This is a genomic window from Haladaptatus sp. HS23, from assembly GCF_056892285.1.
In genome coordinates, this window is the sequence record NZ_JBXGLH010000002.1 from 659,215 (window position 1) to 829,683 (window position 170,469).

At 62.3% G+C, this 170,469-nt stretch carries 179 protein-coding genes, 3 tRNA genes and 1 riboswitch (1 of these 183 only partly in view); of the genes, 86 read left to right on the forward strand and 96 right to left on the reverse strand.

Annotation, left to right across the window (positions count from 1 at the left end; translation table 11 throughout):
- The 3 genes from AC1XDK_RS09635 to AC1XDK_RS09645 all read right to left on the reverse strand — a co-directional run.
- A protein-coding gene (locus AC1XDK_RS09635; protein ID WP_483349647.1) for an HAD family hydrolase crosses the window boundary here: on the reverse strand, positions 1-1,148 show its 5' portion. It extends 76 nt beyond the left edge of the window; only the first 1,148 of its 1,224 coding nucleotides appear in the window; its start codon is at positions 1,146-1,148; the stop codon falls past the left edge of the window.
- A 154-nt stretch (positions 1,149-1,302) separates the two neighbouring features.
- Positions 1,303-2,640: a RimK family alpha-L-glutamate ligase gene (locus tag AC1XDK_RS09640; RefSeq protein ID WP_483349648.1), complete on the reverse strand. Its 1,338-nt coding sequence runs from the start codon at positions 2,638-2,640 to the stop codon at positions 1,303-1,305.
- A 92-nt stretch (positions 2,641-2,732) separates the two neighbouring features.
- Positions 2,733-2,864, reverse strand: a complete 132-nt coding sequence (locus AC1XDK_RS09645; RefSeq protein WP_255665796.1) for a hypothetical protein — start codon at positions 2,862-2,864, stop codon at positions 2,733-2,735.
- A 101-nt stretch (positions 2,865-2,965) separates the two neighbouring features.
- Between AC1XDK_RS09645 and AC1XDK_RS09650 the strand changes: the two genes are divergently transcribed.
- A complete protein-coding gene (locus AC1XDK_RS09650; RefSeq protein ID WP_483349650.1) occupies positions 2,966-4,339 on the forward strand; it encodes a nicotinate phosphoribosyltransferase in 1,374 nt (457 codons plus the stop codon).
- Position 4,340: 1 nt separating this feature from the next.
- On the opposite strand, the gene AC1XDK_RS09655 is transcribed toward AC1XDK_RS09650, so the two are convergent.
- From AC1XDK_RS09655 to AC1XDK_RS09665, 3 genes are all read right to left on the reverse strand, one after another.
- Positions 4,341-5,879, reverse strand: coding sequence for an alpha,alpha-trehalose-phosphate synthase (UDP-forming) (locus tag AC1XDK_RS09655; protein ID WP_483349652.1), 1,539 nt, complete (start codon positions 5,877-5,879; stop codon positions 4,341-4,343).
- 131 nt (positions 5,880-6,010) lie between these two features.
- A complete protein-coding gene (locus AC1XDK_RS09660; RefSeq protein WP_483349653.1) occupies positions 6,011-6,547 on the reverse strand; it encodes a gamma carbonic anhydrase family protein in 537 nt (178 codons plus the stop codon).
- A gap of 72 nt (positions 6,548-6,619) precedes the next feature.
- Positions 6,620-7,471, reverse strand: a complete 852-nt coding sequence (locus tag AC1XDK_RS09665) for an NmrA/HSCARG family protein (RefSeq protein WP_483349655.1) — start codon at positions 7,469-7,471, stop codon at positions 6,620-6,622.
- A 137-nt stretch (positions 7,472-7,608) separates the two neighbouring features.
- Here AC1XDK_RS09665 and AC1XDK_RS09670 point away from each other — a divergent pair, with 137 nt between their 5' ends.
- The 3 genes from AC1XDK_RS09670 (at position 7,609) to AC1XDK_RS09680 (ending at position 10,404) form a co-directional block, all read left to right on the forward strand.
- Positions 7,609-8,658: an NAD(P)-dependent glycerol-1-phosphate dehydrogenase gene (locus tag AC1XDK_RS09670; RefSeq protein ID WP_483349657.1), complete on the forward strand. Its 1,050-nt coding sequence runs from the start codon at positions 7,609-7,611 to the stop codon at positions 8,656-8,658.
- Between the two features lie 240 nt (positions 8,659-8,898).
- Positions 8,899-9,549: a helix-turn-helix domain-containing protein gene (locus AC1XDK_RS09675; RefSeq protein WP_483349659.1), complete on the forward strand. Its 651-nt coding sequence runs from the start codon at positions 8,899-8,901 to the stop codon at positions 9,547-9,549.
- 276 nt (positions 9,550-9,825) lie between these two features.
- Entirely contained in the window at positions 9,826-10,404 is a 579-nt protein-coding gene (locus AC1XDK_RS09680) for a response regulator (protein ID WP_483349661.1), read from the forward strand.
- A 30-nt stretch (positions 10,405-10,434) separates the two neighbouring features.
- On the opposite strand, the gene AC1XDK_RS09685 is transcribed toward AC1XDK_RS09680, so the two are convergent.
- The 4 genes from AC1XDK_RS09685 to AC1XDK_RS09700 are packed head-to-tail and all read right to left on the reverse strand — an operon-like array spanning position 10,435 to position 14,039.
- Positions 10,435-11,268, reverse strand: a complete 834-nt coding sequence (locus AC1XDK_RS09685; protein WP_483349663.1) for an ABC transporter permease — start codon at positions 11,266-11,268, stop codon at positions 10,435-10,437.
- Positions 11,265-12,209 carry an ABC transporter ATP-binding protein gene (locus AC1XDK_RS09690; RefSeq protein WP_483349665.1) on the reverse strand — a complete coding sequence of 315 codons (945 nt, stop codon included), beginning with the start codon at positions 12,207-12,209 and terminating at the stop codon, positions 11,265-11,267. The genes AC1XDK_RS09685 and AC1XDK_RS09690 overlap by 4 nt, the downstream gene beginning before the upstream one ends.
- Positions 12,210-12,264: 55 nt before the next feature.
- Positions 12,265-13,098 carry an ABC transporter permease subunit gene (locus AC1XDK_RS09695; RefSeq protein ID WP_483349666.1) on the reverse strand — a complete coding sequence of 278 codons (834 nt, stop codon included), beginning with the start codon at positions 13,096-13,098 and terminating at the stop codon, positions 12,265-12,267.
- Positions 13,095-14,039 carry an ABC transporter ATP-binding protein gene (locus tag AC1XDK_RS09700; RefSeq protein ID WP_483349667.1) on the reverse strand — a complete coding sequence of 315 codons (945 nt, stop codon included), beginning with the start codon at positions 14,037-14,039 and terminating at the stop codon, positions 13,095-13,097. Before AC1XDK_RS09700 ends, AC1XDK_RS09695 begins: the two co-directional genes overlap by 4 nt.
- 121 nt (positions 14,040-14,160) lie before the next feature.
- Between AC1XDK_RS09700 and AC1XDK_RS09705 the strand changes: the two genes are divergently transcribed.
- Positions 14,161-14,652 carry a GNAT family N-acetyltransferase gene (locus tag AC1XDK_RS09705; protein WP_483349668.1) on the forward strand — a complete coding sequence of 164 codons (492 nt, stop codon included), beginning with the start codon at positions 14,161-14,163 and terminating at the stop codon, positions 14,650-14,652.
- 18 nt (positions 14,653-14,670) lie between these two features.
- Here AC1XDK_RS09705 and AC1XDK_RS09710 read toward each other — a convergent pair whose 3' ends face one another.
- Positions 14,671-16,476: a S9 family peptidase gene (locus AC1XDK_RS09710; protein ID WP_483349670.1), complete on the reverse strand. Its 1,806-nt coding sequence runs from the start codon at positions 16,474-16,476 to the stop codon at positions 14,671-14,673.
- A 175-nt stretch (positions 16,477-16,651) separates the two neighbouring features.
- On the opposite strand from AC1XDK_RS09710, the gene AC1XDK_RS09715 reads away from it, so the two are divergent.
- The 7 genes from AC1XDK_RS09715 (at position 16,652) to AC1XDK_RS09745 (ending at position 21,406) form a co-directional block, all read left to right on the forward strand.
- On the forward strand, positions 16,652-16,984 hold the full coding sequence (locus AC1XDK_RS09715) for a HalOD1 output domain-containing protein (protein WP_483349671.1): 333 nt from the start codon (positions 16,652-16,654) through the stop codon (positions 16,982-16,984).
- A gap of 4 nt (positions 16,985-16,988) precedes the next feature.
- On the forward strand, positions 16,989-17,183 hold the full coding sequence (locus AC1XDK_RS09720) for a hypothetical protein (RefSeq protein WP_483349673.1): 195 nt from the start codon (positions 16,989-16,991) through the stop codon (positions 17,181-17,183).
- A gap of 84 nt (positions 17,184-17,267) precedes the next feature.
- A complete protein-coding gene (locus AC1XDK_RS09725; protein ID WP_483349675.1) occupies positions 17,268-17,708 on the forward strand; it encodes a hypothetical protein in 441 nt (146 codons plus the stop codon).
- A gap of 382 nt (positions 17,709-18,090) precedes the next feature.
- Positions 18,091-18,612: a DUF7344 domain-containing protein gene (locus tag AC1XDK_RS09730; RefSeq protein WP_483349677.1), complete on the forward strand. Its 522-nt coding sequence runs from the start codon at positions 18,091-18,093 to the stop codon at positions 18,610-18,612.
- A gap of 84 nt (positions 18,613-18,696) precedes the next feature.
- Entirely contained in the window at positions 18,697-19,773 is a 1,077-nt protein-coding gene (locus AC1XDK_RS09735) for a glycosyltransferase (protein WP_483349679.1), read from the forward strand.
- A gap of 155 nt (positions 19,774-19,928) precedes the next feature.
- The gene (locus tag AC1XDK_RS09740) at positions 19,929-20,600 is read left to right on the forward strand and encodes an ABC transporter ATP-binding protein (protein WP_483349681.1); all 672 of its coding nucleotides are present in this window, start codon (positions 19,929-19,931) and stop codon (positions 20,598-20,600) included.
- Positions 20,597-21,406 (forward strand): ABC transporter permease, encoded by an 810-nt coding sequence (locus AC1XDK_RS09745; RefSeq protein ID WP_483349683.1) that lies wholly within the window; start codon positions 20,597-20,599, stop codon positions 21,404-21,406. Before AC1XDK_RS09740 ends, AC1XDK_RS09745 begins: the two co-directional genes overlap by 4 nt.
- A gap of 9 nt (positions 21,407-21,415) precedes the next feature.
- On the opposite strand, the gene folP is transcribed toward AC1XDK_RS09745, so the two are convergent.
- Entirely contained in the window at positions 21,416-23,857 is a 2,442-nt protein-coding gene (gene folP, locus AC1XDK_RS09750) for a dihydropteroate synthase (protein ID WP_483349685.1), read from the reverse strand.
- A gap of 67 nt (positions 23,858-23,924) precedes the next feature.
- Positions 23,925-24,455, reverse strand: a complete 531-nt coding sequence (locus AC1XDK_RS09755) for an SHOCT domain-containing protein (RefSeq protein WP_483349687.1) — start codon at positions 24,453-24,455, stop codon at positions 23,925-23,927.
- A gap of 127 nt (positions 24,456-24,582) precedes the next feature.
- On the opposite strand from AC1XDK_RS09755, the gene AC1XDK_RS09760 reads away from it, so the two are divergent.
- Positions 24,583-24,909, forward strand: a complete 327-nt coding sequence (locus tag AC1XDK_RS09760; RefSeq protein WP_483349689.1) for an alpha/beta fold hydrolase — start codon at positions 24,583-24,585, stop codon at positions 24,907-24,909.
- A 31-nt stretch (positions 24,910-24,940) separates the two neighbouring features.
- On the opposite strand, the gene AC1XDK_RS09765 is transcribed toward AC1XDK_RS09760, so the two are convergent.
- Together AC1XDK_RS09765 and purH are read right to left on the reverse strand one after the other, a co-directional pair.
- Positions 24,941-25,204, reverse strand: a complete 264-nt coding sequence (locus AC1XDK_RS09765) for a zinc-ribbon domain-containing protein (protein ID WP_483349691.1) — start codon at positions 25,202-25,204, stop codon at positions 24,941-24,943.
- A 370-nt stretch (positions 25,205-25,574) separates the two neighbouring features.
- Complete coding sequence (gene purH, locus AC1XDK_RS09770) at positions 25,575-27,191, reverse strand: bifunctional phosphoribosylaminoimidazolecarboxamide formyltransferase/IMP cyclohydrolase (RefSeq protein ID WP_483349693.1); 1,617 nt, start codon at positions 27,189-27,191, stop codon at positions 25,575-25,577.
- 167 nt (positions 27,192-27,358) lie between these two features.
- Between purH and purB the strand changes: the two genes are divergently transcribed.
- Both purB and AC1XDK_RS09780 read left to right on the forward strand, forming a co-directional pair.
- On the forward strand, positions 27,359-28,735 hold the full coding sequence (gene purB, locus AC1XDK_RS09775) for an adenylosuccinate lyase (RefSeq protein ID WP_483349694.1): 1,377 nt from the start codon (positions 27,359-27,361) through the stop codon (positions 28,733-28,735).
- Between the two features lie 70 nt (positions 28,736-28,805).
- Positions 28,806-29,465, forward strand: coding sequence for an SRPBCC family protein (locus AC1XDK_RS09780; RefSeq protein WP_483349696.1), 660 nt, complete (start codon positions 28,806-28,808; stop codon positions 29,463-29,465).
- A gap of 30 nt (positions 29,466-29,495) precedes the next feature.
- Here AC1XDK_RS09780 and AC1XDK_RS09785 read toward each other — a convergent pair whose 3' ends face one another.
- The gene (locus AC1XDK_RS09785; RefSeq protein WP_483349698.1) at positions 29,496-29,867 is read right to left on the reverse strand and encodes a DUF2127 domain-containing protein; all 372 of its coding nucleotides are present in this window, start codon (positions 29,865-29,867) and stop codon (positions 29,496-29,498) included.
- Between the two features lie 87 nt (positions 29,868-29,954).
- On the opposite strand from AC1XDK_RS09785, the gene AC1XDK_RS09790 reads away from it, so the two are divergent.
- Complete coding sequence (locus AC1XDK_RS09790) at positions 29,955-30,173, forward strand: zinc ribbon domain-containing protein (RefSeq protein WP_483349700.1); 219 nt, start codon at positions 29,955-29,957, stop codon at positions 30,171-30,173.
- A gap of 33 nt (positions 30,174-30,206) precedes the next feature.
- Positions 30,207-30,548: a DUF5518 domain-containing protein gene (locus tag AC1XDK_RS09795; RefSeq protein ID WP_483349701.1), complete on the forward strand. Its 342-nt coding sequence runs from the start codon at positions 30,207-30,209 to the stop codon at positions 30,546-30,548.
- Positions 30,549-30,859: 311 nt separating this feature from the next.
- Here the strand turns inward: AC1XDK_RS09795 and AC1XDK_RS09800 are convergent, their stop codons facing one another.
- The 6 genes from AC1XDK_RS09800 to dapA are packed head-to-tail and all read right to left on the reverse strand — an operon-like array spanning position 30,860 to position 36,538.
- Complete coding sequence (locus AC1XDK_RS09800) at positions 30,860-31,966, reverse strand: M20 family metallopeptidase (RefSeq protein WP_483349702.1); 1,107 nt, start codon at positions 31,964-31,966, stop codon at positions 30,860-30,862.
- A 4-nt stretch (positions 31,967-31,970) separates the two neighbouring features.
- Positions 31,971-32,807, reverse strand: a complete 837-nt coding sequence (dapF, locus tag AC1XDK_RS09805; RefSeq protein ID WP_483349703.1) for a diaminopimelate epimerase — start codon at positions 32,805-32,807, stop codon at positions 31,971-31,973.
- Positions 32,804-34,054, reverse strand: coding sequence for a diaminopimelate decarboxylase (lysA, locus tag AC1XDK_RS09810; RefSeq protein WP_483349704.1), 1,251 nt, complete (start codon positions 34,052-34,054; stop codon positions 32,804-32,806). Before lysA ends, dapF begins: the two co-directional genes overlap by 4 nt.
- Entirely contained in the window at positions 34,051-34,893 is an 843-nt protein-coding gene (locus AC1XDK_RS09815; protein ID WP_483349705.1) for a 2,3,4,5-tetrahydropyridine-2,6-dicarboxylate N-succinyltransferase, read from the reverse strand. The genes lysA and AC1XDK_RS09815 overlap by 4 nt, the downstream gene beginning before the upstream one ends.
- Positions 34,890-35,651 (reverse strand): 4-hydroxy-tetrahydrodipicolinate reductase, encoded by a 762-nt coding sequence (gene dapB, locus AC1XDK_RS09820; RefSeq protein ID WP_483349706.1) that lies wholly within the window; start codon positions 35,649-35,651, stop codon positions 34,890-34,892. The genes AC1XDK_RS09815 and dapB overlap by 4 nt, the downstream gene beginning before the upstream one ends.
- Positions 35,648-36,538, reverse strand: a complete 891-nt coding sequence (dapA, locus tag AC1XDK_RS09825; RefSeq protein WP_483349707.1) for a 4-hydroxy-tetrahydrodipicolinate synthase — start codon at positions 36,536-36,538, stop codon at positions 35,648-35,650. The genes dapB and dapA overlap by 4 nt, the downstream gene beginning before the upstream one ends.
- A gap of 358 nt (positions 36,539-36,896) precedes the next feature.
- On the opposite strand from dapA, the gene AC1XDK_RS09830 reads away from it, so the two are divergent.
- The 4 genes from AC1XDK_RS09830 to AC1XDK_RS09845 all read left to right on the forward strand — a co-directional run bounded on the left by AC1XDK_RS09830 (position 36,897) and on the right by AC1XDK_RS09845 (position 38,487).
- A complete protein-coding gene (locus AC1XDK_RS09830) occupies positions 36,897-37,139 on the forward strand; it encodes a DUF8070 family membrane protein (RefSeq protein ID WP_483349708.1) in 243 nt (80 codons plus the stop codon).
- Positions 37,094-37,225, forward strand: coding sequence for a DUF8070 family membrane protein (locus tag AC1XDK_RS09835; RefSeq protein ID WP_483349709.1), 132 nt, complete (start codon positions 37,094-37,096; stop codon positions 37,223-37,225). Before AC1XDK_RS09830 ends, AC1XDK_RS09835 begins: the two co-directional genes overlap by 46 nt.
- A gap of 73 nt (positions 37,226-37,298) precedes the next feature.
- Positions 37,299-37,940 (forward strand): metallophosphoesterase family protein, encoded by a 642-nt coding sequence (locus AC1XDK_RS09840; protein WP_483349710.1) that lies wholly within the window; start codon positions 37,299-37,301, stop codon positions 37,938-37,940.
- A 49-nt stretch (positions 37,941-37,989) separates the two neighbouring features.
- A complete protein-coding gene (locus AC1XDK_RS09845; RefSeq protein WP_483349711.1) occupies positions 37,990-38,487 on the forward strand; it encodes a LabA-like NYN domain-containing protein in 498 nt (165 codons plus the stop codon).
- Here the strand turns inward: AC1XDK_RS09845 and AC1XDK_RS09850 are convergent.
- The gene (locus tag AC1XDK_RS09850) at positions 38,484-38,660 is read right to left on the reverse strand and encodes a DUF8178 family membrane protein (RefSeq protein WP_483349712.1); all 177 of its coding nucleotides are present in this window, start codon (positions 38,658-38,660) and stop codon (positions 38,484-38,486) included. The two genes, AC1XDK_RS09845 and AC1XDK_RS09850, sit on opposite strands and share 4 nt — an antisense overlap.
- Before the next feature lie 142 nt (positions 38,661-38,802).
- Here AC1XDK_RS09850 and AC1XDK_RS09855 point away from each other — a divergent pair, with 142 nt between their 5' ends.
- The 3 genes from AC1XDK_RS09855 (at position 38,803) to AC1XDK_RS09865 (ending at position 40,580) form a co-directional block, all read left to right on the forward strand.
- Positions 38,803-39,273 (forward strand): PUA domain-containing protein, encoded by a 471-nt coding sequence (locus tag AC1XDK_RS09855; RefSeq protein ID WP_483349713.1) that lies wholly within the window; start codon positions 38,803-38,805, stop codon positions 39,271-39,273.
- A 195-nt stretch (positions 39,274-39,468) separates the two neighbouring features.
- A complete protein-coding gene (locus AC1XDK_RS09860; RefSeq protein ID WP_483349714.1) occupies positions 39,469-39,861 on the forward strand; it encodes a nascent polypeptide-associated complex protein in 393 nt (130 codons plus the stop codon).
- Positions 39,858-40,580: a methyltransferase domain-containing protein gene (locus AC1XDK_RS09865; RefSeq protein WP_483349715.1), complete on the forward strand. Its 723-nt coding sequence runs from the start codon at positions 39,858-39,860 to the stop codon at positions 40,578-40,580. Before AC1XDK_RS09860 ends, AC1XDK_RS09865 begins: the two co-directional genes overlap by 4 nt.
- Before the next feature lie 102 nt (positions 40,581-40,682).
- Here the strand turns inward: AC1XDK_RS09865 and AC1XDK_RS09870 are convergent, their stop codons facing one another.
- Both AC1XDK_RS09870 and AC1XDK_RS09875 read right to left on the reverse strand, forming a co-directional pair.
- On the reverse strand, positions 40,683-41,282 hold the full coding sequence (locus AC1XDK_RS09870; RefSeq protein ID WP_483349716.1) for a GNAT family N-acetyltransferase: 600 nt from the start codon (positions 41,280-41,282) through the stop codon (positions 40,683-40,685).
- 174 nt (positions 41,283-41,456) lie between these two features.
- Positions 41,457-41,918 carry an MGMT family protein gene (locus AC1XDK_RS09875; protein ID WP_483349717.1) on the reverse strand — a complete coding sequence of 154 codons (462 nt, stop codon included), beginning with the start codon at positions 41,916-41,918 and terminating at the stop codon, positions 41,457-41,459.
- 85 nt (positions 41,919-42,003) lie between these two features.
- Here AC1XDK_RS09875 and trpC point away from each other — a divergent pair, with 85 nt between their 5' ends.
- The 4 genes from trpC to AC1XDK_RS09895 are packed head-to-tail and all read left to right on the forward strand — an operon-like array spanning position 42,004 to position 45,640.
- Complete coding sequence (gene trpC, locus AC1XDK_RS09880; RefSeq protein ID WP_483349718.1) at positions 42,004-42,759, forward strand: indole-3-glycerol phosphate synthase; 756 nt, start codon at positions 42,004-42,006, stop codon at positions 42,757-42,759.
- On the forward strand, positions 42,756-43,997 hold the full coding sequence (trpB, locus tag AC1XDK_RS09885; protein ID WP_483349719.1) for a tryptophan synthase subunit beta: 1,242 nt from the start codon (positions 42,756-42,758) through the stop codon (positions 43,995-43,997). Before trpC ends, trpB begins: the two co-directional genes overlap by 4 nt.
- A complete protein-coding gene (gene trpA, locus AC1XDK_RS09890; RefSeq protein WP_483349720.1) occupies positions 43,994-44,824 on the forward strand; it encodes a tryptophan synthase subunit alpha in 831 nt (276 codons plus the stop codon). Before trpB ends, trpA begins: the two co-directional genes overlap by 4 nt.
- A gap of 21 nt (positions 44,825-44,845) precedes the next feature.
- Entirely contained in the window at positions 44,846-45,640 is a 795-nt protein-coding gene (locus AC1XDK_RS09895) for a 2-amino-3,7-dideoxy-D-threo-hept-6-ulosonate synthase (RefSeq protein ID WP_483349721.1), read from the forward strand.
- Here the strand turns inward: AC1XDK_RS09895 and AC1XDK_RS09900 are convergent, their stop codons facing one another.
- Positions 45,641-46,312, reverse strand: a complete 672-nt coding sequence (locus tag AC1XDK_RS09900) for an HAD family hydrolase (RefSeq protein ID WP_483349722.1) — start codon at positions 46,310-46,312, stop codon at positions 45,641-45,643.
- Between the two features lie 159 nt (positions 46,313-46,471).
- Between AC1XDK_RS09900 and AC1XDK_RS09905 the strand changes: the two genes are divergently transcribed.
- Positions 46,472-47,641, forward strand: a complete 1,170-nt coding sequence (locus AC1XDK_RS09905; RefSeq protein WP_483349723.1) for a 3-dehydroquinate synthase II — start codon at positions 46,472-46,474, stop codon at positions 47,639-47,641.
- Here the strand turns inward: AC1XDK_RS09905 and AC1XDK_RS09910 are convergent.
- From AC1XDK_RS09910 to AC1XDK_RS09920, 3 genes are all read right to left on the reverse strand, one after another.
- A complete protein-coding gene (locus tag AC1XDK_RS09910; protein ID WP_483349724.1) occupies positions 47,628-48,044 on the reverse strand; it encodes a DUF7575 domain-containing protein in 417 nt (138 codons plus the stop codon). The two genes, AC1XDK_RS09905 and AC1XDK_RS09910, sit on opposite strands and share 14 nt — an antisense overlap.
- Positions 48,045-48,227: 183 nt before the next feature.
- Positions 48,228-48,902, reverse strand: coding sequence for a type I 3-dehydroquinate dehydratase (locus tag AC1XDK_RS09915; protein ID WP_483349725.1), 675 nt, complete (start codon positions 48,900-48,902; stop codon positions 48,228-48,230).
- 155 nt (positions 48,903-49,057) lie between these two features.
- Complete coding sequence (locus tag AC1XDK_RS09920; protein WP_395281539.1) at positions 49,058-50,020, reverse strand: transcription initiation factor IIB; 963 nt, start codon at positions 50,018-50,020, stop codon at positions 49,058-49,060.
- 253 nt (positions 50,021-50,273) lie between these two features.
- On the opposite strand from AC1XDK_RS09920, the gene AC1XDK_RS09925 reads away from it, so the two are divergent.
- Together AC1XDK_RS09925 and yjjX are read left to right on the forward strand one after the other, a co-directional pair.
- Entirely contained in the window at positions 50,274-51,023 is a 750-nt protein-coding gene (locus AC1XDK_RS09925) for a cobalamin-binding protein (RefSeq protein WP_483349726.1), read from the forward strand.
- 34 nt (positions 51,024-51,057) lie between these two features.
- Positions 51,058-51,576 carry an inosine/xanthosine triphosphatase gene (gene yjjX, locus AC1XDK_RS09930; protein ID WP_483349727.1) on the forward strand — a complete coding sequence of 173 codons (519 nt, stop codon included), beginning with the start codon at positions 51,058-51,060 and terminating at the stop codon, positions 51,574-51,576.
- A 3-nt stretch (positions 51,577-51,579) separates the two neighbouring features.
- On the opposite strand, the gene AC1XDK_RS09935 is transcribed toward yjjX, so the two are convergent.
- Positions 51,580-53,400, reverse strand: a complete 1,821-nt coding sequence (locus AC1XDK_RS09935; protein WP_483349728.1) for a flippase-like domain-containing protein — start codon at positions 53,398-53,400, stop codon at positions 51,580-51,582.
- A 218-nt stretch (positions 53,401-53,618) separates the two neighbouring features.
- Here AC1XDK_RS09935 and AC1XDK_RS09940 point away from each other — a divergent pair, with 218 nt between their 5' ends.
- The gene (locus tag AC1XDK_RS09940) at positions 53,619-53,858 is read left to right on the forward strand and encodes a DUF7123 family protein (protein WP_395281535.1); all 240 of its coding nucleotides are present in this window, start codon (positions 53,619-53,621) and stop codon (positions 53,856-53,858) included.
- A gap of 117 nt (positions 53,859-53,975) precedes the next feature.
- On the opposite strand, the gene AC1XDK_RS09945 is transcribed toward AC1XDK_RS09940, so the two are convergent.
- The 5 genes from AC1XDK_RS09945 to pyk all read right to left on the reverse strand — a co-directional run bounded on the left by AC1XDK_RS09945 (position 53,976) and on the right by pyk (position 58,654).
- Entirely contained in the window at positions 53,976-54,590 is a 615-nt protein-coding gene (locus AC1XDK_RS09945) for a winged helix-turn-helix transcriptional regulator (RefSeq protein WP_483349729.1), read from the reverse strand.
- A 235-nt stretch (positions 54,591-54,825) separates the two neighbouring features.
- Complete coding sequence (locus AC1XDK_RS09950; protein ID WP_483349866.1) at positions 54,826-55,956, reverse strand: SPFH domain-containing protein; 1,131 nt, start codon at positions 55,954-55,956, stop codon at positions 54,826-54,828.
- Between the two features lie 144 nt (positions 55,957-56,100).
- The gene (locus AC1XDK_RS09955; RefSeq protein WP_483349730.1) at positions 56,101-56,649 is read right to left on the reverse strand and encodes an NfeD family protein; all 549 of its coding nucleotides are present in this window, start codon (positions 56,647-56,649) and stop codon (positions 56,101-56,103) included.
- Between the two features lie 38 nt (positions 56,650-56,687).
- Entirely contained in the window at positions 56,688-56,870 is a 183-nt protein-coding gene (locus AC1XDK_RS09960; RefSeq protein WP_483349731.1) for a DUF7312 domain-containing protein, read from the reverse strand.
- Positions 56,871-56,905: 35 nt separating this feature from the next.
- Entirely contained in the window at positions 56,906-58,654 is a 1,749-nt protein-coding gene (gene pyk / locus AC1XDK_RS09965; RefSeq protein WP_483349732.1) for a pyruvate kinase, read from the reverse strand.
- A 114-nt stretch (positions 58,655-58,768) separates the two neighbouring features.
- On the opposite strand from pyk, the gene AC1XDK_RS09970 reads away from it, so the two are divergent.
- On the forward strand, positions 58,769-59,053 hold the full coding sequence (locus AC1XDK_RS09970) for a GYD domain-containing protein (RefSeq protein WP_483349733.1): 285 nt from the start codon (positions 58,769-58,771) through the stop codon (positions 59,051-59,053).
- Positions 59,054-59,059: 6 nt separating this feature from the next.
- Here AC1XDK_RS09970 and metG read toward each other — a convergent pair whose 3' ends face one another.
- Entirely contained in the window at positions 59,060-61,120 is a 2,061-nt protein-coding gene (gene metG / locus AC1XDK_RS09975) for a methionine--tRNA ligase (RefSeq protein ID WP_483349734.1), read from the reverse strand.
- Between the two features lie 465 nt (positions 61,121-61,585).
- Entirely contained in the window at positions 61,586-62,206 is a 621-nt protein-coding gene (locus AC1XDK_RS09980; protein WP_483349735.1) for a YqaA family protein, read from the reverse strand.
- Positions 62,207-62,255: 49 nt separating this feature from the next.
- On the opposite strand from AC1XDK_RS09980, the gene AC1XDK_RS09985 reads away from it, so the two are divergent.
- Positions 62,256-62,831, forward strand: a complete 576-nt coding sequence (locus AC1XDK_RS09985) for an HVO_2922 family protein (protein ID WP_483349736.1) — start codon at positions 62,256-62,258, stop codon at positions 62,829-62,831.
- Positions 62,832-62,843: 12 nt separating this feature from the next.
- On the opposite strand, the gene mfnA is transcribed toward AC1XDK_RS09985, so the two are convergent.
- The 5 genes from mfnA to AC1XDK_RS10010 form a co-directional block, all read right to left on the reverse strand.
- Positions 62,844-63,902 (reverse strand): tyrosine decarboxylase MfnA, encoded by a 1,059-nt coding sequence (gene mfnA / locus AC1XDK_RS09990; protein ID WP_483349737.1) that lies wholly within the window; start codon positions 63,900-63,902, stop codon positions 62,844-62,846.
- A gap of 36 nt (positions 63,903-63,938) precedes the next feature.
- A complete protein-coding gene (locus AC1XDK_RS09995) occupies positions 63,939-65,393 on the reverse strand; it encodes an extracellular solute-binding protein (RefSeq protein ID WP_483349738.1) in 1,455 nt (484 codons plus the stop codon).
- A gap of 147 nt (positions 65,394-65,540) precedes the next feature.
- Positions 65,541-65,759: a hypothetical protein gene (locus AC1XDK_RS10000; RefSeq protein ID WP_483349739.1), complete on the reverse strand. Its 219-nt coding sequence runs from the start codon at positions 65,757-65,759 to the stop codon at positions 65,541-65,543.
- 110 nt (positions 65,760-65,869) lie between these two features.
- Positions 65,870-68,164, reverse strand: a complete 2,295-nt coding sequence (gene ppsA / locus AC1XDK_RS10005) for a pyruvate, water dikinase (protein WP_483349740.1) — start codon at positions 68,162-68,164, stop codon at positions 65,870-65,872.
- A gap of 119 nt (positions 68,165-68,283) precedes the next feature.
- Positions 68,284-68,622, reverse strand: coding sequence for a DUF7344 domain-containing protein (locus tag AC1XDK_RS10010; protein WP_483349741.1), 339 nt, complete (start codon positions 68,620-68,622; stop codon positions 68,284-68,286).
- A gap of 182 nt (positions 68,623-68,804) precedes the next feature.
- Here AC1XDK_RS10010 and AC1XDK_RS10015 point away from each other — a divergent pair, with 182 nt between their 5' ends.
- A complete protein-coding gene (locus tag AC1XDK_RS10015; protein ID WP_483349742.1) occupies positions 68,805-69,152 on the forward strand; it encodes a KTSC domain-containing protein in 348 nt (115 codons plus the stop codon).
- Between the two features lie 10 nt (positions 69,153-69,162).
- Here AC1XDK_RS10015 and AC1XDK_RS10020 read toward each other — a convergent pair whose 3' ends face one another.
- The 3 genes from AC1XDK_RS10020 to AC1XDK_RS10030 all read right to left on the reverse strand — a co-directional run bounded on the left by AC1XDK_RS10020 (position 69,163) and on the right by AC1XDK_RS10030 (position 72,565).
- Complete coding sequence (locus AC1XDK_RS10020; protein WP_483349743.1) at positions 69,163-70,086, reverse strand: PhzF family phenazine biosynthesis protein; 924 nt, start codon at positions 70,084-70,086, stop codon at positions 69,163-69,165.
- A gap of 358 nt (positions 70,087-70,444) precedes the next feature.
- Entirely contained in the window at positions 70,445-70,819 is a 375-nt protein-coding gene (locus tag AC1XDK_RS10025) for an ABC transporter permease (RefSeq protein WP_483349744.1), read from the reverse strand.
- 12 nt (positions 70,820-70,831) lie between these two features.
- Positions 70,832-72,565, reverse strand: a complete 1,734-nt coding sequence (locus AC1XDK_RS10030; RefSeq protein WP_483349745.1) for a fused MFS/spermidine synthase — start codon at positions 72,563-72,565, stop codon at positions 70,832-70,834.
- A 426-nt stretch (positions 72,566-72,991) separates the two neighbouring features.
- Here AC1XDK_RS10030 and AC1XDK_RS10035 point away from each other — a divergent pair, with 426 nt between their 5' ends.
- The 7 genes from AC1XDK_RS10035 to AC1XDK_RS10065 all read left to right on the forward strand — a co-directional run bounded on the left by AC1XDK_RS10035 (position 72,992) and on the right by AC1XDK_RS10065 (position 79,680).
- Positions 72,992-73,642, forward strand: coding sequence for a TetR/AcrR family transcriptional regulator (locus AC1XDK_RS10035; protein ID WP_483349746.1), 651 nt, complete (start codon positions 72,992-72,994; stop codon positions 73,640-73,642).
- A gap of 161 nt (positions 73,643-73,803) precedes the next feature.
- On the forward strand, positions 73,804-76,143 hold the full coding sequence (locus tag AC1XDK_RS10040; protein WP_483349747.1) for a xanthine dehydrogenase family protein molybdopterin-binding subunit: 2,340 nt from the start codon (positions 73,804-73,806) through the stop codon (positions 76,141-76,143).
- Between the two features lie 45 nt (positions 76,144-76,188).
- Positions 76,189-76,785 (forward strand): SRPBCC family protein, encoded by a 597-nt coding sequence (locus tag AC1XDK_RS10045; protein WP_483349748.1) that lies wholly within the window; start codon positions 76,189-76,191, stop codon positions 76,783-76,785.
- A gap of 15 nt (positions 76,786-76,800) precedes the next feature.
- Positions 76,801-77,295, forward strand: coding sequence for a (2Fe-2S)-binding protein (locus AC1XDK_RS10050; protein ID WP_483349749.1), 495 nt, complete (start codon positions 76,801-76,803; stop codon positions 77,293-77,295).
- 95 nt (positions 77,296-77,390) lie between these two features.
- A complete protein-coding gene (locus AC1XDK_RS10055) occupies positions 77,391-78,287 on the forward strand; it encodes an FAD binding domain-containing protein (RefSeq protein ID WP_483349750.1) in 897 nt (298 codons plus the stop codon).
- Positions 78,288-78,408: 121 nt separating this feature from the next.
- Positions 78,409-79,056 (forward strand): HXXEE domain-containing protein, encoded by a 648-nt coding sequence (locus tag AC1XDK_RS10060; RefSeq protein ID WP_483349751.1) that lies wholly within the window; start codon positions 78,409-78,411, stop codon positions 79,054-79,056.
- Between the two features lie 291 nt (positions 79,057-79,347).
- A complete protein-coding gene (locus AC1XDK_RS10065; protein WP_483349752.1) occupies positions 79,348-79,680 on the forward strand; it encodes a DUF8070 family membrane protein in 333 nt (110 codons plus the stop codon).
- A gap of 119 nt (positions 79,681-79,799) precedes the next feature.
- Here AC1XDK_RS10065 and AC1XDK_RS10070 read toward each other — a convergent pair whose 3' ends face one another.
- A complete protein-coding gene (locus tag AC1XDK_RS10070; protein ID WP_483349753.1) occupies positions 79,800-81,194 on the reverse strand; it encodes a chymotrypsin family serine protease in 1,395 nt (464 codons plus the stop codon).
- 137 nt (positions 81,195-81,331) lie between these two features.
- Here AC1XDK_RS10070 and AC1XDK_RS10075 point away from each other — a divergent pair, with 137 nt between their 5' ends.
- The 3 genes from AC1XDK_RS10075 to AC1XDK_RS10085 are packed head-to-tail and all read left to right on the forward strand — an operon-like array spanning position 81,332 to position 83,258.
- Positions 81,332-81,886: a hypothetical protein gene (locus tag AC1XDK_RS10075; RefSeq protein WP_483349754.1), complete on the forward strand. Its 555-nt coding sequence runs from the start codon at positions 81,332-81,334 to the stop codon at positions 81,884-81,886.
- Between the two features lie 36 nt (positions 81,887-81,922).
- Positions 81,923-82,633 (forward strand): phosphoribosyltransferase, encoded by a 711-nt coding sequence (locus AC1XDK_RS10080; protein WP_483349755.1) that lies wholly within the window; start codon positions 81,923-81,925, stop codon positions 82,631-82,633.
- A 13-nt stretch (positions 82,634-82,646) separates the two neighbouring features.
- Positions 82,647-83,258, forward strand: coding sequence for an HD domain-containing protein (locus AC1XDK_RS10085; protein WP_483349756.1), 612 nt, complete (start codon positions 82,647-82,649; stop codon positions 83,256-83,258).
- Here AC1XDK_RS10085 and AC1XDK_RS10090 read toward each other — a convergent pair whose 3' ends face one another.
- Positions 83,259-84,737, reverse strand: coding sequence for an MATE family efflux transporter (locus tag AC1XDK_RS10090; protein ID WP_483349757.1), 1,479 nt, complete (start codon positions 84,735-84,737; stop codon positions 83,259-83,261). It abuts the gene before it with no gap.
- Between the two features lie 158 nt (positions 84,738-84,895).
- Between AC1XDK_RS10090 and mtnP the strand changes: the two genes are divergently transcribed.
- Together mtnP and AC1XDK_RS10100 are read left to right on the forward strand one after the other, a co-directional pair.
- Positions 84,896-85,744, forward strand: coding sequence for an S-methyl-5'-thioadenosine phosphorylase (gene mtnP / locus AC1XDK_RS10095; RefSeq protein WP_483349758.1), 849 nt, complete (start codon positions 84,896-84,898; stop codon positions 85,742-85,744).
- 77 nt (positions 85,745-85,821) lie between these two features.
- A complete protein-coding gene (locus tag AC1XDK_RS10100; protein WP_483349759.1) occupies positions 85,822-85,977 on the forward strand; it encodes a hypothetical protein in 156 nt (51 codons plus the stop codon).
- A gap of 58 nt (positions 85,978-86,035) precedes the next feature.
- On the opposite strand, the gene AC1XDK_RS10105 is transcribed toward AC1XDK_RS10100, so the two are convergent.
- Positions 86,036-87,472, reverse strand: coding sequence for a sugar porter family MFS transporter (locus tag AC1XDK_RS10105; protein ID WP_483349760.1), 1,437 nt, complete (start codon positions 87,470-87,472; stop codon positions 86,036-86,038).
- A 174-nt stretch (positions 87,473-87,646) separates the two neighbouring features.
- Here AC1XDK_RS10105 and AC1XDK_RS10110 point away from each other — a divergent pair, with 174 nt between their 5' ends.
- The gene (locus AC1XDK_RS10110; protein WP_483349761.1) at positions 87,647-88,717 is read left to right on the forward strand and encodes a pyridoxal-phosphate-dependent aminotransferase family protein; all 1,071 of its coding nucleotides are present in this window, start codon (positions 87,647-87,649) and stop codon (positions 88,715-88,717) included.
- On the opposite strand, the gene AC1XDK_RS10115 is transcribed toward AC1XDK_RS10110, so the two are convergent.
- From AC1XDK_RS10115 to AC1XDK_RS10125, 3 genes are read right to left on the reverse strand one after another with little or no spacing between them, the layout of a single operon-like run.
- Complete coding sequence (locus AC1XDK_RS10115; RefSeq protein ID WP_483349762.1) at positions 88,714-89,751, reverse strand: segregation/condensation protein A; 1,038 nt, start codon at positions 89,749-89,751, stop codon at positions 88,714-88,716. The two genes, AC1XDK_RS10110 and AC1XDK_RS10115, sit on opposite strands and share 4 nt — an antisense overlap.
- Entirely contained in the window at positions 89,744-93,322 is a 3,579-nt protein-coding gene (smc, locus tag AC1XDK_RS10120; RefSeq protein ID WP_483349763.1) for a chromosome segregation protein SMC, read from the reverse strand. The genes AC1XDK_RS10115 and smc overlap by 8 nt, the downstream gene beginning before the upstream one ends.
- A gap of 26 nt (positions 93,323-93,348) precedes the next feature.
- On the reverse strand, positions 93,349-93,612 hold the full coding sequence (locus AC1XDK_RS10125; RefSeq protein WP_483349764.1) for a DUF7518 family protein: 264 nt from the start codon (positions 93,610-93,612) through the stop codon (positions 93,349-93,351).
- A 153-nt stretch (positions 93,613-93,765) separates the two neighbouring features.
- Here AC1XDK_RS10125 and AC1XDK_RS10130 point away from each other — a divergent pair, with 153 nt between their 5' ends.
- Together AC1XDK_RS10130 and gatB are read left to right on the forward strand one after the other, a co-directional pair.
- A complete protein-coding gene (locus tag AC1XDK_RS10130) occupies positions 93,766-94,353 on the forward strand; it encodes a DUF4352 domain-containing protein (RefSeq protein ID WP_483349765.1) in 588 nt (195 codons plus the stop codon).
- Between the two features lie 105 nt (positions 94,354-94,458).
- Positions 94,459-95,976, forward strand: coding sequence for an Asp-tRNA(Asn)/Glu-tRNA(Gln) amidotransferase subunit GatB (gatB, locus tag AC1XDK_RS10135; RefSeq protein ID WP_483349766.1), 1,518 nt, complete (start codon positions 94,459-94,461; stop codon positions 95,974-95,976).
- A gap of 147 nt (positions 95,977-96,123) precedes the next feature.
- Here the strand turns inward: gatB and AC1XDK_RS10140 are convergent, their stop codons facing one another.
- Together AC1XDK_RS10140 and AC1XDK_RS10145 are read right to left on the reverse strand one after the other, a co-directional pair.
- Positions 96,124-96,486 carry a DUF8127 domain-containing protein gene (locus AC1XDK_RS10140; RefSeq protein ID WP_483349767.1) on the reverse strand — a complete coding sequence of 121 codons (363 nt, stop codon included), beginning with the start codon at positions 96,484-96,486 and terminating at the stop codon, positions 96,124-96,126.
- 43 nt (positions 96,487-96,529) lie between these two features.
- Positions 96,530-96,787, reverse strand: a complete 258-nt coding sequence (locus AC1XDK_RS10145; RefSeq protein WP_483349768.1) for a hypothetical protein — start codon at positions 96,785-96,787, stop codon at positions 96,530-96,532.
- A 191-nt stretch (positions 96,788-96,978) separates the two neighbouring features.
- Here AC1XDK_RS10145 and AC1XDK_RS10150 point away from each other — a divergent pair, with 191 nt between their 5' ends.
- The 3 genes from AC1XDK_RS10150 to AC1XDK_RS10160 all read left to right on the forward strand — a co-directional run bounded on the left by AC1XDK_RS10150 (position 96,979) and on the right by AC1XDK_RS10160 (position 99,643).
- Positions 96,979-98,007 (forward strand): lysylphosphatidylglycerol synthase transmembrane domain-containing protein, encoded by a 1,029-nt coding sequence (locus tag AC1XDK_RS10150; protein ID WP_483349769.1) that lies wholly within the window; start codon positions 96,979-96,981, stop codon positions 98,005-98,007.
- Positions 98,008-98,191: 184 nt separating this feature from the next.
- The gene (locus AC1XDK_RS10155) at positions 98,192-98,773 is read left to right on the forward strand and encodes a DedA family protein (protein WP_483349770.1); all 582 of its coding nucleotides are present in this window, start codon (positions 98,192-98,194) and stop codon (positions 98,771-98,773) included.
- A gap of 159 nt (positions 98,774-98,932) precedes the next feature.
- Positions 98,933-99,643, forward strand: a complete 711-nt coding sequence (locus tag AC1XDK_RS10160) for a lytic murein transglycosylase (protein ID WP_483349771.1) — start codon at positions 98,933-98,935, stop codon at positions 99,641-99,643.
- 71 nt (positions 99,644-99,714) lie between these two features.
- Here AC1XDK_RS10160 and AC1XDK_RS10165 read toward each other — a convergent pair whose 3' ends face one another.
- The 3 genes from AC1XDK_RS10165 to AC1XDK_RS10175 all read right to left on the reverse strand — a co-directional run bounded on the left by AC1XDK_RS10165 (position 99,715) and on the right by AC1XDK_RS10175 (position 104,100).
- Complete coding sequence (locus AC1XDK_RS10165) at positions 99,715-101,112, reverse strand: MATE family efflux transporter (protein WP_483349772.1); 1,398 nt, start codon at positions 101,110-101,112, stop codon at positions 99,715-99,717.
- A gap of 110 nt (positions 101,113-101,222) precedes the next feature.
- Positions 101,223-101,795, reverse strand: a complete 573-nt coding sequence (locus tag AC1XDK_RS10170; RefSeq protein WP_483349773.1) for a response regulator transcription factor — start codon at positions 101,793-101,795, stop codon at positions 101,223-101,225.
- 109 nt (positions 101,796-101,904) lie between these two features.
- Positions 101,905-104,100 carry a sensor histidine kinase gene (locus tag AC1XDK_RS10175; protein WP_483349774.1) on the reverse strand — a complete coding sequence of 732 codons (2,196 nt, stop codon included), beginning with the start codon at positions 104,098-104,100 and terminating at the stop codon, positions 101,905-101,907.
- A gap of 179 nt (positions 104,101-104,279) precedes the next feature.
- Here AC1XDK_RS10175 and AC1XDK_RS10180 point away from each other — a divergent pair, with 179 nt between their 5' ends.
- Positions 104,280-106,763 carry a DNA topoisomerase I gene (locus AC1XDK_RS10180; RefSeq protein ID WP_483349775.1) on the forward strand — a complete coding sequence of 828 codons (2,484 nt, stop codon included), beginning with the start codon at positions 104,280-104,282 and terminating at the stop codon, positions 106,761-106,763.
- Here the strand turns inward: AC1XDK_RS10180 and AC1XDK_RS10185 are convergent.
- Entirely contained in the window at positions 106,760-106,969 is a 210-nt protein-coding gene (locus AC1XDK_RS10185; RefSeq protein WP_483349776.1) for a hypothetical protein, read from the reverse strand. The genes AC1XDK_RS10180 and AC1XDK_RS10185 overlap by 4 nt on opposite strands.
- Before the next feature lie 191 nt (positions 106,970-107,160).
- On the opposite strand from AC1XDK_RS10185, the gene AC1XDK_RS10190 reads away from it, so the two are divergent.
- The 7 genes from AC1XDK_RS10190 (at position 107,161) to AC1XDK_RS10220 (ending at position 113,592) form a co-directional block, all read left to right on the forward strand.
- Positions 107,161-107,883, forward strand: coding sequence for a phosphoglycerol geranylgeranyltransferase (locus tag AC1XDK_RS10190; RefSeq protein WP_483349777.1), 723 nt, complete (start codon positions 107,161-107,163; stop codon positions 107,881-107,883).
- 164 nt (positions 107,884-108,047) lie between these two features.
- The gene (locus tag AC1XDK_RS10195) at positions 108,048-109,022 is read left to right on the forward strand and encodes an ABC transporter ATP-binding protein (protein ID WP_483349778.1); all 975 of its coding nucleotides are present in this window, start codon (positions 108,048-108,050) and stop codon (positions 109,020-109,022) included.
- Positions 109,015-109,818: an ABC transporter permease subunit gene (locus tag AC1XDK_RS10200; protein WP_483349779.1), complete on the forward strand. Its 804-nt coding sequence runs from the start codon at positions 109,015-109,017 to the stop codon at positions 109,816-109,818. The genes AC1XDK_RS10195 and AC1XDK_RS10200 overlap by 8 nt, the downstream gene beginning before the upstream one ends.
- Positions 109,815-110,429 carry a TetR/AcrR family transcriptional regulator gene (locus tag AC1XDK_RS10205; RefSeq protein ID WP_483349780.1) on the forward strand — a complete coding sequence of 205 codons (615 nt, stop codon included), beginning with the start codon at positions 109,815-109,817 and terminating at the stop codon, positions 110,427-110,429. The genes AC1XDK_RS10200 and AC1XDK_RS10205 overlap by 4 nt, the downstream gene beginning before the upstream one ends.
- Positions 110,430-110,518: 89 nt before the next feature.
- Positions 110,519-111,814: an aspartate--tRNA(Asn) ligase gene (aspS, locus tag AC1XDK_RS10210; RefSeq protein ID WP_483349781.1), complete on the forward strand. Its 1,296-nt coding sequence runs from the start codon at positions 110,519-110,521 to the stop codon at positions 111,812-111,814.
- Positions 111,815-111,963: 149 nt separating this feature from the next.
- The gene (locus tag AC1XDK_RS10215; protein ID WP_483349782.1) at positions 111,964-112,797 is read left to right on the forward strand and encodes a pantoate kinase; all 834 of its coding nucleotides are present in this window, start codon (positions 111,964-111,966) and stop codon (positions 112,795-112,797) included.
- A gap of 51 nt (positions 112,798-112,848) precedes the next feature.
- On the forward strand, positions 112,849-113,592 hold the full coding sequence (locus tag AC1XDK_RS10220) for a 4-phosphopantoate--beta-alanine ligase (protein ID WP_483349783.1): 744 nt from the start codon (positions 112,849-112,851) through the stop codon (positions 113,590-113,592).
- On the opposite strand, the gene AC1XDK_RS10225 is transcribed toward AC1XDK_RS10220, so the two are convergent.
- Entirely contained in the window at positions 113,589-114,740 is a 1,152-nt protein-coding gene (locus tag AC1XDK_RS10225) for a glycoside hydrolase 5 family protein (RefSeq protein ID WP_483349784.1), read from the reverse strand. The genes AC1XDK_RS10220 and AC1XDK_RS10225 overlap by 4 nt on opposite strands.
- Before the next feature lie 122 nt (positions 114,741-114,862).
- Here AC1XDK_RS10225 and AC1XDK_RS10230 point away from each other — a divergent pair, with 122 nt between their 5' ends.
- Entirely contained in the window at positions 114,863-115,171 is a 309-nt protein-coding gene (locus AC1XDK_RS10230; protein ID WP_483349785.1) for a nucleotide pyrophosphohydrolase, read from the forward strand.
- Between the two features lie 13 nt (positions 115,172-115,184).
- Here AC1XDK_RS10230 and AC1XDK_RS10235 read toward each other — a convergent pair whose 3' ends face one another.
- The 4 genes from AC1XDK_RS10235 to AC1XDK_RS10250 form a co-directional block, all read right to left on the reverse strand.
- Positions 115,185-116,417 carry a digeranylgeranylglycerophospholipid reductase gene (locus AC1XDK_RS10235; RefSeq protein ID WP_483349786.1) on the reverse strand — a complete coding sequence of 411 codons (1,233 nt, stop codon included), beginning with the start codon at positions 116,415-116,417 and terminating at the stop codon, positions 115,185-115,187.
- A complete protein-coding gene (locus tag AC1XDK_RS10240) occupies positions 116,414-116,611 on the reverse strand; it encodes a hypothetical protein (protein WP_483349787.1) in 198 nt (65 codons plus the stop codon). Before AC1XDK_RS10240 ends, AC1XDK_RS10235 begins: the two co-directional genes overlap by 4 nt.
- A gap of 192 nt (positions 116,612-116,803) precedes the next feature.
- Positions 116,804-117,667 carry a 2-oxoacid:ferredoxin oxidoreductase subunit beta gene (locus AC1XDK_RS10245; RefSeq protein WP_483349788.1) on the reverse strand — a complete coding sequence of 288 codons (864 nt, stop codon included), beginning with the start codon at positions 117,665-117,667 and terminating at the stop codon, positions 116,804-116,806.
- The gene (locus tag AC1XDK_RS10250) at positions 117,664-119,421 is read right to left on the reverse strand and encodes a 2-oxoacid:acceptor oxidoreductase subunit alpha (protein ID WP_483349789.1); all 1,758 of its coding nucleotides are present in this window, start codon (positions 119,419-119,421) and stop codon (positions 117,664-117,666) included. Before AC1XDK_RS10250 ends, AC1XDK_RS10245 begins: the two co-directional genes overlap by 4 nt.
- Before the next feature lie 91 nt (positions 119,422-119,512).
- On the opposite strand from AC1XDK_RS10250, the gene AC1XDK_RS10255 reads away from it, so the two are divergent.
- Genes AC1XDK_RS10255 through AC1XDK_RS10265 form a run of 3 tightly spaced genes read left to right on the forward strand, consistent with a single transcriptional unit; the run spans position 119,513 to position 121,495 of the window.
- Entirely contained in the window at positions 119,513-120,151 is a 639-nt protein-coding gene (locus tag AC1XDK_RS10255; RefSeq protein ID WP_483349790.1) for an FAD-dependent oxidoreductase, read from the forward strand.
- Between the two features lie 52 nt (positions 120,152-120,203).
- Positions 120,204-121,052 (forward strand): DUF7093 family protein, encoded by an 849-nt coding sequence (locus tag AC1XDK_RS10260; protein ID WP_483349791.1) that lies wholly within the window; start codon positions 120,204-120,206, stop codon positions 121,050-121,052.
- A 50-nt stretch (positions 121,053-121,102) separates the two neighbouring features.
- Positions 121,103-121,495 carry a DUF5611 family protein gene (locus tag AC1XDK_RS10265; protein ID WP_483349792.1) on the forward strand — a complete coding sequence of 131 codons (393 nt, stop codon included), beginning with the start codon at positions 121,103-121,105 and terminating at the stop codon, positions 121,493-121,495.
- On the opposite strand, the gene AC1XDK_RS10270 is transcribed toward AC1XDK_RS10265, so the two are convergent.
- Positions 121,492-121,851, reverse strand: coding sequence for a cell division protein SepF (locus tag AC1XDK_RS10270; RefSeq protein WP_483349793.1), 360 nt, complete (start codon positions 121,849-121,851; stop codon positions 121,492-121,494). The two genes, AC1XDK_RS10265 and AC1XDK_RS10270, sit on opposite strands and share 4 nt — an antisense overlap.
- A 275-nt stretch (positions 121,852-122,126) precedes the next feature.
- On the opposite strand from AC1XDK_RS10270, the gene AC1XDK_RS10275 reads away from it, so the two are divergent.
- From AC1XDK_RS10275 to AC1XDK_RS10295, 5 genes are all read left to right on the forward strand, one after another.
- Positions 122,127-122,831 carry a DUF1028 domain-containing protein gene (locus AC1XDK_RS10275; protein ID WP_483349794.1) on the forward strand — a complete coding sequence of 235 codons (705 nt, stop codon included), beginning with the start codon at positions 122,127-122,129 and terminating at the stop codon, positions 122,829-122,831.
- 106 nt (positions 122,832-122,937) lie between these two features.
- Entirely contained in the window at positions 122,938-123,417 is a 480-nt protein-coding gene (locus AC1XDK_RS10280; protein WP_483349795.1) for an RNA-binding protein, read from the forward strand.
- Positions 123,418-123,464: 47 nt separating this feature from the next.
- Positions 123,465-123,767 (forward strand): DUF7562 family protein, encoded by a 303-nt coding sequence (locus tag AC1XDK_RS10285; protein ID WP_483349796.1) that lies wholly within the window; start codon positions 123,465-123,467, stop codon positions 123,765-123,767.
- A gap of 42 nt (positions 123,768-123,809) precedes the next feature.
- A complete protein-coding gene (locus AC1XDK_RS10290) occupies positions 123,810-125,108 on the forward strand; it encodes a ribonuclease catalytic domain-containing protein (protein WP_483349797.1) in 1,299 nt (432 codons plus the stop codon).
- Positions 125,109-125,136: 28 nt separating this feature from the next.
- Positions 125,137-125,745, forward strand: coding sequence for a uracil-DNA glycosylase (locus tag AC1XDK_RS10295; protein WP_483349798.1), 609 nt, complete (start codon positions 125,137-125,139; stop codon positions 125,743-125,745).
- On the opposite strand, the gene AC1XDK_RS10300 is transcribed toward AC1XDK_RS10295, so the two are convergent.
- The 9 genes from AC1XDK_RS10300 to AC1XDK_RS10340 all read right to left on the reverse strand — a co-directional run bounded on the left by AC1XDK_RS10300 (position 125,746) and on the right by AC1XDK_RS10340 (position 134,173).
- Positions 125,746-126,051, reverse strand: coding sequence for a HalOD1 output domain-containing protein (locus AC1XDK_RS10300; RefSeq protein WP_483349799.1), 306 nt, complete (start codon positions 126,049-126,051; stop codon positions 125,746-125,748).
- 108 nt (positions 126,052-126,159) lie between these two features.
- Positions 126,160-126,636, reverse strand: coding sequence for an Lrp/AsnC family transcriptional regulator (locus AC1XDK_RS10305; RefSeq protein ID WP_483349800.1), 477 nt, complete (start codon positions 126,634-126,636; stop codon positions 126,160-126,162).
- Positions 126,637-127,428: 792 nt separating this feature from the next.
- A tRNA-Ala gene (locus AC1XDK_RS10310) sits at positions 127,429-127,500 on the reverse strand.
- Between the two features lie 5 nt (positions 127,501-127,505).
- Positions 127,506-128,123, reverse strand: coding sequence for a rhomboid family intramembrane serine protease (locus tag AC1XDK_RS10315; protein WP_483349801.1), 618 nt, complete (start codon positions 128,121-128,123; stop codon positions 127,506-127,508).
- A gap of 114 nt (positions 128,124-128,237) precedes the next feature.
- Positions 128,238-128,546, reverse strand: a complete 309-nt coding sequence (gene rpsJ / locus AC1XDK_RS10320) for a 30S ribosomal protein S10 (RefSeq protein WP_007979652.1) — start codon at positions 128,544-128,546, stop codon at positions 128,238-128,240.
- A 3-nt stretch (positions 128,547-128,549) separates the two neighbouring features.
- Positions 128,550-129,815 (reverse strand): translation elongation factor EF-1 subunit alpha, encoded by a 1,266-nt coding sequence (gene tuf / locus AC1XDK_RS10325; RefSeq protein ID WP_483349802.1) that lies wholly within the window; start codon positions 129,813-129,815, stop codon positions 128,550-128,552.
- Between the two features lie 145 nt (positions 129,816-129,960).
- On the reverse strand, positions 129,961-130,911 hold the full coding sequence (locus tag AC1XDK_RS10330) for a homoserine dehydrogenase (protein ID WP_483349803.1): 951 nt from the start codon (positions 130,909-130,911) through the stop codon (positions 129,961-129,963).
- Positions 130,908-131,447, reverse strand: coding sequence for an amino acid-binding protein (locus tag AC1XDK_RS10335; RefSeq protein WP_483349804.1), 540 nt, complete (start codon positions 131,445-131,447; stop codon positions 130,908-130,910). Before AC1XDK_RS10335 ends, AC1XDK_RS10330 begins: the two co-directional genes overlap by 4 nt.
- 539 nt (positions 131,448-131,986) lie before the next feature.
- Positions 131,987-134,173 (reverse strand): elongation factor EF-2, encoded by a 2,187-nt coding sequence (locus AC1XDK_RS10340; protein ID WP_483349805.1) that lies wholly within the window; start codon positions 134,171-134,173, stop codon positions 131,987-131,989.
- 141 nt (positions 134,174-134,314) lie between these two features.
- Here AC1XDK_RS10340 and AC1XDK_RS10345 point away from each other — a divergent pair, with 141 nt between their 5' ends.
- The gene (locus AC1XDK_RS10345) at positions 134,315-135,073 is read left to right on the forward strand and encodes a DUF5781 family protein (RefSeq protein ID WP_483349806.1); all 759 of its coding nucleotides are present in this window, start codon (positions 134,315-134,317) and stop codon (positions 135,071-135,073) included.
- 55 nt (positions 135,074-135,128) lie between these two features.
- On the opposite strand, the gene AC1XDK_RS10350 is transcribed toward AC1XDK_RS10345, so the two are convergent.
- The 9 genes from AC1XDK_RS10350 to AC1XDK_RS10390 all read right to left on the reverse strand — a co-directional run bounded on the left by AC1XDK_RS10350 (position 135,129) and on the right by AC1XDK_RS10390 (position 145,424).
- Complete coding sequence (locus tag AC1XDK_RS10350) at positions 135,129-135,746, reverse strand: 30S ribosomal protein S7 (protein WP_483349807.1); 618 nt, start codon at positions 135,744-135,746, stop codon at positions 135,129-135,131.
- 2 nt (positions 135,747-135,748) lie between these two features.
- Positions 135,749-136,177 carry a 30S ribosomal protein S12 gene (locus AC1XDK_RS10355; protein ID WP_007979666.1) on the reverse strand — a complete coding sequence of 143 codons (429 nt, stop codon included), beginning with the start codon at positions 136,175-136,177 and terminating at the stop codon, positions 135,749-135,751.
- A 151-nt stretch (positions 136,178-136,328) separates the two neighbouring features.
- Positions 136,329-136,892: a hypothetical protein gene (locus AC1XDK_RS10360; RefSeq protein WP_483349808.1), complete on the reverse strand. Its 564-nt coding sequence runs from the start codon at positions 136,890-136,892 to the stop codon at positions 136,329-136,331.
- A 333-nt stretch (positions 136,893-137,225) separates the two neighbouring features.
- Positions 137,226-137,657: a NusA-like transcription termination signal-binding factor gene (locus tag AC1XDK_RS10365; RefSeq protein WP_483349809.1), complete on the reverse strand. Its 432-nt coding sequence runs from the start codon at positions 137,655-137,657 to the stop codon at positions 137,226-137,228.
- Complete coding sequence (gene rpoA2 / locus AC1XDK_RS10370; RefSeq protein WP_483349810.1) at positions 137,657-138,838, reverse strand: DNA-directed RNA polymerase subunit A''; 1,182 nt, start codon at positions 138,836-138,838, stop codon at positions 137,657-137,659. Before rpoA2 ends, AC1XDK_RS10365 begins: the two co-directional genes overlap by 1 nt.
- A gap of 44 nt (positions 138,839-138,882) precedes the next feature.
- The gene (locus AC1XDK_RS10375) at positions 138,883-141,813 is read right to left on the reverse strand and encodes a DNA-directed RNA polymerase subunit A' (protein ID WP_483349811.1); all 2,931 of its coding nucleotides are present in this window, start codon (positions 141,811-141,813) and stop codon (positions 138,883-138,885) included.
- Position 141,814: 1 nt separating this feature from the next.
- On the reverse strand, positions 141,815-143,641 hold the full coding sequence (rpoB, locus tag AC1XDK_RS10380) for a DNA-directed RNA polymerase subunit B (RefSeq protein WP_483349812.1): 1,827 nt from the start codon (positions 143,639-143,641) through the stop codon (positions 141,815-141,817).
- On the reverse strand, positions 143,641-145,197 hold the full coding sequence (locus AC1XDK_RS10385; protein WP_483349813.1) for a DNA-directed RNA polymerase subunit B'': 1,557 nt from the start codon (positions 145,195-145,197) through the stop codon (positions 143,641-143,643). The genes rpoB and AC1XDK_RS10385 overlap by 1 nt, the downstream gene beginning before the upstream one ends.
- Positions 145,197-145,424 carry a DNA-directed RNA polymerase subunit H gene (locus AC1XDK_RS10390; RefSeq protein ID WP_483349814.1) on the reverse strand — a complete coding sequence of 76 codons (228 nt, stop codon included), beginning with the start codon at positions 145,422-145,424 and terminating at the stop codon, positions 145,197-145,199. The genes AC1XDK_RS10385 and AC1XDK_RS10390 overlap by 1 nt, the downstream gene beginning before the upstream one ends.
- Positions 145,425-145,709: 285 nt before the next feature.
- On the opposite strand from AC1XDK_RS10390, the gene AC1XDK_RS10395 reads away from it, so the two are divergent.
- The 6 genes from AC1XDK_RS10395 (at position 145,710) to AC1XDK_RS10420 (ending at position 151,269) form a co-directional block, all read left to right on the forward strand.
- A tRNA-Asp gene (locus tag AC1XDK_RS10395) sits at positions 145,710-145,782 on the forward strand.
- Positions 145,783-145,922: 140 nt separating this feature from the next.
- Entirely contained in the window at positions 145,923-146,342 is a 420-nt protein-coding gene (locus tag AC1XDK_RS10400) for a group I intron-associated PD-(D/E)XK endonuclease (protein WP_483349815.1), read from the forward strand.
- 119 nt (positions 146,343-146,461) lie between these two features.
- A tRNA-Asp gene (locus tag AC1XDK_RS10405) sits at positions 146,462-146,534 on the forward strand.
- A gap of 189 nt (positions 146,535-146,723) precedes the next feature.
- The gene (locus AC1XDK_RS10410; RefSeq protein WP_483349816.1) at positions 146,724-148,319 is read left to right on the forward strand and encodes a COG1361 S-layer family protein; all 1,596 of its coding nucleotides are present in this window, start codon (positions 146,724-146,726) and stop codon (positions 148,317-148,319) included.
- Between the two features lie 6 nt (positions 148,320-148,325).
- Positions 148,326-150,779, forward strand: a complete 2,454-nt coding sequence (locus AC1XDK_RS10415) for an efflux RND transporter permease subunit (RefSeq protein WP_483349817.1) — start codon at positions 148,326-148,328, stop codon at positions 150,777-150,779.
- Positions 150,780-150,831: 52 nt separating this feature from the next.
- Positions 150,832-151,269, forward strand: a complete 438-nt coding sequence (locus AC1XDK_RS10420; RefSeq protein ID WP_483349818.1) for a universal stress protein — start codon at positions 150,832-150,834, stop codon at positions 151,267-151,269.
- Here the strand turns inward: AC1XDK_RS10420 and crcB (AC1XDK_RS10425) are convergent.
- The 3 genes from crcB (AC1XDK_RS10425) to AC1XDK_RS10435 all read right to left on the reverse strand — a co-directional run bounded on the left by crcB (AC1XDK_RS10425) (position 151,266) and on the right by AC1XDK_RS10435 (position 153,204).
- Positions 151,266-151,628 carry a fluoride efflux transporter CrcB gene (crcB, locus tag AC1XDK_RS10425; protein ID WP_483349819.1) on the reverse strand — a complete coding sequence of 121 codons (363 nt, stop codon included), beginning with the start codon at positions 151,626-151,628 and terminating at the stop codon, positions 151,266-151,268. The two genes, AC1XDK_RS10420 and crcB (AC1XDK_RS10425), sit on opposite strands and share 4 nt — an antisense overlap.
- Positions 151,625-152,017: a fluoride efflux transporter CrcB gene (crcB, locus tag AC1XDK_RS10430; RefSeq protein WP_483349820.1), complete on the reverse strand. Its 393-nt coding sequence runs from the start codon at positions 152,015-152,017 to the stop codon at positions 151,625-151,627. The genes crcB (AC1XDK_RS10425) and crcB (AC1XDK_RS10430) overlap by 4 nt, the downstream gene beginning before the upstream one ends.
- Positions 152,018-152,026: 9 nt before the next feature.
- Positions 152,027-152,095: riboswitch (Fluoride riboswitch) on the reverse strand.
- A 50-nt stretch (positions 152,096-152,145) separates the two neighbouring features.
- The gene (locus AC1XDK_RS10435) at positions 152,146-153,204 is read right to left on the reverse strand and encodes an ATP-binding protein (RefSeq protein WP_483349821.1); all 1,059 of its coding nucleotides are present in this window, start codon (positions 153,202-153,204) and stop codon (positions 152,146-152,148) included.
- Between the two features lie 76 nt (positions 153,205-153,280).
- Here AC1XDK_RS10435 and AC1XDK_RS10440 point away from each other — a divergent pair, with 76 nt between their 5' ends.
- The 3 genes from AC1XDK_RS10440 to AC1XDK_RS10450 all read left to right on the forward strand — a co-directional run bounded on the left by AC1XDK_RS10440 (position 153,281) and on the right by AC1XDK_RS10450 (position 156,273).
- Positions 153,281-153,766 carry a carboxypeptidase-like regulatory domain-containing protein gene (locus tag AC1XDK_RS10440; RefSeq protein ID WP_483349822.1) on the forward strand — a complete coding sequence of 162 codons (486 nt, stop codon included), beginning with the start codon at positions 153,281-153,283 and terminating at the stop codon, positions 153,764-153,766.
- A 489-nt stretch (positions 153,767-154,255) separates the two neighbouring features.
- Entirely contained in the window at positions 154,256-155,506 is a 1,251-nt protein-coding gene (locus AC1XDK_RS10445) for a DUF2238 domain-containing protein (RefSeq protein WP_483349823.1), read from the forward strand.
- A gap of 101 nt (positions 155,507-155,607) precedes the next feature.
- On the forward strand, positions 155,608-156,273 hold the full coding sequence (locus AC1XDK_RS10450) for a class I SAM-dependent methyltransferase (RefSeq protein WP_483349824.1): 666 nt from the start codon (positions 155,608-155,610) through the stop codon (positions 156,271-156,273).
- Between the two features lie 22 nt (positions 156,274-156,295).
- Here AC1XDK_RS10450 and AC1XDK_RS10455 read toward each other — a convergent pair whose 3' ends face one another.
- Genes AC1XDK_RS10455 through AC1XDK_RS10465 form a run of 3 tightly spaced genes read right to left on the reverse strand, consistent with a single transcriptional unit; the run spans position 156,296 to position 158,702 of the window.
- Positions 156,296-157,063, reverse strand: a complete 768-nt coding sequence (locus AC1XDK_RS10455) for a protein-L-isoaspartate O-methyltransferase family protein (RefSeq protein WP_483349825.1) — start codon at positions 157,061-157,063, stop codon at positions 156,296-156,298.
- Positions 157,064-157,089: 26 nt separating this feature from the next.
- Positions 157,090-158,001 carry a class I SAM-dependent methyltransferase gene (locus AC1XDK_RS10460; RefSeq protein WP_483349826.1) on the reverse strand — a complete coding sequence of 304 codons (912 nt, stop codon included), beginning with the start codon at positions 157,999-158,001 and terminating at the stop codon, positions 157,090-157,092.
- 50 nt (positions 158,002-158,051) lie between these two features.
- Positions 158,052-158,702: an HVO_0476 family zinc finger protein gene (locus tag AC1XDK_RS10465; RefSeq protein ID WP_483349827.1), complete on the reverse strand. Its 651-nt coding sequence runs from the start codon at positions 158,700-158,702 to the stop codon at positions 158,052-158,054.
- A 99-nt stretch (positions 158,703-158,801) separates the two neighbouring features.
- On the opposite strand from AC1XDK_RS10465, the gene AC1XDK_RS10470 reads away from it, so the two are divergent.
- Positions 158,802-159,170: a hypothetical protein gene (locus AC1XDK_RS10470; RefSeq protein ID WP_483349828.1), complete on the forward strand. Its 369-nt coding sequence runs from the start codon at positions 158,802-158,804 to the stop codon at positions 159,168-159,170.
- 2 nt (positions 159,171-159,172) lie between these two features.
- On the opposite strand, the gene AC1XDK_RS10475 is transcribed toward AC1XDK_RS10470, so the two are convergent.
- Positions 159,173-159,505 carry a CHY zinc finger protein gene (locus tag AC1XDK_RS10475; protein WP_483349829.1) on the reverse strand — a complete coding sequence of 111 codons (333 nt, stop codon included), beginning with the start codon at positions 159,503-159,505 and terminating at the stop codon, positions 159,173-159,175.
- 98 nt (positions 159,506-159,603) lie between these two features.
- Positions 159,604-160,554 (reverse strand): aminopeptidase, encoded by a 951-nt coding sequence (locus AC1XDK_RS10480; RefSeq protein ID WP_483349830.1) that lies wholly within the window; start codon positions 160,552-160,554, stop codon positions 159,604-159,606.
- A gap of 182 nt (positions 160,555-160,736) precedes the next feature.
- Between AC1XDK_RS10480 and AC1XDK_RS10485 the strand changes: the two genes are divergently transcribed.
- From AC1XDK_RS10485 to AC1XDK_RS10495, 3 genes are all read left to right on the forward strand, one after another.
- Entirely contained in the window at positions 160,737-161,750 is a 1,014-nt protein-coding gene (locus AC1XDK_RS10485) for a type II glyceraldehyde-3-phosphate dehydrogenase (protein WP_483349831.1), read from the forward strand.
- 424 nt (positions 161,751-162,174) lie between these two features.
- Entirely contained in the window at positions 162,175-162,510 is a 336-nt protein-coding gene (locus AC1XDK_RS10490; protein WP_483349832.1) for a hypothetical protein, read from the forward strand.
- Positions 162,511-162,710: 200 nt separating this feature from the next.
- On the forward strand, positions 162,711-163,100 hold the full coding sequence (locus tag AC1XDK_RS10495) for an Hsp20/alpha crystallin family protein (protein ID WP_231184772.1): 390 nt from the start codon (positions 162,711-162,713) through the stop codon (positions 163,098-163,100).
- Here the strand turns inward: AC1XDK_RS10495 and AC1XDK_RS10500 are convergent.
- The 3 genes from AC1XDK_RS10500 to AC1XDK_RS10510 form a co-directional block, all read right to left on the reverse strand.
- Positions 163,087-163,953 (reverse strand): ATP-grasp domain-containing protein, encoded by an 867-nt coding sequence (locus AC1XDK_RS10500; RefSeq protein WP_483349833.1) that lies wholly within the window; start codon positions 163,951-163,953, stop codon positions 163,087-163,089. The genes AC1XDK_RS10495 and AC1XDK_RS10500 overlap by 14 nt on opposite strands.
- 68 nt (positions 163,954-164,021) lie before the next feature.
- Complete coding sequence (locus AC1XDK_RS10505; protein ID WP_483349834.1) at positions 164,022-164,336, reverse strand: ASCH domain-containing protein; 315 nt, start codon at positions 164,334-164,336, stop codon at positions 164,022-164,024.
- Positions 164,337-164,368: 32 nt separating this feature from the next.
- Positions 164,369-164,734, reverse strand: a complete 366-nt coding sequence (locus tag AC1XDK_RS10510) for a DUF5518 domain-containing protein (RefSeq protein ID WP_231184776.1) — start codon at positions 164,732-164,734, stop codon at positions 164,369-164,371.
- Between the two features lie 101 nt (positions 164,735-164,835).
- Here AC1XDK_RS10510 and AC1XDK_RS10515 point away from each other — a divergent pair, with 101 nt between their 5' ends.
- Positions 164,836-165,795 carry an NOG1 family protein gene (locus AC1XDK_RS10515; RefSeq protein WP_483349835.1) on the forward strand — a complete coding sequence of 320 codons (960 nt, stop codon included), beginning with the start codon at positions 164,836-164,838 and terminating at the stop codon, positions 165,793-165,795.
- Here the strand turns inward: AC1XDK_RS10515 and AC1XDK_RS10520 are convergent.
- Entirely contained in the window at positions 165,765-167,060 is a 1,296-nt protein-coding gene (locus AC1XDK_RS10520; RefSeq protein ID WP_483349836.1) for a TIGR00341 family protein, read from the reverse strand. The genes AC1XDK_RS10515 and AC1XDK_RS10520 overlap by 31 nt on opposite strands.
- 32 nt (positions 167,061-167,092) lie before the next feature.
- Positions 167,093-168,421 carry a TIGR00341 family protein gene (locus tag AC1XDK_RS10525; RefSeq protein ID WP_483349837.1) on the reverse strand — a complete coding sequence of 443 codons (1,329 nt, stop codon included), beginning with the start codon at positions 168,419-168,421 and terminating at the stop codon, positions 167,093-167,095.
- A 155-nt stretch (positions 168,422-168,576) separates the two neighbouring features.
- Here AC1XDK_RS10525 and engB point away from each other — a divergent pair, with 155 nt between their 5' ends.
- Positions 168,577-169,197: a GTP-binding protein EngB gene (engB, locus tag AC1XDK_RS10530; RefSeq protein WP_483349838.1), complete on the forward strand. Its 621-nt coding sequence runs from the start codon at positions 168,577-168,579 to the stop codon at positions 169,195-169,197.
- Between the two features lie 225 nt (positions 169,198-169,422).
- Here engB and AC1XDK_RS10535 read toward each other — a convergent pair whose 3' ends face one another.
- Together AC1XDK_RS10535 and AC1XDK_RS10540 are read right to left on the reverse strand one after the other, a co-directional pair.
- A complete protein-coding gene (locus AC1XDK_RS10535; protein WP_483349839.1) occupies positions 169,423-169,557 on the reverse strand; it encodes a hypothetical protein in 135 nt (44 codons plus the stop codon).
- Between the two features lie 64 nt (positions 169,558-169,621).
- On the reverse strand, positions 169,622-170,311 hold the full coding sequence (locus AC1XDK_RS10540) for a helix-turn-helix domain-containing protein (RefSeq protein WP_483349840.1): 690 nt from the start codon (positions 170,309-170,311) through the stop codon (positions 169,622-169,624).
- Positions 170,312-170,469 lie beyond the last annotated feature (158 nt).

Here is a 170,469-nt window from a genome sequence, read left to right on the forward strand (position 1 = left end):
AGTTCGTCGGTACGAACCACGTGGTCCAATACGTCGCCGGAGGCGTGTTCCGGCGCTGCACCGATTCCACAGTCGTTTTCGTTCGCCCACTGCATCACGCGCAGGTCGCTCTTGCTGTCGCCCATGACGAGGGTGAATGGGTCCTCGACGCCGAGGACGTCCAATGCAGCCTCGACGCCGACGACCTTGTTCAACTCCCGGCTTCCGATTTCGGCGGCGTCACCCTCGTAGTAGGCCACGTCGATTCGGTCGAAGGTGTCCCGCACGTCCGCCGGTATCTCCTCGACTCCCGCGTCGGGCGTCCCACCCTTTGCTTCGAGAACGCCGCGAATCTCGGGGTCGCTGTCGGCGTAGTATGCCCGCGCCCACTCGCTTCCGTCCTCGACCACCGTCTCGCCGAGCAGGTCGAGTTGGTAGACCAGCGCGTCGTCGATGACCTCCACCGCCCGCGAACTTCCCGTCTCGAAGTTCGGCTTCATCGTGATGTTGAACTCGTTGCCCTGCAAGTGGGTACATCGACGGAGTTCTTCGGGTGCGGACGAGAGTACGCGCGAACGTACCGTGTCGAACACGTTCCGGATGTCGTCGTCTAGCTCCTCGAACAGCAACCGCTTCGTCTCCGCGCCGTGGCCCGGCGTGAACACGCCCGTTCCCGCCTCGTAGACGATGCTTACCGTCCCGGAGTGGACGATTTCGTTGCCGAGTCCCTGAATCGTGAACCCCTTCACGTTCTCCAACGTCTGACCCGTACAGACGACGATGGGGACGCCCTTCTCGTGGAACTCGGTCAACAGGTTGAGTACCTCCCGCGGAATCTCGTTGTCCGTTCCGCCCGCCGACCGAAGCGTCTCGTCCACGTCCAAGACGAGCGCGTTCACCGACCGACCGTACTTCGAGTAGAGGTCGAGCGCGGTGAACGCTTGGTCGCGCGTGGCGTGGGCCGCCACGTCCGCGTACGTTTCTCCCGCGTCGAACCCCTCCCGAATCTCGTCCTTCCGTCGCTCCAACTCCTCGCTCGCAGACTGCCAGTGTTCCAGCGCGACGCGGGAATCGACCGGCGGAAACACGTCCACGAAATCCTGATACGCTCTGAGTGTCTTCGCGTCGAACTCGTCGTAGAGCCGATAGAGGGCGTCGTAGCGTTCCATACTGGGAGTGGGTCGCTTTCCGGGATAAAGGTCGGGGGCAGTGGGGGATATTGTCACGTCGAAGACAGAGGTCGAAAATCGGTCCAATCGTCCACCGAAACCGAGAACTCGGTCGGGGTTTCACGTGCGTCGATAGTCGCACGTCCTCCGACGGTCACTCCTCGATGGTGGTGTCCTCCTCGCCGACCCGCTTGCTGATGTCCACTTGGTAGTGTTCGAGGATGTCGCGGCCGAGGAGGACCGGGTTTTCCATGTGGCTCCGGTCCTCGACGTTCGCCGAGACGGTGTAGTGGTTTCCGGCGATGCCGACGACGATATCGACCACCGGACGCGTGCGACTCGACTTCGAACTCCCCGAGCGGACCCGCGAGGTTCGCCGAATCGGCCCCGCACCGACGTCGGCGGCGATACCGGTGTCGATGCTGGTCCGACTCGCGCCCGTGTCGGATTTGGCGACCACCGTCTCCGACCCCGTCGTCCCGCTGACGACGACTTCCGTCGTGTATCCGATGGTCGGTTGCTCCGATAGGTCGCGGCGGGCGAGGGAGGGTTTACAGGACGGGACGGTGTCGTCGAGCGTCGCAGTCAGGTCCATGACCCGGTCCTCGTCCACGGACCCGCCCGCCGTTTCGATGGCGGCGCGGGCGATGTGCGGTGCCGGACTGTGGCCGGTCGCCTCGAAGAATCCCTTGAACCCGGCCGTCGGGTTGACTTCGAGGACGTACCAGTCCTCCTCGTTCCGGATGAGATCCACACCGGCGTAGTCGAGGCCAATGGCGTCCGCCGCGTCGAGTGCTATCCGCGTGACCTCGTCCGTGAGTACGTCACCCGCCGCGCTCACGTCGCCGCCCAGTGCGACGTTCGTCCGCCACTCCTCCTCCGGGGCCGAACGAATCATCCCGCCGATGACGGAATCGCCAACCACGTAGACTCGGAGGTCGCTGTGCGGACCATCCCCTCCCTGTTCGATGAGTTGCTGGACGAACGCCTGTCGCTTTCCGACGCGGGAACTGATGGGGGCGTTCAAATCTACCTTCCACGTCCCGCCGCCGTGGGTCCCGATTGCCGTCTTGTACACCGCCTCGGAGCCGTACGGCTCACACAGTTCGTTGAGTCGCTCCGTGGAGAGCGCGAGGATGGCATCGGGAACCCGAATCCCCTCCTCCGCCAATCGCACCGCGGCGGCGAACTTGTGCGTCGCTCGTAACACCGACATCGGTCGGTTGAGCGTCGGGACGATGCTCGCGAACATGTTCACGAGACCGAGCAGTTCGTCGGGATACTCGGTCTTCGAGAGCAACAACCGATTGGCGATGACGTCGACGTCCGGTTCGAGGACGAGTTCGCCGTCCCGTATCTCGACGGACGTGTTCTCCCGACGAAGCCAGACCGGGTCGTGACCCAGCGCTTCGACGGCGTTCAGAATGGCTTTCGTCTCCTTACTGTTGTGAAGGCTCAAAACACCGACTCGTACCGTCGTTTCTCCCGACATCGGTATGGCATTGGCTAACTTGGCTCAAAATACTTATTGCTCTGTTACTAGCAGTTGTTCCGACGTCCGCGAAGAGTAGTTCTTTCACCGACCTAGCGGATTCGGTCGAAGACGGTGCTCTGACACTTGCTGCACTGGCGACGGTTGCGCCAGTACTTCTTCCCGCACGAGTGGCACTTCCAGTTCGGCGTGAGGAAATCGGGTTTGAGCGATTCCAAGTTCATGCCACGGAGTAGGTGTTCCACGAATAAACGCCTCTCGCCGGATTTCGGCCACGAACGTTCCCGCCCCTAACTATTACTGGCGCGGCGTCGTCACGGTGGCTATGGTGGGGACCGATACGGGGGATGGAGAGCAGTTCGGCTACGTCACGCCCGAGAATTTGGGGCTGTTCACCGACCTCTACGAGTTGACGATGTTGCAGGGCTATCACGCCGCGGACCACGACCCGCGAGCGACCTTCAGCCTCTTCTTCCGACGACTTCCGGCCGACAGGGGCTACCTCCTCGCGGCCGGGTTGGAACAGGCGATGGCGTACATCGAGGAACTCTCGTTCGGCAGACGAGCTATCGAATACCTTCGAAGTCGCGGGTTCGACGACGACTTCCTCACTCGACTCGCGGAGTTCGAGTTCACGGGAACGGTGCGGGCGCTCCCCGAAGGAACGCCCGTCTTCCCCGACGAACCCCTGCTGGAAGTGACCGCACCCATCTTCGAAGCCCAACTGTTCGAGACGGTGTTGTTGAATCAGGTCGGCTTTCAGACCCTCGTGGCGTCGAAAGCCGCAAGAATGCGCGAGGCCGTCGAGCGGTACGGCGACGACCAGTCGCTCGTCGATTTCGGCGCGCGGCGCGCCCACGGCACCGACGCCGGAATGAAGGCCGCTCGCGCCGCCGCCATCGGCGGGTTCGACGGCACCTCGCTCGTCGCCGCCGGTGAGGAGTTTTCGCTCCCCGTCTACGGGACGATGGCCCACTCGTGGATACAGAGTTTCGGGGACGAGCGCGAGGCGTTCGAGACGTTCCTCGACCAGTATCACGAGGACACGATTCTGCTCGTGGACACCTACGACACCGTCGAGGGCGCGAAACTGGCGATGGACGTGGCCGAAGACCACGACGCCGAGGTCGGCGTGCGACTCGATTCGGGCGACCTCGCCCCGCTCTCGAAGGACGTCGCCGAAATCGTCGGGGACCGTCCCATCTTCGTCTCCTCCAGCATGGACGAGCACAAAATCGCCGACTTCCTCCGCGACGGCGGCGTGGCGACGGGGTTCGGTCCCGGCACCGCACTGACGACCAGCAGGGACGCGCCGTCGCTCGACCTCGTGTACAAACTCACCGAAGTCGAACGCGACGGCGAGATGCGCCCGAGCATGAAACTGTCGTCGGGCAAGGCCACGTACCCCTGTGCGAAAAGTATCCGCCGGGTCGGAGAGAACGGTTACGAGCGCGATGTTCTCGGATTGCGCGGCGAAGACGGTCCCGGTGAGGAACAACTCGTTCCCATCTTCGAGGACGGGGAACGGGTCTCCGACCCGCCGGAACTCGGAGCCATCGCCGACCGGACGGGCAAACGCCGACGAAAACTACCCGACGAGTGCCGAGCGTTGCGCTCTCCGGCCACCTATCCCGTCGAAATCAGCGACGGCCTTCGTGAACTGACTGGCGACGTGCAGGCCGAGTTGGAAGCGCGATGAGTCACATCCTCTCGCCCTGCTTCATGTTCTCGCCGTTCCGCTCCGTCAGCAGTTCGCCCGCCCGCTGAAGCACGCCGTGTTTCCACGCCTCGATGTCGTTTTCCTCGACTTCGATCCATAGCCGTGCCATACGGTCTCTCCGTTCGGACGGGTTCATCGTCAGCGCTTCCTCGATGCTGTTCGTGAATGATTCGGTGTCGTTCGGATGCACCGTCAGCGCCGCGTCTCCGAGGCTCTCGTGTGCGCCGACGAGTTCGCTGAGGACCAACACGCCGGGTTCGTCCACCTGCGACGCCACGAACTCCTTCGCCACGAGGTTCATTCCGTCCCGGAGCGAACTCACGAGGGCCACGTCCGACTCCCGGTACAGGGCGGCCAGTTCGGCCACCGACAGGCGGTCCTCGATGTAGACGATGGGTTGCCACGTCTCCGTCCCGAACCGCTCGTTTATCCGCTCGACTTCGTCCGTCACGGTCTCTCGGACGCGCTGATAGTCGTCGATTCGACTGCGGCTCACGCTCGCCTTCTGGACGTAGGTGAGGCGTCCACGCCATTCCGAATGTCGCTCCCACAGCAGTTCGAGGGCGGCCAACCGCTGTTCGATTCCCTTCGTGTAATCCAACCTGTCGACCCCGACCGCCAACCGCTCGGCCCCGAGCGGATACGATTCCCGGAGCGATTCCCACGCCCCGTCCGCTTCCGCCGACCCGGCGAGTTGTCGTCGTTCCGCGGCGTCGATGCCGAGCGGGAACGATTCGACGCAAACCGTCCGCCCCTCGTAGCGAATCGTCCCTTCCTCGTGGTTTACGTCGGCGTCCAACGCCTCCGAGACGCATTCGAGGAAGTTCTCGCAGTAGCGGTCGGTGTGGAAGCCGAGGAGGTCGTTCGCCAGCAGTCCGTCGAGGAGTTCGTCGTACTCCGGGCAACTCCTGAGCACGTCCCACGAGGGCCACGGGATGTGCCAGAACTGCATGCAGAACGCGTCGGGTGCGGACTCGCGGATTCGTCGCGGCGCGAGCGCGAAGTGATAATCCTGGAACCAGATGACCGCCTCCGACGGGTCCACTTGCTCCCGTATCGCGTCCGCGAAGTGCTCGTTCGTCTCGCGGTAGTGTCGCCAGAACTCCTGCTTCGGCGTCATCTTGGCCGTATCGGAGTGACACAGCGGCCAGAGTACCTGATTGCTGTACCCGTAGTAGTAGTTCGTGACCTGTTCGTCCGTGAGGGAGACGCGCTTCAAATCGTAAGCGGGCGAGTCGGGCGGTACGCGCACACACCCGTTCTCGTCGCTCATCTCCTCGTCGCCGTCGCCGCTTCCCCACGCGACCCACGTTCCGCCGGTACTCGCCATCATCGGGTCGAGTGCCGAGGTCAGGCCGCCTGCCGGGCGGGCGACGTGAATTTCGTCTCCATCCCATTCGTGAACGTATGGCTCCCTGTTCGACACGAGGACCAATTCGCGGTTTCCGAGCGGAAGCGTCGCGGAAGCGGCGTCCCGCTCTCCCGGTTCGGAGGGAGTGCCATCTGCAGTTTCGTCCATTATAGTTGTCGCTCGTTCCTTTCTGGGGGAGTGAAACCAATCACTGCGTGGGTTGCGCTGGCAAGTTCCTTTATAATCATCGGAACGTCGGCCGGGAGCCATTTCCCCCGCGTCTGGACGCGTTCTATCTGTCACTCGACCCGCGTTCCGTCTTCCTCCTCGAACAGCGCTCCGTGACGTTCCGCGAGTCCCGTGTACTCCCCCGAGGAGTACGATTCGAATATCTCCTCCGCATCGATGGTCGTCTCCGCGAGCGGCGTCACTCGCGCGGGGACCCCGCGAACGAACGATTCGGGCGGAATTTCGGCCGATTCGGGCGTGACGGTCCCCGCCGCCACGATGCACCGCTCGCCAATCGTTACGTCCGTATTTATCGTCGCGTTGAACCCGACGAGCGCCCCGTCACCGATTTCCGCCTCGTTCAACACCGCCCCGTGGCCGACCATCACCCGCTTGCCGACCGTCGAGGCGTGTAGTACCGCGTTGTCGCCGATGTGGGATTCTCGACCGATTCGGACCGGAGCCACGTCACCCCGAAGGACGGCACCCGGCCAGACACTTGCGTCCGCGTCGATTTCGACGGCCCCTACCACGATTGCCTCCCGGCAGACGTGGGCCGATTCGTGTATCGACGGTTCACCCCCTTCGAACCCGTACGTTCGAACCATACCACTGACACGACGTTCTCGGTCAAAGCTCTGCTGGGGAGTCGAAGTTCGGGACCGATTCGACGAGGACGCCTACTCGCTCCATTCGTGTTCTCGGAGGTACTCCTCGAACAGCGTGAACTCCACGTCGTGATTCGCCCGCAGTTCCGCGAGGTCGATGGGCGCTTCCCGCCGATTGAACCAGCGGTACATCGCCGCGTACCCCTCGCCCGCCCGCTTTTCGAAGGCGTCGATGGGGACGTGGTCCGCCGTCACGTCGATGCCGATGCTCTCCGAGAGTCGAACCGCCATCGCCGAGAGTGTGAGTTCGTCGCCCGCGATATCGATGCTCCGTTCGACGTAGTTTGCCCGGCCGTGGAAGGCCTCCGCGACGATCGCGCCGATATCGTCAACGTCGATCATGTAGTGCGGAACGCGCGGTTCCAGCGCCATCGACAGCGTTTCGTTCATCACGTCGTCGCGCATGCCCTCCAGATTCTGCATGAAGAACACCGGCCTGACGACTGTGAGCGGCAAATCGAGGTTGGCGAGGCGGCGCTCGATGGTGTGTTTCGTGTCGAAGAACGGCACGCCGCTGTCCTCGTCGGCACCCCACACCGAACTGAACACGAAGTGATCCACGCCGTGTTCGGCGGCGGCCTCACCGAGGTTCGTCCCCTGTTCGACCTCGGCGTCCAATCCCCCTTCCGACGTGGTGACTCCGTAGACCCCGTCCATGTCGGGCATGACGCGTGCGAGCGACGCCTCGTCCAAGAGGTTCCCCTCCACGACTACCGCACCCAATTCGTTCAACTCCCGTGCCGCGTCGCTCCCCGGGTCCCTCGTCAGCGCGTGGACCTCCACTCCTCTGTCCATGAGATGACGTGCGACCGCTCCTCCCTGTCTCCCCGTTGCTCCCGCCACGAGTACTCGTTCCGGTGGCATGACGGAGAGAGGACGCCGCGGAGTCGCTTAGTCGTTGTCGCCCGCGTTCAGCGATAGCGACGGAAACTACAAGCAAACGCATCTCGACCCGTCGCAGGAGGGGAAACTGTTTGACTGCGCACGAGAGAGTGTCGGATATGTTCGAGAAATCCTCGTGGATTCGCCTGCCGCGGAACGTCGTGGTGGGCCATGGCGTTCTCTCGGAGACGACGGCGGCCATCGACGAACTGCACTTACACGGGACGCCTCTCCTCGTGACGAGTCCGACGCCGAACGAAGTGGCGGGACGACGCGTCGCGGACCAGTTCGAAGAGGCCGGATGGGGCGTCGAAACCGTCGTCATCGAGGAGGCGAGTTTCGCGTCCGTACAGCGCGTCATCGATGTGGCGAACGAGGTAGAGCCGGGCTATCTCGTGGGCGTGGGCGGCGGGAAGGCCATCGATATCGCCAAGATGGCGAGCGACGAACTCGGGCGAGGGTTCGTCTCGATTCCGACGGCGGCGAGCCACGACGGCATCGTCAGCGGACGGGGGTCGGTCCCGGAGGAGGACACGCGCCACAGCGTGGCCGCCGAACCACCGCTGGCCGTCGTGGCGGACACGGAAATCATCGCCGACGCGCCGTGGGAACTCACGACCGCGGGGTGTGCGGACATCATCAGCAACTACACGGCAGTCGAGGACTGGCGGTTGGCGAAGCGGCTACAGAACGTGGAGTTCCACGAGTACGCCGCGACGTTAGCGGAGATGACCGCGGAGATGTTAGTGGACAACGCCGACACCATCCGACCCGGACTCGAGGAGTCGGCGTGGGTCGTCGTGAAAGCGCTCGTCTCCTCGGGCGTCGCCATGAGCATCGCTGACTCCTCGCGGCCGGCCAGTGGCGCGGAACACCTATTTTCGCACCAACTCGACCGAATCGCGCCGGGGGCGGCGCTGCATGGCCATCAGGTAGGTGTCGGGTCCATCATCACGGAGTACCTCCACGGCGGCGACTGGCGAGGCATCCGCAACGCGCTCGCGACCATCGGCGCGCCGACGACGGCGGACGAGTTGGGAATCGACGCCGACACCGTGGTCGAAGCGCTCACGACGGCCCACAGGATTCGGGACCGGTACACCATCCTCGGAAGCGGAATGAGTCGAGCAGCCGCGTTCGAGGCGGCGGAGACGACGAAAGTTATCTGAATAGCACGGATATGATTACTGGGGGATGGAACGTCGATTCGAAAATCCCGTATGAGTACTACGGAATCGATTTCGGTAGAAACGGAACGGGTTACGGAGTCGATAGCCGTTCGGTTCGAAGATTGAACTCATTTCGTTCCAGTAACGTTTTTCGATGAGATGACGGCGATCGTTCTCGAATTTGGCAACAACATTGAATACCCCCGCGTAACTGATTCCTCGTGGTGGTATCGAAAACAGATGAGTTCCATCGTTGAGATTTCGATATCCGCCGACGAATTTGCACTTGGCCGCGCGTTGCGTGCGGATTCACAGGTGCAAATCGAACTCGAACGTGTCGTCCCGGTTGGAATGTCGATGTTTCCTTTCTTCTGGGCGCGCGGTGACGATATCAGTCGGTTCGAAGCGGCAGCACGCGACGAACCGGCAGTCAAGACGCTCACAAGAATCGATACTCGGACTGATGATACGTTGTTCCACGTCGAATGGAACGGCGAAATCACGGACTTCGTCCACGGAGTCGAAGAAGCCAACGCGACTATCGTGGAAGCAAACGGGACGGCGGACGACTGGACGTTTCATCTTCGGTTCCCGGCACAGGAGGAGATGTCTACGTTCCAGACGTTCTGTCAACACGAGGAAATTCCGCTGCAGGTCGAACGGGTGTACTCCATGCAGGAACGGGCGGTTCACGACTCCGCGGGTGTCACGCCCGCACAACGGGAAACGCTCGTCGCTGCCTACGAGGGAGGATACTTCGAACAACCGCGCGGAATTACGCGTGAAGAGTTAGCCGACGAACTGGGGGTCTCCCCACAAGCCGTCGGTGGTCGTCTTCGACGCGGATATGAGAACCTCATCGCCGGACTACTCCGTCCGATGAACGGATAGCTCGTTGAATCAGTAAGGCACTTAAGTGTGTTTCGTAGGAAACATGTGGTCTCAACTACTTCGGGCCACATCGTTTCCACGTGACCGGACGCTCGGAAACGGCGACGATGGTAGACGCTTTCATCCGCTTTATAGCCACTCCGTTAGAGAGACGTCCAACGCTCTCGAAGCGAGTCAGCCGTTCCGATCACGGAGGACTGGGCATGCTGACGCTTGGACACCGCCATCGACCGTATCAACCCGAAATCCGTCCGTCCATCGACCCGGAGACTACGAATGAGTGACCACCGAATACTCGTCGTCGACGACGAACAGCCGATTGCCGATCTGTTTGCCCGCTGGCTCGAAGACGAGTACGACGTTCGGGTCGCCTACAGCGGCGGGGAAGCGCTCGCGTCGCTGGACGACTCGCTGGACGTGGTCCTCCTCGACAGGGATATGCCCGATACGAACGGCGACGACGTTCTGGAGACGATTCGAAGCCGCGGCATCGACTGCCGGGTCGGAATGGTGACGGCAGTCGAACCGAGCTTCGACGTGCTCGCGCTAGGCTACGACACGTACGTCGTGAAACCCGTCACCGAGCCGAGCGAGTTGCACGACATCGTGAAGAGCCTCCTCCGCCGGTCGACCTACTCGACCGACGTTCGGAAACTCCTCTCGCTCTCGTCGAAGCAGGCGACCCTCGAAGCGCGAATCACCCAGTCCGAACTAAACGACCACGAGGAGTACCAATCACTCATCAGCGAAATACGGAGCCTGAAACGGTCGCTTTCGACGACGCTGGACCGGATGGACGATGCCGAGTTGAACATGGAACTGACCAACAAGGGTATCGCTCCCGAAGGGACGTAAGGCGCGAAAAATCTATTCTGACGGAGTTCGTTAGCTGATGTCCGCGCGTTCGAACCGCCAGTAGCCGAGCGCGACGGGAACGACCAACCAGAACGCGAGGATGACGAGCGAGAACCACCCTTCGAGGTAGAAGGGGGCGCTGCCGTTGACGAGCTCCGCGTACAAACTCGGGGCGCTCGGGTCCGAGAGGAAGTTTGCTGCGACGCTGTACGCGTTCGTCGGGTTGATGATTTGGAGGAAGAAATACCACGAAGGGAGACCGTTTGTCGGGTTTGGCATCCCACCCTCCAGAAGGTAGTAGACTCCAAGAGGTATGATACTCCAGATGAGTTCGAACAGGAAGAACAAGCCGATGGCCCCCGCCATAGCCCGTGACCGGGTGGCCGCCATCGACGAGAAGCCGATGGCGATTCCCACGAACACCATTCCGAAGATGAACGTGACGACTCCCTGGACGAGGAAGTCGGTCACGGGGAACGACCCGTACTGGATGGCGAGGACGATGGCACCGGCGATAAACGCGATGATGGTCGCGACTCCGACGATGCTCGAACGGCCGATGAGTTTGCCCAGAACCACGTCCCGTCGGGTGTGTGGCAACCCGAGCAGCAGTTTGATGCTTCCCGACTCGCGCTCGCCCGCGATGGCGAGGTACGCGACGACGAGCGCCGCGAGGGGGACGAGGAGGGTTGCGGGCTGACTGAGGAGCCCGATGGCTTGTTTCGCGGTGAAGTCATCGGTGAACGCACTCACTGCGTACATCACGCCGGCCGTTGCCAGCACGAACAACGCCGTGATTGCCCAGAGCATCTTCGAGCGGGCGGCGTCCTCGAAATCCTTGCGCGCGACGACGGCCCAACTCATGCTTGGACCTCCGATTCGAGGCGCTGGCTATTCGAACCGGTCGTGTAAGCCTCGAAGAGGTCTTCGAGCGAGGATTCCTTCGTCCTGATGTCGGTGACGGTCGCTCCCGTCTCCTCGACGGCGTTGATGACCTTCGCCTTCGCGCTGGCGTCGGTGTACGTGACGTGAATCTCGTTGCCGTCGACGGTCGCGTTCGTGACGCCCGCGACACCTTCCAATCCGACGTTCGGAACGGTGTCGACGGTCAGAACCATCGTGGCACCGGTTCCGGCCGCGTCCCGGAGGCCGTCGATGGTGTCGACGGTGATGAGTTCGCCCTTGTTCATGATGGCGACGCGGTCACACACCGCCTCGACCTGGCTCAAGATGTGGCTGGAGAAGAACACGGCCGTCCCGCGGTCCGCCTCCCGCTGAATGATTTGGCGCATCTCCTTGACGCCGTGCGGGTCGAGACCCGAGGACGGTTCGTCCAGAATGAGCAGGTCCGGGTCGCCGACGAGGGCCATGCCGAGCGTGACGCGCTGGCGCATCCCTTTCGAGTACCCGCCCGCCGCGCGTGAGGCGTCGTCGGCGGACAGGCCGACGCGTTCGAGGATTTCGTCCGCGTCCTCGCCCGTTCCCTTGGAGTCGATTGCGAACTGGATGTGTTTCCGTCCCGAAAGCCGTCCGTAGAGGTCGGTGGCGTCGGGCAGAATCCCGATGCGTTCGTGTATCGCCTGCGTCTCCTCCTGTGCGTCGTAGCCGAGGACCGTCGCCGTCCCGTCCGTCGGGCGGATGTAGTCCATCAGCATATTGATGGTGGTCGATTTGCCGGACCCGTTCGGACCGAGGAAGCCGAAGACTTCCCCTTCCTTTACTTGGAGGTTCAGGTCACGGACCGCGACCACATCACCGAACCGTTTGGTGAGACCAGTCGTTTGTATGGCGGCCATAACGGTCATATAATTCCTAGGGTAGTTAAATGTATGCTGCCATGATAAATCATCGCATGCCCGTTCATCCAAGGTCTGCGCGCTCGAACCGCCAGTAGCCGAGCGTGAGCGGGACGACTAACCACGCGCCGAGGATGACCAGCATGAACCACTTCTTCAGATAGAACGGCACGGTGGCGTCCTGTGCGATGACGCGGAAGTAGTAGAGTTGCTGTTGGGTGAACACGAGGTCCGCGGCGCGCTGGAACGCGTAGGGGGGACTGATGAGATACACGAACTCGTAAACCTGTGCGGAGAGGTGCATGCCGAGCGTGTCGTCGGCGACGAAGCGAAGCGCCGCCGAGGGCGAAATCGCCGGAATCGTCCAGAGGACGTTGAAGATGAAGAAGACGCCCACCGAACTCGCCATCGCCCGCGACCGGGACGCACACGCCGCCGAGAGGCCGACGGCGATGGCGATGTACGTCACGGCGAAGAAGAGGAACAACAGGAAGAACTGTGCGAGAACCCCGATATCGACCGATTCGAGGAGGAACGACCCTTCGACGGCCGCGATGGCGAACGCCAACACTAAGCCGAGGGAGACGACGACCGACCGGCCGACGAACTTTCCGACCACGAGGTCGAGGCGCGTGTTCGGGAGTCCGAGGAGGAACTTGATGCTCCCCGATTCGCGTTCGCCCGCGATGGCGAGGTACGCGATGACCAGTGCGCTGATGGGGATGATGAAGATGCCGACGAGCGCGATGAGTCGAAGCACGTTCGTCATGGTCACGTCCGACGGCGCGACGTAGACAGCGAGCGCCAACACCGCGACGTAGAGGGCGATGAGCGCCCACAAACCCTTCGAGCGCCGGGAGTCGATGAAATCCTTCCTCGCGACGGAGACCCAGCTCATGCGGAGACCTCCACACGCGCGTCGGGTTTCCCCTCGGGTTCGTCACCCGTCGTGTAGGAGGTGAACAGTTCTTCGAGCGACGCCTCCTCGGACTGAATGTCGGTGATGCTCGCCGCTGCGTCCACCTGTTGAACTACGCGGGGTTTCGTCGCAGGGTCGGAAAACGACACCCTGAGAGTGGATTCCTCGATGGACATGTCGGAGACGCCCTCGATGGAGGTCACGTCGAGACCCTTGGGAACCCGTTCGACCGAAAGGAGGAGTTGCGAGCGGGCACCGGTCAGTTCCCGAAGTCGGTCGATGGTGTTCTGCGCGACGAGTTCGCCGTCGCTCATGATTCCAACGCGGTCACAGACCGCATCGACCTCGGAGAGGATGTGACTGGAGAAGAACACGGCCGTCCCGCGGTCCGCCTCCCGCTGGAGGAGTTCGCGCATCTCGGCGATTCCGTGCGGGTCGAGACCCGAGGACGGTTCGTCCAGAATGAGCAGGTCCGGGTCGCCGACTAACGCGGCGGCGAGTGCGAGCCGTTGGGTCATTCCCTTCGAGTAGCCGCCGACCTTCCGGTCGGCCTCCTCCTGTGTCAGACCGACGCGGTCGATGAGCGTCGTCGGGTCGTTGGTCGCGCTCTTCGCATCGATTGCGAATTCGAGGTGTTCGCGCGCGGTCAGCCGGTCGTAGAGGTGATAGCCGTCGGGGAGGATTCCGATTCGGTCACGGATGGCGCGGGAGTCCTCCTGTGCGTCGTAGCCGAGGACCGTCGCCGTGCCGCTGCTGGGGCGCATGAAATCCAACAGCATGTTGATGGTGGTGGATTTCCCCGCCCCGTTGGGGCCGAGAAAGCCGAATATCTCTCCTTCCTCGATCGTCAAATCGAGGTCGCGAACCGCGACGACGTCGCCGAACCGCTTGGTGAGGGACTTGGTTTCGATGGCGGCCATAGCGGGACTTTCGATGCCGCCTACAAAAGTTTTCTCCTGATTGACACCAATCGGCGTGTTTGTTGGTAGCACGGGACAGCATCTCGAAAAGACTATGGGCCAACGCGAGGCAGGAACTCGAATGGCTTCGCTCGAACTCCGTCCCGCACGACCAAGCGACGCCGCCGCGGTTCGGCGCGTCGCCCGTCGGTCGTGGCACGCCGCCTACGACGACATCATCGGCGCGGATGCCGTGGACGACACTATCGACGAATGGTACGACTCGGACCGACTCCGCGAGAGTACGCGGGAACCGACCCACGAGTTCTTCGTCGCGGAACGTGACCGCCCCGTCGGGTTCGTCCACGTCGCCCCGGACGACGAGGCGGGGACCTTCGAACTCCTCCGCATCTACGTCCTCCCGGACGAGTGGGGTACGGGGTTGGGAACCCGCCTGCTGACCCGCGTCGAACGTCAGTTGGACGAACGAAACGCCGACCGACTCAGGTTGGTCGTCCTCGCCGACAACGACGTCGGCGTGGGGTTCTACGAGTCCCGCGGCTTCGAGCGAACCGAGGAGCGGGAGGACCCGACGCTCGGCGTACAGGAGTACGTGTACGATAAGGAGTTGTGAATCGGGGATTAGCCGCGCTTAGACGTACTTCTGCAAGAACTCCGCGATTTTCGTGTACGCCTCGATGCGGTTCTCCAATTTCGAGAAGCCGTGACCCTCGTCGGGGAAGACGAGTTTTTCGACGGGGACGCCCTGTTCGGCGGCCTCTTCTGCGATTTGTTCTGCTTCGCCGACCGGAACGCGGGGGTCGTTTTCGCCGTGTAGGACGAGCAGCGGCGCTTCGATGTGCTGGATGTTGTTGATGGGGCTGACGGACTCCAAGAACTCGCGGTCGTCTTCGAGCGACCCGTACTCGGCCTCCCGGAGTTCGCGCCGCCAATCGCCCGTGTTTTCGAGGAACGTGACGAAGTTGGCGATGCCGACGATGTCCACCCCGGCGGCCCACAGGTTGGGGTACTCCGTCAGCGCCGCCAGGACCATGAAACCGCCGTAGGAGCCGCCCATGGCGACGATTTTGTCCAGGTTCACGACGCGTTGGTCGTGGAGCCACTCGACGCCGGCCTCGACGTCGGCGACCGAATCCATCCGCTTTTCCACGTCGTCCAGATGGGTGTACTCCTTTCCGTAGCCCGACGACCCGCGGACGTTGGGTTCGAAGTAGGCGTAGCCGCGGTTCAGGAAGTACTGTTTGACCGCGCCGAACGACGGACGGCGCTGGCTCTCGGGACCGCCGTGGATGTCCACGATGACGGGGGTTTCGCCCGCCGTTGCACCGTCGGGGACCGAGAAGAACGCCGGAATCGAGCGGCCGTCGAAGCTCTCGAAGTGGACGAGTTTCGGGCGGACGAACGAGTCGGTCGGGAGTCCGGCGGTCGACGCGTCGGTCCAGCGTTCGGCCTCGCCGGTTTCGGTTTCGACGACGTAGACGTTGGTGTTGCTCGCGCTGCCGGTGACGGAGATGGCGAAGCGGTCGGCGTCCGGGTCGAAACTGACGCCGCCAGCGATTCCGCGGGGGAGGTTGGGCGTCGGGAACTCGCGGATGGTGGTCCCGTCGGTCAACTCGCCGACGGTGAGTTCCGTGTAGCCGTCCTCGTTGCGCGAATAGACGAGTCGGCCCGTCTCCTCGTCGAGCGCACAGCCGTCGACGTTCCAGCTCCCGCCTTCCTCGACGAGTTCGATGTCGTAGGTGTCGAGGTCGAGGCGGGCGAGATACATCGTGTCGGCACCGTCGTCCGTGACGAGGTAGAGCGCGTCGCCGTCCGGCCCCCAGTTGATTCCCTGATACCGGACGTTCCCCTCGTGCGGCGTGACGTGTTCGGCGTCGCCCGATTCGATGTCGAGGACGTAGAGGTCCCGGTCGAACGAGGAATGCGATTCGACCACCACGAGGCGGTCATCGTCGGGACTCCATCCGGCGAGAGAGAGCCATCCGTCGCCCTCGTACACCATTTCGGCGTCGTCCCCAGTCCCATTTCGGTCCTGTACGTACACGTCGAAGACGGCGTTGTTCCGTCGGTTCGAGGCGAACGCGAACTGTGAACCGTCGGAGTTCCATCCGCCCCATCGATGTTTGGCGTCCGGCATCGCCGTCAGCGGCGTGATCGTTTCGCCGTCGCCGTCGAGTCGGAACAGTTGCTGGCGTTCGTTCCCGCCGTCGTCCATCCCGAAGGCGAGTTCGTCGCGCTCCGGCGACCACGAGACGAACGTCACCCGCTCGTCGTAGAACGTCGATTGTCGGGGCCACGTTTGTGGGCCGTCCAACTGCCACACTTGTGGGACGCCTGTCGTATCCAAGAGGAAGCTAAGCCGCTCCCCCGTGGAGTCGAAGGACGCACCGTAGGCGTTTCGAACGTTCAGGTAGCGCTCGAAATCGTGGGAGGTCATCATCGATGGTTTCGGTGCTGACGGGATAGTCCTTTGCTCGCCGGACCCTCCGAGTTTTTGAATGATTAAGTATAGACAGATAAAATACACATCATGATACTTAAAGGATGGAGATACAAAGGCACAGACTTTGAACGACCGATAACTTGATTTGTAATACGTTTCGTGATATAGTATGGATACGACATCTCAAAATTCTCACAGTGATTCGGATTTGATACACCAGTTCTCGTTCGATAGCGCTGAGACTGACAGCATCGTCGTCGCTGTCAGCCTGGCGGTTTCGGAGGTGACGGGGACACCGATGGAGAAGATGCCGCCGCTACAGGAGACGCTCGACTGTGACGCGCTGGAATCGTTGTTCGAGTCGTTCGATATAGACGACATCCCCGGTATCGGGACGGTACAGTTTCCGTTCCACGGATGTACGGTGCGCATCGACACGACCGGAATGGTGCAGGTGTACGACGACACCCCTCGATTGGGAGCTGGCGGCACCGGGTGCTAACACAGTGGTGACCGAACTGGAACTCCTCTCGGTGACCGAGTTCGAGGACGAGCTCGGTCACCTGCTCGAAGTGAGCGCGCGGAACGGAATCGACTTCGACCGGTCGTGGACGTTCCGACTCCCCAGCGATGACGTCCCCGACGTGATGGTCGAAATCACGTGTTTGCGAAAGCCCTCTTCTGGTTCTGTAGAACAGTAATGACGCAGTTCGACGCGTAAATTCATCGTTTCCCTCCGGTAGCCGGTATATAACAAAAACCCCTGCGTGAGACGCCCGGACGCCATGCAGACGAAAAAACGACGCGTCCTCGTGACGGCCGTCATCTGCCTGTGTATCGTTGGAAGCAGCGGCGTCGTCGGAACGACGTACGGACACGCTACCCACGAGCAACGGCGCACGACGAACGCGACACACGACGCTATCCGGGTCGAGTTCGTCAACGATTCGACCGCCGTGGTGTACGGCACGGCGGAACGCGTCGGCGTCGGGACCGCGTGGACCGCGCCGGACGGTGCCGCGACGTCGTACTTCGAGTACGGCCCGCTGAACGGGACGACGCGTATCGCCGTGCCACGCCAAGGCACCGGGACCACCATAACCTACGTTACCGCGTACGACGACACGCACGCGACGCCGGTGCTGACGAGACAACACGGCGCCACCGCGGGTGGTTCGACGAACGCGACGGCCACATCGAACTGCCGAACGTCGCCGTCGGCGTGAGGACGCATCGATACCGCGATGAGAAACGAACACGAGTAAAGTAAAACTGAACGCGGCGCTTTTTGGCGGACGCGGCGTGGAAACGGTGCTGTTTGTTCGTCCCAATCGACAAGTAACCGTCGGTTGAGCGGCCTGTAGCCGTGAAAACGCGTCGTTCGCACTTCCTCCGAGTCGGAGGGGGACCGAACCAGCGTTTGTCAGTCGATAAACTGTTTATGGTACCGAGACATCGCCGGATACGGGGTAAACGGAGTCGCTGATTTATGCAGTATCTCGGCGTCTACGCACCGACAGGGTGGGAGGAATGAATACGACACATTCACGAGAGCACGTTGACCGGACACGGTCACGTGCGTTTTCAGAACAGGAGGTGTACGATGCGGTGAAAAACTTGCGACGGCGGTACGTTCTTTACTCGCTCAATCGGCAACAAGAGTCCGTCGAGTTGGGGGAACTCGCGGAGCAGATAGCCGCGTGGGAGAACAACATTGCGCGGGAAGAGGTGACGCCGGAACAGCGTAAATCGGTGTACAGCGCGCTCTATCAGACGCATCTCCCGAAGTTGGAAAACATCGGTATCGTCAGTTACGACCGGGATTCGAAGCAGGTGTCGTTCACGGACGGCGCACGGGATTTCGAACTGTATCTCGCGACCGACGCACAGACGACGATTCCGTGGCACAAACTGTACGTAGCGCTCTCCGCCGTCGGTGCGTTTCTCCTCGTACTCGGATGGTTCGAACTCGTGCCCGCGTCGGGATTCCAACTCGCGGCGCTCGTTCTCGGTGCGTTCGGCGTGACAGCGCTCGCACACTTCTACGACCGACACTGTTGGCAGCGACGATTTCAGGGTGCGACCCCGGACCTCGCCGTGGAGTTCGGCGACGACGGTTGGTTCCAGTGAGTTCGTTTCGACCATTCAGAAATATTTCACTATCGGCATTCAGATGAAAGAAGACTTTTACTTTCTCGTTTCGTGGCGGGGAGTATGCGCGTCGCGTTCGTCGCAGAAGTGACGGCCCAGCACGAGGACACGGGGAGAACCCGCCGACTTCGGCGTATCGCAGAGTTGCTCGCGAACCGCGGCCACGAGATAACCGTCTTCTGTGCCCAGTGGTGGGACGGCGACCACGAGACGTTCGAACGAGACGACGTGGAGTATCACGCCGTGACGAGAGACTCGCCGGACCACGCGCCGTCGCGACGCTTCGCACTCTCCCTTCCCGGTGCTCTCCGCCGAGCGAAACCCGACGTGATTCACGCCGCCGCGGTACCGAAACACGTCCTCGCGGCGAAGACGGCGAGCAAACTCGTGCGCGCACCGCTCGTCGTGGACTGGTACGAATCGCCGTCCGAAACCGGCGGGGCCTCCTCGAAGTCGCTTCGAATGGCGGCGGGGGCACCGGACGAAGTCATCACGCCCTCCGAGACGGTACGAACCCGAGTTCGGGAACTAGGCGCTGACGGGGACGACGTCCGGGTGATTCCGAACAGCATCGACATGGACGCCATCCGAGAGGCACAGGTGGTCGAGGGGGCCAACATCGTCTACTCGCGTCGTCTGGACGAGGACGCCAACGTGGAGAGCCTCTTTCTCGCGCTCGCGGAACTCCGTGACAAGGGCTGGCACGCCGTCATCATCGGTGACGGACCCGAACGCGAGGGGTACGAGCGACAGGCTTCCGACCTCCGTATCGACGACCGGGTGGAGTTCACCGGCGCGCAACCGGTCGAAAAGCGGATTCCGGTGTTTCGCGGGGCGCACGTCTACGTCCAGACCGCCCGACGAGAAGCGTTCCCGACCGACCTGTTGCGCGCGTTGGCGTGTGGCTGTGTCGGCGTGGTCGAGTACCACGTCGAATCGAGCGCCCACGAGTTAGTCGAGCAGGAAGAGCGCACCTTCCGAACCACGAGCGAGCAGGAACTCACGGAAGCGCTTCGGTCGGCCGCCGAACTCCTCCGAATGACGGAAAACGAGGAGTTCGAGCGCTACGACGACGACCCCGTGTTGGAACAGTATCTCGACTGCTACCGCGACGTACAGGACTCGTACGGTTTCTTCTGACGGGACGTCCAGCAGGTCAGCAACGGACTATAGAGTGAGTGAAAGTCGTACTGTCGACTAACGAGAGGGTTCGAGCGGTGGCGATGGGAATATCGGGCATCGATACCGTCCGGAGGAGGATTCAAAGTCGTGTCCCCCGTACCGACGGACGACGCATGGCGACCAAACTCGAAACCGAACGACTCACGCGGGTCGTCGACGGGGACCGAATCGTCGATGGCGTTTCCATCTCGGTGTCCGAAGGGGACGTACTCGCGGTGCTCGGACCGTCCGGGTCGGGGAAATCCTCGCTCCTCCGACTCCTCAATCGTCTCGACGAACCCACCGAGGGAACCGTGTTTCTCGACGGGACGGATTACCGCGACCTCCCGCCCCGGGAGGTTCGTCGGCGAATCGGCATCGTCCCCCAGTCGCCCGCGCTTCGCGACGGAACGGTGTTCGAGAACGTGACCATCGGTCCCCGACTCCGCGGCGAGACGGTCCGACGGAAAGCCGCGGAGGAGTTGCTGGCGCGGATGAACCTCGACGGCTACGCGGACCGTGACGTTTCCGACCTGTCCGGCGGCGAAGCACAACGAGTCGCCATCGCCCGGACGCTCATCACGGAACCCGAGGTACTCCTGCTCGACGAACCAACGTCGAGTCTCGATTCGACCTCGGAAGCGAAAGTCGAGACGCTCCTCGAAGGACTCATCCACGAAACCGACCTCACGACGGTCCTCGTCACCCACGATGATTCGCAGGCGCGTCGGTTGGCGGACCGCGTTGCGATGCTCAGAGACGGGCGGGTCGAATCGGTCGGGCCGGTTTCGGAGGTGATGGCGTGAACTTCCTCGACCAGTTCGGAAACCCGGACGTGCTGCGGGGACTGATGCAGGTCGCCGTCGCGTCGGTGCTGGCGCTCGTCGTCCTCGGCGTCTCCGCCATCCGAAGTCTCGACCTCGAAACGGAACTCGGACGGTCGTTCGTCCGCGGGTTCGTGCAGGTAATCGCGATGGGGTCGGTCATCGGAATCCTCTTCTCGGTGAGTCTGGCGTGGAGCGCCCTCGTCCTCGTGGCGATGATGGGAATCGCCGCGTGGATTTCGAAGGACCGCGGAGAGAACGTTCCCGGCGTGTTTCGCGTGTCGCTCGTCGGCATCGCGTTCGGGTCGGGACTCGTCATCGTCACGATGGTCGCCGCCGGGGCAATCGAGGCATCGGTCCGGAACCTGATTCCAGTCGGCGGGATGGTCATTGCCAACGCGATGAAGACGAACTCGCTCGCACTGGACAGGTTCAAGGGCGAGATAGAGTCGAACCGAGCGGAAATCGAGGCGGTGCTCGCGCTGGGCGTCGCCCCCGAAAACGTCGTCTCGGAGTACGTGACGACGAGCGTGCGGGCGTCGCTGATTCCGATGGTGGAGTCGTTGAAAAGTCTCGGACTCGTCTACATTCCCGGCATGATGTCCGGGATGATTCTCGCGGGCGCGAACCCCATCTACGCCGCCGAGTATCAGTTCGTCATCATGGCCATGCTGTTCGCTGCGGGTGGATTGACGAGCATGGCGAGCACCCTGCTCGTCGGTCGCTATGCGTTCACCGAAGCGGAGCAGTTGAAGCGGTTCGATGGCTCGAAAGCGAGGGCGGGATAGCGTCGCCGTCTACTCTTCCCGCTCCGCGTTCGCCGCTTCGACCGCACGGACAGCAGCAACGTTTTCCGCCACGTCGTGAACTCGGACGATGTCCGCGCCGCGTTCGGCGGCGATGGTCGTCCCGGCGACCGTCGCGGCCGTACGGTCCTCGTCCGCGATGTCGTCGAACATCGACTTGTGCGAGTGACCGATGAGGACGGGACAGTCGAGGGCGTGGAGTTCGCCCGTCCGACCGAGGAGGGAGAAACTCTCCTCGGGACGCTTGCCGAACCCGAGACCGGGGTCCACGATTATCTTGTTCCGGTCCAGTCCGGCCTTCTCGGCCAGCAGGACGCGCTCTTCCAGTTCCGCGATGACGTCCTCGACCACGTCGTCGTATTCGACGGTGTGGCTCGGAACGACCGGCGCGTCGAGGCTGTGCATGACCACTAACGGCGCGTCGTACTCCGCGGCGACGAAGCGCATTTCGGGGTCCTCCAACCCGGACACGTCGTTCAGGATGTCCGCGCCGGCCTCCAACGCGGCACGGCCGACCTCGGCCTTGCGGGTATCGACCGAAATCATCGCGTCGAGGTCACTGATTCGTTCGATGACGGGGACGATACGGTCGATTTCCTCCCCGTTCGAGACCTCCTCGGCACCGGGGCGCGTGCTCTCGCCGCCGATGTCGATGACGTCCACGCCCGCTTCGACCATCCGTTTCGCGCGGTCGATGGCGTCCTCGTGTGCCTCGTACTGGCCGCCGTCGTGGAAACTGTCCGGGGTCACGTTGAGGATTCCCATCACCGCGGTTCGGCCCTCCCACGGGTAGCCGTGGCCGTCGACGTGGCCGTCGGTCAACTGCTGAATGCCTAACGTCTCACGGAGGTCGTCGGCGAAGACCGACAGTCCGTAGGGGTCGTCATCGAGCGTTTCGGCGAGTCGCTTGAACTGGGCCAGCGTCCCCATCAACAACACGTCGATGTTCTCGTCGTTCCGCTCCTTGAGTCCGGAGCGGGCACATTCGCCGCCGAGGGCCACCATCTCCTCCTTGAGACGCTGTGCCTGCCGGGTCTGAACGCGAGTTTTCACCACGCGGTGGACCGCTTTGCCGCGGGTTCGAACGCTTTCCGTGTGGCCGACGTGGCTGGCTTCCAGCGCGTCACGCGCGTCGTCCACGTCGGCGATACGTTTCGGAATCTCCGCCCGCGTCCAGCGGGTCCGCGCCTCCGCCACGGCGAACAGCGACCCAACGACGAGGACGAAATCGTCCTCGTCCGCCGCCGCGAGCGCACCGTCGAGCGCGCTTTCGACCGAGCGCACGCGTTCGACGTGTTCGACGCCACGGTCCTCGAACACCCGTGCGACGACCGCCACGTCCTCCGCACGGTCGATGTTGGCGTGGGTGGCGACGACGTGGTCCGGCGTCGGAAGCGCGTCCGCCATCCCCTCGATATCCTTGTCGTGCATCGCGCCGAAGACGAAGTGGAGGTCGTCGTAGTCGAACTCGGCGATGGTGTCGGCGAGGGCGTCACACGCACCGGGGTTGTGCGCTCCGTCGAGCGCAACGAGCGGGTCCGACCCCATCACTTCGAACCGACCGGGCCAGAACCCCTTCCTGAGCCCACGGGCGAGTTCGGCTTCGGTCACGTCGGCGACCTGCTGGGCAAGTACCGCCGCGATTCCGGCGTTTTGGGCCTGATACTCGCCGAGAAGTGGAATCGAGGTTTCGACATTCCAGTCCGGTCCCGACAGCGAAATGGCGGCCTCGGTGTGGTTCGTCCGACCCTCGTAGATGGCCTGCACGTCGTCCGATGTTCCGTCGCCGACCACGACAACGTCGCCCGCCTGTCTCCGAATCGCATCGAGGGCGTCCCCCGTCGCGCCGGTGACGAGCGGCGCGTTTTCGGGTGCGACGTGTGCTTTGTCGGTGGCGATTTCTTCGACCGTCTCGCCGATGATGCCCGTGTGTTCCAGCGTGACGCTCGTGACCGAGGAGGCGACGGGGTCAACGACGCTCGTCGCGTCGTATCGTCCGCCGATGCCGACTTCGAGGACGGCGACGTCCACGTCTTCGCGGGCGAAATACCAGAGCGCCATCGCGGTCATCCCCTCGAAGAACGTCGGCGAGTCTCCCCGGGCCGCCCGTTCGGTCACGTACCCCGAGACGGCTTCGACGTACTCGATTATCGCCGTCTCCGTTATCTTCCGTCCGTCGACCGTGATTCGCTCACGAACGTCGTCGAAGTGCGGCGACGTGTACAACCCGACCGACAAGCCCGCTTCGCGGAGAATCTGTTCCGTCATCCGGGCCGTACTGCCCTTGCCGTTCGAACCCGCGACCTGAACGAAACGGCCACCCTCGTGCGGGTCACCGAGATGTGCGAGGAGGTTCGCGGTGGAGTCCGTCCCCGGCTTCGGGCGGAACCGCCGCAAGTCGAAAAGAAAGTTCGCCGCCTCGTGGTAGTCCATACCTGTGAGGACAGAAGCCGAGCGCTTTAGATTGTCGGAGTTGGAGTCGAATCCCATCGCCTCCGGGTCAGAATTCCCGTTCGAACTCGCGGTTTATTCGCTCGTCGGCGCGTCGGGTTTTCGTCCGGCCGCGTTGCCCATCCTCGTCGTCCATCAACCGCATCATTCGCCGTTCGAACTCGTGTTCACCGATTTCGTCCGCGACGTACTTCGATTTCAGTTCCTCCATTCGGTCCTCCTTCGTCGGTTCGACGCGTTCCGAGAGGCCGAGGTCGCGGGCCCGTGGTGAGAATCGTTCGGCGATGCGAGCGAACACGGCGAGGTGGTCGCTTCGCGGCATCGAAACACGCCGCGCCGCACTCCAAACCGTCCAGAAGAACAGGACGGTGGCGAGGAGTCCATCCAGTAGAAACGCGACGATGTACGGGAACCCGGCGCGGAAGAACGCGAAGAGGAGCGGCGTGTTCGCATACGCCGGACTCCCGAGGGCGGCGAGGGTCGCAACCGTGCCGAACACGGTGATGCCGACGAGGAGGACGAGCGAGAACACGAACCCCGCGAACAGCGTTTTGACCTTCGTGTTGGAGAGGGCGCTCATCGCGTGGAACTTCGTCGCGGTTCCACTTCAACTCGTCCGTCCCGTTTTCGGGGGGTGCGAACGTATCGGTGGAGGTTGGAAAATCACTCCGAGATGTGGCCGAGTTCAGGCACTGGTCGACGTCGATATGTCGGCGTTCGCGTATCCACCGTCCCCCGAAACGAAGGCGCTGGTGTTCGACGAACTCTCACGCACGCCGCCATCCATCAAGAGCGCGGTTCTATTCGACTACTCGATGCGTGATTACCGCGACGTACTCCCCGATATCGACCTTCCAACGCTCGTCTGTGCCGGAAGGGACGAAAAATGGCGAACCGTCGCCGCCGTCCGGGACGTCGCGGACCGCTTCCCGAACGCCGAATTCGAACTGTTCGAAGCGAGCGGCCACTGCATCACCCTCGAAGAACCCGAACGGTTCAACCGTCGCATCGAATCGTTCGTGGAATCCCTGTGAGGGCGGCGCGGATTCGCGTTTCCATCGATTTTCACCCGTCACCCATCGACCTGCCGCAGTATCCACAGAACGCATCGTTCACGGAATTTCGTGCACCGCACTCCGGACAGTTGCGTTTCGGCTCCGTCGGCGTCGCGTCGAACAGGCCACTCCACCCGGCCAGTTTGAGGACGGCGAGGACGAGGAGAACGTCGAGAATCCACCCGACGGGACCCATGAACGCGAACAGGACGAAGAAGGCTCCGACGACGACTGCGAGCGCGAGGTAGACGCCGTGTTCCGCTCGCGGATTCATGGCGAGTGGTCGATGACCGTCGGCATAAGCTTTCTCTCGAAATCACCGTCAAAGCACCCTCTGACGATCTTTACGCACTCCTTCGCTAACGCTCAGTTGTGCGTAAAACCGCGCGAGACGGTCGCCCTTCGGGCGCTGCGTCTCGCTGGCTTTTGATGAGATTTATTCCGGAAATTTTGGTGAATGAGCTATAGAAATCGTTCGCCACTCCTTCGCTTCGCTCAGTCGTAGCGAAAACCGCGCGAGACGGTCGCCCTCCGGGCGCTGCGTCTCGCTGGCTTCAGACACGATTTCACTTCGTTCAATCGTGTCTGAAACACCGTCGTTCCGCTACACTTCACGACGTACTTCCGGATGACTTCGCTACCGCTCAGTCATGCCGGAAGCACCTACTCCCGGTGAACACCATCGCCATGTCGCGCTCGTTCGCGGCCTCGATGACGTCGTCGTCGTTCACCGACCCGCCGGGTTGGATGATGGCCTCGATGCCCGCCTCGGCGGCCTCCTCAACGGCGTCCGGGAACGGGAAGAAAGCGTCGCTGGCCATGACCGCGCCGTCGGCGTCCTTGCCCTCGGCGTCGCGGTCGGCTTTCATTTTGGCGATTTCCACCGCGTCCACGCGACTGACCTGTCCCGCGCCGACGCCCACCGTCTCGGTTCCCTTGGCGAACAGGATGGCGTTGGACTTGACGTGCTTGATGGTCTGCCACGCGAAGAGCAGGGAATCTAATTGCTCCTCGGTCGGTTCGCGCTCGGTCACGACTTCGAGGTCCTCGCGGGACGGGTCCTGCATGTCGCGTTCCTGCACGAGTCGTCCGCCCACGAGGTCCTTTTCGGTGTGGGTTTCCGTGATTTCGCCGAGGTCGGAGACCTCCAACACGCGGAGGTTCTTCTTCTCGCAGAGGGTCGAAAGGGCGTCGTCGGTGTAGCCCGGCGCGACGACGACTTCCTTGAACGAGTCCACGATTTGGGTCGCGGTGGCGTCGTCACACTCGCGGTTCAGGGCGACGATGCCGCCGAACGCGCTCTTCGCGTCCGTCGAGAGGGCGCGCTCGTAGGCCTCGGAGAGCGAGTTGGCGACGGCACATCCGGCGGGGTTGGTGTGTTTGATGACCGCGCAGGCGGGGCGGTCGAACTCCTTGATGAGGTTCAGCGCGCCGTCGGCGTCGTTGTAGTTGTTGTACGACAGCGCCTTCGCGCCCTCGTTCAACTGCTCGGCGTGGACCACGCTGGCCTCCTCGCACGTCGCGTCGGCGTAGAGCGCGGCGTCCTGGTGCGGGTTCTCCCCGTATCGAAGACTGGCGGTGCGGTCGAACGTTTCGACCTTTCGAGCGGGGAGTTCCTCGTCCGTGTCCGCCTCGACGTGGACCTCGTTCGCGTCGAAATCGACTTCGGCGTCCCCCTCCGCGAACCAGCGCACTGCGCGGGGATATGCCTTGAATTCGCCTTGGTAGAGGACGCGCTCTTTCAGCGTCTCCTCGTCGTCGCCCTCGTACACCGGAATCGGTTCCTGCGTGACGATAGGGCCGTTGTCGACCTTCGAGCGGTCCACCTCGCCCGCGTCGTCCGTCGCGTCGGTGACGACGTGAACCGTGCATCCGGTCGTGCTCACGCCCGCGTCGAGCGCGTCGCCCCACGCGTCCATGCCGGGGAACGACGGGAGCAAGGACGGGTGAACGTTGAGCGTCGTCGGTGCGTCGTCCAGGAACTCGTTCGAGAGGATACGCATGTAGCCGTCGAGACAGACGAGGTCGAACTCGTAGTCCGTGAGCGCATCGAGGACGCGGCGTTCGTGTTCCCGCCGCGATTCGTCGTCGCCCTGTTCGACGACTTCCGTGGGAATCCCTCGCTTTTCGGCTTCGTCCAGCACCGGCGCGTCAGCGCTGTTGGTGAGGACGACCGCTAGTTCCGCCCCGCCCGGCGCGAGGTCCGCGATGTGCATGAGGTTTCGACCACGGTTCCCGGCTATACCCGCAATCCCTGTCATACGAGAAGGACGGCGGGGCGGGGCCAAAGTAGTTGCGGTCCAGCGGCGCATTCTATACAATATCGTGTATATATTTCAGGACCGCGTCGTTATTTTTCGTCTTTGTATGCATACTTGTGCGTCACCGGACCGACACGCTTTTGCCGAACCGAACGGCAGGCACACGTATGGATTCCCTTTACGCCGTCTCGCCGATAGACGGGCGCTACGCCGGTCGAACCGCGCCGCTCCGCGACTACGCGAGCGAGGCCGCGCTCATGCGTGCCCGCGTGCGAGTCGAGATAGAATACCTCATCGCGCTGTCCGACCTCGACGTGACGCCGTTCGACATCGGGGCGGACGACCGGAACGAACTCAGGGCCGTCTACGAGGAGTTCGACGCCGAGGACGCGGAAATCGTCAAAGCGCTCGAAACCGAGGGCTACGAGGACTACCCCGCCACGAACCACGACGTGAAGGCGGTCGAATACTTCGTCCGTCGCTCGCTCCCCGACGGGTTGGACCTCGGGTCGTGGATTCACTTCGCGCTGACGAGCGAGGACGTGAACAACCTCGCCCACCGCCTGCTCGCCAAACCGGCCGTCGAGGAAGTTCTGCTCCCCGAACTCGCCGCCGTCCGCGACGAGTTGGCCGACATGGCTCACGAGTACCGCGACGTTCCGATGCTCGCACGGACCCACGGACAACCGGCCACGCCCACGACGTTCGGCAAGGAGATGGCCGTCTACGCCGCCCGTCTCGGACGAGCGGTCGGCGAAATCGAACGCGCCGCCGAATCGCTCTCTGGCAAACTCGCGGGTGCCAGCGGCACCTACGCGGCCCACGTCGCGGCCTATCCCGACGTCGATTGGCGGGCCTTCTCCCGCGAGTTCATAACGGGCCTCGGCCTCTCCCACACCGCGCTCGCCACGCAGGTCAACCCGTGTGACGACCTCGCGGAGCTGTTCGACGCGCTTCGGCGCGCCAACGCGATTCTCCTCGATATGGACCGCGACATCTGGCTCTACGTCAGCGACCGCTACCTCGGGCAACTGACCACCGAGAGCGAAACCGGCAGTTCGACCATGCCTCACAAGGTCAACCCCATCGACTTCGAGAACTCGGAAGGCAACCTCTCGAAGGCCAACTCCGACCTCACGTTCCTCGGCGATTACGTTACCACCTCCCGACTCCAGCGCGACCTCTCGGATTCGACCGTCAAGCGGAACATCGGGAGCGCGTTCGCCTACTGCCTCCTCGGCTACACGAAAGCGCAGGACGGCCTCGGAAAGGTCGTCCCCAACGAGGAAGTCATGCGCGAGGAACTCGAATCGACGCCCGAAATCATCGGCGAGGCCGTCCAGACTATCCTCCGACGCGAAGGCCACGGCGACGCCTACGAACGCGTCAAGACGCTCACCCGCGGAAAGCGCGTCACGCTCGGCGACTTCCGCGACCTCTTCGACGAACTCGACGTCGATGACGACGTACGCGAGGAACTCCACGCGCTGACGCCCGCCGGATACACGGGTATCGCCGCCGACCTCGCGGACGACCTCGACTGAGTTCGCTCTCCCAACCGACAGGGTTCACTCACCCAAACCGTTACACTCTCGCCCGTCGTCACCCGTTTTCATGTCGTCGAAATACGAGCCACGCCGTTTGGCGGGACCGCTCATCGCGGTCGTCGCGCTCGCCTACTGGTTTCTCGTTCGGCCGTGGCACCTGCGGTGGGGTGCGACCGACGAGGAAGTCGAAGGGACCCTACCGGGCGACGACTTGCTCCGTGATTCGAAATCCGAAGTCACCCACGGTATCACCATCGACGCCCCCGTAGAGGACGTGTGGCCGTGGCTCGTCCAGATCGGACAGGGCCGTGCCGGGTTCTACAGTTACGACTGGTTGGAAAACCTCGTCGGCGCGGACATCCACAACGCCGACCGAATCCTCCCTCGGTATCAGGACCTCGAAGCGGGGGACATCGTCCGACTCGCGCCCGAAGACTACCCGGCCCAGACCGAAGAATCTACCCTCGAAGTGGCGGTGTTGGATGCGGGGCGAGCGTTGGTCGTTCATCCGCTCGTGGACTCGCCGCGATGGACGTGGGCGTTCGTCCTCCATCCGATGAACGACGGAACGACTCGGTTCGTCGTTCGGATGCGCACGCAGGGTAAACGAGCCCTCCGCGGCAAGGTCGCCGACTACCTGTTCTGGGAACCGGCCCACTTCGTCATGGAACGCAAGATGCTTCTCGGGGTGAAAGAGCGTGCCGAGTCGTCGAAATACGGGGCGTGAAAAACGGGAGCCGAGCGTGACGCCAGGCGATTACTTGTAATAGTCCCGTTTGCTGTAGACGTAGGCCAACAACAACCCTCCGATGACGATGCCGAAGATGGCGGCGAGATGACCCGTAAAGAATCGAAGCACGTCCATCAGGAGACTGAGTCCATACACGACGACCGTGAGCGTCCACGCCCACGATTGAAGCGTCCACAGACCCCACACGACGGCGAGTTTGGCGAGCGCGAAAACGATGACGATAGCACCGATGATGAAGCCGAGCGGGGAGGAAAACAGCGCGCCGAAGCCTCGAAGGAGACCCCCAACCGCACCGAGTGCAGCGAGGACACAGATGATTTTGATGCCGAGCGGGGCGGACTGCGGGTTCCGTCCGTAGGCGGAGCGGTTTGTAGCCATACTGTTCGATAGAAAGTGAACCGTAATAAGCTTCGTTGACGTATCCACCACGAAGTATTTATCCCTCGCATACTCATTCCTCGCCGTATGGACCCCGATACACGCGGTACCTCCGGCTGTCCGAAGTGTGGTCACACCGAAGTAACCACGGACTCCATCTCGACCACCGGCGGAGGGTTTAGCAAGATGTTCGACATCCAGACGAAGAGTTTCACCGTCGTCTCCTGTTCCAACTGCGGCTACTCCGAACTGTACAAGGACGTCGGCAACCGCGGAAGCGACATCGTGGACGTCTTCCTGGGCTGAACCGCCACCGACCGCCGTTTTCCATCACCCAAAATGACAAACAGAGACTCCATCATTCACGCACTCATCGGAGCGGTCGTGACCACGATTGTGTTCTTCGTCCCGCTTTCCCCCGTCATCGGCGGCGCTGTCGCGGCGTATCTGGGTCACGCGACGACAGGCGACGGAATTCGAGTCGGTGCAATTTCGGGTGTGATTGCAACCATTCCGATGGCATTCGTCGGACTGTTCGCCGTGAGCATTTTCTCCTTCGCGTACGTTCCGAACGGGTTCTTGCTGGTGATCGTCCTTTTCGGTATCCTCTCGATGCTCTATACGGTCGGACTGAGCGCGCTGGGTGGTCTCCTCGGCGCGTATCTGGTTGACGAGTTCTAATGCACGCAACGGCAACCCGGAAAACATCCACTCCGGCGAGATTTTAAATAGGAGAACGAGACCACCCTGTGGCGTGGTAGTCGAATCGGTCGAAGGGATGTTCGTCGGACTTGCACCTCTGCTGTTCATCGGTATCGATGGCGAGCGACGGTATTTCCGGGTACGAACCGCACCGATTCCATCGCGACCAGCAGGATTACCGATTACCTCCGACCCGTTGCAGGTACTCGTTCTCGACCGTCCACCACCGACGTGCGCTGCCGTCGAATCGATGTTCGCCAATCGCGCCGAGAGTGCCGACAGTGTCTCAGTCAACGAACGAGCGTTCGAAGCGCCTGCCTCACTGCATCCGCGGCGGTTCGTACCTCACCGACGGCAACGTATTCCCGCGGACCGTGTGCGACGGCCCCATCGTCATCGGACAAAACGCCCGGCCCGAAGACGACCGTCGGAGCGACCGCCGCAAAATAGGATGCCTCGGTCGCCGCTCCGAAGGGACGGACGTCGCCGCCACTGGCGTCGCGGAGCGTTCGCACCAACCTCGAATCGGCGGACGTCTCGAAGGCTTCGAGAAACGGCGTTTCGCGTTCGGCAAGCGACACGTCCACCTCGACGGACCGCGAGACGGCGTCTCGAAGATGTGATTCGAGGGAGCGTCGGAACTCCTCTGCACCTTCCGGCGGGACGCTACGCCGGTCGATGACGAACGAACAGTTCGCGGGAATTTGGTTCGTCGCCGTTCCCCCGCGGACCGTCGTCGGCGTGAGCGTCGGCGCGCCGAGTTCGGGGTGTTCCCGGTCGGAATCGAACGTGGAGAGCGCCGTCAACACGGGGGCCAACCCGCGTATCGCGTTGACACCCGCATCGGGATGAGCGGCGTGTGCGTTCTCCCCGCGGAGCGTCACGGTTCCCTGAAATCGGCCACGTGCAGCGTTGCACACGTCGAGACCGGTCGGTTCTCCGACGATGACGCCGTCGGGGAGAGTTTCGCTCGCATCTCGGTCTCCTTCGCCGGAAAGAAAGCCAAGCGCGGCCGCGCCAGTCGAGTCGGTCTCCTCGTCCGGCGTCACGGCGAGTGTCACCCGACCGCGGGTAGGTTCGACCACGAGAAAGGCGTCGAGAAGCGCCGCGAGCGGTCCTTTCGCGTCACAGGAGCCACGACCACGAATCCGGTCGACACCGTCGCGCGCAAACGGAACGTGCGGTGGGACGGTGTCGATGTGCGTGTTCAGGACGATGTGCGGGCCGTCCTCGTCGCCGACACGTCCCGCGAGGACGTTTCCCGCGTCGTCAACGGTCGTATGGATGCCTTCCGATTCGAGGGTTTCGACGAGAAAGGACCGCATCTCGTCAACTGACTCGTGCGAGGGCGTTTGGACTGCCGTTTCGAGGAACGAAACTGGGTCGAAATCGACCATGGTATCAGGCCTCTAAATCGAACCGACCGGCGTTAGAGACACGGAGGTCGCCCCCGAATTCGCGTTCGACGGGGCCGGTGAGCGTCGCGTTTCGGTCGCTGACCGTGACTTCGAGTTCGCCACCGGGTGGCGACACCGACACCCCTTCGCCGTCGACGAGTCCGAGTCGGCGTGCGGCGGCAGCGATAGCTACCGCGCCAGTTCCACAGGAGCGGGTTTCGCCCTCGACACCGCGCTCGAACGTGCGCTGGTCGAACCCATCGTCGCGCGGCGAGGCGAAGGTAACGTTCGTGCCCTGCGGGAAGGCGTCCGCGTGACGAATCGGTGGCGCATCCTGTTCGAGATTCACCGCGTCCACGTCGTCCACGAACGCGACGGCGTGCGGAACGCCCGTGTTCACCGCCGTCACGTCGTAGTCACCGACTCGCGATTCGATGAGTGGTTCATCGCCTGCGAGCGGAACGGCGTCCGGAGCGAACGCGGGCGCGCCCATCTCGATGGTCGCGCCGTCGTCGTGTATCGTCGCGTGGCGGGTTCCGGCGAGCGTGTCTATCATCACTTCGTCCGCGTTCGCCTGCTCGGCGGCCCAAACAGCGGCACAGCGTGCGCCGTTTCCGCACATCTCCGCCGTGCTTCCGTCGGGTTGAACGAGGGTCATGATGACCCGCGGTGGTCGGAAGTCGGGTTCGAGCGCCAGAAAGAGGACGCCGTCCGCACCGATTCCGTCCGCTCTGTCACAGGCCCCTCGTGCGAATCGCGCTCGGTGGGGGACACACGCGTCCGCGTCTACGATGACGAAATCGTTCCCGGTGCCGTGGTACTTCTCGAACGAGAGGTTCATTCCCACGGCACCTCCTCGGTCGCGATGACGTCGGCAAGCGTTTCGCGTCGGTGGGCGACGCCGATCCGGTCGCCGTCCACCGCCACGACCGCCGGACGTGGCCGCGAGTTGTACTGACTCGCCATCTCGTAGCCGTATGCCCCCGCGTTGCCGATGGCGAGGAGGTCGCCACGGGTCGGGTCGGCGAGTGCGTGGGTTCCGAAGGTGTCCGAACTCTCGCAGATGGGTCCGGCGACTGTCGCTTCGACGGCGGACCCGTCCCCGCTCCCGACGACGGTTCTGATGTGGTGATAGGAGTCGTAGAGAGCAGGTCGAGCGAGCGTCGTCATCCCGGCATCGACGCCGACGAGGGTCGTCTCCGGCGTGTCCTTCACAGTGTTCACGCGGGTCAGTAGGACGCCGGCGTCGGCGACGAGATAGCGACCGGGTTCCACGACGAGCGTGGCCTCGATATCACCGAGGGCGTCTCGAGTCGCGTTGGCGACGGATTCGAGGTCGAGCGGCGGGTCGTCAGGATGGTACGGGACGCCGAATCCGCCGCCCACGTCCACGAATTCGAGGTCGAGGTCGATCGTTTGGGCCAGTTCACCCATGCGCGAGACGAGTTCGCGGTGATTCCCGAGGTCGTCGCCCGAGATGCCACTGCCGGCGTGGGCGTGGATTCCCACGACGTCGAAGGCGTCCGCGGCCGATTCGAGCAGTGATGCCGCTCGGTCGTAGGGGACGCCGAACTTCGCGTCCGCGCCGGTTCGCACCTTCTCGTGGTGACCCGCGCCGACGCCGGGATTGACGCGGAGACAAAGCCGGCCGTCGTAGCCGCGCTCGGCCAACCGTTCGATGGTGTCCGCGGCACCGACCGTGATCGTCAGTTCCGGGTGGTCCGCGGCGAGTTCGACGACCCGATCGAGGTCGATACCGGGCGGGTTGACGGCGGTGTAGTGGACACGCTCGCCCTCGAACCCGGCGGCGAAAGCCCGCTCCGTTTCGCCCGCGGATGCACACTCGATGCTCGCACCCTCGGCTTCGAGCGTTTCGAGGACTGTCCACGACGTGTTCGCCTTCGCGGCGAAGTGTACGTCCGCGCCCGGGAACGCGGCCGCGAGTCGGGCGTAGTTCTCTCGAACCCGTTCGAGGTCGACGACGTACAGCGGCGTTCCGTAATCATTGGCGAGTTCGTCGAGTCGGGCGTCCGACCAGTCCGACAGCCGTCGTACCGGCGGGTTGTCGTCGGATGCGCTCGCACTCATCGCAACGCCTCCTCGCGTTCGACCTGTTCGAGCGTGTCGTCCTCCACGTCGAGGGCGACGACGGCGGGCTTGTACGCACCGCCGTCGAACAGGTCGTGGTCGCCGAGGCTCGACTCCACGAACCGGGTGAACGCGCGGCGATTCGGGGGTAAGTGGCCGTACAGTATCTCCTCGTCAACGAGGTCGTAGACGGGGATTCGCGGCGTGAGAAGGGTGTTCTCCGCGACGATGCTCCCCTCGCCGACGACGAACCCGGACGTGACGCGACAGCCAGCGCCGAGGGACACGTCGTCCTCGACGATAACGGGTGTTCCCTCGACGGGTTCGAGGACGCCGCCGATGAGTACGTTCGCGCCGATTTTGACGTTCGCACCGATTTGAGCACACGAACCGACGGTATCACAGGAATCCACGAGCGTTCCGTCGCCGATGGAGACGCCGATGTTGACGAAACTCGGACTCATCAAGATACAACTCGACCCGACGTGTGCACCCCGTCGGAGGACCGTTCCGTCGGGCGTGTTTCGGGTTCCCCTACCGGGAAAGTCGTCCGTCTGGCGGAGCGGCAACACGTCGTGGTAGGTGACGTCGCCGTACTCTCGGCTCTCGATGTTCCGCAGACCGAAGTTCAGTAAAATACCCTGCTTCACCCACTCGTTCGCTTCCCAATTCCCGTCGCGCTTTTCGGCGGCGCGAACCTCGCCCGCCTCCAACGCGTCGAGGAAAGCTTCGAGGAGTTCGTGTTCGTTCGGTCCGGCGCTGTCCGCGTCGACCTCGCCGGAGTCGTATCGTTGCCACAGTTCCCGTACGTCGCTTCGTATGTCGCTGTCACGTCTCATTCGCTGATCACCTCGCTGAACTCGTACCGTCCCGGTTGCCGTCCGGCCACCCATACCGCCGCGTCGAGCGCGCCGTCGGCAAACACACCCCTATCGGCCGCGCGATGGGAGAGTCGAAGGTCCTCGTGGTCGTTCGCCAACAGGATTTCGTGTTCGCCCGCGATACCGCCAGCACGGCGGGCGTGGACGCCGACTTCGTCGGATTGTCGCGGTGCATCCCCTTCGCGTCCGTGAACCCGCTCGTCGGGGCCGCCAGCCGCCGCGATTCGGTCGAGAATCGTCTTCGCGGTCCCGCTCGGCGCGTCTCGCTTGCCGTCGTGGTGCGTTTCCATCAGTTCCACGTCGTAGCCGGGGAGGTCGGAGACGGCCCCTTCGACGGCTCGGAGAAGCGCTTGGATTCCGCGGGAGAAGTTGCTCGCTACCAGGACGGGGACCGATTCGCTCGCTTCGCGGAGGGCGGCCTCGTCTTCGTCCGTGAATCCGGTCGTGCCGACGACGCAAGCGACACCTGCGTCCGCACACGCGGCGACGAACTCCCGACTCGCGTTGGGAGTCGAAAAGTCCACGAGAACGTCCGGTTCGTACCCGGAGAGGACGGTTTCGAGTTCGTCCATCGGTTCGAGCGGAACGCCGTCGATTTCTTCCGGCGGGTCGCGGCTGACGCCCGCGACGATGTCTACGTCGTCTCGTCCGTCCGCCGCCGCGATGACGGCCCGGCCCATCCGCCCCGTGACGCCGCCGACGAGGACCCGCGTCACGCGCCCCCCTCCAGTTCGTCGAGTACCGCCGCGAGTTCCTCGCGGTGGTCGTCGGAGAGTTCCGAAAGGGGCAGTCGAAGGCCGTCCGGCCCGTAGCCGCGGTGTTCCATCGCCGCCTTCACCGGAATCGGGTTCGTCTCCGCGAACAGCGCGCGGAACAGCGGGCCGAGTTCGAACTGGAGTTCCTGCGCCCGAGCGTAGTCGTCCGAAAGCGCGGATTCGACCAGTTCGCAGGTCCGCTCCGGTTCGACGTTCGCGGAGACGCTGATGGTCCCCGCCGCGCCGATGGAGAGCATCGGGAGCGTCAGCGCGTCGTCGCCAGACAACACGGCGAACGCCTCGTCTCGGGTCCGTTCGACGATTTCGCTTATCTGTCCGAGGTCACCGCTGGCGGCCTTGTACCCGAGAATGTTGTCGTGTTCGGCGAGCGAAACGGTCGTCTCCACGTCGATGTTGCGCCCGGTCCGGGACGGGACGTTGTAGACGATTTGGGGCAAGTCGACGGCGTCGGCGATGGTTCGATAGTGGGCTTCCATTCCCGCCGGTTCCGGCTTGTTGTAGTAGGGCGAGATGAGAAGGAGGCCGTCCGCGCCGGCGTCCGCGGACCGTCGTGCGAGGTTGAGCGCCTCGCGGGTCGCGTTGCTGCCCGCGCCTGCGATGACGGGGATGTCGACGGCGTCCACGACGGTTTCGACGACTTCGACGTGTTCGTCGTGGCTCAAGGTCGCGCTCTCGCCGGTCGAACCGACCGGGACGAGGCCGTCGACCCCGGCGCGTTCGAGGCGCTGGGCGTCGCTACGGAGGAGTTCGTGGTCTATGCTGTCGCCCGCAAAGGGCGTGGTCATCGCGGGATAAACCCCGCGGAACGGTGAGTCTGTGTCTGTCATCGGTTTGTGTCGGAAATCGGTTGTCGCGCGCTGCAAAACGAAGATGGCTCGAAACGGGGGTGCCACGCCCGCCGCGAACCTCACGCCGCACGTTTTGTCCGTTTTCCGACTGTGCTGTCGCTCGTTCGCCGATACGCGAACACGGCGCGCGCCACAGCACGAGGCATGTTCCATTGGCTGTTTCGTGGTGACTTATGCCTTACGCCGACGGCAGAGTCTGTCGTTGGGGTCCCAGTCTCGGCGGAAGAAGTCGTCCGAAACCGGCCGAAGTCGGGTGGAAATCGATTAGAAGTGGTCGTTTGCCGAAAACCAACCGGTTACGCAGAAAATATTTACCGTGAGATGAGGGATGTTCAGTATGAACTGGTCCCTTATCGCGCGGTGTAGTTTCCGGTACACGCTCGTCTACGCGGGACTCACGGTGGCTGCCGTGGTCGCTCTCACCGAATCGGAACTCGTGCTTATCTACCTGTTCGGGTTGGGATTCATCGTTCTCCTGATGTCGGCGGAAGCGGAGCGATTCGGGTCGGGACGACCACGGCGACGGCGGATTCGATGGGTCTACGGACCACCATCGCGGACCCCGAAGACCTCCGAGTGACCCAGTTGCAGAGCGACGTCAAGGTTCTCTTTTACGGCATCGGCCTCCTCGTCTGTACCCTCGCCGCGCTCGTACTGGTCGGGTAGGAAGGGCCTGTGTGCCGTTGCCACGCAGGACAATCCGGCGGTCTTATCATACCTCCATACATATTTTCGGAAAATGCTCGTCCTCGGAGACGCCCACGCCGACGACCACGACAACCGGCGCGCACTCTTCGCGGCGTACCGCGAGGCGGACCCAGACGTGACTCTGCAGTTGGGGGATCTGATGTTCTACGACCTGCCCGCCCCGACGTGGTTTATCGGCGGGAACAACGAGAATTTCGACACCGTGGAGGCACTGCGAAACGGACTGATTTCGAACTCGCGCGTCAGAAACGCACACCTGCTCGCAAGCACCGCCGTCGAACTCGACGGTCTCCGAATCGCCGGTCTGTCGGGGAATTTCGCACCGACGCAGTACGACCGACCTCGCGCCAACCTCGTCGGCGACCGCCGCCGTCACTTCACCCACGAGGACATCGAACAGGCGATGGAACTCGGCTCGGTGGACGTGTTGCTGACCCACGAAGCACCCCACGGCCTGCCCGTTGCCGAGGAGTACGATGTCGGCTGTTCGTACATCGACGACCTGCTCTCCGCACTCTCCCCCGACCTCTGTCTCATCGGCCACCATCACCAGCACGCGGAGACGACCATCGGCGACACGAAGGTCGTCAGCGTGGCACCGACGTGGGAACGGTACTACGTTCTCGACCCGGAGACGCGCACGCTCACGTGGCACGAAACGCCCACGTCGTGACAGTATCGGACAGACAACTTCTTTATGGCAGTAGTTATCACACTAATCTATGACGGAGATCCATCCGGGTCAGCGCGTCACGGTCTTAGCCGACGCGCAAAACCTCTATCATACTGCTCAAAGCGTCTATAGTCGAAATATTGACTACTCCTCTCTCCTCTCGAAGGCGGCCCAAGACCGGGAGCTGACGCGTGCCATCGCCTACGTCATTCAGGCCGATAGCCCCGACGAGGACCGGTTTTTCGACGCGTTGACCGACATCGGGTTCGAAGCGAAGATAAAGGCCATCAAGACGTTCGGCGACGGGTCGAAGAAGGCCGATTGGGACGTCGGCATCTGTCTCGACGCCATCACGCTCGCGCCGAAAGTCGATACGGTCGTTCTCTGCACCGGCGACGGCGACTTCGCACAACTGGCGACGCATCTACGACACGAAGGAGTGCGCGTGGAAGTGATGGGGTTCCAAGAATCGACCGCCGAAGAACTCGTCGCCGCCGCCGACAGTTTCATCGACCTCAGTGAACGGACCGAGACGTTCCTCCTCTAAACCGGACGACCGCTTTCGGCCGTTCCGTACATCAGTGCACCCGCGGCGAGGGCGATAGTGGCGATTCCGGCGAGAGCGTTCCCCACGAAGGTACCGATCATCGAGATGACGCCGAAGATCATGACGCTCCCGACGATGAGAAGCGCGATTCCCAGCAGTTCTTTCGTGTTCATACGCCGTCTTCGGACTCCCTCCTAATAAATCGCTCTCAAACCGATAGCCAGAGCCATGGTACTCAGTGACAAAGCCATAATAAACCATAGCACGAAATCGGATGTCGAAGGCCTTTCACCCACCCGCGCCGAATCCGGGGCAATGACCGAAGACGAGGATTTGCCCGCACTCCGTATCACCGCGGATTACCAGTTCGGCGCGGGCGCTGGTGCCGCGCTGTTCCCACGCGAGGAGGACCTCGAAGTTCGCCACTCGTCGTCCGGGCGACCACAGCAAGTACACGCCGACGGACGCCGACTCGTCACCTACGCCACCGACGGCCGGTTCACGCTCGGCCTCGCAGGAGGGAGCCGTATCGCCGCCGTCCTCGAATCGCCCGCAGCCCGCGTCATCGTCGGGGACGAGAGCGAACCGTTCGTCCGGGACGGCAAGAACGTCTTCGCCAAGTTCGTCGGCGACGTGGACCCCGACGTTCGCGCCGGTGACGAGGTGTTGGTGACCCACGAAAACGGCGACCTCCTCGCCGTCGGACGCGCCGAACTCGACGCCGACGCCATGTTCGATTTCGATACCGGAATGGCCGTGAAGGTGCGTGACAGCGCGGGCGAGTAAGCAGCGAGACAGGAAGGGGAGACAGGATTCGAGAGCGGTACGTCACCGTTCGCGGACGGAGTGATGAAATCCGATTGACGCTCACCGTTCGACCCGGAAAGGACGGATTCACCCGCCTCAACCGACCAGATGACGACGGCTGGTGAGCGAACCGTTTGCGTCACGTTTTTGCCCGTTCGCTCCGACGGTTCGGGTATGTTTGGAGGAGGCGGCGGTGGGCTCGACCCACGCAAGATGCAGCAGATGATGAAGCAGATGGGTATCGATGTGGACGACATCGACGCCGAGGAAGTCGTCATCCGCACGGCGGACGGCGACGAACTCGTCTTCAGCGACCCCGACGTGACCCGAATGGACGCGCGCGGTCAACACACCTATCAGGTCGTCGGCGACGCCGAGACGCGCGAATCGTCCGGTGGTAGTTCCGACGAGTCGGAAAGTACCGAGGAGTCCACGGACGCGGGCGCGATTCCGGAAGCCGACGTGGAGATCGTCGCCCAGCGAGCGGGCGCGACCGAAGACGAAGCCCGAGAGGCGCTCGACGCGGAGAACGGCGACCTTGCGGCGGCGATAGAGCGACTGGAGTGACGGTTCTACTCGTTCACGGCGACCGGGAGTACCTGCGAAATCCCGGCGAGGAGCTACAGACGGACCTCGGCGTCCTCACCGTTCCGGAGGACGTCCAACCCGGCGACGTTCTCGCCACCCACTTGGACGAGGAGTTCACGGTGCGGCGACTCCGCGGCCCCGACCTGTTTCACCACTTCGACCGAACCGGCGCGCCGATGCTCCCGCGGGACATCGGACTCGTCGTCGGCGAAACCGGTGTCGCGGCGGGCGACAGGGTGTTGGACGCCGGAACGGGAACCGGCGTCCTCGCGGCGTATCTCGGCCGTATCGGCGCTGAAGTCGTCACCTACGAACGGAAGGAAGATTTCGCCGAGGTGGCCCGCGACAACATCGAGATGGCCGACGTGGCCGATTCGGTCGAAGTCCGAACGGGCGACATCACCGACGAACTCGACGACCTCGGCGAGTTCGATGTCGTCACCCTCGACACGCCGGACGCGGCGGACGTCGTCGCACACGCACAGGACCTGCTCGGGGACGGCGGGTCGCTCGGCGTCTACGCGCCGTTCGTGGAGAGCGCCCGCGACGTCGAATCGGCCGCCCGCGAAGCGAATTTAGACGACGTTCGGACGATGGAGACCATCCAGCGCGAGATGGACTTCGACGAGCGGGGAACGCGCCCGACCACGAGTCCGGTCGGCCACACCGGCTATCTCACCTTCGCGCGGAAGACGTAGCGCGAGACGGCGGTTCTCGATATCGTTTTTCTTTCGACGCACTCACAGTAGCGGACGCTATTCGGGACTGGTTCGAAACGGCCGGTCGAAAACGGGTTGTCGTCAGTGCCTACCGGTGTCGTACTTGTAGGTCGCCTCGTCGGGGTCGATGCCGAACTCCTCGGCCATCTCCTCGGCATCATCCTCGTCCGATTGTTCGACGTCGTGCGGTCCCGCGTCCTTGAACCGTTCGCGGAGGTGGTCGGGCATCGCAAAGGAGGAGACGGGGAGGACCATCGGTATGGCGTCGGGTTCGATTTCCTCCCGTTTCGTTTCGAGTCGGTCGCGGAGTTTCGGGGGCAGTTCGTCCGTTTCGATGGGTTCGAACCCGAACTGGGTGAGGAAGTCGGGCACGCCGACGAGGGCGTACACTTCCTCGAAGTCGTCGTCGCTCGCCTTGTCGGTGAGGCGTTCGATGACGTGCGCGCCGACGCCCTGACCCCGCCACCGTTCGACGACGCCGATACTCGTCAGCTCACAGATTTCGGGGGCGTCTTCCGGCTTGTGGATTCGAATCCGCCCGAACCCGGCTTTTTCGCCCGAGGTTTCGTCCACTACGACGACGTAATCCCGGGAACGAAAGGCGGTTTCGTCGAGCCCCATCGCCTCGATACTGTCGAGCAACCAGACCTCCTCGCGGTTTTTGGCATCCCGGACGTACATATCGAGAGATACGTTCGCAAACGACAAAAAGTCATCCGTGATTCGGGCGTCGGAATCGTCGTCCGAGACGGAGCAACTATCCAATCACGCTGTCGAAAATCCGGAGACAAAGCGCCGATAATTTCGGAGGATACCGGTGTCTGTTGCCCGTTTTCGGGGCGCGAACGACGGGTTTCAGAGCCCTTCCAACGAGCGTAGTTTCTGTTCGACGTCCGGCGGGGCGGAACTCGGCCCGTCGCGAACGCGATGGTCGGGGATCAAAACGGGAGCGGGGTTCGCATCGAGCGCCGTCCGAACGAGTTCCAAGTCCACCTCCTCCGAGTGGTCGATTCCGGAGGTCATCCGCGCGATGGTTTCGACGTTCACCTGCTCGCCGTAGGGGACGTTACGGACGGATTCCAGTACGCTTCGTTGGTCCGTCGGAAGGGTGAGCGCGACCTGTACGTCCGAAAAGTCGTCCTCGACGCCCTCCAGATACGCCATGATGCGGTCGAGGACGGCGTGGTCTTCCAGTGCGTCGTCGTCGGCCTCGTGCGGAAACGTCACGCGCAGAACGCGCCCGCTGGCGACGCCGATCTGCACGGCGCGCTCCAAGTACGGGGATTGCTGTGCGTAGATTCCGGCAGTCTCGTCCATAGCCACGGAAACGAACCTCATGACCTTCAAGATTCGTCCCGCGGACGCAAACCTTATGTACAAACTAGTCCGTTGATGTACTACAATGAACGTAGATGGTGCGCTCGCACCCGCGGTCGAGTCCATCCTCCGGGCCGCACGGGAACGAACGCCCGAGACGACGGGGCGTGTGTCCGTGGACGCACGCTCGTTCCCGGACGCGCTCGCGGACGCGGAGGAAAACGGGCGGGTGCCGCTGATTGCGGAAGTAAAGCCCACCAGTCCGACGACGGACGGGGAACGAACCGACGACCCGGTCGAACTGGCCGAAACGATGGTGGAAAACGGGGCGTCCGCCCTCTCGGTCCTCACCGAACCAGAGCATTTCGGCGGCAGTCCCGAGAACCTCCGGCGGGTCCGTGAGGCTGTCGACGTTCCGATTCTCCGGAAGGATTTCCTCGTCCGAGAGGAGCAACTGGACGTGGTCGCCGCCGACCTCGTGCTTCTCATCGTTCGCTTCGTGGACGACTTGAAGGGACTGCTGGTCGCCGCCCGTGAGCGCGGTTTTCAGGTTCTCGTCGAAGTCCACGACGGGGACGAACTGAAACAGGCGCTCGATGCGGGAGCGACCCTCATCGGCGTGAACAACCGCGACCTCGCGCGATTGGAGGTCGACTTGGGGACGTTCGAATCGGTCGCGCCCGTGGTCCCCGAGGACACGACGCTCGTCGCGGAGAGCGGTATCGCGACGACGGCAGACGTCGAACGAATGCGCGACGCCGGGGCGGACGCCCTGTTAGTCGGAAGCGCCATCATGGACGGCGACGTCGGCGACAACACGCGGAGGTTGGTGAACGCATGAGCGAAACGAACGAGATAAACGAGACGAAGTTCGGCGAGTACGGCGGCCAGTACGTCCCCGAGGTGCTGATGCCTGCAATCGAGGAACTCCAGTCGGCCTACGAACGCTACGTCCTCGACAACGAGGACGGCTTCATGGACGAGTTCCGCCGCCACCTCCGCGATTTCGGCGGCCGACCGACGCCGCTCCAGCGCGCCGACGCGCTGAGCGAGCGGTACGACCGCGACATCTACCTCAAACGCGAGGACCTGCTCCACGGCGGCGCGCACAAACTGAACAACGCGCTCGGACAGGTGCTGCTGGCGAAGTACATGGGCAAAGAGCGTATCGTCGCCGAGACGGGCGCGGGACAGCACGGCACCGCAACCGCGATGGCCGCCTCGTACCTCGACATCGACTGCGAGGTGTTCATGGGCCGCACCGACATCAACCGCCAGCGGCCGAACGTCTTCCGGATGCGAACCCACGACGCCGAGGTGAACCCCGTCGATGTGGGGTCGGGAACGCTGAAGGAAGCCATCAACGAGACCATGCGCGACTGGGCGACGAACGTCGAAGACACCCACTACGTCATCGGGAGCGTCGTCGGCCCACATCCGTTCCCGAAGATGGTCCGCGACTTCCAGTCCGTCATCAGCGAGGAAGCACGCGAACAGATTCGGGAGCAGGCCGGGCGACTTCCGGACAGCGTCGTCGCCTGTGCGGGCGGCGGGTCGAACACGATGGGCGCGTTCCACAACTTTGTAGACGACGAAACAGTCTCGCTGTTCGCCGTCGAAGCGGGCGGTTCGGGTCTGACCATCGACGAGGACGAGGGCGTCGCCCCCCATTCGGCCTCGCTGGGAACGGGTCGAGATGGCGTGCTTCACGGTGCCCGGACGAAACTCCTCCAGAGCCGAGACGGCCAAATCCTCGAATCACACAGCGTGAGCGCGGGACTCGACTACTCCGGCGTCGGTCCGGAACTCGCCCACCTCGTGGAGACGGGGCGGGTGACGCCGGTTAGCGTCGATGACGACGCGGCGCTCGAAGCCTTCCACCGACTCTCGAAACTGGAGGGAATCATCCCCGCGTTGGAGTCGAGCCACGCGGTTGCGTACTTGGAAGAATCGGACGACCTCGGCGACCTCGTGGTCGTCAACGTCTCCGGCCGAGGGGACAAGGACCTCGACACGGTCATCGAGGAAAGTGCAAACCGTGGTATCGACGCGGCACCGAGTATGGGGGTCTTCGAATGAATACCTCCCCTTCGAACCTCGAATCGGCCTTTTCCGACGGTCCCGCCCTGATTCCGTACGTCGTCGCCGGCGACCCGGGTATCGAAGAAACGAAGGAGTACGTCCGGGCGCTCGTTCGCGGCGGCGCGGACGTGGTCGAACTCGGCCTGCCGTTCTCGGAACCCATCGCGGACGGCCCGACGATTCAGAACGCCATCCAGCGCGCTCTTTCCGGCGGGATGACGCCGGACGATTACCTCGAACTCGTTTCGGATTTGGATGTAGAGGTCCCCGTCGTCTGCATGACCTACTACAATCTCATCTATCAGTATGGAGGCGAGGAGGGCGTCGAGTCCTTCGTGTCCGCCGCCGCGGAGGCCGGTGTTTCGGGGCTCATCGTCCCCGACCTTCCCGTCGAAGAGAGCGGTCCGCTCCGCTTGGCGTGTGACGAGTACGGACTCGATTTGGTGTTCATCATCGCGCCGACGACGACGGACGCGCGCAAACGGCGCATCTCCGAACAGGCGTCGGGATTCGTCTACGTGCAGGCCCGGATGGGAACGACGGGCGCACAGGCGGACGTGAGCGGCGACACGCACGACAGTCTGGAACGATTGGCCGGAAGCGACTTGCCCAAAGCCGTCGGCTTTGGCGTGAGCGAAGGCGAACACGCGAGGGAAATCGTCTCGGCGGGTGCTGACGGCGTCGTCGTCGGAAGCGCGCTCGTCGACATCGTCGCGTCGGGCGAGAACGTCGCGGAACGCCTCGAAGCCAAAGCCGCGGAACTCAAATCCGGGGCACGCGAAGGGGAACAAGAGATACCGGAACCGGAACGGACTTCAAACTAGCTTGCTACAGAGTCACATACAATGGACACAGGAATCACAGCGCGACTCGACCGAATCGGGTCCGACGGGCGCTACATCATCGTCCCGATGGACCACGGCATCACATTGGGCGCAGTAAAAGGCCTGAAGGACATAGAATCGACCATCGACGCGGTAACGCGAGGGGGTGCCGACGCCGTTCTCACGCAGAAGGGCATCGCACCGCGCGTGCATCCGAACAAGAACGACGCGGGGTACATCGTTCACCTGAACGCCTCGACCGTCATCGGTCCCGACTCGAACGACAAACGGATGACCGGGACGGTACAGGAGGCCATCGCGGCGGGTGCCGACGCCGTCTCGCTCCACATCAACGTCGGCAGCACCTACGAACCCAAACAGATCACCGACCTCGCGGAGGTGTGTGACACGGCGAGCAAATTCGGGATTCCAGTCCTCGCCATGTCCTACGCCCGCGGGCCGGGAGTCGACGAACACGACGCCGAGAGCCTCGGTCACGCGGTGCGACTGGCGGAGGAACTCGGTGCCGACGTGGTGAAAACCGCCTACAGCGGCGACGCGGACAGCTTCGAACACGTGGTCGAATCGACGCGCCTCCCCGTCGTCATCGCGGGCGGCGCGCCGGAAGGCGACAAGGCGACCCTCGAAGCGGTTCGCGGCGCGATGGACGCGGGCGGGGCGGGCGTCTCCATCGGTCGGTCCGTCTTCCAACACGACGACCCGGAAGCCATCGCCCGTGCCGTGAGCGGCGTCGTCCACGACGACTTGTCCGCCGAGGACGCGTTAGACGAGGCCGGACTGTCCGTCGAAGTCTGATTATAGCAGTTCGGGAAACTCCACGAGCGAGGTGAGCGTGTGCGTCGGTTCGGGGGTGGGTTCCATCGCACGCTCGTCGTGGGGAACCCAGACGGAGTCGATTCCGAGCGCGTTCGCACCGGCGACGTCCGCCCGCAGCGAGTCGCCGACGTGGAGCGCATCGTCCGGTGTCGTCCCGAGTTCGGTCAGCGCCTTCTCGAACGGTGCCGCGTCGGGTTTCGGCGGGACGCCGTTTCTTGGGTCCACGAAGACGAGCGTATCGAACGCGTCGGCGATACCCAACGCGTCGAGTTTGGTGTTCTGTGACGCCTCGTCCCCGTTCGTCACGAGTCCGAGGTTCGTTCCGCTGGCGGCCTCCAACGCCGCCTCGGCGCCGGGACGGAACGAAACCGCGGAGTGGTCGAGACACGCCTCGTACGCCGTGGCGAGTGCCGACGCGTGATGTTCCTCGACGCCCGCCTCTCGCGCCGCGGCGGCGAAACAGAACTCGTAGAACTCGTGTGACGTTTCGGCTATCGGAATCCCGTCCACCGCGGCGATGATATCGTCCAGCGTGCAGTACTGTTCGACCGAAACCCGGTCGAACGCGTCCGCGATGAGGGCCTCCTCGTTCTGGTCGGAGACGCAGAGCGTGGCGTCGAGGTCGAAGAGAACCGCATCGAAATCGGTCATTCGATAGTGGTATTCGAGGACGGCGGAAAAAGGTGCGGCGTTTCCCCTGCCGGAGTGCATGACCCGTGAATCCCCGACGATGCGGGAAATTCGTCAGCGGGGCGCAGAGAAGTTGCGGATTCCGCCACGTTCAAGCCGTGGGCCTACGAGCGATTCAGCATGACACGCTCCGTATGGTTGAAGGCCGACTCCTCGGTCGGCGACTGGGACACCCGACGCAAACGAATCACGGCCGGTTTGGAGGCCGGTGTGGACTGGGTTTTAGTGGACGACGACGACGTAGAGCGCGTCCGGGAACTCGGCGAGGTGAACGTCGCGGCGTTTCGCTCCGAGGGCGACGTTCACGTCTTCAACGCCGAAGAGGACGAACGCGAACGGGCCGACGCCCGAATCGTCGGCAAAGGCGGGGAAGGGGACGGGACGGTAGACCTCCCGTCCGACTTCTCCGGGTCCGCCGACCTCTCGACGCTCCGACGGGAGGACGAGGCCGAGGGAGCCTACGTTCGCATCCTCAGCGAGGAGTACGAAGCGTTCGCCGAGGCGGCGGCGGACGACGCGGAGTACACCATCGTCGTCGGCGAGGATTGGACCATCATCCCGCTCGAAAACCTCATCGCGCGAATCGGGGAAGAGACGGACCTCGTGGCCGGCGTGACGAACGCGGAGGAGGCACGAACCGCGTTCGAGACGCTGGAACTCGGCGCGGACGCCGTCCTGCTGGACAGCGACAATCCGGACGAAATCCGCTCCACCGTGGAGGTTCGTGACGCCGCAGAACGCGAAACGCTGGACTTCGAATGGGGAGAGGTCCTCACTATCGAGCAGACCGGCAGCGCGGACCGTGTCTGTGTCGACACCGGGTCGCTGATGGAACACGACGAGGGCATGCTCATCGGGTCGATGTCGCGCGGCCTCTTTTTCGTCCACGCCGAAACGGCCGAGTCGCCGTACGTCGCGTCACGACCGTTCCGAGTGAACGCGGGGGCGGTCCACGCCTACGTTCGAACCCCCGGCGGCGGGACCAAATACCTCGCGGAACTCCAGAGCGGCGACGAGGTGCAGGTGGTCGATACCGACGGCAAGACGCGCGAAGCGGTGGTCGGTCGGGTGAAAATCGAGAAGCGGCCCATGTTCCGCCTCGAAGTCGAGACGGACGACGGGGACCGCGTGGAGACGCTCTTGCAAAACGCCGAAACCATCAAAGTCGCGACGCCGGACGGACGAAAAGCGGTGACGGACATCGAAGTCGGCGACGAAGTGAAACTGTTCCTCGAAGGCGGTGCACGACACTTCGGCGAGAGCGTCGAAGAGAGTATTATTGAGCAGTAGCGTCGGTTTCGAGCGACGACGTACACCACTGACAGAAGTCGAGGTCGTCGTCCACCTTTCTCCCACAGTGTGGACAGCGTGTCGTCCCCTCGGCGGCGTCTTGGACGGCGCGGTTGTTTCGAACCCCGGACCAGTAGGCGTCGAGGATGTTACACAGCGAGACGAACAGAACGGGGAGGGACTGTTCCCAGTGGAGGTTTTGGCTCGCCTGCATGTACCCGCTCCACCCGCTGCTCTCGACCGCCTGAACGACCTCCGGCGGGATGAACAGGTAGGCGGTCAGGAACGCGAATCCGAACCAGAGAAACGCGCGAAGCCACTCCCGAAGGTAGAGATGGCCCGCTCCGGGATAGATGAGCGCGCACAGGGCCGCGAACCACGGGCGTTTTTTCTTCCGTGTCACTAGTCGTTGATAGCTGGTGGAACGTGTTAAACCCTTCCGATACGGTGTTTTACCGGACGAACGCCGTGAGCGAGGCGTAAATCGACGGCAAACGGTCGGTATCGAGAGCGGTTTGGGACGAAAATCCGGAAACGACCGCTTCGAACGAATTCGATTCGGGGATGTCCGGTCGGATGGGTGAAACTACTCGCCACGAAGTTCGTCGATAAGTCGCGAGAGCGTGGCGACGTCGTACTGGCCCGGAGCAGTCGCGTCGGCGGGGTCGAGCGGCGCGTAACCGATTTTCGACCCGTACAGCGGAGCGACGGCGCGCGAGTGACGGCCGACTTCGCCCATGGCCATCGTCGCGACGGTTTTCCCGCGCTCCGTGAGGAGGTTCGTGACGCGGAACAGGTCGAGGACGTCGGATTCGGACTGGGCGGTGACGGCGAGTTTGCCCACGTCGGCGTGGTCCGTACAGTTTTCGAGGAGTTCGCGCATCCGCTTCTGTGACGGCGTTTCCTCGAAGTCATGAAGCGATGCGACGACGAGCACGTCGTTGTCGCGGGCGTGGTCGACGAGTTCCTCGCCGGGCGTGGTGAACAGGGTTTCCAGTTCGAGGTCGATTGCACCCACTGCCGGATGGTCGACCGCTTCGCGGAGGACGTCAAGTCGCTCGTCGCCGGTCGCTTCGCCGCCCTCCCACTCGGCGCGATTCGTGGCGAGAAGGGGTAGTTCGCCGTCGTAAGACGCGAGCATCGAAAGCGGGTCGGCGGCGAGGTCCATGCGGAATTCGACGATATCGGCGTGTTCACGGGCGGGGGGTTCGTCGCCGAGGTCAGCCGTGCTCACAGCGAGCGAAAAGGAATCGAAGTCCATACGTCGACTTCGACCCGGCGAATAAAAGGCTACTCGGAACGGGGTTCGCGAGTGGCAAAAAGTGCGCCTCAACACGCGTTACTTCGGTCGCGTCGGAGAGTATCGTGCTCTCGAGCCGTCTCGACCGGAAATACTGGTGCTGTGCGTGTATGAGTTTACAGCGCGACGGTTCCTTCTTCCGCTTCGAGGAGTTCGTGGTAGCGGTTACGAATCGTGACCTCACTGATGTCGGCCACATCACTGACTTCCGCTTGCGTCGTCTTCTCATTGGTCAGGAGGGCCGCGGCGTAGACGGCGGCCGCGGCGAGTCCGACGGGCGATTTCCCGCTGTGGACGCCCTGTTCTTTCGCGTTCCGAAGGAGTTCGCGGGCGCGGTGTTCCGCCTCGTCGGAGAGTTCGAGGCCGGACGCAAAGCGCGGGACGTAACTCTCGGGGTCGGCGGGTTTGACTTCGAGGCTGAGTTCGCGCACGACGTAGCGGTAGGTGCGTGCGACTTCGCTTTTATCGACGCGGCTTACCTCGGTGATTTCGTCCAGACTGCGCGGGACACCGGCCTGGCGTGCGGCGGCGTAGACGCAGGACGTCGAGACGCCCTCGATGGAGCGACCCGGCAGGAGGTCCTCGTTCAGCGCGCGGCGGTAGATGACGCTGGCCATCTCGCGGACGTTATCCGGCAGGCCGAGCGCGCTCGCCATCCGGTCGATTTCGCCTAATGCCTGCTTGAGGTTGCGCTCCTTGCTGTCGCGGGTGCGGAAACGCTCGTTCCACTTGCGCAGGCGCTGCATCTTCTCGCGCTGGCGGGAGCCAAGCGAGTTGCCGTAAGCGTCCTTGTTCCGCCAGTCGATGTTGGTCGAGAGGCCCTTGTCGTGCATCGTGTTCGTCGTCGGCGCACCGACGCGTGACTTCTCGTTTTTCTCCTTCGCGTCGAACGCACGCCACTCCGGACCGCGGTCCACGTTGTCCACTTCGACGACGAGGCCACAGTCCTCACAGATGGTTTCGCCGTGGCCGGAATCGGCGATGAGCTTACCGCTGCATTCGGGGCAGGTCTGACCCTTCTGTCCGCTTTTCTCTACTTCCTTCTCTTCGCTTCTCGTTCGGATAGTCGTGTTTTGCATGTGCAATACCTCCTCTTAGGGAGAGCGCGTCGGCTACCGGGCAGGTGAATCCTGAAAAACCCGGGTGCCGCTAGTCTTAACACGTCGTTAGGACGAAAGGTACTTAAACGATTCGTTTTTGGAGTGCAGTGGGTTCGTGAAACACTCACACACGGCGTGAAATAGCCGTCCAGCGTCAACCGAGCGAAATGTTTAAGAGTGGATTTCCGCACGGTAACGAAACGTTAACCACCTACGGACCGAACCGCGGCCAATGGCAACGAACCGGGTCGTCTCCCTCGCACCCAGTGCGACCGAAATCTGTCGAGACCTCGACGCGGCCGACCGACTCGTCGGCGTCACCCATCATTGTCCGCTCGACGTTCCCGCGGTCGGCGGTTGGCTGAATCCGGATCTCGATGCGGTCGAGGAGTGCGACCCGGACCTCGTTCTCACGACCGACTCGTTGCAGGCGGACGTGCGCGACGACCTCCGGGACCGCGGTCAGCGCGTCGTCCACGTCGAACCGGAAACGCTCCCGGAGGTCGTCGAATCCTTCGCGACGGTCGGTCGTGCCGTCGGAAAACCGGACGACGGGGACGACCTCGCATCACGCGCTCGAAGCCGAATCGAGCGCATTCAGCGGCGGGTCGCGGGACGAGCCACGCCGGTCGTCTACTGCGAGGAGTGGTCCTCCCCGCCGACGGCCGCCGGAAACTGGGTCCCCGACGCGGTTCGTGCCGCAGGTGGCGAGTATCCGTTCCTCCCGGCGGGCGAACGTTCCCGGGAAGTGGACGCGGAAACCGTCCAGGAGGCCGAACCGGAACACGTCTTTCTCCACGTCTGCGGCCGGGGCGAGCGAAGCGACCCGGCCGCCGTCCTCCGTCGCGACTGGGACGTTCCCGCCATCGAAACCGGTTCCGTTCACGTCCTCGACGACTCCCTGCTGAACCAACCGAGTCCGCGACTCCTCGACGGCATCGAGGCGATGGCGCGGACGCTCCATCCCGGCGTAATCGAGTAGCAACCTCCAAGTCGGAACGGAAGAGAGGGCCACCATGTACGTCGGCGTAGGCAGTGGAAATCCGGTGAAGGTAGCCGCGGTGGAGTCCGCCCTCGACGGACGGTTCGATGCGCGAGTCGAGTCCGTCGCCGTCGAATCGGGCGTCGCGGAACAGCCGTTCGGCGAAGGGGAGACGATAACGGGCGCGGAAAACCGCGCTCGACGCGTCCTGGAGTCGGGGGACGGCTACGAACTCGGCGTCGGACTGGAAGGCGGCGTCGCCGAAGTACCCGGAACCGACGGGCTCTATCTGGTCATGTGGGCCGCCGTGACCGACGGGAAGACGATGGGACGCGGTGCGGGACCGCGGCTTCGACTCCCCGAATCCGTCACCCGAAGAATCCGGGACGGCGAGGAGCTGGGACCGGTGATGGACGACGTCCTCGGTGAGAACGACGTGGCGAAAAAGCAGGGTGCGGCGGGCGCGCTCACGGACGGAATCATCGACCGGCAGGAAGCGTTGGAAAGTGCGGTCGCCGGGGCGCTCGCCCCGTTCGTCACCGATTTTTACTAGCCGTCAGTCGTCGAGCGAAGTGGGTTCCTCGACGGACACGTCGCGTCCCTCCTCGACCGCTTGGGTGAGCGAGACGTTGAGCGAGAACATCGAACCGACGCCGCCGACGAGCGTGACGATGTTCTTCACCGCGTGGTCGAGGATGGCCGCACCGAGGGCCACTTCCCACGAAATGGGCGTCAGACCCGCGACGAAGACCGTAAACGCGGCCTCGTACAGGCCGACACCGCCGGGCGAGAGGGGGAGGACCTTGGCGAGGTTCCCGACGCTCACCGCGAAGAAGCCGATAGCGACCAACGTGATCGGGTCGAGCGACACCGACGGGAACGCAATCAAGACGAGGATGGCCGTCAGCACGTCGAGCGACCAGATGGCGAGGCTACTTGCGCCGACGCGGGCAAAGGCCGCCCGGTCGCTCGCCACGGTCTGGACGTCACCGGTGAACCGCTCCACGATGCCCGCGACGTGGGTCGCGTAGGAGTCCGAACTGATCTTCGTCAGGGCCGACCGGACGAGGTTGCTGTCGGAGCGGGCGCTGGCGACGATGACGCCGACCGCTGCGATGGCAGCGACACCCACACCTGCCGCGACGTAGACCGCGGTTCGTGCGGCCTCCGCGTGCTGTGCGCCCGTGACGGCCTGTACGATGTCGGCCGCCTGTCCCGTCACGGTCAGGCCGATGAGGACGACCCCGGCGAGGACGGTTATCGTGAGCAGGTCGAAGACGCGTTCTATCGCGAGCGACGCGAAGCCGGACGGGTACGGGATGTTGCGTCGAGCCTTCATCACGTAAGCGCGCACGCCGTCGCCGAGTCGGGCGGGGAACACGAGGTTCCCGGTCTGGCTGATGAATATCGCGCCCGTGAGGAACCCGACGCTCTCGGTGAAGCCGAGTTCTTCGAGGATGTTCTTGTACCGGGCACCGCGAAGCGGCCACGAGAAGACGTAAATCACGGCCGCGGTACCGACGAGCGCGAGGTTCGCACTCTCCATCTGGTTGAGGACCTTCCCGAGCGGAAGGTACTTGCCCATCAACGCGACGGCAATGATGGTCAGTAGGACTCCGACGGAGATGGACACGCCGCGGGTGATACGTGGTTCGACGGAGAACTCCCACCAACAGCGACCGATCTGGCTCCCCATCCCGAACACGTCCCGAACGAGGTCCACTTTCGTGTCCCCTTTCGGCGTCCAGTCCACGGAGAACTCCTTGATCTTGTATCCCTTCCGCTGTGCGCGGACGAGGACTTCCGTGTCCCAGAACCAGTGGTTGTCCTCGACGCCTTCTAGCACGTCGAACAGGGCGGTTCGGTCGAACGCCTTGAAACCACACTGGTGGTCCCGAAGGTCGGACTGAAGGAACAGTCGTGTCAACCCGTTGAATCCCCGGCTGGCAACGTCACGTTTCGCCGGTCGGTCGGCGACGTTTTCGGGCATCCAGCGCGAACCGGTGGCGAAGTCGTAGTCGCCGGAGCGAACGCTCTCGACCAACTCCTCCAAATGGTTCATATCCGTCGCCAAGTCCGTGTCGAAGTAGACCAGCGTCTCCCCGTTCGCGGACTCGAACGCCCGATTCAATGCTCCCCCACGCCCCAACCGTTCATCGCTGTGAAAGTGACGGACGCGACTGTCACGTTCCGCCATTCTGTCTGCGATTTCCGGCGTTCGGTCATCACAGCCGTCTTCGGCAACGATTACTTCGAAACTATCCGGAGGGAGGAACGATTCCAATGTGTCGAGAGTCGTCTCGACGGTGTTCTCGATTGTCGCCTCCTCGTTGTACGACGGGAGGACGACACTCACCTCTACAGGACCACCGCTCATTATGGAACTGTCTCACCCTCGCACCGTAAGTAGCTTCTGGGCCATGGCTGTCACGATTTGGCCGACATGTTACCGTACAACCCGGCGTTAACCAACCGTACCAACCACCCCCACGGGAGGTGTTATATTCGAAAATTTATCGCATGAAAACACGAGAGGGAGTGGCGTTAACCACTCGTACCAAACCCACTAAGGTCGTATCCTTCCACTGTAGAGGTATGAGCACCACCACTGCTGGCACGACCACGCTTACTGACAAACAACAGCGTATCCTCCGGTACCTTCGTGAAAACGGGGCGACAAAAACCTACTTCAAATCCCGGCTCATCGGCGACGAACTCGGCCTCACCGCGAAGGAAGTCGGCACGAACATGACCGCCATCGCGGACGGGAACTTCGACGTCGAAGTCGAAAAGTGGGGATACTCCTCCTCCACGACGTGGAAAGTCAGCGCGTAGGAACGGCAGTTGTTCCAGTAGGTTCGTCGGTTCGGATACTGTCGTCTGTTTTCACTGTTCGAAGCCAGAGCTACTTCGAAGAGACATATCGAAGGTGAGGAAGGGAAACGACTCCTTTCAGGGGTCGAACGATATCAGATTCGCCGCTTCGGACGCGAACTCCTCGGCGTTCGCATCGAACGAATCGGCGTACCGAACTAGCAGGGTGATGACCGTTTCGGGGTGGCGGACGGCGTAACCGTCCTCACGTGAGAGCAACCCCTTTTCGTCCAAGTCGGCGGCGTATTTGCTCACCGTCGGCCGCGAAACGTCGAGTGCAGTCGCGAGGTCGCCGCCGGTCGCGTCGGGGGTGCGAAGCAGTTCTATCATCATTCCCCGCGGCGTGGCGCGTCGGAGGTAGCTCAAGGCCACCTGCTCGAACGCGGAGAACTGTCCGGCGGGGAAAAAGCGCCGGTAGTCGCCGTCCCGGTGACTCTCGACCACGCCGAGTTCGACGAGCTGTCGCAAGTGATGTTGCGTCTCGCCGGTTCCGAGTTGGAGGTCGTCCCGTACCTTCGAAAAATGAGCGCCCGGTGTCGTCGTGACGTAGCCCGCAATCGCATCGCGGGCCTCGCTCCGCTCGCCGCTGTGGTCCCCGTCGGCGAGCTTCGTCAATGGCGTCGCTGCCCCCAAAACCGCAAAGCGGCGGAGCGTTGCACGCTTATTTTCATCGACGTTACCGGGCTGAACCATCTACACATCCGTACAACTGGGTAACGTAAAACAGCTTCGCTTGGTAGACAGTTACAATCGAGTGATACCGAGGGGGAAGAGCGGTACAATAGGTCTCGAGATATCAGTAAACAATCATCCCCGGCTTTCGGGATTTCTCGCGTCGTTCGAAAGCCACCGGAACTCCGTGACCGATTACGGCAAAAAAACGGTACGACTCTCCGCCAAGCCAGCCGAAAAAGCAGGGGGAGGGCAGTTATTCGACTTCTGTTTCCAGTTCGCTCTCCGACTCCGACGATTCGTCCTGCGTGGACTCCATCTCGGCGTCCATCTCCGATATCACTTCGTCCGCGCTCTTGATGTTCGCCTTGTCCTCGCCTTCCTTGATGGCCTGTGCTTCCTTTTCCATCGCTTCGACGTCCATCTCCGCCTCCTCGTCTATCTGACCGAGGATTTCGTCGATGTCGTCGAGTCCGAGGAGTTCGCGGGTCTCGGAATCGAAGTCGAGGCTCTCCAAGTCCTGCTTGCCGTCGATGGCGACGTCGCTGCCGGTGAGGTGTTTGCCGTAGCGGCCGACGAGCGAGGAGAGTTCCTGCGGTAGGACGAACGTCGTGGACTCGCCCTCGCCGATGGCTTGGAGCGTCTCCATACCCTTCTCGATGACGGCGCGTTCACCCATCGACTCGGCGGACTTCGCGCGCAGCACGGTCGACACCGCGTCACCCTGCGCTTCGAGAATCTGGCTCTGCTTTTCACCTTGCGCGCGGATGATGTTCGACTGCTTGTCACCCTCCGCCTTCTCGATGGCGCTGCGGCGTTCACCTTGCGCTTCGAGAATCATGGCGCGACGTTTCCGCTCCGCGCTGGTCTGTTGCTCCATCGCCTGCTGGACGTCCTTGGACGGATTGACCTCACGGACTTCGACGCTCTCGACGCGAATACCCCACTCGTCCGTGGGTTCGTCGAGTTCGCGGCGGATCTTCGCGTTGATCTCCTGTCGCTTGTTGAGCGTGTCGTCGAGTTCCATGTCACCGAGGACGGCACGGAGCGTCGTCTGTGCGAGGTTCGAGACGGCGCGTTTGTAGTCCTCGACTTCGAGGAACGCCTTCTTCGCGTCCATCACCTTGATGTAGACGACGGCGTCGGCGGTCACGGGCGAGTTGTCGCGCGTGATGGCCTCCTGTCGCGGCACGTCGAGCGTCTGTGTCCGCATATCGAAGCGATACGTCTTGCTGACGAACGGCGGCACGAAGTTGATACCCGGTTCGAGGAGTTTGCGGTACTCGCCGAACACGGTCAGCGCGCGCTTTTCGGTCGCTTGAACGATCTCCACCGCCTGCCAAATGACCACGACAGCCAGCATCAGCAACACCAGTGCGACTATCATGAACCCATCCGTGGCGGGTACGCTTTGTAGGGGGATTCCAGGCAGCATTACGTCCGGATGTTGGGATAGATACTTGTTAAGTATTCTGCTACTTTATCCCGTATCGTTTGACATGAATGGGGAAGGACGGAAGAAAAAGGAGCGCTACGATTCCTCGGTTTCGCGTTCCGCGTTCGTTCGTTCCGTGTTCGACCGTTCGCGCGCGAGTTCCCGGTCGATAGCGTCCTCAATGAAGTCTATCGGTTCGACCGTGACGACGTTGCCGCCCCCGGGGTCGATGACCATCACTTCCGTTCCTTCCGGGATTTCGCCGTCCATCGACCGGGCGGCGAAGTAGGGATTGAAGCCGCCGGCGTCCAGTTTCACCTGTCCACCGGAGCGCGTCACCTGTTCGGTGACGTGACCCGTCGTCCCCTTCAGCGAGTCGGAGTCCTTCGTTCGCCCGGAGCCTTTGCCGCCGTAGATGTCCAAGTGACGGTAGCCGTAGAACGCCAAGCCACCGAACGCGAGGACGAGGAAGGCGAGAACGAACGGTTGCGCGAGCGGCGGAAAGGCGAGCGCGAGGAGTCCAGCGAGAAGGAGGGCGATACCCAGGACGATGAAGTGTGCGCCCGGAATGAGCGCTTCCGCGAACGCGAGTGCCGCACCCGCGAGGACGAGCAGGAGCGCAAGCGAATCGAAGGGCGAAGCCATGGGTGGGCCTTGGTGTCGAGCGATTAAGGGTTTGTGGGTCAGGCGACCCCGGTGACGTGGAGAAACATGAACACGACGGTGAGGGCACCGAGCAGGACGAACAGGACGTTTTCGGCCGAGGGCGACCCCGGTTCGAGGGGTTCCTCATCGGCGAAGATGTCGGACGGCGCGTCGTCTGCGTCTTCACCGACTTCGTCCACGTCGTACTTCCAGTCAGACATACGAAACGGTACGCGACCCGCGACCAAAAGGCTGGCTACGACCGCTCGTACGAGCGGACGTCACCCTCGTAGACGACGCCGCGTTCGGCGTCGAGGGTGATTTCGTCGCCGTCGCTGACCGAGGGTCCGAGCGGCGCGCCGCTTATCATCGGGATTTCGAGTTCGCGTGCGATGAGCGCCGGATAGCCGGTCATTCCGGGACGGGAATCGACGATACCGGCGAGACGGGAGGTCTCACCCGTGAACTCCCCGTCGAAGTCGGGTTCGAGGACGAGAATCGCGCCCGTCGGAACCTCGGAGAGGTCCCCGGTCGAAGAACGCGCGACCGGCCCGACGGTTTGGCCGCGAACCACGCCGCGGCCGGTCGCGATGGTTTCGGCGGCCACGTGAACCTTCAACATGTTCGCCGTGTCCGACCCGTCGAGTTCGCTCATCATGCCCGAGAGGACGACGACGGTATCGCCGCTCTCCGCGACACCGGCGTCGAGTGCGGCCTGTACGCCGTCCTCCACGATGGTTTCGACGCTGTGACCGAGGTCGGTGAACTGGGAGTTGACGCCCCACGAGAGGGCGAGTTTGCGCCGAACGCGGTCGTTCGGCGTCGTCGCCACGACCGGCACGCCGGGGCGGAACTTCGCTACCTTCAGCGCGGTGTATCCGGATTCGCTGGCGGCGACCACCGCACTCGCGCCGATGTCACGGGCGAGATACCGGGCCGAGCGCGCGATGGCGTCCGTGCGCGTGTCGTCGCTCGTCGGAACGCGTTGTTCGAGCGTCTCGGCGTACTCCTCGCTCTCCTCGACTTCGCGGACGATTCGGTCCATGGTCTCGACGACGCGAACCGGATGCTCACCGATGGCCGTCTCGCCCGAAAGCATCACGGCGTCCGTCCCGTCGAGGACGGCGTTCGCCACGTCGGACGCTTCCGCCCGCGTCGGCCTGCGGGAGTGAACCATCGAATCGAGCATCTCCGTCGCGGTGATGACCGGAACCCCGGCCTGCTGGCACGTCCGGATGATTCGCTTTTGAATCATCGGCACGTCCTCCATCGGACATTCGACGCCGAGGTCGCCGCGCGCGACCATCACGCCGTATGCCGCGTCGACGATCTCTTCAAGGTTCTCGACCGCACCGCGGCGCTCGATTTTGGCGATGATGGGGATGTCGGCCCCGAACTCCTCCAGCACCTTGCTGACCTCGTACACGTCGTCCGCGTCCCGGACGAAACTCGCGGCGACGAAGTCCGCCCCCTTTTCGGCCGCGAGACGGAGGTCCTGTCGGTCCTTCTCGGTGACGACGGTGAGACCCAGTTCGACGCCGGGGACGTTGACGCCCTTGCGACTGCTCAACTCCCCGCCGCTCACGACGTGTGCGATGACGGCGTCGTCCTCGACGTCCTCGACTTCCGTCTCGATTCGACCGTCGTCCAAGAGGACGGCGTCGCCGGGTTCGGCGTTCGAGATGGACACCGAGAGGCCGACTTCTTCGGGTGTCGCATCGTCGCCTTCCACGAACCGGACGGTCGAACCGGTTTCGAGCGCGATGGGTTCGTCCACCGCCGCGGTTCGGATTTCCGGTCCCTGCATGTCGAGCATGGCGGAAAGGGGGTTTTCGGTCGCCCCGTCTACCCGGCGAATCGTGTCGATGAGTTCGGCCCGGTCCTCGCGCGTTCCGTGGCTCGCGTTCACCCGAGCGACGGTCATTCCGGCGTTTGCGAGTTCCCGAACCGTACTCCGGGAATCGGACGCGGGTCCGAGGGTGCAGACGATTTTCGCGTTTCTCATGGGCGGCCATTGGTGCGTGCCACCAAAAAAACCCTACAGTTAACTCGCGGGCGAGTTCGGATGGCGGAGTCCCGGCCACAACAGATATTTGTACACCTTTCGAAACGGGAAAATATGTCGAAGTACGCATCGCTCGTCACCGTCGAACGGGACTACCAGAACGTACAGGAACTCGCGTCGATTTGGGGGGACATCCGAAACGAACTCGAAACGCACGAGGCGACGCTCGAATCGACGTACGCCATCCTCGGCGAGTACGATTTCCTCCTCGTCATCGACGCCGAAGACCGTGATGCGGCGTACCGCGCGTCGCTGTGCATCGAACGCTACGGCCTCGACATGCAGACGATGGAAATCATCCCGATGGAGGATTTCGCCAGCCTCGTCGAGGACCTCTGAGCGGGACTACTTGACCTTCGTTCCGGGTTCGGCGTCGGCGTGCGTCGTCAGCAGGTCGGCTTCCTCGCCCGCCGCCAACACCATGCCGTTGCTCTCGACGCCGAACAGTTCGGCCTTTTCGAGGTTGGCGACGACGACGATTTTCTTCCCCGCCAAGTCATCGACGTCGTGGAGTTGTTTGAGACCGGCGACGATTTGGCGCGTCTCGCTCCCGATATCGACTTCGAGTCGGAGGAGGGCATCCGCGCCCTCTATCGGTTCCGCCGATTCGATGCGGCCGACGCGGAGGTCGAGGTCCTGGAATTCGTCGAAGCTGATGCGGTCGTCCGAGATGGGTTCTTCGTCACTCACGGTTTCGTCGTCAGCTTCGTCGTCGTCCGACGTAGCCGCTTCGATACGTTCTTCGAGCGTTTCGTTCAGTTCCTCGACTCGTTCGTCCTCGATTTTGGCGAACAACTCGTCCGGTTCGCCGAAGTCGCCGCGCGGTGCTTCGAGCGCGTCCGCGACGACGGCGTCGTGAACCGAACCCTCCTCGCCGAGTTGCGTCCAGAGGGTTTCGGCCTTGCCGGGCAAGAGCGGTTCGAACAGTACGGCGAGCGCCTTCGACAACTGCACGCAGTCGTAGATGACCTGTTCCGCCCGCTCCGGGTCCTCGTCGGTCAGCTTCCACGGTTCGTTGCGCTGGATGTACTCGTTGCCGAACGCGGCGAGCGCCGTCGCGGCGTCGCCGAGGTCCTTGAGCGAGTAGTCGTTGACGGCCGCTTCGAACTCGTCGATGGTCTCCTCGATTCGCTCGCGCACCTCGTCGCTCGCCTCGGCGTCCGGCGCGCCGTCGTAGTTCCGGGCCGCGAACAACAAACTCCGGTAGACGAAGTTGCCGACAGTGCCGACGAGTTCGCCGTTGACGCGCTCCTGGAACCGGTCCCACGAGAAGTCCACGTCCTGCTGGAACCCGCCGTTGGTGGCGAGGTAGTAGCGCAGGAGGTCCGGGTCGAACCCTTCGTCCAGATAGTCGTCCGCCCAGACGGCACGGTTACGACTGGTCGAGAAGCCCTTGCCGTTCAGGTTGACGAACCCGCTCGCCATGACGGCGCGCGGTTCGTTGTACTCCGCGACGTGGAGCATCGCGGGCCAGAAGACCGTGTGATGCTGGATGATGTCGCGGCCGATGATGTGGACGATTTCGCCGCTCTCCTTCCACGTCTCCTCCCAGTCGTAGGTGTCCGCACCCACGCGCTCGGTGTACTGTTTCGTGCTGGCGATGTACTCGATGGGCGCGTCGACCCAGACGTACAGTACCAAATCCTCCGTACCCTCATCCTCGCCGGGGTAGTCGATGCCCCAATCCATATCGCGGGAGATACACCAGTCCTGCAGTTCGCCCTCTATCCACTCGCGGGGCTGGTTCTTCGCGTTGCTCGTCCCTTCGAGGCGGTCGATGAACTCCTGCAGGTAGTCCTGCAGGTCCGAAACGCGGAAGAACTTGTGCGTCCGTTCGCGGTACTCCGCCGGGTTGCCGGTGCGGATGCTCGTCGGATCCTCGATTTCGCCGGGTTCGAGGTGCCGACCGCATCCCTCGTCACACTCGTCACCGCGGGCGTGGGCACCGCAGTACGGGCAAGTCCCCTCGACGTAGCGGTCCGGGAGCGGGTCGTCCTCGATGGGGTCCCACGCGACTTTGATCTCCTTCTCGTAGATGTACCCCTCCTCGTCGAGTTTGCGGACGATTTTCTGGGTCAGTTCGGTGTTCGTCTCGTCGTCCGTGTGTCCGTAGTTGTCGAACTCGATGTTGAACCGCGGGAACGTCGCTTCGTACTTCTCGTGGTGGCGAAGCGCGAACTCGCGGGGAGAGACGCCCTCCTTCTCGGCGTTGACGGCGACCGGCGTGCCGTGCATGTCGGACCCCGAAACGAACGCGGTCTGCTGGCCGAGCGTTTCGAGGGCGCGCGAGTAGACGTCGCCGCCGACGTAGGTTCGGAGGTGGCCGATGTGCAACTCCCCGTTCGCGTAGGGCAGTCCACACGTCACCACCGCGGGTTCCTCGGTGGGATAGTTGTCGTGGCTCATGCTATCGACTCCGTATCTGTGGGTGTAAAAACCGCCGATTTCGCTGTCTCTTCCGTCTCCTGATTTCGTCCCGTCATGTGTGATTTCGATTGGTGTCGTCGTTCGTGTAGCGGTCGCTCTCGGAAGATTCCGAACGGACGGGTTTCACCCCGGATACCGACCGACGACGGCCCAGAAGGATTCACCCGACGCTACCGCTGGCTACGCATAGGCATCCGAGCGAAGTGGGCCGTCCGGCACATACCAAGCGATAGGTACGTGACCGTATATAAAGTCTCGCCCGCTAGAAGGGCGGAGCAGTGAGTTTCGAGAATTCGATTCATCCACGATGGCGCGCGCTGGCGGGGGCTTTCGAAGCCCACGTCGTTGCGATTGTATTCGGAAAATCGCCGGATGCAATCCCATCTCGGAGCGAGCGGACGGGGACGTCCAAAAAACGACGATATAGCGGCCCTTCGACTCACATCACAGCGACAGGACGCCGGCACCGATGAGGGCCACCAACACCAGTCGGCCGACGCTTCCGGCGAACGACGCCAGCGCGAACTTCACGTAATCGGTTTCGAGTATCGAGAAGGCGTAGATGGAGATGGTATCGGGAAAACCCGGAACGCAGAGCGCCCCCGCTAATCCGAGATACCCCCATTCTTGGGCGAGTCCGACCGTCTTCCGCTCCGACCACTCCACGATGTCGATATCCGAGCGGCGGAGCGCTCGGATGACGGGACCGGACTGTTTGGCCTCCTGACCGATGTGGAAGGCGAAGACGCTTCCCGCGGCCTTGCCGAGGCCACTGATGAGGATGATGAGGGACAGCTGTCCGATTTCCCCGACGCCGAGATCGAGTGGCGCGAGGAGGACGATTTCGCTGGGCAAGGGGAGGACGAACGAGATGAGAAAGGAGTAGATGGCGATGAGTACCAAACCGAGCCACCCCGTCGCGTGTTCGACGGCGTCCGTCAGCCCTCCGAGGGACCCGAGAGAGATGCCGTTCGCAACGACATCCGCGAGTGGGGTGAGGCTATCAAGCACAGGTGTAGTTCCGTAATCGACCGACGTAAAGGTTGAGATTGGGCTCGGGAACATGTTATTCGATGGCGAACAGACTGATGACAAGCGGTGACGAATCGGGAGTGTGAACACGGATAGAGAATACCGCCTCACGGTCCATCCGACGCTACAGGCGCGCTTCGGGTACACGGACGACGGGTCGGCGGTGACGGTAACGGTCGAGTATCGACGCGACGGGGAGTGGGAGGAGTCGGCCGGAAGCGTCGAACTCCGCGGGCGAGAGATAGCCGTCACCCGCGACGGCGAATCGCTGCTGGAAAAACACGTCAGCCCCGAGTTGATAGAGCGATACGGGTCGTCGGTCGCTTCCTTCGTCGGCCGATTGGCGAACAAGGGGAACGTCGGCAAACTCCCCACGAGGGAGGAGGGAACGGAGCCAGACTCGTGGCCGGTCGCGGTGACGCAGGACGACGGAAGCATCGTAGAGGCGCTTCGCCCGCCAGCGCAGGCGACGTTCGAGGTGTACGAAGACCACGGCGGCGAGTGGCGCTGGCGACTCGTCCACCGGAACGGCAACATCATCGCCGACGGCGGCGAGGGGTACTCGTCGAAACGCGCCGCGAAAAACGGAATCAAGAGCGTCAAGCGGAACGCGCTCGGCGCGCCGGTGGAGGAGTCGGAGCGACCGGCGGATTCGTAACCACGACCGAAACTATCGTCGAACGGCGTCCAAATCCGCGACGAACTCCTCCAACATCGAGCGGGTGACGTGGGGCATACAGACGATTCTGAGTTCGCCCGAACCGGTCGGTGAGACGCGCCAGCCGTGGTCCTGTAGGGCTTCGACCGTCTCCCGAGGGACGTCGATTGCGACCAACGGGAGCACCGGGTCGACCACGTTGTAGCCTCGGGAATCGAAGGCGTCCGCTATCCATTCTGCATTCGCCTGTGAGCGGTGGTACTGTTCGCGGTAGCCCTCGGCCCAGAGTGCGTCCATCGCGGCCCACGCGCTCGCGACACCTGCGCCGCTTCGCGTTCCCGTCAGGGTCGCTTGGGAGGTCGATTCGAGGTACGGCGTCTCGACGGTCAAGGCGTCCAACACGCTCTTTTCGCGGGCCAAGAAGCCGCCCGCCGGTATCGCCGCCTGCCCCATCTTGTGCGGGTCGATACCCATGGTGTCCACGACGGCGTGTTCGAAGTTCCATTCGTGGTCCGTGAAGGGGAGGACGAAACCACCCCACGCGGCGTCGACGTGGAACAGCGCGTCGGCGTCGTGGGCGATTTCCGAAAGCGTCGGAATCGGGTCCACGCGTCCGTATTCGGTCGTTCCCGCGATTCCAACCACGAGAACGGTGTCGTCGTCCACCAGTTCGGCCATCGCGTCCGGGTCCGCACGTCGGTCGTCGTCGACCGCACTGAGGCGGAGTTCGACGCCGAGCACGTCCGCCGCCTTCCGGAAACTGAAGTGAGCGCTCTCGGGCGCGACGACGTTCGGGTCGTCCGTATCCGCGAGGTTCCGTGCGGCACGAACCGCCTGAATGTTCGCCTCCGTTCCGCCGCTCGCGACGTAGCCGTGCGGGTTCGACAGGCCGGTTATCTCGCCGAGGAGTGAAACGGCCTCGTCTTCCAACGCCGAAACTGTCGGGTACGTCGTCGGGTCGCCCGGATTCGACGCCAAGAATCGTTCGGCGGCGTCACGGGCCGCCGGATGCGGTTCGGTACACATCGAGGAAAGGACCCGGCGGAACGACTGGCTCGTGGCCACCTGCATACCCCAAAATTCGACGCTACCCGTTTATCGGTTCCGTTACGCGCCGCCCCCGCGGTTGTACTGCTCTATCTCCACGAGTTCCGAGCGAAGTTGCGTCAGTGCCGCCTCGGGCGCCGCGTCTTGGGAGTACGCCCCGTGGACGAGTTCGGCCGTCCGCGTCGATTCCTGCGTCCACGCGACCGTGACCGGCCGCGGAATCGCGTTCGCGCCGGCGATTCGGAGCGTCTCGGCGTGTTGTCCGACGATGGGTATCCGCTTGGCCGCCTTCGACTCCAACACGCGAACTTCCGGCGGCAACAGGCCGATCTCCTCGAACAGCATCAGTTGAACCCGCTCGTCCATCATCGCCGCCAATATCTGTAGCACCGCATCGAGTTTCTCCGTGTTCGGATTGACGGCCATGTGCCACCCGCCGAGAGCGGACGTCGAACCCCCGATTCCGAACGGTGAGCGCCGTTCGCTGACCGCGTACGGAATCGGCATCACGCCGAGTCGGTCGCCGAGCACTCCCTCCGCACCAGCGCTGGCGATGGCGTACGGCCAGTTTCGGTGCATCACGGCGTCACCGGCCGTGAACGGTCCGAGCGAGGTGTCCTCTATCCACTGGAGGACGCCCGTCGGCGCGATGTCTCCGGCGTAGCCGTCGAGCGCGGCGGGGTCGTCCTCGCCCCAGATGAACGTTCGAATCATCCGAACGGAATCCACGACGCCCGAATCCGCGATGGTCACTGGGCGCTCGCCGATGGGACCGAACAGGTGTTTCCGTCCGCCGAAGTACGCGCCGCCCCACGAACTCATGAACTCGTTGAAATCGCAACAGGGCAGTCCCTCGTACAGGTCGGCTTGGAACGTAAAGCCGTACGGAACGCCCGATTTCTCCATCGCGTCCTTCGTCGCGTGGGAGAACTTCTTCCACGAGATTGGATTTTCCGCCCAGTTCTCGCCCTCGGGGTCGTAGCCCGCCTTCTCGACCAAATCCTTTCGGTACAGCATCACCCCGAAGTCGGGATACAGCGGTATCGCGTACAGGTCGCCGTTCGGTCCGGTCGCCGTCGAAACGCTCGCCTCGAAGTAGCCGTCTTTGACCCGTTTGACGAGCGACTGTGGGAGGTGTCGTTCGAGATTCAGTAGCTGGTCCCGGACGACGAAGTTGAGCGTCCACCCGCTATCGGTGAGGAGCATGTCGGGGGTGGCGAGGTTCCCCGAAAGCCATCGCGTATACTGCTCCTCGCGGATGTCCGTCTCCTCGGTTCCGGCCATGATTTCGACGTTGATGTTTCGCGGAAGGCCGACCTCCCAGAGCACCTGTTGCAGCCGTCCGGCGACGGAGGCCAAATCCGCGTCCGCGCCCCACTGGACGGTTATCGGTGCCATCTGTGCGCTCGCGGTTCCGCCGACGACTGCCCCGGTGGTCCCCGCCGCGCCGACCGTTTTCAGAACATCGCGGCGCGAAATCGTCCGTTCTCCGTGTCCCCCTTGTTTTCCCCTCATCGTGTTTCCCCAACGAGATACGTCGTCAGTGTTTCTTAGCGTTGTGGCGAGTGGTCAGGGTGTGTTCGTTGAGATGTGCGTCATCGCGGTGAGGGTTCCGATGCGATTCCGTTCCCCTCTCCCGAGACGGGCAGGACCGCCGGAGCTTCACACCCGTGCGTTCCACTCGGACCGAAGCCAGTTGAGACCACGATAGGCGTACATGAACGCCCCGAGAACGCAGAAAATACCGGTGACGAGCAACACCGCGTCCTCGAGGAACGGTGACTCGACGAGGTGCAACTTGAGCGCCACGGCAGTTGCCGCCCACGTGACCAGCAGCACGAGAAACGAGATGGACAGGTATCCCAGTATCTGTCGTCGCATGAGTTAGTCTTCTGTTACGAAGGCGTAGAATACAAAAATGGTTGTGTTCGAGACATCCTCCGGAAGTCTCCGAAAACACGGTACGGGGAGTCCACGAAAACGGGTTCGCGTTATCGAACCGAATCCAACATCAGTTTCTGTTCGACGCGTTTGACCTCGTGTTGCACGTCGCGCACCGCGTCGATGTTCGCCGAGATGGACGACACGCCGCGGTTGACGAGGAAGCGAACCATCTCCGGTTTCGACCCGGCCTGTCCGCAGATGCTGGTGTTGATGTCGTGTTCGCGGCAGCAGTCGATGGTCTGTCCGATGAGTTCGAGGACGGCGGGGTGAAGTTCGTCGAACCTATCGGCGACGTTCTCGTTGTTGCGGTCCACCGCGAGGGTGTACTGCGTGAGGTCGTTCGTGCCGAAGCTGGCGAACTTGATTCCAGCCTGTGCCATCTCCTCGATTTGAAGCGCGCTGGCCGGCGTCTCTATCATCACGCCCCACGAGCGTTTGTCGGGGTCGATGCCGGTCTCGGCCATCAATCGACGGGCACGGAGGACGTCCTCCGCGTCGTTGACGAGGGGGAACATTATCTGGACGTTGTCGTAGCCCATCTCGAACAGTTCGCGGAAGGCGTCGAGTTCGTGCTGGAACACGTCCGGCTTGTCGAGACTGCGGCGGATGCCCCGCCACCCGAGCATCGGGTTGTGTTCGTTCGGCTCGTGCTCGCCGCCTTGGAGCTGTTGGAACTCGTCGGTCGGCGCGTCGAGCGTGCGAACGCGGACGGGTCGTGGATAGAACTCCTCCGCGACGCCGCGGATTCCCTCCACGATTTCGTCCACGTAGGCGTCGATGCCGTGGTCCTCGATGTACCGTTCCGGCGTCTTGCTGGTCGAGAGAATCATGTGCTCCATCCGGAGCAGCCCGACGCCGTCCGCGCCGGTCGCGGCGGCGCGTTCGGCGGCCTCCGGAATGGAGACGTTCACTTTGACCTCCGTCGCCGTCATCGGTTTGACGGGCGTCTTCGGTCGTGCGTCCTCGATCGGCTCTCGTTGGGTTTCGCGCTCGGGTTTGCCCTCGCGGATGGTTCCCTTGTCGCCGTCCAAAGTGACGACTTGCCCATCGTCGAGGGCGTCAGTGGCGTTGCTACACCCGACGACGGCCGGGACGCCGAGTTCGCGGGAGACGATGGCGGCGTGGCTGGTCATGCCGCCCTCGTTCGTGATGATACCCGCCGCCCGCTTCATCGCGGGCACCATGTCGGGCGTCGTCATCTCGGTGACGATGATGTCGCCGTCACGAACCTTGTCGAGTTGGTCGAGTTTCGAGACGAGTCGGACCGCACCGCTCGCGATGCCGGGGCTCGCACCGAGTCCATCGACGAGGATTTCGTGACCGCCGCCCCCCGCCACCTCGACCGTGCCACTACCGTCGGCGACGCCTTCGGACGACTCGGCTTCGATGGAGCCGTTGTCGTTGATGGTGGTTATCGGCCGCGACTGAAGCATGTAGACCTCCCCGTCCACGACGGCCCACTCGACGTCCTGTGGGGTATCGTAGTGGGATTCTACCTCCTCGCCGAGTTCAATGAGCCGGTCGATGTCCGCCTCCGTGAGGACGCGAGCGTTCCGTTTGTCGTCCGGAACGTCCCGTTCGACCGTCTCGCCGGTCTCCGGGTCCTTCGTGTGCATGATCTTCTTGTCGGCGATGGTGACCTCCTCCGATTCGCCCGATTCGCGGTCGATGACGTAGTTGTCCGGCGACACCGACCCCGAAACGACCGCCTCGCCGAGGCCCCACGCGGCTTCGATGATTATTTTCTTCTCGCCGGTCGACGGGTGACTGGTGAACATGACGCCGCTCTTTTCGGCGTCGACCATCCGTTGGACGACGACGGCGATGTCCACTTTCCTGTGGTCGAAGTCCTTCTCCTGTCGGTAGTAGATGGCGCGCTGCGTGAAGAGGGACGCCCAACACTCCTTGACGCGCTCCACGAGGTCGTCACGGGTGATGTTGAGGAACGTCTCCTGCTGTCCCGCAAAAGACGCGTCCGGGAGGTCTTCGGCCGTCGCGGAGGAGCGAACGGCGACGAACGCCTTCCCGTCGTCGAGGTCGTCGTAGGCGGCGAGGATACCCTCGCGCATGTCGTCAGGAATTTCGGTGCCGAGGATGAGTTCTTCCGCCCGCGACTCGGCCTCCGCCAGTGCCGCGGAATCCTCGGTATCGACATCGGCGGCCTCGAACAGCTCCGTCGCGATGCCGGTCTCCTCGATGAACCGTCGATAGGTCTCGGCGGTCACGACGAATCCCGGCGGGACAGGGAGGTCCGCACCGGTGAGTTCACCGAGCGAGGCCCCCTTGCCACCGACCAGTTCGAGGTCGTTTGCACTGATTTCGTCCAGCCAGAGTACAACCATTGCGTATGGGGGGAAACAAGCAGGTACATAAAGAATGTTCCGACCAGCTCGCCGTGGAAAAGTAACTCAGAACCGAATATACTTTGAAATCGCCACCGCGGCGGTCGGATCGTTTTCGGTCATTCGACGAACATGGAGACCAGTTCGGTCGTCCCTTCGCGGGGTCGAACGAGGCGGGTCGTCCTGTCGTAGTCGATGAACTCGAAGTCGGCCAATTTGGGCAGGTGATGATGATGGAGAATCGACCGAACGATGGGTTCGTCGGTTCCGGAAAGTCGGGACGAAACGTGATCGGAGAGTTCGTCCAAATCGATGGTTTCGGCATCCGACTCCTGAAGGAACGACAGGACTGCTCGACGCTCCGGTCGTTGTAGGGCGTCGAAGACGTTCGATAGGTCGTTCCTCGTCGGTGTTGGCTTCGCTGTTCCGGACTCTGTTGGCGTATCGCTGTCAGTCATGATTCCTCCGACCCGCCCGGGTAGCACGACGAACCGATAAAATGGGGAGTGTAGAACTACCCGAGTAGGTACGGTAGAACAGACACAGAGGATTTATAAATAGTTTTCTGTGACCATGTATAACTTACAACAATAATTTCACGGCCGACGCGTTGACGGCCGTTCACACCGTGTACTCGACGATGAAAGCGCGCACACGGGACGGCGAGCGAATCGAGTGTGACGACTTCGAGGAGCGGAGCGAGGGCATCGTCCTCCGAGGACATCGCTCGGGGGTCGTCGGCTACGTTCCGTACGAGATGCTGGCGTCCGTCACGCGAACACGGACGCCCGTCGATTCGACCAATCTGGCGAGCGTGGGCTACGACCCGGAGGAGGCGGCGCTCGAAATCGAGTTCCACAGCGGCGGCGTCTATCGGTACGCCGACGTCCCCCAATCGGTGTATCAGGAACTGCTGAGCGCCCGCTCACACGGGTCGTACTTCCACGAGAACATCAGGGGCGCATACGACTATCGCCGGATTCGATGAAAGCGATTCGTCAGCACTCGATGATGTCGTCCTCCTCCGCGTCCGGGACGACCAAACTGCCGTCCAGCGCAGTCGTCGCGCGACCACCGACACGTACGCCGCCGTCATCGTCAATCCGCACGCGTACGTAACCCGGTCGGTCCACGAAGTGCCCCTGCTCCAATCGGAGTTCGTCGGGGAATCCGCCCGATTCGCCCTCGTTGTCGAACGCGTCGTAGGCGTCTAGATACGCCGTCACCGCCCCGCTCGCCGTTCCGGTCACGGGGTCCTCGGGAATCCCCACCGCGGGGGCGAACATTCGCCCGTGAAGCGTCGAACCCGCCTCGATGGCGTCGAGCGTGAACGCGTAGACGCCGAGCGCGCCGACTTCCTTCCCGATTTCCTTGATGGCCTCCATGTCCGGGTCGGCGCTACCGAGGTGTTCGAGGAAGTTGACGGGCACGGTGAGAACCGGAAACCCCGTCGAAGAAACCGCGAGCGGGAGGTCCTCGCCCACGTCGCGGAGCGCCGCCGGGTCGATGCCGAGCGCCGTCCCCAGTCGCTCGTACTCGATATCGACGGCCTCGATTTCGGGGTCGTCTTGGGTCATCCAGACGGTTCCGTCCGCTTCCGCGTCGATGTCAAGCACACCGACGTTCGTTTCGAGCGTGTGCGTCCCCGGTTCGATGCGGTCGGCTTCAAGCAAGTGGACGTGCGAGGCGACCGTCGCATGTCCACAGAGGTCGACCTCCGTCGTCGGCGTGAAGAACCGAACCCGGCGGTCCGCGTCCTCGCTCTCGACGAAGAAGGCCGTCTCGCTCACCGAGAGTTCGCGGGCGATTGCCTGCATCTGGTCGGCCGCCAAATCGTCGGCGTCGGGGACCACACCGGCCGCGTTTCCGGCTAGCGGTTCGTCCGTGAACGCGTCCACGAGCAGCGTTCGACAGGTTTGCATACCGGTGGATGGTCCGACGGGGAGTTTAAGCCTCGGTTCTCGATACCCGTAGGGTGGTCGGTTGAAGACGATTCCCCTCCTGCCACACTACATTTCTCGCTATAAGTAGAGGTGGAACGATAAACACCCATTACATTCGGTTCGTGATCGGGTAGCGGGGGGTGAGCATGTCTACTTCCGCTTTTCAGACGGCAGTAAACTCGGTCCACTGGTACACGAAGAGTGAACTGGTCGGGGTCCATCTGTCTCACTACTCCATTTTGCACGAAGCAGACGTGGACTATACGTTCTAGTTTAAGCGATCAGATCGGCACGATAGCCACTTACTCCTCATCCTTCCACTATTCTGATGGGCTCATTATACTGCACGTCGAACGATCATGCCAGCAATGGCGACCGAGAGCACTGTAAACACACCAACCGCAATCCAGAAATCGATAGCACTTCCCTCACCGAGGACAACGTAGTTCATCGCTTCCACAATGTACGTAATCGGCATCACGCGTGCCGGGAGTTCGAGGTACGTCGGCAGATCCTCGACCGGCATGAACGTCCCACCAAGAATGACCTGTGGGGAGATAACGACGGGAATGAACTGCATGACTTGAAACTCGTTTTGCGCGAACAACGAGAGTAGTACTCCAAGACCGAGCGCGGTCAGCGCGCCGAGGAGTTCAACGAGAAAAATAAGCGCAGCGCTGTGTTCGAACGTAAGGGTCTTGGCAGCGTTCAAGGGAGCGCGGGGTCATGAACGGTGGACCAGCAGGTCATCATCCCGGAGCACCCGCCCGCCGTCGGTCGGGGAGACGTGTCGATAAGCGTCGAGTTCCCCAGAGAGGTCGATGCCGGCGTCCCCGCGCTCGTTGCGTCGGCGAAGATCCGCTGGCGCGACCAGTTCGTCGTCCATCGTCGCGACGACCTCTATGTTCTGGGGGAGGAAGCTGCCGGCGGTCGGGAAACTGTACACGCGGGGGAACACACGGGCCATCGTCTCGCACTCGGCACGGTAGAACCCCGACAACGGCCCGTTCGGCGCCGAGACGAGGTTAGCGAGCAGCACGCCGTCGGCTGAGAGGCTATCGCGCGTCAGCTGCAGGAACTCGACCGTCCTGAGGCGGGACGGCGCCCTGCCCACCTCGAAGGCGTCGAGGATGATCAGGTCGTACGTGCGGTCGGTCTCCCGGAGGAATTGCCGGCCGTCCCCGACGTGCACGGTGAGTCTGTTGGACGGCTCGACATCGAAGAACTTCCGCGCCGTGTCGACGACATCGGGGTCATGTTCGATCACGTCGACCGCGACGTTGTAGTCCGCGAGGAACCGCTTAGGACCGGTGAATCCACCACCGCCGATGAACAACACACTCTCTACGTCGCCGTTGAACAGGAATGGCAGGTGGAAGTATCGCGTGTAATCGAAGACGTGCTTGTGCGGGTCGACGAGATCCATTGCGCTGTGGGCGTCCCCGTCAAGGAAGAGCCATCGGACGTTCCCACGGTCGACGACACGAAGCGACTGGCGGGGCGTCCACGCCTCATAGACCACCTTGCCACGCCAGCGGATGAACGCCGTCTCGACCACCTGTACCGCGTGAACCATCGCACCAAGGGCATTTTCCCAGGGGGAAGGCGCATTCGTGAACCGTGGCACGCCTGGCCGCCTAGCGAACGCGGTCAGCACCCCACCGGCGAGACTTGCGACGAGCGACGTGAGCACAGAGCAGCCGTTGTCGTCCCTGATCGCACTCGATGCTCCACCCATCCCGCCGGACAGCTTCGCCAGGCGACGGTCGACCGGTGGATGCGTCGAGAGGAGCGCCGTCAGTCGCCTGCGCTCCGTCGACGGCCGGGTGTCAGCATGGACCTGTTCGAGCGCGCTGGCAAGGGTAGGACCGCCGACCCGCCGGGCAGCGTACGCGTCGGCGTCGTACTCAGTCCAGCGTCCCAGCCAACAGACGAGGAGGACCGCCGGGGCGAGCGCGAGTAGGCCCGCGGGGAACCCGCCCGGAACGCCTGTTGCCGTCGCGACGAGCCACGGGGCGATGATCAGCGCCACCGAGCCAAGTCGCAGCGTGACGTGTCGTCGCCGATGGTGCCCACGCTCGTGGGCGACAATAGCCCGCACTTCCGCCGTCGTGAGATGGCGGAGTAACCCCGTCGTCACGAAAACGACGCGAAAACCAGGGAGCACGCCGGCGGCGAATGCGTTCGCGAGTCCGTCGACTGCCAACACCTTCACCGGTTCACCTGGTGGCAGGTCGAGGCGCGAACACTCGCGCGGCGTCAGGTCGCGAACGGGAGCCACCAGCGGGGCGAGTAGCGGCGGAAGCGAGGCGAAGACTACCCCCGCCACGACGACCCCCGCCGTGATCCACAGGCCTGTCGGCGAGCCGTTCACGTCCATCGTCGAGAGCAGGTAGCATCCGACAGCGCTGACGGCGATCCCCACAGTGAGGAATTTGTAGCGGCTGGTCCGGCTCATGTGCCGACCACCGGTGATGGAATTGACAATGAACCCAAGGTGGAGTGACAGGAGGAGTCCAGTATTCGTTCTGCCCTCCCCGAGAACCGAGTATAACAGCGATCAGTAGTGACCGAGGGGAGAGCAGTATCGACGAGTGTCCCGTTAAACTCAGTGAAGAGGATCGAGAGTCCGAGATCGAAAAAGGCGATGTACGTCTCTCGGCCCTCTATCACGGACACATACTCACGTTCACTTATCATTCCGAGTTCCAACGATATGCCGTAGACCGGTTCTCTGTCTGGTTGAGCTGAACACGCCTTACAGAACGAACGTTCGGTTTGTACTTAAGAATTCCTCAACTCATCGACCGTACCGTTTAAGAACGGAGATTGGAACTCACCGAGCGATACGCTGAAATGGACCCCCGACCAACCATTCGGTCATATGAAATTTGACGAACTTTTCGAGGACGAACCACAGAGCGGACGTAATAAGATATTACAGGCAGTTTATCGGATCACAAAAAACGAGGGATACGGGAGCGTCTCAATTCAACGGGTAGCTGACGTTGCTGGACTGAGTAAGTCGACGGTGTATCATCACTTCGAAGACAAGGATGATCTCATGCTCTCCTTCTACGAATGCCTCCTCGGCAAGATGGGGGAGCGAATCGGCCAGGTACAAATATCGGATCCAGTCGATCGACTCCATGGGATGATCGACCGTATGATCCTCGGTCAATTATCCGACCAAGTGTCTAATCGAACAGTGGACGAGCTATCGAACGACGCCAACAACGGCTCGACCGATCCGCTCCGGACGTTCATGGAAATCCGAGCTCAAGCAATCCACGAGGAAGCGTATCGGGACCGAATCAGCACTATCGACCAAGCGTTTCGAGACGTTTTCACGAGTGCTATCGAAGATGGAATAGAACAGGGTCGAATTCAGGAAATTGATGCTGAACGGACAGCGGATATACTCTATACGTTGTTACTCGGGGGTCTCCTCCGCCGAACGACGACAGATGATATCGACCTGACAGCGATTCGTGAAGACGCGTACAAACTCGTCGACCAGTCTGTGCTCGACTGACACGACCGACTGATGCAGAGGTGTGGAGTGCTCTCCGTTCCATTCTATTCGTCCCAGCGAACGTAGGTAGGATAGCAATCGTTTCTCCCCATGTAAATTGGAGTACCGAACGTTCGGTCGGGAGCGAAAAGCATACATACCGGCCAAACGTTCGGTCGGTAATGGACTCCGATATCGAATCCGCCGAAGCGCTCGCTGAGGGCGAACACTTGGTCGGGAGCGAAATGGAGCGTCGTGAGGACCCCAATCTGGTGACGGGGCGCGCACGGTACACCGACGACATCTCGGTTCCCGGGATGACGCACCTCATGTTCGCGCGGAGCCCCTACGGGCATGCGGACGTGACGAGTATCGACACGAGTGCGGCAGAATCGATGGACGGAGTCGTCGCCGTCTTTACCTGGGAGGATGTCGAGGCGTCGGACTCGCCGGGTCGCATCCGCGTCGAGGATATGATACCGATGTCAGCCGAAGTGCCAGACCACCCCGTACTCGCGGACGGGCACGTCCACTACCACGGACAGCCAGTGGTGGCGGTGGTCGCCGAGTCGCGGTACGTGGCCGCCGACGCGGTCGATGCCGTGAACGTAGAGTACGAGAGACTGGACGCCGTGGTGAACCCGAGGGAAGCAGCGGGTGAGGGGGCGCCAACGATCTTCGAGTCCTGTCCGGACAACATCATCTCGTCCGGCGAACTCGGTGACGAGGACGCGACCGATGAGGCGTTCGAGACAGCCGACAACGTCGTGGAGCTCGACCTCGTAAACAATCGACTGATCCCGAATGCAATGGAGACCCGGGGAGCGATCGCACGGATGGACGACGGCCGACTCTTCGTGGAGATGACGAGCCAGGCCCCCCACCGCCACCGCTCGAACTTTGCGAAGACGCTCGGGATGCGTGAGACCGACATTCGGGTGAATTCGCCCGACGTCGGAGGCGGATTCGGCGAGAAGAGCCACCATTTCCCGGGCGACGCAATGGCGGCGTGGGCCGCGGTCCAGCTCGACAGCCCCGTGAAGTGGGTGGCGACCCGATCGGAGAACTACCTCGAAGGCACGCACGGCCGCGATCACGTCACGACGGCGGCGCTCGCCCTCGACGACGATGGGACCATGCGCGGGCTCCGCGCGGACACGTACGCGGCGGTTGGCGGATACGTACTCGACATCGCCCCAGCGCTCGCACTGATGTATGGCCGTCTTCTTGCCGGCGAGTACGACCTCCCGGCGATCTTCTGCCGGTCGCGAGCCGTCTTCACGAACACCGCGCCGATTAGCTCCTACCGCGGTGCGGGTCGGCCCGAAGCCATCTATGTCATCGAGCGACTTGTGAAGCGGGCCGCGGACAGCATCGACATGAGCCCGGCCGAGTTTCGCCGCCGGAACCTCATCGATCCCGACGACTTCCCACACGAGACTGCCGTGGGCGCAACGTACGACTCCGGGGACTACGAGCCCACGATGGATCGTGCGCTCGAACTCGTCGACTACGAAGCCGTCCGTGAACGGACGGAGCGCGAGGACGGTCGGCTCGTCGGCGTGGGCCTCGCGTGCTTCGTCGAGTCTACCGGCGGCGGCTTCGAATCCGGCGTCGTCCGCGTCCACCCCGACGGCGGCGCGACGGTCTTTGCCGGCACGCACTCGCACGGCCAGGGTCACGAGACGACGTACGCGCAGATCGTCGCGGACGAACTCGGCGTTGACTACGACGACGTCGAGGTTGTCGAGGGCGACACCGACCGGATCCCGACGGGAACGGGCACGTTCGGCAGCCGGAGCACGATCACCGGCGGGAGCTCGGTTGCCCAGAGCGCCCGCGACGTCGTAGAGCAGGCACGCCAGGTCGCCGCGAGCCAGTTCGAGGCGGCGCCAGAGGACGTGGCCTACGAGGACGGGACGTTCCACGTCGAGGGAGCCCCGGAGCGATCAGCGTCGTTCGAAGGGGTTGCGAAGGCCGCCTACGGGATGATGCTCCCGCCGGGCGTCGAGCCCGGTCTCGAAGCGACGACCTTCTTCGAGCCGGACGGCACCGCCTACTCCTTCGGCACGCACGCCGTCGTCGTTGCCGTTGACCCCGATTCGGGCGACATCGAGATCGAACGGTACGCTGCCGTCGACGACTGTGGCGTCCAGATCAACCCGAAGATCGTCGAGGGGCAGATCCACGGCGCCGTCGCGCAGGGCGTCGGTCAGGCGCTCTACGAGGGCGCTGAGTACGACGACAACGGCACGCTCGTCACGGGTTCACTCCAGGACTATGCGGTACCGACAGCCGAGCAAGTCCCCGAAATGATGACAGACAGCACCGTGACGCCCAGCCCCACGAATCCACTCGGCGTGAAGGGCGTCGGCGAGTCCGGCACTCTCGCCGCCCCTCCTGCTGTCGTCAACGCCGTCATCGACGCCCTCCGGCCCCTCGGGGTCGATCACGTCGACATGCCGCTCACGGGGGAGACCGTCTGGCGCGCCGTCCAAGACGCTCAGGCCACGGATGACTAGAATGTACCATGACATACACCGTCCAGCATACGAGGCGATAGCCGCATGAACTTCGATGGAACGTTCGAGATAGAGGACGTCACGACCGAGGAAGCCTGGATCGGCCTCTCCGATCCGGTCCTGATCGAGGAGGCACTTCCCGGCTGTGAGTTCCTCATCGCGGTCGACGAGGGGGACGTGGATTTCGACGAACTCCGCGAACGCGCCGGCGGTGAAACCCCTTCGACGCTCCCGGACGCCGACCCCGAGGACGTCGCGGAACGCGCGTTCGAAGAGGGCGGTCGATACGCCGCGCTCGTCGAGATCGGTGTCGGGAGCGTGAAGCCGTCCTTCGAGACGGTCATCACGATCGACCACCGGGAGTTCCCCGACATGTCTGCGTCGGGAGAAGGGAACGCGAGTAATTCGTCGTTTAAACTCGACGCGGGGATGCACCTCGCGGAGACCGACGACGGCGTCGCGGTCGAGTGGGAGGCGCACACCGACGTCTTCGGCCGGATCGCACAGATGGGCCAGCGACTGATCAACCCGGTCGCGAACCGCGTGGTCAACCAGTTCTTCGGGAACGTCGAGAGCCAGCTACGGGGCGTCGAGATGGACGACTCCGGCTCGCTCCGCGACCGACTCGGGAACCTACTCTGAGAGGATCAAAGAAAGATGACAGAACACGAGATAACACTCGACGTCAACGGAACGGAAGAAGAGCTCACAGTCGACTCGCGGACACTTCTGATACATGCTCTCCGCGACGAACTGGGGTACACGGGCCCGAATGTCGGCTGCGAGAGCAGTCTCTGCGGGGCGTGTACCGTCCACGTCGACGGGAAGGCGGTGAAGTCCTGCACGATGCTGGCGGTCCAGGCCGACGGCGCGGACGTCACGACCGTCGAGGGCCTCACCGACGGCGAAGACCTCCACCAGATACAGGAGAGCTTCCAGAAGGAACACGGCCTCCAGTGTGGCTACTGCACCCCCGGCATGATCATGACCACGAAGCAGTTACTCGAGGACAATCCCAACCCCTCGCGCGAGGAGATCCGCGAGGCACTCGAAGGCAACATCTGCCGGTGCACGGGCTATCAGAACATCGTCAACGCCGTCGAAACCGCGGTAGAGAAACTCGACGGCGCGGCGTCCGCGGAGGGCGACTGACGATGTCGGTCGAAACCGTCGACGCCGAAGACGTCGAAATGCCGATGACCGAAGAACGAGTGTGGCGCGCGGTGAACGAAGCGGAGGACGCGTAAATGTTCCCGGACGAATTCGACTACTACGAGGCGTCGAGCGTCGAGGAGGCGCTGGCGTTGATGGCGGAGCACAGCACGGAGGACCCCGAGTTGCTCGCGGGAGGGCACAGCCTCCTCCCGACGATGAAGTCAGGGCTCGCCAGCCCCGGGGTCCTCGTCGACATCGGCGGCATCGAGGGGCTCGCCGGTATCGAGGAGCGAGACGGAGAGACGCGCATTGGCGCGCTCACGCACTACGCGGAGATAGCCGACTCGGCGAGTCTGCGCTCGAACGCGCGCGTCTTCTCGGAGGCGGCCGCGAACGTCGGCGACGTGCAGGTGCGCAACCGCGGGACGATCGGCGGGAACCTCGCGCACGCGGACCCGGCCTCCGACATGCCGGGGGCCGCCATCGCGGCGGACGCGACGCTCGTCGTGCAGGGCGAGGACGGCGAACGCGAGGTCGCCGCCGAGGAGTTCTTCCTCGGGATGTACGCCACGGACGTCGCTGAGGACGAACTGGTGACGACGGTCCGCGTGCCGCATGCGAGCGACGCGGGCGGGGCGTACGTGAAGAAGCCGAGCCCCTCATCGGGGTACGCGATGGTCGGCGTCGCGGCCTCCGTAACGGTCGAAGACGGCACCGTGGTGGACGCCCGGGTCGCGGCGAACGGCGTGATGGACCACGGGGTCCGCCTTCCGGCGGTCGAGGACGCTCTCGAAGGAGCGTCCGCTGACGACGCGACGGCGGCCGCGGCCGAGCACGCGACGGACGACCTCGACGAGGCGATGATCCTCGCCGACCAGCAGGCATCGGCCGACTTCCGCGCACACCTCCTCGAGGTGTACACTGAGCGGGCGCTCACCGACGCGATCAAACGGGCGACTACGGGGGCGGACAGCGCGGCGGCCGACTGACCCGCGCCACCGCTTTCACGCACCGCGACCCAACCTACATGAACGATGGTACCGGAGGCCGCGGATCACTTCGGGTCCAGACTGTCCACAAAAACAAACGAATCAACGACAAAGAGGAAAAATGACTCCCTTACAATTTCTAAGGCGGCATTGGGCCGACATTGGTCTTATTTCAGCAATAGTTGCCGGGGGCTACCTAATATTTGCTTGGAATGATACTGTATTTTTACAGAAACTCTTATTGTTCAATTTTATTGTAGTTCTACTGCATCAATTTGAGGAGTACAGCTGGCCAGGTGGATTTCCAGCGGTCGCGAATAATGTATTATTACCGAGTTTAAACCTCGATCGCTTTATGAACCCGCTTAACCGGAATTCGTCCATGGCGGCTAACCTTACCTTTGCGTATGGATTCTACTTGCTTCCAGTCTTTTTCCCCGACGTGATTTGGCTAGGTCTAGCACCTGTCCTTGTCGGCTTGATTGTTCAACTCCTCGGCCACGCTATTTATGTGAATCTGAAGATACGATCGTTCTATAGTCCCGGCGTTGCCACCACTGTTTTTGGTCACGTCCCAATCGGCGTGATTTACATATATTACATTCTAGCAAATGACCTGGTGAGCACATGGGATTGGGTGTTTGCAGTCGTGTACATGAGTATCGCCCTGTTTCTCATCTTCTATATTATTGAACAACGATTGCTCGGCGGCGAAGATTCACCGTACGCCTTCACCGAAGACGAATTGAAACGGTTTGAGGTCGAGTAGAAACGTGAGCTCGCCAGACGACGATGAATATGAGAATCTCAGAACCTACTGCCGCTTATACTGCCCACAGGAAGTCAACCGTCCAAACCAGGTGAGTTCGAGAAATTGACTTCGCTACTGTCGCACGTTCTACTTCAGTTATGGAACCGATCACGCGTCTTGAAACGCGCCGAAATCCCAGAACACAGACTACTTTTCCCCTGACTGTTCGGAGCAATCGAACTCGACATTGCAATCAAATAGACGTTGGTTCCTCACAAAACTTATGTCCACAACTCACTGCATCAAGCTATGGAACGGAATACGCTCGCCTCCGCCCTCCTCGCGTACACCGTCGTTGCAGCGGGTGTAACGGTCGTCCCGCTCACGTATGTCTACGGCAAAGCCATCGGCCTGCTGCTAATCGTGTCCCTGTTCGTGTTCTCCTTTCTCCATGCACGGACCGGAAGCGGCCCGACCATGGCGATGGAAGGTGGTGGAAATAACGACTTCGTAGAAACGGACGCCGCACCATCACAGCTGCACATCGGGTCCTCGCTCCCCACGAACAATCGAGCGGTCCTCACGTTCTACCTCCTCGGCATCGTCCTCTGGAGCCTCGTTGCGACCTTCGCCGTCGTCTGAGATGTTGTTTGGGTTTCTCGTGGCGTTTTTTCCTCGTTCTGCTACGGTAGCACCACGGGCACGACGACCTGTAGGCACGGGGTGAAAGATGTGCGCCTTGCATTCAGTTCCGATGGCGATTACGACGACTCAACGACGTAGCCTCCGGTAACGTGCAAATCGAAGGTGTCCGGCGAGGAGTCGGGAATCTCGACTGTCAGGGACACGTCGCGGACGAAGGCTCCGTCGCGGGCGTGGTCGTCGGTCAACTCGAACGTGGTTCGATTCCCCTGCACGGAGAGCCATCCGGTTCCCGCGGCGGTGCCGGACACCTCGGCGGTGCCGGACACCTCGGCGGTCGCCTTCATCTGCTTGCCGGACTCGGTCGCGCCGGACACCGAGAACGACTTCAAGGACAGTTCCGGGCCGTCGGTCGAAACCGTGACCGTGGTGTCGAACGTCTCGCGGTAGGTGACCGACCCGTCGCCGCTGCCGCCGTCTCCGCCGCGTCCACCATCGCCGCCGCTCCCGTCGTCTCCGCCACCGCTCCCACCGTCTCCGCCACCGCTCCCGCCCTCGCCGGGTTCCTCGGTGAGCAGTTCGACGCCGAGTTCCGACTCAACGGCCGCGATTTTGGAGAAGATGGTCTGGCGCGAGGAGCCGGCGAAGAGCAGGCCGACGAGTTCGCCGGTCGAATCGAGGAACACGGGCGACCCGCTGTCGCCGCCCTTCGACATCGGCCCCGCGATGAGTTGGTCGCGGAGCGTGATGGTCCCGGCGTCGCCGTAGTTCACCCGAGCGCTCGCGCCGGTTGCCTTCACGTCGCCCTGCGTGACGCCGGTTGTGCGGCCCGACTTCGTCACGGTTTGGCCCTTGAGCGAGCGGTAGTCCTTGCGGCGGACGCTCGTCGGCCACGAGTCGTCCAACTTGTAGTACTCCGACGATTCCTGCTCGGGGTCCACGGAGCGCGCTGCCACGTCCACTAACGCGCCGTCCTCGACGGTGACGTAGCCGCGGAGTTCGCCGGTCTTGTCGTCGGGCATGCTTCCGCCGTCCATCGGCGAGGGCTGGATGACCGGTTCGCCGAACTTCCCTTTGTTCACCCGGGCGTAGACGTGGTTGTTCGAGAGGCGAACGAGGTCGCCCTCGGAAATCGAGTCGCCCCAGTTTCCCGCCGAAGTGTCGGTCACGCGGGCGGGATACGGTCCGGCGGTCGCCGCCGTCGATTTCGCGTTGATTTCGCTGACGCCGCCGACCACCGGTCGGTGACGGTTGTGGCGCCCCGCCTCGGCGTCCGGGAGTGGTTCGAGGAACGCGAGTGCGTCGAACCCGTCTCGTTCGTCGCCGTAGCCAGCGTCTTCGACGTGGACGGTGACGCCGGAGACGCGCTTTTTCACGTTGTCCTCGTCGGCGAGGTCCGCGTCCGGGAGTTTCTGGGAGACGAAGACGGTGAGCGTGTTCGTCTCGTCGTCGTAATCGACGGCGAGGACGTTCTTGCAATCGAGGAGGTGTTCGTACTCTTGTGTGTTCGCCATGGTAGGGGGTCGTCAGGACAGGTCCGTCGAAAGTATTTTCACTGCCTGAGTCGATGATATTAAGGCTCGAATCGTAATATAGTTGACGGCGACTGCCGGGACAGCGTTTTGCACGCGGGAATCGTACTCCGGTATCCATGAGAGAGCGCGTCCCCCAAATCGAAGTCGTCCGAACGTGGCTCGAAAACGAACGAGCCAAACCGGGAATCGACGTCGAGTTCGACCCGGACGAACCGGAGTGGGCACTCGTCGCGAAACTGCTCGACACGTGTGCGTTTCAGGCCTCGTTTCTCTGGCGATATCCCGTCGCGTGGTATCGGGTCGACTTCGACGAATCTCGGTTCCGACGGCTCCGAGTCATCGACGGGCCGAAGGAGGAGTCGTGGCGACGGCTGTCGCCCGACGGGAGCCTCATGGGCGCAGCACGGCGGATTCTGACGGAAGAGTTGGACGGGACGTACGAGGATATCGACGTGACGCGAATCCGTGAAATCGCGGACGGATTGCCGGGAGGAACTCGGCGACTCGTGTTGTTCAAACCCGACCACGGGGTTGCTCCACGTGTCGTGGACGGAAACCACTTCGCCACGGCACACGCGATTCGGCTCCTCCGAACGGGCGAATACAACGACCAGCGGGTGTTTCTCGGGGTTCGGCGGTGCGTCCAACTGAACGCACACGACCGCCTGTAAACCGTTAAGTGTGACGACGCGCGAGGTTCGGATAGTATGAGCGACATCCCGGACGATTTCAAATGTACCATCACCAACTGGGATTACATCTACAGCCTCTGCCGTGACGTGAGCGAACAGGTGAAAACCTCCGACTTCGAACCGGACGTCATCGTGGCGCTCGCACGCGGTGGCTGGTTCGCCGGGCGATGTATCTGTGACTTCCTGGGCTTGGACGACCTGACGAGCCTCAAGATGGAACACTACGTGGGTGCAGCCAAGAAGTCGAGCGAACCGGAAGTCCGCTACCCGATGCCCGAGGGAAGCGTCGAGGGGAAGGACGTGCTCATCATCGACGACATCGCGGACACGGGCGGATCGCTCAAACACGCCTGCGAGTACGTCGAGGACCGCGACGCCGGGGAGATTCGGACGGCAACCCTCCAACTCCTCCAGACCAGCGAGTTCGACCCCGACTACGTCGGCGAGCGCCTCGAAGAGTGGGCGTGGATGGTCTACCCGTGGAACTTCATCGAGGACATGATAGACATCACGAGCGGCGCGATGGACCGGGCCGACGACGAGGTGTTCTCGAAGGACGACGTCCGCCACTACCTCAACGAGTACCACGACGTGGAGCGAATCCAGATGGAAATCGCCCAACCCGACCGTTTGAGCGAGGTTCTCGAAGAGATGGTTCGTCGGGACGTCCTCGCCCGCGAAAACGACGGCTGGCGACTGCTGAAGAACGCGACGGGCGTTCAGTAGCGGTCGGGAGACCATGGACACCATCGACTCGCTCGTCGAAGCGTTCGCCCTGAAGGACGAACGCCGAACCGGGTGGCAACTCCGGGGAATCTCCAACCCCGAGTCGGTCGCGGGACACACGTGGGGCGTCGCGTTGCTCTGTTTGCAGTACGGGCGAGAGACCGATATCGACACCGACAGAGCGCTCCGCATGGCGCTCGTCCACGACCTCGCGGAGGCGAAAACCGGCGACGTCGCCACTCGCGTGAACGACGCCGACCAGCGGGTTTCGACGGCGGAGAAAGACCGTCGGGAACGCGACGCCATGGACGACCTCGCGCCCGCGCTCGACCCCGAAATCCGCGACCTGTGGGAGGAGTACGAGGCCCGCGAGACGTCCGAGTCCGTCTTCGTCAAGGACATGGATTTGGTGGACATGTGCCTGCAAGCGCTCGTCTACGAACGCGAGAACCGCTACGACGGCGAAAGGGAGAACGAGCAGTTCGGGGAGTACGAGGACCTAGACGAGTTCTTCGCCACGGCGGAACCGCGACTCCGCACCGGGGTCGGGAGGGAACTGTTCGTGGAAATCCGGACGCGCTACGAGACGGTTCGAGACGGGGACGAGGGCGGGGCAGGCGAGTAATCAGTCCGCCACCGGCGGTTCCGGGTCCGTCTCCGCGTCGGAATCCGTTTCCGGACCCGCATCCGCCTCGATATCCGCCTCCCCGTCCGCATCCGCGACCACCGCTTTCTGCCACGTTCCGCGGAGGAACCACGCGACGGCGACGATTGCACCGACGGTGTCACCGAGCGCGACGCCCGTCCAAATCCCGGTCGCACCCCAGTCGCCGAGGAAGACGAGGAGGTAGGTCGCCGGAACGCGGACGACCCACAGCGTCACCATCGAGAACGCGAGTGCGGTTCTGGTGCTGCCCGCGCCGCGGAACGCGCCGAGGACGACCTGTAGGACGCCCATGAAGACGAACATCGGGGCCATGATTCTGAGGTAGTCGCTCCCGTAGGCGATGGTCGCCACGGCTTGCGGCGAGTCGGCGGAGAGGAACACGGAAACGAGCGGTTCGGGGACGAGGAACGCGACGAGCGCGACCACGAACATCACGCCCGCGACGAGCGCTCCGGCCAATCGAACCGCCCGTTCCGCGCGGTCCGGTTTCCGCGCCCCGAGGTTCTGCCCGACCATTGTATTCGTCGCCTGTCCGAGTCCCATCGCGGGGAGGAAGACGAGCGACGAGAGACGGTTTCCGAGGCCGTAGGCGGCGACGACCGCTGGTGGAAACGTCGCCACCATGCCAGTGAGGACGACCATCGCCAACGAACTCGTGGACTGCTCGGCGGCGGTCGGAACGCCGATACGGACGATTTCCCGAATGCGGTCCACGTCCGGCGAGAGGTGTCTCCGTTCGACGCTCGGTCCCGCGTCGGTGCCGAAGATGACGTACAAGCCGATGACGGTCGCCACGGCCCGCGACAAGACGGTAGCCACCGCGGCACCCTGAATGCCCATTCCGTCGAACGACCCGACGCCGAAGATGAACAGCGGGTCGAGGACGACGTTCAGCAGGACGCTGACGGCCATGATTCGCATCGGCGGGCGGGTCTCGCCGTACCCCTGCATGAGCGCCGAGAAGACGAAGAAACCGAAGAGAAACGGCGACCCGAGAAAGAACACCCGCATGTAGTCGGCCGCCATCGGGACGATGACCGTGGCGGTCTGCTCGTCGGCGGGGAGCAAGCCGAGCATCGGGTCCACGAGGAGGTATCCCACGACGGCGATGACGAGCGCGACGATGGAGACGAACGAGAGCGTCTGTCCCGCGACTGCGCTCGCCTCCTCCTCGCCGCCAGCGCCGGTGTGCTGTGCGACGAGGATGCTCCCTGCCGTGGTGAACCCGCCCCCGATGGAGATGAGGAAGAAGATGATGGGGAACGCGAGCGAGAGCGCACCGACCGCTTCCGAGGAGAGCGCGCCGAGCCAGAACGTGTCGGCGATGTTGTACGTGACCTGCAAAAGTTGAATGACCACGATGGGCCACGCGAGACGAACCATCGGCCCGACGAGCGGACCCTCCGTGATTCCCGTCGCAGAACGAGGAGATGACATGGAACGTAACCTCTCAGGGAACCTATTTCAAAACGCGTATGATGTGATGGCATATCGCATAGGAGCGACGCGAGCGTCGAAAATCGTGAGACGAGAGACGTGGGAGGACGTGAGCCGAACCCGTGTCGTTTAGGTGGACACCGGAACGAGTACCCGTCATGATAGGCTTCATCGGCGGAAGCGGAATCTACGACGCACTGCCGCTCGAAAACACGCGCGAGGAGAACGTGACGACGCCCTTCGGCGAACCGAGCGCCCCCGTCACCATCGGCGAACTCGCCGGGAAGGAAGTCGCCTTTCTGCCCCGACACGGCCCGAAACATCAGAAGACGCCGACCGAAGCGCCCTACCGGGCGAACATCCACGCGCTGAAGCAACTCGGCGTGGAGCGGATTCTGGCGAGCAACGCGGTCGGGAGCCTCCGCGAGGAACTCCCGCCACAGACGCTCGTGGTCCCCGACCAGATTTTCGACCGGACGAAACACCGGACGCCGACGTTCTTCGGCGACGGCATGGTCGTCCACATGCCCTTTGCGGACCCGTACTGCCCGCACATGGTTTCTCACCTCTCGGAATCAAGCGACGAGGCGACCGACGCGGACCACCATTCGGGCGGCACCTACGTCTGTATCGAAGGCCCGCAGTACTCGACCCGCGCGGAAAGCGAGTTCTACCGCGCACAGGGCTTCGAAATCATCGGCATGACGGCGATTCCGGAGGCGAAACTCGCCCGCGAAGCCGAGATGTGCTACGCGACGGTGGCGGGCGTCACGGACTACGACGTGTGGAAGGAAGACAGCGAAGTGACGTTGGAAGAGGTGTTGGAGAACGCGGCGAAGAACGAGGACGCCATCAAGGAAGTCGTCGAACACGCGATTCGGACGATGCCCGAGGAGCGCGAGTGTGACTGTGACCACGCGCTCGAGGGCACCATCAACACCCCGACGGAAGCGATTCCCGAGGAGACGCTCGAGGAAGTCGACTTGCTCGCGGGCGAGTACCTCTGAATCGGAATCGAGACGGGCCTCAGGTATCGCTCCAATCGTTCCGAAAACTTACACTAGTGCGCGGACAATATCGGGACATGGCGGACCAGAGCGAAATCGTCAGCGTGCTGGTGGCGCTGGAGTTCGTAGTGATGGCCTCGATCGTGTTGCTCTTGGTTCCGTTCGAAACCGCTGTTTCAGTCATCCCATTGCTATTGATTTTCCTAATCGCCCTCCTGCTGTATCGTTCGTGACGTTCGTAGATAACGGAGCGTAAAACGGAAAGTCGAAGCGTGAAACGCGTCGGGCGATTCAGTCCGAGTCTTCGACCGTTTCCGCCGTCGCGTCCGAGTATTTTCCGCTCGTTCCGTCACGCAGGTCGGCCTCTATGTCCTCGAGCGAGCGACCCTTCGTCTCGGGGACCTGCCAGTAAACGAACAGCAGGGAGAGCACGCTCAGTCCGGCGTACAGGCCGAATGTACCAGTCCGACCGATGCCGCCAAACTCGACTCCCGAGAACGTCCCGCCGTTGATCAGCGTGAGGAAGGTGAGCGAGACGAGGAGGTTCGATGCCCAGTTTGCCACCGTGACGACGCCCATGGCCGACCCGCGGACCTGAAGCGGGTAGATTTCGGAGATGAGCAGCCAGAACACCGGACCCATCCCGATGGCGAAAAAGCCGACGTAGAGCATGAGACTCCCCACGGCGGCCCACCCGACGACGCCGGAGAGTCCGGGCAGGAAGAACGTGGCGCTCAGTCCGCCGAGGGCGAGCGCCATACCGGAAAGTCCGACGAGCAGGAGCGGACGACGGCCGACGCGGTCGACGAGAAGGACGGCACACATCGTCGCGGCGACGTTGACGAGGCCGACGCCGACGGTGGCGAGGATGGACGCCGAGGCACCGAACCCGGTCGATTTGAAGATGGTCGGCGCGTAGTAGATGACCGTGTTGATGCCGGTCACCTGCTGGAGGACGGCGAGACCGACGCCGACGACGAGCGCGGGACGGACCCACGATTCTAGCAGGGTCGAGAAGTCGTCGTCTTCGGCCTCCTTCGTCCGCTCGATTTCGTCGATTTCGTCCTCGATGCGCTCTTCCGAACGGGTTTTCGAGAGGACCGACCGGGCCTCCTCTCGGCGGCCCTGTTCGACCAACCAGCGCGGGCTTTCGGGCATGAACGACATCCCGAGCGCGAGGACCGCCGCCGGAACGACACCCGACCCGAGCATCCAACGCCAACCGCCGGGACCCTTGAACGCGTAGTTGACGAGGTAGGCGAGGAGGATGCCGCTCGTCACCGCGAGTTGATTGAGCGAAACGAGCGAGCCACGAATCTTCGGCGGCGCGATTTCCGAGATGTAGAGCGGGCCGACCATCGACGCGACGCCGATGGCGAACCCGACCACGAGGCGACCCGCGACGAGCCACGGGACGCTGGGTGCGAGTCCCATCACGACCGACCCGCCGAAGAAGACGCTCGCACCGGCGACCATGAGTCGCCGCCGACCCAACCGGTCGGCCAACCGACCGCCGACGGCCGCTCCGAAGATAGCGCCGACGAGCGTGGCGCTGACGACGACTTCGGTCATGAAGTGAGAGAGGGTGAAGCTCTTATCGATGTACAAAAGCGCCCCCGAAATGACGCCCGTGTCGAATCCGAACAACAGGCCGTTCAACGCCGCAATGACGGCAGTCACGTAGATGAATCGGTTCGTGCCACTACCATCTTCTGTGGTGTTTTCCAAAGCGAGAGCCTCCGGATTGGAGTCACGGCGAGGGGGAACTACATTCCTTCGGCCAAAAGTTGATGGAATAAAAAATGATTATAGAAATATTCGGGGAGATAGCGGCGTCGAGCGACGGCAACATCGTTACGGGGGGAGGGACAGTTTAACTTCGGCCACGCACGCATAGAACCCATGGACGAGAACACGCTCACGATGACGCCGGGACCGACGGCGGTCCCCGAGGAGGTCAGACAGGCGTTGGCGAAACCGGCGATGAATCCGGACGTGAACCCCGAGTTCGAATCGTACTACGGGACGGTACTCGACAAATTAGCGCGGGTGTACGGAACGGACGACGAGATGGTCGTCCTCGGCGGCGAGGGCATCCTCGGATTGGAAACCGCCGTCGATTCGGTGGTCGGGAAGGGGGACGACGTACTCTGTCTCGCCAACGGCCTGTACGGCGACGGCTTCGCGGATTTCGTGGAGATGGCGGGCGGCAACCCGATACTCCACGACGTCGATTACAGGGAAGCGTTCGACCCGGACGAAGTGACGGCGCTCGTGGAATCTGGCGACTTCGCCGCCGCGACGATGGTCCACTGTGAGACGCCGACGGGGCTACTGAACGGGTTCGACGAGGTTCTGACGACGCTGCAGGAGGCGGGCGTGCTGACCATCGTGGACGCCGTGTCGTCGCTCGGCGGAGCGCCGGTCCCGGTCGAACACATCGACGTGTGTCTCGGCGCGTCCCAGAAGTGTTTCAGTTCGCCACCCGGCCTGACGACGATGTCCGTCAGCGATGCGGCGTGGGAAAAAGTCGAGGAGACGGACCAGAACGGGTTTTACACGAGTCTGGAACCGTGGCAGGACGCCGACTTCTCGTTTTTACCCTACACGCATCTAATCTCGAACCTCTATGCGTTGGAGGCGTCGTTGGACCTGATTTTAGACGAAGGTCGAGAAAACGTGTTCGCGCGCCACGAAACGGCGGCGCGGCGCTGTCGTGAACGCGGCGAGGAACTCGGCCTCGAACCGTTCCCCGGAACGGAGTCACTCTGTTCGCCCACCGTCACGGCCTTCGAAATCGATGGACGGGCGGAGGAGGTACAGGAGCGGTTGTACGACGACCACGGAATCCTCGTCGCGACGGGACTCGGGGAGATGGCAGCGGACCTCCTCCGAGTCGGTCACATGGGATACGGTGCCGACCTCGAAGCCGTCGAGAAAACGATGGACGCGCTCGAAGCGGTTCTCGATTAATCGGCGAGGAGTTCCGGGGGTTCCTCGTCGTCCGCACCGCGGGCGTCCTGCACCCAGAGGTCGCCGAACAGGTCGTCCTGTTCGAGCACGAGCGTTCCCCTGTGGGCGAGAAACAGCAGAGCGAGGTACGTCATCACTCGCGTCGAACCGACCATCTCGATTTCCGCGTAGAGTACCTCGGTTCGTCCCGCTTCGTACTGTGAAACCAGCGCGTCCCGAACGTCGCCGATGACCGTCTCGATGTCCTCGTCGTGCGTCGTGCCCGTCACCTCCGACTCCGTGGGTTCGTCGTCGAAGCGCATGTCGTCGCCCGAGTGGTAATCGAGCGTTTGGGTCCCGCGTTGGAAGCCCTGCGGCGACCCGCTCGTATCGTAGGTCCGCGACTCCTTCCACCACGACCCGCGTTCGCGCTCCCGGAGTTCGCGGACGAGTTCGTCCAGCGTCTCCGGTTTTCCGCGGGCGCTCTTCCGGTCGAGACGGCGCTCCATCTCGTCTTCGAGCGACGCGACGGGGTCGAAGCCGTCCGTCTCGTCCATCGACATCGGTGCCTCCCACGGTTCGAGTTCCTCCTCCTCGGGTTCGTCCACCGTGAGCATGGCGTCGCTTTTCATTCGAAGGAGGACGCTGGCGTAGAACAGCGCGCGCCCCGACGTCCTGAGGTCGGTGCCATCCAACCGGTCGAGGAACTTGTCCGTGACGTCGACGATGTCGATGTCCCACGGTTCGATTTCGCCCTCCTCCGCGAGTTGGACGAGGAGTTCGACCGGTTCCACCTCGTCGTCCGATTCCTCCGTTGGCAGGTCGGAGAGGAGGTCTGACTCCTCTCGGTCACGGTCCTCGTGACCGGCGATATCCAGCGGGATGTCGTCCGAAGAATCCTCGTTCGCGGCGTCGCCGTCGTCTCGCTGCGTGGCCGCTCGACTGTCCGCGGAACTCCGTTCCGCGCTACTCGCATTTCGATTCTCCTTCGGAACATCGCTACTCGCGGCGTTGCCGCTCGTGTCTCGGTTTTTCTCCGAAAAACCGTCAGTCACCCGCGGGCACCTCCTGCTCCCCGTCCAACCGGATACCGGTCACGCTGCTCACGTTGTCACCTTGCATGGTCACGCCGATGGCCCGCTCCGAACGGTCGAGCATCGCGGAGCGATGCGAGACGACGACGAACTGTGCGTCACCCGCTAATTCGTGCACCATCTCGCCGACGCGTTCCGCGTTCACGGCGTCGAGGAAGGCGTCCACCTCGTCCAGCGCGTAGAACGGTGCCGGGTTGTAGCGCTGGATGGCGAAGATGAACGCCAGCGCTGTCAGCGACTTCTCGCCCCCGCTCATGGCGTCGAGACGCTGAACGGGCTTGTCCGCCGGTTGCGCCTTCATCGTCAACCCGCCGTCGAACGGGTCGTCGTCGTTTTCGAGGAACAACTCGCCCGACCCGGCGGACAGGCGCGTGAAGATATCCTGAAAGTGCTCGTCGATGGCGTCGAAGGCCTCCATAAACGTCTCCTTTTTCTGCGATTCATAGGAGTCGATACGCTCCCGGATGCCGTCGCGCTCCTCCACTAACGTCGCTTTTCGCTCCTTCAGGTCGTCCAACTGGCTATCGACCTCGTCGTACTCGTCGATGGCGAGCATGTTGACCGGTTCCAACGCCTCCATCTGCCGAGTGAGTCGGTCGATGTTCGACTGCACCTCGTCGTGGTCCGGCACGTCCTCGGGGTCGTACTCCCCGACCTCTTCGCGGAGTTCCGCGACCTCTTCTTCGAGACGGCTCGCGCTCCGTTGAAGGCTCTCGAGGCGATTTTCGACGCCCTCGACCTTCGACTGCTGGGCGTCCCGTTTCGACCTCGCGTCCTGCAGTTCCTCCTTCAACTCGGCGCGTTCGTCCTTGAGTTCGGTCAGTTCCTCTTCGAGTTCGGACACCGCCTCGCGCTTTTCTTCGAGGATTTCCTCTCGCTCCTCGATGTCCGATTCGAGGTCCGAAATCAGTTCCTCCTGCTCAGTCTTCCGGTTCTGGGCGGTTTCCACGTCGTCGTGGAGGTCGTCGATGGCGTCCTCCGCGTACTGTTTTTCGAGTTGCAGTTCGTTGAGTTTGCCGTCGAGCGAATCCATCCGGTCGGAAAGCGTGTCGATTTCGGCCTGCACCTCGTCGGCCTCGCTCGTCAACTCGGGAATCTTCGAGTCCGCGAGTTCGCTTTCCAGGTCCGCGATGTCGGCTTCGATGCTGGCGATGGTCTCGTCGTGGGCGGACACCTCGGCGTCCAGTTCCTCCATCCGCTCGGTGACCGACTCGCGTTCTTCCTGTATCTCCTCGATGTCGTCCTGCAGCGACCCGATTCGCTCCTCGATAGTTTCGAGTTCGGACTCCTTTCGCTCGATATCGTTCTCGATGCTTCGAACTTGGTCCGTCGCGTCGGTCTGTCGGTCGCGGGCGTCGTCCAACCGCTCCTCGACGCCGCTGATGGACTGACGAATCGACTGGCGTTCGTCCTCCAACTCGTTGATTTGGCGCGCCACGCGCTCGATTTGGCCCTTGCCGGAGGCCGAAAAGGAGTAGCGCGACCCGCTGGTCGAGCCGCCGGTCATCGCCCCGCTCTTTTCCACGAGTTCGCCCGAAAGCGTCACGAGGCGGAAGTCGCCCATCAACTCGCGGGCCGTCTCCATGTCCTCCACGACGAGCGTGTCGCCGACGACGTAGGAGAAGACCGACGCGTACTCCGAATCGAAGTCGATGAGATTGTACGCGAAATCGACCACGCCCGGCGTGTTGGGCAGGGACGGCAGGCGGCGCTTTTGCATCTTCGTGATGGGAAGAAACGTCGCCCGTCCCGCGTTTCGCTGTTTCAAATACTCGATGCAGCGCTGTCCGACGCTGTCGTCGTCCACGACGACCTGCGCCAGTCGGCCGCCCGCCGCCGTCTCGCAGGCCGTGGCGTACTGCTGGCTCACGCCCCCGAGTTGCGCGACCGCACCGTGAACGCCGTCCACCCCGCCGTTCAGAATCGTGGAAACGGCGCGACCGAACGACGAATCGCCGCTCTCGTTGGCCCGCGCATCCAGTTCGGCGTACTTCTGCTGTTTGGACTGTATTTTCCCTTCCACCGCATCGAGGTCCGACTGGAGTTCGGACTTTTCGGCCTTCAGGTCGGACACCACGTCCTCGATTTGGTTCGCGTTTCGCTCGGCCTTGGTCAGTTCGTCGGCCAAATCGCCGAGTTCGGTTTCGAGTTCGGGAATTCGATCGCGGGTCGACGCGAGTTCGTTCTGCTTCTCGTTCACCGAGTCCGAGCGCCGTCTCGCCTCGTCCAACAGGCGGTCTTTCTCGCGTTGGCGCTCGTTCTTCTCGCTTTTCTCGTCTTCGAGCACTTCCTTCTTCTCGGCGAGGTCGGATTTCACCTCGTCGTACTCGGTGTCGACGTTCTCGATTTCCTCCTGTATTTCGGCGAGTTTCGATTCCTTGGTGCCGATATCGCCCTTGACCGAGGCCTTCTCGATTTTGATGTCGCGGATGTCGCCGCCCAACTCGTCGACCGTCTCCTGCTTGCGGTCGATTTCGACGAACGCCTGTCTGCGGCGGTTTTCCGCGTCCGCTATCTTCTCCTCCGCCGTCTCGATTTTGTCTTCGAGGCGGGAAATCTCCCCTTTGACTTCCTCGATTTCGCTCTTGATGGCGAGCTGTTCGTCCTCGCCCTTGCGCTCGATTTCGGCGTTGAGTTCCTCCAGTTCGTCTTCGAGGCGGACGACCGTTCCCTGTTTTTCGTCCAACTCGCGCTGAAGGGTGACGAGTTCCTCCTTTCTGGCGTCGATGTCCGTTCGAGTCGCGTCCAAATCGGAGCGCTTCTCTTCGAGTTCGGCGGCCTTCAGATAGCCCTCGTACTCCTCTTTCTCCTCGCGGAGGCCCTGATATTCGAGCGCCGTCTCGCGCTCGTCGCGCAACTGGTCGAGCCGGTCCTCCTTCTCCTCGATTCGGAGTTCGGCCTCCTCGACGCGGTCCTTGACCACTTCGAGTTCCTCCAATGCCGCATCCCGCTTCGCGTCGAACTCCGCTACGCCGGCGATTTCGTCGATGATTTCGCGTCGCTCGAACGGCGTCATGTTGATGATGCCGGTCACGTCGCCCTGCATGACGACGTTGTAGCCCTCCGGCGTCACACCCGCCTGCGCGAGCAAATCCTGTATGTCCGAGAGGTTGACCGAGCGGCCGTTCAGGTAGTAGTACGAATAGTAGTTGTCCTCGGTCTGTTTGACCCGGCGTTTGATGGTGATTTCGTCCACGTCGCCGACGTTGTCCGTCCCGGCGGCGTTGACGACTTGCGTCCGGTCGAGGGTGCCATCGCTGTTGTCCAGAACGACTTCGACGGACGCTTCGAGCGGCCCGCTGCTCGCCGCTTCGTCCCCGTCGTGGCCGGGGTTGTAAATGAGGTCGGTCAGTTTCTCGGCGCGGATGCCGCGGGTTCGCGCCAGTCCGAGCGCGAAGAGAACGCTGTCGATGATGTTGCTCTTCCCGGAGCCGTTCGGACCGGTAACGACGGTGAAGTCCTCGTAAAACGGGATTTCGGTCTTCCGGCCGAAGCTCTTGAACTTGTCGAGGACGAGCGTTTTGATGTGCATGGATTGCTCGTGGGGGGAGAGAAGTCCTACGCGACGATGATGTCGTCACCCGGTTCGGACGACTCCTCTTCTTCTATGTCGTCCTTAGACTCATCAGATTTAGCCTCTTCGGCCTGTGTCGATTCCGGTTTCGCATCCACTTTCGCTGCTTCCGCCGCTTCCCGTGCCTCCTCCAGTTCGCGGATGCGCTGGTTCGCCTCCACGAGTTCCTCCGTTAGGCCGCGAATCGTCGCTTCCAGTTCTTCCATTCGGGATTCGAGCGAACCGATCCGGTCGCGCTGGCTAGTCATAGTAACGTATGCGTGACGGTTTATCAATAAATGTGCGTCAGACATGCGGCAGACAGTCGCGTGATTCCGATCAAACATGATAGTATAACTGGACCAATGGAGATGCTGTCTATTTCAACGACGCCGTCGCGTTCGTGTCGTCGAGCCGCCACAATGTGGTTAAAAGAGGAGGTTGAGCGCCGAACCGTGAACCGACGACGAGCACTCACGGCAATCGGAGCGGGGCTTTCCGGGGGCGTAGCGGGCCGTCTGTCCTCGGTTCAAGACGGAGGGCAGAAAACCGAATCGAAGAACAGCGCCTCCGAGCCGAAGAAACGAGACGTCCGAACGCTTCAAATCGGAAAGACTGCGACGCTGAAAGGTGGAATACACATCACCGTCGAAGAGGTCGAATTCAAGGACCGATACGTCAGGCAGGGTTCGGCAGTCACGCCGGCGAAGGGAAAGCAGTTCGCCATCGTCTCCGTCGAGACGAAAAACGAAGGAAAGGAAAAGCACGAGTTACCGAGAGCGATAACGCTGAAACTCAAAGCGAACGGCAAGAGTTACTCGACGACGAGCTATACCGGTAGCGAGTACACGCACTATCGATACCGAGGCGGGCAGAGCAAGCCGGGAGCGATACGCGACGGCGAACTTCGATTCGAAATACCGAAGTCGGTATCACAGTCGGAGCTCACCGTTCAGTGGACGTACACGGAACTGAATCGACCGGTCGTCATCAGATGGCGAGGACGGTGAACGACCACGGAGTCGTTCCGGAATCGGCACCGCGTTCCGTACGCGAAGATAGCCGTTCGAGGCGTCCCGTAGGCTTTTAACACTCACCCGACCAACCAGTCTGTAATGACTGCTCAGGCTGTCCAAGAGGGCGAACTCGTGGCCGTTATCGGCCTCGAAATCCACGTCCAACTGGAGACGGACACAAAGATCTTCTGCGGGTGTTCGACCGACCAAGACGACGCCGAACCAAACACCTACACCTGTCCGGTCTGTCTCGGGCTTCCGGGGTCGCTCCCGGTACTGAACGAGGCGGCCGTGGAGTACGCCGTCAAGGTCGGCAAGGCCATCGACGCCGACATCCCCGAGGAGACGACCTTCCACCGGAAGAACTACTTCTATCCCGACCTCCCGAAGGGGTTCCAGATAACCCAGTACGACGCTCCCATCTGTCAGGACGGCGAACTGGAGTTCGGCTTCGAGGGCGAAACCCGAACGGTCGGCATCCACCGTGCCCACCTCGAAGAGGACCCCGGAAGCCTCCGTCACGTTCGGGACGGAACGGGCGACATCGAAACTCGGACCGTCGGCATCGACCGTGCCGACTACACCCTCGTCAACTACAACCGCGCCGGGACGCCGCTGATGGAAATCGTCACCGACCCCGACTTCCGCGAACCCGGCGAGGTCCTCTCGTTCCTCGAAAAGCTCGAAGAGGTGCTCGAATATCTCGGTGCCTTCGATTCGACGCGAGACGGCAGCCTTCGAATCGACGCGAACCTCTCCATCGTCCCCGAAGAGGACGTTAACGACGACGGGTCGATTCCCGAGGACGTTCTCACGGACGCGAACCGAACCGAGGTCAAGAACATCTCCAGCCATAAGGGCGCAGAAAGCGCCCTTGCCTACGAGGAGAGCCGACAGAAGAACCTCATCCGACGCGGGAAGGCCATCAAGCAGGAAACCCGGCACTTCAACGAGACGCACGGCTCGACCGTCTCGATGCGTTCGAAGGAGGCGGAGAAGGACTACCGCTACTTCCGCGAGGAGGACCTGCCGCCGCTCCAAGTGAGCGACTGGAAGCAGAAGCTCGAAATCCCGGAACTGCCGGACGCCCGTCGTGAGCGGTTCCGCGAGGAGTACGGCCTGAACAAGGAAGCCGCGAGCAAACTCACGTCGAGCAAGCAGGTCGCCGACTTCTACGAGGACGTGGCCGAAGAGTTCGACCCCGACCTCGCTGCTGCGTGGGTCGCCGACAGCCTCCTTGGAGAACTCAACTACCGCGACATGGAAATCACGGACGTCGAAGGACGACTCGACGAGTTCAAGCACCTCATCCGACTGGTGGCCGGAGACGAGATTACGGCCAAAAACGCCGAAGAGACGGTTCTCCGCGAGATGCTGGATGAGGGCGACGACCCCGAAACCATCATCGAGCGTGAGGGACTCGGAAAGGCTGACTCGGGCGAAGTCGAACAGGCCGTGACGGAAGCCATCGAGGAGAACCCCGACACGGTCGAGGACTACCACGCGGGCGAAGGCGGCGCTATCAACTTCCTCGTCGGGCAAGTCATGCAGAAGACCGGCGGCAGCGCCGACCCCGGAAGCGTGAACGGCATGCTCCGCGAGCGATTGGACGAGTAACGAACAGGCGGCACGGGCGATGATTGCGATGGGGTGTGCCACACACCTGCCTGGGCCCCATCGCGGCGGTCGGCTACGTCATCCGGCGGTTTGGCTTCGTTTTCGGATTTAAATCTACGGACGAGGTGAGTCCGAAATCGAGAACTCTCAGAGGCGTCGGAGCAAGTCAGCGCCGACCAGCACCGCTGCCCACTCGACAATCCACTCCGTTTCCGGGTTCGTCTTCAAGAAGGGATGTCGTTCCGACTGGTAGACGACGAAGTAGCCGTCGGGAGTGTCCACGATTCGGTTCGCGTGTGGAAGCTTCTTGCGGGTTTTCACGGACCCTTCCTCCACGGCAGTTCTCGTTTGCCGTGATACGTGTTTTCCGTCGATTGCTACGTCTTCCAGCACAGTCGTAGCCGATACGCGTTCGAGACCGAGGGCGTATGACCCGTTTTTCCAGTCCGACGTCCGCCGGTAGAGGGGGTGGTTTGCGTTGAACGCGACGTACTGCTCTTTCGAATACACGTGCGCCCCGCCGATAACTCGAACGATGGCAGGATGGTCGGCCCTAACGGTGCTGTTCAGTGCGCGTGCTTCGTAAACACAGCGCCGAGAGATCTCGTGTTCGCGGAGACAGTCGATGCCCGCGATTTCGTCGAGTCGCCCGTCGTCGGCGATGGAGAGCGTATCGTTTGGGGGTCGTTATTTCGGCACTTTTGTACTCGTATCGCGGGCCGGTGATGTGGAGGGCGGGCGCGTAAAGTGGAACCGTCACGAGGAGAAAACCCGCGATAAGGAGGGAGAGGCGACGCTTCGACTCGTCCATATCGTTTTGCGCGTTCGAAATCACATATGTTTTCTGACTTCTATTTTCACGTGTTGGAAAGCACGTCTGGACGAGGACACCCGGCACGAAGTAGTCCGTCACGAACCCGTCGTGATGATTCTTACGGATGGGGACCGTTTGCTGGAACAGATGAACCGAGTCGGAATCGGGTCGAACGGGGGATTTGGGGGATGGACGCAGCGAGCGAAGAGTTGAACGTCCGGTCGGTCGCTCTCGGCCTGCTCGCGTCGTTGTTCGTCATCGTTCTAATCGTGTGGTTCGTCGGTGTGGACGCGGTCATCGCCGCATTTCGGGCGGCGAACGGGTACGTCATCGTCGCCATTATCGTCGTCGCGTCGCTCTGGCTGACCTCGTGGAGTTCCGCCCTTCACGCCCTCCTCTCCTTGCTTGACTATCCGCAGACGCGGGTGCGGACGGTGCTGATATACATGTGTATCGTTTTCGCCAACAGTATCACGCCCTTCGCACAGGCCGGTGCCGAACCGCTGGCCGCACTGTTCGTCTCCCGGTCGACGGGTGCGGAGTACGAAACGGGGTTGTCGACCGTAGTGAGCGTCGACACCATCAACCTGCTTCCCTCCGTCGGATTAGCGATGGTCGGACTCGGATATTTCACGGTACGTGCGACGCTCAATCCCCGACTCGAATTCGCGGTGACCCTCTTTTTCTCCGTCGCCGTAGCGGTCGCCGTCATCGCCGTGTTCGCGTGGCGGTCACGGGACCGACTCGCGGCATCGCTCGTCGGCGGCATCTCACGACTCTTCGAATGGATCGATAGAAGGACGCCGTTGGACGCCGACCTGCCGGAACAGGAATTGGAACACCGGGTTTCCGTGTTCGTCTCGAATCTGGAACGAATCGCGCGAACCCCCCGTGTTCTCGCCGTCGGACTGTTCTTCTCGGCGGGCGGTTGGCTGTTTCTGGCGACCGCACTGTGGCTTTCCCTCTACTCGTTCGGCTACGCGATTCCGGTCGAAGCGCCGTTGTTTATCGTTCCACTCGCGATGACGGCGAGCATAACGCCGCTTCCGGGGGGCTCCGGCGGCATCGACGCGGCGTACATCATTCTACTCGTGAGCGTGACGAAGGTGCCGCTTCCGACGATTACGGCCGCACTGCTCGTCTTTCGAGGGGCGACGTATCTGCTCCCCATCGTCGCCGGTGGTGCGGCCGTCGCGATCCTCGAGACCGGCCGGTAAAAACGACAATAGCACAGTGTAGCGCTACAGAACAGTATAGTTGGACAACAAATATATTGAGGGCCGCCCATATGAAAAAATTGATTACGGAGAACGCTGAACCCCAGTTCAGATGTTCGATTGGCTAGCGGATACCATACTCTCGTTTGTCACGAAATATGGATATCTGGCAGTTTTCATCTATTTGACACTCGAAACGGCCTTCATCCTTCACTTCGCACCCAGCGAAATCGTCGTCCCGTTTGCGGCCACGCAACTCGTTCACGACCCGATTTCGTTCGCCGTTTTCGTCGCCATCTCGACTGCCGGAGCGACGGCGGGAAGCCTCCTCGGCTACTACGTGTTCGGGAAGAACGGAAAGACGGCCCTCGACCGATACGGGCACGTCCTCCACGTCTCCGAGTCGGATTTGGAACGAAGCCAACGCTGGTTCCGACGGTGGGGCCGCAGTTCCGTCCTGTGGGGTCGCATGCTTCCATTGATGCGTGCCATCATCTCGATTCCCGCCGGACTCGCCGAGATGGATTTGCGAACCTTCACCGTCTACTCGGCGGTCGGTTCGCTCGTTTTCAATGCCTTTCTCACCTATCTCGTGTACGAAGGGGCCGGAGAAACCTCGCCGCTCGACTGGGCCATCAACGCGGGGTCGAGTGCGCTACAGGGGAACGTAGTCGTCGTCGCGAGTCTCGGAGTCGTCCTCGCGGTCGGCGTCGCCGGTGTCTTGCTCGTCCGTGAATATCTCAAGCGAGAATCCCTGCTGCTCTAGGAACTCCGCAACCGCCCTGTCTGTGATTGCGTTCGGAACCGCCAATCGAGCGTACAGCCAAGGAGATTTCTTTCATGAAACCCTCGGTCATGACTGTTTATTTATTGTTATATGAGGAAGAAAAATATATTTTTGCGTGTCTTGTGGATGTGAATGTATATGCATTCCAGACGTAAAATACTCAAGAAAGTCGGTGCGACAGGTACAGCGGCGGTGACCATCTCGGGGCTCTCCGGGTCTGCAACGGCGACGCCCGGTTCGATTCCGTCGAACTACCTGAGCGAGTATCGGCAGACGGGGAGCGACTACGGTATCGACTGGACGTATCTCGCCGGTGTCGGGTGGATAGAAACCCAACACGGGCAGTACGAAGCCGGATGCGACGAGTCGTCGGCGGGAGCAAGGGGTCCGATGCAGTTCATGCCCTCGACGTGGGATTACTACGGCGTCGACGGCGACGGGGACGGCGTCGCCGACATCTGTGACTATCAGGACGCGATTCCCGCGGCCGCCTACTACCTCACCGACAACGGCGCGCCGGGCGACTGGGACAGCGCGCTCTACGCCTACAACCACAGTTCGGCGTACGTCAGCGACGTGAAGGACGCCGCCGCCTACTACCGCGACGCCTACGGCGGCGGAGGCGGCGAGAGGTTCGTCGATGGCGACCAAGTGACGCCGACGGCCGACCTGAACACGCGCGAACAGCCGGGAACCGGTCAACCTATCGTCGCGACCATCTCACCCGGAGAGGTCGGCGAAATCATGAACGGACCGACGGACAAGGGCGGCTACACGTGGTGGGGCGTCCACTGGCTCGACCGGAACGTGTGGGGCTGGTCCGTCGAGCGGTATCTCACCGACGCGTGAGCCGGTGACGCACGCGACCTTTCTGCGAATCACCGCCCGAGGGCCGGTTCAAAACGGTCGGTTCCGAGCGGTCAGTCCGCCGTCGTCGGTCGGCGCTCTTCCTCTAACACGCCCTGACGCCAGTGGCCGAGGCTGAACCAGAGGACACCGATGACGAACGACCCGATAGCGGAAATCGACCACGCCCACCAGAGACCGTTGACGCCCCACGAGAGTCCGGAGAGCGTGAGTGGGCCGAGTTGCAGCGTCCACTGGTAGGCGAGGAGAATCGCAATAGGTATCCGAAGCACCCACCGCGAGAGGAACGAGAGCGCCATCGCAACGCCGGTGTCCCCCGCGCCGCGGAAGCCACCCTGAATCACCATCAACCCCCCGAAGAAGGCCAGAAACGGCCCGATGACTTCGAGGAAGTGGGCACCGACTCGGACCACAGCGGGGTCGTCGGTAAACACGCCGATGGCCACGTCGGGGAAGAACATCATCAAGCCGCCAGCACCGAACAACACCACTAACGTTCCGATGGTCGCCTTCCACGTCACCTCGGCCGCCCTGTCGGGCGTCTCCGCGCCGAGGTTCTGCCCGACGCCGGTCGCGGCGGCCTGTCCGACCGCGCCCGAGACGGTCCACGAGACGGACATCATCCTGACGCCGACGCCGTAGGCGGCCGTCGGTACCGGGCCGAATCGGGCGACGAGTGCGGCCATCGCCACGGCGGCGAAACTCCGTGCCGCACCGTCGATGGTCGCGGGATAGCCGACCGTGACGAGCCGTTTCAGGACCGGCCAGTCGGGACGGAGGTCCTCCAATCGAAGTCGAATCCCCCAGTCGCCGCGAAGGAGGACGTAGACGCCGACGACGGCGGCGAAGACGCGAGCGATGAGCGTGGCGACTGCCGCTCCCTGTGTTCCCATCGGACCGAGCGGGCTGTATCCGAGGATGAGTATCGGGTCGAGGACGACGTTCAGCCCGGCCGAAATCACCATCAGCCACATCGCGGTTCGGGTGTCGCCCGCGCCGCGGAGAACGGCCCTGAAGACGAAAAACAGGAACGTGAACGGGATGGAGAAGAACAACACCTCGATGTACTGGAGCGCTTGGACGTAGACCGGCCCCTTTGCACCGACGAGCGTGAGGAGTTGCGTGCGGAACGCGTAACCGAACGCGGCGAGGAGAACCCCGACGACGACGGTGAGGAGCGTCGTCTGTGCGACCACATTGTCCGCGGCCCGGTCCTCCCCCGCACCGATGTGTTGTGACACCAGCGCGACGGCGGACGCGGTGAGACCCATCGCGAGGGAGACGAAGAGCCACGAGGTCGGAAACATGAGCGAGACGGCAGCCACCGCGTTGGTGCCGACGCGACCGACCCAGAACATGTCCGCGAGGTTGTAAAACGTCTGGAGGAGGTTGCCGACGACCAGCGGCCACGCCAGCGTCACCAGTTTCGGCGTTATAGCGCCGTCGGTCATATCGATACGTCCCGCTCTGCGCCCGGACATAGACGTTTCAGTACAATGGTCGAACCGGCCTTAAACGAACGTGTTCCGTCTGCACTCTGCCGGTTTTTACGAGAGGAGGGCTACTGAAGTTCGCGGAGGACGTGTTGGAACTCCCGATGGTCGCCGACTTCGAGGGAGGTGTCGAGATTGCGGCGAACGGATTCGATTTCCGTTTCGAGCGAGACGAACCCGTCGTTTTCACACAGGTCGTCGTAGGAGTATTCCGTCAGCAAGTTCGCGTGCGTCGAAACGAGCGAGTAATAGCGTGTCAACGTCTCCGCGTACTGTGCCCGACTGTAAAGCGCTTCGACTGTTCTGCAAAGTGTTTCACCGTCGACCGGTTTGGTGATATGCTCGTCGAACGACATTTCGATTATGTCGTATCCGGGTGCCACCGCTGTTATCATCGCAACGCGACAGTCATACGCTCGGGAACGGATTCGTTCGAGGACTTCCGAACCGCTCAACTCCGGCATCTTCCGGTCGAGAAGTACCACGTCGATATCCTTGTCCCGCTGGTCGAGTACCGTGAGCGCCTCCCGTCCGTCGTGGGCAACGAACGTCCGATACGCGGACAGCCACTCCTCGTAGAGGGCAGTGACCTCGGCTTCATCGTCCACGATCAACACGCCGAACTTTCCATCACCAGTCATGTGTTCGATTCGCAGTGATAGATATAATCAATCAGTATCACATATATCTTTGGTTTCTTAGATAGCTGTTCTGCAACTTTCTTCTGGAGCGATGATTTATGCAAGTCGGTCATCCGGCGACAACTGAGAACGAGAGAACGGCGACCGTTCCGCGAGGGTCCGCGTCCTCGAACCACACCGAACCGTCGTACTGGTCCATCATCGCCGAAACGAAGTAGAGGCCGAACCCGATGGAACCGGTCGCCTCCGACGTGACGTTGCGGTCGAACACCCGCGTTTTCATGTCCTCGGAGATGCCCGGTCCGTCGTCCTCGATTTCGACGCGAACCGATTCGTCCGCCTGCCACGTTCGGACCGCGAGCGACGGTGACTCGTCGTCGTGGTGTTCGATGGCATTCAACAGCACGTTTTCGATCACCTCGCCGAGCAGTTCGTTGCCGCGAACGAACAGTCCCTCCGGGATGTCGGCCTCGATATCGACTCTCGGATACGTGTTTCGTACCTTCGTCACCCGACGCGATAGCGCCACGGAGAGCGAGACGGCCTCCAACGACACCGACTCCGAAGCGGTGACCGTCTGACTGACCGACCGCACCTTCTCGGTCAACTGTCCGATATCGGCGCTCCAGTTACGAACCGTCTCGAAGTAGGATTCGCCGGACGCCTCAACGTGCGGTTCGAGGAGTTCCAAATTGCCGTTGACCACGGTTATTCCGTTCAGGATATCGTGGCGCAGTACGCCGTTGAAGAACTCGATCTGGTCGGTTCGCTCCTCGACCATCGCCTGACTCTCCCGGAGTTCGCGTTCCCGTCGCGCGCGGTCGAGTGCCGTCTCGGTCGTACTCGCCAAAATGCGGGCGAATCGGCGGTCATTCTCGGTGAACGTCCGTTTTCGCAGGTCGCTTCCGACGGCGAGAATCCCGTGTTCGCCGAGCGGAAGCAACAGCAAACAGCCCACGGGGAGATAGCCGTACGGTTGCTTCGAGAGTTGCTCGACGGATTCGTAGACGACCGGTGTCCCGGACTCGAACACCGACCACATCGACTCGGCGTCGTCGGAGAACGTCAACTCATCGTCGAGGCCGCTCCGCATGAGGTCTGTCATCGCAACGGACCGGAGAACCGGCCCGTCGTCGTCCGGAAAGAGGATGGAAGAGTAGGGATGGTCGAGTACCTCGTCGGCCGTCTGGACCGCGATTTCCGCGATGTCTTCGAGCCGCTCCGCGTTCATGAACCGTCGGGTCGCGGATTGGAGGGCGCGAAGTGTCTCCTCCCGTCGTTTCTGGTCGGTTATCTCGCGGAGGACGAAGATATCGCCGCGATGAACCTCGTGATGGTCGTGTATCGGCGTCGAACGAGGGTCGTAAATCGGCATCTCCGCGCCACCGTCCGGTCGAACCGTCGAGGGGGAGAACGGTTTCCCGTTCGAAACGGAATCGAGGAGGCCCGGAAGGACCGATTCGAGTCCGCTTCCGGCGATAGTATCGCCGTCGAACAGCGGTTCGGCCGCCGGGTTGTACTCGATGACTCGTCCGTCGGCGGCGACGATGACGGGGTCGTCCATCTCGGAGAGGACGACTTCGGATGCGAGCGGAGCGACGTTGAGGAAGTCGTATCGAAAGAGCGCGAGACTGTCCAAGATACCGCTCGCGGCGAAGAAAACGGGCGTCAGCCCGAACGCGACGCCCAAATCGATGAACGCGAACAGGGAGATGCCGAGGAACGGAACGAACCCCGCGAGGATGATGGCGACCGTCTGTTTCCAGTAAAGTCTGTCCGCCTGTATCAGGAACGCGGTGAGGAACCCGAATCCGGTGAGGAGGACGACGAAGAGGTAGACGAGATGGAAGTAAAACGACGGGGTATAGCTGACCGACAGCGTCGTGAGCGAGTCGCTCGTCATCACCGTCGCGCTCGCGTTCGCAAACCCGTGGTCGGGACTGACGAGCGAGAAGACGGTGTACAGTATCGGTTCCGCGCAGATGAGCGGCAGGGTTTTCGCCGTCACCCAGTCCTCACGGCCGGTGTATTCGAGCGCGAAAATCAGCCAGAGAACGGGAACGGCCGTCATACAGATTCCGATGAGCGACATCCAGAAACGGGCGGGGCCGAGCGACGAACTCGTCAGGAGGAAAAGCGAGGCGACACACCATCCGGCGACGGCGAAGATGAGCGCGGAGAACGGCGTCGCCCCGGGAACACGACGGTTCGACCACGCGTACCACGCGAGACCGAACCCGACGGCACCGCCGAGAACGGTTCCCACGAGGACGACGCCGCCCGAAAACGATACGTACCCCAACATATCAGAATACTATTCCATACAGCCGACACCCACATAGGGGTTTCTTCCATTATCACCCTAGATAATCGAGTGCACGTCGGTGTCTCGCGGAAATCCGCTTTCTTTCGCTGGCGAAACGTTTACCAGCGCCATACCCGTAGCGGTGGGCGATGACCGACGCGAACCGGGGTGATGTGTGAGTGGAACTCATCATTACCGAGAAGGACAACGCCGCACGTCGAATCGCCGACATCCTTTCCGGCGAGAGTGCGGAGGCCGATCGACAGAACGGCGTCAACGTCTACAAATGGGGCGGCAAGCGCTGTATCGGCCTGTCGGGCCACGTCGTCGGGGTAGACTTCCCCCCGGAGTACAACGACTGGCGCGACGTGGAACCGATAGAACTCATCGACGCTACCGTCGAGAAGCAACCGACCAAGGAGAACATCGTTCGAACGCTTCGTTTGCTCGCGCGCGATGCGACCCGCGTGACCATCGCGACCGACTACGACCGCGAGGGCGAACTCATCGGGAAGGAAGCGTGGGAACTCGTCCGCGAAGTGAACGAGGACGTCCCCATCCAACGGGTCCGGTTCTCCTCCATCACGAAAAACGAGGTCTCCTCGGCGTTCGAGAACCCGGACGAACTCGACTTCGATTTGGCGGCCGCGGGCGAAGCCCGCCAGATAATCGACCTCATCTGGGGGGCCGCGCTGACGCGGTTCCTCTCGCTTTCGGCGCGGCAACTCGGCAACGACTTCATCAGCGTCGGGCGAGTTCAGAGTCCGACCCTGAAGCTCATCGTGGACCGCGAACGCGAGATTCAGGCGTTCGACCCCGAAGCCTACTGGGAACTGTTCGCCGACCTGCAAAAGGACGACGAGGCGTTCGAATCGCAGTACTTCTATCGCGACGAAGACGGCAACGAAGCCGAGCGCGTCTGGGACGAGGAGACGGCCGAGAAAGCGTACGAAACGCTCTCGGGGGCCTCGCAAGCGATAGTCGAGAGCGTCTCGCGGCGGACGCGGACCGACACACCGCCCGCGCCGTTCAACACGACGCAGTTCATCCGCGCGGCGGGCAGTCTCGGCTACTCCGCCCAGCGTGCGATGAGTATCGCGGAGGACCTCTACACCGCCGGGTACATCACGTACCCGCGGACCGACAACACCGTCTACCCGGACGATTTGGACCCCGAGGAACTCCTCGATACGTTCGTCGGGGACTACCACTTCGGCGAGGACGCCGATGGCCTGCTCGAACAGGACGACATCGACCCGACCGAAGGGGACGAAGAGACCACCGACCACCCGCCGATTCACCCGACGGAGGACATCCCGACGAAGGGCGATTTGAGCGACGACGAGTGGGACGTGTACGAACTGGTCGTTCGGCGCTTCTTCGCCACCGTCGCCGAGTCGGCGAAGTGGGAACACCTGAAGGTGGTGTCCATGGTCTCGGAGTTGACCCTCAAAGCCAACGGAAAGCGCCTGCTTCAGGAGGGCTACCACGCGGTCTATCCGTACTTCAACACCAGCGAGAACTACGTGCCGAACGTGGAGGAGGGCGAGACGTTGGCCATCACCGACACTCGAATCGAGGACAAGGAGACCCAACCGCCACGTCGGTACGGCCAGTCCAGACTCATCGAAAAGATGGAGAAGATGGGCATCGGGACCAAATCGACCCGTCACAACACCATCCAGAAGCTCTACGACCGCGGCTATTTAGAGAGCGACCCGCCGCGACCGACCCGTCTCGCACAGGCCGTAGTGAAGGCCGCGGAGGATTACGCGGACCTCGTCGTGAGCGAAGCGATGACCCGCGAACTCGAAGAGGACATGACCGCCATCGCCAACGGCGAGGCGAACTTGGACGACGTGGCCGACTCCTCGCGGGAACTCCTCGCGACTGTGTTCGACGAGTTGGAGGAGTCGCGGGAGGAGATCGGAAAACAGCTTCAACAGTCCCTCAAGGAGGACAAGACACTGGGGCCATGTCCCGACTGTGGCGAGGACCTGCTCGTCCGACAGAGCAGGCGCGGGTCGTACTTCGTCGGCTGTGACGGCTACCCCGACTGCACGTACACCCTCCCGCTGCCGAACAAGGGCAAGCCGCTCATCTTGGACGAAACGTGTGAGGACCACGACCTTCGCGAGGTGAAGATACTCGCCGGACGGGGCACCTTCGTCCACGGCTGTGCGCTCTGCAAGGCGGAGGAGGCCGAGGAAGCCGAAGACGAGGTTATCGGGGAGTGTCCCGAGTGTGGCGAAGACCACGGCGGCGAACTCGCCATCAAAAAACTCCAGACCGGTTCCCGGCTCGTCGGCTGTACGCGGTATCCCGACTGCGATTACTCGCTGCCGCTCCCGCGCCGGGGCGAAATCGAAGTGACGGACGAGCGGTGTGCGGACCACGACCTGCCGGAACTCGTCATCCACAACGGGGACGAACCGTGGGAACTCGGCTGTCCCATCTGCAACTACGAGGAGTTCAAACAGCGCGAGGAAAAGAGCGGACTGGAAGCCATCGACGGAATCGGCTCGAAGACGGTCGAAAAGCTGGCCGACGTCGGTATCGAGAACATCGAGGACCTCAAAGACGCCGAGGTCGAATCGGTCGCGGACGAGGTCAGCGGCGTCAGCGAGGACCGACTGCGAAGTTGGCAGGCGAAGGCTGACTAAGCGATTCGGCGCGGAATTTTCTCCCGGTCGTTTCCTCGAACTGCCGCTTCACCAAACAACTCGACGCCGTTCCCGAGTAGCGGTTCGAACGACCGACGAACTCGACTTACCGCTACTTTTGTTCCGCCGGAGAGGCGAACGACGAGAGTCGGCGTGCGATAGGACCCCGCGAGACCAACAGCGACACAACCGCAAGTCGTTAGCATCTTCTCCGGAAAATCTCCGATTTTCCGGGCCGACGAACCCCCAACGGGGTGAGGAGGTTTTTGGTCCAGCTTTTGCCAGGGAGTAAGGCAGAGAGCGAGCGCGGGTCGCGCTCGCTCTCTGCTCACGACCGCAGCAAAAGGTGGTGGTGCGATTCGAAGCTGTTTTACCCGGGAGTTTTGAAAGGAACGCTATGACCGCGCCATGGGACGACTGGGACCATATAACTAAACTCGACCCGGACAAAAGCCTCGCGGATGGCGATACGTTCGCCGACGTGTGTGCGACGGGGACGGACGCGCTCGAAATCGGCGGAACGCTGGACATGACACAGGAGAAGATGCAGCGGGTCATCGACGCCTGTGCGAAGTACGACGTGCCGCTCTATCAGGAGCCGAGCAATCCCGCCGTGGTCGTGGAGAGCGACGCGTTGGACGGCTACTTCGTGCCGACCGTGTTGAACACGCGGGACGTGGCGTGGATAGCCGGACTCCACAAGGAGTGGATTCGGATGGGGGACGTGGACTGGTCGGAGACGCACACCGAGGGATACATCATCCTCAACCCCGAGGCCAGCGTCGCGGAGTACACCGACGCCGATTGCGACCAGACGGCGGAGGACGTGGCGGCCTACGCCGAACTCGCGGAACGGATGCTCGGCCAGCAGATAATCTACATCGAGTGTTCGGGTACGTTCGGCGACCCCGAAGTGGTCGCGGCGGCACAGGACGCACTGGACGAGGCGACGCTGTTCTACGGCGGCGGCATCCACGACTACGAGTCGGCAAACACGATGGCTGAACACGCCGATATCGTGGTCGTCGGTGACCTCGTCCACGACAACGGGGTCGAGGCCGTCCGCGAGACGGTCGAGGGTGCGAAGGAGGCGAAGAAGGCGCGCGCGGAGTCGGCGTGAACGGATTCGTTTTTCGTCGGTCGTTCGAGGAGTAGCGACGTCGTTTTGTGAGCGCGGGAAACCACGGTGGCGATAGAACCGCTGAGAACCCCGAATCCAAGGTTGAAAAATAAACGAACGGAATATTCATATATTCATGGAACGGATATTCGGTCGGGATACACATGTCCGCACTCGAAACGGTCGGTCTGACGAAGTACTACGGCGAGACGCGAGGCATCGAAGACCTCACGCTCGCCGTCGAATCGGGCGAGGTGTTCGGCTACCTCGGCCCGAACGGGGCCGGGAAGACGACGACGATTCGGACGCTTCTCGGCTTCATCACGCCGACCGACGGCGAGGCGACGGTTCTCGGATACGACGTGCGAGACGAACGCGCGCTCATCGAAGCGAAGCGCCACATCGGCTATCTACCGAGTGACCCCGGGTTCGACACCGGAATCACGGGGCGGAAACTGCTCGACTACCACGCCGAACTGAAAGGCGACGTGCGGAGCGACGAACTGCTGGAGCGGTTCGACCCGCCCGTCGACCGCGACATCGGCGAGTACTCGCGGGGGAACGTGCAAAAACTCGCCATCGTACAGGCGTTCATGCACGACCCCGACCTCGTCATCATGGACGAACCCACCTCGGGGTTGGACCCGCTGATGCAGGAGCGGTTCTACGAGTTCGTCCGCGAGGAGCGCGACCGCGGGACGACGATATTCTTCTCCAGTCACATCCTGAGCGAAGTTCGAAAGGTGTGTGACCGCGTCGGCATCATCCGCGACGGGCAACTCGTCACGCTCGAAGCCGTGGAGACGCTGCTTGACAGGAGCGGAAAACACGTCCGCGTCGTCGTCGCCGAGGCGGTCGAACGGTCGGACTTCGAGTTCGAGGGCGTCCACGACCTGACGGTGGACGGGACGATTTCGTTCACGTTCACGGGGGACTACGACGTGCTGCTCGACCACCTCCAACGGTACACCGTTAGGGACCTCGAAATCGACGAAGCGCCGCTGGAAGACATCTTCATGCGCTTCTACGGGGACGAGGAAATCGACGAGGAAGCAGAGGCCGACGGTCCGACGGGCGACGAGACCGAAGCGACGGATGCCGTCACCGTCGCGGACGACGGGGGTGAGGACGATGTTTGAGATTACGCGTTACGAGTTTGACCGACGGGTCAAAGGAGCGGTCGTGCTCGCGGTCCTGCTCGCCGTGATGTCGTTCGGCATCGTCGCGCTCTTTCCCTCCATCGAGACCTCCGGTGCCGACCTCGAAGCGTACTGGCAGAGCCTTCCGCCGGCGATGAAAGCGGCGTTCGGCGCGTCCGGCGGCGCGTTCTCGCTGACGACGATGGAGGGATTCCTCGCCGTCGAACTGTATCAGTTCTTCTGGCTCCTCCTGCTCGGCATCTACACGGCGTACATCGCCGGCGGCCTCATCGCGGGCGACGTGGAGCGCGGGCGACTCGACGTGCTCCTCGCGACGCCGGTTTCGCGCTCGAAAGTGATCATCGAGAAGTTCCTCTCGCTCGTCCCGACGCTGGTCGTGTTGAACGTCATCGTCGGCGCGGTGGTCTACGTGAGCGTCGTCGCCATCGGCGAGTCGGTATCGCTTTCGGACCTCGTCGTCGCACACCTGCTGTCGATTCCGTATCTGCTCGCCTGCGGGGCAATCGGCCTGCTGCTCTCGGTGGTGTTCGACCACGCGGACGTCGCACAGCGCGCTGGCCTCGGAGCCATCTTCGCGCTGTTTCTGCTGGATTCCGTGGCGAGTTCGGCCGACATGGGATGGCTCGGTGCCATCAGTCCGACGCACTACTACGACCCGACCGCGATTCTGGTTTCGGGCGAGTACGACTGGACTGGAGCCGTCGTCTTACTCGCCGGAATCGTAGTGCTTGTGCTGGTGAGCCGCGTCATCTTCCAACGTAAAGACATCTCATGAAAGGTTTCAGCGACGACGAACGCGACCGCATCCGCCGTCTCCTCCTCGACGACGGCCGAGACATGTTCGAACGATACGGCCTCAAGAAGACGACCATCGCCGACCTCACCGACGCGGCGGGCATCGCCGACAGCACGTTTTATCGATTCTTCGACTCGAAGGAGGAACTGTACTTCGAAATCCTCCAGCGAGAAGGTCACGCGCTCGCCGACGAACTCGTCGACAACTCCCTCGCGAGCGAAGACGACCCCGAGCGGGCCATCGCCACGTTCATGCGGCTGCTGGTGGAGACCATCGAGGAGAATCGGCTGATGCGACGACTGCTCGTGGAGGACGAGTTTATGGAAGTGATGCAGATGGTCGGCGACATCTCGCCGGAGGAGTTCGAGGAACGACGGGCGGAGTCCCTCGCCTACGTCCTCCCCTACATCGAAGCGTGGCAGGAAACGGGGGACGTTCGAGCGGGCGACCCGGAAACCATCGCGGGAGTAATGGGGACCGTGAAGTTGCTTCCGCTCTATCGCGACCAGATCGGCCGCGACTACTACGAAGCCGTCCGGGACATGTTCATCGAAATCGTCGCCGCCGGACTCACCCAGACCGGCGAGTAGTCCGTTTCGGCGCGTGTGAACGGCTCTTCTGTCTGTAGATGACGACGAAAATGAGGGCGTTTAAGCCCGCCGCGGAAGAACTGCGCCGTATGCAGAACCGAACCTACACCGCGGATGCCGAACCCGGCGACACCGTCACGGTCGCTGGCTGGGTCCACGAAATCCGCGACCTCGGCGGAATCGCGTTCCTCATCGTCCGCGACACGACGGGGAAGATTCAGGTCAAGTTCGAGAAGGACGACATGGACGAGGACCTCGTGGAAACCGGACTCGGCGTCAACCGCGAAAGCGTCGTCGAAATCACGGGCGACGTGAAAGAGGAACCGCGCGCACCGACGGACGTCGAAATCGTCCCGACGGACGTGGATGTCATCGCGGAGGCCGAACCGGAACTCCCGCTCGACCCCAGCGGCAAGGTCGACGCCGACCTCTCGACGCGCCTCGACAACCGAACGCTCGACGCACGCAAGGACGACGTGGAGGCCGTGTTCAAGATTCGCGCCGAAGTGCTTCGCGCCGTCCGCGAGACGTTCCGTGACCTCGGGTGCAGCGAAATCAACACGCCGAAAATCGTGGCGACGGGGACGGAGGGCGGAACGGAACTGTTCCCCATCACCTACTTCGGCGAGGAGGCGTTCATGAACCAGTCGCCGCAGCTGTTCAAACAGCTCATGGTCGGCTCCGGACTCGAACGCGTCTTCGAAATCGGCCCCATCTTCCGCGCGGAAGAACACAACACGCCGCGGCACCTGAACGAGGCGACCAGCATCGACTTCGAGAGCGCCTTTTACGACCACCACGAGGCGATGGACGCCTGCGAAGCGGTCGTCAAGGCCGCCTACGAGGCCGTCGCCGAAAACTGTGGGGACGAACTCGACGCGCTCGATATCGACTTCGAAGTCCCCGAGGGCGACTTCCCGCGACTCACCTACGAGGAGGCAATCGAGCGCATCAACGCCACCGGCGAACTCGACGAGATGCTCGTCTGGGGCGACGACCTGCCGACCGAGGGCGAGAAGGCGCTCGGTGAGGACGTGGGCACCCACTACTTCATCACCGACTGGCCCAGCGAAATCAAGCCGTTCTACATCATGGACCAGGACGACGAGGAACTTTCGACCGGGTTCGACATGATGCACCCGCGCATGGAACTCGTCTCCGGCGGCCAGCGTGAACACCGCTACGACCGCCTCGTGGAAGGGTTCGAACAGCAGGGATTGGACCCCGAGGCGTTCGACTACTACACGAAGATGTTCAAGTACGGCATGCCGCCGCACGCCGGATGGGGCCTCGGCGGCGAGCGACTCATCATGACGATGCTCGGGTTGGATAACATCCGCGAGGCAGTGTTGTTCCCACGCGACCGGCAACGGCTCTCGCCGTAACGGTCGCGTGGGAGAGGAGTGAAGCGAAGCGAAACGACTCATTTCCCGCGAGATCGCGAACGTCTGAGCCTGTAGGCGAAGACGTTGCGAGCCACCGAGGACGACGACGAATTTTAACCGTTATACGCTGTCGCCCGAAAGCGACGGGTATGAGCGACGAGGTTGGCCGTGCGTTCGTTCCCGGCCACATCACGGGCTTTTTCAGCATTCACGAGGCCGACGACCCCGAACGAGCGGGGTCCCGAGGGGCGGGGGTGGCGCTGTCGGAAGGCGTCACCGTGACCGTCGAACCAGCCGAGGAGACGAGTATCGAACTGAACGGCGAGTTCGCCGCCGTCGAATCCGGGCGGCGAGTGTTGGACCACCTGGACGAGACGGCGTACATCTCGGCCGAGACGTCACTGCCGCTCGGCGCGGGGTTCGGCGTCTCGGGCGCGGTCGCGCTCGGGACCGCGTTCGCCGCGAACGGTGTTTTCGGCGATGGGCGGTCGGAAAACGAACTCGTGACGCTCGCACACAAGGCGGAAGTCGCGGCGGGAACCGGACTCGGCGACGTGGTGGCTCAGGCCCGTGGAGGAATTCCCATACGACTCGAACCGGGCGGACCCGAACACAACCGCCTCGACGGCGTGCCGACTCGGGCAGAAATCGAGTACCTCTCGCTCGGCGAACTGTCCACCGCCGAGGTGCTCTCGGGGAGTACGAGTCGACTCTCGCAAGCGGGCGTGGACGCGCTCGTCGCACTGGTGAATCAGCCGACGTTGGAGACGTTCATGGCCGAATCGAACGGGTTCGCGGAGCGAACCGGCCTGCTGACCGAAGAAGTTCGGGAGGTCATCGACGACGTCCACGCGGCGGGCGGGGCCGCTTCGATGGCGATGTTGGGTAAGACCGTTTTCGCGCTCGATTCGGGGCTCTCGGACGCCGGGTACGACGCCCACGCCTGTCGGACGCACCACGCCGGAGCGACGCTGCTGGAATAACCCGAGAACCGAATCACGGCTGTTTTGCCACTCCGCTTCGGAGGGGCGGGTATGACCGACGAGGTGGACATTCCCGAGGACCATCCCCGATACCACTCGCTCCTCACGCGGCATCGAATCGAGGAGGGCGTAGAGAAGGGCATCACGAGCAAGCAGGGACTCATCGCCGAGGGACGCGGCGAGTCGTTCGACTACCTCCTCGGCGAGGAGACCATCCCGAGTGCGGACGAAGCGGAGCGTGCGGCGGCGGCACGACTGCTGCTCGCAGACCACGCCGTCCTCTCGGTGAACGGCAACGTGGCCGCGCTCGTTCCGGGCGAAATCGTCTCGCTCGCCGAGGCCACCGGCGCGGACATCGAAGTCAACCTGTTCGGACGGACGGAAGAGCGCATGCGGGCCATCGCCGACCACCTCCGGGAACACGGTGCGGAGAACGTGAAGGGACTCGCCGCGGACGCGCGGATACCCGGACTGGAACACGAGCGGGGCAAAGTGGACGCGGACGGAATCTTCGACGCGGACGTCGTTCTCGTCCCGTTGGAGGACGGCGACCGGGCCGAAGCCCTCGCCGAGATGGGGAAGACGGAAATCGTCATCGACCTGAACCCCCTCTCGCGCTCGCCGCGAACCGCCGCGATTCCGATAGTCGACAACATCATCAGGGCGGTGCCGAACATCACACGACACGCTCACGAACTCGCGGATATGTCCCCCGAAGAACTGGAAGCCATCGTCGCCGAGTTCGACCGCGAAGCGGCGCTCGACGACGCGGAACGGGCGATTCGTGACGTTTAGTCGGTGAGGGACTCCCGAATCGGTTCGGCCCACGCGGGCCACTCGGGGCGTTCCTCGGCCGAGAAGGTGGGGTCGCCGGACATCGCCTTGATGGCTCTCGCGTCGTCCAGACTCCAGACCGCGCCGTCCTCGTGGAAGATTCCGCTGACGAGGCCCTGTTCTCGCCGATAGACCTGATAGGCCGGTTTGACCATCAGCGACCAGAAGAAGTTACCAATTCCCGCCTCCTGAATCAGCGGCGCGAGCGAGGAGTAGTTGGGCGGATTGGTCCCCTCTCCCCTCCGCGGCGGAGAGAGCCGCTGCCACTCCGACAGCCAGATTGGGCGACCGAACCGGCGTTCCGCCGCGTTGATCTGCCGGAGCAACCGTCGGTACTGCGCTTCGGTGTGGGCGAAGTTCTTGTGACACTGAAACACCTCGCTACCCCACTCGCGGTACTCCTCGTTGTTGGGTATGTTGGTCGAACCGACCGACAGCGGAACGGTCCCTTGTTGACTCGACAGCGTTCGGAACATCGCCTCCGCGAACCGCATCTTCCACGGCCGCCAACACGGTTCGTTGATGAGTTCGATGGCGAGCAGGCGGGAATCGTCCCGGTAGCGTTCCATGAACCACCGGATGAACCGCTGCGGGAGGTGCCATCGGTTCGAGTGTTCCATGATTCCCCGCGACGGCGAGAACACCGGACGAGCGGTGAGCGGGTCGTCGTTCGTCAACTGGTGGTTCGTGGGATTCGTTCCGATACCCTCGAAGATGCCGAGGAGAACCCGCAACCCGTGATTCGCCGCCGTGGTCAGGAAGTGTTCGAGTCGGAACCAGAACCGCGTCGGGTCGCGTCGCCACGCCTCGAAACTCAACCACACCCGCAACGCGTTCAGGTTTATCCGACTGGCATAACAGAGGTCGCGCTCGATGACGGCGGAATCGTAGCCGTGCCACATCTGAAACGTGTTGTACGCTCTGGACGGGAAGTAGATGGCTCCGCGAACGTCCACCGGGGCGTCCGCTTCGTCGTTCGTCGCGCCGTCACCGGGCAGGCAATCGACGTCGGTTACGGTTCGCCGCCCCAAATCCCCCGTCACGCCGATACCGCAGGCTACCGCACCGAGTTGGAGCACCGCTCGCCGCGTTTGATTTCGTCCCCCCATTCGCGTATCCAATTCACCAATCCACTGCGTGAACTATACCGTTTGTGTACGGTTTCTGTGGGTTCGGCTCTGGAATCACCGTCCGTAGAAACGGTTAAATAGTGAAGTTCGTTTCACCGAACGTGAAAGAACAGGAGCAGGTCGCCGCGTTCGTGGCCGACAACGACATGGAGAGCGACCCGGCGTATCGAATCCTCGATTTGGCGGCGGAAGTCGGCGAGATAGCCGCCGACGCGACGAAATCGACCGAGTGGGGTGACGACCCCGAGGCGGTCGACGTGAAGCGGGACGAAATCGGCGACGCGCTGTTCTCGTTGCTCGCGGTGGCGGACGCATTCGACGTGGACGCCGGGAACGCGTTGGACGACGCGCTCGAAAAGTATCGGGGGCGAATTCGGAAGACGGGGAATGCGAGTTCGGGGAAAGAGTAGTCGAAACGGACGGTTACATCGGAAGCCGTTCTCGGGCGAACCGCTTGAGCAGCGGGATGTCCTCCCAGTGGAGGAGCTTCATGATGCCGCGGAGCCTGCCGTTGTTAGCGTTCGCGCGCGAACTGTGGCTGAGCTGTTTGAGGTCACGAATGAGCGTGTCGTAGCGCTCGTTCTCCGCGAGGTAGAGGAGTTGTGTCATCAACAGTCGCGTCCGCATCTCCGGGGCGACGTCGCCGTGCCAGAGCTTGTCGTAAATCGACATCTTCTCCGCGGAGGTGTCCGAAGCGCTGGTCATGAAGCATCGGTCGGCGGTTATCGCCGCCGCGCGAGCGGACTTCATGCCGGTGTGAATCCCTTCGCCCCAGAGCGGGTCGATGGTCGGCACGGTGTCGCCGACCGCCATGAAGTTGTCCGTGGAGAGGCCGCCGGGCATCTGGATGTGGGCGGACCCTCGGTGTTGTTTCCCCTCCATCCGTTCTGCGTTCTCGAAGCGCGGGTCGGTGTCCAACCAGTGCTGGAGGTAGTCGTCGATTCCCATGCCCTCCTTGGCGTAGTCGTGGTGGCTCTCGTTCTGAATGTAACAGAGGCCGACCTTCGCCGTGTCCTCGCCGGTGTGGAAAATCCACGAATAGCCGCCCGGCGCGAGGTTGTGGTCGAGTCGCAGCATCATCGCGTCCGTGAGGTCGGCGTAGCCGTCGGGGTCCACGTCGACGCCTTCCATCTCGAACTCGACGCCGATGGCCTGATTCTCGCGTTTCAAGTTGCTTACGCCCAGGCTCTTCGCGAGGGGCGCGCTCGGGCCGGTGGCGTCGATGACGATGTCGCCGTACACCTCTTGGTCCCCGGCGTAGCGGACGCCGACGATTTCGTTGCCGCTCATGATGGGCTTCGAGACGCGGGCGTCGAACCAGTATTCGGCACCCTCGTCCCGTCCGTCGGCCACCAAAAACCGCTTGAAGTCCGCGAACTCGAGGACGGCACCGGGTTGCGATTGGACGAAGTGCTCGCTCGGCGATTCGAGGACCACGTTGTCGGTGTAGTTCATCACCACGTCGTCCGGAATGCCGAAGGCCGCCATCATCGAGGAGAACGTCCCGGCCGTGGACTTGTTGCTCTGCCGCGGGAACGTGTCTTCCTTTTCGGCTTCGAGGACGACGACGTCGTAGCCTCGCTGGGCCAAGTCCCGCGCACACTGTGCGCCCGCCGGGCCGGCACCCGCGATGATAACGTCGAAATGCTCGCTCATTCCATCACCCTTCGGTCGAAGAGCGAGGTTCGTTGCTCCGCTGTTCCGGTCGCTCGAACTGACGAGGGGTCGGCCGCCGTTCGGCCGTCGGTGGCGTCGCAAATCCGGCCAGTGTCGAGGGAGTCGGGTAAAACGGTCGTCGCGGCGGGGGAGTACCCGACACCGCTGACGACAGCGCGTATCTCCGCAGTCATCTCTATACGTTCTTACCGGCCACGTCATAAAAAACAGACGCAAACGGCCGCGAGAAACGGATTTGGTCGTACGGCGTGGGTCAGAAATCGAACGGGAGGCATCGCGGAACTATCGAGGGAGGCCGAGAGACCGGTCGCTATCGACACGAACGAAAATAAAAGAAATCGAACCGTCGAGAACGGGTCCGTGATTCAGTAGAACTCGCGCACGAGGTCCATCGCGTCCTCGGGTGCGCCGTCGGGAATCTCGGACATGCTGCCCTCGATGCCGTGGAGTTCGCTGTACGGAACGCTGTCCTCGTCCTGATAGATGACGCCCTGATACTCCTTGCTGGCGTCGAGAATCTTGTCCTTGGCCGTGTCGTAATCCGAGGAGTCGTGGTCCTCGTCCGCGAGGTCGACGATGGAGTCGCGGAAGTAGTCGTACGTATCCACGTCGTTGAACGTGACACACGGCGAGAAGACGTTCACGAAGCCGAAGCCGTCGTGTTCGATGGCCTTCTGAACGATTTCCGCGTGTCGCTGTGCGTCCGTCGAGAACGACTGTGCGATGAACGTCGCACCCGCCGAGAGGGCGAGAGCGAGCGGGTTGACCGGCGGCTGTTTCGGGCCTTCCGGCGTCGTGCTCGTCTCGAAGTCCTCGCGGCTGGTCGGCGAGGCCTGTCCCTTCGTCAGTCCGTAGATGCGGTTGTCCATGACGATGTAGGACATGTCCACGTTCCGGCGCACGGCGTGGATGAAGTGACCCACACCGATGGAATAGCCGTCGCCGTCGCCGCCCGCGACCATCACTTCGAGGTCGGGGTTGGCGAGTTTGACGCCGGTGCCGACCGGGAGCGCACGTCCGTGCACACCGTGAATCGCATAGGAGTGCATGAACGTCCCGATCTTACCGGAACAGCCGATACCAGCGACGACGAACGTGTCGTCCGGGCTGTTGCCGGTTTCGGCGAGTGCCTTCATCATCCCGTTCATCGTCCCGAAGTCACCGCATCCGGGACACCACGTCGGTTGCTTGTCCGACTTGAAGTCGGTGAATCGAACGTCTGAGCTCATGCTTCTATCTCCTGTCCGAGTTTCGCCTTGATGTCTTCGGCCAACTCGTCGGCCTTGAACCGAATACCGTTGTACTTGTTTATCCGCTCGACACGGGTAAGCGCGTCGTGTTCGAGAACGTCCGCGAACTGCCCGGTCGCGTTACACTCTATCACGATGACGGTGTCCGCTTCCTCGATGTCCTCGGTGAGGTCCGGTCGCGGGAAGATGTACGGAACCGAGAGGAACCGAACGCTCACGTCGTCCGCTTCGAGGAAGTCGAGGGCTTCGCGCATCGGCCCCTCGTTCGACCCCCACGAGATAACGAGCGTGTCGGCGTCCTCGTCGCCGAACTCACGCGGATTCCAATCTTCCTCTTCCTGTGCCGTCTCGACCTTGCGGTTCCGCTTGTCGACCTGCTCGACGCGGATTTCGGTGTCCTCGGTCCGACGACCGAGCGCGTTGTGTTCGAGACCGGTGGACATGTGAGCGCCGCCCTTCGTTCCGGGGAACGCACGGGGACTGACGCCGTCGGCGGTCGGGAAGTGCGGTTGGAACCGGTCCTTCTCGTCCGTCCACGCCTCGATGTCGTCCTCGTCCACGATGTTCCCGCGCTCGATTTCGACCGCGTCCATGTCGAACACCTCGGGCGAGAACGTCTGTTCGGTGACGGCCATCGCGAGGTCCGCGAGCAGGAAAACCGGCGTCTGGTACTTCTCGGCGAAGTTGAACGCCTCGATGGTCTTGTGGAAACACTCGGCGACGTTCGTCGGTGCGACGACGAACCGCGGAATCTCGCCGTGGCCACCGTACAGCGTCATGTTCAGGTCGCCCTGTTCCTGTTTGGTCGGCATCCCGGTCGAGGGACCGGAGCGCATCACGTCACAGATGACGAGCGGCGTCTCGCTCTGTGCGATGAGGCCGAACGTCTCGGTCATCAGGTCGATACCGGGACCGGACGTCGCCGTCATCGAGCGTGCGCCCGCCCGCGCCGCGCCGAGCGCCATGTTGATGGCCGACAGTTCGTCCTCGGCCTGCATCACGGTGCCGCCGAAGTGTTCGATTCGGCCCGTGAGGTACTCCATGACGTTGGTCGCCGGCGTGATGGGATAGCCGGAGTAGAAACGACAGCCAGCAGCGAGCGCACCCATCCCGATGGCCTCGTCGCCGTTGAGCAGGACGTAGTCGTTGTCCGTCGTTTCCACGTCGTAGTCGAAGTCGTGGTCGTACTCGTCTTGGACGTACTCCTGTCCGAGACGGGCGGCTTCCTTGTTGTTCTCGACGATGGCCTCACCCTTCGAGCCGAACTTCTTGTCGAGCGCGCTGTCGAGGTTCTCGATGGGGAAGTTCGCCACTTCACACGCCGCGCCGAGCGCGACGGTGTTTTGCATGATGGTTCCGCCCGCATCCTTTGCGAGACTGCGAAGCGGAACGGCCAATCCGATCATCTCTTCAGGGATGTCGACGTCCTCCATCTCCGTTCGCTCCCCGTCGTAGATGATAACGCTGTCCTCGTGAAGTTCGTCGAGGTTCTCGTCGATGGTCCGCTGGGTCAGTGCCACGAGGATGTCCAGTCGGTCGACGACGCTCTCGACTTGCTCGGTAGACGACCGGATCTTGTACGCGGTGTACCCTCCTCGAATACGGGACGCGAAGTCCTTCGAAGTGAAGACATGTCGGCCCGCACGGGAGAGTGCCTGCGCAAAGATTTTCCCGGTCGAATCGATTCCATCGCCGGCTTCGCCGCCGATGGCCCAGTTCAGGTCTTGCATCACTGCTACGTTACCCGGTGGCAAATCAAAAGCCTTCTGAAGCGGAGTCGGCGAAGCGACAAGGAATTTGGTTCTTACGGCCATCGGTCCACGTATGGATGGTACCGAAGTCGAAGTGAAGGCCGTGAGAAACGTCGGGAAAGGAACAGTTGTGCTGGAGATCGAGTCACCGCCGGGGTTCGACGCCCGGCCCGGACAGTTCCTACAAGTCGCCGGAACCGTCGATGGTGAGACGGTCACGCGTCACTACACCCTCTCTTCCCCCGACGCCGACGGGACGTTCGACATCACGGTGGGCGTCGACCCCGAAGGAGACCTCAGCCCGTGGCTTGCGGAGCGCGCGGCCGGAGAGACGGTGGCCGTCGCTGGCCCGTTCGGTCACTCGTACTACGAAGGGGAGTCCCGCGTCATCGTCCTCGCGGGTGGGCCGGGCGTGGGTCCGGCGGTCGGAATCGGCGCGCGCGCGCTGGCGGACGGGGGCGACGTAACCATCGTGTACCGTGACGACGAACCGGCCCACGAGGAGCGACTGCGAGAATTAGAGGCCGACGGCGCGACGGTACTCGTCACCGAGGAATCGCTGGCCGAAAGCGAGGCGGTACGGGACGTTCTCTCGCGCGCGGACGGGCAAGTCTTCGTGTACGGGTTCGCGGACTTCCTGTCGGAGGCACAGGAGGTGTTGGCGGCGACGGGACACGACCCTGACGACGCGAAGGAGGAAAACTTCGGCTGACGTTCCAAAAAACAATACCCTTTTATCACGCCGTGAAAATAACCCTCACTCAATGGGTCTCAGATGTTCGCTGATAGGACATGACTACGGCGAGTCCGAAATAGAGCGAGAGCGCGAAGAGCAGGGTAACGAAGTCGTCGTGACGGTTCGGGAGTTCAAGGAGTGCCGACGCTGTGGGAACGAGACGGTCGTGAGCGAGAACAAGGAGGTGACGGCGATAGAGGAACCGGAACCGACGCCGGAACCCATCGAGAGCAGATCGGCGGACCGACAGTCGGAACCACCGACCGAGACGGAAATCATCGACTCCTCTCCCACCACGGAACCCGAATCCGAAACCGAATCCGAACCGGAACCCGTGACGTTCAACGACGACGACTTCGAGCCGCCGGAGAGTGCCGAGGACGACGACGGCGTCATCCTCGAAGACGACGAGGAGGTGAAAGACGACGGCGAACGCGGACACGGCGAGTGGCCCGAAGCGGACGATACGAACGTGGAAGACCAAGCGGGCGAGCCAATGGACTGGCCGGATACGGGACTCGAAGACGAGGGATTCGACGCACAGGTCGGCGACAGCGGCGACGCGGAAGTGAGCTTCGGCGGGAGTTTGACCCCCGAAAGCGCACCGGCGATGGACGACGATACGGAGTTCGTAGAAGCCGAACCGGGCGAGGAGACGGGATTCGTTCGGACCACGCGACCCAACCCGCAAACGGATACCGGGTTCACGCGGGCGCGAGAAGCGCCCAAACCCGACCAAGCCTCGAGTTCGAGCGCCGACGCGGAACTCGTCTGTCCCGAATGCGGACAGTTCGGGGGAGCAGCGTCCGGGTCGTCGCTTCGTGCGGGCGACATCTGCCCCGAGTGTCGGAAGGGATACCTAAGCGAACGAGAATAGACGCGACGCGAAAAGAGTAAACATCCACCCCTCCAATCTGGGTCCAACTCATGAAAGAATACAAAATGCGACGCGGTGAGCATCTCGAAGACCGAATGCCCGACCTGAAAGCGAGCATCGAGGACTACTTCGGTTCCGTAACGACGACAGAGGAATTCAACGGCCACGACCTCTACGTTGTCGAGGAACCCGACAACCCGGTGTTCAAGCGAATCGTCGCCGGTGCGGCGTCTTACAGCGGGAAGAAGGACAAACTCGCCGTGGACTTCCAAGAGCGTCCCGCGGAGGACGTCATCGCAGAAGGTAACGCCGACGCCGCCGCCGACGCGGTGAGCAAGAAAAACGAGTTCCTCCTCGAAGCGACCGGCCGTGACGCGAAAGCGCGCCGCGACTCGCTGAAGCGGACCGTAGAAGACGACGCGGATAAGCCGGACAGCGTCTAATCCCGACCGAGTTTTGTTCGACTGATGCTGACACTGGTGGGCGTGACGATGAGTTGGTCGTCGCCCTTCTGAACGATATCGCCGTTGACTTCGCGGGCGACCTGTTGCAGTTCGTCCGTGATACGCTCGACGGTGGTATCCTGCGTTCGAAGCCGAGTGATATCGGCGATGACGATGTCGCCGTCGTACACGGCGTCCTTGATGTCGATGACGTCCTGCTGGCCTTGGATTTCCGCGATGTGAACGCTGACGCGCGATTCGTCGGGCGCGGCATCGAAGTCGTCCAAATCTAGCTCGACGTAATCCCCGGCGCCTCCCGAAGGGGCCTCGCCGAGAATCTTATCCATGAATCCCATAGAACTACGGGGCCATCGAACGAGTATAGTTCTTACGTCAGACGGCGCATACGAAAACGTGACGGCGGCAGACGGAACGGTTCTAACGAGCCCCCATTGTGACAAATTAAGTAGGGAAATAGTGTGAGAGAATACCGTATGACTCCAATGAAGGGACGGGCGAAACCGGACCGTTCAGCGGGGCGTGTTGATTTCGATACTGCTGAATTAGAGCGACGTACGACGCGTTCGCCGGAAAACGGACTTTTTTCGTCACGGGCTGTGTCCCCCGGTTCATGACGTTCAGCATCTGTGTCAGGGAACGGTACACCGACGGGGAGGGAACGGACCGGACGCGATTCGGCGTCGCGGTCACGACACGACTCCCGGCGGTCGGAACGCTCTGTCCGTTCGCCAGCGAAAACGGAGCTATCGCCACCCAAAGCCTCGTCAACGTCGAACTCGGACGAAAGGGAATCGAATACGTGGACGATGGACTCGCCATCGAGGACGCTCTCTCGGCGCTCCTCAACGCGGACGATGGGGCGGAAAACCGCCAACTCCACGGCATCGACTCGGACGGAACGTTCACCTTCTCCGGCGAGGAGTGCAACGGCTGGTACGGCCACGAGAGCGGCGAGAACTACACCGTCGCCGGGAACCTGCTGGCCGGCGAGTCCGTCATCGCCGAAACCGCACGAGCGTACCGCGAGAACAGCAACGAGGACCGACCATTGGCAGAACGACTCATCGACGCGTTGGCCGCGGGACAGGCCGAGGGCGGGGACAAGCGCGAAGAGCTGCACGTCCAAAGTGCGGCCCTCCTCGTGGAGACGACGGAATCGGCCGAGATGGACCCGTACTACAACGATTTACGCGTGGACGCCACCGAAACGCCGATAGCGGACCTGCGCGAGGCGTACGCGCTCGCGGGTGAGGGATTCGACGCCGCAGTGGAGCGCTACGAGGCGGCGCGGGACGCGGACGAACGTGACGAGTGATTCCGGACCGGCGTATCAGTTATCCATGGGTCGATGAACCGTCGGTATCCGACCCGAGTCGGCCCAAACGGGTGGGTTTATGCACGAGACGAACGCACGTCGGATTATGGAAGTCAAATCTCGCCATCATCTCCGAAGCGACGAGGTTCGAGAGATAGAGACCGCACTCGAAGACTCCCTCGGCGTCGAATTGGACGCGGACACCTACGAACTCGTAGAGTTGGAGGGTTCGGAGTTCGACATCGTGTTGGTCGACGGAGAACAGATGGTCGTCTACGTCGAGGAGGAACCGTTTCTCACCGTGCAGGGTGCGAACGCCTACCCGCCGACGAAGCGAGTCGTCACGGTGGACGCGGGTGCCGTATCGTTCGTCAGCGACGGCGCGGACGTGATGCGGCCCGGCATCGTCGAGGCGAACGACGACATCGAACCGGGCGATTTGGTCGCCATCGCGGAGGAGACCCACGGCAAGGTCCTCGCCATCGGACGGGCGAAGACGGACGGCGACGAGATGGTCGGTGATTCGGGAAAAGTCGTCGAATCGGTTCACTTCGTCGGCGACGAACTGTACGAGTTCGTAGTCTGAACGGATTCGGCAAAAAGGGGAAGTGGGGGGGCGTCGAAGGAACTAGCATGTGGGGTTCCCGGCGGAACCGGGAGAAGAAATCCGTCATCTGCATCGCGTGTGGCGACGCCGTTCGCCGCTCCGCGGCCCGCGAGTACGACAAGGAGGGAAATCGGTGGGAACGGAACGGGAAGACGTTCGAGCACCTCTGTAAGGCGTGTCACCGCGAACTCTGTCATCAACCACGCGACGAACTGGAGGGGCTGTTGGTGGACATCGGCGCGGGGGGTGTCGAACAGATGGAATTTTTGACCCGATACGAAACGGCCGTCAAAGACCGTTATGGCCCACTGGAAGAACGGGAAGGGTAGCCAGTCGATACGCCTAACTTCCCGACACCCTTACCAGCGGCCATGACGAGCGACGCACAGGCCGAGGCGGGAACCGCCGAAGGCCAAGGGCCGGTCGAAATCTCCGAAGACCTCGCAGAGCGACTGGAGAGCAAGCGCGAAAAGCTGTTCGAGAAGTTCGAAATCAGGGACGGGTTTCCGGGGGCCGTGATGACCGAGGCGGAGAAACGAACGGAAAACATCCAGCAGGAGATTCAGGACGAGGTGGAGGAGCGAACCGACCTGCGGGACATGACGACGTGGACGACGGACCCCGTGGACGCACAGGACTTCGACGACGCCATTTCGGTCGAAGAGCACGAGGACGAGTACGTCCTCTGGGTCCACATCGCCGACGTGACCCACTACGTTCACCCCGAATCGAACATGTGGGAAGAAACAGTCAAACGTGGGAACACGGTGTACCTTCCCGGGTACACGATTCACATGTTGCCGCCGATGCTCGCGGAGACGGTCTGTTCGCTCGTCCCGAACGAAGACCGCCTCGCACACACCGTCGAGATGCACCTCGACAAGGAGAACCTCTCCTACGAGACCATCGATATCTACAAATCCGTCATCCAGAGCGACGAGCGACTCACCTACTCGCAGGCCGAGGAGCGACTCGACGACGAGGACGCGCCGCTCCACGAGGAGTGTAAACTCTCGTTCGAACTCGCGGATCGGATGCACGAACAGCGAAAGGAGGACGGCAGCCTCGTCCTGAACCCGCGACGTGACCGCGCCCACACCATCATCGAGGAGTCGATGCTGAAGGCGAACAAGGCCGTCACGCACGAACTGATGTGGGGCCGCGGCGTGGAAGCGATGTACCGCGTCCACCCACAGCCCACGCCCGACGAGTGGGGAAAGGCGCTACAGGAGATTCAGGATTTGAACGGCGTCTCGATTCCGGGCAGCACGTGGGACGACCCGCGAAAGGCGGTCAACGCCACGTTGGAGGAAGCACCGGGGCGACAACTCGACAAAATCCAGTGGGCCGTGATGAAGGTGATGCCCCGCGCTCGCTACATGAGCGACCCGTTCGGGGGCCACCACGCGCTGAACTTCGAGATTTACGGCCACTTCACCAGCCCGATTCGGCGGCTTTCGGACCTCATCAACCACTGGATAGTCTACACGAACGACGTGCCCGAGGACCTCGTGGCGCTCTGTGACCGCGCCAGCGACAAACAGGCCGACGCCGAAGCCTGCGAGCGCGAATACAAACAGTTCCTCGAAGAGGTCGGTCTCGACCCCAACGCGGTCAACAACCGCGGTATCGAAATCGTCGAGGACGACGAAGACGAGGACGAGGACTGAAACGGACGAACGGTCGATTTCCCCATCCATGTTCCCCGACTCGCGCACCGTCCTCGAACCGAACTGTTCGCGGTGTCCCGAACTCGTCGAGTGTCGAAACCGAATCTCGTGGGGAACCGGCCCGTTTTCGGCCGACGTGATGGTGGTCGGCGAGGCCCCCGGCGCTGGGAAACCGGACGCCGAGCGGTGGCAAGGCGGCAACTGGACGGGGATGGCCTACACCACGCGCCACTCGGGACGCAAAATACGGTCGTTGTTTTCCGACCTCGGCTACGAGGCGTACTTCACCAACGCCGTGAAGTGCTTCCCCGAGGGAGACGACGGGTCGAATCGGGAGCCACGTGCCGAGGAGTTGGAGAACTGTTTCGACCACCTGCGAACCGAAATAGAACGGGTCAGCCCTTCCGTCGTCGTTTCGACGGGAAAACACGCCACCGAAATCGTACTCGATTTCGAGTCGATTCCCGTGGACGGCTTTCTCGACCGGGTACTGTCGCCTGTCGAGTGCGAGCGCCTCGGCGTGATGCTGTTGCCACTCTTGCACCCATCCTACGAAAACGTCTGGCGTGAACGACTCGGCTACGACCGGTCGGAATACGTCGCTGCCATCGAGTCCAAGCTCACGGCACTCGTTTGATTACTCGTCTGCAGGGGTTGCTCCGGACACACCGGACGCCGAACTCGGGTCGTCCGCGATGCGAATCCATCCGTCGCTTTCGTACGTGATTTCGTAACCACGGTACTTGAACACCGCTTTGCCACCATCTCGAATCCGCCCGTCAACTCGCTGTCGGAACAGCGAGTCGAGCGCGTCCGGGTCCACGGCGTCGTACAGGCGCGGCCCGATTTCGTGGGGTGACGTGCCTTCGTGGTCCGCGATCGCGTTGACGACCCCGGTACTGGGCCGTTCACCGTCCTGCAAACGGTAGGAAGTATGTTCCATTCCAGTATTTGCTTTAAGATTCGTCAATGGATAAGTATGTCGGATAAATCTGTGCAAATCGGATTCTAAAGATAGAATTTCCCCTATTTCGAAATAATCTCGTCGATGTCACTCCGAGACGGTCTCTTCACCGAAATGGTCGAAGGGTCGGTTGTGCTCGTCTTTGACCAGCACTTCGTTCACGACGTCCAACCCGATCTTATCGAGTTTCCGACCGACGGCGGTCACGTCGTCACGAGTCCGCGCGACCGCCTCGACGTGGAGGTTCTCCACGCCAGCCATGATTTCCTTGACGTTGACGACCCTCGACACGTTGAGCGCTTCCTCGCCCAACTCCTCGCGGTCGGGAATCGGCGCGGTGCAGATGAAGAGAACTCGAAGTGGAAATCCCGCGTCGTGGTAGTCGATTTTGGGATGGTAGCCGTCGATGACGCCCTTCTCTTCCAGTCGTTGGAGTCGGTTGCCGACGGTGCTGGCGGAGACGCCCACCGCGTCGCCGATTTCGGTCGTCGTCATGCTACGTGCGTCCTGTTGGAGCAGGTGGAGAATGCCCCGGTCAACGTCGTCCAGTGTGTCGTGGCTCATTGTTGTATGTAAATGGGTTCTCGTTTTTCGTCCCTAAAAAGTCGGCACGCGTTCGAGATGACAAACTTTCGTGGGAGGAATGGCCGAAACACGGCGAGAAGCCAACTCGCCACCAGAGCCTCCGGCACCGTCGAACACTTGCCAAGTCCGTCACACCCGGGCTTCGGGCGTATTTCATACGAGTACCGCTATCGGCTTTATTATATTCCGGCTAAGCGGAATGCGGCGGGCGAGAACTGGGTGAAACTGTGGCTAAATCGAAGTCGTGGGTTCGGTCGGATTCCGGGTTTCAGGCCGGTTTTCGCGCCGGTTTGGGGTATGAAACGGTGGGAAAAACGACATGTAGTGGAGAAACGGGCGACCGTTCGGAGAGTGACGACTGCCACGGAACGGCATTTGGAAAGGAACGAAACTCACTCCCGCTCGTTGCCTTCGAGCGAGTCAAGCGGAGTTCCCAAGGATATCGGACAGCCGCAGGTGGGAGAGCAGTTCCTTGTCGAGCAATTCGACGCGAGGGAGTTGAAACGGAGAGAAGAATAGCCGGTATTTGGCGTTCTTGGGCGGGACTGAACTACGCCAAGATGCTCTACTCGCGGTTTCACCGCTCGCATTCGAGGTGCAAAGCGCCTCACAGTCGCTCGCTGGTATTCGACTCGTCTAAGTAAAATACTGCTCGTCCATTCCTCACTGCGTTCGTCATGGACTCGCCGGGAGTCCCGCGAGCGAACCTCGTGAGCGAGGGGAACTACGGCGAGTCCACTGATCGAACGAAACGAAGTGAAGTGAGAGAAGTGGACTCGCCGGGATTTGAACCCGGGGCCTCTTCCTTGCGAAGGAAGCGATCTGCCACTGATCTACGAGCCCTCGACTTATTGTACCGCCCGGTCGTTACTTGTAGCTTGTGTTTCGACGCGAAGGATGTGAAGGCGTCCCGCGATTAGGCCGACCGCGAAGCCGGTGAAGTGGGCGAGGAGCGCCACGCCCGGCGCGGCCGTCATCAGCGTGATGAGGGCGGTGAAGACGACGACGATGGCGGCCTGTGCGCGCCGCGAAAGGCGGAGACGACCGAACACGGCGTCCGAGACGGGGTTCCCGGCGAGGAGGTAGCCGTACAGGCCGAGGACCGCGCCGCTTGCTCCGAGGACGGCGGGAGCGCCCGCGGAGAACAGGCCGCCGAGCCATACCTGTACGAGCCCGGAGAGCATCCCGACGGTGATGAAGAAGGCGTGAAAGCGCGCCGTGGTCGTCACGCGTTCGACGAGGAGTCCGGCCACCACCAGCGCGATGGCGTTGGAGAACAGGTGCCCGAAGTTGGCGTGGGAATAGACGCTCAACGGAAGCGTCCACGGACGAACTCCGACGGGTGGTGCGAGTGCGAACAGGCTGACCGCCCAGAAGGGCCTAATGAACCCGAGTGCGGACTGGAAGGCGAACACGACGGCGAAGGCGACGAGCGTCTGTATCGTCGGCGAGCGGGGGAGACGCATACTACTACTCATCACCGAAACCACAAAAAACGAACCCACGGAGCGACCGCTGGTCGGCGGGTGAAAAACGAAAGAAGATTGCGCGGATTTCCGAGAACGGGGATACGGGGTATCTTAGTCCTCGAGGACGATTTCGATGCTCACGTCGTTCGGGACCTGAATGCGCATCAACTGTCGAAGCGCGCGTTCATCGGCGTCGAGGTCGATGAGGCGCTTGTGGACGCGCATTTCCCAGTGTTCCCACGTCGCAGTGCCCTCTCCGTCGGGCGACTTGCGCGTCGGAATCTCCAGCGTCTTCGTCGGGAGCGGAATCGGGCCGCTCAGGGAGACGCCGGTTTTCTCGGCGATTTCACGGACATCGTCGCAGATGTCGTCGAGGTCCGAGGGGTTGGCTCCCGCGAGTCGGACACGTGCTTGCTGCATCGTTTACTTCTCGTTGACTTCGAGGACTTGACCGGCCGCGACGGTCTGGCCCATGTCACGGATTGCGAACGAGCCGAGTTCCGGAATCTCGCCCGCGGGTTCGATGCTGAGTGGCTTCTGCGGTCGAACCGTGACTTTTGCTGCGTCACCGGACTTGATGAAGTCAGGGTTCTCCTCTGCGACTTCACCGGTGGACGGGTTGATCTTCGCGTCGATGGACTCGATGGTACACGCGACCTGCGCCGTGTGGGCGTGGAAGACGGGCGTGTAACCGGCCGTGATGACGCTCGGGTGCTGCATCACGACGATGCGGGCCGTGAACGTGTCGGCCACTTTCGGTGGGTCGTCGGCGGGGCCACACACGTCACCGCGACGAATGTCGTCCTTGCCGATGCCGCGGACGTTGAATCCGACGTTGTCACCGGGTTCCGCTTTCGGAACTTCCTCGTGGTGCATCTCGACGGTCTTCACTTCGCCGCCGACGTCGCTGGGCTGGAACGAGACGTTGTCGCCCGTGTTGAGCGTACCGGTCTCGACACGTCCGACCGGCACCGTACCGATACCGGAGATCGTGTAGACGTCCTGGATGGGCAGACGGAGGTCAGCGTCCGTTGGCGGCTCGGGTGCTTCGAGGTTGTTGAGGGCCTCGAGCAGCGTCGGGCCGTCGTACCAAGGCGTGTTGTCCGAGGACTCGGAGACGTTGTCGCCCTCGAACGCCGAGGTGGGGACGAACGTCGCGTCGTCGGACTTGAAGTTGACCTGCTTCAGGAGCTTCGAAACCTGGTCCTTGACGTCCTTGTACTTGTCCTCACTGTAATCAACGACGTCCATCTTGTTGACCGCGATGATAAGTTCGTTGATACCCAGCGTCTTCGAGAGGAAGACGTGTTCCTGGGTCTGCGGCGCGACACCGTCGTCGGCGGCGACGACGAGGACCGCGTTGTCCGCCTGCGATGCGCCCGTGATCATGTTCTTCACGAAGTCACGGTGGCCCGGACAGTCGACGATGGTGAAGTAGTACTCGTCGGTGTCGAACTCCTGGTGGGCGATGTCGATGGTGACACCACGCTCTCGCTCCTCCGCGAGGTTGTCCATCACGTAGGCGAACTCGAAGCCGCCCTTCCCCTTCTCTTCCGCTTCTTCGCGGTGCTGTTCGATTACGTGCTCCGGGACGCTCCCTGTCTCGAAGAGGAGTCGCCCGACCATCGTGCTTTTACCGTGGTCGACGTGGCCGATGACGGCCAAGTTCTGGTGTGGTTTGTCGCTCATTGTATATCTCACGCGCAGATGCGCTCTGGAGGAATTATTTGGCAGAAGCGGTTAAAACCATTTCGATACGCTATGCAGGCCATCTCGCCGCCGTCTGGCGGTTAATGGCAACAGATGTCATGGTGGAATGGAACACGGACGGTCGTCACGACTCCCGGTCGAGACGGGTCACATCGGCCAAAACGGCGGTGGCGGTTTCGTCGCCGCCGGCACCGCGGCCGCTGATGTTCAACTGTCCCGCGTGTTTCGTCTCGAATTGAACGATGTTACGCGTCCCCGAGACTGCAAGCGTTCCGTTTTCGGGCACTAAACGGGGACCGACGCTTACCCCGTTCGGAGACACTTCGCCGACCAACCGAATCGTCCACCCGTCCTCCGCCGCGAGTTCGAGCGCGCTTCCCGGCAAGTCTCGGATACCCTCGATGTCGGCGTCCGCAATCGTGTAGCCTCCATCGAACAACACGTTCGCGAGGATGGCACATTTCAGGGCGGCGTCGGTGCCGTCGACGTCGAACGACGGGTCAGCCTCGGCCACGCCGAGGTCCTGTGCTTCCGCGAGGACGTGTTCGTAGCTCAGCCCTTCGGTCGCCATCCGCGAGAGGACGAAGTTGGCGGTCCCGTTGAGGACGCCACGAACCGCCGTGACGTTCTCGGTGCCGACGTCGGTGATGGTCGAGAGGACGGGAATCGCACCGCCGACGGTCGCCTCGAAGAGGAGGCTTCCCTCGCTGTCGTATTCGAGTTCGCGCAGTTCGTCGTAGCGCTCCGCGACCGGACCCTTGTTCGCCAGCACGACGTGTCGGTCGGTCGCGAACGCTTCGCGTGCGTGGTCGAATCCGGGTTGTGCGTCGCCGAGCGTCGTCGGCGTCGCTTCGACCAACACGTCGTACTCGCTTTCCAGTGCGGTTTGCGGGTCGGCGTCCCCGACGGTCCCGTCACTGCCCTTGCGTTCGAGCGTGGCCGCCACGTCGATGCCGCTCTCGTCCACGACCGCACCCGACGAATCCGCCAGCGCCGTTACGGTGTGACCGTACTCCCCCGCCAGTTCGACGACGGACCGACCGACGGCACCCGCACCGAACACGGCGATTTTCATGCGGCTTCCTCCCCATCGGTCAGCGGTCCGATGACACGCAATTCCTTTTCGTCGGCGACCGTCCCCACGGTGTCGAGAACGTCGCGCGTGTCGGCTGAATCCGTGGCGAGGCGCAAACGGGCGCTCGAAACATCGCCCGTTCCCTCGGGTGCGGAGAGCGAAATATCGACCACGGACGCGTTCGATTCCGCCGTAATCCGGGAGAGCGTATCCGACACGTCGGTGTCGATGATGTGCCCGGTGAGAATCACCGTGACCTCCTCGTCGTATCGCTCCGCGCCCGCGCGGATGACGTTAATGCTCGCCGTTCGAAGCGCGGAAACGATGGTCTCGAAGCGGTTGGGATGGCACTCGAAATCGACTTCGACCGGAATGTTGCCGCGGGGGGTAAGCGACCCGCGTTCGTGAAAGACACTGAGTAAGTTGCCGCCGTAGTCGGCAATGGGTTCGAGGGCCCGGAGCAGTTCGCCCGGTTCGTCCGAGAGTTCCAGTCGAACCGTATACGCCTGCACCGGTCCGCCGCCGTGGTCGGTCATACTGACAGGATTGGGGGACGGGGAGCAATAAACCTTCAGTCGGTCGCAAAATTCTCCAATCGGATGAAAGCAACGGGATGCAACGGAAACGAACGATACGAAACCGCGATTAGTCCAAGCCTATGACATGCGTTAACGGGGTCGTAGTAATATCCCTGGCCCATGAACGCCGAGTCGGTGATAGAAGATGCGATTTACCGATGCCGTCGGTGCGAGTAGTACGGGTACGAATCAGAACCACGTGTGTGCATTCTGCCAAACGGCGTTCGATAGCCGCGAGCGGGTCTGCCCGGTGTGTAACGCAGAAATCGTCCTCCGGGGAGACCGATAGCTGAGCGCAGTGTTCCAAACTGGGTACTCATCGAGACAGAGACGCGACTGAGTGGACGATACCGCCGAAACCGATACGTGCTGTTCTCCGCCAACCTGCCCGTGAGACGCATCTCGGCGCACCGATAGCGAGGTGACGGGTGCAGTCGCTCGCCTGACTCGGGCGACGACACAAAAGATAGCAGTTCGAAAGCGAAGCGCGGCGTCGATTAGAAGTAATCGACAGCCTGCGGCAGTTCCAGCTTCATGCCTTTGCGCTCGCGGATCTCCATGATGGTCTCGGGTTGGAGGTTGTCCGCCATGACGCGGAACCCGGCGTTCTCCGTGTTCCACGACGCACGACCTTCCGTCGCACTGCGGATGTCCGAGGAGAATCCGATCATCTCGTCGACGGGCGCGATACCCTCGACGACCATCAAGTCCCCTTCTTGATACATGTCGTCCACGCGGCCACGGCGACCCTGAATCTCGCCGGACGCGGCACCCATGTGCTCGTTCGGCACGTCGATACGAACGTCCTGAATCGGTTCGAGGAGTTTGATGTGGCCGTGGATGAGTGCGTTGTGCACTGCCTGCCGGACCGCAGGGATGACCTGTGCCGGACCACGGTGGATAGTGTCCTCGTGGAGGCGCGCATCGTTGAGTTTGATGAGCGTCCCTTCGACGGGTTCGGCAGCGAGCGGACCGTCGTCAAGCGCCTCTCGGAGGCCCTCGATGACGAGTTCCATCGTCTCGTTCAGGTGCTGGATACCCTTCGTGTTGTCGATGAGGATGTTCGTCCCGTGGATGTGCTCCACGTTCTGGCTGGTATCCTTGTCCATGCCGGCCTCTTGGAGCACTTCACGGCGCTCCTGTTCGGGCATGTCCATCGAGATGTCCCCGAGTTTCAGTTTCTCGACGATTTCGTCCGACAGCGGTTCGACCGTGAGGTAGAACCGGTTGTGGCGGTTCGGGGAGATACCTTCGACTTCGGTGGTCGCTCCCTGGACCTTCTCGCGGAAGACGACGATAGGCTCACCAGTCGTCACCGGGATACCCTGATTGCGCTCGATACGCTGGGTGATGACTTCGAGGTGGAGTTCACCCTGTCCGCTGATGAGGTGTTCCCCCGTGTCCTCGTTGATATCGATTTGGATGGTCGGGTCTTCCTTGGAGACCTGTCGAAGCGTCTCGATGAGTTTCGGCAGGTCGTCCATGCTCTTTGCCTCGACGGATTTCGTGATGACGGGTTCGCTGATGTGCTCGATGGACTCGAACGGCGTCATCTCCACGCTCGATACCGTGGAACCGGCGATAGCGTCTTTCAGACCGGTGACGGCCGCGATGTTCCCTGCAGGGACGCGCTCCACTTCCTCGCGTTCGCCACCCATGTAGATACCGACGCTCTGGACACGGTTCGTTCCGACGGTTCCCGAGATGTAGAGGTCTTGGCCCTTCTCCAGCGTTCCGGAGAAGACACGACCGGCGGAGATTTCGCCGGCGTGCGGGTCGATGCCGATGTCGGTGACCATCAGGACGACTTCGCCGTCCGGGTCCACGAGTCGCATCTGCTCGGCGAGTTCAGACTCGTCGTCACCACGCCAGACGCGGGGAATACGGCGGGGCTGAGCCTCGATGGGGTCCGGGAAGTGTTCACAGACCATGTCGAGGATGACGTCCGACAGCGGCGTTCGCTCGTGGAGCTCTTGACGCTTGTCGTTGCGCTCGAGTTCCATGATGTCGCCGAAGTCCATGCCCGTCGCTTGCATCGACGGCATGGAGACACCCCACTTGTAGAGTGCCGACCCGAACCCGACGGTTCCGTCTTCGACGGAGACGGTCCAGTCGTCCACGTCGTCCATGTCCTCGGTCATGCCGCGAATCAGCTCGTTCACGTCGTCGATGACGTTGAGCAGGCGGCGTTGCATCTCCTCGGGACCCTCTTGGAGTTCCGAGATGAGGCGGTCGACCTTGTTGATGAACAGGGTCGGCTTAACGCCCTCGCGGAGCGCCTGTCGGACGACGGTCTCCGTCTGGGGCATCGCGCCCTCGACGGCGTCCACGACGACGAGCGCACCGTCGACGGCGCGCATCGCCCGAGTCACGTCGCCACCGAAGTCGACGTGGCCCGGCGTGTCGATGAGGTTGATGAGGTGGTCGTTACCCTCGTACTCGTGGGTCATCGAGACGTTCGCCGCGTCGATGGTGATTCCGCGCTCCTGTTCGTCGTCCTCCGTGTCCATCATCAACTGGGTGGCTTCGCCTTGGTCGGCGATCATGCCCGCACCAGCGAGAAGGTTGTCCGTCAGTGTCGTCTTGCCGTGGTCGACGTGGGCGGCGATGGCGATGTTCCGGATTCGCTCCGGGTTGTCCATAAGCCGCTCACACTGTTCGACGATCTTCTTTCGTCTACCCATATATGGATATCCCTACCTGTACGAGGTTGAAAAGCGTAGTGTTTTCCCGTCCGAAAAACGGACGGAAACGGGCCATTTCCCTGCTAAACAGTCACATATGGCACAAGAGTAATGGCCGTGTAGACCGTGCCAACCACACGCATGGATATTCGAGTACACGGTTTGACGTCCCCGAGCCCATTCCTCAGCGCCTCCGACATCTTCGAAACCGAACTCGACCTCGAACGACCGGTTCACGTGCGCGTCCGTGACGACCCCGACGAACGGACGTGGACCGCCCACCCCGACGACCACCACGTCCTCAACATCTCGCGACAGGCCGCGACCAGCGTCATGGCCCGCGAACTCGCACTCCACGAGTACTCCCACATGGCGCGTAACGAGCAGGCCCACCCCTCGCACACCCAATCCACCGCCGAGGCGTTGTTCCTTGCGTTCGCGGGTCGGTCGGTCGAGCGTCGGAAACTCACGCACTGCTATCAGATCGCGAACCACATGAAGGACATCTACGCCGACGACATCACGCTCCGCGTCGGCCCGAGCGACAAACTCGTCATGTTCCTCGAATCGGAACTCGCGACGGCCGTCGCGGACCGTCCCGCCGAGATTCGCGGACGACGGCTGACCGCCACGTCCGACCCGGAAATGACCGCCGTCAACGCCGCCTTCGCCCTCGCCATGGTCGAGCGCCACGACCTCGTCCCGCGCGACCACCGACTCTATGACCTCGCCCGCACCGCCTCACGCGACGCCCCAACCGTGGACGTGCAGGGGTTCAAATACCGATTCCTCTCGCTGGCCGACGACCCGACCGAGAGCGAATACAGGAAAGCCCTCGTGGACACCGCTCGGGAGTACGTTCTCGGAAGCGGGAACGCGCCCGAACGGGCCGCGGACTGAAACACGGAGTAGGAACTCACGAACGGGATAAACGGGAGAATATATTCGAGAGAGTTTAGCGGGCCGCGGCGGCGACGCGTTCTTTCTCTTCTTTTTGGTTGACCGCGTAGGTCTGCACGTCGTAGTCCGCAGCGCCGATAAGCTGGGACGCGAGTGCTTCCTCGGCGTCGGTTGGCGACTTGAACGACGCGCCGTAGGCACCTTCCGCGATGAATTTCAGGGACTGGTCGACGCGACGCTGGGGCGCGACGTCGACTGCCTTGGGAACGGAGATACCACCGTATTTCAGGCGAACCGTCTCCTCACGCGGGGCGGCGTTCTCGACGGCACGGACGAGAACCTGAACCGGGTTCTCCTCGGTGCGCTCGTGAACGATATCGAACGCGCTGCGGACGATCTTCATCGTCTGCTGTTTCTTGCCCGTGTTCTCCTCCGTCTGCATGAGACGGTTGATGAGACGCTCGACGATGCTGATCTCGCTCTTCTGGAACTGCTTCGATGCGTGTCGACCCATCGTGTGCGCGACGGGGGTGATGGTGATGTAGCGCTCGGTGCTCGGGTCGCGGAACTCGATTTCCGAAACGTCCCACGTTCCGAACAGCTTCGCGGCCATCTCGTCGCCCTCGGTGCCGACTTCCTGTTCCGGCTCTGGTTGTTCTTCGTCTGCACTCATGGTTATCGGACCGGTTTCTCCGCGTTTCCGCGAACCAGTTCTTTCAGGCTCACGCCGTTGACCTTCTCGACCTTGTAGTTGACACCGGAGATGTCACCCATCGCACGACCTTTCGCACCACCGATTCCGGCGATGGTGACCTCGTCGTGCTCGTCGATGAACGAAATCGCTCCGTCACCGGGACAGAACGCGGAGACTTGCTTTCCGTTCTTGATGAGCTGGACACGGACACATTTCCGGATTGCGGAGTTGGGCTGTTTCGCCTCGATGCCCACTTTCTCCAGCACGATACCTCGGCCCTGCGGCGCGCCTTCGAGGGGGTCGGATTTCTCCCCGAGACCGCGCTCACGTCGGGCGTAATCGGAGTCAGACCACCGATGCTTCTGGCGGTCCTTCTTCAGCTTACGAGCTGCGTACTTGCCGTTCGCCATATGCAGTGGACTATCCGACGAAGGTACTTAAGCGTCCCCTTTTGGAAGCGACGAAACGGCCGCACGTCGCTCGAAAGGGGTCGATAAAGCGATTTGGGAGCGTTTCAGTGATTCTAAGGCGAGCCAACGGATTCGTTCGAAACGAACCGTGTCACTGGCCCGTCGAGGAATTCGTCCTCACCGACCGTGAAACGGCGTCCGCGAACCACCCGAACAGGACGAACAGCCACGTAACCGACAGCGAGACACCGACTGCCACGGCGGCGAATTGGACGTCGAGTGACTCCCGGAAGAGCACGCTCAGACCGAATCCGACGAGGTACGTCGCCAACAGCGGCCACCCGACGACGACTCCGAGCAGTCGCTCGACGTCACGAAGCCACACCGGCGTCGTCGTCACGTCGAGTGCTTGAATCCCGAGCAGCAGCGAAACGACCGCAAACAGCGCGAGTGCGTGATTCGAGGGGGCGAACAACCAGCGCCGCCACGTCGAAGTCGAACCCGCATCGACCACTTCGACGACCACGACGGCGACGACGTAGCTCACGACCACAGCACCGGTGGCGAATCCGAGTGCCCGCGGAACGACGCCGGATTTCCCGTACGCCATCGCGATGCCCGCGTCCCGAACGATGAACCAGAGGAGCGGGTACAGAACGGCGGCGAACGGAAAGGCGAGCGCCCGGCGGGGGAAAAGGAGGGAGCGGAGAGTCATACCACGAAAATGGAGATTATCTAAGATAAATCTTGATACGGAGACTACTCTCGGCGGTTGCGAGCCGACCATTCCCGATGCCCGGAAAACCTATGATGTATCGCCCGACCAAATTCCGACTGGAAAACAATTCGTGCAGGCCGTAAATGCCGACTACCCACCGCGAGCGGGAGCGTAGCGACCGGCGAGCGGGCCAAACGACGACCGAAGCGAACGCAGTGAGCGACGGGAGGAGCGCCGGCTTTTGGTCCAGCTTTTTCCAGGGAGTAAGGCAGAGAGCGAACGCGGTTCGCGTTCGCTCTCTGCTCACGACCGCAGAAAAAGGTGGGTGGGTTAGGTCAACTGGATGTCGTCCACGTCGAAGTGGCGCGCCACCAGCAGTTTCGCCGCCTCGATGTTACGGCCGTTCGTCCCGATGGCGACGCCGGTGTCCTGCTGTGCCACCTCGGCGTAGGCGACCGTGTCGTTGTTCTCGCTGATGGTGACGTGTCGGACTTCCGCCGGGGCGAGCGCGTTGACCACGAACCGGCCCGGTTCGTCGGCGTCTTCGACGAGTTCCACGTCCGCACCGAGTTGTTCCTCGACGTTCCGAACGTGTTCGCCACCGGGCCCGATAGCCTGTCCCATCTCGCCGGGTTTGACGACGAAGATGACGCGCTTTTCGTCGTCGTCACCGAGGACGATGCAGTCCCGCGCCGTCGCGCCCGTTTCGTCCTCGAAGAGGGCGATGTACTGGCGGGCCGTGTCGGTGAGCGTGACCGTCATCAGTCGGACGGTTCCGCGCCGCGACTGACCGAACCCATCCGGAGGTCTACGTCGCCCGTTCCGAGCTTGATCGGTTTGCCGACGATGACGTTCTCGATGACGCCGTTCAGGTCGTCTATTTCGCCGTGGATGGCGGCGTCGAGCAGGTGGTTCACCGTCACCTCGAACGCCGCACGTGCGAGGACGGACTCCTTGCTGCCCGAGATACCGTGTCGACCGATGGACTCGATGGTTCCGCGGTTGGTCATGATGTCCGACACCAGCATCAGGTGTCGGACGTTCACGTCGTCGAGACCCTGCTCTTCCAGCGTGTCCATCGTCTCCTCGATGATGGATTCGCGTGCCGCCTCGACGCCGAGCGTTCGGTAAATCTCGTGGATGTTGTTACACGTCGTCCGAGAGGCGTCGACGCCCTCGATTTCGAGGGCGTCGGCGAACGCCGACCCTTCGGTGTAGAGGACGAACTCTTCGCCGTCGTCGAGGGATTCGCGCCGAATGACGACGCGGGAAATCTCTTCGATACCCTTGAAGACGATTTCGCGGAGTTCCTCGACCAACTGGAGGAGTCGTCGGTAACTCGGCTGGTCGGGACCGAACTCGATGATCGAATTCCTCTGGGTCGTCTTGACGCCGAGGCTGTCCTCGATGATGGACGATACCTCGTCGGGGGTTATCATCCGCTCTTCGAGCGTGTCCTCGTTCAGGTTGATGGACACTATCATGTCGGCGACGTTCGTCGAGATGTCTCCGAGTGCGAGGATTTTCGTCGCCTCGATGTTCCAGACGACTTCGTGGGCCTTCTCGCGGTTTTCCGCGTACTCGTCCTCGAGATAGACGGTCATGATGGGTGTGTCGGGCGTCTTCCGTGCGTCCACCAGTTCGATGAGGCGCGGAAGTCCCTGTGTGACGTCCATCTCCGCCACACCCGCGTAGTGGAACGTGTTCATCGTCATCTGCGTTCCCGGTTCCCCGATGGACTGGGCGCTCACCGTACCGACGGGGTCGAGCGGGTCGACGCGCGTATCGAGATAGCGGTGTTCGACCGCCTTGGCGATGTCCGTTACCTGTTCGAGCGAGACGCCATCGCGCGATTCGATGGTCTCGTACACTTCGTCCTTGAGTCGTCGGGGAAGCTCCGTGTCCTCGACGATGGCTTCCATATCGTCTGTTACGTTAGTCATCGTTCACCTGAAGTTTGCTGAAGGTGAGCCTGATTGGGGTTTGCTCAATCATCGGATTCCACCTGCCGTGCGTCCGCGTGTTCGGACAGATTCGTCGGCGGCTGTCGGTCGCCGAGGAATTCGAGTTTGCGGGTCTCGCTGTCGAACTCCTCGTCGAGAATCTGGTCGGCGATGCTTTCGACGTCTATCGGGTTCTCCTCGTCCGAGGAAACCTGCACCGGCGAGGTGCCGTCCTCACCGAACTCGAACTGAACGATGGTGTCGCTGGTGTCGCGCACCGTGCCGTCGTACTGCGTTTCGAGCTCGGACAGGGCGTTGATGAGACGACGCTGAAGGTATCCGGATTTGGACGTACGGACTGCCGTGTCCACCAGACCCTCGCGTCCACCCATCGCGTGGAAGAAGAACTCCAACGGCGTCAGACCGCCGGTGTAGGAGTGTTCCACGAAGCCGTGGGCGTCCGCCGAAAGGTCGTCCGCCTGATAGTGCGAGAGCGTGCGGTCCTCGTATCCGCGGTTGATGCGCTCGCCCCGAACTGCCTGCTGTCCGACACAGCCGGCCATCTGGGTCAGGTTGAGCAGCGACCCACGCGCACCGGAGTCGGCCATGATGACCGCCGGGTTGTCGCTGGCGAAGTGGTCCTCCGCGATGTCACCGGCGGAGTCACGCGCCTTGCCGAGCGTCTGCATGATTTTCATCTCCAACGTCTCGTCGACGGTCCGGCCCGGCAGCGATTCCAGTTCGCCGTTTTCGTACGTCTCGATGAGGTCCTGAACGCGCTCGTAGGCGTTGTCGATGGCTTCGTCGATCTGTTCCTGTGCGCCCACCGGAATCGTCTCGTCGTCGATACCGATGGAGAATCCGAAGTGCATGATGGCGCGCATCGCCAACGTCGCGACCTCGTTGATGAAGTGACGGGCGCGGGTTTCGCCGTATGCCTTACAGATGGTGTCGACGATTTCCCCGCCGAAGGCACCGACTGCGTCCTCGTCTATCGTCCCTTCGAGAAGTTGGCCGTTCTCGATGACTACCGTGTCGCCGGTCGAACTCGTGAATTCGAGTTCGAGGCCGTCGGGAAGGAGTTCCGAGAACAGCGTCTGTCCCGTCCAGTACGGGGTGCCGTCCTCCTCCGTGCCGTCCGCTTCCGGCAGTTCGTCGATACGCGTCGCACGAAGCAGGTCGAGGGCCTGCGTTTCGTTGAAGTGCGGGTTGTGGTGAGTGAGAAGATACGTTCCCGAAATGTGGTCCTGAATCGCGCCGATGATGTTCTCACCGAAGCGCGGGGACAGGATTTGTTCCTGCACGCGCATGAGCACGCGTGCCTCCGCGCGTGCCTCCTCGTTCTGGAGGGCGTGCATGTTCATCTCGTCGCCGTCGAAGTCGGCGTTGTACGGCGGACAGACGACGGTGTTCAGGCGGAACGTCTTGTACGGCATCACGACCACTTCGTGGGCCATGATGGACATCCGGTGCAGGGACGGCTGTCGGTTGAAGATGACGATGTCGCCGTCGATGAGGTGTCGGTTGACCTCCCATCCCGGTTCGACCTTCTCCGCGAGTTCCTCGCAGTTCTTCTCGGTCACTTTCAGGCGACGACCGTCGGGTCGCTTGACGTAGTTCGCTCCGGGGTGACCCTCGGGTCCGTTTCGAACGTAGCGTCGAGCCTCCTCGATGCTTCGCGGCGTGACGTTCATCGTCTGGGTCATCTCGCGGGCGACCCGTTGCGGGACGCCGACCTCGTTCAGCGAGAGCGTCGGGTCCGGCGAGATGACGGTCCGTGCCGAGAAGTTCACACGTTTCCCGGACAGCGAGCCACGGAAGCGACCTTCCTTCCCCTTCAACCGCTGGGAGAGCGTCTTCAGCGGACGCCCGGAGCGGTGACGGGCGGGCGGGGTACCCGAAATCTCGTTGTCCATGAACGTGGTGACGTGGTACTGGAGCAGTTCCCACAAGTCCTCGATGATGAGCTGCGGGGCACCGGCCTCACGGTTCTCCATGAACCGCTGGTTGATGCGGATGATGTCCACCAGTTTGTGGGTCAGGTCGTCCTCGGACCGCTGGCCGTTGTCCAACGTAATCGAGGGACGAGCCGTCACCGGCGGCACCGGCAGGACGGTCAGAATCATCCACTCGGGACGCGAGCGGTCGGAGTCGATGCCGAGCGCCTCGATGTCCCGGTCCGGGATGTCCTCGAACCAGTCACGGATGTCCGAGGGCATCAGCTTGTTCATGTCCTCGGTCGTGAGGTCGATGGAGAGTGCCTTCTCGATGGCCTTCCGGTCGGCCTCGCGCGGGCGGAACTCGCCCGAGATAATCTGGTTGATACGCGAGAGCTCGATGTCCGTTTGGTCCGCCAACTCCTGTGGCGAGACGGGTTCGAGGTCCTCGTCCTCGTCGCCCTCCTCGTTTCGACCCTGCATCCGGGAGGCGATTCGCTCGGAGTACTCGCTCGTGAGGACCTGCTGAACCTCGTAGTAGGTCGTCGGCTTCTCGTGGTTGATGTCGTACTGGACCTCACCACAGTGGGGACAGCGGTCCTTCTTGCGGGCCTCGCGAATCGCGGCCTTCGTCACGTCGGTGATGTCGTTGCCCAGTTCCTTCGTCCGCGTGAGCATGCCGCGGTACTTCTCCTTTTCCTCCTCCGTGAGGAGCAGGCGCGAACAGTCGCGGCAGGTACCGCGAAGGAGACGGCGGATGAGTTTCGTGAATCCGACGTGAATGACGGGCGCGGCCAATTCGATGTGACCGAAGTGGCCGTTACAGGACCCGGAGTGTTGTCCGCAGGTCTTACACTCCAGACCGGGGTCGATGACGCCCAATCGCGGGTCCATCAGCCCCATGTCGATGGGGAATCCGTCGTCGTCGTAGGTGTCGGCGGTGATGATTTTCGTCGCCGACATCTCTCGGTACTCCTCCGGGTCCATCAGACCGAAGCTGATGGAGCCGATTTCCTTGGGAGTTTGACTTGTTGCCATGTTAGACTGCGTCCTCCAGTTCGAGTCGCGGCGCGATGCCGAGTGCCTTCATCTCGTCGAGTAGAAGCTTGAACGCGTAGCTCATCTCGATTTCGTGAATATCCGTTTCTTCCTCACAGTTCGGGCAGTACACGCGGTTCTGGTCGATGTTCTCCACCGCGCTCATACCGCACTGACCACAGACGTAGATCCATTCGCGGTCGGAGGAGTCGAGGAGACGCTCCTTGAGTGCCAGCGCGGCACCGTGTCCGATGAGCACCTCACGCTCCATCTCACCCACACGGAGACCACCCTCACGGGCGCGTCCTTCCGTCGGCTGGCGCGTCAGCACCTGCACCGGACCGCGGGAACGGGCGTGAAGCTTGTTCGACACCATGTGGTAGAGCTTGTGGTACAGAATCGTGCCGACGAAGATTTCGGCCTCGATTTTCTCGCCCGTCACGCCGGAGTACATGATCTCCTTGCCGGACGATTTGTAGCCACGCTCCTGCAGCGCCGAACGGAGTTCCTCCTTGTCCTCGCCGGTGAACGCCGTTCCGTCGACGCGACGGCCCTCCAGCGCGCCGACTTTGCCGCCGATCATCTCCAACACGTGACCGACCGTCATGCGCGACGGAAGCGCGTGTGGGTTGACGATGAGGTCGGGGACGACACCTTCCTGCGTGAAGGGCATGTCCTCCTGTGGTGCGATGTGCCCAACGACACCTTTCTGTCCGTGCCGCGACGCGAACTTGTCCCCGAGTTCCGGGATTCGCTCGTCGCGCACCGACACTTTGGAGAGCTTCGAACCGTCTTCGCCCTCCATCAGCGTCACGGTGTCGACGACGCCGGATTCGCCCGAGCGCATCGTGACGCTCGTCTCACGGCGTTTCTGTGGCGACAGACCGCCCATGTCGTCCGGTTCTTCGAGGAACCGCGGCGGACTCGTCTTGCCGAGAAGCACGCTGTTCTCGTCCACACGCGTCTCGGGATTGACCAGACCGTCCTCGTCGAGGTGCGTGTAGGCGTCCTCGCCACGGGCACCGCGAACGTCGTCGCCCGGAATCTCGAAGCGGTCTTCCTGTCCACCGGGATAGCGGCGTTCCTCGCCCTCGTAGGTACGGAAGAAGTGCGAACGAGCGAGCGCACGCTCGACCGACCCTTTGTTCATGACGAGCGCGTCCTCGATGTTGAACCCTTCGTAGCTCATGACCGCGACGGTGAAGTTCTGGGCGGCGGGTCGGTCGTCGAACCCGATCTGCTCCGTCGTCTGCGTCTTCACCATCGAAAGCTGCGGGTAGTGGAAGAGGTGCTGGCGCGTATCCGGGCGGATGCGGTAGTTCGCCGACGGCAGGCCGAGCGACTGCTTCATCATCCCCGCACCCATCGTAATACGGGGACTGGCGTTGTGTTCCGGGTACGGAATCATGCCCGCGCCGATACCGAAAATGAGTTGCGGGTCGATTTCGAGGTGCGTGTGGTCCTCGTTCAACTCCGCGTCATCGACGGCGACGTAGATGTCCTCTTCCTCTTCGGCGTCGATGAACTCGATTTTGCCGCGTTCGACGAGTTCCTCGAACGAGAGGTCGCCCTGATTGAGCGCCTCGACTTCATCGTCCGTAATGCGTGTTTCGCCGTCCTCGACCACGAGGAGCGGACGACGGGCGCGCCCCGCGTCCGCGTTGATGATGACTTCGCTGGTACGTTCCTTGACCGAGACGTTCACCATCTCGCTCACGTCGCCGCGTCGTCGCGCCTCACGTACCTGATTTGCAAGCTGTTCGGGGTCGGGGTGTGTTCCGACCAGACTGCCGTTGACGTATACTTTGGCTTCTCGTCCCTGACTCATCAGTCTGCGCTCCCTTCGATGCTCTCGATTCCGGGAATCCCCTCGACTCCCATCGACGACAGTTCGTGTTTGAGTTCCTGTTCGTCCTCGATGTTCTGACTCAACTCCATCGCCTGCGCGAAGTTCTTCACTAGACCACAGTTCGGCCCTTCCGGCGTCTCGGACGGGCAGATACGACCCCACTGGGTCGCGTGCAGGTCACGCGCCTCGAAGTGGGGTTGCGAGCGACTGAGCGGACTGCGGAGACGGCGAAGGTGTGACAGCACACCCATGAAGTCCGTCCGATCCACCAACTGCGAGACACCGGAGCGGCCACCCACCCAGTTCCCGGTGGCAATCGGGTGTTCGAGACGCTCGGTGAGAACGTCGGACCGAACCACAGTGTTGACGGACAACTGCCGGTTGCGCATGTTCGCGCGTTCGAGCTGATACTTCACGTCGCGTGCCAACTTGTTCAGCGCGGTGCGGAACAGGTCCTTCATCAGGTCGCCGGACACCTTCAGCCGTTTGTTGGCGTAGTGGTCCTTGTCGTCGGAGTCACGGCGGCCCAGCGCGAGTTCGAAACACGCCTCGGCCATCCGCGCGAGGTAGTACGCTTTGTTGATGCGAACTTCCTCCTCCTCGACGCCGTCCTCGTGAAGGTGCGGCAGGAGATAGCGGTCGATGACGTAGTTCGCCCGCTTCAACTGGTAGTTCTTGCCCTGCCCGGAGGCGACGCGCTTTCCGAGCGTCTCGATGGCCTCCTCTTGGGTCTGGACCTCCGCCGCTTCCAGATTTTCGAGCATGAACTTCACGATTTCCGGGTCGTCGGAGACGCGGTGGACGATCTCCTCGTCGGATTCGAGTCCCAACGCGCGAACGAGCGTAACGAAGTTGACGCTCCCCGACACCGACGGGAACGACACTTCGAGCAAGCCGTCACGCGAGCGCTCGACGAGGACCAGCGCGCGGTAACCACGGCGCTGACTGAACGTCTTTGCGACCTGAATCTCGTCGCCGTACTTCGTGTCGTACTCGGCGAGAATCTTGTTCGGTGCGAGGTCCTCCGAGGTCATCAACACGCGCTCGGAACCGTTGACGATGAAGTATCCACCGGGGTCGGCGGGGTCCTCACCGATTTCGACCAAGTCCTCCTCCCCGAAGTTGGCGATGTTACATTTCTCCGAGCCGACCATTATCGGCATCCGACCGACTTTCGTCTCGGTCGAATCGACGACGCGCTTGTCGTCGCCTTCACCCTTGACGATTGTCATCTCCATGAAGACGGGCGCGGAATACGTGATGTTGCGAAGGCGCGCCTCCTGCGGGTAGAGGAGCTCTTCGCTGCCGTCTGCCTCACGTACGCGCGGGGTGACCACCCGGATGTCGCCGAGTTCGACGAACACCGGTTCTTCGCCCTCCTTGTCACCGATGTCCGTGTCGATAATTCCCTTCTCGGTAACGACTTCCTGCATGCCGCGGGTCAGGAAAGCGTTAAACGAGCGGTAGTGATGCTCCGCGAGTCGTTCTTTCGAGAAATACTCCCTCGATAGTGTGCGTCGGTCTTCCTGTTGCATTATTCCACCACGAGTCGATACACGACGGCGTTCTCCGTCGTTCGAGAGTCGCGGACGATCTTGATGATGTCACCCGTCTCTGCGTCGTCGGGCAGCGCTGGGTCGGTCCGCTTGATTTTCGGCAGGTCTGTACTCTTGATGTCGTATTCCTCGAGCACCTCGTCGAGTTCGTCCGAATCGACGATGGAGTGCTCTGGAACCATTTTGTGTTGGCTTACGTCTACCATGTGTGCACGAGTTTTCGGCTAGCGGGAGAAATGGCTATCACGAGATACTACAGGGTATTACACGTAGCACTCATTTAAGGCTTGCTAAGTAGGCTCGCACACGCTCGGCTATCCCGAACCTCCGTCCGTGAGGCGGAGGCAACCAACTGAACACCTCTATCTACTTCGTTCTGGTATAAATGGTTTGGGCATTCGGGATGTGTTACCATCCCTCGGTACGAACCCGCACAGGGCACGTGTTTGGAAAGCCTTAAGAGTACAAGCCAGAAAGAAGTGAATGCGAAGGCCCGGGTGGTGTAGTGGCCCATCATACGACCCTGTCACGGTCGTGACGCGGGTTCAAATCCCGCCTCGGGCGCTTTCTGATGGAACGATACTTTGCAAGCGACGGTTAGTTCTCGATTTGCACGCGACATTTTCGCTTATAAATTTAAGAGATGGGTTGATTCCGCACGTAGGTTCAAAAGGGAGAGAGAACCATCGACGACTGACTGAACGATGAACACGTCACGAAGAGGGGACGAAACGGAGAGTACTATTCTGAGCAGGCTCATGGCGGTCGGTCTGTCGGTGTCCGTTCCGTTCGGGGACAGCGATAGATATGACCTCGTGGCCGACGACGGTCAAACCCTCTATCGGGTGCAGTGTAAAACTGGAAATTGGATAAACGGTACAGTTCGCTTCAACCTCTATACGTCGACGGTCAGTACTGACGGGCGTGTGGATTCGGAGTATACCGCAGAGGAGATAGACGTGTACGCGGTGTACTCCCGAAGAACTGACGATGTCTATTGGATAACCATCCACGAAACTAGAACTGGGGAGATGCGTCTCCGGATCGAGAAACCCCATCCGAAAGCACCCACGTCGAAAATCAACTGGGCGAGAGACTACATGCTGACGACGGTGTTCGACTGAGCGACGCCTCATTCCGTCGTGCTGAAACGATACGGACGTCCCTATCGAGTTAACCACTGTCACTGAGCGACGAAATCGACACCCCTTAATAAGGTCGGCAAAAAGAAGTGAATGCGAAGGCCCGGGTGGTGTAGTGGCCCATCATACGACCCTGTCACGGTCGTGACGCGGGTTCAAATCCCGCCTCGGGCGCTTTCTGACGGAACAACGCTTCTTCAGCGGAGTCTGTACCATCGTACCTGCTTTTTCATGAGCGGACCGGAAACCCACCGCTCAGTCCAGTCCGACGGGGGTAACCTATAGGAATCACGACGACGTGACAGCAGAGCGGGGGAACCGAATGGCGCAAATGAGGGAGACGGTTTCGGTGGGACGTGGCGGATGAACGGTCGAACGGGACTCTCGATAGGACTCCTGTTGCTGGTCGTACACGCGGGAATGTGGCCGGGAGCAGTGGGTTCAGCGAACGGGGGAGCAATCGAGCAGGGAACGCCGGGACCGACGGGACAGTTCAGAATCGTCTCCATCGCTTCGAACGTACCGATAAACGGGACGGGGAACCTCTCCATCACGTTCGAGAACACGGGGGAGGACGTCTCGAACGCGAGCATTCGGGTGCGGTCGCCGAACGAGAGCGTTCGGTTCGGCCCGTCGCAGACGGCACGCAAATTCGTCGGGAACTGGTCGGCAGGTGAGCGGCGGACGGTCAAATACGGCCTGCTCGCCGAGGAGTTCGCGGAGGTGAGACAGTACCCGTTCGCGGCGACCATCACGTTCACCAACGCCGACGGGGAACGTGAACGGGCGGGACCGTACACGTTCGACGTGCGACCGACCGAACGGGTTCGATTGGAGCGGTTCGAGGTGACGAGCATCTCTTCGAACGTGCAGGAGAGCGATACGGGGGTGGTTTCGCTGACCGTGGAGAATACGGGACGCGACGTGAACGACGCCGTCGTGTCGCTTCAGTCCGCAAACGAGCAGCTCACGCTCGGCCGGTCGCAGAACGCCAGCCAGTTCGTGAGCGAGTGGTCATCGAACGAGCGGCAAACCTTCCAGTATCGGGTGACGGCGAGCAACGATACGGTCGGCGGGAACTACCCGTTCAGCCTCTCGATTTCCTATCGCGAGAACGGAACGCGGAATCGGACGGAACCACACCTCATCGGCGTCATTCCGGACCCGGAACAGTCGTTTTCGCTGGGGAACCTGAAAAACACGTTACGCGTGGGACAGGAGGGAACCGTCTCCGGAACCGTGACGAACGAGGGGCCACAGCGCGCGCCGAGCGCCGTCCTCGTTCTCATGTCACGCGGAGGGAACACCACGGTGTCGCCGAAGGAGACGGAGTACGCGCTCGGAACGCTCGATTCGGGCGAATCGTCCCCGTTCGATTTCCAAGTCGACGTGAGCGACGCCGCCGAGCGCGGCCCGCGACAACTGTCGTTCGTGGTGCGATACCAGAATCAGGACGGCGACCCGCGACAGAGCAAATCCCTCGACGCCCAGGTGGCGGTGGGTCCACGTCGGGACGAGTTCCGTCTGGACGCGAAGCGTACTTCGGTCGAAGCGGGTTCGACGGCGACGGTTGCGCTCGTCGTCACGAACAACGAGAATCGGACCCTCCGAAACATCGACGCGCAGGCGTTCGTGGACAGTCCCTTGACCATAAACGACAACGGGGCGTTCATCGAGAAACTGGAACCGAACGAATCGGCGACAATCAGATTCGACGTCGGTGCAGACGGGGGGACGCTCGCGAACGCGTATCCGATATCGGTCGATTTCCAGTACGACACGCCGGACGGGGAGACGAAACTCACCGATACGTACGAGGTCCCGGTTCGAGTGACGACGCCGGAACGAGGAGGAGTACTGTCGTTTTCGAGCGGTCCGAGCGGACTCATCGCCGCCGCCGTCCTCCTCCTTCTGCTCGCCATCGGCCTCGTCTTCGTCCTACGACGACGTCGGCGGTGAGTTCCGATGGTGGACTACCAACGCGTCATCGACTGGCTCGACGTGTGGATTGCCGACCGGTCGAAAACGGTGATTCTCGTCTTTCTCGTCCTGACGGTCGTTTTCAGCGTCGGACTGACCCGGGTTTCCACCGAATCCGGAACGAGCCAGTTCACTGAAAACAGCCCGGCACAGGAGGCGTTCGACGCCGTCAACCGCGAGTTTACGCCGCCGTTCGCGGTCGAGAACGGAAGCACACAGCTCATCCAAACGGGCCGGAACGTGCTTTCAAAACCGGAACTCGTGGCGATGTTGGAGGCACAGTATCGCCTCGAACGCCGGGCCGACCTTCGGGTTTCCTCGACGACGAGCGCGGCGAGAATCGTCGCCGCGACGCTCGACCCGAACGCGACGACGCTCGAAGCTCAACTCCGTGCGGTTCGGCGTGCGCCCTCGTCCGAAGTCGAAGCGGCGGTCCGGCGAGCGGCGACGAATCCGGGATTTCGCGCGTTGCTGAGCAAGGATTTCAACCGCCGCTCAGCCTCCGCGTCGGCGACGATAGGCATCGTAGAACACGAGATTCCACGGGGACTCGAACAGCAGGCGGGTGCAGAAGCGAGCGAAAACGACCCCCTGACGCGGATTCAAGTTCGGTCACAGTCGGTCGTCGAAAGCGTCGATAGCGACGTCCGCGTGTTCGGAAGCGGCATCATCTCCTCGGAACTGTCCAGCGTCACGTTCGACTCGCTCATCATCGTCACGCCCGCGGCGGCGGTGCTGATACTCGTCTTCCTGCTCTTCGCCTACCGTGACCCTCTTGACCTCCTACTCGGCGTCGTCTCGCTGGTGATGACCATCCTCTGGACGTTAGGGGTCATGGGGTGGTTGGGTATCCCGTTCACGCAACTGCTCGTCGCGGTACCGCCCTTGCTCCTCGCGGTCGGCATCGACTACGGCATCCACGCCATCAACCGCTACCGCGAAGAGCGCGTCACCGGACTCGAAATCGGACGGTCGATGCGGCGAACGACGGACCAACTCCTCGTCGCCTTCTTCATCGTCACCGGAACGACCGTGTTGGGATTCGCGTCGAACCTGACCAGCAACCTACAACCGATTCGGGAGTTCGGGTTGGTCGCCGCGATAGGAATCACGGTCACGGCGCTCATCTTCGGCGTGTTCCTGCCGGCGGCGAAGGTGGCAACCGATCGGTTTCGGTACCGCGCCGGACTCCCCGTGTTCGGCCTTCGACCGCTCGGCGAGGAGGGGTCCGTTTTGGGACGGCTTCTACAGAGAAGCGTCACGCTCGCCCGTCGCGGTGCGCCGGTCGTTCTCGCCGTCGCAATCCTCCTCACCGTCGTTTCGGGCTACTACGCGACCGGCATCGACACGTCGTTTTCGAACGAGGATTTCCTGCCACCGGAGCAGACGCCGGGGTATCTGCAATCGCTTCCCGAACCGTTCGCACCGGGGACGTACACCGTCACCGAGACGACGAACTTCCTCGACGAGAAGTTCGCCGCCGTCGAGGGGGATACCGTGACGATATACGTACAGGGGTCGCTCCGCGAGGATTACGCGCTCGAAACCATCCAGCACGCCAACCGAAACCCGCCGAAGTCGTTCGCCCAAACGGACAGACGGGCGGAGTCCGAAAGCATCGTCACCGTCATACAGGACTACAGCAGTCAGTCGCCCGAATTCCGGCGGTTGGTCGCCCGGAACGACGCCGACGGGGACGGCGTTCCCGACGACGACGACCTCGGAACGATTTACGACCGATTGCTCTCCTCACCTGTCCGTGGGCAAGCGCTCCAGTACATCACGGAGGACCAGCGGAGCGCACAGGTCGTCTACACGATGAAAAGCGGTGCGTCGCAGGGAGCCATCACTCGTGACGCACAGCAGGTTGCCGGACGCTACCGCCTCGACGCGACCGCGACCGGCGAAACCGTCGTCTTCCAGTCCATCGCGGCCATCATCTTCGCGTCCGCGCTGCGAAGCCTCGCCACCGCACTCATCGCCACGGCGATTTTCCTCGCGCTCGTCTATCGCGTCCTCGTTGGTCGGGCCGCGTTCGGCGTCATCAACCTCTTTCCCATCGTCGTCGCTGTCTCGCTCTTAGCGGGCACGATGCGGTTGTTCGGTATTCCGTTCAACGCGTTGACGGCGACGGTGTTAGCTATCGCTCTCGGATTGGGGACGGACTACTCCGCCCACGTCGTCCACCGGTTCACCGACGAGTTCGAAAACGAGTCGGACGTGTTCGCCGCCCTCACCCGCACCGTCCGGGGAACCGGCGGGGCGTTGACCGGAAGCATGCTCACGACGGTTGCCGGAACCGGAGTTCTCGTCCTCGCCATTACCCCCGTCCTCGGCCAGTTCGGACTCGTGACGGCACTGAGCATCTTTTACTCCTACCTCACGGCGCTCGTGTTGACGCCCTCCGTCATCGTCGTGTGGCAACGCTATTTCACGTAAGGATTCATGTAAGCGGGGTACAGTTAACCCGCTATCTCCCCAAGTATTCGGGATGTACGACGAGATACTCGTTCCGACCGATGGCAGTCCCGAAATCGAAGACGCCATCGTGGAAGCGCTCGACCTCGCTGCGTTCACCGGCGGGCGCGTTCACGCGGTGTCCGTCGTCGATACGCGAGAGTACAGCACGCTCTCCGACGCGAAGTGGCTCACCATCGAACGCGACAGAGCCGAAGGAGGAGAACAGGCGATTTCGACGGTTCGAGAACTGGCGAACGGACGGGAAATTCCGGTGAAAACCGAACTCCTCCGGGGACTGCCCCACGAGGAAATACGGGCGTACGCGGACGACCACGGAATCGACATCATCGTGATGGGAACCCACGGGCGAAGCGGATTCCAGCATTTCCTGAACGGGAGCGTCACCGAGAAGGTCATCAGAAACACCGATTTACCTGTACTCGTCGTTCGAGTGACGACGGAATCCTAACCGAGGAGTTGGACCACGCCCCACGCTAGCCCGATGGCGACTCCGGCACCGACGAGGGTGCCAACGGCGTTCGTCGTCGCACGGAAGCGTTCGCCGGTTTCCCACAGCCGAAACGTCTCGAAGGAGAACGACGAGAAGGTCGTAAACGACCCACATGCGCCGGTTCCGAGCAGGAGCGCGAGTTGATTGTCGATGGAGAGGAACGTGATGAGTCCGAGGGCGAAACTCCCCACGACGTTTACGGTGAAGGTCCCGATGGGGAACTCCTCGGCGTCGATTCGTTCGCTGACGAAATGGCGACACAGCGCACCGATTGCCCCGCCAGTGCCCACGATGTGTGCAGGGTCGAGTGAGGTCATTCGCCGACCCCTCCGTTGACCCGCCGGGCGAGCGAGCGACCGAGGAGGACACCCAAAAGCCCGAGCCCGTAGTTGGCGACGACGTTTCCGGCCATCCAAAGCGGTGACGCTGCCTGCGTGGTCTGAACGGCGAACGTGCTGTACGTAGTGAACGAGGAGAGAAATCCCGTGCCGACGACGAAGTGGGTCTGGTCCGCGAGGTAGCCCATGTAGATGGCTTCGTACAGGATGAACCCGAGCGCGAAACAGCCCGCGACGTTCGCGATGAGCGTTCCCGTCAATCCGGGTTCGGTGAGGCTAACGAAGTACCGGAGATTAGACCCCGCAAACCCGCCGACGCCTATCAACAACAGGGTTTCTATCGTGTGGAGTGGATGCTTACGTCCCATATCTGTGGCTCTCGAAAAGGAGTCATCAGCCGACGTGCTCGGCGGTTGGGAGAGGCGGACTCCATCGCCCGGTTACTCCGGTACTCCTTATCGAACGCACTTAACGGACTCGAAACGACACGAATCATTCATTCTCCTCCCCCGATTTCGTCGGGTTCAGTACTACCTGCCAGTTCGGTTGCGCTCGGACTGCCACCGCCGTGTTCGACCCGCCGCGTCCGAACCTGCACGGCGTGAACGCTTTCGGTCGCGTCATCCACGACGAGCGCCGACCCCGGAGTCTCGGGCATTCGGTCGGTGAACGACCCGTGCATGTACGTCGGGCGGGCACGGGCGAGCGCCTCACGGTCGGCCCGCGAGGTCAAGCGATGTGCGACGAGGATGTCGGCCTGTGAAACCGCATCCGCCGGTAGGGCCGCCGGGCGTTGGGTCGCGGCGACGAAACTGACGCCCGGTCGCCGTCCGCGGGTGAGGACGGTTCGAAGCGCCGGAGCGGCGATTCCGTCGAAGAAGGCGTGTGCCTCGTCCACGACCAACCACGGGAGCGTCGCCACCGAGTCCGTTACCCGAGCGCGATACAGGTCCTCGGCGACCGCTCGAACGACGGCGTTCATCGGCGCGGCGTCGTAGCCCGAACAGTCCAGTATCGTCGCCCCGGAGAGACAGTCCGCCGCGGTGAGCCCATCGGGAGAGAATACATCCCACGAATCGGCAAGCGCGAGGTGGTTCCGGGCCGCCCGGCGGGTTGCCTGCACGGCGTCCGCGTTTCTGACGTACTCCTTCATCGCGGCGAGCGCGTCCGTCGTCGCGGCCGCCTGCCAGACCAGCGACCCGGCCGAACTCTCGTGATCGAGACCAAGTAACGCACACCACGCTCGCGGCGAGAGTGTGTTTGCCGACACGCGAGGTTCCTCGACGACCGAGAACCCCGAAACGCCCGCGAACGTCCGAAACGCCCCCATCGGGTCGGCGACGACCGGAGAAACCCCGGCGGCGGTCGCGAGTTCTTCGACTAACACGCCGAGAGTGTAGGACTTCCCGTACCCGCGCTTGCCGACGACCAACGTGGCGTGTGGACCGTCCAAATCGATTTCAACGGCGGCACCCGCGCTGCCGTCGCGTGCCCGGTAGGTTCCGAACGCACCCGAGACGCCGCCGTCGCCCGCTCTCCCCAAGACGTCCGTCATGTCGGGTGGTGGTCCCGGCTTCCAGGATAAACCCTCGGACGAAGGTTTATATTCGAAACCGAAACCACTCCGGGGCATGTCAATGCGTCAGCGGTTCGAGGGGGTACGGACTCACCGCACGGTCCAGTTGTTCCAGTCGGACGAGCGCGCCATCGAGGGGCTTCCGATTCGACTCGTCATCGCACTCGTCGTCGGCGTCGCCAGCCTGAGCGTCATGATGAACATGTTGTCCGGCCTCAACGGGTTGGCGGTGAGCGAACTGGACGCGAAACCGACCCCCGAAGTGGTGCAACCGGGCCACCGGTCCGTCGACATATCGGTTATCGATTCGGACGGGAAACCGGTCGCGGGAGCGACCGTCGTCGTGAAAGGCGATTCCGCCACGTTAGAGCATATTCGGACGGCGACGACCGGGAAAAACGGGAAAGCCACGCTCTTCGTACGACCCGGACTGGGACCGAATCAGGAGGAAGGAACGCTCGAAGTGGACATCAAACCACCCGCTGGAAGTGAGTTTGCCGACAAGCGAGAAAACACGCGAATTTTGGTGGTCTCCGAGTAGGAAATGGAAGCGAACCGGAGTTCCTCCCGCCATTTCGAGGGGGTAGGGCGTTGTTACTCGTAATCGCTATTCAAGAGAACTACACAATTCAAATAGGAACAGCTATCAACCCCCTCTACCACCGTCTCAGCAATGGCAATGGCACGTTGCCGCCACTGCGGTATGCAAATGATAGGGTCGTCCTATCCCGAGACGATGAAATGGTACCATGACCACCTTCGAGATACGCACCCGAAAGCGTGGGTCCGCGCGTAATCGCGGTCGAAACCGCCGACGTATCCGTTCGAGTGAGACAGCACTCGACACAGTCGGCGAGCGAACACCTCCCGGTGTCGAGCTTGCCCGCGAGACGGGGTTGCCGTCCTTTTGCCGTGGGCGAGTTTCTCGATACAACTGTCCCGCAGCGGACCGTCACCGCGATGCGCTCGTAGAAAGACATCTGCTCCGGGCGGCCTTCTCCTTTTAGGGAGCGCTGGGTGTAGTAGATGTATGCCCCGAGAAGCGACCGAAGAAGGAATCGAACGAGGAAAGCGAAACGCGCTCGCCGCGTGGATACTCATCGTTTCGGTCGGTGTCGCCGTTCTCGCCAGCGTTCTCGATGGAGATTACCTCTGGGCGGGATTCGGACTCGTCGCGCTCGCGGTTGTGCTGATACCCGTTGGAACGTACCACCGGGCGACGGCGATGGTTCCGTGGGAGTCCCTTCTCCTCGTCGCAATTCCCATCCTGAGCGTTCCGTTCGGACCAGTTTTGCCTCGGTCCGTCGCCGTGTTTCTGTCCGTCGCGGCACTCGCGCTCGTGGTCTCGGTGGAGTTGGACGCCTTCAGTGCGGTCGAACTCTCCCCGTCGTTCGCGGTCCTGTTCGTCGTCGTCACGACCATGGCCATCGCAGGTGCGTGGGCAGTCGTCCAATGGGTCGTCGACCTGACGACAGACGTGCATAACCTGCAGAATCTTCGTGCCGTGATGTGGTCTCTGTTCGCGGCCACCGGGGTCGGAATCGGGGCCGGAATCCTGTTTGCCGCATACTTCCAACGCATCGACCCGCGGCGGTTCGGTTTCCGGGACGGCGGCAAGCGACACGAGTCGGATGAGATGACGGCCGTGAAATCGTCCGAAGGGAGGCTCTCGGATCGGCAGCAACAGCGTCTGGTACGAGCGCTTCAGGCGGTTCTCGTCGGCGTGCTTGCGTTCGGCGTGTATCAAGCAAACATCGGTATCATAGTCAACACGGCAGTCGCGCTCGCGCTGACGGAGTTACCGGCGGTACTCGAACGGGATTATCGCTTACCAATCGACACAGGACTGACGCTTTGGATAGTCATCCCGGTCTTTCTGCACGCTATCGGAACCGTTGGGCTATACCAATCGGTCGGATTGTGGGACCAACTGACCCACACCCTCTCGTCGTCGCTCGTCGCCGCGGCGGGGTACACGACTGTTCGAGCGCTCGACATCCACGCGGACTCCGTCTACCTCCCGAAAAAGTTCATGGTACTGTTCATCCTGCTGTTCACGCTCGCGTTCGGCGTCCTCTGGGAGCTGTTGGAGTTCAGCCTCGATGGACTCGCGACGACGATGGGAACGGCGAGCGTCCTGTCCCAGTACTCGCTCGAAAACACGATGCTCGACTTGGTGTTCGACAGCGTCGGCGGAGTTATCGTCGCAGTGTGGGGGGCGACACACCTGTCCACCGTCTCCGATGCGGTTGCTGCACGGTTGGACACCGGAACGGAGTGACGAAAGTCCGGCTTCCGAGTGGTCGAAACAGCGCACCGTCGAGTTCGGGACCAGAATCCCGGCCTAGAAACCTATGGGAGTCCCGTCCGTCGATTCCGATGATGAGTTCTCCCGAAGACGGATTCGACGATGCGTACGCCGGAACGCCGCCGTGGGACATCGGCCGCCCCCAGTCGGCCATCCGTTCCCTGTTCGAAACGGACGGGGAATCGTTCGAGGGACCGATCCTCGACCTCGGCTGTGGAACGGGCGAAAACTCGCTCTTCCTCGCCGACCGCGGCTACTCGGTTCTCGGCATCGATGCGTCCCCCAGAGCCATCGCGAAGGCGAGAGAGAAGGCGGAAACCCGAGACGTGGCGGGAGAAATCGGCTTTCGAGTGCAGGACGCGCTTTCGCTTTCGGACCTCGACGAGGAGTTCGGAGTCGTCCTCGACTGCGGCCTGTTTCACGTCTTCGACGACGAAACCCGACGAACGTACGTTTCGTCGTTGGAACGCGTCGTCGAGCCGAACGGACGCGTCGTCGAGCCGAACGGACGCGTCGTCGTCCTGTGCTTTAGCGACCGAGAGCCGGGTGAGTGGGGTCCACGCCGAATCAGCGAAGCGGAGCTTCGAAGGGCGTTTTCCGATGTCTGGACGGTCGAAACCATCGACCCTGCTCGCTTCGAAGTCAACGCTGGGCACGACGAGGTAACCCCATCGAACGGCGATAGCGTCGAAGCGTGGCTGACGGTCGTTCACCGCGCCGAGGGCGAGGAGCGGGAGTAGGGTAGGATAGTCCCGCGACGTATTACAACCCGTAGCCGTCCCAATCTATCCACTCGTGTTCCCATCCACGGCGGGTTTGGGCGTGGCGTTCGGCGAACTCGCGGTCCTCGCGGTCGGTGCGGTTGCGTTCGATGGTGTCCGACTGCTCGCCGTCCACGAGGAGCGGTGCGAGCGAAAGCGTGCCGAACTCCCGTTCGATTTCGGGGGCTCCGTCGGCCGTGCGTTCGACGGCGGCCAACTTCTGTGCCCCGCCACCGAGGGGGATGACCAATCGACCGTCCGACGTCAACTGTTCGACGAGGGTCCGCGGTGGTTCGATGGCCGCCGCTTCCACGAGGACACGGTCGAACGGCGCGTACTCCGGCAGGCCGTCGGCACCGTCGCGGCAGTCCACGAAGACGCCACCGTAGCCCGCAGAAGAGAGGTTTTGCCGGGCTTCGTAGACGATGGTCCGCGTGATATCGACCGCGTGGACGTTCTCCTCGCCGACGATTTCGGCCAGCACTGCCGACGTGTACCCGACACCGGCACCGACGACGAGGACGGAGTCCGTCTCGCGGACGTTGAGGGCTTCCAGCAGTCGGGCGACGGTACTCGGGGGCAGAATCCGCGTCCCTCGGTGGTCGAACGACTGGTCCGAGTAGGCACCGTCGCTGGCTTCGAGGGGGACGAATTCGTGACGGGGGACCGTCCGAAGCGCGAGGCTGATGGCCTCGCTTCTGACGAGTCCTCCCTTCAGTTCGTGTTCGAGGCTGGCGACCATATCGTCGCGCAGCGCCGCCGGTTCCATGGATTTGGCTTGGGTACCGACGTTCTTCAATGACGCGGCCTGTGTCCAACGATTGCTTGCTGATTCGTGCCCGGAACGTCCCGGATTTCGAACGTCTCGAAACCGGCGTCGTCGAACCACTCGCGGAACTGGTCGGCGGTGTAGGTATCGCCGTTTTCGGTTACAGCGAGCATGTGTGCGCCGAACATCGCCGCGCCGTCGGTGCGTCCTCGAACATGGTCGATGAAAACCGCGGCACCGCCGGGGTCGAGCGCGTCGTAGACGTTCGCCACGAGTTCGCGGTTTTTCTCCGGGCCGAGGGCGTGTGCGACCCGCGCACAGAACGCGAGGTCGAACCCGGCCGGAAGGTCGTCGGTCGCGTCGCCGGAGACGAGCGTGACGGGTTCGCGTTCGAGGGACGTCCGGTCGATGTCGATGACGTCCGGTTGGTCCAGCAGCGTCACCTCGTAGCCGCGGCGGGCGAACTCGGTGGAGAAGCTCCCGGGACCGCCGCCGATGTCGAGGACGCGTTCCGCCTCCGGGTGTTCGTGGACCGCTTCGGTCACGGCGGAACGAACCGTCGTCTCATCGACCGTCGCCATCGCGCCCATGAAGTTCGTCGTCCACGAATCGGAGTGTTCGGGAGGAGTCCCGGTTCGCATCGTCTCGGGGAGCGAAAACCAGCGGTCGAGACAGTCCATCTGATGCGGGACCGTTCCGATGGACCGCACGTCAGTTTTGGCGAACAGACCGAGTGCACGGTTGGTCGCCTCGTACTCGCCATCGACCGTTTCGAGATACCCCAACTCGGCCATCGCGGAGAGCGTGATTCGGGCTGAACGCTCGGTAACGTCGGTTTCGGCGGCGACCTCCTCGGGCGTTCCGGCGTGAAACATGACGGCGTCGACGATACCCGTCTTCCGGGCGGCCCACAACAAACAGAGTTCGCGGTAGTCCATACCGAACCGTCGACCGCGAGGCGAAAAAAGCTACGTGCAGGACGGTCGGCCTACCACGCCGACCACGCCGTCGAACCCTCGTCCTCGGCGTAGATTCGCTTCACGTCCTTGGCGAGGACGGCGTCCCCGTCGAAGTCCAGTCGGTCGTGGTCGTAGCCGGACGCGTCGTCCGTGACGAGGATGCCGTCGATGGTGAACTCCTCGTTCGCCAGTTCCTCGGTTTCGCCGACGACGAACTCGTAGTCGCCGGGGATGCTCACTTTGACCCCGCGGGAGTTGTCCCGGCGGCCGTCGTTGGGGTGAATCGTGACGTTGACGCTGACGTTGTCCACGGCGCGCGTCCAGATGGTCTCCACGTCGGGAGCCAGCGACTCCTCGACCCTGCGGTCGCCGTCCTGTTCGAGGCTCGTAATCCTGACGACGAAGATGGCCTCGTCGGTTTCGAGGACGAACTCCTCGCCGACGGCCAGGGTCTCTTCCACCGGCACGTCAGCCTTGGCGGAAAACGACTCGCCGTCCTGGGAGACGACGACGTCTATCTCCTCGGTCTTCTCCTCCTCTATTTTCGTCTTGTGGACGTGGTCGCATTCCGTACATCGTACCGTCGCCTGTCCGCCCGGTTTGAGGACCTCGTGAACCGTCTCCAAATCGGGGGAACAGGAAGGGCAGACGACTGCCACACGTTCCGCTGTATCGCTCATGGAGCGGTGTAGGAACTCGGGGCGTAAAAGTGCGTGGAGTTGAGCGAGACCGCGGTGAACAGAAAGCTCATACCAAGTGAACGACGCCGTGAAGTCGAAATGAAGCGACGGACGTTCGCCGGCAAAATCAGTGCCGTTGCGCTCTCGTTGGGTGTTGCTGGTTGTAGCGGAATCATCGGACGGAAAAAGGATTTCCCGATTCCCCTATTCGTCACGAATTACGACGGGAAAAACCACACCGTCACCGCCATCTGGCGCGACCACGAGGGTGAGAAGGGGCGAAAGACGATAGAGATTGCCGCCGAAAATCGAGTTCAAGTCGCCGAAATCGACCCGACCAACAGCGTACTCGTCGAAATGGTCGGTGGCTTTCGAAAGGGGGGCGGTCCGTTCTGGGATGCGGCATCCGCCGAGATATACGTCAGTGGAGATAGCGCCGTGGAAATACTCCCATTGAAAGCCGACTGAACTCACCCGTCGAAATACAGATGGTAGTGATTCGCACACCCCGGGTTGAACTCCGTGTCGCACTCGGGACACCGCGAATCACACGCTAAATACGCCGTAATCGTCAGTTCCATGCCGCAGACGCCGCACAGCACCGCCTTTTTGTCCCGTTCGCCCTCGGGCCACGTCTCCCGCGGATGGTCGGCAACCGCGTCGTGGCATCGAAAACAGGGATAGTATTCGTCACAACACGGAAACCGAATGGCGATTACGTCCCGCTCGGTGCGGTAGTGGGCACAGCGCGTTTCGGCGTCAACATCGACGCCGTGGACGTCGGTTCCGTGGATGGTTTGCATTTTCTGATTGGTGGCGGACCGTGGCAGTTTGACTTCCTCGACGTCTCTCGATTTCGCCAGACGGAGTCTGGCTGACTGCCGAGCAACGCTCGGCGATTTCACCGCTCGACCGACGGGAGGTCTACGACCTCCCCATCAGCGTAGACGGTCGGGTCCCGAATGATACCGTCCAAGTGAAGCGGGGCGTCCGTGTCGCCGCCGATACCCGCGTCGTCGCCGATGGCGATGTGGACCGTGCCGCCCGCCTTCTCGTCGAGGAGGACGGAACCGACGAGTTCGGAGACGGCGACGTTCGTTCCGATGCCGAGTTCGGCGAGGTTGTAGGCGTCCTGCCCGACTTCCTCGGCCGCCGTCTCGACCTGCTCGCGGATTTCGTCGTCGCTGATTTCGGTGACGTAGCCGTCTTCGACCTCGAATTCGAGGGTCTGGCCGTCGTCGAGGAGGCCGTGGGGGCGCATGGTGCCGTCCACGACGTAGCGGCCGTTCACGTTCTCGGGGCTGACGAACACCTCGCCCGCGGGGAGGTTGGTGAAATCGCCGGGGTCGTGACAGAGGCCGGTGTCGTCGAACCATTCGCGGTCGCCCGGTTCGAAGGTGATGTCGGTACCCGCCTCGGTCGTGACGCGGATTTCCTCGGCACCCTCGACCTGTTCGAGCACGTCCTTGCAGTGCTGGTCGATGGTCTCGTAGTCGGCGGTGAGGCCGGTGACCAGCACTTCCTTGGTGATGCCGGGAAGGGTCGCGATTCGCGCGCCCTCCTCGTTCGCGTTTCCACGGGCGCGGGTGTGGCTGAGGCTCTTCGTGGTCGGGGCGAGAACGACGTCGGCGGCGGCCATCGCGGCGGTCACGGGGGCGGGCGGTTCCTCTCCGTGCTGGTTCCCGACCGGATAGCACGTGATGGTGGCGTCGTCGGTTATCTCGCTGGCGGTGTCGTACAGCGCCTTGCCGATGTCCCAGCGCTTGTCGTCAGTGATTATCGCACACGATTCGTCGGCTTCGAGTGCCATACACTGCTCGACGGCCGTCTTCGCGGCGTCGTCCATGCTCATGGTTGGGCGGTTGCGTTCCGGAGCGGTTATGTGTTCCCTTTCGGTGCGAACGGGGGCCGAAAATCCCGGTTCGTCGAGGTGCGAATTCTCCCGAAAACCTGCGAATTACTCGCTACCGAGTTGTTTTCTCCTCCCGTCGCTCGAAACCGTTTTAATGGCAGGGGTTGGACCCGCAGGTGTACATGCTACAGGTCGGCATTAACGGGTACGGGACTATCGGGAAACGAGTCGCTGACGCCGTCCGGGCGCAACCGGACATGGAAGTCGTCGGTGTCGCAAAAACCCGGCCCAACTTCGAGGCCGAAGCGGCCGTCGAGAACGGTTATCCACTGTACGCCGCCATCGAAGAGCGCGCGGGACAGTTCGACGACGCCGGAATCGAATTAGCGGGGATGGTCGAAGAACTGGTCGAGGCGGCCGACGTGGTCGTGGACGCCTGCCCGTCCGGCATCGGCGAGGACAACAAATCGCTGTACGACGAGTACAACACGCCCGCGCTGTATCAGGGTGGCGAGGACGCGAACGTCGGTGATGCGAGTTTCAACGCGCGTGCAAACTACGACGAATCGGTCGGCGCACAACACGTCCGCGTCGTCTCGTGTAACACCACGGGACTCTCGCGACTCGTCGCGCCGTTGCGCGAGGAGTACGGCGTCGAGAAGGTTCGTGCCACCCTCGTCCGTCGCGGCGGCGACCCGGCCCAGACGGGTCGCGGTCCCATCAACGACATCGTGCCGAACCCGGTGTCGCTGCCGTCACACCACGGCCCGGACGTGAAGACCATCTTCCCGGACCTCGCCATCGACACGCTCGGACTGAAGGTCCCGGCGACGCTGATGCACATGCACAGCATCAACGTCTCGCTCGAAGCCGAACCGGACGCCGAGGAAGTCCGCGAACTGCTCGAAAGCCAGTCGCGCCTGTTCGTGATTTCGGAACACATGAACATCGACGGTGCGGGCAAACTGAAGGAGTTCGCCATGGACAGGGGCCGTCCGCGCGGGGACTTCTGGGAGAACTGCGTGTGGGGCGAATCGGTCTCGATGGAAGGAAACGACCTCTACCTCTTCCAAGCCATCCACCAGGAGAGCGACGTGATTCCCGAGAACGTGGACGCCATCCGTGCGGTGACGAACGCCGCCGATGCGGAAGAGAGCATCGCGATGACGAACGACGCGCTCGGTATCGGCTTCTAACCCTCTATTTTGCGGTTGGGGTTCTCTTTCTCCGGAGGAGACGCCGACGGGACTCGTACAGATGGTCGAGTAACGACGATATAGTCGGCACGAGTGGCCAGTATGCCACGGCAAACTTCGTGACAATTGTTATCAGTAACCAGGTTCGCTCGAAATTTCCGCGCCGTATCGAGCGATTCCACCGTTCACGAACGAGTCAAGATGGGTTACGTCAGTCCGGCTCAATCAGGAAGGAGGCCTCACGACCGCGATTTTCTTCGTTACTGGTGATTAGCCACACATTCAATCGTTTGCAAATGCTGCGAACAGACTCAACGATACTCGGCGTTCATTTACCACTCCCCCGATGGTGCGCACTGGGTGGGGCGGACAGCACCAGCACGGTGGTGTCCAGCAACGGTCTCTCCCGCCCGGAGAGAAAATCATGAGAAAGGCACTTAAGATCCTGCTCGCGATGACCATCGTGGGTAGCATGTTCGCGGTCGGATTCGCAGGTAACGCGGCGGCAGACAGAGGCGGCGACTCGCAGGAGAACTTCCAGTGGGCGAGTTCGCACGTCGACCAAGATCAATACGTCGCACAAGGCAACTTTAACCACCAGGACGACAACTACGCGGTTTCGGCCGCGGGCAACCTCGGTAGCGGCGAAGCCGAATCGGGCGACGCGTACGCGATTCAGGCCAGCTACCAGAGCAACGATAACTCGCAGAGCGCGTGGTCGAGCGCCGAAAACGAAAACGAGCAAGAGTGGGAAGACTAAGTAGACTCGTAAACTGATGGTGAGGTAATTTTTTCGTACGAATCACCCCATCGAGTAGCGACATCTCGATATCGTCCGCGGTTCTTCCGGCGAGATTCCCGAAGTACCGTTTTCCGACAGATTCCGTTTTCGAGCCACCGGAAACGGCACGGTTGACGCCTGTCCAAAACCTTTTGCCCGGGAAGGGCTTAGCCTCAGGTATGCGACGAGACGACCGCGACGATCCCTTCGACGACCTCTTTCGGGAGATAGAACGCATGATGAACGACATGATGGGCGGCAACGTCGATATGCAGGTCGATACCGGCGCGACGGGGTTCGGTGCCGACACGCACGTCGACATCCACGAGGACGACGAGTTGGTCCGCGTCATCGCCGACCTCCCCGGCGTCGAGAAGAACGATATCGACCTCAAATGCGACGGCGAGTCGATGACCATCAGCGCCGCGAGCGACCACCGCGAGTACGACGAGCGCATCACGCTCCCGGCGCGCGTGGACGAGAGTTCCGCGAAAGCGACCTACAACAACGGCGTCCTCGAAGTCACGTTCGAGAAGACCGACGAATCCGCGAACATCAGCGTCGAGTAGACCGGACGAGTTCGGCAAGGCGGTCGTACAACCCATTTTCGTACTTCGTTTCCACGTCTATCGTCGGTCGCGCGTTCGTCTCGTTGACGAACACCCGGTCGCCGACAGCGAGGAGGTCCACGCCACAGAACGGAATCCCGAGCGTTTCGGCCGTCCGTTCCGCGATGTCCCTGCACTCCTCGGATAGGCGGACGCCGCGCGCCTCGGCACCGCGGTGGACGTTGTGTTTCCAGCGACCGGCGGCCAGCGCGTCGTCGGGGAGTCGCCGTTCGACCGCGCCAGCGTACTCGCCGTCGACCACCATGGCGCGATAATCGACCGCCTCCGGAAGGAACTCCTGCACGAGGAACGATTTGTCTCCCGTCGCGCGGTAGTCGTGGACGAGATTCAGGTAGTCGATCACGCCGAGAAACGAGTCCACATCGTCCACTTTTGCGATTCCCGTTCCCCGCGTGGTTGAGTTCGGTTTCACCACGACCGGCGGGTCGAACGCCTCGAAGGCGTCCACGAGTTCGGCCTCGTCGACCGGGTTCGAGACGACGACCGTCTTCGGAACCGGAATCCCCGCCCGTCCGAGTCGGGCGATGGCCCCACCTTTGTTCCGCGAGGTGAGGACGGCCCCGCGGTCGTTCACCCACGGGACCGAAAGCAGGCCATCGACGATTCCGCCCTCCATCATCCGGGAGGGGTAGACGAACCCGACGTCGAACTCCTCGGGACCCCACGGCGGGTCCGCAAGGTCGAACGTCCGCGCCTCGCTCGGGACGTGACGGACCCTGATACCCCGTTCTTCGAGCGGGTCACGGATGCGCTCGAACGTCTCCTCTCGGTACGCGACCGCCAGATTCAGCATCGGTCGTGAATTCACATCCGTCGATAAAAAGTTCGCCCGTCTCGTCCGTTCGTCCCGGACCGCCGTTCTCACTCGACGCGTTCGAATCGGTGTCTGTACACCGTCGCGTCGTCGTCCCATTCGAAGTCGTCGTGGGCGTGATTGAGGCGTTCGCGGTAAGCCTCCAAATCCTCCGACCCTTCGGCCTGTGCGTCCTCGTCGGTCAGGTCGCCCAGTTTTCGCTCGCTCACTTCGACGACTTCGAACGTCTCGCCGTCGATGTCGAAGGTGTCTCCTTCCTCGGCGTACGGGTTACCGCGGTGGAGTTGCGAAACGCGGCCCGCCGCGACTGCCTGTCGGATATGCGGTGCCGGAAGAACCGTGTCGGCGTCGATTCGACCCATACGACTTCGTTCGGCTTCCAGCGGAAAAACGATTAGCCTTTCAGCACGCCACCGATGGCACCGCCGATGGCGCTATCGAGTGCCAGAACGAGGGCGACGAAGACGGCCACGAGGAACAGGCCGAGGCCGCCGAACAGCGACCCGACGGGGCCGCCCGCGAGTCCGCCGATGATGGTGCCGCCCAGTCCGAGAAACAGGGCGACGACGACGCCGCCGATGGACCCGGCGAGCAGGCCGTGCCAGAAACCGCTTCCCAGCCCGCCACCCGCCACGTATCCCGCGGCGAAGCCACCGGCGAGTCCCGCGGCGACGTGTCCGATTCCGGGGAGGGCGAACGCCACGATACCGGCGAGGACGGAGACGACGAACCCGACGAAAACCGCGTACCAGTTAGTCATGAGTAAATACGTTGGTAGTCGGAAAACAAAAGTCTCTCGCCGGAATCCGCTCGCACGACGGTATGAACGCCCTTTTAAGGAGGGAGGGCATACGAATCTCCATGATTTTCGAGACCCTACCGACAACGCCCACGTCGGAGGAACTCATCGACAAGGCGTTCTCGCGGGCAACACGGGCCGGCCGGGCCAAAAGCGGCATTCAGGCCCAACAGTCCATGCTCCAAACCGCCTCGAACATCCTTTCAGACAACTTGCAGAACGTCGTCACCGCGTGGCCGGACTTCGAGGAAGTGGACCCGTTCTACTACGAACTGGCCGACGCCGTCGTGAACGTCGACGAGGTCCGAAAGAGCCTGTCCGAAATCCAATGGGCCTCCCGCAAGACGAAGGACATCGGCCGCGAGTACCAAGGAAAACTCCGAGGCGACATCAACTACGCCCGCAAGGTGCGAAAGCAGGGGTTCGCCCGCCTCGCGTCCATCGTGGAGGAAGTCGAAGACGACCTCGACCGTATCAACGCGGCACGCAACGACCTCCGGGACCTCCCGGACATCGACCCCGCCGACCCGACAGTGGTCGTCGCCGGCTATCCCAACGTCGGAAAGTCGTCGTTCGTCAACACGATAACCAACGCCCGCAACGAAATCGCGGAGTATCCCTTCACTACGAAGGGGATTCACGTCGGTCACTTCGAGCGCGACCACATCCGCTACCAAATCGTGGATACGCCGGGGCTCCTCGACCGACCCGCGGACGAGCGAAACGCCATCGAATCACAGGCGGTGTCGGCGCTCACGCACCTCGCCGACTGCATCCTGTTCTTCGTCGACCCGAGCGCCTACTGTGGTTATCCGCTCGACGCGCAACTCGAACTGCGCGATTCGATCGAAGCGGAGTTCGACGACGTGCCCGTCCTCACCGTGTGTAACAAATCCGACCTCTCGACCGACGTGGAAGCGGACGAGTACATGAGTATCGAGGAAGACGAGAACGTCACGGGGACGCTCGATGCGGCCGTCGAAGCGATCGGCTACGAACCCGAACTGCCGTTCGACGGATAACTGGACCCCGATTCGACGACCTGATAATCCTGATACCGAACGCGAACTTCGGGCGAGCGCCCCGTTCGTTCCGTAATTCGTCCTTGGATTTCCCGTGCGAGACGGGGGTACGACCGGTTCGACGTTCGACTCACAGTCACGGTGACCGTCCGGGACTCCGAAAGCGCATCGTAGCTGGTTCGTACCGCCACCGCGTCGAGCGCGTCGTAGACCGGGCGCTGGAGCACGTCATCGACCGCGCTGGCCGCTCCGCGCTCGAACGAGAGTTGAACGGAGGTTCCGAAAAGGACGCCACCGACGACGAGGAGCAACACGACCAGTTCGGCGACCCGTACACCGTTCGACGGCTTCGAAAGCTGGTTTTCGTCGGACCGATAGCCGAGATAGCCGAGCGTGACGATAGCGGCGACGTTGATGAGTACGACGGTTACAGTGAGCAAGACGGCCGCACCGAACGCGACGACGAGTTTCCCCCAAACGAGAGCGATACCGACGACGGCGGCCGCCGGGAGGAGGGCAGCGGCAATCATGACACCGACGAGCGCCGTGGGACCCTTCGTCGTGAGCGCGAAGATGGAGGCGGACCCCGCCGCCAGACCGACGGCAACCGTGACGAGCGTCGGTGCGAGGCGAACGCTCACCAGTTCTATCGAGGAGAGCGAGAGTGCGGTCGGAACGAAACCGGTGAAACGGAGAGCGAAACTGAACAGGGCCGCCGTACCGGTGGCGGCGACGAGACCGATGACTTGGAAGCGAATGCTGTCGGTAAGCATCCGTTTGTCACCGATGACGGCACCGACACTGGTCGTGAGAACCGGGCCGACCAGCGGCGCGATGACCATCGACCCCACGATGATTGCGGGCGAATCGACGAGCAATCCGCCGGCGGCGATAACCGCGGAGAGGACGACCAAGGCAACGTACGAGTACAGGTCGTGTGACAGGTCCCGCGACTTCGACCGGAGTTCGGAGGCGGCGAGCGGCGAAAAGTCGCTCGCGTATCTGTCCTCCAGCAGTTCCATTGTCCCGGTTTCGGCCGTCTCAGCTGCACCTACGACGATGTATGACTCCTCCTCCAACCCGGCCTCACGTAGTCCGTCGAGGACGTCGTTGACGGCGTCGGTTGGAAGTGGAAACTCGACCAGCAGACCGCCGTCGGCGACACTCGACGCAGCGGTGACGACGTAATCGATGTCGCGGTCCTCGAGTACCCCGAGGACAGTGTCCTGTTGCTCCTCGGGAATGAAGACGTGTATCAGACGCACGGGAGGAGAACTACATGCCTGGGCAAAAGGGTTCAGGCCGATACGCCGTCCGTTTCGACGTATCGGATTTGAACCGCGACCGCGCGACCGGTCTGTCGTTCGATTCGATCGTGGATGCGGTCGGCGAGGTGGGGATACAGCTCGTCTCTCGGCCGACCGACGGTGACGACGACTCGATGGGGTTCGCGGAATGGGAGGTTTTGCGTGTAGGCAGTCTTGCCGAGGGGAAACGTCTGGCGGTATTGAACCTGTATCTGGAGTTTTTCTGCACGCTGATACTGGGACTGTTCGAAGACGTGGGTGACCGCCGCGTCCGCCCCCTCCTCGAACTGCGAACTCTGGTAGGTGAAATACGTAACCCCACCGAGAAACACGGAAAGGAGGGCGATACCGACGACCAGCGCGCCGATTCGCTTTATGGTTTCCTCGCGGGAGCGTTCGGTCTTGAACCAACTCTTCGGCCGGTAGCCCATGTACTGGAGCGTCACGATGGCCGAGAGGTTGATGGAGAGGACGTTGACGAGGACGAGCACTCCAGCACTCAAAGCGACGATCGGCTTTCCCCACGCGATGCCGACGCCGACGGCGGCGGCGGGCGGGATGAGTGCCGCGGCAATCATGACGCCGACGAGGGCGACCGACACGCCCGCGGCAAGGCTGATAACGCCCGCCGCACCCGCGCCGAGCGCGACGATGAGCGAGAGGAAATCCGGGGTCAATCGGCCGCTTATCTGTGATATCTGCGTGATGTCTGTGTTGGGTGGGAAGAGGTAGAGGATACGTACGAGGAACGCAAAGAGGGTCGCGCTGCTGATGGCGGTGAGCATGCCGAGGAGTTGCAATTTGACACCACGGCGGAACAGGTCGGTTTTGTCCAAAACCGTTCCCACGCCGGTCGAAAGCGCCGGGCCGACCAACGGCGCGATGACCATCGACCCCACGACGACCGCCGGGGAGTCGAGGAGCAACCCCGCAGTTGCGACGACGGCGCTCACCACGGTCATGAAGACGAACGTCTGAAAGCGCGGCGACAGTTCCCGCGCCTCGGTCAGGATTTCGTCTCGTGCAATGCGGTCGCCGCCGTTTTCCGCCTCGTAGCGTTTCGCCAGTTGTTCGAACTGCCGGGACGTGTCCGTCTCGGCGTCGATGATGACCGTGTGGGCCTCGTCGCTCAGGCCCGCGTCGTGGAGTTTGTCGATGACTGGCTGGACGGCGTTCTGCGGGAGCGGAAACGTCGCAATCGCTGCGTACCGCCGACCCCCCGTCTCGTCGGTGAGAAAGAAGTCGATTCCTTCGGATTCGAGCGTGTCGACGACGGTTTCCCGCTCGCCCGTCGGGATAGATACCTGTACGAGTCGCACATAGTCCGATGGGTCGTACAGATTGATATAATCGCGGGCCGATAGCTCGGCATTCGACGGCGGAAGGGAACCACGCCGGGCGACGGCGCGCCGCGAGGTACTCGCTCGGAGCGGGAAACCACGGCGGTTAAGCGTGGAGACGCCAACGAACGACTATGTTCGAAAATCGACCCGGCAGGGGTGCAGAGGTAGTCTTCGTCGGGCGCTCGAACGTCGGCAAATCCACGCTCATGCGCGAGTTGACGGGCCACAGTTTCGAGACTGGCGGCAAGCCCGGCGTCACGCGTCAACCGAACCACTTCGACTGGGCGAGTGATGATTTCATGCTCACCGACCTGCCCGGATTCGGGTTCATGTCCGGCGTCGAGGAGGACCGACGCGAGCGGATAAAGACCGACATCGTCCAGTACATCGAGGAGAACGCCGACGGGATACTGGTCGGCGTCCTCGTCGTGGACGGAAAGAGCGTCGTGGACATCATCGACCGCCACTCCGGAGAGGACGAAATCCCACACGACGTGGAGATGTTCTACTTCCTCCGCGAGATGGGAATCCCCGTCGTCGTCGCGGTGAACAAGATGGACAAGGTGGACGACGAGGACGAGCGACTGAACGACCTCTGTGACCGCCTCGGACTCCACCCGCCGTGGAAGCAGTGGCAGGACACAATCGCCCCCATCAGCGCCAAGCGCGGAAGCATCGACGCGCTGAACGAGGCCGTGAAGACCCACCTGCACGAGGGGAAACGCGACGACCTGTTCAAGTTCTTCTCCTAAGTGGGGTTCGGCGAACGGTTGCGTAGCGATTCGTCGGGCACTGACCGTTTTGGTCCCGGTATCACGTATAAACGTTCGGTAGCGACGAGACGACTCGGAAAACGATGGTGGTCACTCGGAAGGCCCCGTCACGAATGGAACCCGCTTTCGTGTCGTCCCTATCGTTCCGATGAAGACTTCGAAAGCCCCGCGAGAAACGAGCGGGGAGTTGAAAGACGGAGTCTTTCAGAAGTCCCCGCCACGCTCGCGGACCACGACCACATCAGCCACACCCTCCCCAATCGATTCCGTTTCTCGGCCGCTGGCCTGCGATACCTGCGGGCCACGGCCGCAGGTCAGCGAGACGACGCGGCCAGTCATCTGCCGCGTCGTCTCGCCAGCGCACGCCACGTAGTCCGTTCAGTTAGCGAGAAACAGGGGAAACTCATCCGAGCAGTTTCGACTCGGCTTTCCGCAGATGTTCGAGGAGCGTGGTTTTGGACACGTCAATCTCGTCGGCCAGTTCGGACGCCGTCACGTGCCGCGGCCAGTCGTAATACCCGCGGCGGCGGGCGAGTTCGAACACCTCGCGCTGGCGCTCCGAGAGGTCGTCGGTGCGGAGGACGCCCGCGCCGGTTTCGGCGGTTGCGACGTGGCGAACGCGAATATCGGCACCCATCTCCTCGCAGACTTCCTCGATTCGGTCGTGGAGTTCGTCCTTGTCCACCTCGACGATGACGGTCCAGTATTCGCGTCCGCCGTACATCCGGACCGGTTCGTCGGGGATGAACCCGCGCGAGACCAGCGCGTCGTTGATGCTGTTCCCGAGGTCGTAGTGGACGACGATACCGCGACTCGCGCTCCCGAAGGCCAACGAACCCTCGGTCGCGTGCGGATGGTCGGTTTCCCACACCGAGTCGGTCAAGTCCGAATCCCGAATCGCGTCCACGAGTTCGTCCACCTCCTCGCGCGTGTTGCCGTAGACCGTGAACCGGCCGGTCGCTAATCCGTCGATTGTGTGGACGCCGTGGCCGAGGAGGCCCGCCGCTCTGCCGTCCGTGACTTCGAGCGTCCAGCAGTCGGGGTGCCAGATGTCGAGCGTGACTCGGAGTCCGGCGTGCTCCGGCGTGGTCATCTGGTGTGACACACGGATGATGTGTGCAAAAGTGTATGGCTATGAGGATGACATATGGTGTCAGACGGCACTGTCTAGTTACTCGACTTCGCACCTTATGCTGGCTAAGCGCGTATAGCTAGCGTGAATCGCTGATGCTTCCAATTACGTCGTTCTTG

Coding starts and splice junctions, on each gene's coding strand:
- AC1XDK_RS09640 (WP_483349648.1), bottom strand. CDS start 2,640: ATGTCGGGAGAAACGACGGTACGAGTCGGTGTTTTGAGCCTTCACAAC.
- AC1XDK_RS09645 (WP_255665796.1), bottom strand. CDS start 2,864: ATGAACTTGGAATCGCTCAAACCCGATTTCCTCACGCCGAACTGGAAG.
- AC1XDK_RS09650 (WP_483349650.1), top strand. CDS start 2,966: ATGGTGGGGACCGATACGGGGGATGGAGAGCAGTTCGGCTACGTCACG.
- AC1XDK_RS09655 (WP_483349652.1), bottom strand. CDS start 5,879: ATGGACGAAACTGCAGATGGCACTCCCTCCGAACCGGGAGAGCGGGAC.
- AC1XDK_RS09660 (WP_483349653.1), bottom strand. CDS start 6,547: ATGGTTCGAACGTACGGGTTCGAAGGGGGTGAACCGTCGATACACGAA.
- AC1XDK_RS09665 (WP_483349655.1), bottom strand. CDS start 7,471: ATGCCACCGGAACGAGTACTCGTGGCGGGAGCAACGGGGAGACAGGGA.
- AC1XDK_RS09670 (WP_483349657.1), top strand. CDS start 7,609: ATGTTCGAGAAATCCTCGTGGATTCGCCTGCCGCGGAACGTCGTGGTG.
- AC1XDK_RS09675 (WP_483349659.1), top strand. CDS start 8,899: ATGAGTTCCATCGTTGAGATTTCGATATCCGCCGACGAATTTGCACTT.
- AC1XDK_RS09680 (WP_483349661.1), top strand. CDS start 9,826: ATGAGTGACCACCGAATACTCGTCGTCGACGACGAACAGCCGATTGCC.
- AC1XDK_RS09685 (WP_483349663.1), bottom strand. CDS start 11,268: ATGAGTTGGGCCGTCGTCGCGCGCAAGGATTTCGAGGACGCCGCCCGC.
- AC1XDK_RS09690 (WP_483349665.1), bottom strand. CDS start 12,209: ATGACCGTTATGGCCGCCATACAAACGACTGGTCTCACCAAACGGTTC.
- AC1XDK_RS09695 (WP_483349666.1), bottom strand. CDS start 13,098: ATGAGCTGGGTCTCCGTCGCGAGGAAGGATTTCATCGACTCCCGGCGC.
- AC1XDK_RS09700 (WP_483349667.1), bottom strand. CDS start 14,039: ATGGCCGCCATCGAAACCAAGTCCCTCACCAAGCGGTTCGGCGACGTC.
- AC1XDK_RS09705 (WP_483349668.1), top strand. CDS start 14,161: ATGGCTTCGCTCGAACTCCGTCCCGCACGACCAAGCGACGCCGCCGCG.
- AC1XDK_RS09710 (WP_483349670.1), bottom strand. CDS start 16,476: ATGACCTCCCACGATTTCGAGCGCTACCTGAACGTTCGAAACGCCTAC.
- AC1XDK_RS09715 (WP_483349671.1), top strand. CDS start 16,652: ATGGATACGACATCTCAAAATTCTCACAGTGATTCGGATTTGATACAC.
- AC1XDK_RS09725 (WP_483349675.1), top strand. CDS start 17,268: ATGCAGACGAAAAAACGACGCGTCCTCGTGACGGCCGTCATCTGCCTG.
- AC1XDK_RS09735 (WP_483349679.1), top strand. CDS start 18,697: ATGCGCGTCGCGTTCGTCGCAGAAGTGACGGCCCAGCACGAGGACACG.
- AC1XDK_RS09740 (WP_483349681.1), top strand. CDS start 19,929: ATGGCGACCAAACTCGAAACCGAACGACTCACGCGGGTCGTCGACGGG.
- folP (WP_483349685.1), bottom strand. CDS start 23,857: ATGGACTACCACGAGGCGGCGAACTTTCTTTTCGACTTGCGGCGGTTC.
- AC1XDK_RS09755 (WP_483349687.1), bottom strand. CDS start 24,455: ATGAGCGCCCTCTCCAACACGAAGGTCAAAACGCTGTTCGCGGGGTTC.
- AC1XDK_RS09760 (WP_483349689.1), top strand. CDS start 24,583: ATGTCGGCGTTCGCGTATCCACCGTCCCCCGAAACGAAGGCGCTGGTG.
- AC1XDK_RS09765 (WP_483349691.1), bottom strand. CDS start 25,204: ATGAATCCGCGAGCGGAACACGGCGTCTACCTCGCGCTCGCAGTCGTC.
- purH (WP_483349693.1), bottom strand. CDS start 27,191: ATGACAGGGATTGCGGGTATAGCCGGGAACCGTGGTCGAAACCTCATG.
- purB (WP_483349694.1), top strand. CDS start 27,359: ATGGATTCCCTTTACGCCGTCTCGCCGATAGACGGGCGCTACGCCGGT.
- AC1XDK_RS09780 (WP_483349696.1), top strand. CDS start 28,806: ATGTCGTCGAAATACGAGCCACGCCGTTTGGCGGGACCGCTCATCGCG.
- AC1XDK_RS09785 (WP_483349698.1), bottom strand. CDS start 29,867: ATGGCTACAAACCGCTCCGCCTACGGACGGAACCCGCAGTCCGCCCCG.
- AC1XDK_RS09790 (WP_483349700.1), top strand. CDS start 29,955: ATGGACCCCGATACACGCGGTACCTCCGGCTGTCCGAAGTGTGGTCAC.
- AC1XDK_RS09795 (WP_483349701.1), top strand. CDS start 30,207: ATGACAAACAGAGACTCCATCATTCACGCACTCATCGGAGCGGTCGTG.
- AC1XDK_RS09800 (WP_483349702.1), bottom strand. CDS start 31,966: ATGGTCGATTTCGACCCAGTTTCGTTCCTCGAAACGGCAGTCCAAACG.
- dapF (WP_483349703.1), bottom strand. CDS start 32,807: ATGAACCTCTCGTTCGAGAAGTACCACGGCACCGGGAACGATTTCGTC.
- lysA (WP_483349704.1), bottom strand. CDS start 34,054: ATGAGTGCGAGCGCATCCGACGACAACCCGCCGGTACGACGGCTGTCG.
- AC1XDK_RS09815 (WP_483349705.1), bottom strand. CDS start 34,893: ATGAGACGTGACAGCGACATACGAAGCGACGTACGGGAACTGTGGCAA.
- dapA (WP_483349707.1), bottom strand. CDS start 36,538: ATGACAGACACAGACTCACCGTTCCGCGGGGTTTATCCCGCGATGACC.
- AC1XDK_RS09830 (WP_483349708.1), top strand. CDS start 36,897: ATGAACTGGTCCCTTATCGCGCGGTGTAGTTTCCGGTACACGCTCGTC.
- AC1XDK_RS09835 (WP_483349709.1), top strand. CDS start 37,094: ATGGGTCTACGGACCACCATCGCGGACCCCGAAGACCTCCGAGTGACC.
- AC1XDK_RS09840 (WP_483349710.1), top strand. CDS start 37,299: ATGCTCGTCCTCGGAGACGCCCACGCCGACGACCACGACAACCGGCGC.
- AC1XDK_RS09845 (WP_483349711.1), top strand. CDS start 37,990: ATGACGGAGATCCATCCGGGTCAGCGCGTCACGGTCTTAGCCGACGCG.
- AC1XDK_RS09850 (WP_483349712.1), bottom strand. CDS start 38,660: ATGAACACGAAAGAACTGCTGGGAATCGCGCTTCTCATCGTCGGGAGC.
- AC1XDK_RS09855 (WP_483349713.1), top strand. CDS start 38,803: ATGACCGAAGACGAGGATTTGCCCGCACTCCGTATCACCGCGGATTAC.
- AC1XDK_RS09860 (WP_483349714.1), top strand. CDS start 39,469: ATGTTTGGAGGAGGCGGCGGTGGGCTCGACCCACGCAAGATGCAGCAG.
- AC1XDK_RS09870 (WP_483349716.1), bottom strand. CDS start 41,282: ATGTACGTCCGGGATGCCAAAAACCGCGAGGAGGTCTGGTTGCTCGAC.
- AC1XDK_RS09875 (WP_483349717.1), bottom strand. CDS start 41,918: ATGGACGAGACTGCCGGAATCTACGCACAGCAATCCCCGTACTTGGAG.
- trpC (WP_483349718.1), top strand. CDS start 42,004: ATGAACGTAGATGGTGCGCTCGCACCCGCGGTCGAGTCCATCCTCCGG.
- trpB (WP_483349719.1), top strand. CDS start 42,756: ATGAGCGAAACGAACGAGATAAACGAGACGAAGTTCGGCGAGTACGGC.
- trpA (WP_483349720.1), top strand. CDS start 43,994: ATGAATACCTCCCCTTCGAACCTCGAATCGGCCTTTTCCGACGGTCCC.
- AC1XDK_RS09895 (WP_483349721.1), top strand. CDS start 44,846: ATGGACACAGGAATCACAGCGCGACTCGACCGAATCGGGTCCGACGGG.
- AC1XDK_RS09900 (WP_483349722.1), bottom strand. CDS start 46,312: ATGACCGATTTCGATGCGGTTCTCTTCGACCTCGACGCCACGCTCTGC.
- AC1XDK_RS09905 (WP_483349723.1), top strand. CDS start 46,472: ATGACACGCTCCGTATGGTTGAAGGCCGACTCCTCGGTCGGCGACTGG.
- AC1XDK_RS09915 (WP_483349725.1), bottom strand. CDS start 48,902: ATGGACTTCGATTCCTTTTCGCTCGCTGTGAGCACGGCTGACCTCGGC.
- AC1XDK_RS09920 (WP_395281539.1), bottom strand. CDS start 50,020: ATGCAAAACACGACTATCCGAACGAGAAGCGAAGAGAAGGAAGTAGAG.
- AC1XDK_RS09925 (WP_483349726.1), top strand. CDS start 50,274: ATGGCAACGAACCGGGTCGTCTCCCTCGCACCCAGTGCGACCGAAATC.
- yjjX (WP_483349727.1), top strand. CDS start 51,058: ATGTACGTCGGCGTAGGCAGTGGAAATCCGGTGAAGGTAGCCGCGGTG.
- AC1XDK_RS09935 (WP_483349728.1), bottom strand. CDS start 53,400: ATGAGCGGTGGTCCTGTAGAGGTGAGTGTCGTCCTCCCGTCGTACAAC.
- AC1XDK_RS09940 (WP_395281535.1), top strand. CDS start 53,619: ATGAGCACCACCACTGCTGGCACGACCACGCTTACTGACAAACAACAG.
- AC1XDK_RS09945 (WP_483349729.1), bottom strand. CDS start 54,590: ATGGTTCAGCCCGGTAACGTCGATGAAAATAAGCGTGCAACGCTCCGC.
- AC1XDK_RS09950 (WP_483349866.1), bottom strand. CDS start 55,956: ATGATAGTCGCACTGGTGTTGCTGATGCTGGCTGTCGTGGTCATTTGG.
- AC1XDK_RS09955 (WP_483349730.1), bottom strand. CDS start 56,649: ATGGCTTCGCCCTTCGATTCGCTTGCGCTCCTGCTCGTCCTCGCGGGT.
- AC1XDK_RS09960 (WP_483349731.1), bottom strand. CDS start 56,870: ATGTCTGACTGGAAGTACGACGTGGACGAAGTCGGTGAAGACGCAGAC.
- pyk (WP_483349732.1), bottom strand. CDS start 58,654: ATGAGAAACGCGAAAATCGTCTGCACCCTCGGACCCGCGTCCGATTCC.
- AC1XDK_RS09970 (WP_483349733.1), top strand. CDS start 58,769: ATGTCGAAGTACGCATCGCTCGTCACCGTCGAACGGGACTACCAGAAC.
- metG (WP_483349734.1), bottom strand. CDS start 61,120: ATGAGCCACGACAACTATCCCACCGAGGAACCCGCGGTGGTGACGTGT.
- AC1XDK_RS09980 (WP_483349735.1), bottom strand. CDS start 62,206: ATGTTCCCGAGCCCAATCTCAACCTTTACGTCGGTCGATTACGGAACT.
- mfnA (WP_483349737.1), bottom strand. CDS start 63,902: ATGCAGGTGGCCACGAGCCAGTCGTTCCGCCGGGTCCTTTCCTCGATG.
- AC1XDK_RS09995 (WP_483349738.1), bottom strand. CDS start 65,393: ATGAGGGGAAAACAAGGGGGACACGGAGAACGGACGATTTCGCGCCGC.
- AC1XDK_RS10000 (WP_483349739.1), bottom strand. CDS start 65,759: ATGCGACGACAGATACTGGGATACCTGTCCATCTCGTTTCTCGTGCTG.
- ppsA (WP_483349740.1), bottom strand. CDS start 68,164: ATGGTTGTACTCTGGCTGGACGAAATCAGTGCAAACGACCTCGAACTG.
- AC1XDK_RS10010 (WP_483349741.1), bottom strand. CDS start 68,622: ATGACTGACAGCGATACGCCAACAGAGTCCGGAACAGCGAAGCCAACA.
- AC1XDK_RS10015 (WP_483349742.1), top strand. CDS start 68,805: ATGAAAGCGCGCACACGGGACGGCGAGCGAATCGAGTGTGACGACTTC.
- AC1XDK_RS10020 (WP_483349743.1), bottom strand. CDS start 70,086: ATGCAAACCTGTCGAACGCTGCTCGTGGACGCGTTCACGGACGAACCG.
- AC1XDK_RS10030 (WP_483349745.1), bottom strand. CDS start 72,565: ATGAGCCGGACCAGCCGCTACAAATTCCTCACTGTGGGGATCGCCGTC.
- AC1XDK_RS10035 (WP_483349746.1), top strand. CDS start 72,992: ATGAAATTTGACGAACTTTTCGAGGACGAACCACAGAGCGGACGTAAT.
- AC1XDK_RS10040 (WP_483349747.1), top strand. CDS start 73,804: ATGGACTCCGATATCGAATCCGCCGAAGCGCTCGCTGAGGGCGAACAC.
- AC1XDK_RS10045 (WP_483349748.1), top strand. CDS start 76,189: ATGAACTTCGATGGAACGTTCGAGATAGAGGACGTCACGACCGAGGAA.
- AC1XDK_RS10050 (WP_483349749.1), top strand. CDS start 76,801: ATGACAGAACACGAGATAACACTCGACGTCAACGGAACGGAAGAAGAG.
- AC1XDK_RS10055 (WP_483349750.1), top strand. CDS start 77,391: ATGTTCCCGGACGAATTCGACTACTACGAGGCGTCGAGCGTCGAGGAG.
- AC1XDK_RS10060 (WP_483349751.1), top strand. CDS start 78,409: ATGACTCCCTTACAATTTCTAAGGCGGCATTGGGCCGACATTGGTCTT.
- AC1XDK_RS10065 (WP_483349752.1), top strand. CDS start 79,348: ATGGAACGGAATACGCTCGCCTCCGCCCTCCTCGCGTACACCGTCGTT.
- AC1XDK_RS10070 (WP_483349753.1), bottom strand. CDS start 81,194: ATGGCGAACACACAAGAGTACGAACACCTCCTCGATTGCAAGAACGTC.
- AC1XDK_RS10075 (WP_483349754.1), top strand. CDS start 81,332: ATGAGAGAGCGCGTCCCCCAAATCGAAGTCGTCCGAACGTGGCTCGAA.
- AC1XDK_RS10080 (WP_483349755.1), top strand. CDS start 81,923: ATGAGCGACATCCCGGACGATTTCAAATGTACCATCACCAACTGGGAT.
- AC1XDK_RS10085 (WP_483349756.1), top strand. CDS start 82,647: ATGGACACCATCGACTCGCTCGTCGAAGCGTTCGCCCTGAAGGACGAA.
- AC1XDK_RS10090 (WP_483349757.1), bottom strand. CDS start 84,737: ATGTCATCTCCTCGTTCTGCGACGGGAATCACGGAGGGTCCGCTCGTC.
- mtnP (WP_483349758.1), top strand. CDS start 84,896: ATGATAGGCTTCATCGGCGGAAGCGGAATCTACGACGCACTGCCGCTC.
- AC1XDK_RS10100 (WP_483349759.1), top strand. CDS start 85,822: ATGGCGGACCAGAGCGAAATCGTCAGCGTGCTGGTGGCGCTGGAGTTC.
- AC1XDK_RS10110 (WP_483349761.1), top strand. CDS start 87,647: ATGGACGAGAACACGCTCACGATGACGCCGGGACCGACGGCGGTCCCC.
- smc (WP_483349763.1), bottom strand. CDS start 93,322: ATGCACATCAAAACGCTCGTCCTCGACAAGTTCAAGAGCTTCGGCCGG.
- AC1XDK_RS10125 (WP_483349764.1), bottom strand. CDS start 93,612: ATGACTAGCCAGCGCGACCGGATCGGTTCGCTCGAATCCCGAATGGAA.
- AC1XDK_RS10130 (WP_483349765.1), top strand. CDS start 93,766: ATGTGGTTAAAAGAGGAGGTTGAGCGCCGAACCGTGAACCGACGACGA.
- gatB (WP_483349766.1), top strand. CDS start 94,459: ATGACTGCTCAGGCTGTCCAAGAGGGCGAACTCGTGGCCGTTATCGGC.
- AC1XDK_RS10145 (WP_483349768.1), bottom strand. CDS start 96,787: ATGGACGAGTCGAAGCGTCGCCTCTCCCTCCTTATCGCGGGTTTTCTC.
- AC1XDK_RS10150 (WP_483349769.1), top strand. CDS start 96,979: ATGGACGCAGCGAGCGAAGAGTTGAACGTCCGGTCGGTCGCTCTCGGC.
- AC1XDK_RS10160 (WP_483349771.1), top strand. CDS start 98,933: ATGCATTCCAGACGTAAAATACTCAAGAAAGTCGGTGCGACAGGTACA.
- AC1XDK_RS10165 (WP_483349772.1), bottom strand. CDS start 101,112: ATGACCGACGGCGCTATAACGCCGAAACTGGTGACGCTGGCGTGGCCG.
- AC1XDK_RS10170 (WP_483349773.1), bottom strand. CDS start 101,795: ATGACTGGTGATGGAAAGTTCGGCGTGTTGATCGTGGACGATGAAGCC.
- AC1XDK_RS10175 (WP_483349774.1), bottom strand. CDS start 104,100: ATGTTGGGGTACGTATCGTTTTCGGGCGGCGTCGTCCTCGTGGGAACC.
- AC1XDK_RS10185 (WP_483349776.1), bottom strand. CDS start 106,969: ATGCTAACGACTTGCGGTTGTGTCGCTGTTGGTCTCGCGGGGTCCTAT.
- AC1XDK_RS10190 (WP_483349777.1), top strand. CDS start 107,161: ATGACCGCGCCATGGGACGACTGGGACCATATAACTAAACTCGACCCG.
- AC1XDK_RS10195 (WP_483349778.1), top strand. CDS start 108,048: ATGTCCGCACTCGAAACGGTCGGTCTGACGAAGTACTACGGCGAGACG.
- AC1XDK_RS10200 (WP_483349779.1), top strand. CDS start 109,015: ATGTTTGAGATTACGCGTTACGAGTTTGACCGACGGGTCAAAGGAGCG.
- AC1XDK_RS10205 (WP_483349780.1), top strand. CDS start 109,815: ATGAAAGGTTTCAGCGACGACGAACGCGACCGCATCCGCCGTCTCCTC.
- aspS (WP_483349781.1), top strand. CDS start 110,519: ATGCAGAACCGAACCTACACCGCGGATGCCGAACCCGGCGACACCGTC.
- AC1XDK_RS10215 (WP_483349782.1), top strand. CDS start 111,964: ATGAGCGACGAGGTTGGCCGTGCGTTCGTTCCCGGCCACATCACGGGC.
- AC1XDK_RS10220 (WP_483349783.1), top strand. CDS start 112,849: ATGACCGACGAGGTGGACATTCCCGAGGACCATCCCCGATACCACTCG.
- AC1XDK_RS10225 (WP_483349784.1), bottom strand. CDS start 114,740: ATGGGGGGACGAAATCAAACGCGGCGAGCGGTGCTCCAACTCGGTGCG.
- AC1XDK_RS10235 (WP_483349786.1), bottom strand. CDS start 116,417: ATGAGCGAGCATTTCGACGTTATCATCGCGGGTGCCGGCCCGGCGGGC.
- AC1XDK_RS10240 (WP_483349787.1), bottom strand. CDS start 116,611: ATGACTGCGGAGATACGCGCTGTCGTCAGCGGTGTCGGGTACTCCCCC.
- AC1XDK_RS10245 (WP_483349788.1), bottom strand. CDS start 117,667: ATGAGCTCAGACGTTCGATTCACCGACTTCAAGTCGGACAAGCAACCG.
- AC1XDK_RS10255 (WP_483349790.1), top strand. CDS start 119,513: ATGGATGGTACCGAAGTCGAAGTGAAGGCCGTGAGAAACGTCGGGAAA.
- AC1XDK_RS10260 (WP_483349791.1), top strand. CDS start 120,204: ATGGGTCTCAGATGTTCGCTGATAGGACATGACTACGGCGAGTCCGAA.
- AC1XDK_RS10265 (WP_483349792.1), top strand. CDS start 121,103: ATGAAAGAATACAAAATGCGACGCGGTGAGCATCTCGAAGACCGAATG.
- AC1XDK_RS10270 (WP_483349793.1), bottom strand. CDS start 121,851: ATGGGATTCATGGATAAGATTCTCGGCGAGGCCCCTTCGGGAGGCGCC.
- AC1XDK_RS10275 (WP_483349794.1), top strand. CDS start 122,127: ATGACGTTCAGCATCTGTGTCAGGGAACGGTACACCGACGGGGAGGGA.
- AC1XDK_RS10280 (WP_483349795.1), top strand. CDS start 122,938: ATGGAAGTCAAATCTCGCCATCATCTCCGAAGCGACGAGGTTCGAGAG.
- AC1XDK_RS10285 (WP_483349796.1), top strand. CDS start 123,465: ATGTGGGGTTCCCGGCGGAACCGGGAGAAGAAATCCGTCATCTGCATC.
- AC1XDK_RS10290 (WP_483349797.1), top strand. CDS start 123,810: ATGACGAGCGACGCACAGGCCGAGGCGGGAACCGCCGAAGGCCAAGGG.
- AC1XDK_RS10295 (WP_483349798.1), top strand. CDS start 125,137: ATGTTCCCCGACTCGCGCACCGTCCTCGAACCGAACTGTTCGCGGTGT.
- AC1XDK_RS10300 (WP_483349799.1), bottom strand. CDS start 126,051: ATGGAACATACTTCCTACCGTTTGCAGGACGGTGAACGGCCCAGTACC.
- AC1XDK_RS10305 (WP_483349800.1), bottom strand. CDS start 126,636: ATGAGCCACGACACACTGGACGACGTTGACCGGGGCATTCTCCACCTG.
- AC1XDK_RS10315 (WP_483349801.1), bottom strand. CDS start 128,123: ATGCGTCTCCCCCGCTCGCCGACGATACAGACGCTCGTCGCCTTCGCC.
- rpsJ (WP_007979652.1), bottom strand. CDS start 128,546: ATGCAGCAAGCACGTGTCCGACTCGCGGGAGCCAACCCCTCGGACCTC.
- tuf (WP_483349802.1), bottom strand. CDS start 129,815: ATGAGCGACAAACCACACCAGAACTTGGCCGTCATCGGCCACGTCGAC.
- AC1XDK_RS10330 (WP_483349803.1), bottom strand. CDS start 130,911: ATGAAAATCGCCGTGTTCGGTGCGGGTGCCGTCGGTCGGTCCGTCGTC.
- AC1XDK_RS10335 (WP_483349804.1), bottom strand. CDS start 131,447: ATGACCGACCACGGCGGCGGACCGGTGCAGGCGTATACGGTTCGACTG.
- AC1XDK_RS10340 (WP_483349805.1), bottom strand. CDS start 134,173: ATGGGTAGACGAAAGAAGATCGTCGAACAGTGTGAGCGGCTTATGGAC.
- AC1XDK_RS10345 (WP_483349806.1), top strand. CDS start 134,315: ATGGATATTCGAGTACACGGTTTGACGTCCCCGAGCCCATTCCTCAGC.
- AC1XDK_RS10350 (WP_483349807.1), bottom strand. CDS start 135,746: ATGAGTGCAGACGAAGAACAACCAGAGCCGGAACAGGAAGTCGGCACC.
- AC1XDK_RS10355 (WP_007979666.1), bottom strand. CDS start 136,177: ATGGCGAACGGCAAGTACGCAGCTCGTAAGCTGAAGAAGGACCGCCAG.
- AC1XDK_RS10360 (WP_483349808.1), bottom strand. CDS start 136,892: ATGACTCTCCGCTCCCTCCTTTTCCCCCGCCGGGCGCTCGCCTTTCCG.
- AC1XDK_RS10365 (WP_483349809.1), bottom strand. CDS start 137,657: ATGACGGTCACGCTCACCGACACGGCCCGCCAGTACATCGCCCTCTTC.
- rpoA2 (WP_483349810.1), bottom strand. CDS start 138,838: ATGACTAACGTAACAGACGATATGGAAGCCATCGTCGAGGACACGGAG.
- AC1XDK_RS10375 (WP_483349811.1), bottom strand. CDS start 141,813: ATGGCAACAAGTCAAACTCCCAAGGAAATCGGCTCCATCAGCTTCGGT.
- rpoB (WP_483349812.1), bottom strand. CDS start 143,641: ATGAGTCAGGGACGAGAAGCCAAAGTATACGTCAACGGCAGTCTGGTC.
- AC1XDK_RS10385 (WP_483349813.1), bottom strand. CDS start 145,197: ATGCAACAGGAAGACCGACGCACACTATCGAGGGAGTATTTCTCGAAA.
- AC1XDK_RS10390 (WP_483349814.1), bottom strand. CDS start 145,424: ATGGTAGACGTAAGCCAACACAAAATGGTTCCAGAGCACTCCATCGTC.
- AC1XDK_RS10400 (WP_483349815.1), top strand. CDS start 145,923: ATGAACACGTCACGAAGAGGGGACGAAACGGAGAGTACTATTCTGAGC.
- AC1XDK_RS10410 (WP_483349816.1), top strand. CDS start 146,724: ATGAACGGTCGAACGGGACTCTCGATAGGACTCCTGTTGCTGGTCGTA.
- AC1XDK_RS10415 (WP_483349817.1), top strand. CDS start 148,326: ATGGTGGACTACCAACGCGTCATCGACTGGCTCGACGTGTGGATTGCC.
- AC1XDK_RS10420 (WP_483349818.1), top strand. CDS start 150,832: ATGTACGACGAGATACTCGTTCCGACCGATGGCAGTCCCGAAATCGAA.
- crcB (WP_483349819.1), bottom strand. CDS start 151,628: ATGACCTCACTCGACCCTGCACACATCGTGGGCACTGGCGGGGCAATC.
- crcB (WP_483349820.1), bottom strand. CDS start 152,017: ATGGGACGTAAGCATCCACTCCACACGATAGAAACCCTGTTGTTGATA.
- AC1XDK_RS10435 (WP_483349821.1), bottom strand. CDS start 153,204: ATGACGGACGTCTTGGGGAGAGCGGGCGACGGCGGCGTCTCGGGTGCG.
- AC1XDK_RS10440 (WP_483349822.1), top strand. CDS start 153,281: ATGTCAATGCGTCAGCGGTTCGAGGGGGTACGGACTCACCGCACGGTC.
- AC1XDK_RS10445 (WP_483349823.1), top strand. CDS start 154,256: ATGCCCCGAGAAGCGACCGAAGAAGGAATCGAACGAGGAAAGCGAAAC.
- AC1XDK_RS10450 (WP_483349824.1), top strand. CDS start 155,608: ATGAGTTCTCCCGAAGACGGATTCGACGATGCGTACGCCGGAACGCCG.
- AC1XDK_RS10455 (WP_483349825.1), bottom strand. CDS start 157,063: ATGGAACCGGCGGCGCTGCGCGACGATATGGTCGCCAGCCTCGAACAC.
- AC1XDK_RS10460 (WP_483349826.1), bottom strand. CDS start 158,001: ATGGACTACCGCGAACTCTGTTTGTTGTGGGCCGCCCGGAAGACGGGT.
- AC1XDK_RS10465 (WP_483349827.1), bottom strand. CDS start 158,702: ATGAGCGATACAGCGGAACGTGTGGCAGTCGTCTGCCCTTCCTGTTCC.
- AC1XDK_RS10470 (WP_483349828.1), top strand. CDS start 158,802: ATGAAGCGACGGACGTTCGCCGGCAAAATCAGTGCCGTTGCGCTCTCG.
- AC1XDK_RS10475 (WP_483349829.1), bottom strand. CDS start 159,505: ATGCAAACCATCCACGGAACCGACGTCCACGGCGTCGATGTTGACGCC.
- AC1XDK_RS10480 (WP_483349830.1), bottom strand. CDS start 160,554: ATGAGCATGGACGACGCCGCGAAGACGGCCGTCGAGCAGTGTATGGCA.
- AC1XDK_RS10485 (WP_483349831.1), top strand. CDS start 160,737: ATGCTACAGGTCGGCATTAACGGGTACGGGACTATCGGGAAACGAGTC.
- AC1XDK_RS10490 (WP_483349832.1), top strand. CDS start 162,175: ATGAGAAAGGCACTTAAGATCCTGCTCGCGATGACCATCGTGGGTAGC.
- AC1XDK_RS10495 (WP_231184772.1), top strand. CDS start 162,711: ATGCGACGAGACGACCGCGACGATCCCTTCGACGACCTCTTTCGGGAG.
- AC1XDK_RS10500 (WP_483349833.1), bottom strand. CDS start 163,953: ATGCTGAATCTGGCGGTCGCGTACCGAGAGGAGACGTTCGAGCGCATC.
- AC1XDK_RS10505 (WP_483349834.1), bottom strand. CDS start 164,336: ATGGGTCGAATCGACGCCGACACGGTTCTTCCGGCACCGCATATCCGA.
- AC1XDK_RS10510 (WP_231184776.1), bottom strand. CDS start 164,734: ATGACTAACTGGTACGCGGTTTTCGTCGGGTTCGTCGTCTCCGTCCTC.
- AC1XDK_RS10515 (WP_483349835.1), top strand. CDS start 164,836: ATGATTTTCGAGACCCTACCGACAACGCCCACGTCGGAGGAACTCATC.
- engB (WP_483349838.1), top strand. CDS start 168,577: ATGTTCGAAAATCGACCCGGCAGGGGTGCAGAGGTAGTCTTCGTCGGG.
- AC1XDK_RS10535 (WP_483349839.1), bottom strand. CDS start 169,557: ATGACTGGCCGCGTCGTCTCGCTGACCTGCGGCCGTGGCCCGCAGGTA.
- AC1XDK_RS10540 (WP_483349840.1), bottom strand. CDS start 170,311: ATGACCACGCCGGAGCACGCCGGACTCCGAGTCACGCTCGACATCTGG.